Source organism: Catellatospora tritici, assembly GCF_019083965.1.
Classification (GTDB): Bacteria; Actinomycetota; Actinomycetes; order Mycobacteriales; family Micromonosporaceae; genus Catellatospora; species Catellatospora tritici.
Genome location: NZ_JAHRCY010000004.1, coordinates 141,236 through 371,921, shown reverse-complemented (window position 1 = coordinate 371,921; position 230,686 = coordinate 141,236). Strand labels below are relative to the sequence as shown.

General features: G+C 71.9%; 182 protein-coding genes and 1 pseudogene (1 of these 183 only partly in view). 99 read left to right on the top strand and 84 right to left on the bottom strand.

Annotated elements, in window-relative coordinates; genetic code table 11:
* Positions 1–3,054, top strand: partial view of an AfsR/SARP family transcriptional regulator gene (locus KUA19_RS11380; RefSeq protein WP_217396158.1) — the 3' portion only. Its footprint begins 84 nt before the window's first position; only the last 3,054 of its 3,138 coding nucleotides appear in the window; the start codon falls outside the window, past its left edge; it ends in the stop codon at positions 3,052–3,054.
* A gap of 56 nt (positions 3,055–3,110) precedes the next feature.
* Here KUA19_RS11380 and KUA19_RS11375 read toward each other — a convergent pair whose 3' ends face one another.
* From KUA19_RS11375 to KUA19_RS44500, 3 genes are read right to left on the bottom strand one after another with little or no spacing between them, the layout of a single operon-like run.
* Positions 3,111–3,941, bottom strand: coding sequence for an LLM class flavin-dependent oxidoreductase (locus tag KUA19_RS11375; RefSeq protein ID WP_308167419.1), 831 nt, complete (start codon positions 3,939–3,941; stop codon positions 3,111–3,113).
* Complete coding sequence (locus KUA19_RS44945) at positions 3,881–4,225, bottom strand: LLM class flavin-dependent oxidoreductase (RefSeq protein ID WP_372451789.1); 345 nt, start codon at positions 4,223–4,225, stop codon at positions 3,881–3,883. The genes KUA19_RS11375 and KUA19_RS44945 overlap by 61 nt, the downstream gene beginning before the upstream one ends.
* Positions 4,167–5,030, bottom strand: coding sequence for a CPBP family intramembrane glutamic endopeptidase (locus tag KUA19_RS44500; RefSeq protein WP_217396157.1), 864 nt, complete (start codon positions 5,028–5,030; stop codon positions 4,167–4,169). Before KUA19_RS44500 ends, KUA19_RS44945 begins: the two co-directional genes overlap by 59 nt.
* Positions 5,031–5,104: 74 nt before the next feature.
* Between KUA19_RS44500 and KUA19_RS11365 the strand changes: the two genes are divergently transcribed.
* The 7 genes from KUA19_RS11365 (at position 5,105) to KUA19_RS11335 (ending at position 14,977) form a co-directional block, all read left to right on the top strand.
* Positions 5,105–5,935: an aldo/keto reductase gene (locus KUA19_RS11365; protein WP_217396156.1), complete on the top strand. Its 831-nt coding sequence runs from the start codon at positions 5,105–5,107 to the stop codon at positions 5,933–5,935.
* Positions 5,936–6,193: 258 nt separating this feature from the next.
* Positions 6,194–10,396, top strand: coding sequence for a type VII secretion EssC family protein (locus KUA19_RS11360; RefSeq protein WP_217396155.1), 4,203 nt, complete (start codon positions 6,194–6,196; stop codon positions 10,394–10,396).
* 112 nt (positions 10,397–10,508) lie between these two features.
* Positions 10,509–10,811 carry a hypothetical protein gene (locus tag KUA19_RS11355; RefSeq protein WP_217396154.1) on the top strand — a complete coding sequence of 101 codons (303 nt, stop codon included), beginning with the start codon at positions 10,509–10,511 and terminating at the stop codon, positions 10,809–10,811.
* A gap of 10 nt (positions 10,812–10,821) precedes the next feature.
* Positions 10,822–12,459: a hypothetical protein gene (locus KUA19_RS11350; RefSeq protein ID WP_217396153.1), complete on the top strand. Its 1,638-nt coding sequence runs from the start codon at positions 10,822–10,824 to the stop codon at positions 12,457–12,459.
* A gap of 35 nt (positions 12,460–12,494) precedes the next feature.
* Positions 12,495–12,770, top strand: a complete 276-nt coding sequence (locus tag KUA19_RS11345) for a pyrophosphorylase (protein WP_217396152.1) — start codon at positions 12,495–12,497, stop codon at positions 12,768–12,770.
* Positions 12,771–12,830: 60 nt separating this feature from the next.
* The gene (locus KUA19_RS11340; RefSeq protein WP_217396151.1) at positions 12,831–14,225 is read left to right on the top strand and encodes a protein kinase domain-containing protein; all 1,395 of its coding nucleotides are present in this window, start codon (positions 12,831–12,833) and stop codon (positions 14,223–14,225) included.
* Entirely contained in the window at positions 14,225–14,977 is a 753-nt protein-coding gene (locus KUA19_RS11335; protein WP_217396150.1) for a LamG domain-containing protein, read from the top strand. Before KUA19_RS11340 ends, KUA19_RS11335 begins: the two co-directional genes overlap by 1 nt.
* Positions 14,978–15,068: 91 nt before the next feature.
* On the opposite strand, the gene KUA19_RS11330 is transcribed toward KUA19_RS11335, so the two are convergent.
* On the bottom strand, positions 15,069–15,620 hold the full coding sequence (locus tag KUA19_RS11330; protein WP_217396149.1) for a hypothetical protein: 552 nt from the start codon (positions 15,618–15,620) through the stop codon (positions 15,069–15,071).
* A gap of 225 nt (positions 15,621–15,845) precedes the next feature.
* Between KUA19_RS11330 and KUA19_RS11325 the strand changes: the two genes are divergently transcribed.
* Positions 15,846–17,066 carry a serine hydrolase domain-containing protein gene (locus KUA19_RS11325; protein ID WP_217396148.1) on the top strand — a complete coding sequence of 407 codons (1,221 nt, stop codon included), beginning with the start codon at positions 15,846–15,848 and terminating at the stop codon, positions 17,064–17,066.
* A 73-nt stretch (positions 17,067–17,139) separates the two neighbouring features.
* Here KUA19_RS11325 and KUA19_RS11320 read toward each other — a convergent pair whose 3' ends face one another.
* The 3 genes from KUA19_RS11320 to KUA19_RS11310 form a co-directional block, all read right to left on the bottom strand.
* Complete coding sequence (locus tag KUA19_RS11320) at positions 17,140–20,388, bottom strand: GH92 family glycosyl hydrolase (RefSeq protein WP_217396147.1); 3,249 nt, start codon at positions 20,386–20,388, stop codon at positions 17,140–17,142.
* Positions 20,389–20,607: 219 nt separating this feature from the next.
* Positions 20,608–21,774, bottom strand: coding sequence for an anhydro-N-acetylmuramic acid kinase (locus KUA19_RS11315; protein WP_217396146.1), 1,167 nt, complete (start codon positions 21,772–21,774; stop codon positions 20,608–20,610).
* Positions 21,775–21,787: 13 nt separating this feature from the next.
* Entirely contained in the window at positions 21,788–22,399 is a 612-nt protein-coding gene (locus KUA19_RS11310; protein WP_217396145.1) for a HEAT repeat domain-containing protein, read from the bottom strand.
* Positions 22,400–22,518: 119 nt separating this feature from the next.
* On the opposite strand from KUA19_RS11310, the gene KUA19_RS11305 reads away from it, so the two are divergent.
* From KUA19_RS11305 to argJ, 4 genes are read left to right on the top strand one after another with little or no spacing between them, the layout of a single operon-like run.
* Positions 22,519–23,634, top strand: a complete 1,116-nt coding sequence (locus KUA19_RS11305) for a GNAT family N-acetyltransferase (RefSeq protein WP_217396144.1) — start codon at positions 22,519–22,521, stop codon at positions 23,632–23,634.
* The gene (locus KUA19_RS11300) at positions 23,631–24,878 is read left to right on the top strand and encodes an ATP-grasp domain-containing protein (protein ID WP_217396143.1); all 1,248 of its coding nucleotides are present in this window, start codon (positions 23,631–23,633) and stop codon (positions 24,876–24,878) included. Before KUA19_RS11305 ends, KUA19_RS11300 begins: the two co-directional genes overlap by 4 nt.
* Positions 24,875–26,092, top strand: a complete 1,218-nt coding sequence (locus KUA19_RS11295) for an MFS transporter (protein WP_217396142.1) — start codon at positions 24,875–24,877, stop codon at positions 26,090–26,092. Before KUA19_RS11300 ends, KUA19_RS11295 begins: the two co-directional genes overlap by 4 nt.
* A 23-nt stretch (positions 26,093–26,115) precedes the next feature.
* Complete coding sequence (gene argJ, locus KUA19_RS11290) at positions 26,116–27,273, top strand: bifunctional glutamate N-acetyltransferase/amino-acid acetyltransferase ArgJ (RefSeq protein ID WP_217396141.1); 1,158 nt, start codon at positions 26,116–26,118, stop codon at positions 27,271–27,273.
* Here the strand turns inward: argJ and KUA19_RS11285 are convergent.
* Positions 27,261–28,313 carry an acyl-CoA dehydrogenase family protein gene (locus tag KUA19_RS11285; RefSeq protein ID WP_217396140.1) on the bottom strand — a complete coding sequence of 351 codons (1,053 nt, stop codon included), beginning with the start codon at positions 28,311–28,313 and terminating at the stop codon, positions 27,261–27,263. The two genes, argJ and KUA19_RS11285, sit on opposite strands and share 13 nt — an antisense overlap.
* Before the next feature lie 296 nt (positions 28,314–28,609).
* On the opposite strand from KUA19_RS11285, the gene KUA19_RS11280 reads away from it, so the two are divergent.
* From KUA19_RS11280 to KUA19_RS11250, 7 genes are all read left to right on the top strand, one after another.
* Entirely contained in the window at positions 28,610–29,329 is a 720-nt protein-coding gene (locus KUA19_RS11280; RefSeq protein WP_217396139.1) for an enoyl-CoA hydratase/isomerase family protein, read from the top strand.
* The gene (locus KUA19_RS44495) at positions 29,326–30,687 is read left to right on the top strand and encodes an asparagine synthase C-terminal domain-containing protein (RefSeq protein WP_217396138.1); all 1,362 of its coding nucleotides are present in this window, start codon (positions 29,326–29,328) and stop codon (positions 30,685–30,687) included. The genes KUA19_RS11280 and KUA19_RS44495 overlap by 4 nt, the downstream gene beginning before the upstream one ends.
* Before the next feature lie 2 nt (positions 30,688–30,689).
* Positions 30,690–31,430 carry an NRDE family protein gene (locus KUA19_RS11270; RefSeq protein WP_217396137.1) on the top strand — a complete coding sequence of 247 codons (741 nt, stop codon included), beginning with the start codon at positions 30,690–30,692 and terminating at the stop codon, positions 31,428–31,430.
* Positions 31,427–32,812, top strand: coding sequence for an aldehyde dehydrogenase family protein (locus KUA19_RS11265; RefSeq protein WP_217396136.1), 1,386 nt, complete (start codon positions 31,427–31,429; stop codon positions 32,810–32,812). Before KUA19_RS11270 ends, KUA19_RS11265 begins: the two co-directional genes overlap by 4 nt.
* 17 nt (positions 32,813–32,829) lie before the next feature.
* Positions 32,830–33,933, top strand: coding sequence for an acyl-CoA synthetase family protein (locus tag KUA19_RS11260; protein ID WP_217396135.1), 1,104 nt, complete (start codon positions 32,830–32,832; stop codon positions 33,931–33,933).
* A 10-nt stretch (positions 33,934–33,943) separates the two neighbouring features.
* Positions 33,944–35,314, top strand: a complete 1,371-nt coding sequence (locus KUA19_RS11255) for a B12-binding domain-containing radical SAM protein (protein ID WP_217396134.1) — start codon at positions 33,944–33,946, stop codon at positions 35,312–35,314.
* A 217-nt stretch (positions 35,315–35,531) separates the two neighbouring features.
* Positions 35,532–36,224, top strand: a complete 693-nt coding sequence (locus tag KUA19_RS11250; protein ID WP_217396133.1) for a DUF4386 domain-containing protein — start codon at positions 35,532–35,534, stop codon at positions 36,222–36,224.
* 63 nt (positions 36,225–36,287) lie between these two features.
* Here the strand turns inward: KUA19_RS11250 and KUA19_RS11245 are convergent, their stop codons facing one another.
* The 4 genes from KUA19_RS11245 to KUA19_RS11230 form a co-directional block, all read right to left on the bottom strand.
* A complete protein-coding gene (locus KUA19_RS11245) occupies positions 36,288–38,990 on the bottom strand; it encodes a lamin tail domain-containing protein (protein WP_217396132.1) in 2,703 nt (900 codons plus the stop codon).
* 202 nt (positions 38,991–39,192) lie between these two features.
* Positions 39,193–39,627 carry an Rv0361 family membrane protein gene (locus tag KUA19_RS11240; protein WP_217396131.1) on the bottom strand — a complete coding sequence of 145 codons (435 nt, stop codon included), beginning with the start codon at positions 39,625–39,627 and terminating at the stop codon, positions 39,193–39,195.
* Positions 39,628–39,716: 89 nt separating this feature from the next.
* Positions 39,717–40,967 (bottom strand): DUF1501 domain-containing protein, encoded by a 1,251-nt coding sequence (locus KUA19_RS11235; protein ID WP_217396130.1) that lies wholly within the window; start codon positions 40,965–40,967, stop codon positions 39,717–39,719.
* 11 nt (positions 40,968–40,978) lie between these two features.
* A complete protein-coding gene (locus KUA19_RS11230; protein ID WP_217396129.1) occupies positions 40,979–42,280 on the bottom strand; it encodes a DUF1800 domain-containing protein in 1,302 nt (433 codons plus the stop codon).
* 185 nt (positions 42,281–42,465) lie between these two features.
* Here KUA19_RS11230 and KUA19_RS11225 point away from each other — a divergent pair, with 185 nt between their 5' ends.
* The 3 genes from KUA19_RS11225 (at position 42,466) to KUA19_RS11215 (ending at position 44,530) form a co-directional block, all read left to right on the top strand.
* Positions 42,466–43,203: a dienelactone hydrolase family protein gene (locus KUA19_RS11225; RefSeq protein WP_217396128.1), complete on the top strand. Its 738-nt coding sequence runs from the start codon at positions 42,466–42,468 to the stop codon at positions 43,201–43,203.
* 201 nt (positions 43,204–43,404) lie between these two features.
* Positions 43,405–43,818: an SRPBCC family protein gene (locus tag KUA19_RS11220; RefSeq protein WP_217396127.1), complete on the top strand. Its 414-nt coding sequence runs from the start codon at positions 43,405–43,407 to the stop codon at positions 43,816–43,818.
* Between the two features lie 166 nt (positions 43,819–43,984).
* Entirely contained in the window at positions 43,985–44,530 is a 546-nt protein-coding gene (locus tag KUA19_RS11215) for a type 1 glutamine amidotransferase domain-containing protein (RefSeq protein ID WP_217396126.1), read from the top strand.
* Positions 44,531–44,677: 147 nt separating this feature from the next.
* On the opposite strand, the gene KUA19_RS11210 is transcribed toward KUA19_RS11215, so the two are convergent.
* The 11 genes from KUA19_RS11210 to KUA19_RS11160 all read right to left on the bottom strand — a co-directional run bounded on the left by KUA19_RS11210 (position 44,678) and on the right by KUA19_RS11160 (position 53,776).
* The gene (locus KUA19_RS11210; protein ID WP_217396125.1) at positions 44,678–45,649 is read right to left on the bottom strand and encodes a golvesin C-terminal-like domain-containing protein; all 972 of its coding nucleotides are present in this window, start codon (positions 45,647–45,649) and stop codon (positions 44,678–44,680) included.
* Positions 45,649–45,816 carry a hypothetical protein gene (locus KUA19_RS11205; RefSeq protein ID WP_217396124.1) on the bottom strand — a complete coding sequence of 56 codons (168 nt, stop codon included), beginning with the start codon at positions 45,814–45,816 and terminating at the stop codon, positions 45,649–45,651. The genes KUA19_RS11210 and KUA19_RS11205 overlap by 1 nt, the downstream gene beginning before the upstream one ends.
* Positions 45,817–45,995: 179 nt before the next feature.
* Positions 45,996–47,195 (bottom strand): hypothetical protein, encoded by a 1,200-nt coding sequence (locus tag KUA19_RS11200; RefSeq protein WP_217396123.1) that lies wholly within the window; start codon positions 47,193–47,195, stop codon positions 45,996–45,998.
* Between the two features lie 88 nt (positions 47,196–47,283).
* Complete coding sequence (locus tag KUA19_RS11195) at positions 47,284–47,766, bottom strand: GNAT family N-acetyltransferase (RefSeq protein WP_217396122.1); 483 nt, start codon at positions 47,764–47,766, stop codon at positions 47,284–47,286.
* Between the two features lie 37 nt (positions 47,767–47,803).
* Complete coding sequence (locus KUA19_RS11190) at positions 47,804–48,046, bottom strand: hypothetical protein (RefSeq protein WP_217396121.1); 243 nt, start codon at positions 48,044–48,046, stop codon at positions 47,804–47,806.
* A gap of 230 nt (positions 48,047–48,276) precedes the next feature.
* Positions 48,277–49,086, bottom strand: a complete 810-nt coding sequence (locus tag KUA19_RS11185; protein ID WP_217396120.1) for an alpha/beta fold hydrolase — start codon at positions 49,084–49,086, stop codon at positions 48,277–48,279.
* Positions 49,087–49,378: 292 nt separating this feature from the next.
* The gene (locus tag KUA19_RS11180; protein WP_217396119.1) at positions 49,379–50,371 is read right to left on the bottom strand and encodes a tyrosinase family protein; all 993 of its coding nucleotides are present in this window, start codon (positions 50,369–50,371) and stop codon (positions 49,379–49,381) included.
* Complete coding sequence (locus KUA19_RS11175; RefSeq protein ID WP_217396118.1) at positions 50,368–50,970, bottom strand: hypothetical protein; 603 nt, start codon at positions 50,968–50,970, stop codon at positions 50,368–50,370. The genes KUA19_RS11180 and KUA19_RS11175 overlap by 4 nt, the downstream gene beginning before the upstream one ends.
* A gap of 122 nt (positions 50,971–51,092) precedes the next feature.
* Positions 51,093–51,758 (bottom strand): alpha/beta fold hydrolase, encoded by a 666-nt coding sequence (locus tag KUA19_RS11170; RefSeq protein WP_217396117.1) that lies wholly within the window; start codon positions 51,756–51,758, stop codon positions 51,093–51,095.
* A 58-nt stretch (positions 51,759–51,816) separates the two neighbouring features.
* Entirely contained in the window at positions 51,817–52,515 is a 699-nt protein-coding gene (locus KUA19_RS11165) for a M15 family metallopeptidase (protein ID WP_254549189.1), read from the bottom strand.
* Between the two features lie 79 nt (positions 52,516–52,594).
* Positions 52,595–53,776 carry a DUF6891 domain-containing protein gene (locus tag KUA19_RS11160; protein WP_217396116.1) on the bottom strand — a complete coding sequence of 394 codons (1,182 nt, stop codon included), beginning with the start codon at positions 53,774–53,776 and terminating at the stop codon, positions 52,595–52,597.
* A 112-nt stretch (positions 53,777–53,888) separates the two neighbouring features.
* Between KUA19_RS11160 and KUA19_RS11155 the strand changes: the two genes are divergently transcribed.
* Positions 53,889–55,019 carry a hypothetical protein gene (locus KUA19_RS11155; protein ID WP_217396115.1) on the top strand — a complete coding sequence of 377 codons (1,131 nt, stop codon included), beginning with the start codon at positions 53,889–53,891 and terminating at the stop codon, positions 55,017–55,019.
* Positions 55,020–55,403: 384 nt separating this feature from the next.
* On the opposite strand, the gene KUA19_RS11150 is transcribed toward KUA19_RS11155, so the two are convergent.
* From KUA19_RS11150 to KUA19_RS11140, 3 genes are read right to left on the bottom strand one after another with little or no spacing between them, the layout of a single operon-like run.
* A complete protein-coding gene (locus tag KUA19_RS11150) occupies positions 55,404–55,844 on the bottom strand; it encodes a hypothetical protein (protein WP_217396114.1) in 441 nt (146 codons plus the stop codon).
* Entirely contained in the window at positions 55,834–56,388 is a 555-nt protein-coding gene (locus KUA19_RS11145) for an RNA polymerase sigma factor (RefSeq protein ID WP_217396335.1), read from the bottom strand. Before KUA19_RS11145 ends, KUA19_RS11150 begins: the two co-directional genes overlap by 11 nt.
* Positions 56,389–56,411: 23 nt before the next feature.
* On the bottom strand, positions 56,412–57,593 hold the full coding sequence (locus tag KUA19_RS11140) for a S8 family peptidase (RefSeq protein ID WP_217396113.1): 1,182 nt from the start codon (positions 57,591–57,593) through the stop codon (positions 56,412–56,414).
* A 147-nt stretch (positions 57,594–57,740) separates the two neighbouring features.
* On the opposite strand from KUA19_RS11140, the gene KUA19_RS11135 reads away from it, so the two are divergent.
* The 14 genes from KUA19_RS11135 (at position 57,741) to KUA19_RS11070 (ending at position 72,474) form a co-directional block, all read left to right on the top strand.
* Positions 57,741–60,284 carry a CHAT domain-containing protein gene (locus tag KUA19_RS11135; protein ID WP_372451788.1) on the top strand — a complete coding sequence of 848 codons (2,544 nt, stop codon included), beginning with the start codon at positions 57,741–57,743 and terminating at the stop codon, positions 60,282–60,284.
* Between the two features lie 135 nt (positions 60,285–60,419).
* Positions 60,420–61,115 carry a hypothetical protein gene (locus tag KUA19_RS11130; RefSeq protein WP_217396111.1) on the top strand — a complete coding sequence of 232 codons (696 nt, stop codon included), beginning with the start codon at positions 60,420–60,422 and terminating at the stop codon, positions 61,113–61,115.
* Between the two features lie 2 nt (positions 61,116–61,117).
* Positions 61,118–62,341 (top strand): phage tail sheath family protein, encoded by a 1,224-nt coding sequence (locus KUA19_RS11125; RefSeq protein WP_217396110.1) that lies wholly within the window; start codon positions 61,118–61,120, stop codon positions 62,339–62,341.
* Between the two features lies 1 nt (position 62,342).
* Positions 62,343–62,837 (top strand): phage tail protein, encoded by a 495-nt coding sequence (locus KUA19_RS11120; protein WP_217396109.1) that lies wholly within the window; start codon positions 62,343–62,345, stop codon positions 62,835–62,837.
* Complete coding sequence (locus KUA19_RS11115) at positions 62,818–64,305, top strand: hypothetical protein (RefSeq protein ID WP_217396108.1); 1,488 nt, start codon at positions 62,818–62,820, stop codon at positions 64,303–64,305. Before KUA19_RS11120 ends, KUA19_RS11115 begins: the two co-directional genes overlap by 20 nt.
* Positions 64,293–64,931, top strand: coding sequence for a CIS tube protein (locus KUA19_RS11110; protein WP_217396107.1), 639 nt, complete (start codon positions 64,293–64,295; stop codon positions 64,929–64,931). Before KUA19_RS11115 ends, KUA19_RS11110 begins: the two co-directional genes overlap by 13 nt.
* A complete protein-coding gene (locus KUA19_RS11105; RefSeq protein WP_217396106.1) occupies positions 64,928–66,415 on the top strand; it encodes a phage baseplate assembly protein V in 1,488 nt (495 codons plus the stop codon). The genes KUA19_RS11110 and KUA19_RS11105 overlap by 4 nt, the downstream gene beginning before the upstream one ends.
* On the top strand, positions 66,412–66,750 hold the full coding sequence (locus tag KUA19_RS11100; RefSeq protein WP_217396105.1) for a hypothetical protein: 339 nt from the start codon (positions 66,412–66,414) through the stop codon (positions 66,748–66,750). Before KUA19_RS11105 ends, KUA19_RS11100 begins: the two co-directional genes overlap by 4 nt.
* Positions 66,747–67,142, top strand: a complete 396-nt coding sequence (locus tag KUA19_RS11095) for a GPW/gp25 family protein (RefSeq protein WP_308167418.1) — start codon at positions 66,747–66,749, stop codon at positions 67,140–67,142. Before KUA19_RS11100 ends, KUA19_RS11095 begins: the two co-directional genes overlap by 4 nt.
* Positions 67,139–69,688 carry a putative baseplate assembly protein gene (locus KUA19_RS11090; RefSeq protein WP_217396104.1) on the top strand — a complete coding sequence of 850 codons (2,550 nt, stop codon included), beginning with the start codon at positions 67,139–67,141 and terminating at the stop codon, positions 69,686–69,688. Before KUA19_RS11095 ends, KUA19_RS11090 begins: the two co-directional genes overlap by 4 nt.
* Positions 69,678–70,139 carry a phage tail protein gene (locus tag KUA19_RS11085; RefSeq protein WP_217396103.1) on the top strand — a complete coding sequence of 154 codons (462 nt, stop codon included), beginning with the start codon at positions 69,678–69,680 and terminating at the stop codon, positions 70,137–70,139. Before KUA19_RS11090 ends, KUA19_RS11085 begins: the two co-directional genes overlap by 11 nt.
* On the top strand, positions 70,136–71,251 hold the full coding sequence (locus KUA19_RS11080) for a Stk1 family PASTA domain-containing Ser/Thr kinase (RefSeq protein WP_217396102.1): 1,116 nt from the start codon (positions 70,136–70,138) through the stop codon (positions 71,249–71,251). The genes KUA19_RS11085 and KUA19_RS11080 overlap by 4 nt, the downstream gene beginning before the upstream one ends.
* Position 71,252: 1 nt before the next feature.
* The gene (locus tag KUA19_RS11075) at positions 71,253–71,705 is read left to right on the top strand and encodes a hypothetical protein (RefSeq protein ID WP_217396101.1); all 453 of its coding nucleotides are present in this window, start codon (positions 71,253–71,255) and stop codon (positions 71,703–71,705) included.
* Positions 71,698–72,474, top strand: coding sequence for a hypothetical protein (locus tag KUA19_RS11070; protein ID WP_217396100.1), 777 nt, complete (start codon positions 71,698–71,700; stop codon positions 72,472–72,474). Before KUA19_RS11075 ends, KUA19_RS11070 begins: the two co-directional genes overlap by 8 nt.
* A 495-nt stretch (positions 72,475–72,969) precedes the next feature.
* On the opposite strand, the gene KUA19_RS11065 is transcribed toward KUA19_RS11070, so the two are convergent.
* From KUA19_RS11065 to KUA19_RS11045, 5 genes are all read right to left on the bottom strand, one after another.
* Entirely contained in the window at positions 72,970–79,305 is a 6,336-nt protein-coding gene (locus KUA19_RS11065; RefSeq protein ID WP_217396099.1) for an RHS repeat domain-containing protein, read from the bottom strand.
* A gap of 359 nt (positions 79,306–79,664) precedes the next feature.
* The gene (locus tag KUA19_RS11060; RefSeq protein WP_217396098.1) at positions 79,665–81,227 is read right to left on the bottom strand and encodes a S1 family peptidase; all 1,563 of its coding nucleotides are present in this window, start codon (positions 81,225–81,227) and stop codon (positions 79,665–79,667) included.
* 100 nt (positions 81,228–81,327) lie between these two features.
* Entirely contained in the window at positions 81,328–82,311 is a 984-nt protein-coding gene (locus KUA19_RS11055) for a methylenetetrahydrofolate reductase (protein ID WP_217396097.1), read from the bottom strand.
* Positions 82,312–82,390: 79 nt separating this feature from the next.
* Complete coding sequence (locus tag KUA19_RS11050; protein ID WP_217396096.1) at positions 82,391–82,732, bottom strand: ArsR/SmtB family transcription factor; 342 nt, start codon at positions 82,730–82,732, stop codon at positions 82,391–82,393.
* A 75-nt stretch (positions 82,733–82,807) separates the two neighbouring features.
* A complete protein-coding gene (locus tag KUA19_RS11045; protein ID WP_217396095.1) occupies positions 82,808–83,104 on the bottom strand; it encodes a hypothetical protein in 297 nt (98 codons plus the stop codon).
* Between the two features lie 163 nt (positions 83,105–83,267).
* Between KUA19_RS11045 and KUA19_RS11040 the strand changes: the two genes are divergently transcribed.
* The 4 genes from KUA19_RS11040 (at position 83,268) to KUA19_RS11025 (ending at position 86,733) form a co-directional block, all read left to right on the top strand.
* Complete coding sequence (locus tag KUA19_RS11040; RefSeq protein WP_217396094.1) at positions 83,268–83,531, top strand: hypothetical protein; 264 nt, start codon at positions 83,268–83,270, stop codon at positions 83,529–83,531.
* A gap of 118 nt (positions 83,532–83,649) precedes the next feature.
* A complete protein-coding gene (locus KUA19_RS11035; protein WP_217396093.1) occupies positions 83,650–85,398 on the top strand; it encodes a M28 family peptidase in 1,749 nt (582 codons plus the stop codon).
* Between the two features lie 60 nt (positions 85,399–85,458).
* Positions 85,459–86,091 carry a histidine phosphatase family protein gene (locus tag KUA19_RS11030; RefSeq protein WP_217396092.1) on the top strand — a complete coding sequence of 211 codons (633 nt, stop codon included), beginning with the start codon at positions 85,459–85,461 and terminating at the stop codon, positions 86,089–86,091.
* 123 nt (positions 86,092–86,214) lie between these two features.
* Complete coding sequence (locus KUA19_RS11025; RefSeq protein ID WP_217396091.1) at positions 86,215–86,733, top strand: hypothetical protein; 519 nt, start codon at positions 86,215–86,217, stop codon at positions 86,731–86,733.
* A 120-nt stretch (positions 86,734–86,853) separates the two neighbouring features.
* On the opposite strand, the gene KUA19_RS11020 is transcribed toward KUA19_RS11025, so the two are convergent.
* The 6 genes from KUA19_RS11020 to KUA19_RS10995 form a co-directional block, all read right to left on the bottom strand.
* A complete protein-coding gene (locus tag KUA19_RS11020; RefSeq protein ID WP_308167417.1) occupies positions 86,854–88,365 on the bottom strand; it encodes a phospholipase D family protein in 1,512 nt (503 codons plus the stop codon).
* A gap of 89 nt (positions 88,366–88,454) precedes the next feature.
* The gene (locus KUA19_RS11015) at positions 88,455–89,447 is read right to left on the bottom strand and encodes a hypothetical protein (RefSeq protein WP_217396090.1); all 993 of its coding nucleotides are present in this window, start codon (positions 89,445–89,447) and stop codon (positions 88,455–88,457) included.
* Positions 89,448–89,550: 103 nt separating this feature from the next.
* Positions 89,551–90,333 (bottom strand): SGNH/GDSL hydrolase family protein, encoded by a 783-nt coding sequence (locus tag KUA19_RS11010; RefSeq protein WP_217396089.1) that lies wholly within the window; start codon positions 90,331–90,333, stop codon positions 89,551–89,553.
* 109 nt (positions 90,334–90,442) lie between these two features.
* Positions 90,443–91,510 (bottom strand): hypothetical protein, encoded by a 1,068-nt coding sequence (locus KUA19_RS11005; RefSeq protein ID WP_217396088.1) that lies wholly within the window; start codon positions 91,508–91,510, stop codon positions 90,443–90,445.
* Positions 91,511–91,578: 68 nt separating this feature from the next.
* Positions 91,579–96,942: a non-ribosomal peptide synthetase/MFS transporter gene (locus KUA19_RS11000; protein WP_217396087.1), complete on the bottom strand. Its 5,364-nt coding sequence runs from the start codon at positions 96,940–96,942 to the stop codon at positions 91,579–91,581.
* A complete protein-coding gene (locus KUA19_RS10995) occupies positions 96,939–101,756 on the bottom strand; it encodes a non-ribosomal peptide synthetase (protein WP_217396086.1) in 4,818 nt (1,605 codons plus the stop codon). The genes KUA19_RS11000 and KUA19_RS10995 overlap by 4 nt, the downstream gene beginning before the upstream one ends.
* A gap of 230 nt (positions 101,757–101,986) precedes the next feature.
* Here KUA19_RS10995 and argG point away from each other — a divergent pair, with 230 nt between their 5' ends.
* On the top strand, positions 101,987–103,441 hold the full coding sequence (gene argG, locus KUA19_RS10990) for an argininosuccinate synthase (RefSeq protein ID WP_217396085.1): 1,455 nt from the start codon (positions 101,987–101,989) through the stop codon (positions 103,439–103,441).
* A gap of 49 nt (positions 103,442–103,490) precedes the next feature.
* Here the strand turns inward: argG and KUA19_RS10985 are convergent, their stop codons facing one another.
* Genes KUA19_RS10985 through KUA19_RS10975 form a run of 3 tightly spaced genes read right to left on the bottom strand, consistent with a single transcriptional unit; the run spans position 103,491 to position 106,389 of the window.
* Positions 103,491–104,102, bottom strand: coding sequence for an HD domain-containing protein (locus tag KUA19_RS10985; protein WP_217396084.1), 612 nt, complete (start codon positions 104,100–104,102; stop codon positions 103,491–103,493).
* 49 nt (positions 104,103–104,151) lie between these two features.
* Positions 104,152–106,059: an RNA polymerase sigma factor gene (locus KUA19_RS44490; protein ID WP_217396083.1), complete on the bottom strand. Its 1,908-nt coding sequence runs from the start codon at positions 106,057–106,059 to the stop codon at positions 104,152–104,154.
* A gap of 6 nt (positions 106,060–106,065) precedes the next feature.
* On the bottom strand, positions 106,066–106,389 hold the full coding sequence (locus KUA19_RS10975) for a YciI family protein (RefSeq protein WP_217396082.1): 324 nt from the start codon (positions 106,387–106,389) through the stop codon (positions 106,066–106,068).
* Positions 106,390–106,528: 139 nt separating this feature from the next.
* Here KUA19_RS10975 and KUA19_RS10970 point away from each other — a divergent pair, with 139 nt between their 5' ends.
* The 4 genes from KUA19_RS10970 to KUA19_RS10955 all read left to right on the top strand — a co-directional run bounded on the left by KUA19_RS10970 (position 106,529) and on the right by KUA19_RS10955 (position 110,203).
* Complete coding sequence (locus KUA19_RS10970; RefSeq protein ID WP_217396081.1) at positions 106,529–107,254, top strand: DUF998 domain-containing protein; 726 nt, start codon at positions 106,529–106,531, stop codon at positions 107,252–107,254.
* A gap of 540 nt (positions 107,255–107,794) precedes the next feature.
* Positions 107,795–108,043, top strand: a complete 249-nt coding sequence (locus KUA19_RS10965; protein WP_217396080.1) for a hypothetical protein — start codon at positions 107,795–107,797, stop codon at positions 108,041–108,043.
* Positions 108,040–108,537, top strand: a complete 498-nt coding sequence (locus tag KUA19_RS10960) for an RNA polymerase sigma factor (protein ID WP_217396079.1) — start codon at positions 108,040–108,042, stop codon at positions 108,535–108,537. Before KUA19_RS10965 ends, KUA19_RS10960 begins: the two co-directional genes overlap by 4 nt.
* 172 nt (positions 108,538–108,709) lie before the next feature.
* Positions 108,710–110,203: a hypothetical protein gene (locus KUA19_RS10955; protein WP_217396078.1), complete on the top strand. Its 1,494-nt coding sequence runs from the start codon at positions 108,710–108,712 to the stop codon at positions 110,201–110,203.
* Positions 110,204–110,278: 75 nt separating this feature from the next.
* On the opposite strand, the gene KUA19_RS10950 is transcribed toward KUA19_RS10955, so the two are convergent.
* The 3 genes from KUA19_RS10950 to KUA19_RS10940 all read right to left on the bottom strand — a co-directional run bounded on the left by KUA19_RS10950 (position 110,279) and on the right by KUA19_RS10940 (position 115,778).
* Complete coding sequence (locus tag KUA19_RS10950; protein WP_217396077.1) at positions 110,279–111,118, bottom strand: exodeoxyribonuclease III; 840 nt, start codon at positions 111,116–111,118, stop codon at positions 110,279–110,281.
* A 117-nt stretch (positions 111,119–111,235) separates the two neighbouring features.
* Positions 111,236–114,700, bottom strand: coding sequence for a S8 family serine peptidase (locus tag KUA19_RS10945; RefSeq protein WP_308167416.1), 3,465 nt, complete (start codon positions 114,698–114,700; stop codon positions 111,236–111,238).
* Positions 114,701–114,815: 115 nt separating this feature from the next.
* Positions 114,816–115,778: a helix-turn-helix transcriptional regulator gene (locus KUA19_RS10940; protein WP_308167415.1), complete on the bottom strand. Its 963-nt coding sequence runs from the start codon at positions 115,776–115,778 to the stop codon at positions 114,816–114,818.
* A gap of 72 nt (positions 115,779–115,850) precedes the next feature.
* On the opposite strand from KUA19_RS10940, the gene KUA19_RS10935 reads away from it, so the two are divergent.
* A complete protein-coding gene (locus KUA19_RS10935; RefSeq protein ID WP_372451787.1) occupies positions 115,851–116,651 on the top strand; it encodes a DinB family protein in 801 nt (266 codons plus the stop codon).
* A 2-nt stretch (positions 116,652–116,653) separates the two neighbouring features.
* Positions 116,654–117,340: an alpha/beta fold hydrolase gene (locus KUA19_RS10930; protein WP_217396073.1), complete on the top strand. Its 687-nt coding sequence runs from the start codon at positions 116,654–116,656 to the stop codon at positions 117,338–117,340.
* A 60-nt stretch (positions 117,341–117,400) separates the two neighbouring features.
* On the opposite strand, the gene KUA19_RS10925 is transcribed toward KUA19_RS10930, so the two are convergent.
* From KUA19_RS10925 to KUA19_RS10910, 4 genes are all read right to left on the bottom strand, one after another.
* On the bottom strand, positions 117,401–118,195 hold the full coding sequence (locus tag KUA19_RS10925) for an SDR family NAD(P)-dependent oxidoreductase (RefSeq protein ID WP_217396072.1): 795 nt from the start codon (positions 118,193–118,195) through the stop codon (positions 117,401–117,403).
* A 105-nt stretch (positions 118,196–118,300) separates the two neighbouring features.
* Positions 118,301–119,617 carry an MFS transporter gene (locus tag KUA19_RS10920; RefSeq protein WP_217396071.1) on the bottom strand — a complete coding sequence of 439 codons (1,317 nt, stop codon included), beginning with the start codon at positions 119,615–119,617 and terminating at the stop codon, positions 118,301–118,303.
* Positions 119,614–122,226: a class III lanthionine synthetase LanKC gene (lanKC, locus tag KUA19_RS10915; protein WP_217396070.1), complete on the bottom strand. Its 2,613-nt coding sequence runs from the start codon at positions 122,224–122,226 to the stop codon at positions 119,614–119,616. The genes KUA19_RS10920 and lanKC overlap by 4 nt, the downstream gene beginning before the upstream one ends.
* Before the next feature lie 94 nt (positions 122,227–122,320).
* Complete coding sequence (locus KUA19_RS10910; protein WP_217396069.1) at positions 122,321–122,464, bottom strand: hypothetical protein; 144 nt, start codon at positions 122,462–122,464, stop codon at positions 122,321–122,323.
* 263 nt (positions 122,465–122,727) lie between these two features.
* Between KUA19_RS10910 and KUA19_RS10905 the strand changes: the two genes are divergently transcribed.
* From KUA19_RS10905 to KUA19_RS10865, 9 genes are read left to right on the top strand one after another with little or no spacing between them, the layout of a single operon-like run.
* A complete protein-coding gene (locus KUA19_RS10905; RefSeq protein ID WP_217396068.1) occupies positions 122,728–123,573 on the top strand; it encodes a S8 family peptidase in 846 nt (281 codons plus the stop codon).
* Complete coding sequence (locus tag KUA19_RS10900; protein WP_217396067.1) at positions 123,573–124,148, top strand: GAF domain-containing protein; 576 nt, start codon at positions 123,573–123,575, stop codon at positions 124,146–124,148. Before KUA19_RS10905 ends, KUA19_RS10900 begins: the two co-directional genes overlap by 1 nt.
* Before the next feature lie 12 nt (positions 124,149–124,160).
* Complete coding sequence (locus KUA19_RS10895) at positions 124,161–124,973, top strand: S8 family serine peptidase (RefSeq protein ID WP_217396066.1); 813 nt, start codon at positions 124,161–124,163, stop codon at positions 124,971–124,973.
* On the top strand, positions 124,970–125,554 hold the full coding sequence (locus tag KUA19_RS10890; RefSeq protein WP_217396065.1) for a GAF domain-containing protein: 585 nt from the start codon (positions 124,970–124,972) through the stop codon (positions 125,552–125,554). The genes KUA19_RS10895 and KUA19_RS10890 overlap by 4 nt, the downstream gene beginning before the upstream one ends.
* A gap of 2 nt (positions 125,555–125,556) precedes the next feature.
* Positions 125,557–126,573 (top strand): radical SAM protein, encoded by a 1,017-nt coding sequence (locus tag KUA19_RS10885; protein WP_217396064.1) that lies wholly within the window; start codon positions 125,557–125,559, stop codon positions 126,571–126,573.
* Positions 126,561–127,517, top strand: a complete 957-nt coding sequence (locus KUA19_RS10880; protein WP_217396063.1) for a radical SAM family protein — start codon at positions 126,561–126,563, stop codon at positions 127,515–127,517. The genes KUA19_RS10885 and KUA19_RS10880 overlap by 13 nt, the downstream gene beginning before the upstream one ends.
* Positions 127,517–128,242: an iron-containing redox enzyme family protein gene (locus KUA19_RS10875; protein WP_217396062.1), complete on the top strand. Its 726-nt coding sequence runs from the start codon at positions 127,517–127,519 to the stop codon at positions 128,240–128,242. The genes KUA19_RS10880 and KUA19_RS10875 overlap by 1 nt, the downstream gene beginning before the upstream one ends.
* Positions 128,187–128,372, top strand: coding sequence for an aroma-sacti cluster domain-containing protein (locus KUA19_RS10870; protein ID WP_217396061.1), 186 nt, complete (start codon positions 128,187–128,189; stop codon positions 128,370–128,372). The genes KUA19_RS10875 and KUA19_RS10870 overlap by 56 nt, the downstream gene beginning before the upstream one ends.
* Positions 128,369–131,185, top strand: a complete 2,817-nt coding sequence (locus KUA19_RS10865; RefSeq protein WP_217396060.1) for an adenylate/guanylate cyclase domain-containing protein — start codon at positions 128,369–128,371, stop codon at positions 131,183–131,185. Before KUA19_RS10870 ends, KUA19_RS10865 begins: the two co-directional genes overlap by 4 nt.
* Here KUA19_RS10865 and KUA19_RS10860 read toward each other — a convergent pair.
* Both KUA19_RS10860 and KUA19_RS10855 read right to left on the bottom strand, forming a co-directional pair.
* Positions 131,166–131,900 (bottom strand): hypothetical protein, encoded by a 735-nt coding sequence (locus tag KUA19_RS10860; protein WP_217396059.1) that lies wholly within the window; start codon positions 131,898–131,900, stop codon positions 131,166–131,168. The two genes, KUA19_RS10865 and KUA19_RS10860, sit on opposite strands and share 20 nt — an antisense overlap.
* 158 nt (positions 131,901–132,058) lie before the next feature.
* Entirely contained in the window at positions 132,059–133,882 is a 1,824-nt protein-coding gene (locus tag KUA19_RS10855) for an AfsR/SARP family transcriptional regulator (protein ID WP_217396058.1), read from the bottom strand.
* Between the two features lie 232 nt (positions 133,883–134,114).
* Between KUA19_RS10855 and KUA19_RS10850 the strand changes: the two genes are divergently transcribed.
* From KUA19_RS10850 to KUA19_RS10835, 4 genes are all read left to right on the top strand, one after another.
* Positions 134,115–134,891: an AfsR/SARP family transcriptional regulator gene (locus KUA19_RS10850; RefSeq protein ID WP_217396057.1), complete on the top strand. Its 777-nt coding sequence runs from the start codon at positions 134,115–134,117 to the stop codon at positions 134,889–134,891.
* On the top strand, positions 134,888–137,758 hold the full coding sequence (locus tag KUA19_RS10845) for a type 2 lanthipeptide synthetase LanM family protein (protein ID WP_217396056.1): 2,871 nt from the start codon (positions 134,888–134,890) through the stop codon (positions 137,756–137,758). Before KUA19_RS10850 ends, KUA19_RS10845 begins: the two co-directional genes overlap by 4 nt.
* Entirely contained in the window at positions 137,751–137,957 is a 207-nt protein-coding gene (locus tag KUA19_RS10840) for a hypothetical protein (protein ID WP_217396055.1), read from the top strand. Before KUA19_RS10845 ends, KUA19_RS10840 begins: the two co-directional genes overlap by 8 nt.
* An 83-nt stretch (positions 137,958–138,040) precedes the next feature.
* Complete coding sequence (locus KUA19_RS10835; RefSeq protein WP_217396054.1) at positions 138,041–140,983, top strand: helix-turn-helix transcriptional regulator; 2,943 nt, start codon at positions 138,041–138,043, stop codon at positions 140,981–140,983.
* A gap of 52 nt (positions 140,984–141,035) precedes the next feature.
* Here KUA19_RS10835 and KUA19_RS10830 read toward each other — a convergent pair whose 3' ends face one another.
* Complete coding sequence (locus KUA19_RS10830; protein WP_217396053.1) at positions 141,036–141,428, bottom strand: hypothetical protein; 393 nt, start codon at positions 141,426–141,428, stop codon at positions 141,036–141,038.
* 154 nt (positions 141,429–141,582) lie between these two features.
* Here KUA19_RS10830 and KUA19_RS10825 point away from each other — a divergent pair, with 154 nt between their 5' ends.
* Positions 141,583–143,274 (top strand): pectinesterase family protein, encoded by a 1,692-nt coding sequence (locus tag KUA19_RS10825; protein WP_254549186.1) that lies wholly within the window; start codon positions 141,583–141,585, stop codon positions 143,272–143,274.
* Positions 143,275–143,330: 56 nt separating this feature from the next.
* On the opposite strand, the gene KUA19_RS10820 is transcribed toward KUA19_RS10825, so the two are convergent.
* Both KUA19_RS10820 and dapA read right to left on the bottom strand, forming a co-directional pair.
* On the bottom strand, positions 143,331–143,927 hold the full coding sequence (locus KUA19_RS10820) for a GNAT family N-acetyltransferase (protein WP_217396052.1): 597 nt from the start codon (positions 143,925–143,927) through the stop codon (positions 143,331–143,333).
* Between the two features lie 60 nt (positions 143,928–143,987).
* Positions 143,988–144,896: a 4-hydroxy-tetrahydrodipicolinate synthase gene (gene dapA / locus KUA19_RS10815; RefSeq protein WP_217396051.1), complete on the bottom strand. Its 909-nt coding sequence runs from the start codon at positions 144,894–144,896 to the stop codon at positions 143,988–143,990.
* 72 nt (positions 144,897–144,968) lie between these two features.
* On the opposite strand from dapA, the gene KUA19_RS10810 reads away from it, so the two are divergent.
* A complete protein-coding gene (locus KUA19_RS10810) occupies positions 144,969–145,895 on the top strand; it encodes a LysR family transcriptional regulator (RefSeq protein ID WP_217396050.1) in 927 nt (308 codons plus the stop codon).
* Here the strand turns inward: KUA19_RS10810 and KUA19_RS10805 are convergent.
* A complete protein-coding gene (locus KUA19_RS10805; protein ID WP_217396049.1) occupies positions 145,892–146,518 on the bottom strand; it encodes a TetR/AcrR family transcriptional regulator in 627 nt (208 codons plus the stop codon). The genes KUA19_RS10810 and KUA19_RS10805 overlap by 4 nt on opposite strands.
* Positions 146,519–146,581: 63 nt before the next feature.
* On the opposite strand from KUA19_RS10805, the gene KUA19_RS10800 reads away from it, so the two are divergent.
* The 4 genes from KUA19_RS10800 (at position 146,582) to KUA19_RS10785 (ending at position 150,658) form a co-directional block, all read left to right on the top strand.
* Positions 146,582–148,081, top strand: a complete 1,500-nt coding sequence (locus tag KUA19_RS10800) for an FAD-dependent oxidoreductase (protein WP_217396048.1) — start codon at positions 146,582–146,584, stop codon at positions 148,079–148,081.
* Between the two features lie 183 nt (positions 148,082–148,264).
* Entirely contained in the window at positions 148,265–148,603 is a 339-nt protein-coding gene (locus tag KUA19_RS10795) for an RNA polymerase-binding protein RbpA (RefSeq protein WP_217396047.1), read from the top strand.
* A 270-nt stretch (positions 148,604–148,873) separates the two neighbouring features.
* Positions 148,874–149,077, top strand: coding sequence for a cold-shock protein (locus tag KUA19_RS10790; RefSeq protein ID WP_217396046.1), 204 nt, complete (start codon positions 148,874–148,876; stop codon positions 149,075–149,077).
* Positions 149,078–149,278: 201 nt separating this feature from the next.
* Positions 149,279–150,658, top strand: coding sequence for a DEAD/DEAH box helicase (locus KUA19_RS10785; RefSeq protein ID WP_308167414.1), 1,380 nt, complete (start codon positions 149,279–149,281; stop codon positions 150,656–150,658).
* Positions 150,659–150,680: 22 nt separating this feature from the next.
* Here the strand turns inward: KUA19_RS10785 and KUA19_RS10780 are convergent, their stop codons facing one another.
* Entirely contained in the window at positions 150,681–151,130 is a 450-nt protein-coding gene (locus tag KUA19_RS10780; RefSeq protein ID WP_217396045.1) for an STAS domain-containing protein, read from the bottom strand.
* A 226-nt stretch (positions 151,131–151,356) separates the two neighbouring features.
* Between KUA19_RS10780 and KUA19_RS10775 the strand changes: the two genes are divergently transcribed.
* The gene (locus KUA19_RS10775; protein ID WP_217396044.1) at positions 151,357–153,705 is read left to right on the top strand and encodes an MMPL family transporter; all 2,349 of its coding nucleotides are present in this window, start codon (positions 151,357–151,359) and stop codon (positions 153,703–153,705) included.
* A gap of 274 nt (positions 153,706–153,979) precedes the next feature.
* On the opposite strand, the gene KUA19_RS10770 is transcribed toward KUA19_RS10775, so the two are convergent.
* On the bottom strand, positions 153,980–154,564 hold the full coding sequence (locus KUA19_RS10770) for a DUF305 domain-containing protein (protein ID WP_217396043.1): 585 nt from the start codon (positions 154,562–154,564) through the stop codon (positions 153,980–153,982).
* A gap of 63 nt (positions 154,565–154,627) precedes the next feature.
* Positions 154,628–155,395, bottom strand: coding sequence for a lytic polysaccharide monooxygenase (locus KUA19_RS10765; protein WP_217396042.1), 768 nt, complete (start codon positions 155,393–155,395; stop codon positions 154,628–154,630).
* A 190-nt stretch (positions 155,396–155,585) separates the two neighbouring features.
* Here KUA19_RS10765 and KUA19_RS10760 point away from each other — a divergent pair, with 190 nt between their 5' ends.
* Entirely contained in the window at positions 155,586–156,692 is a 1,107-nt protein-coding gene (locus tag KUA19_RS10760; protein ID WP_217396041.1) for a DNA glycosylase AlkZ-like family protein, read from the top strand.
* A 25-nt stretch (positions 156,693–156,717) separates the two neighbouring features.
* On the opposite strand, the gene KUA19_RS10755 is transcribed toward KUA19_RS10760, so the two are convergent.
* Both KUA19_RS10755 and KUA19_RS10750 read right to left on the bottom strand, forming a co-directional pair.
* Positions 156,718–157,368: a response regulator gene (locus tag KUA19_RS10755; RefSeq protein WP_217396040.1), complete on the bottom strand. Its 651-nt coding sequence runs from the start codon at positions 157,366–157,368 to the stop codon at positions 156,718–156,720.
* Positions 157,356–158,567, bottom strand: a complete 1,212-nt coding sequence (locus KUA19_RS10750; protein WP_217396039.1) for a sensor histidine kinase — start codon at positions 158,565–158,567, stop codon at positions 157,356–157,358. The genes KUA19_RS10755 and KUA19_RS10750 overlap by 13 nt, the downstream gene beginning before the upstream one ends.
* A 109-nt stretch (positions 158,568–158,676) precedes the next feature.
* Here KUA19_RS10750 and KUA19_RS10745 point away from each other — a divergent pair, with 109 nt between their 5' ends.
* Positions 158,677–159,414, top strand: a complete 738-nt coding sequence (locus KUA19_RS10745) for an ABC transporter ATP-binding protein (RefSeq protein ID WP_217396038.1) — start codon at positions 158,677–158,679, stop codon at positions 159,412–159,414.
* Complete coding sequence (locus KUA19_RS10740; protein ID WP_217396037.1) at positions 159,411–161,828, top strand: FtsX-like permease family protein; 2,418 nt, start codon at positions 159,411–159,413, stop codon at positions 161,826–161,828. The genes KUA19_RS10745 and KUA19_RS10740 overlap by 4 nt, the downstream gene beginning before the upstream one ends.
* Before the next feature lie 176 nt (positions 161,829–162,004).
* On the opposite strand, the gene KUA19_RS10735 is transcribed toward KUA19_RS10740, so the two are convergent.
* A complete protein-coding gene (locus KUA19_RS10735) occupies positions 162,005–163,219 on the bottom strand; it encodes a hypothetical protein (protein WP_217396036.1) in 1,215 nt (404 codons plus the stop codon).
* On the bottom strand, positions 163,216–163,782 hold the full coding sequence (locus KUA19_RS10730) for a SigE family RNA polymerase sigma factor (protein ID WP_217396035.1): 567 nt from the start codon (positions 163,780–163,782) through the stop codon (positions 163,216–163,218). Before KUA19_RS10730 ends, KUA19_RS10735 begins: the two co-directional genes overlap by 4 nt.
* A 357-nt stretch (positions 163,783–164,139) precedes the next feature.
* On the opposite strand from KUA19_RS10730, the gene KUA19_RS10725 reads away from it, so the two are divergent.
* Positions 164,140–164,577 (top strand): low affinity iron permease family protein, encoded by a 438-nt coding sequence (locus KUA19_RS10725; RefSeq protein WP_254549184.1) that lies wholly within the window; start codon positions 164,140–164,142, stop codon positions 164,575–164,577.
* Between the two features lie 22 nt (positions 164,578–164,599).
* On the opposite strand, the gene KUA19_RS10720 is transcribed toward KUA19_RS10725, so the two are convergent.
* The 3 genes from KUA19_RS10720 to KUA19_RS44485 are packed head-to-tail and all read right to left on the bottom strand — an operon-like array spanning position 164,600 to position 169,706.
* Entirely contained in the window at positions 164,600–165,865 is a 1,266-nt protein-coding gene (locus KUA19_RS10720; RefSeq protein ID WP_217396034.1) for an ATP-grasp domain-containing protein, read from the bottom strand.
* On the bottom strand, positions 165,862–167,109 hold the full coding sequence (locus tag KUA19_RS10715) for an MFS transporter (protein WP_217396033.1): 1,248 nt from the start codon (positions 167,107–167,109) through the stop codon (positions 165,862–165,864). Before KUA19_RS10715 ends, KUA19_RS10720 begins: the two co-directional genes overlap by 4 nt.
* Positions 167,106–169,706 carry an L-tyrosine/L-tryptophan isonitrile synthase family protein gene (locus KUA19_RS44485; RefSeq protein ID WP_217396032.1) on the bottom strand — a complete coding sequence of 867 codons (2,601 nt, stop codon included), beginning with the start codon at positions 169,704–169,706 and terminating at the stop codon, positions 167,106–167,108. Before KUA19_RS44485 ends, KUA19_RS10715 begins: the two co-directional genes overlap by 4 nt.
* A gap of 173 nt (positions 169,707–169,879) precedes the next feature.
* Here KUA19_RS44485 and KUA19_RS10705 point away from each other — a divergent pair, with 173 nt between their 5' ends.
* The 5 genes from KUA19_RS10705 (at position 169,880) to KUA19_RS10685 (ending at position 176,621) form a co-directional block, all read left to right on the top strand.
* Positions 169,880–171,379 carry an amino acid adenylation domain-containing protein gene (locus KUA19_RS10705; protein ID WP_217396031.1) on the top strand — a complete coding sequence of 500 codons (1,500 nt, stop codon included), beginning with the start codon at positions 169,880–169,882 and terminating at the stop codon, positions 171,377–171,379.
* A gap of 15 nt (positions 171,380–171,394) precedes the next feature.
* On the top strand, positions 171,395–172,450 hold the full coding sequence (locus KUA19_RS10700) for a thioesterase domain-containing protein (protein WP_217396030.1): 1,056 nt from the start codon (positions 171,395–171,397) through the stop codon (positions 172,448–172,450).
* A 330-nt stretch (positions 172,451–172,780) separates the two neighbouring features.
* Positions 172,781–174,628 carry an SCO2524 family protein gene (locus KUA19_RS10695; RefSeq protein WP_217396029.1) on the top strand — a complete coding sequence of 616 codons (1,848 nt, stop codon included), beginning with the start codon at positions 172,781–172,783 and terminating at the stop codon, positions 174,626–174,628.
* Between the two features lie 2 nt (positions 174,629–174,630).
* The gene (locus tag KUA19_RS10690; RefSeq protein WP_217396028.1) at positions 174,631–175,563 is read left to right on the top strand and encodes an SCO2523 family variant P-loop protein; all 933 of its coding nucleotides are present in this window, start codon (positions 174,631–174,633) and stop codon (positions 175,561–175,563) included.
* Positions 175,548–176,621, top strand: a complete 1,074-nt coding sequence (locus tag KUA19_RS10685; RefSeq protein ID WP_308167413.1) for an SCO2522 family protein — start codon at positions 175,548–175,550, stop codon at positions 176,619–176,621. The genes KUA19_RS10690 and KUA19_RS10685 overlap by 16 nt, the downstream gene beginning before the upstream one ends.
* Before the next feature lie 3 nt (positions 176,622–176,624).
* Here KUA19_RS10685 and KUA19_RS10680 read toward each other — a convergent pair whose 3' ends face one another.
* Both KUA19_RS10680 and KUA19_RS10675 read right to left on the bottom strand, forming a co-directional pair.
* Complete coding sequence (locus KUA19_RS10680) at positions 176,625–177,650, bottom strand: DUF6879 family protein (protein ID WP_217396027.1); 1,026 nt, start codon at positions 177,648–177,650, stop codon at positions 176,625–176,627.
* Between the two features lie 25 nt (positions 177,651–177,675).
* The gene (locus tag KUA19_RS10675; protein ID WP_217396026.1) at positions 177,676–178,590 is read right to left on the bottom strand and encodes an SCO2521 family protein; all 915 of its coding nucleotides are present in this window, start codon (positions 178,588–178,590) and stop codon (positions 177,676–177,678) included.
* Between the two features lie 233 nt (positions 178,591–178,823).
* Here KUA19_RS10675 and KUA19_RS10670 point away from each other — a divergent pair, with 233 nt between their 5' ends.
* A complete protein-coding gene (locus KUA19_RS10670) occupies positions 178,824–179,813 on the top strand; it encodes an FAD-dependent oxidoreductase (protein ID WP_217396025.1) in 990 nt (329 codons plus the stop codon).
* A gap of 63 nt (positions 179,814–179,876) precedes the next feature.
* Here KUA19_RS10670 and KUA19_RS10665 read toward each other — a convergent pair whose 3' ends face one another.
* The 3 genes from KUA19_RS10665 to KUA19_RS10655 all read right to left on the bottom strand — a co-directional run bounded on the left by KUA19_RS10665 (position 179,877) and on the right by KUA19_RS10655 (position 185,357).
* The gene (locus KUA19_RS10665; protein WP_217396024.1) at positions 179,877–183,623 is read right to left on the bottom strand and encodes a P-loop NTPase fold protein; all 3,747 of its coding nucleotides are present in this window, start codon (positions 183,621–183,623) and stop codon (positions 179,877–179,879) included.
* Between the two features lie 61 nt (positions 183,624–183,684).
* Positions 183,685–184,554: a 50S ribosomal protein L11 methyltransferase gene (locus KUA19_RS10660; RefSeq protein ID WP_217396023.1), complete on the bottom strand. Its 870-nt coding sequence runs from the start codon at positions 184,552–184,554 to the stop codon at positions 183,685–183,687.
* Positions 184,551–185,357, bottom strand: coding sequence for an SCO2525 family SAM-dependent methyltransferase (locus KUA19_RS10655; protein WP_217396022.1), 807 nt, complete (start codon positions 185,355–185,357; stop codon positions 184,551–184,553). Before KUA19_RS10655 ends, KUA19_RS10660 begins: the two co-directional genes overlap by 4 nt.
* A gap of 494 nt (positions 185,358–185,851) precedes the next feature.
* Here KUA19_RS10655 and KUA19_RS10650 point away from each other — a divergent pair, with 494 nt between their 5' ends.
* The gene (locus tag KUA19_RS10650) at positions 185,852–186,238 is read left to right on the top strand and encodes a RidA family protein (RefSeq protein ID WP_217396021.1); all 387 of its coding nucleotides are present in this window, start codon (positions 185,852–185,854) and stop codon (positions 186,236–186,238) included.
* A gap of 16 nt (positions 186,239–186,254) precedes the next feature.
* On the opposite strand, the gene KUA19_RS10645 is transcribed toward KUA19_RS10650, so the two are convergent.
* From KUA19_RS10645 to KUA19_RS44480, 5 genes are all read right to left on the bottom strand, one after another.
* Positions 186,255–186,824: a mycothiol transferase gene (locus KUA19_RS10645; protein WP_217396020.1), complete on the bottom strand. Its 570-nt coding sequence runs from the start codon at positions 186,822–186,824 to the stop codon at positions 186,255–186,257.
* 111 nt (positions 186,825–186,935) lie between these two features.
* Complete coding sequence (locus KUA19_RS10640; protein ID WP_217396019.1) at positions 186,936–188,144, bottom strand: aminotransferase-like domain-containing protein; 1,209 nt, start codon at positions 188,142–188,144, stop codon at positions 186,936–186,938.
* Between the two features lie 273 nt (positions 188,145–188,417).
* Positions 188,418–188,741, bottom strand: a complete 324-nt coding sequence (locus KUA19_RS10635) for a hypothetical protein (RefSeq protein ID WP_217396018.1) — start codon at positions 188,739–188,741, stop codon at positions 188,418–188,420.
* Positions 188,742–188,831: 90 nt separating this feature from the next.
* A complete protein-coding gene (locus KUA19_RS10630; protein ID WP_217396017.1) occupies positions 188,832–189,509 on the bottom strand; it encodes a response regulator in 678 nt (225 codons plus the stop codon).
* Positions 189,506–190,822, bottom strand: coding sequence for a sensor histidine kinase (locus KUA19_RS44480; RefSeq protein ID WP_217396016.1), 1,317 nt, complete (start codon positions 190,820–190,822; stop codon positions 189,506–189,508). Before KUA19_RS44480 ends, KUA19_RS10630 begins: the two co-directional genes overlap by 4 nt.
* A 174-nt stretch (positions 190,823–190,996) precedes the next feature.
* Here KUA19_RS44480 and KUA19_RS10620 point away from each other — a divergent pair, with 174 nt between their 5' ends.
* The 3 genes from KUA19_RS10620 to KUA19_RS10610 all read left to right on the top strand — a co-directional run bounded on the left by KUA19_RS10620 (position 190,997) and on the right by KUA19_RS10610 (position 195,288).
* Positions 190,997–191,677 (top strand): ABC transporter ATP-binding protein, encoded by a 681-nt coding sequence (locus tag KUA19_RS10620; protein WP_217396015.1) that lies wholly within the window; start codon positions 190,997–190,999, stop codon positions 191,675–191,677.
* Positions 191,674–194,010 (top strand): ABC transporter permease, encoded by a 2,337-nt coding sequence (locus KUA19_RS10615; RefSeq protein WP_217396014.1) that lies wholly within the window; start codon positions 191,674–191,676, stop codon positions 194,008–194,010. The genes KUA19_RS10620 and KUA19_RS10615 overlap by 4 nt, the downstream gene beginning before the upstream one ends.
* A gap of 123 nt (positions 194,011–194,133) precedes the next feature.
* Entirely contained in the window at positions 194,134–195,288 is a 1,155-nt protein-coding gene (locus KUA19_RS10610; RefSeq protein ID WP_217396013.1) for an acyl-CoA dehydrogenase family protein, read from the top strand.
* A gap of 23 nt (positions 195,289–195,311) precedes the next feature.
* Here the strand turns inward: KUA19_RS10610 and KUA19_RS10605 are convergent, their stop codons facing one another.
* Positions 195,312–195,602: a DUF4193 family protein gene (locus KUA19_RS10605; RefSeq protein ID WP_217396012.1), complete on the bottom strand. Its 291-nt coding sequence runs from the start codon at positions 195,600–195,602 to the stop codon at positions 195,312–195,314.
* A gap of 240 nt (positions 195,603–195,842) precedes the next feature.
* Between KUA19_RS10605 and KUA19_RS10600 the strand changes: the two genes are divergently transcribed.
* The 3 genes from KUA19_RS10600 to KUA19_RS10590 all read left to right on the top strand — a co-directional run bounded on the left by KUA19_RS10600 (position 195,843) and on the right by KUA19_RS10590 (position 199,473).
* A complete protein-coding gene (locus tag KUA19_RS10600; RefSeq protein WP_217396011.1) occupies positions 195,843–196,271 on the top strand; it encodes a Fur family transcriptional regulator in 429 nt (142 codons plus the stop codon).
* A 20-nt stretch (positions 196,272–196,291) separates the two neighbouring features.
* Positions 196,292–198,568 (top strand): catalase/peroxidase HPI, encoded by a 2,277-nt coding sequence (gene katG, locus KUA19_RS10595; RefSeq protein ID WP_217396010.1) that lies wholly within the window; start codon positions 196,292–196,294, stop codon positions 198,566–198,568.
* Between the two features lie 131 nt (positions 198,569–198,699).
* Positions 198,700–199,473, top strand: coding sequence for an alpha/beta fold hydrolase (locus tag KUA19_RS10590; RefSeq protein ID WP_217396009.1), 774 nt, complete (start codon positions 198,700–198,702; stop codon positions 199,471–199,473).
* A 126-nt stretch (positions 199,474–199,599) separates the two neighbouring features.
* On the opposite strand, the gene KUA19_RS44475 is transcribed toward KUA19_RS10590, so the two are convergent.
* Positions 199,600–200,448, bottom strand: coding sequence for a GGDEF domain-containing protein (locus KUA19_RS44475; RefSeq protein WP_372451794.1), 849 nt, complete (start codon positions 200,446–200,448; stop codon positions 199,600–199,602).
* Positions 200,449–200,620: 172 nt separating this feature from the next.
* Complete coding sequence (locus KUA19_RS10580) at positions 200,621–201,046, bottom strand: DNA-binding protein (RefSeq protein ID WP_217396007.1); 426 nt, start codon at positions 201,044–201,046, stop codon at positions 200,621–200,623.
* A gap of 157 nt (positions 201,047–201,203) precedes the next feature.
* Here KUA19_RS10580 and KUA19_RS10575 point away from each other — a divergent pair, with 157 nt between their 5' ends.
* Positions 201,204–201,404, top strand: coding sequence for a hypothetical protein (locus KUA19_RS10575; RefSeq protein ID WP_217396006.1), 201 nt, complete (start codon positions 201,204–201,206; stop codon positions 201,402–201,404).
* Here KUA19_RS10575 and KUA19_RS10570 read toward each other — a convergent pair.
* On the bottom strand, positions 201,391–202,548 hold the full coding sequence (locus KUA19_RS10570) for a GyrI-like domain-containing protein (RefSeq protein WP_217396005.1): 1,158 nt from the start codon (positions 202,546–202,548) through the stop codon (positions 201,391–201,393). The genes KUA19_RS10575 and KUA19_RS10570 overlap by 14 nt on opposite strands.
* A 63-nt stretch (positions 202,549–202,611) precedes the next feature.
* Here KUA19_RS10570 and KUA19_RS10565 point away from each other — a divergent pair, with 63 nt between their 5' ends.
* Entirely contained in the window at positions 202,612–203,178 is a 567-nt protein-coding gene (locus tag KUA19_RS10565) for a DUF3592 domain-containing protein (RefSeq protein WP_217396004.1), read from the top strand.
* Between the two features lie 58 nt (positions 203,179–203,236).
* Here the strand turns inward: KUA19_RS10565 and KUA19_RS10560 are convergent, their stop codons facing one another.
* Complete coding sequence (locus KUA19_RS10560) at positions 203,237–203,881, bottom strand: DNA alkylation repair protein (RefSeq protein ID WP_217396329.1); 645 nt, start codon at positions 203,879–203,881, stop codon at positions 203,237–203,239.
* Positions 203,882–203,991: 110 nt separating this feature from the next.
* Positions 203,992–206,154, bottom strand: coding sequence for a DEAD/DEAH box helicase (locus tag KUA19_RS10555; protein WP_217396003.1), 2,163 nt, complete (start codon positions 206,152–206,154; stop codon positions 203,992–203,994).
* 154 nt (positions 206,155–206,308) lie between these two features.
* Between KUA19_RS10555 and KUA19_RS10550 the strand changes: the two genes are divergently transcribed.
* Entirely contained in the window at positions 206,309–206,662 is a 354-nt protein-coding gene (locus KUA19_RS10550) for an HAD hydrolase-like protein (protein ID WP_254549179.1), read from the top strand.
* A gap of 40 nt (positions 206,663–206,702) precedes the next feature.
* Here KUA19_RS10550 and KUA19_RS10545 read toward each other — a convergent pair whose 3' ends face one another.
* Both KUA19_RS10545 and KUA19_RS10540 read right to left on the bottom strand, forming a co-directional pair.
* Positions 206,703–208,025, bottom strand: coding sequence for a M23 family metallopeptidase (locus KUA19_RS10545; protein ID WP_217396001.1), 1,323 nt, complete (start codon positions 208,023–208,025; stop codon positions 206,703–206,705).
* 171 nt (positions 208,026–208,196) lie between these two features.
* Positions 208,197–211,037 carry an AfsR/SARP family transcriptional regulator gene (locus KUA19_RS10540; protein ID WP_217396000.1) on the bottom strand — a complete coding sequence of 947 codons (2,841 nt, stop codon included), beginning with the start codon at positions 211,035–211,037 and terminating at the stop codon, positions 208,197–208,199.
* A gap of 224 nt (positions 211,038–211,261) precedes the next feature.
* Here KUA19_RS10540 and KUA19_RS10535 point away from each other — a divergent pair, with 224 nt between their 5' ends.
* The 5 genes and pseudogenes from KUA19_RS10535 to KUA19_RS10515 all read left to right on the top strand — a co-directional run bounded on the left by KUA19_RS10535 (position 211,262) and on the right by KUA19_RS10515 (position 217,826).
* Positions 211,262–212,068, top strand: a complete 807-nt coding sequence (locus KUA19_RS10535) for a M23 family metallopeptidase (protein WP_217395999.1) — start codon at positions 211,262–211,264, stop codon at positions 212,066–212,068.
* Positions 212,069–212,243: 175 nt separating this feature from the next.
* Complete coding sequence (locus KUA19_RS10530; protein ID WP_217395998.1) at positions 212,244–212,882, top strand: fibronectin type III-like domain-contianing protein; 639 nt, start codon at positions 212,244–212,246, stop codon at positions 212,880–212,882.
* A 21-nt stretch (positions 212,883–212,903) separates the two neighbouring features.
* Positions 212,904–213,743, top strand: a pseudogene (locus tag KUA19_RS10525) (MerR family transcriptional regulator); the annotation flags it as partial.
* Positions 213,744–213,818: 75 nt separating this feature from the next.
* Entirely contained in the window at positions 213,819–215,108 is a 1,290-nt protein-coding gene (gene eno / locus KUA19_RS10520) for a phosphopyruvate hydratase (protein ID WP_217396328.1), read from the top strand.
* Between the two features lie 81 nt (positions 215,109–215,189).
* Positions 215,190–217,826 carry an MGH1-like glycoside hydrolase domain-containing protein gene (locus tag KUA19_RS10515; protein WP_217395997.1) on the top strand — a complete coding sequence of 879 codons (2,637 nt, stop codon included), beginning with the start codon at positions 215,190–215,192 and terminating at the stop codon, positions 217,824–217,826.
* Positions 217,827–217,833: 7 nt separating this feature from the next.
* Here the strand turns inward: KUA19_RS10515 and KUA19_RS10510 are convergent, their stop codons facing one another.
* Positions 217,834–218,544: a hypothetical protein gene (locus KUA19_RS10510; RefSeq protein WP_217395996.1), complete on the bottom strand. Its 711-nt coding sequence runs from the start codon at positions 218,542–218,544 to the stop codon at positions 217,834–217,836.
* 142 nt (positions 218,545–218,686) lie between these two features.
* Here KUA19_RS10510 and KUA19_RS10505 point away from each other — a divergent pair, with 142 nt between their 5' ends.
* Entirely contained in the window at positions 218,687–220,306 is a 1,620-nt protein-coding gene (locus KUA19_RS10505) for a M64 family metallopeptidase (protein ID WP_217395995.1), read from the top strand.
* Between the two features lie 10 nt (positions 220,307–220,316).
* Positions 220,317–221,624 carry a hypothetical protein gene (locus tag KUA19_RS10500; RefSeq protein WP_217395994.1) on the top strand — a complete coding sequence of 436 codons (1,308 nt, stop codon included), beginning with the start codon at positions 220,317–220,319 and terminating at the stop codon, positions 221,622–221,624.
* A gap of 100 nt (positions 221,625–221,724) precedes the next feature.
* Here KUA19_RS10500 and KUA19_RS10495 read toward each other — a convergent pair whose 3' ends face one another.
* Complete coding sequence (locus KUA19_RS10495) at positions 221,725–222,108, bottom strand: gamma-glutamylcyclotransferase family protein (protein WP_217395993.1); 384 nt, start codon at positions 222,106–222,108, stop codon at positions 221,725–221,727.
* 175 nt (positions 222,109–222,283) lie between these two features.
* Positions 222,284–223,318, bottom strand: coding sequence for a LacI family DNA-binding transcriptional regulator (locus tag KUA19_RS10490; protein ID WP_217395992.1), 1,035 nt, complete (start codon positions 223,316–223,318; stop codon positions 222,284–222,286).
* Between the two features lie 263 nt (positions 223,319–223,581).
* Between KUA19_RS10490 and KUA19_RS10485 the strand changes: the two genes are divergently transcribed.
* The 3 genes from KUA19_RS10485 (at position 223,582) to secA2 (ending at position 230,585) form a co-directional block, all read left to right on the top strand.
* Positions 223,582–225,513 (top strand): discoidin domain-containing protein, encoded by a 1,932-nt coding sequence (locus KUA19_RS10485; protein ID WP_217395991.1) that lies wholly within the window; start codon positions 223,582–223,584, stop codon positions 225,511–225,513.
* A gap of 110 nt (positions 225,514–225,623) precedes the next feature.
* Entirely contained in the window at positions 225,624–228,050 is a 2,427-nt protein-coding gene (locus tag KUA19_RS10480) for an RICIN domain-containing protein (protein WP_217395990.1), read from the top strand.
* 72 nt (positions 228,051–228,122) lie between these two features.
* Complete coding sequence (gene secA2, locus KUA19_RS10475; RefSeq protein ID WP_217395989.1) at positions 228,123–230,585, top strand: accessory Sec system translocase SecA2; 2,463 nt, start codon at positions 228,123–228,125, stop codon at positions 230,583–230,585.
* Positions 230,586–230,686: the final 101 nt, after the last annotated feature.

Below are 230,686 nucleotides of genomic sequence, written 5' to 3'. Positions count from 1 at the left end.
TGCCTGCTCGGCATCCTCCTGCTGGAGGCGGGCAGCGTGGTGCCGGCCGACCGGCTGGTGGACCTCATCTGGGACGCCGAACCCCCGGCGACCGGGCGTTCGATCCTGCAGATCTACATGTCGCGGCTGCGGTCCGCGCTCGACCCGGACCGCGACGGCCGCTTCGGGGTGCAACTGCTGGCGCGCGGCGACGGGTACCAGGCCCAGGTTCGGCCCGAGGCTGTCGACGCGCACATCTTCCGCGCCCGCACCGAGCAGGCGCTGGCCGACCCTGACCCGGCCGACCGGGCGGCGACCCTGCGCGAGGCGCTGGCATGGTGGCGCGGGCCGCTGCTGGCCGGCGACATCTCCGACAGGCTGCGCGACCGGCTGGGCGCCGGGCTCGCCGAGCTGCGGCTACAGGCGTGGGAGGCGTGCCTGGAAGCCGACCTGAGCCTCGGCCGCCACCGCCGGGCGGTCGGCGAGCTGGCCGAGCTGGCGCAGGCACACCCGCTGCGCGAGCGGCTGATCGCGCTGCACATGCTGGCGCTGTACCGCAACGCCCAGCCCGCGGAGGCGCTGGCCACGTTCCGCCGCACCCGCGAACTGCTCGTCGCCGAGCTGGGTGTGGAGCCGGGCCGCGATCTGCACGAGCTGCACCTGCGGATCCTCAACGACGATCCGGGGCTGGAGTTGCCCGCGCCGGCGGCCGTCGCGGTGAGCGGCCCGCCCGCGCCGCGCACCCTGCCGCGCCGCATCCCCGACTTCGTCGGCCGCGCCGCCGAGCTGGCCCGGCTCACCGACGGGGTCGAGGCGGGACGGGACGGCCGGCAGACCGTGGTGATCAGCGGCATCGCGGGCATCGGCGGCGTGGGCAAGACCGCGCTGGCCCTGCACTGGGCACACCAGCACGCCGCGCGCTTCCCCGACGGCCAGCTCTTCGTCAACCTGCGCGGGTTCGACACCGCGGCACCGCTGCGGGCCGCCGACGCGCTGGCCGTCCTGCTCGGCGCGCTGGGCGTGGCGCCCGATCGGATCCCCCTCGACGTCGAGAGCGCGGCCGGGCTGTACCGGTCGCTGCTGGCCGGTAAGCGCATGCTGATCGTGCTGGACAACGCCCACAACGCCGCCCAGGTACGGCCGCTGCTGCCCGGTGACGACACCACCACTGTAATCGTGACCAGCCGCGATGCGCTGGCGGGGCTGGTCGCGCAGGAGGGTGCGGCGCTGCTGCACCTCGACGTGCTCAGCGCCGCGGAGTCGGTGCGCCTGCTCGCCGAGATCATCGGGCCGGACCGGGTGGGCACCGACGCGGCAGGGCTGGACGCGCTCGCACGGCTGTGCGGATACCTGCCGCTGGCGCTGCGCATCGCCGCGGCCCGGCTCACCGCCGACCCCCGCGCCGACGTCGCCGGGCTGGTGGCCGAGCTGTCCGACAGCGACCGGCTCGGCGGCCTGGCCATCCACGACGACCCGCAGACCGCCGTACGGATGGTGTTCGAGCACTCCTACCGCGCCCTGAGCCCGGCCGATCAGGAGCTGTTCCGGCGGCTGGGGCTGGTGCCAGGACTGGACTTCCCGAGCGCGGCCGCGGCCGCGCTCGCCGGAGTCGACGCGGAGCAGGCGGAGCGAGGGCTGCGCCACCTCGCCGACGCCCACCTGGTCACCGAGACCGTTCCGGGACGCTTCACCATGCACGACCTCCTGCGCGAGTACGCCGAGTCACTGTGCGAGCAGGTCGACGGCGAGACGGCCACCCTCGGGGCGTTCACCAGGCTCACCGACTGGTATCTGGAGCAGGCCGACGCCGCCGCCCGGGTGCTGGACCCGAACATGGCCCGCATGCGCGAGGCCCCGCCGGTGACCGTGGTGTACGCGAGCCGGCCGGAGGCGGCGGCCTGGCTCGACACCGAGCGGGCCGCCCTGGTCAGCCTGATCGTCCGGGCGGCCGTGCTGCGGCTGCCGCAGGCCAGCGTGCTGGCCGACGCGCTGCGCCCCTACCTGGCCTACCGGGCGCCGATCGACCTGGTCCAGGCCGGGTCGGCCGCGCTGGAGGCGGCCGAGCACACCGGCGACCTGCGCGCCCAGGTGGCGATGCACCTCGGCCAGACCAACGCCATGTACATGATGGACCGCCACGCCGAGGCTATCGCCGCCGGCGAGCGAGCCAGGGCCATCGTCGAGAAACTGGACTGGCCGCTCGGGCGGCTGACCACCGCCAGCCTGCTGGGCACCGCGCACCTCACCGCCGGCAACCTCGGACAGTCCGCGCAGTACAGCCGCGAAGCGCTGGAGATCGCCCAGACGCTGGGCGCCGAGCACAGCGTGGCCGTGGCCAGCGGACGGCTGTCGCTGCTGGCCCTACTACGCGGGCACCTGCCCGAGGCGGCCCAGCGTTTCGAGGACGCCAACAAGCAGCTCGGTCCGGGCGTCGAGCTGGCGGTCGGGCTGTTCAACCTGGCCGAGGTCTGCCTGCTGCTGGGCGACACACCCCGCGCGGCCGACCTGGTGGCGCAGGCGATGGCGCAGATCGCCGACGCCGACAACCCGGTCGTCGAGGCGTCGGCGCGGATCACCCGCGCGGCGGTCGGCCTGGCCCAGGGGCAGCTCGACGCCGCCCTCGCCGACGCCGAGCGGGCCGAGCGGGCCCTCGTCGAGGCGACCCATCCCCAGGTCAAGGCGCACGGGGAGTACATGCTGGCCAGGGTGCTGCTGGAGCAGCAGCGCCTGGACCGGGCCGAGGCGATGATCGAGGCGGCGCTGCGCACCAACGCGCAGATCGGGATGCGCCACTCCGAGGTGGAGACGCAGACTCTGTACGCCGATCTGCTACGGCGCCAGGGCCGCCTCGACGAGGCCGCCGCCACCGCCCGCCAGGCGCTGGACACCGCGCTGGCCTGTGAGTACGAGCTGCTGGCCGGGCAGGCCCGCACGGTCCTCGCCGAGATCCTGCTCGCCGCGGGCGACCGCGCGGCGGCCGCGCAGCAGGCCCGCAGGGCGCTGGCCGAGCAGGATGCGCTCGAGCACACGCCAGGCGCGGAACGGGCCGCGCGAGTGCTGGCCGCGGCTTCCTGACCGAACGGGCAGCCCCGATCGCTCGACCGGGCTGCCCGTTCCGCGCGAAGCGGCCGTCAGCGGACCAGGTGCGGGGCGACCTGCTCGGCGATCAGTTCGAAGGACCGGACGCGGGCGGCGACGTCGTACACGAGCGTGGTGAGCATCAGCTCGTCGGCCCCGGTGCGGGCCAGCAGCGCCGACAGCTGGGAGGTCACCGTCTCCGGCGAGCCGAGTGCCTGCCCGTCGCGCCGGGCCAGCACGAACTCTCGCTCCATCGGCGTGTACGGGTACTCCGCCGCCTCCTGCGGGCTCGGCATCCGCCCCGGGCGTCCCTGCCGCAGCAGCAGGAACGACAGCCCGGCCGGACCGGCCAGCCATTGCGCCTCCGCGTCCGTCGGTGCGCACACGGCGCTGACCGCCACCATCGCGTACGGCTGCTCCAGCCAGCGCGACGGCCGGAACGCGTCCCGGTAGACGGCCAGGGCCACGTCGGTGTTGGCGGCGCTGAAGTGGTGCGCGAACGAGAACGGCAGTCCGAGCCGCCCGGCCAGGCGGGCGCTGAAGTCGCTCGAACCCAGCAGCCAGATCGCCGGGGCGTCGCCGCGACCCGGCACGGCCGTGACCCGGGGCGTCCCGGTGCCGGTGCCGAAGTAGTCGATGAGCCGGGCCAGCTCCTGCGGGAAGTCGTCGGCCGACAGCGCCTCCATGCTGCGGCGCAGCGCCAGCGCGGTGACCTGGTCGGTGCCCGGGGCCCGGCCCAGGCCCAGGTCGATACGGTCGGGGTGCAGCGCCACCAGGGTGCCGAACTGCTCGGCGACCACCAGCGGGGCGTGGTTGGGCAGCATCACCCCGCCCGAGCCCAGCCGGATCGAACTGGTGTTCGCCGCGAGGTGGGCCAGCAGCACGGCCGGGCGGAGCTGGCGATGCCGGGCATGTTGTGGTGCTCGGCGACCCAGAACCGCCGGTAGCCCAGCTGCTCGGTGCGCTGGGCGAGCCGGGTGGTGTGCGCCAGCGCCTCGGTGTGGGAGGCGCCCTCGGCGACGGGGCAAGGTCGAGCACGGACAGCGGTACAGAGGTCACGAGGATGGTGAACCCTGCCCGGCCCGGATCGCTTCCCGACCCGACGAAGATCACATGCCGGGCGCCGACGCCCGCAGCGCCGGAACAGCCGGCGGCTCCAGCTGCTCATCCGCGCTCGGCCCCGACGCCTGCGGCACCGCCTCGGCCGACGCCTGCGGCACCGCCTCGGCCGACGCCTGCGCCACTGCCGGCGCCTCCACCCGGGGCTTCGGGCTGACCTGTGCGGGGACCAGGAGGAACACGGCCAGGTCGTGGCAGACGTGCACGGCGATCCCCAGCAGGATGCTGCCCGAGGCCAGGTAGAGGGCGGTGAACAGCACCGTGAGGTAGGCGACGCCGAACAGGCCACGGCGGCCCTGGTAGGCATGCCCGGCCAGGAACAGCACGGCGCTGGCCGACGCGGTCAGGGCGACGGGCAGCTGATACTGCTCGGCGACCGCGCCGATGAGCAGCCCCCGGAACACCACCTCCTCGGTGACCCCCGCCGAAACCGCCACCAGCGCCGCCAACAGCCGCTCGTGCCGATCGCGCGGCAGGAGCACGGTCATCCCGGCAGGCACCGGTGCTCCGTTTCCCCGGCGCAGCCGACGACGCAGCCCGAGCGTGCCCGACAGCAGTGCCAGCATCATGAGGGCCGCCAGTGCGTAGTCGAGGCCGTCGCCGCCGGGCATCGTCCAGCCCGCGTCGGGCGCGGTGAGGTCAGGGCTCACGAGCACCGCGAGGGGCACCAGCGCCGCGGTCGCCCAGGACAGGACGATCATGCGGCGGTACACCTTCGGCCGCAGGGACGGATCGGCGGTCAACCGCTGCACCAGCAGTCCGCGGCGACGGACCGACCGGACCGCGTTGACCGCCGCAGCGCTGGCGACCAGGCCGAGCAGGATGTGGGTCAGGACTTCAGCGAGAACGCGCACGGGGGATGATCTTCCCGGCGCCGCGCTGCGGCCACAACGCCTGTTCGGCCAGTCCGTACGCGAGGATGGTGGGCATGAGTGACGCGACGACGGTGCGGCTGGCGCGCGGGGCCGTGATGCCCCGCCTTGGACTGGGCACCTGGCCCATGGACGACGCGCAGGCCGCGCGCAGTGTGGTGGCGGCGGTCGAGGCGGGGTACCGGCTGTTCGACACGGCCGAGAACTACGGCAACGAGCGCGGTGTCGGCCAGGGTGTCCGCGACTGCGGGCTGCCTCGCGAGCAGCTGTTCGTCACGACGAAGTTCAACGCGCAGTGGCACGGGCGCGACCTGGTCCGCGAGGCGTTCGACGGCTCGGCGCGGCGACTGGGCCTGGACTACGTCGACCTGCTCCTGATCCATTGGCCCAACCCGGAGCAGGACCGCTATGTGGACGCCTGGCGGGGCATGCTGGACCTGCTGGCCGAGGGTCGGCTGCGGGCGGTCGGGGTGTCCAACTTCAAGCCCGCGCACCTGCGGCGGCTGCTGGACGAGACGGGCGAACTGCCCGATGTCAACCAGATCCAGCTCAGCCCGTACACGACGCGTGCGCAGGCGCGGGAGTTCCACGTCGAGCACGCCGTCGTCACGCAGACGTGGAGCCCGCTCGGACGGGGCACGGAGCTGCTGGAGGAGCCCGTGATCGTGGACGCGGCCAAGGCGCACGGGCGCACCCCGGCCCAGGTGGTGCTGCGCTGGCACCTGCAGCTGGGCCTGAGCACCGTGCCGAAGTCGGCCCACCCGCAGCGGATGCGCGAGAACCTCGCCGTGTTCGACTTCGCGCTGACCGACGCCGAGATGGCGCTCATCTCCGGGCTCGACCGGGGCGAGCAGGCCGCCGCCGACTCCGACGCGTTCGGGCACTGACGACGCCTCCGCACCCGACCGGCGCCGTCGGCGGCCAGAGCCCGCTCGATCGTGCGGTCTCGGGGAAAGTGCACGAATCCTGGGCGGAATTCCGGCACTTTCCCGGAGACCGCACCGATCTTGGGCAACGGAGAGCGGGCTGCCCTACACCTCTCGGTTGAGTGTCTACTCCGGAGGATGGACCGCGACGGCCCGCCGCGGTTGCACGCGCTCGCGGCCCGGCCGCTGCCACCATGTGGCCGGGGAGGTGGTGCGGCGATGCGATTCGTCTTTCGCCTGGCCGAGACTGAACATGAGCTGGAGCTGCGGCTGGGCCGTCCGGACGCGACGGTGGCCGATCTGGCGGCGGCGCTGGGCCTGGGCGGTGACCTGCTGGTCGACGGCAAGGTCAGCCGGGCCGAGACGGCGCTGGTCGAGTCCGGGCTGGTGTCCGGTTCGCAGGTGAGCGCGGCCGGGGCGGAGCCGACCGTGGCGCCGCCGCCGCTGGCGGTGCTGCGCGTGGTCGGCGGCCTGGAGGCGGGCCGGTCGGTGCCGCTGCACACGGGGCGGACGACCCTCGGCCGCGCCCCCGAGGCCGGGATCCGCCTGGCCGCCCCGGACGTGTCCCGCGTGCACTGCGCCCTGGACGTGGCCCTCGACGGCCGGGTCCAGGTCAGCGACCTGTCCTCGCTCAACGGCACCGACGTCGACGGGGAACGGATCACGGGGCCGGTGACCGTCGGCGCCGACGACGTGATCTGCCTGGCCGGGCAGGTGCTGGTCCGGGTGCTGCCGTCGACCCGCCTGGAACGGGTCCAGCACGTCAACCCGGTGCGCGAGGCCCGTCCCGGCGGCACGATGCCGTTCAACCGGCCGCCCCGACCGGCCGTGGCCGCGACGGCCGAGGCGGTGCGGGTGCCGGGGGCGCCGCCGTCGCCGCACCGCACCCCGTTCAACCTGGCGCTGTTCTTCGGTCCGCTGGTCATGGCCGTGGTCATGGTGATGGTGCTGGGCGACTGGCGGTACGCGCTGTTCGCGCTGCTGAGCCCGATGATGTTCATCGGCGAGTTCGTCGAGCAGCGCACCCGTGGCCGGATCAGCCTGCGTCGCGGTCGCCGCGACCACGCCAAGGCGCTGGAGGCGGCACGTACGCGGCTGGCCGCGCTGCGGGTCGCCGAGATCCGGGCCCGGCGCGCGTACGGCCCTGACCCGGCTGAGCTGCTGGCCCTCGCCCAGAGTCCGGGCGTACGGCTGTGGGAGCGCCGTCCCGACTCCCCCGACTTCCTCCAGCTCAGCGTCGGCGTCGCCGACCAGCAGTGGCAACCGGTGCTGGTGGCCGAGGGCGGCCAGGAACCCGACCCGGCCGCCGTGCGGGAACTGGGCATGCCGGAGGTGTTGCCGCAGGTGCCGGTGCTGGTGTCGGCCGCCGCCGGAGCCGTGGTCGGGTTGCAGGGCGACCGGTCGGCGGCGCTGGCCGTGGCCCGGTCGCTGCTGTGCCAGGCCGTGGTGACCAGCGGCCCCGCCGACGTGACGGTGGCGGTGTTCACCGACACCGACCGCGCCGCCGACTGGGACTGGACGAAGTGGATCCCGCACGGCACCCAGCCGCGAGCGGGCACGGCGCGGCTGGTGGCGGTCGGCGACGAGCAGTCGTCGTCGCTGGCCCGCGCGTTGCTGGCGGCCGGGGCACCCGAGGAGCGGCAGCGACGACAGGTGCTGCTCGTGGTGGTCGACGGGGCCGCGCTACTGGAAGGGCGGCCGTGTCCGCTGCGCGAGCTGCTGGCCACGGGCGCGGTGCCGTGCGGGGCGATCGTGCTCACCGACCGGCTGCCCGCGCTGTGCACCTCGGTGCTGACGGTGGGCGGGGACCGTACCGGACGTCTGTCGCAGGTCACCACCGGTGCGGAGGTCACCGGGATCCTGCTGCAGGGCATGGCCGAGCGGTACGCCCGCCGTACCGCGCGCGCCCTGGCCCGGTTCGACGACCCGGAGCTGCCCACCGACGGCGCGGGCCTGCCCGACCGGATCAACCTGCTGCCGCTGCTCGGTCTGCCCGAGGTCAGCGGGGGTGCGTTGGCGGCCCGCTGGGGCGCCAACGCCGACGCGCTGCGGGTGCGGGCGGTGCTGGGGGTCAGCGAGCGGGAGCTGTTCGGCATCGACCTGGACGACGACGGCCCGCACGGCCTGATCGCGGGCACCACCGGGTCGGGCAAGAGCGAACTGCTGCGCACGATGATCGCGGCGATGGCGGTGGAGACCGATCCGCAGCATCTGACGTTCGTGCTGGTCGACTACAAGGGCGGCGGGGCGCTGGACGAGTGCGCCCGGCTGCCGCACGTGGTGGGCCTGGTGACCGACCTGGACGAGCAGTTGGGCGAGCGGGCGCTGCGGTGCATGGAGGCGGAGCTGAAGTATCGCGAGCACGCGCTGCGCGACGCCGGGGTCAGCCACGTGCGCGACTACCAGCGGCTGCGGCGTACGCAGCGGCCGGAGCTGGAGCCGATGCCGCGGCTGGTGGTGGTGATCGACGAGTTCGCGACGCTGGTCAAGTCGCTGCCGGACTTCGTGGACTCGCTGGTGAGCATCGCGCAGCGGGGTCGCAGCCTGGGCATGCACCTGATCATGGCGACGCAACGTCCGGCGGGTTCGGTCAGTGACGCGATCAAGAACAACGTGAAGCTGCGGATCGCGCTGCGGCTGGAGAGCACCGGCGACTCCCTCGACGTGATCGACAGCCCGGTGGCGGCGGGCATCGGCAGCCGCCAGTGGGGCCGGGCCTACTACCGGCTCAGCGCCCGGGAGATGCTGCCGGTGCAGACGGCGCTGTCGACGGGGGTGACTCCGACCGACTCGGCCTCCTCGGCGGTGGCGGTGGTGCCGTTCGGGCTGGTCCCGGCGGCGCGTGCGGAGGCCGCCGACACCGACGGCGAGCACGATCTGCTGCGGATCGTGGGTGCGGCCCAGGCGGCGTGCCAGGCGGCGGCGATCGCCCCGGCGCGCAGGCCGTGGCCGGATCCGCTGCCCGCCGTCGTCACCCTCGACGAGCTGGGCCCGGTGCACCGGGGCCTGCAGACCGATCTGTCCGGGCGGCCCGCGATCGCGCTGGCCGACGATCCGGACCGGCAGGCGCAGTACCCGGTCGGCTGGGACCTCGACGCCGGGAACCTGCTGGTGTACGGGGCGGTCGGCGCCGGAACCACGACCGCCCTGGCGACGCTGGCCCTGGCCGCCGCCACGGCCGCCCCGCCGGACCGCCAGCACCTGTACGTACTGGACCTGGGCGCCGGTGAGCTGGCGCCGCTGGAGCGGCTGCCGCACACGGGCGCCTACATCGGGGCGGCCGACCGGGAGCGGCAGTCGCGGCTGATCCGGCTGCTGCGCCGGGAACTGGACGCCCGCAAGGCCGGTGCGCCGCAGACGCCGTGGCTGGTGCTGATCGACAACGTGGGCGCGCTGCTGGCCGACTACAACCGGGACGTGGCCGGGATGGCGCTGGCCGAGGAGCTGTCGCGGGTGTACGCCGACGGTCCGGCCGTCGGGGTGCACCTCGCCGCGACCTCGGACCGCTCCGGGGCCGTGCCCGGCCCGTGGGCCGCGTCCACCCAGCAGAAACTGCTGCTGCGCCTGGCCGACCCGAACGAGTACGGCGTCTTCGACGTGCCCCGGGTGGCGGTGCCCGCGTTCACGCCGGGCCGGGCCGTGGTCGCCGCGACCCGGCAGGTGGTGCAGCTGGCCTGTCCGGGTGGCGAGCTGGCCGAAGCGGTGGCCGCAGTCGGCGCCGCGTACCCCGGGGCGCGGCGCAGCGCGCTGTCGGTCGGGGCGCTGCCGCCGCAGGTCCGGCTGTCCGAGCTCGGGGTCAGGGCGGAGCTGGGCGCGGAGCCGTGGTCGCTGCCGATCGGCGTCGGCGCCGAGTCGCTGTCGGCCACCGGCCTCAGCCTGTACGAGCAGGAGCACGCGGTCGTCACCGGCCCGTCGCGGTCGGGTCGCAGCACCGCGCTGTGCACGATCGCGCTGGCGGCGCTGGCCGCCGATCCGGCCCCCGCGGTGGTGGCGTTCACACCGCGCCGCTCGCCGCTGCGCGAGGTGGACCCGCGCGTGCGCTCCTGCGCCGACCACGACTCGCTGCGCTCGGTGCTGTCGGCCACCGACCGGCCGACGCTGCTGCTGGTCGACGACGCCGAGGCGGTCACCGACCAGGTCGGCGACATGCTGGACACCTGGCTGGCCAGCGGCGGCCCCGGGCGGCACCTGGTCGCGGCGGGGCGGGCCGAGGGCATGCGGCGGGCGTACGGCGGCTGGATCCAGCGCGTACGCGACTGCCGTACCGGCGTGCTGCTGGTGCCCGACCACGACCTCGACGGTGACCTGCTCGGGGTGGCCCTGCCCCGGCACGACCGGATGGCGCCGCTGCCCGGCCGCGGGTACCTCGTGGCCAACGGGACGGTGGACGGGATCCAGCTCGCCCTACCACCGGGGTTGTAGGCCGCCTACCGCCGTCGGCGGATGTCGATTTACATCCGCCGCCGGTCGACCGGGCCCATGGCCGACTGCGAGTCTCGGCATCGGACAGTCGAGGCGCCTGGGGAGGATCGCGATGGTCGAGCCGTACGAGCGGGTCAACTATGACTACGCCTCCGCCGATCAGCTCCGCGCGGCGCTGGTCGCGGCCGTGGACCGGACCCATCAGGTCATCGAGCAGCGGCGCGGCGAGCGACGCCGCCAGCTCGGCGACCAGCCGGGCCTGAGCTGGCAGGGCAAGTACCGCCGCGATTTCGACAGCGACTTCAACCGTCAGCAGAAGGCGCTGATGGCGCTGGAGGAGGACCTGCGCGACGTGCTGCGGGTGCTGGACCGCACCACCCAGCAGGCCCACGACGCCAACCTGCGGCACCGCTGAGGCCGCGACGATGGGAACCAGTTCCGCGATCCCGGAGAACCTGCTCGCGTACGCCAACAGGTGCGTCCCGGCCGACGAGGGCCTGCGCGACCTCGTCCTGGGGCAGCTGCGCCCGGCGATCCTGACCTTCTTCAGCCGCAACGTGCCGCGCGACGACGGGCAGAACATCGACCTGGGGCCGCTCAGGGCACGCCTGGGCGGCGTCTGCACGACCGGCTCGGTCGACGCCAGGCTGCTCGCGACGGCCAACGACGCGGCACGCCTGGACGCGTGGGTGAAGCTCATCGGCCGGGGGTTCCAGATCGCGGGCGAGCAGGGGCCGCCGCTGCAGGGCCCGCTGCCGCAGGGCCAGAAGTGGCCGGTGGTGTTCCATGCCGACGACGACGCCCTGGGCAACCTCGCCGCGAACCTGACCAACGACTCGGGCGCGGACCTGGCCGCCAAGGCGAAGGCGGGCGCCAACGACCCGGCGGTGATCAAGTGGGTGTCCGAGCAGCTCGGGTTGCACGGCAACGACCCGTACTACCTCGCGGCGGTGTTCAACAATCTGGACCCCAACGACATCGCGCGGCTGCTGCGCGACCCGGCCAACGGCAAGCTGCTGGCGTACGCGTTCGCCAAGAACCTGATCACGCCCGAGGCGGCCGCGAAGATCGTCGAGGCGATCAGCCACATCTCCGGGGGCTACGAGATCAGCCCCGAGCACCAGTACATCCCCGCCGACTCCCGCAACGCGCTGCTGAAGTACCTCGCCGCCGACCCGGCCGCCGCGAAGTACTTCCTCAACGCGATCGGCACCGACGGCTGGAAGAAGCTGATGAACCTGTACGCGGGCGCGCCGGTGCCCGGCTCGCACTCGTACCCGCTGGAGGTCCTGCAGACGGTCCTGGCCGACACCAAGGATCCGGCCGAGGTCCAGCGCCTGCTGGACCTGCTCGCCGAGAACCTGCCGGGCAACGTCGACGAGAAGGAGTTCGAGCAGATCAAGCCGCTGCTGCAGGACATCCTGCGCACCAACGTGCCGAAGCTGCTCGGACCGATGCCGCCCGCGAGCGACAACATCGTCGAACTGCAGGACTGGGTCAACAAGTACGCGATCGCGATGGACGGGTTGAAGAAGTTCGGCGACTGGGTCGACAGCCACTACGAGGACGTCACCAAGCGCAACCAGTTCTTCCCGCAACTCTTCCTCAGCATCACGGTCGACCTGGCGACCGAGAAGCTCACCGGACTGCTGCCCGGCGGCAAACTCACCGAGCTCTCCGTCGACCAGCTGATGGGGCTGCTGCCCGACTGGCAGGGCAAGCTGCTCGACCTCCTCGAGGTCAAACCCGGCGACGACATCGACCCGCACAAGTTCCCGCGGACGATCGCGCTGTCCGGCATCATCCACGCCCTGGCCGAGCAGGGCCGGATCAAGCTGCCCGGACAGGACGGCAAGGTGACCTGGGCGCAGCTGGAGAAGGACCCCGACTTCAAGAAGATGTTCGAGGCGTTCATCGACAACCAGCCGCCCGAGGACAAGGACAAGTACGACGACTGGTTCAAGAAGCGCCGCGGCCTGCTGCAGTGGGCGCAGAAGTACCACATCGACGGCGGAACGCTGTTCACCGTCGTCGACACCCTCGACAACAACATGCTCGCCTAGCCGTCCGGCTGGGGCACCGAACCGAGGAGGAACAGATGGCAACAGTCAAGGTGACCGATCAGGCGCACGCGGACGCGCAGCGCCTGCTCGGCATCATCAACAACCAGATGCCCACGCTCATCAGCCAGCTGCAGACCACCGGCCGCGCGCTCAAGGACCCCAACAACTGGGACGGCCCGCTCGCCGTGCAGTACCGGGGCGTGTGGGACAAGGCCGAGGGCGACCTGACCAAGTGGAAGGAAGCGCTGACCGAGCTGCAGCAGTCCGTCCAGAAGATCCTGACCAACATCTCGCGCGCCGGCGGCGCGTGAGCCGACCGACCGGGCGGTGCCGCACTCCGGCACCGCCCGCCCGCTCTGGGAGACACGGCGATGGACGACGGTCCCGAGCTCATCGACGGCTACCGTGACCTGGTACGGATCGGTCACGGTGGCTTCAGCGTGGTCTACCGCGCCCGCCAGGTCAGCTTCGACCGCGACGTCGCGGTGAAGGTGCTGATGGTCGGCTCGGACGAGTCGCTGCACCGCCGCCTCCTGCGCGAGGCGCGACTGACCGCCCAGCTCAGTGGTCATCCCAACATCGTGACCGTCCTGGACGCCGGCACCACCCGCGCCGGGCGGCCATACCTGGCGACCGAACTGTACGAGCACGGCTCGCTGCACGACCGGGTGCGCGCCGACGGGCCGCTGCCAGCCGCCGAGGCCGCCCGCATCGGCGTGAAGATCGCCGGGGCGCTGGCCGCCGCGCACGAGGCCGGGGTGGTGCACCGCGACGTCAAGCCGGGCAACATCCTGCTCTCCCGGTACGGCGAGCCGGTGCTGGCCGACTTCGGCGTCGCCTGGCTGCTGGACGGCCACACCTCGGGCACCATGCTCGACGTCTTCTCCCCGCACCACGTGGCCCCGGAGACCATCGACGGCGGCCGCCCCGGCCCCGCCGCCGACGTGTACGCCCTCGGCTCGACGCTGTACCAGCTGGTGAGCGGGCGGGCGCCGTACAGCGGCGAGGGTGACGAGTCGGTCGCGGCGGTGCTGTGGCGGACCGTGCACGATCCGGTGCCGCGCTTGGACTGCCCGCAGCTGCCAGGCCTGGCCGATGTGCTGGCCAGGGCGATGGCCAAGGATCCCGCCGCCCGCCACCCCGACGGCACCACGCTGGCCGCCGCGCTGCGGGCGCTGCTGACCGCCGCCGGCCCGGCCCCGGCGCCGGCCGCGCCCGCCTCGCCGGAGGCGACCCAGTTCCGGCCCGACCGGGTGCTGGTCGCACCCGCGTCCTCGGTGGTCGCGCCCCGCCGCCGGTACGTGCTCATCGGCGCCGTCGCGGGCGCGGCGGTGCTGCTGGCGTCCGCCGTCGCGGTGCGGTCGGGCACCGCCCCCGAGCCACGGGCCGGTGGTCCCGGCTCCACGACGGTCACCCCGGTGGACACCGCCCCGGAGCAGGCCCGACCCGGCATGGTGTCGGCGCAGGAGGAGCAGGGGTCGGTGCGCGTGCGGTGGAGCCCGGCGCCGGTGTCCGGCGGCCCGATGGTGGTGCAGGTGCTGCCGACCGGGACCGGGATGCGCACCCGCACCGAGCCGGTGCCGCCCGGCGCGACACAGTTGCTGGTCGGCGGCCTCGACCCGAACACCGGCTACTGCCTGCGCGTCGGGGCGGTGCTGGGCGAGCAGGCACCCGCGCCGGTGGTGTGGTCGCGTCCGGCGTGTGTCCGTCAAGCCGAGATGCGCGGCCCGTACGCCGAGGCCGCCCCCACGCCGGAGGTGCGCTGATGCCCCGAGTCACGACCCTGCTCGGTTCGGGCGCGGCCGCGCTGCTGGCCGTGTCGGCGGTGGCGGTGCTGGTGTGGCCGCGCCAGCCCGATCCGGCACCGGCGCCGCAGGCCGGGCCGGAGACCGTCACGTCGGTGAAGTTCCTGGTCGACGACGTCGGGATCGCCGCCGCCGACTGCCCGCGTGGCGTGGGCTGGGCCGACGACCCGGTGCACGGCGAGGTGATGACGCTCCGCGGCGCGGGCGAGTTCTGCCAGACCAGCGGCCCGATGATCCGTACGGCGGGCAGTTGGTCGGTGGCGGCGTGGGTGCGACTGGCCAAGGCGCCGGACGGGTACGCCATGACGTTCGTGGCCCAGGACGGCGCCTACGCCAGCGGCTTCTACCTGCAGTACAGCTGGTTCCATCGCAAGTGGGTGTGCAACTGGATGCAGGCCGACATGATGAACCCGACCCGCAACGCCGCCTCGGTCTCCGACGAGCCGGTGACCACCCAGTGGACCCACCTGGTCGGCACCTACGACGCGAGCACCCGCAGGCTGCTGGTCTACGTCAACGGCGTACCCGGGCACGCGGCGACGATCGGCAAGCCGTGGCAGGCGGGCGGCCCGCTGACGATCGGCCGTGGCAAGTGGGACGGCAAGTCCAGTGACCTCGCGCAGGGCCAGGTCACCGACGTACGCGTGTGGGGCCGGGCGCTCAAGCCGGAGGAGGTCATCACGCTGCGCGACGCGGCGACCCGCGCGTCATAGCACCGCCGAACCCGCCCTCCGCGGACCGGGTAAGGAAGGGCACCTTCTTATCGCTTTGCGTGGAAGAAGGCGCCCTTCCCAACATCGCGGCTCAGTCACCGCTCCAGCCGAAGAAAGAGATCTCCGCCGGGGTCGCCTCCTCGTACGCGATGATGTACGCGCCGTACCAGCGTCCGAATCCGTTGACGGCGTGTTCGGCCACTGCCTGGCGTACCGCGGCAGGGGTCGGCCGTCGCGTGCCGAAGACCTGGTCGAGCAGCTCATCGGGCACGGGCGCCACCGCACCGAACTCCGGCTCGGCCGCGACGTCGGTCATGTCGATCACCGAGTGGGTGCCCGCATAGGGCTGCGCCTCCAGCAGCGAGTCGGGCCCGTCCACGACCACGTGGGCGGCACGCCACTCCGTACGCGCGTCGGAGTCGTCCGGTTCCCAGTCGTCCGGGCCGAAGGCCTCCAGCAGGGCCTCCCGTTGCGACTCCACCGACCAGGCCACGAATTCGTCCTCGGTCATGGACAGCGCCGTCTCGTTCGGCGCCACCCGATAGAACGCCCGCGCGTGATAGGCGTTCCAGCGAGCCTGCCGCAGTGCGGCGTCGAGGTCGTCCTGGTAGGGCACATGAGCGTGCCAGGCCGATGCTCCCATGATCGACTTTCTCCCCGTCGAGGTGAGTGGTGGCCGCACCATACCGGCGAGCCACGACATCGCCGCGGCGAGACGATTCGCGGGTCCCCGGCGGCCGCATTCCGAGGAATCCCCGCTCGGTGCCCTGCCGTCTGGTGTACTCCGTAAGAGGGCACCGGGCCCACCGGCCACGGTCAGCCGGGTCGGCACGGGGGGCGTGGGATGCGACGGTTGCGGGTAGGCGGCATGGTTCTATCGCTCGTGCTCGTGGCCGCCGCGAGCGCCTGTGGCCAGATGTCGGTCGGGCAGTGGGCGCGGACAGCGCCCGAGGCGACGCCACCGGCCTACGCCGCCGGGCTGGAGGCCCAGATCCAGGCGATCATGGACAACATGAGCGTGCCCGGCGCGGTCGTGATGATCACGTCGCCGGAACAGGGCGACTGGACCCAGACCTTCGGCCGTCAGGCGGTCGTCGGGAACGCACCCGTGACCGTCGACGACCGCTTCCGCATCGGCTCGAACACCAAGACCATGACCGGCACGGTGCTGCTCCAGCTGGCGCAGGAGGGCAAGATCGGTCTGGACGATCCGGTGTCGAAGTACCAGCCGCAGGTGCCCAACGGCGACAACATCACGATTGCCCAGCTGCTGGAGATGCGCAGCGGCCTCTACAACTACTCCGAGGACGAGCAGTTCAACGCCCGCATCGACAACGACCCCGGCTACGTCTGGCAGCCCGAGGAGCTGCTGTCCATCGCGTTCGCCAAGCCGCCCTACTTCGCCCCGGGTGCCGGGTTCCACTACTCCAACACCAACCTGATCCTGGCCGGGCTCATCATCGAGCAGCTCACCGGCGGCACCCTGCAGGACGCGTACCAGCAGCGGATCTTCGGCCCGCTCGGCCTGGGCCAGACGCTGCTGCCCCCGGCCGCCGACGCGAGCATCCCGGCGCCCCACCCGCAGGGCTACATGTTCGGCACGAACGTGAGCACGCTCAACGACCCCGCGCTGCCCCCGGCCGAGCAGGCGGCCGCCGCCAAGGGCGACCTGCTGCCCCGGGACGTCACCGACAGCAGCCCGTCGTGGACGTGGGCCGCCGGTGGCGTGATCTCCACGGCCGCCGACCTGACCCGGTACGTCACGGCGCTGGTGGGCGGCGGGCTGCTCGACCCGGCCATGCAGAAGACCAGGATGGACAGCATCAAGCCCATCCCGACCCCGGACCATGCCGACGTCGGGTATGGCCTGGCGATCGTGAAGTTCGGGCCGCTGTATGGCCACGACGGCCAGATCCCGGGGTACAACTCCTTCATGGCGCACGACCCGGCCAGCAAGAACACGGTCATCGTGCTGACGTCCCTCTTCGCCGGGCCGAACGGCAAACAGCCCGCCAACGTGATCGCTGAGGCCATCATCAAGGCGCTGTACGGCGAGTCACTGGTCCCGTCGCCCTCGTCGACGCGGTGAACGATCGACAGGTGGGCGTCCGCGTGTCGGTGCGGATGCCCACCTGTCAGCGTGTCGGGCGGCTAGCGCCGCGTCAGTTGTAGACCTCGAACTCGTAGAGGCGGACGGCGGTGTTGCCGTCCTGGGCGGGGGTGATGACGTTGACCTTCACGTAGCGGCCGGTCGCCGCGACGGCGTGCGCGCTGACGTTGGCGGTGTTGCCCCGCGCCTGCACCACGGTCGTCCAGGTCGTGCCGTCGGGCGAGGTCTGGATGTCGTAGTCGCGGGTGTTCCAGGTCGCCGACTCGCCACCCGCTCCGGCGTGCCGCAGCGTGAACGACGTGATCGCGTACGACTGACCCAGGTCCACCTGCAGGAACTTCGTCGTGGCGGTGGTGCAGAACTTGTCCGAGCCGCCGCCGCTGACCGACCCGTTCACCGCCTTGGCCGGGCCCTCGTTGGTGTTGCACGCCGCTGAGCCGGTCGCGGCCTTGTTCAGCGCCACGTTGGTCGAACCCGACGAGCCGGGCGTGCCGTATGCCTCGAACTCGTAGATCCGGGTCGGGGTCGCCGCCGACTGGGTGCCGGTGATGACGTTGATCCGGGCGTACCGGCCAGTGGCGCTCACGTTGTGTGTGGTCGTGGCGGCGGTGTTGCCACGCGCCTGGACCACGGTCGTCCAGGTGGTGCCGTCGGGCGAGGTCTGGATGTCGAAGTCCTTGGTGTTCCAGCTCGCCGACTCACCGCCTGCGCTCGCGTGCCGCACGGTGAACGACGTGATCGCGTACGACTGCCCCAGGTCCACCTGCAGGAACGCCGACGCGGCCGCCGAGCAGAACTTGTCCGACGTGCCACCGGTCCACGAGCCGTTGACTGCCTTGGCCGCGGCCTCGTTGGTGTTGCACGCCGCCGAGCTGGTCACCGGCCGGTTGAGGGCGATGTTGGTCGGCCCGGTGCTGGTGGTGTCGAACGACGGCGGCGCGTCGGCGGCCGCGCTGCCCCAGCCGGTGTTGGCGGTGGTGCCGAGGGTGAAGTCGAGCGTGCCGCCGTTGGCGACGAACGACTCGGCCAGCCACGGCTTGGTCGAGGAGCTGCCGTTGACCGACAGGGACTGGACGTAGAAGGTCGACGCGGACGCGCCGGGGGCGTTGATCGTCAGGTTGACGCCGTTGCCCCGGTGGATGACGACCTGCGGGAACAGCGGGCTGGTCAGCAGCAGCTCGGCCCGGCCGGGTGCGAGCGGCTGCAGGCCCATCGCCGACCAGGCATACCAGGCGGACATGGCGCCCAGGTCGTCCTGGCCGGGGATGCCGCCGGGGGCGTTGGACCACATCGTGTTGAGGATCTGCCGAATGGTCTGCTGCGCCTTGTACGGCTGCCCGGAGAAGTCGTACAGCCACGGCGCCCCGATGGACGGCTCGTTGTCGAGCTCGGACTTGAGCCCACCCGCGCCGGACAGCGCCCAGCTGCCGTCGGAGTTGTGGAAGAACGTGTCCAGGCGGCTGTTGGCGGCGGCGTTGCCGCCCATCTTGTCGAACAGCCCCTTCACGTTGTGCGGGACCATCCAGGTGTACTGCGCGGCGCTGCCCTCGGCGAAGCCGTCGGAGTTGGCCGGGTTGAGCGCGGGCCAACTGCCGTCCTCGCGCCGGTTCTGGATGTAGCCGGTCGCCGGGTTGTAGACGTTCTTCCAGTACTGGGCACGGGCCAGGAACGTCTGCGCGGTCGCGGTCTGGCCCAGGCGGGCGGCCAGCTGCGACAGGCCGAAGTCGGCCGCGACGTCCTCCAGGGTCTCCCCCGCACCGCCCCAGGCGTTGCTGCTTTCCGGGATGTAGTGGATGCTCAGCCACTTGTCCAGCGACGGCCGCTCCCCCACCACCATGACGTTCCAGCCGCTGCTGCTCAGGTCGTCGGCGGTCACGGTGGTGGCGGCGTTGACCATGGAGGTCAGCGCGGCGGAGGCGGCGAAGTTGGTGCCGCCGAAGGCGTAGATGCTGGGCAGCGCGGCGTGCGCCGGGTCGCCGGTCATGACGTGGGTGCCGCCCTGGTTGTGGGTCCAGCGGTCCCACACGCCGCCGTTCTGGTTGGCCTGGTTGAGCAGCGACTGGGCCATGTCGCCGCCGATGTCGGGCCGCAGCAGCGTGACCAGTTGCAGCTGGCCGCGGTAGACGTCCCAGCCGGAGAAGTTGGCGTACTGGGCGGACTGCCCGGCCGACAGCGAGTGCACCTGCTGGTCCATGCCGGTGTACTGGCCGTTGGCGTCGCTGAACACGTTGGGGTGCTGCAGCGAGTGGTAGAGCGCGGTGTAGAAGGTGGACTGCTGCGCGGTGGTGCCGCCGGTGATCTCGGCGCGGCCCAGTTCGGTGTTCCAGGCGGCCGTGGCGTTGGTGCGGACCGTGTCGAAGGTGGTCCCGGCCGGGTTCTCGGCGTTGAGGTTGGCGGTGGCGTTGGCGGCGCTGACGTACGAGATGCCGACCCGGACCCCGACGGTGCGGCCGGAGGACAGGTCGAAGCTGACGTAGCCGCCGGAGCCGCGCCCGGCCACCGGCCAGCCGTCGGTGCCGTACGTGGTGCCGCCGCCGGCGGTGGTGGTCCCGGCCCGCAGCGTGCCGTCCTGCCAGGTGCCGGTGGCGGCGAACGGCTTGTCGAACACCGCGGTGAAGTACAGCGTGTAGTAGCTGCGGCGGCCGATCGCGTTGATGTAGCCGCAGAAGTTTCCGCTGGTCACCGAGCCGCTGATGGTGCGGTTGGCGCTGTCGATGCTGACCGTGGCGGCGCTGGAGCCGACCTCGGAGCTGGACGTGCGCACCAGCATGCTGGCGGTGCCCGCCGGGTAGGTGAACTTGCCGGAGCCGGTGCGGGTGGTGGCGGTCAGTTCGGTGTCGACACCGGAGCCGAGCAGCACCCGGTAGTAGCCGGCGGTCGCGGTCTCGTTGCTGTGCGAGAAGTTGCTGGCGTAGGTGGCGTCGGTGGTGTCGGCGCTGGGTGAGGAGCCGACCGTGCCGACGTACGGCATGAACGGGATGTCGCCGGAGGCGCCCGCGCAGCCGGTGCCGGACAGGTGGGTGAGACTGAACCCGCGGGTACGGGTGACGTTGTACGAGTACCCGCCCGGCTCGACGGTGCGGGTCTGGTTGCCGCCGGTGTTCTCGGGGCTCCACTGCACCATCCCGAACGGGGTGGTCGCGCCGGGCAGGGTCTCGCCGCTGTTGCTGGTGCCGATCAACGTGTTGACCAGCCCGGCCGGATTGGTGACGGCCGCGGCGGCGGGGGTAGGCGCCGCGGTCAGGACCGTCAGGCCGAGCAGCAGCGCCAGTGGCGCGGGTAGCGCTCTGCGCAGGTGCATTGCTTCCTCCAGGTGAAGACAACGTTGTCAATCGCGGCCGCGCAAAGGCATCGGGCGTCGATGCGTGATTGTGCGAGAACCGCCGATCGATCGAAGGTTATCGGTCAGGGCGCGCGACGGGAAGAGCCATCCCGCCGCGAGCGTCGTCAGGCACTTCCGGCCCGGCGATCGCGATGAGGTCCAACAGCCGACCGAAGGCCGGGCCCGGAGACCGTCCGGTCAGCCCAGCCGCAGTGCCAGCGGGGCGGCCGGCAGCGGCGCGGGAAGCAGCAGCGGGCCGTCGCCCGGCACGAGCGTGCCCAGGACGCGGCCGCCGCCCGCTCCGGTCGCCGAAGGGACCGTGCCGGGCAGTCCATGTGCGGTGTACCAGCCGAGCAGCGCGAACGCGATCGCCTCCTTCGCGGCGCTCGGCGCGCCGAACGCGTCGCTGGCCGCGATCTCGACACCGGGCAGGCGGGCCGCGAGCATCGCCATCAGCGTCGGGTTGGCGCAGCCGCCGCCGGAGGCGACCAGAGTGTCCACCTCATACCGCCGGACCTGGTCGGCGACGGTGGCGGCGGTGAGCGCGGTGAGGGTGGCCATCAGGTCGACGTCGGCGACCGGCGGAAAGGCCGCGAGCGCCGCATCCAGGTAGCCGGCGTGGAAGAGTTCCTTGCCGGTGGTCTTCGGGGCGTCGCGACCGTAGTAGGGCTCGGCGAGCAGGTGGGCGAGCAGTTCTCGGTGGACGGTGCCCGCCGCCGCGAGCCGCCCGTCGGTGTCGTGGGCGTGCCGTCCGCCGGTGACCCGCAGCGCGGCGGCGTCGATGAGGGCGTTGGCGGGGCCGGTGTCGAAAGCGAGCGGGCCACTGCCGCCGGTCGGGCGCGGCACGGTCAGGTTCGCGATCCCGCCGAGGTTGAGCGCCGCCGGCCGGCCGGGCAGGCCGGACAGCAGCAGGGCGTCCATGAGCGACACCAGCGGCGCGCCCTGACCGCCCGCGGTGATGTCACGGATGCGCAGGTCGGCGACGACGGGGACGCCCAGCCGTTCGGCGATCCAGGCCGGTTGGCCCAGCTGCAGCGTGCCCAGCACCTGACCGTCGTCGACCCAGTGGTAGACGGTCTGCCCGTGCGAGCAGACCAGGTCGACCGACCCGACCCGGTCGACGGCCTGGGCGGCGGCCGCGGCGAACGCCTGGCCGATACCGGTGTCGAGGGCGCAGACCTCGGCGAAGGTCAGCGACGCCGGCGGCAGGGTGGCCGCGAGCTGTTCGCGCAGCCGATGGGGGTACGGAGTGGTGTCGGCGTACTCGAGGCGGCCGTGCAGTTCGTCGCCTGCCAGCCTGAAGTCGACGACGGCGACGTCGATGCCGTCGTGCGAGGTGCCCGACATCATGCCCATGATTTTCATGCTCGCGCCCTGTTCAGCCGAAGTAGTGGTCGCGCGGCGGACGTCCGGCGCGCAGGTCGCGCAGGGCTCCGTCGGCTTCCTGGCGCAGCAGTGGGGTCAGGTCGGCGGACCGGCGCAGGGTCTCGTACTCGATGATCGCGGCGGCCGGGTCCCAGGTGCTCAGTGCGCGGCACGCGCTGGCCCGCACCACCGGCTCGTGGTCCTTCAGCGCGGCCAGGACGGCGGCACGGGCCCGCGGAACGTCGTGGTGCTTGGCCAGCGACCGGACCGCGTTGCAGCGGTGCAGGTAGTCGCGGTGTCCGCTGTGCTCGCACAGGATCTCGACCGCGCGCGGGTCGTCGACGTCGCCGAGGATGACCAGGTGGGTTGTGCTGATCTTTCGCGGCAGCCTGGCCAGGTACTGGGCCGGGTCCATGGTGGCGGCCACCCACAGTGCCGATGACCAGGCGTCGCCGCGGCTCCGGTCGCGGACGCCGGGCGCGATGTGGCCGTCGCCGCCGCCGTAGTACAGGTCGAACACCCGCTGCGCCCCGGCCGGGCCGGTCGCGACGAGCGCCGCACGGGCGGTCTCGTCGTCGTAGGTTGCCATGAAGGCGGAAAGAGCAGCGTCGATCTCCTCGTACATGATCGAAACCTAGCATCCGGATGCGATCGGCAGGGGCCTCACGACCGGACACCTGTCGATCCGGCACTACAGTTGCGGCGGTCGATCGACATCCCGTCGTCTCAGCGGAGGCACCCGACATGAACCAGGCCGTGGTCCACCTCGCAACGGCGCAGGCGCTGCTGCCGTCCGGTTGGGACGGGCTGGCCGGGCCGGACGACGTTTTCCTGACGGGTCGCTGGCTGCGGGTGGTCGAGGCGGTGCACGCCACAGCACCGCGCTACCTGTGGTGCGAGCGCGGCGGTCGGATCACGGCGGGCCTGGCCACGATCGTGGCCGACGCGTCCGCGCCGTGGGTGATGGGTCGGCCTGACGCGATCGTGGCCGCGAGCGTGTCGGCGAGCCGTGCCGGTGCCGCGCGGCTGCTCGACGAGGTCGGCGGTGACCCCGCGACGCTGCTGCCAAGTCTGGCCCTCGGCGGCCGCCACATCGGCCACACCCGCGTCCTACACGACGGCACCGATCCGGCCGGTGACACCCGGCTGCTGCTGGACGCCGCCGCGGACCTGGCCCGCGAGTCGGGCTGCGTGTCGCTGGCGCTGCCGTACCTGGACGAGACCGACCACGGGCTGGAGTCGGCGCTGGCCGCGCGGGGATGGCGGTCGTGCGTGGTGGGCCGCTACCACCGGTTGGCCGTGCCCGCCGACGGATTCTCCGGTTGGCTGGCCGGGTTGACGTCCAAACGGCGCAACAGTGTCGCGGCCGAGCGCCGTCGGGTGGCGGCGGCGGGGGTGCGGATCGCGCGCACCACCGTGGCCGGGCTGCCCGACCTGGTGGCGGCCGCCCGACTGGAGGCGGGGCTGCTGGGCCGGTACGGCATCGAGTGGCCGGTCGAGCGGGCGGCCTCGATCCTGTCGCTGGTCGGTGGGCAGTTCGGCGACGACGCGATCGTGCTGGCCGCGTACGCCGGGGACGCGCTGGTCGGGTTCACGCTGGTGCTGGCGTACGGCGACCAGTGGTACGCCCGCCAGGCCGGGTTCGACTATTCATTCCAGCGCACTCACCGCGCGCCCCTCTACTTCGAACTGTGCTACTACCGGATGCTGGAGCTGGCGGCGGACGCGGGCATCCGTACCATCCACTACGGACTCGGCAGCGAGGACGCCAAGATGTGGCGCGGCTGCGTCTCGACCGAGCAGCGTTGCTGGGTGGGGCCGGTGGCCCCGGCCGAGCCCGGGAAGGGCGGTGCCCCGTGACCGGCGTGCTCGCGATGGTGGAGACGAGCCTGGCCCGCTTCGGCCTGACCCCGATGCTCGCGGCGCACCGGCTCGGCCTGGAGGTGGTGCTGCTGAGCACCACCTCGCAGCGCTACCTGGGCTACGGGCCCGCCCGGCAGGTGTTCGACGAGTGTGGCGTGTCGGTGCGCCAGGCCGATACCGCCGATGTGGAGGCGGTGCTCGACGCGCTGGCGGACCTGCGGCCGCGACTGCGCGGGGTGCTGTCGGTGACCGACTACAACGTGCACGTGGCCGCGGCCGCGGCGCAACGGCTGGACCTGCCCGGACTGTCCCCCCGGGCCGCGGCGACGGCTCGCGACAAGTCGGCCGCCCGCCGGGAGTGCGTGCGGGCGGGGGTGCCGGTGCCGGGGCACGCCTGGGTGCGCACCGAGGCCCAGGTGCGGGTGGCGGTCGAGGAGGTCGGGCTGCCGTGCGTGGTCAAGCCGCTGACCGAGTCGGGCAGTGTCGGGGTGACGCTGTGCCGGACCCTGGCGCAGGCGGTGGCCGCGTGGCGGGCCATCGACGCGGTGCGCACCGACTACCGGGGGCGACCGAGGCCGCCGGGTGCGCTGGTCGAGGAGTACCTGCTGGGGTACGAGTGCAGCGTCGAGACGGTCGCCGACGGCGCCGGACGGCACGTGATCGGGGTGACCGACAAGCTGCTCGGCGCGCATCCGTACTTCGTCGAGGTGGGGCAGAACTTCCCGTCGGTGCTGCCCGAGGCGGTGCGCGCGGACTGTGTCGCGCTGGCGCACGCGGCGCTGGACGCGGTCGGGCACGACTTCGGCGCGGCGCACGTGGAGATGCGGGTGACCGACGACGGGCCGCGCCTGGTCGAGATCAACCCGCGGCTGCCCGGCGGCATGATCACCGATCTGGTACGGCACAGCCTCGGCGTCGACCTGGTCACCGCGGTGGTGGCCCTGCACACCGGCCAGCACGCCGACCTGACCCCGACGCGGGCGGCCGGGGCGGCCGAACGGCAGCTGGTGTCCCCCGCCGACGGGGTGCTCCGCTCGGTGCACGGCGCCGACCTGGCCCGCCGGGTGGCCGGGATCGTCGAGCTGGAGCTGGAGGCCGAGCCCGGCGAGCGGGTCAGCGCGGCACGCAGCAACGTGGACTATCTCGGGCATCTGCTCGCCGTCGGCGGCAGCGCCGGTGAGGCGGCCCGGCGTGCCGATACCGCGTTGGGGCAACTCGTGGTCGAGGTGGAGCGCCGGTGACCGGCGCGCGGGCCTGGGTGCCCCGGGGGCCGGGTGTGGTCCGGTTCGGACTGGCCGGGTTCGTCAACGCGGTGGGCACGGGCGTGTTCTACCCGTACGCGCTGATCATTCTGACCGCGCTCACCCGGCTGCCGCTCGCGGCCGTCGGCGCCGGGCTGACCGTGACCGCCCTGGCCGCGCTGCCACTGCTCGGCCCGGTCGGTCGGCTCGTGGACCGCTGGGGCCCGCGCCGGGTGTACGTGGCGGCCGGACTCGCCCGCGCCGCCGCCTACGCCGGGTACGCGCTGCTGCCCGGCCTGGTGCCGTTCCTGGCGTGCAGCCTCGTGGTGGCGGTGGCCAACCGGGCCGAGCAGATCAGCACCCCGCTGCTGGCGGCGGGCCTGGCTCCGGCCGACGGCAAGGAACGGTGGCTGGCGCTGAGCCGGGTGGTGTTCAACGCCGGGGTGGCGCTCGGGGTGCTCGCGGGCAGCCTCGCCGTCGGCGCCGGAGCGCACGGCGCGATGCTGCTGGCGTGGGGCAACGCGGTCAGTTTCGCCGCGGCGGCGGTGCTGGTGTGGACACTGCCGCAGGTGGCGGCCGCGCCGCGGCCGACGGCCCGGCCCCAGCGGCCGTGGCGCGACCGGCCGTTCCTCACCGTGAGCGCGGTCGTGACCGTACTGTGGTTCACCGCGCTGGCGGTGGAGGCGGCGCTGCCGGTGGTGCTGATCGAGCGGCTTGGGCTCCCGCCGTGGCTCGTCGGCGGGCTGTTCGGGCTGAACACGGTGCTGCTGGCGCTGCTGCAGCTGCCACTGAGCGCCCGAGTCGAACCGCTGCCGCCCCGGGCGGTGCTCGCGGTCGGGGCGCTGCTGCACGCCGCGCTGCCGCTGGGGCTGCTCGCGGTGTCGGCCGCGACGCCCGGGGTGGCGGTCGCCGCGCTGGTGCTGGCGGTGGCGATGGCCGCGTACACGCTGGGTGAGCTGCTCGGTTCGCAGGCGGGTTTGGTGCTGCTGGTGCGGCTGGCACCCGAGCAGGCGAGCGGCTCCTATCTGGCCGGTCATCAGTTGCTGATCGGTGCCGCCTCGGCGCTGACGCCGGCGCTGGTGACGGCCCTGCTGGCGGCCCCGGCCGCACTGTGGTGGGGGCTGGTGGCGGTGGCCGTGGCGGCGGGGGCGACAGCGGCGCCGATCGGCGTCGCGGCGGCCGCCCGGGGTGCCGGTAAGGTCAACGCGCAGTGATCTCAGCAAGGGAAAGGCGCAGCATGGACAGCACGACGGAGCTTCGCGGTTTCCGTATCCACACCGCCAACGTCGGCCTCAAGGACGAGTCCGACGACTTCACGGTGATCGCCTCCGAGGTGCCCGCGGTGTGCGCGGGCGTGTTCACGCAGTCGCGCTTCGCCGGGCCGAGCGTGGTGCTCAGCCGTGAGAGCGTGGCCGACGGTGCCGCGCGGGCGATCGTGGTGCTGTCCCGAAACGCCAACGTGGCCACCGGCAAGCAGGGCCTGGACAACGCCCGCGAGGTGCGCGGCGCGGTCGCGGGCCTGCTCGGGGTGACCGACACCGACGTGGTCATCGCCTCGACGGGCGTCATCGGCCGCCAGTACCCGATGCCGGAGATCCGGTCTCGGATGGGCACGATGAGCTGGCCGTTCCCGGGCGGGGACTTCGCCGCCGCGGCGCGGGCCATCATGACCACCGACACGCATCCGAAGCTGCTGTCGGCGCGCTGCGGCGACGCGACCGTGGTCGGCATCGCCAAGGGCGTCGGCATGATCGAGCCGAACATGGCCACCCTGCTGACGTTCTTCTGCACCGACGCGCAGCTGGAGCAGCCGGTGCTGGACCAGGTGTTCCGCCGGGTGATGGCGCGCACGTTCAACGCTGTCAGCATCGACACCGACACCTCGACCAGCGACACGGCGGTGGTGCTGGCCAACGGGCTGGCCGGGCCGGTCGACCCGGCCGCGTTCGAGGCGGCGCTGCACGAGGTCGCGCTGGGCCTGGTGCGCCAGATCGTCAAGGACGGCGAGGGCGCCAGCAAGCTGATCGAGGTGCGGGTCACCGGTGCCCGTGACGACGCCCAGGCCAAGCGGGTCGGCAAGACCGTGGTGAACTCACCGCTGGTGAAGACGGCGGTGCACGGTGCCGACCCGAACTGGGGCCGGGTCGCGATGGCGATCGGCAAGTGCGAGGACGACCTGGACATCGTGCCCGACAACTGCACCATCGGCTTCGGCGAGGCCGAGCTGTACCCGGCCGAGGCGGGCGAGCAGGAGCTGGAGCAGCTGCGCGGCTACCTGCGCGGCGACGAGATCGTGATCACGATCGACCTGGGCATCGGCGGCGGCGCGTTCACCGTGTACGGCTGCGACCTGTCCGAAGGGTACATCCGCATCAACGCCGACTACACCACCTGAGCCGCCACCGGCAGACCGGCTGACCAGGCCCGCAGCAGCGCGCCGCGGACGGCGCCGGTCTGCGCCTGGGCCAGGAAGAACGAGGCCGCTCGGGTCAGCCGGGCGGCCTCGTGCGTGTCCTGGAGTCCGGCGCTGCCCGCGGCCACGGCGGCGGCTCCGGCGGCGGTCTGCAGCAGCGCGGTCGCCTCGCCACGCAGCGCGAGCCGCCGGGCCGGGTCGCCGCCGGAGTCGGCCAGGGCGTAGGCCTCGCCGCGCAGGCCATCGAGGCGGCCGCGCAGGCGTTCGGCGAGCTCGGCGGCGTCGTCGAGGCGGTCGGCGGCCGACTCCAGCAGCGCCAACGCGGCGGCGGCCACACCGAACACGGCCGGTGGGGCGTCGAGCACGCGGGCGCGGCTCCACTCGCGCCACTGTCCGACGGTGCCCACGGCCGCGACGTCGGCGTGTGGCACGGCCAGGCCGTCGCAGGTGAGGCTGACCGTACCGGTGCCTTCCAGGGCCGCCAGCCGCATCGGTGGTCCGGCCCGCAGGCCGGGCAGTTGCCGGGCGGGCACGAGCGCGGCGACGACCTGCTGGCTGTCGTCGACGGCCAGCAGCAGCGCCACGTCGGTGACGCCCCAGCCGGTGTAGAAGGGGGCGGTGCCGTCGAGGATCCAGCCGGACGCGGTGGCGCGGGCGGTCAGCGGCCGGTCGGGCAGCTTCGCCAGCTGCGCCGAGGCGATTCCGGCCAGCCGGGTGCGGTCGGCGCCGCGCAGCCGGTACGGGATCTGCGCGCCGGGGGCCGACAGCAGGTCGAGCACGGTCTGGTGCTGGGCGTGCACGAACCAGGTGACCGGGCAGGCGCCCGCCAACACCTCCTGGACGGCGCGGACGGTCGCGGCGGGGGTGTCGACGGTCAGGTCGAGCAGTCCGGCGCGGCCCAGCTCGTCCACGTGCGACTTCGGCATGCCGTACCGGTCGACCCGGGCGGCGGCGGGGCGCAGCACTCTGGCTGCCAGTTCGGCCGCGGCGCCCACGGGCTCCGGGTGGCTGCTGTCGGGCATCGGCCGTGTGTCTCCCGGTGCGGGCTGGTTGGCGACAGCTGCCTTGACGGTCCAATGTGTCGCCATTTAATCTTGGAACCGGCCGTTAAATATAGGTCAATGCGCCGCTGTTCGCACACATGGATGCGTTGGTGCGCATAGGTTCGGGACAGAGCGGTCCTTCCCCATTGATGTCAGCACTGACCTGGCACATCGCATCCGAGCACGATCCGGCTACTGCGGAAGGCTAACTCATGGGGGAAACCGCCGCATCGACCGCCACGATGACCGCCGAGGTTCTCCCCGGGCGAATTGCGTTGGTCGAATTCAGCGCCGCGCACGAGCAGAATCCGTTCAGCCGCGCCCGCATGCGCGAGCTGCGCCAGACCGTGCTCGACCTCGACGGTGACGAGAATGTCGGCGCCATCGTGCTGTACGGCGGCGAGAACCGCTCCTTCGGCGCGGGCGGCGACTTCCACGAGGTGTCGGAGTTCACCGGCGGCGACGAGGTCGACGCGTGGATCGACGACATCACCGACCTGTACACGACCCTGGCCTCGGTGCCCACGCCGATCGTCGCGGCCGTCGACGGGTTCGCCATCGGCATCGGGCTGCAGATCGCGCTGTGCTGCGACTACCGCATCGGCAGCGAACGCAGCCACCTGGTCATGCCGGAGTTCCAGCTCGGCATCGCCTGCAATTTCGGCGGGTTCATGCTGGAGTCGGTGGCCGGGCGCAGCGTGATGCAGGCGATGCTGTTCACCTGCGCGCGGTGGGATGCCCGGCGAGCCCTGGCCGACCGGCTGCTGCAGGAGACCCAACCCCCGGCGCTGGTGCTGCCGCGGGCGCTGGAGCTGGCCCGGACCATCGCCGGATACACCACCGCCGCGGTGCAGTCGACCCGGCCGCGGATCAACGGCCCGTTCGTGGCCGGGCTGGAGCGGGTGCGCGCCGAGGGCAAGCTGGCGCACCGGCGGGCGTTCGCGGCGGGCGAGGCGCAGCAGCGGATGCGGCGCGTCATCGGGCGGCAGCCGTGACCCACGCCTGGTTCCTGACCGCGACCGCCCCGGTGCCGCCGCTGGCGGCGGCCCTGGTGGGCGGCGACAAGGCTCCCTACGTGTACGGCAGCTACCCCGATCTCGGTGACGGCTCGTCGTGGCGGGCCGGGCCGACCGAACGCACCGGCGTCGAGGTCGACGCCGACGGTTTCACCGCCACCACCTCCCCACTCAACGAGATCCCGCTGTACCTGGTCAATGACCGGTTCCACGGCCGGGTGCTGGTCTGCAGCGACGTGTTCGTCGCCGCGTCGGCCGCCGCCGCGTGGGGCCTGCCGCAGGCCGTCGGCGATCGGGCCGCCATCCACCGGGAGGGCAGCACCGCGCTGCACGGCGTACGACGGCTGGTGCCGGGGTCGGTGACCCGGGTGCGCCGCCTCGGCTCCGGTTGGGCGGTCGACACGTCCGACCAGGTCGACCCGCTCGACGCGGCACTGACCCCGACGCTGACCGACCCCGTGGCGGCCGGTGCGGCGTTCGTGTCGGCGCTGGGCGACGCCGTGCGGGCCTACACCGACCCGGCCGCACCGGTGGCCACGATGCTGTCGGAGGGCATCGACTCCGGGGCGGTGACCACGCTGGCGCACCGCGCCGGGCTGCGGGTGACCGCGTACAGCGCGGGCACGCCGTGGGGGGACGAGTATGCGGGGGCGGCCGAGTTGGCCGGTTACCTGGGCATCGCGCACCGGCGCATCGACCTGACCGCCGCCGAGCTGATCGGGGCCGTGCCGGAGGTGATCCGGGTGCTGGGCCACGCCCACCCGGAGAAGGTCGACATCGCCGTCACCGCGGTGGCGCTGCTGCGCCGAGGGGCGGTGGTCGAGCCGCAGGTGCTCACCGGGTACGGCAGTGACCTGCTGAACCTGGGGCTGCCGGTGACGACCCGCGATCCGGACGAGCTGATCGGGATCATCCGCGAGGGGATCGACGACACCCGGTACAGCGGCGAGCTGACCACGGTGTTCGCGACGGCGCGGGGCAAGCGGCTGCTGCACCCGTACTGGCATCCGGACGTGATCGCGACCGCGTTGGCGGTGCACCCGCACTGCAAGGTCGACGGCGGGCGGGAGAAGGCGTACTTCCGGGCCGCGATGGCCCGGCAGCTGCCCGAGCCGATCGCGTGGCGGCGCAAGGTCGCCGTGCACCACGGCGGCGGACTGCAGCGCGGACTGAACGCGTGCTTCGGCGGCGCACAGGCCAAGGCCGAGGCCTATCTGGACTGCTTCGACACGGTCGCCGCGCGGGTGCGCGTCGACCCGCTCGGCGCCGCCCACGCCGACCACTCCGACGCGGTGGCGCGGCTGCTGGCGCGGGCGCCCGGCATGCCGCGGAGCTGACCGTGTGCACGGTCGCGCTGCGATACGCGCCGGACACCCGCTGGCCGGTGCTGCTGCTGGCGGTACGCGACGAGTTCACCGACCGACCCTGGCTCCCCCCGGCCGCCCACTGGCCCGGATCGTCGCTGATCGGCGGCCTGGATCTGGAGTCCGGCGGCACCTGGCTCGCGGTCGACCCGGCCACGACCAGCGCGGCCGTGGTGGTCAACGCGGCGCCCGCCGCGACCGGCGGGACACTCAGCCGCGGCGAACTGCCGCTACGGCTGCTGTCGGACGCCGCCGACCCGGCGGCGGACTGGGTGGCGAGGGCGCGCGGCGGCTTCCACGCGCTGCGGATCCGGCCCGACGGGCTGACCGTGTGGAGCTGGGACGGCAGCGCGCTGCGGCAGGCCGAGGTCGGGGCGGGACGGCACGTGCTGCTGTACCCGGGACTCGACGATCCCGACCACCCGCGCGCCCGCACGGCCCTGGCCTGGTTGGCCACCCTGCCCGAACCGGACCCGCGACCCGGGCTGACCCCGACGTCTGCCTGGGGTGCCTGGACCGAACCGCCGCACGACCTGCTCGTCGACACCGAACACGGTGGCCGCCGCTACGCGTCCACCTCGGCCGCGCTGCTCGCCCTGGGCGCGGACGGGCTGCTGCGCTACGACTTCACCGCCGATCCCGCCGCCGACACGTGGGCGCCCGTACGCCTACCGGCCGAAGCCGCCGCGCCGCTCACGAAGGGGGCTGCCGCGTGACCGACCTCGACGTGCCCATCTGGCTCGGCGACCGGGCCTTGACGACCTCGAGCAGCCGCGCTCTGACCGGCGCGGACGGTTCCGTGGTCGCGCGCGTGTCCGTCGCCGGACGTCTCGTCCAGCAGCAGATGGTGCAGCAGGCCAGACAGGTCGCCCCGGCGCTGCGCGAGGTCGACGACCAGGCCTGGTTCGACCTGTTCACCAGGGCCGGGGCCCGGGTGCGGCGCGAGCTGGAGGCCGGGCGGCACGACCGCGAGCTGGACGCGCTGTCGGCGGCGACCGGCCTGCCCCGGCTGCGGGTGCTGCGTGGGGTCGCCGCCGTCGCCGACCACCTGGACCACCTTGACGCGATCCTGTCCGCCCAGTCCCCCGATGGGAGCCTTTCGGCGTACCGCACCGGCGTGTGCGGGCGGCCGTGGCGGTGGCTGCCTGCCGGAAGCACCTGCATGGTGCGGGTGCCCGCGAACTTCCCCACCATCATGATCGAGTGGCTGCAGGTGCTGGCCGCCCGGCGACCGACCCTGGTCAACACCTCCGACCGCGATCCGTTCGTGGCGGGCATCTTCGTCGCCGCGCTGTACGCCGAGGGCCTGCCGCCGGGCGCCGTCTCGGTGTGCCACGGCGACGCCCCGACCTGGCTGCGCCTGGCCGACCAGGTGGTGTGGCCCGGTGAGGACGCCCCGCCGGACCTGTCCCCCGCCCGGCTGAAGACCTACCACTTCGGCCGCAGCAAGACCGTGCTGCCCGACGCCGATCCGGCGCCCGAGACCTGGGACCGGCTGGCCCGGCTGGCGTTCCAGGGCTCCGGTCGGCTGTGCACCAACATGAGTGCCCTGGCCGTCGTCGGTGACCGGGCCGACGCGGCGTCGGCGGCGCGGCGGCTGGCCGAGGCGTTCGCGGCGTACCCGGTGCTGCCGCTGGCCGATCCGGCCGCGCGGGTGCCCGCGTTCCCCGCGCGCAGACTCGCCGACGACCTGGTCCGGCTGCTGCGCCGCGAGATCGCGGCGGGGGCCGTGGACGTCACCGCGGCCACGGGCCTGGGCCGTGAGCTGCTGGTCGAGCTCGACGGCACGGTGTTCCTACGCCCGACCGTGCTGCTGGTCGAGCCGGGCTCGGCACTGTTCGGGATGGAGCTGCCGTTCCCGTGCACCGTCGTGGCGCCGGTGACCCGCGAGCGCGTTGCCGCCGTGTGCAGCCCCTCGCTGATCGTGTCCGTGGTCGGCGATGACCCGGAGCTGGTCGAGCGGCTGCTGGCCGAACCCGGCATCACCAAGGTCTTCTCCGGCGGGCACGTCGACCGGGCGTACGAGCCGGTCGACCCGCAGGAGGGCTACCTGGCCGACTTCCTGTTCCAGAAGAAGGCGCTGCACACCGGCGCGTGACACCCGAAGGAGGCCCCGTGCCGCCGTCCACCGGACTCAGGCCGGTGACCGACGACGACGTCGTCCGGATCATCCGCCGCCACCTGCACCCCGACACCGGCTCGCCGTACTGGCGCGACCGCGACGCCGCCCTGGGCGCGTCCGGGTACGACAAGGTCGGCGGGTTCGCCGACGCGCAGGCCCTGGTGGGTCTGCGGGACGAGGACGACCAGCTCGCCTACGAGGAGGCGACCCGGCGCCGCCCGGTCGAGGACTTCATCCCCGCCGACGTCGTCGCGAGCGAACGGTTCCTGTGGGCATCGCAGACCGGCGGCACCACCGGCCTGCCCAAACACGGCACGTGGGGGTCGACGTACTGGAAGCGGGTGCGGGAGTTCTCGCACGCGTTCATGGACCGCTACGGCGTGCCCCGAAACGAGAACTGGCTGTTCATCGGGCCGATGGGGCCGCACACCACGGGGCGGCTCATCGTCGACTTCGCCGAGAGCCGGGGCGGGCGCTGCTTCTCCATCGACCTCGACCCCCGGATCGTGAAGATCTACGGCGAGGAGGGGATGACCGCCGCCTCGGACCGGTACGTGCGCCACATCTGGGACCAGATCGAGGCGATCGTGGTCAGCCAGCGGATCGGCGTCATGTTCTGCACCTCGCGGTTGCTGGAGATGCTGCCGGAGTACCTGGACCCGGGTCTGTTCGCCGGGGTGCGGGCGATCGTGCACGCGGGCACCACGATGGAGCCGGAGACCAACCGGCTGCTGCGCGAATCGGTGTTCCCGGGCGTGCCGGTGATCGGGGTGTACGGCACCTCCACCACCGGGATCAGCTGGCAGAAGCCGTTCGAGGACGCCGATGACCACCGCGTCGTCTACATCCCGTGCTCGCCGTACGTGCTGCTGGACCTGGTCGACGACGAGGGCGCGCCGGTGCCGTTCGGCGACGAGGGTCGGGTGCGGGTGTGGCGGCTCACCGACGACCAGCTCATCCCCGGGTTCCTGGAGCGTGACCGGGGGCGGCGGGTGCGGCCCTACGGCGAGGCCGCCGAGGAGTTCCCGTGGCCGTGGCTGGGCGACCCGTACAGCCCCGAGTTCACCCAGCTGGGCCGGGTAGAAGGCGTCTACTGAGGAGGCGAACGTGCGGATCCTGCTGGTATGGCCACGCAATCCCCGCGCGGTGCTGAGCGACCAGCTCAGCTGCTGTGAACCCCTGCCGCTGGAGTACCTGGCGGGGGCGCTGCGCGACCACCACGACGTCCGGATCGTCGACCTGCGGCTCGATCCGCCGTTGGCCGAGTGGGCGCAGTCGCACGAGGCGCCGGACCTGGTCGGCGTCGCGGTGCCGTACACGACCAACGTGCACGTGGCCCGTGCGGTCACCAAGGAGGCCAAGCGGCTGTGGCCGGATGTGCCGCTGATGATCGGTGGACACCACCCGACGGTGTCGACGGAGTGGCTGGACGGGTTCGCCGCGGACTGGGTCGTGGCCGGTGAGGGCGCCGGTCCGGTGCGGCACCTGGTCGCGGCGCTGGAGGCGGGGCAGCCGGTGCTGCCGACGATCGGGCTGGCGCCCTACCAGGCGCGGGCCGAGCTGCGGCGGATCACCAAACCGGCGCCGGCCAGCCTGAACGAGCTGCCCCGGCCGGACCGGACGCTGCTGGCCCATCATCGCGAGGACTATTTCCACTCGATCTACCGGCCGGTGGCACTGGCGCGGTTCAGCGCCGGGTGCCCGTACCAGTGCAACTTCTGCTCGCTGTGGCGGATGACCGACCGGCGTTATCTGGTCAAGGAGGCCGAGCGGATCGTCGGGGAGCTGAACGACATCCCCAACCGCAACATCTACGTCGTCGACGACGAGGCGTTCATCCAGCCGCAGCGGATGCTGGAACTGGCCGACGCGATCGAGCAGGACGGCCTGGACAAGCGGTACCACATGTACGTGCGCACCGACACGGCCACGCGACGGCCGGACGTGATCACGCGGTGGGCACAGGTGGGGCTGGACTCGGTGCTGATCGGCGCGGAGTCGATGACCGACAACGAGCTGGACGGCTACCACAAAGGCACCGACTCGGGGCAGACGCGGCAGGCGATGGACCTGTTCCACGGCCTCGGGGTGAAGGTGCGGGCGAACTTCATCGTGCGGCCCGGCTGGGACGACGCCGACTTCGACCGGCTGCACCGCACCATCGACGAGCTGGGCGTGGACATGCCCAGCTTCTCGGTGCTCACTCCCCTGCCGGGCACCGACCTGTACGACGAGGTGCGCCACGACCTGATCAGCGACGACCCGGAACTGTTCGACTGCTACCACACGCTGTTCCCGACCCGCCTGGACCCGGCCCGCTTCTACGAGCGGGTGGCGGGGCTGCTGCTGGCGGCGAGCAACCGCGGCGGCGACGGCGACGGACCGGGGGTCTTCTACTTCAGCACCGACGACGCGTTCGGTCGCATGGTCGAGTCGGTCCGGCAGGGCCACCTGCTGGCGGAGCCGCAGCCCGCCTGACGTACGCACACAGGGCCCGGACGGCGCATCGGCGCGGTCCGGGCCGCTGCGTCTGTCCGGATGCGCACACGCTGGCGATGTAAGGAATTCTTGACATCATGTCGAGAATTCCTTACCTTCGTGATGTCAGAAATATTTGACATCACGCGGCATCCGGCGCCTGCGCGCGGCGTACGGTCTCGGCCGCTTCCACTGCCGACCTCAGCGAGGACCCGTCATGACCTCTCCGCAACGGACAGCCAGGATCACCGGCGCGCTCTACCTAGGCGTCGCGATCTTCGGCGCGTTCGCCTTCCTCTACGTGAAAGCCCTGGTCCGCGTACCCGGCGACGCCGCCGCGACCGCCGCCAACGTCGTCGCGCACGCCGACCTGGTCCGGTTCGGATTCGTGGCCGACCTGCTCCAGGCCACCCTGTTCCTCTTCGTGGTACTGGGCTTCCATCGGCTGCTGGCGCAGGTGAACCAGCACGTCGCCCGAGCCATGGTCGCCTTCGTGGCGGTCGCGGTCGCGATCATGTGCCTCAACGCGGTGTTCCACTACGCGGCGCTGCGGCTGGCGACCGACCCGGGCGGCTACGCCGGTCTCGGCGAGTCCCAGTCCCGATCACTGGTTCTGCTGCTGCTCGACATGAACTTCGACGGGTTCATCGTGGCGCAGATCTTCTTCGGACTGTGGCTGGCGCCGCTGGGCTACCTGGCGTACCGCTCCGGCCTGTTCCCCCGGGCCCTCGGCGTCGCGCTCGTCATCGGCTGTGTCGGCTACCTCGCCGACACGCTGGCCCAGTTCCTGGTGCCTGGGCTCAGCGACGCGGCCGGCACCGTGCTGACCGCGCCCGCGGGCATCGCCGAGTGCTGGATGGTCGGCTACCTGCTCGTACGGGGCGTCCGCCGCACACCCGCCCTCGCCTGAGCGAGTACGCGGGACGACGACGGGGGCCCGGCGAACCGGACCCCCGTCGGTTTCAGATACGGGCTACACCCCGAACGTCTCGCAGCGGCCGCCCGCGTTGGCGTTGTTGCCACGCCCGGCGAAGGCCGCGTCGGCTCCCGCGCCGCAGTCCACGGCGTCGTTGCCGGTGCCGGTGACGATACGGTCGTCGCCCGCCCCCGCGTTCACGCTGTTGTTGCCGTTGCCCGCGTCGATGATGTCAGCGCCGTCCCCGGTGGTCACCGTGTCGTTGCCCGACCCGGTCCGCACGGTGTTCGCGCCGGATCCGGCCCGGACCACGTTGTTGCCGTTGCCCGCGTCGATCCAGTCCGACCCGCCGGCCGTGGTGATGACGTCGTTGCCGGACCCGGTGGCCACGCAGTCGTCGCCGCCGTTGCCATTGACGACGTCGTTGCCACCCACCCCGACGATCAGGTCCGCACCGGTGCTGCCGTCGATCACCTCGTTGGCGGTGCTGCCCACGATGACCGCGCGCACCGCGATGCCGGTGCACGCGTCGGCGGCCATCGTGGTGGCCCGTACGGTGACCGGGCCGGTCGAGCCGATGCCGGTCAACCCCGTCACGGTCGCGCCGGAGGTCGTCTCGGTGAACACGACCGAGCCGCCGAGCCCGACGGTCAGCTCGACCGGGACCGCCTTCACCGTGACCGCGACGACGGCTGGCTCGCCGTCGCGCACGGCCACGCCGGTGCCGGTCAGCACGTAGGCGCCCTGGCCGAGGCTGATCGTCGCGGCGCTGCCGGTGAGCTGGATCCGGACCGGCCGGGTGCCCGCGCCGACGTCGACCCGTACGCCCGCCGGGGCGGCCGCGTCGGCGACGGTGACCTGGCGGCCGCCCGCATCGACGATCCGGCCCGAGGTGGCCGCGTCGGCGAACGTCGCGTTGGCCGGGTCGGTCGGGGCCGGGTCGACGGCGTCGAGGATGCCGTCGTCGTCGGCGTCGAGGTCGGTGCAGGGCAGGGTACCGGCACGCAGCGCGTGGCCGCCGTCGTTGGTGTCGTCGGACCAGTACCCGGCCTTGAACCCGGCGACGCACTCCGACTGCGGCGCGATCGTGAAGCCCTCGTTGTTGTAGTCGGGCATGCCCGCTGGGCGCTCGTAGACGGCCGTGGCCGCGAACCTGCCCTGTGCGTCGAGGTCGAACGTGGCGGTGCGGCCGTGGCAGGTGTCGTCGCAGACCGTCCACAGCAGCCCGGTCTCCGGCTCGAACACCAGGTCCATCACGCCCGGGAACCCGCTGGCGAAGGTCGCCACCCGGGTGTAGGCGCCACCGGCCTGGTCCAGCGCGTAGGCGTAGACCGAGCCGTTGGCCTCCAGCCCGACGAAGAACAGGCCGTCACCGTGGCCCGGGTAGTCGGCGGGCCGGTACGCCGAACCCGTCCGCTCGTCCCGGAACCCGCCCGCGACCAGATAGGAGTCCGGAATCCAGGTGATGCCCTCCAGCCCCGCGTTGGCGCCCACGGTGGGCAGGTCGGCGGTCAGGTTCCACTCCGCCGTCGCGTCGAGGCTGCTGCCGGTGCCGCCGACGTCGAAGCGGACGATCTTCGGCAGGCTCACGCCGCTCGCGGCGTTGTCGCGCTCGGTCGCCACGTAAACCCCGCCCGCCGGGCCTGCCCCGGACAGGGCCACGCCCTCGGAGTCGAGGTCACCGGTGCCGTCGGCGTAGTGCAGCGCCTTGCCCGACGCCCAGCCGTCGGTCGGGTCCGGGGTCCAGTTCGCGCCGTCGCGGACCAGGCGGTATAGCGTGCCCGGACCGTTCTTGACCGCCCACAGCACACCCGAGCCCTGGTAGGCCAGGCCGCTCATGTTACCGCCGAACACGTCGGCCGCGTCGGCGGTCGCCACCGCGCTGCCGCCCGGCCAGGTCGACGCAGGGGTCTGCCCGGCGCAGGCGTTGGCGCTGCCCTTGGTCGGGGCGGTCGTGGCCGCGAAGGCGCCGGTGGCGTCGGGGCAGCGGCCGTAGGTCGTGGTGGCGTGCGCGGTCCACGTGTACGAGTCCACCAGCGTCACACCGTCGGGCAGGAACAACCGCGCCGAATCCGCACCGCCGAGGCCGTACGCCGACTCCACGTCCAGGGCCAGGAAGCCACCGGCCGCGATCGACGTCCCGGCCGGGACCGTGAACGTGTGCGTGTCGTCGTTGTCCCGCACGATCCAACCGGACAGGTCGGCGGCTGTGGCGCCCCCGTTGAACAGCTCCACCCAGTCGCCGGGGCTGCCACCGCTCGACTCCACCTCATTGACCCGCACCGGGCTGCTGCAGTCGTTGGCGGCACCCTTGGTCGAGGCGGTGGTGGCCTTGACCGCACCCGTGCCGTCCGGGCAGCGGCCGTACGTCGTGGCCGCGTGCGCGGTCCACGCGTAGGAGTCGATCAGCGTCATACCGTCGGGCAGGTACAGGCGCGCCGAGTCCGCGCCGCCCAGCCCGTATGCGGTCTCGACATCCAGGGCCAGGTAGGCGCCCGCGGCCAGGGTCGTCCCGGCGGGCACCGTGAAGGTGTGGGTGTCGTCGTTGTCGCGGACGATCCAGCCGGACAGGTCGACCGTGCCGGTGCCCGCGTTGAACAGCTCCACCCAGTCGCCGGGGCTGCCGCCGCTGGACTCGACCTCGTTGACGCGCACCGCGGCCGGGTCGTCGGCCGCGGCGGGCACCCCGATCAGCAGGCAGGACATGGCCGCGAGCGTGGCCAGGGCGAGTCGTCGCTTGTCACGCCGATGTGTACGCAATGTGGATCCTTGTCACCAGGGCTGCGAAGTGGGCGGTGTTCCTCGCGCAGCCTGCGCCACCTCGGCGACCGGTACGTGAACACGCGGCGAACGCCCCGGGACCAGGGGCGCCGCCGCGCGGGAAAGCGACGTTCGGCTGATCCGCGCTCAGGTGAAGATCGCCTGACGTCGTACTACCGGCCGTCGGATGAGTGGTCCATCCTCAGCCGGTGTAGCAGACGCGCCAGCCCGCGCGCTCGTCGGACAGGAACAGGGTCTTCGGCACGGTCTCCCCGTCGGCGTAGGTGATCTCGGTGTCGACGTAGTAGAGCGTCCCCGCGTCGTTGACGTCCTCGACCCGCGGCTTCACGATCCGGTAGCCGGTGACGGCGGGATGGTCGTGTCGGGGACGCCATTTGTCGAGGGTGTACTTCTTGCGCTCGCTGCCACAGACCCACTGGTAGGCGGCGTCGTACTTCCCCTCGCGCAGCGCGTCGAGGTACGCCGTCGCGGCTACGGTCATGCCCTCCTTCGCCGCCTTGTCGGTGTGGTTGCGGTAGACGACGTACAGCGGGGTGCCGACGCACATGAGCAGGACCACGAACCCGAGGAACCAGAAGATGCCGTTGCCGCTGGAGTCGCCGGAGTCCGCCGCCATGTCCGCCTCATCGGATAGCCGTACACCTATCCGCACCCTAACGGGGCGCCGCCAGCGCACCCACGCCGGTCCGGTTCGGACAATTGAGGTCAGGCGCTCAGCAGCAGACCGTCAAGCCTGCCCGGCCACCCGTCGAGCACCGGGCCGGGGTCGGCGCCGAGCACGTCGGTCAGGATCGCGGCGTACACGTCACGGAAGTCGGTGTGGAACTTGAGGTCGCCGTCGTCGAGGTCGGTGAGGCTCGGCTGGTCGCCGACGAGGCGGCCACCCCGCACCGACGGCCCGGCGATCAGCACGTTGGAGGCGGTGCCGTGGTCCGTGCCGTCGGCGGAGTTGGCGCGCACCCGACGGCCGAACTCCGAGTAGATCACCACGACGACCTTGCGGCCGCGTTCGGTGCGGGCCATCCGGTCCAGGAACCCGCTGACAGCGGCGTCGACCGTGCGAAGCTGAGTCTCCTGGCCGGTCCGCTCCCCGGCGTGGAAGTCGAACCCGCCCTGCGAGACCGAGAACACCCTCGTCATCACGCCCGCCTCGACGCAGGCGGCGACCATGCCCAGCTGCGCCTGCAGGGTGGCCTGCGCGCCGCCGGTGCCGGTGGCCGGGTCGTCGCCGTGGTCGGCGTCGTCGTCATCGGCGTCCATCGCGTCGGTGACAAGCTTGTCGACGCTGATCAGGTCGGCGAAGCAGGCCGCCGCCCGTGCCTGTAGCACCGGCTCCCCGGCCGACGCCGCACCCAGCGCCTTGAGGTCGGCGGCGGTGACGGACTTGGGCACGCTCACCCCACCCAGCGGCACCGCCGCACCGGCGCAGTTCGCCCCGGCCAGCACCGGCGGCAGCACCGGCTCCAGCGAGATCGCCGAGCGCGGGTCGCGTCCGGCGTGGTCGAGCCAGCGGCCGAGCCAGCCGGTGTCGGCCGGGCGCACCGGGTTGGCGGTCTGCCAGATGTCCATCGACCGGAAGTGGCTGCGGTCGGGCTTGGGGTAGCCGACGCCGCGCACGATGACCAGCTGCTTGCGGTCGTAGCGCGCCTTCAGGCCCTTCAGACCGGGGTTGAGGCCGGTCTCGGCGTCGAGCTGGAGCACTTCGGTGCCGTCGTAGGCGAGGTCGGCGCGGGCGTCGCGGTAGGCGCGGTCGGCGTACGGGATGACGGTGGCCAGGCCGTCGTTGCCGCCGTACAGGGTGACCAGCACCAGCGTCCGGTCACCGGGCCCGGCCGACGGGTGGTCGGCGGTGGCGAGGATGTCGTGCAGCGTGTAGGCCCCGGCCCCGGCGACCAGGGCGGCTCCCCCGACCACGCCGGAGGTGATCAGGAACTTGCGACGGGTGACGGCGTCCATGGGTCTCCTCCTCAGTGGACCGCGTACTCGGGGCTGATCAGCGCGAGAGTGACCAGGCGCGGTGGCCGGGCGGCCGCTTCGACCAGCGCCGCCCGGGTCCGGGCGGTCCACGCGTCGACCGCGAGCAGCCGACCGACGGCATCCACCTTCGCGTCGGCGTTTCCCTTGGCCAGCGCGGCCAGGTTCGGCTCGGGGACGGCGGCGGCCAGCGCCGCGGCCGCCTTCATCCGCGTCTGCAGCGACGAGGTGGTCAGCCAAGCCGCCCCGGACGGCCAGCCACCGACGCTGGGCGGGCGCAGCGGCACCTGGCCCATCCGGCGGATCCCGTTGAGCAGCGCGGTGGCGGACTTGCCGGTGGGAGCGACGCCGAGCTGCCGCAGCGCGCCGACGGCCCACTCGACCGGCTGCTTGACCAGTTGCCCACGGGCGGCCATGAACCGCTCGTCGAGGAGCATCGCGGTCAGCATGGCGCTCACGTCGCGGCCGACGCCGTACGCGGCGACCATCGCGTCCCGGGTGGTCTCCGGCAACGGCTCGCCCGAGCCGAACCGGAACCACAGCCGGGAGGCGAGGAACACCGGGTGTTCGGGCTGGGCCAACAGCACGTCGACCAGGGAATCCGCGTCGTGGGCGGTCCCGCCGACGACGGTCTGGTCGCCCTTGGCGTGGCGGTTGGCCTGGAACACCGCGGCGCCCCGCGCCCGGTCGAGCGTCCAGCCGGTCAGCGCCCGCGCCGCGGCCTTGACGTCCTTCTCGGTGTACGCGCCGACGCCGAGAGTGAACAACTCCATCAGCTCACGGGCCAGGTTCTCATTGGGTCCCTTAACGGTGTTGCGCTGCCCGTCGAGCCAGAGGATCAGCGCCGGGTCACGCAGCATCGCCTTGGCGAACACAGCGAAGTCGCCGCGGCCGTACACCCGGAAGGTCTGCAGCTGTCGGCCCATCAGGGTCGCGGACTGGACCTTCTGCGCGCTGGTGGCCCAGTGGCCGTGCCAGAAGAACACCAGCTTCTCGGCCAGCCGGTGGTCGGTGCGCGCCATCCGCGCCAGCCACGCCTCGGACAGGCGGGTCAGCTGTTCGCGGGCCGCCCGCCGGGCCGCCGCACGCTGCTCGCGGGTCAGCTTCTCGGTGCGGCCGAAGTAGGGGTCTTCGGCGAAGACGGGCAACGGCTGAGCCGCGTCAGGGCCCACCGGGGTCACGAGGTCGGCCACCACATCGCGGTAGGCGCGCCCGGCGGCCGCGTCGATCTCGGCCGCGGTCGGTCCGAAGGTCGCCCGGCGCAGCAGGTGCGCGGCCAGGTTCCGGTCTGCCATGGCGCTCAAGGTACCCAGATGCCGGGCGGTTGGCCCGCCCACGAGGTACGGGGAGTGTAAGAACTGTCAGAAAACGCGGGTGAACGAGAACGACGGCGCGGCCCTGACGGGGCAGCACGATCCGATCGGCTCGGTGGCCGGGCGGGGGACGGTGCCGCGCAAGCACCTGGAAGGGTGTGGACGCCATGCGCCTCAACATCACCTCCTCGACGTCGTCGGACGGTGTCGTCGAACAGCGTTTCAGTCTCGGCGAGATCCCCGGCGTGCTGTGGACGCCCGAGGCCGCCACCGGTCCCCGGCCTCTGGTCCTGATCGGACACGGGGGTGGGCAGCACAAGACGTCTCCGCGGGTGGTGGCCGGTGCCCGCGACTTCGTCACCGAACTCGGCTTCGCCGCGGTGGCGATCGACGCTCCAGGCCACGGGGACCAACCCAGGACCCCCGAGCTGGATCGGGCCTTCACTGACATGCGGACCCGCGCGGCGGCGGGCGAGCCCATGTTCGAGCTGGTCGCCGGGCTGCACACCATGCTGGCCGAGCGGTCGGTCCCGCAGCGGCGTTCGGTTCTGGACGCGGTCGCCGAACTCGACCGCGTCGGCGGCGGACCCGTCGGCTACCTGGGCATGTCGCTGGGCTGCGGGCTGGGCGTCCCGCTGGTCGCGGCCGAACCGCGCATCCGCGCCGCGGTGCTGGGCCTGTTCGGCGCGCTGGGGCTGGCCGAGCCCGCTGCTCGGATCACGGTCCCGGTGCGGTTCGTGATGCAGTGGGACGACGAGCGCGTGCCACGACAGAAGGCCCTGGCGCTGTTCGACGCCTTCGCCGCCACGGAGAAGACCCTGCACGCCAACCCGGGTGGGCACGGGGACGTTCCGGAGTTCGAAACGCGGGACGCGGTCCGCTTCCTCGCCCGGCACCTGAGCTGACCGCCACCGGATGTCCACGCCGAACGGGATGCGTTCCCGTGCGCTGCCCGGTCGGCACGGACATCCGGCTCAACCGGTCAGGCTGTTTCGCCGTCGATACGGCAGGGCCCCGCGCGACTTCCGCAGATCCGGAACTTGAGCCATAAAACCTACGGAATCGGCCGATGCTGGTTATGGTCGGGATGATCCGAAGGAGTTGCCATGACGACCTACCACGCCGAGAAGCGCATCGACCATGACCTGACCGATGCGTTCGCCTATCTCGCCGACCCCGCCAACCTCCCGGAGTACTTTCCGAAGATCACCTCCGCCAGGCAGGTCGGACCCGAACTGGTGCAGACCACGGCGGCCGTCGACACCGACGGCGACGGCGAGCAGGAGCGGGTCTCCGGGCAGGCGTGGTTCCACGCCGACGACGCCACCCACGAGATCACCTGGGGCTCGCCGGAGCATTCCGCCTATCATGGCGCCCTCAAGATGACCGGCAGCGGTGGGCAGGACACCCTGCTCAGCCTCCAGATCGACGCGGCCGACGACCACCCGGGCATACAGGAGGCGCTCGACGAGGCGCTGGAGTCGATCGCCCGCCACCTGGCCGCCCACTCGCCCGGCTGATCGACGGTCGGAGCACGCCCGACCGCGCGCGGCGGCGCCCGGCCTGGACGCAGCCAGTCCTCGCGCCGCGGCAGGTCACCCGGGACGAGCACCGCCTTCCGGCCCGGTTTGGGGCGGGCCGCCGACGGGGTATCAGACCGGTCGGACCAGTTGGAGGAGGTGTGCCGTGAGCAGCGAACTCGCGGTGGCGTTCCTGGTGAGCCGGGAAGGCATCGAACAGGCGGAGCTGACCGAACCCTGGCGAGCCGTCGAGCAGGCCGGGGCGACCCCGCGCCTGGTGTCGCCCGAGCCGGGCAAGGTGCAGGCCTATCACCACCTGGAGCCCGCCGACGCCTTCGCCGTCGACGAGACCGCCGGTGACGCCGATCCGGCCCGGTACCGGGCCCTCGTGCTGCCGGGTGGTGTCGCCAACGGCGATCTGCTGCGCTGGCAGGAGCCCGCGCGCGAGTTCGTGCGCGGTTTCCTGGCCACCGGCGGACCGGTCGCGGTGATCTGCCACGGCGGCTGGATCCTCATCGACGTCGACGCCGTCACCGGACGCACCATCACGTCATGGCCGAGCATGGCGACCGACTACCGCAACGCCGGGGCGAACTGGACCGACCAGGAACTGGCCGTGTGCACGAACGGCCTGTTCCCGCTGATCAGCAGCCGCAAGCCCGACGACCTGCCCGCCTTCTGCGCCCAACTCGTCGACTCACTCAAGCACTAGTCGATCTCCGCTGCGCCGCGGCGGAGGCTGCAGTTTCGGGGAAACTGCTCGAAAGCGGGCCAAGATTCCGGCACTTTCCCCGAAACTGCGGCCACGGTGAGAGGACGGCGTGGGCGGGCCGGGTCGCGGTCCCGCCCACGCTGTATTTCACACCTGGGTGAGTCTGACCGCGTCCGCGATGACGTAGCCGGTGCCGCTGGTCCAGCGGCTGACCATGACCGCGTCGAAGTCCCCGGCGTTGAAGTTGAACGTGCCGAGGGTGCGCCAAGCACCGCCACCGGTGCGCTGGTCGACGTAGACGGTCTGATTGCCGCCGCTGGTGACCATGATGTACGGGGCCGAGTTGTTGTAGCCCGCGTTGGACGCGTACCAGGCCTCCACCCGATAGTTGCCCGCCGCCGGGATGGCGAACTTGTACTTGGCGGTGTCGCTGGCGCTGACCGGGTTGGCGTACCGGTAGTCCGCGCCGTAGCGGGTGGTCGAGTAGGTCGAGGTGCCCCAGTTCGTCGAGGCGGTGAACCGGCCCGCGGTCGCGTTGTCGACGATCGACGACCAACCGGGGGTGGGGTTCAGCAGGCGGGCGACGTCGGCCCGCATCACGTCGAGGTCGATGAACGAGGGGTCGATCTTTCCGGTGGTGCTGGTCTCGCGGTGGCCTCGGGCGTAGCTGGCGTCCCGGCCGAGGCGGCGCAGCACGGCGGCGGTGGCCTTGAGCGAGTTGTTGTACTGCGCGGCGGTCATCGCCTGGTCGGTGGCCTGGTCGCCGCCGTAGTCGATCTCCCAGCCGATCATCAGGGTGTTGCCGTCACCGGCCGGGATCGGGCCGCTGCCACGCGAGGCACCGGCGTGGTTGCACCGGTTGGCCGAGATGATGTGGAACACGCCGTTGTAGTCCACCAGCGCCTGAGCCAGCGGCCCCTGCAGGTCGGAGCGGCCGTTGATGACGGTGTTGAGCGCCGGGTGCGGGTTACTCGCGCTGGAGAACGCCGCGGTGTGGTGCCACAGCACGCCGATCGGGTCGAACGAGCCGGTGACCTTGCGGTTGAGCCAGTCGCCTTCCTCGACGACCGGAACGCCTTCTGCCCGCAGGACGTCGGCGAGCCACGGGATGCTGGCCATCAGGACTCCGTCATCAGGTCGGCGGCGCACTCCACGACGCGAGGCTTGGCGGCGGCGGCGGTCGCGGCGTTCGCGGCCTGCGGCGCCACGGTCACGGCTGCGGCGACGAGCACCGGCATGCCGAGGAAGGCGCGGCGTGGCAGCTGACGGGGTGGGCTTGGGTTCATGGCACTCCTTTTGCGAGGGAGGTGTGGAACCGGTGCCAGCACGATACGGCGCGACGCCCATCTATGTCGATAGTTGTCATAGTGGTTTCTTCGTATGAAGTTTTCTTTCTTGCCCCTCACCTGAACAGCGTGGGGCGGACATGCCCGTAGGCATGCCCGCCCCCTCACGACGGTTGCGGTCAGGCGCCGTAACTCGCCTGCAGCACGTTGAAGACGTTGCGGTGGCCGACCGTCTCCTGCAGTGACCACAGCAGGTCGGGATTGGTGTCGTCCTCCCAGTAGCTGATGCTCTCGCCGCCGCCGACCCAGGCGAAGGTGCGCGAACCGTCAGCCGGGGTCCAGTAGTAGAGCTGCTTGGACCCGGAGGAGTTGAACCACCAGCGGTTGTTGTGCGAGGCGACGCCGTTGAGCTTGTACCAGGGCAGCTGCAGCGCCTGCGACGCGGTGGTGGACGCGGCGAACGTGGTCGCGCCCGAGGCGAACGGGAACCGGATCGCCCGCGGCGCCCGGTTCGGGTAGTCGGTGCAGCCGGACTGGCAGGTGTACTCGGTCATCACGATCGACTTGCTCACCCGGTCCAGCGAGATCGACGACCAGGCCAGCGCCGTGACGCCCGAGGCGGTGCTCGCGGTGATCGTGCCGATCTGCGGCAGCACGTAGGCGTAGTTGTGGGCGTAGTAGGTGGTGGCGTTCACCCGGCCGATCTGGTCGGCGGTGCCGCCGGTGTCGGTCTTGAGGATCTTGCGCATGTCGAACACCCGCATGCCCCGGCCGGTGTCGGCGACGTACAGGTAGTCGCCGTACCAGGACACGCCGCCCGCGTGGATCGGGATGTCGCGGAAGTTCGGCGCCGCCGTGGTGCCGGTCGGCTCGACCAGCAGCACCTTGCGGTACTTGTTCGGGTACGTGGCGTCCCAGTCGACCAGCGTGATCCGGCTGCGCTCCTGCGCCCCGCCGCAGCTGTCCTTGGTGTACCAGCTGACCACGACCAACTGGTGGCCGTCGTAGTTGCCGCTGTTGGCGGTGCCGACCGCGTCGCGGCTGGTGGTGATGCCCTGCGGGTAGTTCGCGCAGTCGCCGTCGTCACCCGAGTCGAACTTGAAGCCGCCGTTGTAGCCGGCGATGCCGAGAGAGTCGGTGATGCCGGTGCGGTCGTGGTTGGCGTTGTCCATGACCGTGTGCACCGCCGCCGTGCCCAGGATGCCGACGAGCGCGGTGTTGAGGGCGTCGTACTGGTGGTAGTTGGCGGCCAGGGTGAACTGGCTGTTGGGCAGTGTGGTCGGTGCGGCCGCGGCCTGGGCGCTGGGTGCGGTCACCAGCGTGGCCACGAGCGTCGCCCCCGCCACCAGCCCGACAAAGACCCTGTTGCGTATGGACACCGTGGAAAACCTCCCCGATTGAGACAGAGAGTGCACCATACGCTCATTGATCTCTATGTTCAACCGTCGCGGACCCCGCCCAGCACGGTCAGGGCCGAGTGCGCCGCCGCAGCTCAAGACGGAACAAAAGGCTGGTGCCGGTGGCGGCGACGAGGCCGAACCCGTTGTGCAGCAGCACCTTGCGAGAGGCGTGATTGGTCAACGCGGTCTCGGCCCGCAGGCGGCTGAGGCCGTACACGGTTTCCGCGAGCTCGCACACCTGGCCGACGGACCGGGTGGCCAGGCCTCGACCGGCGAAGTCGCGGCCGACGCGGTAGCCGAGCTCCGCCTCCCCGTCGCTGATGTCGACCAGGTTGACCCGACCCGCGACCGCGCCCTCGTCGGTCATCAGCACGTGGAACAGGTCGGTGCCCGCCACCTGCATGCGCAGCAGCGCCTGGTGGCGGGCGGGATAGTCGGCGAAGAACTCGTCGCCCCGGTCGGCGATCGTGGCCGCGAAGTGCGCGCGGTTGACCGTCTCGAACTCGAGGACGGCGGCCAGGTGCTCGGCCCCGAGCTGCTGCAGTCGCACGCGCCGACCCTATCGGAGGCGCCGCCGCGCTCGGCCGTCAGCCTGCGGCCGGTGCGGCGGCGGGCCGGGCGGGCGGGTTGTGGCGGCGCAGCAGCAGCGCGTTGAAGATGACGATGATGGTTGACGCGCTCATGAGCAGGGCCGCCCACTGCGGTTGCGGCAGCAGGCCCAGGCTCGGGTAGAGCACTCCCGCCGCCACCGGGATGGCGAGCAGGTTGTAGATCGCGGCCCAGAACAGGTTCTGCTTGATCGTCGTGCCCGGCGTGATGGCCGTGATCAACGGAGGCCGGACCGTGGGCCGCGTGCTGGTGTGTCATCGTCGCACCTCACTGACCATGATCATCATTTGTGACGGTACCCCGAAAAGTCCCGTCCGGCGCGCCACCGCGCCGTCGACCCGACGATAGTACCCCCGGGGGGTATCGTCGACCGTGACGTCCGTCGCGCTCCGACACGCGTGGGGCGGACACCGACAGGCGTCCGCCCCACGTCCACACGAGCTGTCGACCGTCAGTTCTGCGGCCGAGCCACGCCCTTCCCGTCCAGAGCGCCGACCTCGCGCACCGCCGCGGCGATGGCCGAGGCGTCCTTGCGCAGGATCGCGCCGTGATTACTGGCGACCTTCGCACTGATCGCGATGTTCGGGTTGCGAACGGTCACCCGGTCGAGGCTCGCGCGGATCCGCTCCTGCTCGTCACTGCGGCTGCCGAAGGAGGTGCCCGAGGCGATTACATATCGCGCCGGGACGGCGATGGCGTCCAGCACCGGGCCCAGCGCGCTCTCGCGGGAGAGCTTGCCGAGCTCGATGTTGCTCTCAGCCTGCTGCGCGGCGGTCATCCGCGGGACCAGGCCGGTCGGGCGCAGCAGCGGCGAGAACCAGCCGATCCGCTTGAACAGCATGCGGATCCGCTGCTCCATGGCCTCGTCGAGCCAGTCGTGGGGGAACGCGCCGTCCACCATGACCGCGCCCACGGTCCGCTCCGGGTTCCGGTCGGCCCAGTGCGCCGCCACGACCGCCCCGTACGACCAGCCCACCACCAGTGCCCGGTCCACTCCCCTGGCCGCGAGCACTGCGTCGACATCCCGGACGGCGGCCTCGAAGGAGTAGTCCGCCGAGGTCTTCGACCTCCTGCCGCGCGCCCGCTCGTCGTAGGTGATGTGCCGCCATCCCGGCCCCAGTTCGGCGATGACTCGCCGCCAGTAACCCTGGGTGGCGAACTGGCCGTTCAGGTACACCACGGGCAGGCCGTCACCTCCGGGGTCGGTGACGGCCAGGGCCGTGTCGTCGATCTCGACCATGCCGGTCCACATGTTCCGCATCGCGCACTCCCGCTCTCGTTGTTTCTGATAACGGAAACGCTACGTTGCCTTCAATAATCTAGCAACACGTTCGTTGCTGAAATGCCGTGTTTCTCCAGCTAGATTTGATATTTTCGTTGCAACTACCTTGATCTTAATGCAACGAAAATCGCACTGAGCGTTGCAATGGTATGACGGTGAATGCTATATCGGCGCACCCTGTCCCCTCGACGAGACGCTCCCGTAGAGAACGCGCGAGCGGGCCGTACCGGAAGCACAGTGCTTCCGGTACGGCCCGCTCGGAGGCGGAACGCTAGGCCGTGGTGTCGTAGCTGTACCAGGCCGACGCGTCCAGCACGTCGGCCGGGCGCAGCGGCTCCCCCAGCAGCGTCACCATGGTGTCGTTGAGCCCCTGACCCGACGGCACCTGTTCGTCGCTCGCGCCCGGCAGGTACACGCGGCCGCCCCGGGCCAGCCACGCCTCCCACAGCCGGTCGATGTTGCAGTGGTTGAGGTAGAACAGCGGGTCGTTGGGCGAGCTGCCCGGCCCCATGTCCCCGCCGACCCACACGTGCACCCGGTTGTGCATCTGCGGACTGCCCGCCTGCTGCGGACGGCGCGGGTCGATCCACCCCTCCACCCGGTTGCGGAACCCGTCGGAACTGACGTCCCAGGGCAGGCTGTCGTAGGCGAGGTTCTCCTCCAGCGCCCACTTGGCGTCGTCGGGGGTGGGCAGGCCCGGCACCCCGGCGTCGGTGCCCGCCGCGCGCTGCAGCGGCCGGGGCGCGATCGACCACAACTGCGTGCCGTGGCCGACCAGCCGCACCCGGAACGGGCTCAGCGCGCCGCTGACCACGTCACCGCGCGACTCGCCCAGGCCCGCCTCGCCCCACAGCGAGCTGGCGTGCTGCTGCTCGGCTGGCAGGCCGCCGTCGGCGGTCCAGTCCCAGTACGGCAGCCCGGCCTCGGCGTCGCCGGTGACCCGCTGGAGCTGCTGCTCCAGGCGCAGCAGGAACATCCGGTGCCAGGGCAGGAAGATCGGGCCGCCGTGGGCCAGGTTGCGCATGGGCCGCGACGGGTTGCTGGGCATCTGCATGGACACGAAGTGCCACAGCACGAACAGGTCCCAGGTGGTCAGCTGCTGGTCCACGCCGTACAGGCGGAAGCCCGGGATGGACGGCGCGAGCAGCTGGTTGAGCTGAGAGGTGGTGTAGCCGGACTGCTCGGCGTTGAGCGCGACGACCCCGGCCAGGAACTTCTGCCGGGCGCTGTCGGAGGTCTGGATGTTGGCGCGTACGGCGGTCACCGGTGGTCCTCCCCATGCTCGTGGCCGTGCTCGTGCTCGTGCTCGTGGTCGTGCTGCTCCACCTGGGGCTGCGGTGCGGCGTGCTCGTGGCCCTCGGCGTGGTCGTGTCCGTCGGCGTGGTCGTGGCCCTCGGCGTGCTCGTGTCCGTCAGCGTGCTCGTGTCCGTCGGCGTGCTCGTGTCCGTCGGCGTGGGTCTCGCCCGGAGGGCAGGCGCAGCAGTCGCTGTGCTCGCCGACCAGGCAGCCCAGCTCGTCTATGGCCGGGGGCTGGGTGCCGAAGTAGTCCAGGACCCGCTTGCACAGGTCGATCGCCGACGGCAGCGCGTACTGCGGCAGGCCGTGGTAGTGCACGGCGCCGTTGTCCAACACCTCCAGGCCGCCCTCCAGCGGTTTGCCGTCGATCGTGATCGCGTACGTCGTCTCGATGCGGATCTCGTGCCCGTTGTGCACGGCCGTGCGCACCGACGACGACACCCCGTTCGTGCCGTGGCTGTGGCCATGCCCGGCGGTCGAAGGATCGGGCAACCCGTAGCCCCCGGCCCGCAGCGCGGCCGTGAAGTCGGTGGACCCGCCGCCGCCCTCATCCCTGACAAAACTCACTGTTCCTCCACCGTCCTACCGCGATCCCCGCTCATACGCGGGGCCACCGCACTGTGTCACCGCGCCCACGCGGGGGCAACGACGCGACGGCATTCGGACATCCGACGGCCGGGTCGACCGGATCAGTGGGTGTGCGCGTGGCGGGCGTACTCGTCGAGGCGGGTGGCGAGTTCGGTGGGGCGGCTGAGGGCCGGGGTGTGCGCGGTGTCGATCTCGTCCGGTGTCCTGCCCAGACGGTCCTGGGCGACGCGGCGCAGGTAGGCGGGCGGGAACATCCGGTCCCGGTGGCCGATCAGCACCCGGGTCGGCACGTCGGGCCAGACCGTCATCGGCGTCGGTTCACCGAGTCGTGCCTCGGACTGGGTCCGGCCGCGGCGCAACGCCTCGGCGGCCAGTTGCGCCGGCACGTCGTGGTAGAAGAGGTCGATCGGGTCGTCGTACTGCTCGTGCGCCTGGCGGGCGTACTCGGTGGCGGTCCAGTATTCGGCGGGTGCCTCCGCGGGTGCGGGGATCATCGGTGCCACCAGGACGAGCTGGCGTACCGGCAGGCGGGTGCAGACCAGCGGGGCGGTGAATCCGCCCAGCGACTGCCCCACCACGACCAGGTCTCTGCGGTCGCCGACCGCCGCCGCGACCGTGTCGGCGTACTCCGGCAGACCGGCGCTGTCGTCCTCGCAGGGCAGGTCCGGTGCCACGGTGTCGTGGCCCCGGGCGCGCAACTCGGCCTCCACCAGGTGCCAGTACCAGCCGACGTCTCCGGCCCCGTGAATCAGTACGAACGTGGTCATCCTCTACTGATACCCGTTTGCGGCGGCGTAGACACCACCGCGTGGGGCGACGCCGCCGCTACCGGGGCAGGTCGACCGGTCCGTAGCAGGTGCGCTCGGCACGGGTGGTGAGCGCCCAGTAGCGGTCGCCGTAGGACCAGTGCCACCACTCGGTGGGGTAGTTGACCAGTCCCGCTCCGCGCAGCGCGGTGGACAGGATCTCCCGGTTGCGGCGGGCCTGCGCCGACACCCGAGGCGACGCGGTGAAGCAGGCGTCCTGGCTGGCCAGCGGGGTCGCGTTGACCTCGGTGCCGAGGTCGAGCTCGACGCCGTCCTCGGTGCACAGGGTCAGGTCGACGGTGCCGCCGGTGCTGTGCGGGGCGACCTGCGGCGGCGAGACGTACTTGCTGGCTTCGACGTGCAGGCGGGCGTCGTCCCAGTCGGGGCGGACCTCGCGCAGCTGCTCGCGGTACTGCTCGAAGTAGGCGGTCTGCAGCCGCAGCGGCCGGTACGCCTCGATGACGAGCAACCGCAGCCCGCCGGGCAGGGTCCGCTGCGCCCGCAGCAGCCGCTCGACGGTGCCTTCGCGCAGGTGGGCATAGGCCCCGGCCGCGTCGGCCAGCCGTCCATCCACCAGCAGTCCCGGCACCTCACGCAGGTCGACCAGGCACTCGCCGTTGTCACCCAGGGGAACAGCCGCGATACGCGGGTCGGACAGCAGGATCATCGGTGACTGGGCGACGGCAGGCGCGGGCGGGCTGGTCAGCAGTTCGGTCATGAGCACAGCTCACCGCAGTCGGCGTTAGCCCGGCATGAGCGCGAACGCTCACATCCCGTTCACACCGCCGGTGTTCCGGTCACCATGGCTGGCGCGTGACGCCGTCCAGCTCGGCGACCGCGGAACGGTCCTCCGCCGCCAGGATTGTGAGCATCCGTTCGGCCTCGACCAGCGTCGCATGCTTACCGGTCGCCGTGGCGTCCTCCGGGTGAGGGGTCTCCAGCCACAGGCGCCCGTCGTCGCAGCTCAGCTGAACGACGGCACCGCTCGGACTCGACGCCGACAGCCAGGACCCGGTCCGAGTCGGCAGGCGCCGCAGCACGTCGATGACCTCGGCCGAGGTCATCGGCTGTCCCTGACCGACGATGGGACCGCTGGGTAGGGCTTCGTAGGTCACGTCGAGGATGCCGGATTCGTTCGGCACGCCCGGGACGTCGTCCCCGCGCAGCAGCCGCAACCCATCGAACCGGCCCGTGGCCCGGTCGCCGGCGAGCAGGCGGTGCCCGTCGCGCGTGATCCGCTGCGTACTGCCGTACGCCTCGACCTCCAGCGTGGCGCCGGTCGGCAGCCAGGGCAGTTCGATGGCGGCGAGGGCGGTGACCGGCATCGGGTCGAGACTGCGGACGCGGCGGCCCAGGTCGATCGTGGCCGTCACCTCGGGCTCCGCCGGGTCGTACGCGACATGGGCGGCCAACCGCCCGAACCTGCGGCGTTTCCAGTCCAGCCGGACGTGGATGCGACGGCCGGCCGAGCCGTCCCAGTCGACCTGGAGCCCTTCGGCTCGCAGCGCCGCGGCGATCTCCACGCCGATCTGCTCGTCCGGCAGTTCGGCGAACCCACCGAACGCCAGCCACAGGCTGCCGCCGTCGGCCATGCGCTCGGCATCCTGGGCGTGGTAGAACACGTAGCCCCGGGCTGCCTGGTCCTTGCCCCGCTCGTCCGCGATCTCGGTCGTGCCGCAGTTCTGGCAGCAGGCGAAGTCCTCCCGGGCCACGATCCCGGACATGTCGAGGGTGCGGAAGGCGTCCGTGAGCCGGTCCGCGTCGGTCCGTTCAGGCCACCTGTCCTGCTCCGCCAGATGCGCGGCAAAGGCCGGACCGACCAGGCGCCACGCCAGCGCGCGCAGTTCGGCGGGTTCGGCTTTGCCGTGCAGGAATTCCGTCACGCCGGTGACGATCCGGGTACAGGTCTGACTGCCGAGGGCGACCTGCCAACGGACGTGGTGGGCCGCGAGCTGTACTTCGGCATCTTCGAGTGGCACGCCGGGCAACGTAGCAGCAGCGCGCCCGGCTGATACGTCCGGTGCACGACGTATCAGCACCCGGCTCCGGGGGCTCTGTCTGGCACAGGGCACCAAACCAGAGGAGAGCCGCATGAACTACCAGCCCGCCATCAACCAGTACAACGTGGGCGCCAGCGCGACCACGGCCGCACTGCAGGTACACCTGCTCGCAGCCGTCTGGCCAGGAGCCGCGCCGCAGGTCAACATCGTCGTCGACGGCACGATCGCCGCGGGCGGGGTGCGACCGGACTACGACAGCGCCACGAACACCATCACCATCCGACACAACGCCGCCGGGCCCGAGGACATCCTGGACAACCTGCTGTTCGAGGTGAACAACGCGCTGAACCCGAAGGTCGCGGCGGCCGCCGCGCTGTCCAAGGCCACCCCGGTCGGCGACCTCGGCAACCAGAAGATCATCGCCGAGTACGACACGTTCAAGCTGTACGTGCGCGATCTGGCGACCATCTTCGCGCCCGGCGGCAACGCCAACAACTTCCCCGCGCTGGTCGGGGGCGCGCACGCCCTGCCCGCGCAGGCCCTGGCGACGATCAACAACTGGATCGCCACGTACGCGCCGATCTACGCCGCCTACGGCGCGGGCGCGCCTTTCGCGGTGCACCCGACCGCGAACCTCATGCCGCTGCCTGCCGTACCGGCAGCGCCGGCGGGACCGTTCGGGGCGGGCGGGGCGGCGGTCGCCGCGGAGCAGGCCGCCATCCTGCAGTTCGGCACCACGATCCACAACCCGGGCGCCGCCGGCGAGCAGTTCTACCTGGGGCTGCTCACCAGCAAGCAGGTGTACGGCTACGAGCTGGTCCGCAACTGGAACGTGTCGCAGCTGACGACGTACGTCAAGGCCATCGACCCGGCGTACGTCAACGTCATGGCGGCCAACCAGATGAAGCCGATCAAGCTGGCGTGGGAGGACGAGCGGCGCTTCCGGCCGTACCTGTTCGAGCAGGCGATGGCGCTGCTGCCGGTGCTTGCCCCGGCGGGGGCGCTCGGGCAGAACCACCAGTTCGACCCGGGCATGGTCCAGGTCGCCCTGGAGGAGGCGAGCCGCGCCGTCTCCGACCGGTGGGAAAAGGGCGACCTGTCCAAGGTCAAGCCGGTGGTGCCGTGGCTGCAGCCGGGACAGGCCCTGCGGGTCCAGGTCGACCTTCTGCGGATGAACGCGGCGCCCGCGCTGCCCGCCATCAACCTGTCGCGGATCCGCTGACCACTGTCGCGGATCCGCTGACCAGGTTCGGCATCGGCGAGGGCGCCGAATGATACGGAAGGCCTCCCGGTTTCGGGAGGCCTTCCTCCGTTCGGGCTACCGTGGCCGCACAGTCGTCCTTGCGACGATCGTCCGGGGTATCACCGCTGCTCGATGCCTCTCTATTCTGTAGTAGCGGTCCCATCACGACACAGGAGCGCCCGTGTTCCACCTCGACGCGACGACGCACGGTCCGGTCGGCCGTGCCGTCCCGGCGCGACCGGCGCCGGGTGACGAGCGGGTGGAGACACAGGCGCACGCGAGTCGGCCCCGGCGGCGAGACCGGCCTGGGTTCAGGCCGGTGCCGTGGACCGGGGGCCGGGATCGGCGTATGGGCGGCAGCGGTCAGATGAGCGTCCAGGACGTCTGGACCGGTCCGTCGTCCTGGGGGTAGCAGCAGAGCCGCAGGTGCCCCCGCGCGACACCAGTCGCGCAGAAGCGACCCAACGCGTCGGCGTCGACCCAGGTGGGGCCGTCGGCGTGGTCGACCCGGATGCGGGCGCGCTGGGGCGGCACGAGCTGCCCGGTCAACGCGACCGTGGCGCCGGTGACGGCCGCCTCGACCTCGATGGTCAGGTCGCCCGCGGTGAACGTGAACAGGTCCGGCGGGGTGTCGCCACGGACGCCCGCCAGTTCCACCTGCTTGACCAGTTGCGCGAGCGCGGCGTCGGTGTCGCGCCAGGACAGCGCCTCCTTCGCCATCGTCAGCAGGTGCGTCGGCACGGGGTCCATCCGCGAGGCCAGCCCACGCAGTTCGGTCGGGTTACGGTCGTGGTCATGCGGCATCGCTGCTCAGCCTCCTGCGGAGATGGTCCAGGCAGCGTGCTCTCGTGGGGCCGATGCTGCCGATGGGTATGTCCAAGGCCGCGCTGACCTCGGCGTAGCTGGGTGGTGGGTCGAGCAGCAGCAGCCGCAGCACCGCCTGGCACTGCGCGGGCAGCTCACGTACGGCCTGCCACAGGGCACGGTCGCGCTCGCGGCGCAGCAGGTCGTGGTCGGGCGCGTCGCCGACGGTGTCGCGCGGCTCCAGCGTGGTCAGGTCCCCGACGGGCAGGTCCCGCCCGGCCCGGCGCAGCACCGCCAGCGCCTCGCGCCGGGCCGTGGTGGCCAGCCAGGAGCCCAGCCGGTCCGGTTCGCGGATGGCGCCCAGGTGCTCGACCAGGCGCAGCCAGGTGGCCTGGAAGACGTCGGCGGCGTCGGCCGAACCCAGGCGGTGGCTGCGCGCCACCGCCCAGACCAGCCCGGAGTAGGCGTCGACCAGCGCGTTCCAGGCCTGCTGGTCGCCTGCGGCAGCCCGTTCCAGCAGCGCGCCCGTGTCCGGTTCGGGCAGCATCGTCTCCTGCGATCCCTGGCTCATGACAGCCCCGGGTATCCGCCGATGGAGCGCAGCGCCGCCGTGGACAGGACCGACTTGAGCGCCACCTCGGTCGAACCGCTGCGGGCCGTCTGCTCGGCGAGCAGCCCGACCACGTGCGGGGTGGCGAACGAGGTCCCGCTCCACAGCGCCCAGCCGGTCGGGAACTGGCTGTGCTTGACGAACGTGCTGGTGATGTCCTCGCCGGGCGCGATGACGGTGACCCAGGGGCCCGCGTTGCTCCAGTCGCACAGGCCCTTGCCGTCGTGCGCGGCGACCGCGACGATCTGTCCCGCCCACGGCTGCGCCGTGCCTGCGAACGCGGCGGGCCAGAACGGGCGGTCGCGCAGGCCGTCGTTGCCCGCCGCGGCGACGACGAGCCGGTCGCGCCCGGTGAGCAGCTGCCCCAGTGCCACCGACAGCGCCAGCGGCGGTTGGTCGTCGAGGGTGTAGCCGCCCAGCGACAGGTTGATCAGCTTCTCGTCGCTGACGCGGTCGAACGAGGCGATCAGGTCGGCCTCGGTACACAGTCCGAAGGTGTCCAGCAGACGCACCGCGCGGACGTCGGCCTTGGCGGTCTGCGCGGCGATGACGCCGATGATGAAGTTGGCGTGGCCGACGTCGCCGTCCAGCACACCGTCGTCGTCGACGTCGGTGTCGGTCTCGAAGTCGGCCGCCGTGGCCGTGTACGCGTGCGACGGCAGCGGGCTCTCGCGCCACACGCCGGTGTCGATCACCATGACCGGCACGTCCCGGCGCGGCTTGTCGACCGTCGGCGAGGTGGTGGGCTGGGCGGCGGGCTGCGGGGGTCCGAACGGGCCGCCGTGCTCGAACGGGGTCGACACGAACACATGGTTGGGCGCCGCGACGGTGCGGTCGTCGCCGTCACGTGCGGCCGCCTGCCGTACCTTGCGGGCGGCGGCGGGCACGTCCAGGCCGTCCGCGGTCAGCCGCAGGAGGCCGGGCGCCACGACGGTCTCGTTCACCCGGTCGGTGTGGCCGAGGCCGCCGAGCACCCGTTCGGCGGACTGCCGATGGTCGGTGAGCACCAGCAGTTCGTTGCGAGCGAACCAGACGGGCCTGCGACCGGCGCGGGTCTCCTGGCCGAGCCAGGGCAGCTCGGCCATCCTCCGGGCCCGCCGGTCCTGCCAGCGGTGCAGGCGGTCCTGCGACATTGCCATCGTGGTCCTCCAGGTCGGCGTGTTGCGTCGTGCAACAGAGTGCGGGCGGTGGCCTCCTGATACATCGGGGTCTGTCACAACGACGACACTTGCGACAGTGGTGATTGGACCGATGCGAGAGTTGTGCGGCATGAGCGCGTACTAGCCATGGTCATGGCCAACCCGGAACGGGCCGCCGCCCTCGGCGTACGGCTGCTGGCCCGGGCCGAACGTGGACGCGACCGCCCCGGTATGTCCACCAGCCTGCGCATCCTCGGCCTGGCCGCCCGGGAGCTGCAGGATCCGGCGCTGGCCGCCATCCGGTTGCGCCGCTCGATCGCCGTGGCCCGTGACCATCCGCGGCTGGCGGCCGAGTCCCGGATGAGCCTGGCGTTGGTGCTCAACGACCTCGGGCGTCCTCGGGCCGCGCTGCGCGAGATCGATCAGGCGCTGCTGGTGCTGGAGGGGCTGCCGCTGGCTCGGGCCCGGATGCAGCACGGGATCCTGCTGCGGCGGCTGGGCCGCGACACCGAAGCGCTGGAGGCGTACGGTGCGGCGCTGGCGAGCTTCCGGCGCCACGACGACCGGCTGTGGCAGGCGCGGGCGCTGACCAACCGCGGGGTCCTGCAGGCCTACCGCGGGATGTTGACGCAGGCGAAGGTGGATCTGGAGCGGGCCGAGGAGCTGTACCGGGGCCAGTCGCTGACCGTGGCCGTGGCCCAGGTGCAGCACAACCTCGGTTTCGTCGCGGCGCAGGGCGGCGACATCGTCACGGCGCTCACCTGGTACGACCGGGCCGACGAGCAGTTCCGGCAAAGCGGGCGCCGACCCGCCGAGGCGCTGATCGACCGGGCGGAGCTGCTGCTGGCGGCCCGGCTGCTGCCTGAGGCCCACCAGGCGGCCCGCGACGCGGTCGAACTGGCCGGGTCGACCCGGCTGGGTTCGCTGCTGCCGCAGGCGCGGCTGCTGCTCGCCCAGGCGGCGCTGGCCGCCGGGGACACCGCCGAGGCGCGGCAGTCGGCGCGCCTGGCGCGGCGGGCCTTCGAACGGCAGCAGCGGGAAAGATGGGTGGTGCACGCCAGATACCTGGAGTCGGTGGCCATGGCGCGGCCGAGCCCGCGACTGCTGCGCACGCTGGCGACGGCGCTGGACGCGGCGGGCTGGCCGGAGCAGGCCCTGGACGCGCGGCTGCGCGCGGCGGCCACCGGCGACGCGGACGCGCTGGCCGAACTCGCTGCGGTCAGCGTGGCCCGCGGGCCGGTCCGGTTGCGCATCCGGGCCTGGCACGCGCAAGCGCTGTACCGCCTGCACCGCGGCGACCGAGCGGGGGCCAGGCGTGCGCTGCTGGCCGGGCTGCGCCTGCTCGACCAGTACCGGGCCGCGCTGGGCGCGACCGAACTGCGGGTGCTCAGCTCGGCCGAGGGCGGTGAGCTGGCCCGGTTGGGGGTGCGGCTGGCGCTGGTGGAGCGGTCGGGACGGCAGGTGCTGGGCTGGGCGGAGCGGTGGCGTGCGGCGACGCTGCGACTGCCCGCCGGGCGCGGGCAGGACGACCCGGCGCTGGCGCGGGAGCTCGCCGAGTTGCGCCGGGTCAGCGCGGAGCTGGCCGGATACTCCTCCGACGCGATCCGGCGGGCCCGGCCGCTGCAGCGCCAGCGTGTGTTGGAGGACTCGATCCGGCGCCGCACCTGGCGTACCCGGACCACAGGCGGCGTGGTCGAGACGCCCGGTTCGGTCGACGAGATCGTGGGCGGCCTGGGCGGGCGGGCCCTGGTGGAACTGGTCGAGCAGGACGGGCAACTGCTGGGCGTGGTCGCCGTCGACGGGCGGATCCTGTTGCGCCCGCTGGTCGCGGCGACGGCCGTGGCCGCGGAACTGGCGGCGCTGCGGTTCGCGATGCGGCGGCTGGTGCTGCGGTACGGGTCGGCGGCGTCGCTGGCCGCCGCCGAGGCCGCCGCCCGGCACGGCGTACGGCAGCTGGACGAGTGGCTGCTCGGTCCGCTGTCCCGGCTCGTCGGCGATCGGGACCTGGTGGTGGTGCCGACCGGTGCCCTGCAGGCGCTGCCGTGGTCGGCGCTGCCCAGCTGCCGTGGCCGGTCGGTGGCGGTCGCCCCGTCGGCGACGGCGTGGGCCCGCAGCGCCGCCGGTGGCGGAGTGACCGACGACCGGACCGTGCTGGTCGCGGCGGCGCGACCCGAGCACGCGCTGGGCGAGGTGCGGGCACTGGCCGCGCTGGCGCCCGCCGCGCGGGTGCTGGCCGGTCCGGACGCGACGGTGCGCGCGACCCTGGCTGCCATCGACGGTGCCCGGCTGGTGCACCTGGCCGCGCACGGTGAGTTCCGCGCCGACAATCCGCTGTTCTCCCACCTCGACCTGGCCGACGGGCCGCTGACCGTGCACGACCTGACCGGCCTGCACCGGGCGCCGGACCTGGTGGTGCTGTCGGCCTGCGACACGGGCCTGTCGGCGGTGCATCCGGGCGATGAGCTGATGGGGCTGACCGCCGCGCTGCTCGGGGCGGGCACCCGCACGCTGGTCGCGAGCATCGGCCCGGTCGACGACGACGCGACCCGGGCGCTGATGCTCGAGCTGCACGACCGGCTGCGCCAGGGCGCCGACCCGGCCGCCGCCCTGGCCGCCGCGCAGGTCGCGGCACCAGTAGAGCACTGGGCGACCGCCCATAGTTTCTCGTGTTTCGGCGCCGGAGCCGCCTGACCTCCCATCATCCGCGTCGGATATCGGCGGCGGCGGCGTCGCGCAGCTGACATCGACGGCTGTATCAGCGCCCGCCGCCGCCCGCTCTGTTTCGCGATCGTGCCGCCCGGCACGAGGCGAGGCGGAGGTGGACAGATGCGGTACACGCAGGAGCCGGGGCCGTTGGCCCGGGCGTCGGCGCTGCTGCTGGCGAGCCTGGCCGAGGTCGATGTGGCCGTGCAGGTCGAACACCCCGGCGCTGTGCAAGGTGTGCAGGCCGGAGCGTACGGCGGCCCGTGGCTTGCGGTATGGCCGTACGCGGTGCTGCCGGAGTCGCTACCGGCACGCGCCGGTGATCCGCTGCGGTTGCGGGTGCGGTTCCTGCTGCACGCCGACGGTCCCGGGACGACCCCGGTCGAGGTGCTCGACCGGGTGCTCACGGCCGGGGTGCCGTACCTGCTGGCCGAGGCGGTGCCGGACACGTTGTGGCCGGCCCTGGGGGCACGGCTGCGCATGGCGCTGCTGTGCGAGGTGCCGGTGCAGTTGGCCACGGCGGCGCCGTACGTGCCGCGGGTGACCCAGCCGCCCCGGCTGGAGACGACGGCACTGCGGCCGCTCAACGGCCGCGTCGTCACCGTCGACGGAGTGCCGCTGGCGCGGATGCGGGTGGCGGTCGCCGATCAGACGGCCGCCGCGTACACCGACAACAACGGTCACTTCACGCTGCCCGCGGTCGCCGCCGACCGCCCGCTGCGCCTGCTGGTCACCGGCCGCGGGTTGCAGCTGTCCGCCGAGGTCGCGGCCGTGTCGGCCGACCCGGTCGTCATCACCTGCGAGATCCTGGAGGTCTAGCAATGCCCGTGTACTCCTCTCCCGGCATCTATGTCGAGGAGGTGTCCGGCGGCAGCAGGCCGATCGAATCGGTCGGCACCAGCACCGCCGGGTTCGTCGGCACCGCACCCGACCCGACCGCCCGCCGCGACGAAGCCGTCGCGGTCAACAGCTGGTCGGAGTTCGTGCGCGTGTTCGTCGGCGAGAGCACCGCCAGCACCCCGCTGTCGCGGGCCGTGTACGGCTTCTTCGACAACGGCGGCGGCCGCTGCTACGTCGTCAACATCGCCACGGGCCACCCGCTGGCCGGTAAGGGCCGCCAGCGGTCCGGGCTGCGGCTGCTGGAGGCGATCGACGAGATCGCGATCGTGGCGGCGCCCGGCTACACCGACGCGGCATCCTACGAGGACCTGCTGGCCCACTGCGAGCTGATGGGCGACCGGATGGCCATCCTCGACGGGCCGGAGCACACCGGCGACGTCGAGCGGCTGACCCGCGTCGGCGGCGTCACGCTGCCCAAGCCGCCCCGCAAGGCCGGTGCGAGCGCCGAGGGCGAGTCGCAGGTCGCGCCGGTCGAGGAGAACAGCGGGCTGCGGCCGCGCCAGTCCGACTACGGCACCTTCTACGTGCCTTGGCTGGTCGTACGCGACCCGCTGACCGGCGAGATGACCAGCACCCCGCCCAGCGGCCACGTGGCCGGGGTGTGGGCGCGCACCGACACCACCCGAGGCGTGCACAAGGCCCCGGCCAACGAGCCGGTGCGCGGCGCGGTCGACCTGTCGTACCGGGTGACCAAGGCCGAGCAGGACGTGCTGAACCCGGCCGGGGTCAACTGCATCCGGCACTTCCCGGCCGAGGGCATCCGCATCTGGGGCGCCCGCACGCTGGCCGCCTCGGCCAGCGAGTGGCGCTACCTCAACGTCCGGCGACTGTTCAACATGCTCAAGGAGTCGATCGGCGACGGCACGCGCTGGATCGTGTTCGAGCCCAACGACAACCTGCTGTGGAAGTCGATCCGCCGCGACATCGGCGCGTTCCTGACCCGGGTGTGGCGCGACGGCGCGCTGCAGGGCCGTACGCCTCAGGAGGCGTTCTTCGTCAAGTGCGACGAGGAGACCAATCCCGCCGAGGTCCGCGACGCGGGCCAGGTGGTGACCCTGATCGGCATCGCGCCGGTCAAGCCGGCCGAGTTCGTCATCTTCAAGATCAGCCAGTCCGCCGGCACCGGCGGCGAGCAGGGAGCCTGACATGCCCGAGGTCACCGCAACCGCGCGTCCCGCCGCCCAGCCGGGCAACCTGGTGGACCCGTATCGCGCGTACAACTTCAAGCTGCTCATCAACAACGTGACCGAGGGCCACTTCACCGAGGTGGGCGGGCTCGGCATCAAGGTCGAGACCATCGCCTACCGGGAGGCGGGCAACAACTCGGTGGTGCGGGCCATCCCCGGCCGGGTCACGTACCAGCCGGTCACGCTGCGGTTCGGTCTCACCTCGTCGGCGGAGCTGTGGGACTGGCTGATGACCGCGGTCGAGGGCCGGGTCAGCCGCCGCAACGTCTCCATCGTCATGCTCGACAGCTCGGGTTCGGCCGAAGCGCTGCGCTGGAACCTCGTCAACGCCTGGCCCCAGGAGTGGTACGGCTCGCCGCTGGACGCGATGAGCCGCGAGCTGGCGGTGGAGACGCTGGTGTTGGCGCACGACGGCCTCCAGCGGGAGACCAGCGGTGTCGGCGCGGCTGCGTGATCTCGTCGGCTGGTTGCGGCGCCTCTTCGCGGGAAGGGGCGCCGCCGCCCGGCGGACCCTGGCGGTGACGGCCGACGGCACCGCGCTGGTGTACGTCGCCGACCCCGCCGACCAGGCCGATGCCTTCGGGCATGACGGGGCCGACGACCCGACCGCCGGACTCCGACCGCCGACCGCCGACCGGCTGGGCGGACGCGCCGCCGACCTGGACCCGTCCGGGTCCGGAACCGGTTCCGGACCGGCCCGGCCTGCGGCGCCTCAACCGGGTGCGCAGGCCGTCCGGCCGCCCCGCCCGGTGGCGCAGGCCGTCCGGCCGCCGCACCCGGTGCGGGCGCGGGACTCGGGGCAGCCGAGTTCGGTCTGTCCGGCCGTCCGTCCGGGAACGACCCAACTGCCGCCACGGTCGGTGGCCGCCCAGGCGATGGCCGCTGAGGCGGTGCGGGTCGAGGCGGAGACGGCTGCTGCACCGGCCCGATGGGCCGACGACGCGTCGGCCCAGCCACGGCCGTTGCCGGACTGGATCGACAGCCCGGCTGATTCGCCTGCGGGCGAGGGTCACCGGGTCGAGCAGCAGCGGCTTGGTCAGGCACATCGCCGTCCCGGCCCGGCCGTGGTCGGCGACGAGCCCGTCAGCCTGGCGACCGAGCGGACGGGCTCCGCGACGGAGCATGGCTTCGGGACACCTGGGTCACCGGAGCATGACGGTGTCAGCGGGCGGTCGGGGTGGCCGGGCTCGCAGGACGCTGCCTGGCCGACGCGGTTCGGCGGGCGGGCGGCTGCGGCCCCGGCGACACCCGGCACCCCGCCCGGAGCGGATCCACCCGGGTCATCCCAGGTGGACGACCTGCCGGGGCCGCGCAGGGAGGGCAGGGGGGAAGCTCGGCACGACCGGCTCACCGGGTCCGGTACCGGTACCGCCGCCACGGCGGACCGCGACAGGACGGCTGCCGTCCGCGTCCACTCGGACACTTCCGGGTGGCCCGCGCCGTCGTACGGCCCGGAGGTCTCGACACAGGACGACCGGGCCTTCGAGGCGGTCGAATCCTGGCGTGGCCCGACGGCGGACGCGTGGACCGACGCCGTTCTGGGGCGGCGGTCGAGCCGTGCCCCAGGGCAGTCCGCCACCGCTTCGGGGTCGGCCGCGACGCCCGGTCCGCAGCCGGTGCGCCCCGGGCCGGGCCGAGCGGCGCAGCCCTCGTACCCGGCGTACCCGGCCGTTTCGCGGGCCCGGCGGCAGGACTGGCCGCACGACGCCGAGCGGCTCGGGCCGCCCGGGGCCGCCATGATCACCGGTCCCGCGGCCGAGGCGCCGTGGCCGTCGCTGGACGGCCCGGCAACGGTCGCCGACCCGTGGCCGCACCTGCTCGACGACACGGCGCTGTGGGTGGCCCCCGATCCGTCCACGCCCGACCCCGACCGGATCCACCGACTGCGACGTGAACAGGAGGGGCAGCAGTGGAACGCATAGCCTTCCTCGTCGACGCCACCGGCGAGCGCATCGACTGCCTGGTCAACCCCGAGACGCTGGTGATCCGGCGACTCGCCGGGGTGCGCCCGGCGGCGCTGCCGGGCGCCGTGGTCGGCACCGGGGTCGACGACGCGCTGCTGTACACCGGCGGCGGCCGTACCGAACTGGTGCTCGACCTGCTGTTCGACGTCGACCTGGTGGAGCCCGCGCACCGACCCGACGACGTACGCGAGCTGACCGGGCGGCTGTGGCACCTGGCCGAGAACGGCGACGGCCGCCTGCCGCTGGTCCGGCTGGTATGGGGCAAAAGCTGGAACCTGCCCGGCGTGGTGGTGAACGTGGCCGAGCGTTTGGACGCCATCGACGCGTCCGGCACGCCGCGGCGTTCGTGGCTGCGGCTGAAGCTGGTGCGCACCGAGGGCGAACCCGCGGCGCCGCCGACCCGCACCTCGGCCGCCGCGGTCCAGGTGACCGGCAACGGCGCCGGCGGAGCCGGGGTCCGCTTCGACCTGCTCGCCGCCACGGCGCTGGGCGACCCGACCCGGTGGCGGGAGCTGGCCGAACACAACGGCGTCAGCAACCCGCTGGCCGTGCCCGCCGGTTCCGTCCTGGGAGTGCCGTCATGATCATTCCTCAGCTGTCGGTACGCCTGGACGGCGTGCCCGTCCCCGGCCGGGTCCTGTCGGCCCGCGTCGCGTACCGGATCTCGCTGCCGACCCAGGCCGAGCTGACCGTGCAGGCGGGCAACGGCTGGCCCTTCGGGTCCCGGCTGCAGCTCGAACTCGACGGGCAGCCGCTGTTCGACGGAGACGTCGGCTCGGTGGAGCTGGTCCGCGGCCCCGGCTCGGAGATCGGCTGGACCGTCGTGGCCCACGACGTGCTGCACCGGCTGCGCGCCCGGCAGCGGCCCCGCGTGTTCACCGACGTGACGCTGGCCGACCTGGCCCGCGAACTCACCGCCGGGCTGGGGCTGACCGTGCGCTGCCCCGACCCGGGGCCGCCGCTGGAGCGGGTGGTGCAGCACCGGGCCACCGACTGGGACCTGCTGTCGCGTACCGCCGCACGGCTGGGCCGCTACCTGCACCTCGACGGCCGCACCCTGGTCGTGGACACGCTGCGTCCGCGCGGTTCGGCGGTGGAGCTGAAGTTCGGCGACACGCTGTGGCAGTGCCGCGTCGCCGGGCACGCCGACCGGGCGCTGTCGGCGGTGACGGCGTACGGCTGGCACCCGAGCCGGGGCGAGTTCACCACCGAGCGGGCCGCGGGCCCCGGCTACCGTCCCGGCTCGGCGACCCCGCCGCCGGGGCTGGCCGCCGGCGCCGACCGCACCCTCATCGACCAGCCGGTCGGGCACCAGGCCGAGGCCGCGCAGGCGGCTGTCGACCGGGGCGCCGCGCGGGCGCTCGCGGTCAGCGGCACCTGCCAGGGCGACGTGACGGTACGGCCCGGCCGGGCCATCGGCGTCAGCGGCGTCGACGACGCTGTCGACGGGGTCTATCCGGTGTGCACGGCCGTGCACACGATCGACGCCGACGGCTACCGCACCGTCTTCGGCACCGAGGCGCCCGAAGGCCTGCCGCAGCAGACCGCGGCGGCGATCGCGCTGGGCCGGGTCACCGCGGTCGACGACCCCGACGGCCGGGGCCGGGTCCGGGTGGTCCTGCCCGGACACGGTGAACTCGACCTGGGCTGGCTGCCGGTGCTGTGCCCCGGCGCCGGGCCGGGCAAGGGCGTGGTCGTCCTGCCCGACCCCGGTGACCTGGTGGTGCTGGCGCTGCCGCGCGAGGACCCCGCCGACGCGATCGTGCTCGGCGCCGTGTTCGGCCCGCAGACCCCGCCCGACACCGGGGTGAAGGGCGGCGCGGTCAAGCGCTGGACCCTGCACAGCGCGGGTGGGCAGCAGGTCGTCGTGGACGACGTCGACAAGTCGATCACGCTCACGAACGCCGACGGCAGCCGCCTGGAGCTGGCGCCGAACGTGGTACGGCTGCTGGCCCGCACCGACCTGGTCATCGAGGCGCCGGGTCACAAGATGTCCATCCGCGCCGCCAGCGTCGACTTCGAGCGGGCGCTGATCCCGGGCCTGCCCACGGGGGTGAACCCGCTGTGAAGGCGATCGTCTCCACCGCCGACGTGCGCTGCGACCACGACGGCAAGGTCCAGAACAACCCGTCGCAGCACTGGGTGCAGATCGCGGGCGACCCGGTGCTGGTCGACGACGACCCGGAGGGACGCGCGATCGTCCGCTGCCCGAACATCGGCGCCACGATGAAGCCCTGCGTGAAGACGCTGCGCGTGTTCACCGGCTACAGCGACTGGATCCGCGTCGACGGGCACGCGGTCGTGCTGGACAACCTCGACGGGCTGACCGACGGCACCGTGCCCGGCACGGTCCACTACCAGGTCCGGATCCCCGGCCAGTCCTTCGTGGAGGTCTCCGCGTGAACGCGACATCGCTGCGCTTCTCCGAGCCCGTCGGGCTCGTCACCTCGGCCGCGGGTCGGGTCGCGCTCGTCCACGGCGACGACGCGATCCGCCAGGCGATCATGCTGCTGCTCGGTACGACGCCCGGTGAGCGGTTGATGCGCCCCGACTACGGCTCGCACCTGCACCGGCTGCTGTTCGCGCCCAACGACCAGACCACCGCCGGTCTGGCCATCCACTACGTCCGCCACGCGATCGAACGCTGGGAGCCGCGGGTCGAGATCGAGGAGGTCGACGCCGACCCCGATCCCGACATCCCGTCCCGGCTGAACGTGCACCTGCGCTACCGGGTCCGCCAGACGCTGGCCACCGGTGTCCTCGACTACCCCCTCGACCTCGGAGAACAGCCATGATCCCCGTGCCGAACCTGGACGACCGCACGTTCGCCGACCTCGTCGCCGAGGCCCGCGAGCGGGTGCGCCGGTCGTCGCCGGACTGGACCGACCTGTCGGTGCACGATCCGGGTGCCGCGCTGCTGGAGGCGTTCGCGTACCTGACCGAGGTGATGCTGTTCCGGCTGAACCGGCTACCGGAGAAGGCGTACCTGGAGTTCCTGAACCTGCTCGGGGTCACCCGGCGGCCGCCCGCCGCGGCCTGGGTGGAGCTGACGTTCAGCCGGACCGGCACCGACACCGCCGAGCGGATCGTGATCCCGGCCGGGACGCGGGTGGTGGCCGCGCGCGGCGCCGACCCGCAGCCGGTCGTGTTCACCACGACCGTCCCGGCGGCGGTCGCCGAGGGCGCGACGGAGACGCGGGTGCGGGCGTACCACTGCGAGCTCGTCGACGGGGAGCTGCTGGGCCTGGGCACCGGGCTGCCCGGACAGGTGCTGCGCTGCGACCGCGCCCCGCTGGCCACCACCGGTGAGCCGCTGGAGGTGATGCTCGGCGTGCAGGCGGCCGGGCCGGTCGACGGGGCGGCGCGGGAGTTCCAGGGTCGCGTGTTCGAGATCTGGCAGCGGGTGGAGAGCTTCGCCGGGCTGGGGCCGACCGACCGGGCGTACCTGCTGGACCCGGCAGCGGGCGTGGTCACGTTCGCGCCGGAGCTGGACGGGGCGACGGGGCAGGCCGCGATACCTGGTGCGGTGCCGGGCGCGCACCGCGAGATCCGGATCTGGTACCGCACCGGCGGCGGCTCGCACGGCAACGTCGGCGCGGGCGCGCTGACCACACTGCGGGATCCGATCGCGGGGGTACGGGTCACCAACGCCGAACCGGCCCGGGGCGGGCGCGACCTCGAACCGGTCGACGCGGTGGCCCGGCGTGGGCCGTACGAGCTGTTCAGCCTGCACCGGGCGGTGACCGCGCGCGACTTCGAGCTGCTGGCCACCACCGACTCCCCCGCCGTGGCGCGGGCGCGGGCGTTCACCCGGGCGGCGATGTGGTCGTTCGCCCGGCCGGGCGAGGTCGAGGTGACGCTGGTGCCGTTCGTGCCCGAGGCGGCCCGGCCGGGCTGGCGGCTGCCGGTGGCGGCGCTGCTGGAGCGGCAACTGGACGAGGTGCGGCTGCGTACGCAGGCCGACCTGGACCGCCGCCGGGCGCTGGGCACGTCGGTGACCACGACGTGGGCCCGGTACAAGACCGTGGCGGTGCGCGGCCGGGTGGTGGTGGGCCGCCAGGAGGACCTCGACGCGGTGCGCCGCCGCATCCACGACCGCCTCTACCAGGCCATCAGTCCACTGCCCGCCCCGGCGACGGTGGAGGGCTGGACGTTCGGCGAGCCGCTGCGCGCCTCGAACGTGTACCGGATCCTGGAGCAGGCCGAGCCGGGGGTGCGCTACGTCGACGACGTGCGGTTCGTGCTCGACCACGCCCCGTCCGGCGTGACGAGCTCGCTCGCCGCCGACAACTATCAGGCCGCCACCTGGTACACCGGCGGTGGCGCCCAGGTGTTCCGGTCCACCAACGACGGCCAGGGCTGGGAGCTCGTCAACGAGCTGCCCGGCGAGACGGTCCGGCAGGTGCTGCCCGCGCCCGGCGCCGACCGCCCCGGTGTCACGGCACGGCCGGGCACCGTCGCGGTGGTCACCAACACCGACGAGGGCGGCTCCTCGGTGTACGTGTCGGCCGACCTGGGCGAGACCTGGCGCAAGCTCACCGAGCTCGACGCCGTGGTGCTGGAGGCGGCCTGGATCGACCGGGACGAGGCGGTGTCGCTGCTGCTGGCCTCCGACGCGGGACTGTTCGAGATGTCGCTGGTGGACGGTGCGGTGCCGCTGCAGATCGTGGTGGACCAGAAGGACCAGGACCGGGGCTTCAACTCGGTGCGGGCGTTCGTGTCCGAGCGCGGGGTGTGGGGCGTGGCGCTGGCCGCCGAGACCAGCTACGGGGTGTACCTGTCCACCGCGGGCGGCAAACCCGGCACGTTCCAGCACGTGGGGCTCGCGGGCACCGACACCCGGGCGTTGGCGGTGCAGCTGGACGGCCCGGACACGGTGCTGTGGGTGGGCACCGGCATGGCCGACCCGCGCAAGCCCGGCAAGGGCTGCTACCGGGCGCGGCTGTTCGAGGCCGACGTCCGCTGGCAGGAGATGTCGGCCGGGTGGACCGGCGGCACTTGCTGGGGCCTGGACTTCACCGACGGGGTCGCGTACGCCGCCAGCCAGAGCGGCGGAGTACTGCAGCTGGACACCACCGCCGCCACGCCGCAGTGGGAGTCGCCGTCGGTCAACTGCGGCCTGCCGCTGCGCGACCGGACCCGGTTCGAGCCGGTGCGGACCGTCGCCGCAGGCGGCGAGGTGTTCGTGGGCGGCAACCGGGGCGTGCAGGTGCGCGCCGGGGCGGGGCTGTGGCGCTCGGCGGCCAGCAAGGAGCTGCGGCAGGTCGTCACGATCCCGCCGACCTGGCTGCTGGTCTCGGGTGACCACGACATCGAGGTGGTGACCGACGATGCGGCGTGACGCGATCGCCGGGATGCTCCCGGCCGTGTTCCAGCGGACCATGCACCCGTCCGGGGTGCTTTGGGCGCTGCTGGACGTGATGGAGGGCCTGCACGACAGCAGCGAGGCCCGACTCGACGCGGTCGAGGACCTGTTCCACCCGTACCGCTGCCCGGAGCGGCTGGTGCCGTTCCTGGCCCGCTGGGTGTCGGTCGACCACCTGGGCAGCGGTCGGGACCTGGTCGCACACGGTGCCGCGCTGGCGCAGTGGCGCGGCACCCGAGAGGGGCTGAAGGCCGCGGTGGTCATCGCCACCGGCCTGACCGAGATCGAGATCGAGGAGGCGGCCGACCGCCCGTTCCACCTGATCGTCCGCATTCCCGCCGAATGCGTACTGGCCGAGCAGGTTCGGCACATCGTCGAGCTGGACAAACCGGCCGCCACCACCTTCGAGATGGGAGAACTGCCATGAGCGAGAAGACCGACAAGAACGAGAAGTGGATCATCACGACGTCGACGCCGGAGGTGGCACTGGGCCAGGACCGCGCTGCCGAGGTGACCTTCACCATCACCAACCAGACCAAGCGCACCGGCCGACCCGGCATCGACTTCCACACCGGGACCGACACCGACGCCGCCTGGTTCACCGTGGAGGACTACCCGCGCCCGCGGCCGGGGGCCACCGCGCCACTGGTCGTGAAGATCAACGTGCCGCAGACGGCCCCGGCCGGACGCTACGAGTTCCAGGCCCGACTCACCCCTCCCCCGGCCCCGGGCACCTTCGGCGACGCCGAGGCCGGTGACGCGCCTGAGGAGAACTCGGTGCTCAGCCGCCGCGTCGCCGTGGTCGTGCCCGCGCCGCCGACGCCGGAGAAGAAGCCGTTCCCGTGGTGGATCGTGGTCGCCGCCGCGCTGGCCGTACTGGTCATCGGTGTGATCACCTGGCTGGTGTGGCCGGGCGACGACCCGCAGGCGGTCGCCCCGCAGTCGTCGGCCAGCCCGTCGGTCGAGCCCAGCGCCAGCCCTTCACCGGTGCCGATGACCGCCGTGCCGAAGCTGGTCGGGCTGAACCTCACCGACGCGAAGGCGGCCCTGGCCAAGGCCGGTTTCGTGCCCGGCACGGTCCAGTACGGCTGGGACAACTCCCGCGGCCCCGGCGCGGTCACCCGCCAGTCACTGCCGGGTGGCGCGAGCGCGGCCAAGGGCAGCACTGTCGACCTCGGGATCTCGGCGGCCGCGGCGCAGCCGGTCATCTCCGTGCCGGTCAACAACTCCAGCGTCCCGCCGGGCCGGATGCCCACGCTGAACTGGACCCAGCCCGACTCGTGGCCGGTGCGCTGGCTGGTCTCGGTGCAGCTCGAACGCTGCACCCGGTCGGTGGTCGGTGAGGTCTGCAGCCTCACCCCGGCCGTGTCCAGCCAGATCTCGCGGGAGCGGCAGTTCACCCCGGCGCTGCCCAAGCCCAACTACGACACGGTCAACAACGTCCGCGACAACGGCTGGGTCACCATCAGTGTCCAGGTCCTCGACGACTACGGCACCGCCACCACCGCCGGCACCGTCCGGGTCTACCTGGAGCACTGACATGCCCGCACTCACCCGAGGACAGAAGATCCTCGCCGCGGTCGCGGTGCTGATCGTGGCGCTGTACGTCACCGGCGTGGCCACCCAGAACGACCAGCAGTCCATGGCCGACCCCACCGACAACGGCCTGGTCCAGGCACTGGGCGACTGGTTCGGCGACCCCGATCCGGTCGACCCGGCGGATCTGACCGCCCCGTGCCGCACCGGCGACACCCTCACGGTCGAGGGCAGCTGCGTGCTGACCGTCGCCAGGGCCGACGCGGACCTGCGCGAGGTGGCGCTGCGCCCCGACGCCGCGCTGCACCTGCACACCCGCGCCCCGCACGACGACACCGCCCTCGACCGCGACGTCCCCGCCGGGGAGCGCATCAAGGTCGCGGTCGACGGCGACGGCGTGGACATCACGCTGACCTGCGACAAGTGCACCGTGACCGTTGGAGGCAGTGATGGATAGGCTGCGCACCCCGTTCTTCTTCGTCTCGCTCGTCGCGTTCGGACTGGTCGTGGCGGTGGAGACGGGCAGCTCGTTCCTGCTCGGGCTCACCACCCCGGCCCTGGACACGGCCACGCAGCTCGGCGCCGACGTCCCGCCGGGCGTGGCGGAGCGGCCGGGCGGACTGGCCATCTCGTACCTGGCGCTGATCGACGTCGTGCTGCTGGGCACGGCGGTGCTGATGGGCGTGGCGATCCTGGCCTCCAAGCGGCTGCATGCCCGAGCCCAGGGGGTGGTCACGCTGATCGGTGCGATCATCCTGATCATCACGGCGCTGGTGCTGCTGTTCGTGGCGATCGCCAAGCTCGTCCTGATGATCGGCCTGCTGCTGGCCTTCCCGTTCGGGACGATCGTGTACCTGATCCTGTTCGGGTCGTTCCCACGCGGCGAGGCGGCGGTGGTGCTGTCGCTGATCATGTTCCTGAAGGTGGTCGGCGCGGTCTGCCTGGTGCTGGCGCAGCAGCGGTTCCTGCAGAACAAGGGCCTGGTCGCCATGATGATCACGTCGCTGCTCGGCAACGTGGTGGCGGTGTTCCTGCACGGGCTCGTGCCGGGGGTGCTGGTCAGCATCACGGACGCCATCGCCGGGATCGTGTTCGCGATCGTCGGCATCGTGTGGGCGATCATCCTGATCATCGGGTCCATCCCGGCGATCATCCGGGCCGTCCAGGCCACGGTGGACAACGCCAAGCAACTGCGGTCGGCTGTGCCGAACGCCGCCCAGAGCTGACCCGGCCGTTCGTCATCGAGGACAGGGCCCATGACCAGCAAACTTCCGGTCACGGGCCCTGCCAGTCCCGGTCCACGGGCACGCCGGATACGAAACGATCGCTGCAGAGTTCGGACATTCCGCCACTGGACCATGCGGTCAACGAACTTAGCGGGGGTCGAGATGCCTGCGGTAGCGTCGTGTCGTCGCGCAGTGGTGCATAGCCACTGATTGACGACTTGCGGAAGCCGTAGGGGGTCGCGGGCTACGGCATTAGTCACCATTTCGCACAATGATCAAATCTGGACAGGAAGTAGATCACCGAGGCCCTCACCGCTGACCCGCCACCGCTGACCAGCGCTCGCCCTCAGCCGGGCCAAGGGCATCGACATCCGGCAGAATCCCAGCCAGAAGCACCACCGGCACCTGGAGCCGGTGCTGGTGGTGCTGTCATCGGTTAACGTGACCGGCGCACTTCAATGCGACAAGCAGCCCTTGGAGCATTAAAATGGGAACTCACGAAATGAACCCGACTTGCTGCATTCCGACAATGAAATCGGTTATCGGAAAGTCGAGTCGCGCCTGCACAGCGAACACGGCAATGGGAGTTGGGAAGATGACTTGGTGGTGCTGCCAGACCTTTTTTGTGGCGAGTACCCTTCCATCAATGATCGAATCTCCATCCGAGGAGAATTGAGCACCACGGGTAAAGACCAACTGAGGCCGTTCGTTGTCCTCTAAGTACGAGGCGCTGATGTTACCCACCGCCGCTATGGGAGCTCCAATCGCCGGCGCAGTTCCAGCAGCCGAGGACAGTTGCTCCACTCCCGTCTTATCGTTTCCATCCGTGAAGCTTGCCAGTGCCTGCACGACTGGCAGGCTGGGGCCAGCCCCACTCGCCACCTGATCCGCAATCGCTTGCTCGACAGCGGAAATCGGTGCTGAGCACTCACCTCCACCCCCCATGGATCGGCAGACGAACTCCACAAATACCTCTGGCCCCCGGTCGCCGACGCACCGCCCAGCTTCCATGCACGCCAGATGATCCATCGCTTCTCCGACCGTGAAGCTGCGTGAGCCGCTATACCCGAAGCCGCTCCTCATGGCCTCATACGTTTGCTCGCTGACGTCCTGACCCATGATCTTCAACTCACGGATCTTGCGGATCGCTTCCTCAGCTCGTTTCCGCGCGGCGGCAATCCCTGCTTCATGATGCTTCACCCGGGTCTGATATTGCGCGACAGTCTCCTCCTCGAACCGAAGACCCGATGCATCGCTGAAGGTGGTGGGATTTCCTCCGCTATACGAGTAGCCGTGTGCCTGCTGGGGGTTGGTCAGATCCAGGACTGGGTCGACCGAGATGAATCGGCCGAGTGTGGCGTCGTACTCGCGCGCACCGAGGTGCACCAGACCTGTCGAGTCCTTGGTGCCGCCGACGTAGCCTCTCGTGCCGACGAACAGGCCTTGCGATCCGCGGGTCTCGCCGTACGGCATGGTCCTGTTCCTGGTGGTGCCCAGGCCCACGGAGTTGATCTGAATCTGCTGGGTCCCGTGGTGGTCACCGACGATCCAACGCAGTCCCGCACCGTCTCGCACCGCGATGGTCTGCCCGTCTGCGGAGTAGTAGCGGGTGGCCGCCAGGGTGCCCGAGTCGCGGTCGATTTCGGTGTGACCGAGATAGAGAGTGGTCTTCCCGCCCGTCTTGCCGAGCAGCCGGTTGCCGTCGGCGTCGTACACATACTCGGTCGTGGTAGCACCTTGGGTGACTGTTGCCAGGTGTCCTTCGGGGTTCCAGTTCAGAACCTGGCCGACACCGGCGTCGGTCTGGCGGTTGACCGTGTTGCCGGCGTTGTCATAGGTGAACGCCCTGTTCGCGGTGCCGGCAAGCGGTCCTGCGGCCGCGACGCTGGTCAAGGAGTGCGGTCGGACCGCACCGGGTGCCGGGTAGGTGTACGTCCACGTGGTGTCCGCCGCGGCACCCTTGTCGACCTGCGTCTTACGGTTGCCGGTGTAGTCGTCGAAGGTCCACTGGCGCCAGTAGGGGTCGGCGCCAGCGCCGCCTGGGACCTTGGTGGCGCCGCAGTCCCAGATGGCGTTGGTCCATGCCTCGGTCATCCGGCGTAGGGCGTCGTACTTGAAGCACTCGACCTGGTCCCGTGCCCCGTTGGTCCTTCCGGCGATGACTTTGACGTCGCCGATGGCGTCGTAGCTGTATTCGCTGGTGAACTTGTCGCTGAAGGTGCCCGGGGTCGTGCTCTCGGTGTCGACCTGGGACACGTCGAGGCGTCCGGTGCCCTGGTTGATGGTGTTCGTCAACCGCACCTGAGCTCCTGCGGCGCCGAGCGTGACCCTGTTCAGCGGCCCGTAGTTGTAGTAGGTCCGGCTGGCGACGTAGGTGGTGGTGCTGGGTCCGTAGTCGGAGGTGACGGTCGTCGGGTAGCCGAGGTTGTCGTATCCGTAGGTGATCACCTCGTCTTCGGCCAGCGGCGTCCCGGCCGCCCCTACCCCTGGCACTGTCATCGAGGTGATGTTGCCGGCCTGGTCATAGCCCAGGTTCGTCTGGTAGGTCTTCACGGCCGGGTCCATCACACCGGCCGGGACGGTGACGAAGTTGCCGGTGGGTTGGTAGCGGTTGTTGTATCCGGTGACGCCGGTGACGTACGCGCCGGTGGTGTCGTAGCGCGTCGCCGAGGTGAGCTGCCCCTTGGCGATGGTGTCGTAGAGGTAGGAAGCGAGCTTCGTGCCGCCGGTGCCGACCGGGCCCGACCAGCGTTCGATGACGCGGGAGAGGTCGTCGTACTTGTTCGAGACCTTCCCGAGCGGGCCCTGGGTGTAGTCGACGCGGCCGGCCGAGTCGTAGGCCGTGGTCGTGGTGCCGGCGTCGGGGTCGACCGCAGTGGTCATGCGACCGGCCCAGTCGTAGGCGTAGGTCCAGTCGTTGCCGGCCGGGTCGGTCATGGCGGTCATACGCCCGAGCAGGTCGTAGGTGTAGACGGTGTCCTGGTGGATGGTGGCGGTGGTGTACTGCTCCAGCTTCGTGGTCTTGCCGTTGACGTCGAGATACGCGATGGTCCTGGTGCCGCCGGCCGGAGGCACGGTCTCGACCCGGTCGCCGTAGTAGGTGGTGGTGGCCTGCCGCCATGCGCTGGCGGTGGTGGAGTAGTCCGCCACGCTGATCGGCCGCGACAGGTGGTCATAGGTTGTCTTGTGCCAGGCGGGCAGTGCCGTCAGGGCCGGGTTGAGCAGCCCCGATCCGGCGGCTGAGGCGTTGTGCACCGGGTCGCCGGTCGCCGCGACGTTACCGCGGGCGTCGTAGGTCGTGACGCTGACGATCCGGCCACCGGCCGGGCTGGCCGTCTGGACTTCCCTGGTGCGGCCACGGCCGTCGAGGTAGGTGAACGACGAGGCCCAGTTCCCCGCACCCGACACCAGTTTCTCGGTCTGCGTGCGCGCGGGCGCGGTGGGCTGGCCGATCCCGCCGTCGTAGGTGATCTGGTATGCGAACCGCAGCGATCCCTGGCCCGCTGTCTCGCCGGGCAGAAGCACCTCGGTGGTGCGGCCCAGGCGGTCGACCTTCAGTTCGGTCACCTTGCCGTTGGCGTCGATCGTCTTGAACGGACCGCCCTGGTAACGCGACATGAAGATGGTGGTCTGGTGACCGGCGATCGGGCCGGCGGTGACGATGCCGTTCTCCGGCCAGTTGACCGCCGGGTTGTAGGTCGTCGTGGTGGTCTTTCCCGCCGCGTCGGTCGCGCTGGTGACACGGCCGAAGTTGTCGTACACCGACTCGGTGGCGGTGTACTTGTTGCTGGCGCTGTATGTCTTGACCCAAGTGGGGTTGCCGTCGTCGAGATACTGCAGCGGGCCGGTGTCGATAGACCCGTCGTAGTAGGTGATCGTGCGCCCGATCTCCGCGCCCGGGGTCTGGGTGTTGCACGCCGAGCCCTCACGGGTGATGACCGTGTCCGGGTAGTCGAGCAGGTAGAGCGCTTCGTTGCGGGCGTAGTAGATGTTGGTGCAGGTGTCGTCGGCGGTGTCGGCGAGGTTGCCGTGGTCGGTGACCGTCTCCGGCTGCCAGAACACGTTGTCGTAGGTCGTCGTCTTCTGGGTCTCGCGCCAGCCTCCGCCGGTGACCTTCTCCCGGTTCTTCTCCAGCGTGACGAACGTCCGGTACGAGTTGTTGTAGCCCGGCCCGTCGCCCATCAGCGGATACCCGTACTCGTAGCGGGTTGACCCGACCTCGTCGTAGGTCGCAAGGGTCGGATCGGAGTTGTAGGTGAGCATCTTGTAGCGCTGGACCTGCAGCGTCCGGCCGGTCACGGCATAGTGGTCGACGCGCCAGTGGTCGTCGAAGTCCTTGATCATCGTCTGCTTGAGGGTGTCGTCGTCCTTGCGGTCGTAGTACATCCCCTGGAAGAAGGTGTGCGTCTCGACCGTGTACTGCGACGGGTCCGTGCCCGAGCCCTGCAGCACCCGCACCTTGCCGTAGCCGCGCCAGTCACTCCACGACTCGTCCGAGTCCGCGACGAACGGAGAACGCGGGTGAGCCCAGGTCGCGGTCGACTGCGAGTAGTCGTACTGGGTCACCTGATCCGGCGAGCCGCCCACCAGGTCCTTGTAGACGACCTTCGTGACGAGATACTTGTGGAAGATCCCGAAGCCGGAATCGTTGCTGTCTTCCGGTGTGTGGAAGATGTTGTAGCAGTCCTCGGTGTTGACGTCCCAGTTGCCGACCTTGGTGTTGTACCAGGTGCTGTAGCCCGGCTGGTTCGATCCGCCGTCCGGGCACGGGTCCTTGCGGCCGTAGGTGATCTCGATCTTCCCGCCGAACCCGTTGTAGATCTGCAGCAGCCGCGGCATCCGCAGTGCCGCGACACCCAGGCCGTCCTCGTCGTAGTCGACGCGGCCGTCCAGGTCGGTCCGCGAGTCGAAGTTCACCACCGGCAGGGCGATCTTGGTGGCGTCGTCGCCGATCAACCCGATCGGTCGCAGGTAGTCCAGGAACAGCACCTCACCGGTCAGACCAGGCGGGTTGATGAACTTGTACCTCGCCTGCACCCGCGAGATGTTCTCCCAGCCGTTGGTCACCGGGTTCCACGTGTAGGACGTGACCATGTCCAGGCGCGTCGAGGTGAAGAACGCCTGCGAGTAGTTGCCGCACGAGGTCGCCGAACACAGCAGATCGGCCGGCACGTCCGGATACGACGACGGTGAGGACGCCTGGGTCGGACAGGCGTTGGCCGGGTACGGGTTGGCCACCACGTCGTCGGTCAGCGTGCGCTCGACACACCGGTTCACCGACGTGAACTCGACCTTTCCGACAGGGATCGATCCAGCCACGGTGTCATTGCGACCGTATTCGATCCGGTCGAGATAGCCGCCGCGGTCGTAATCCAGGATGCTGCCGGTCTTGGCGCGCTTGTAGTAGTTGACCTCGCGGGTCCAGAACAGGTTCGTCTGGTTCTCGTTGCGGTCGACGATCTGGTCGAGATTCCACCGCCACGGATCCTGGCACGATCCGGTGAACGCGCTGTTGCACGGCTCGCCCGGGTCATCGCCCAGGAAGTTCATCTTCCACACCGCGTCGCGCACGAACCCGAACCGGTACTTGGCCCCGTCCGGCGTCGACACCAACCAGTACCCGTCCGACTCGGCCCCACCGGCCAGGTTCTCGACCTTCCAGCCGAAGTCGTCCTTGGTCCGCCACTTGCCGTCCGTGGTCTTCACCAGCTTCGTGGCCTGACCGTTGAGCGAGATCGTCATCTGCGCCGAGAGGATGTCGTCGGTGCCCGTCTCGCCGTCGTGCTTGTCGGGCGACTCCCAGCACATCTCACCCGCCAACGCACCGTCAGACGGGTAGTCCTCCTTGCACGAGTAGTAGGTCCGCTCGATGTAGCCCGGACTGAACGACCAGCCCAGACCGGCCCAGCCACCCTGGTTGTTCGTCCATCCCGTCACGCCGTCCACACCGCTGGAGCTGTAGGACAGCGACAGACCCAGCGGGCTGCCATAGGGCAGCGGCGGCTCCGGCAGCGGATAGGAGTAGCTGAACCCGCCCGAACTCAGGCCTATCTGCCACTCGTCCGACGGCTTCAACTCCGTCGCCTTGTACGAGCCGGTCGAGCCACCCTCCGCGACGGACATCACCGCCAGCACCGTGCCCGAGCCCTGCACCGCGGTGCTCTCATCAGCCAGCACCCCCGACCGGTTCGCACGTGCCGCGGCGATCTGGTCACCGCCGACTCCCACGACCGCGCTCAGCACACCCCGCGCCAGATCGTTGACGCTCTCCACCCGCCGCGGATTCGCCGTGCACTTCGCCACCTGCGGAGTCTTCACCGCACACGCCGGCAACTCCACCAGCCGCAACCGGTCCGCGACCGACCCGCCGAACGCCTGCGCGTACGGCGAGTAGTCGACACTCACCCGCACGTGACCGCCCGACAGCACGCTGTCAGCACGCGTCAGCGAGAACACATGACCGACCGCGCCGACGGCACCGGCCGCCGCATGGTCGAAGGACTGAACCCGCACCGCCCCGACGGGACGTTCGGCAGCGAACGCCCGCGCACCCGATTCCGCGCCGACCGGCGACACCGACACACCCAGGGTCGCGCCGACGCTCTGCGCGCCCGCCTGCCGCCCGGCCGTGGCCAGATCCAGCACCGCCACACCCGGCTGCGGCCACTTCGGCGCGGACAGCCGCGCCGTCCTCGCGACCGCGTCGTCAGGGTCAGGCCCGCGGTCGGCCACAGTCAGCGGCCGTCCGGCCACCGACACACCCACATCCAGCAGATCAGGACTCGCCGCGGCAGCCCTCACCGGCACCCCGACGAACGGCAGCAACCCCACCGTCAGAACCACAGCCAGCAGAAACGGCAACCGACGCAGGCGCACGCGCCGCCGAGCAGACACCATCACACACACTCCCCCGAGGCGATCAAGTGCACGCACGGTAGCCCAGAGTTCGACCATCCCGTTGTCCCGCGACGAAGAATCGTTATCGACGTGATGCTCATGATTGTTTGGTTCGCCTGGGGCGGCCTAGCGGTCGAACCGGCGGACAAACGTGTCCACCATCGACGAAGCACTGGAAACCGGGGATCGTGTTTGGTGACGCGGTCGTGACGATCCGACACGCACCGACCTCACTGCCGCGGCGCGTGACTCGGCCCGCCGTACCCAACGGCGGGCCGAGCCACGCGGTGCCGCTACGACAGGGTCAGCGCGGTGTCGTCGATGACGAAGGAGGTCTGCAGGGACGCGTCCTCGACGCCGGTGAACTTGATGACCACCGTCTGCCCCGCGTACGCGGAGACGTCGATGGTGCGCAGCGCGTACCCGGTGTTCTTGTTCAGGTTCGAGTAGCTGGCGATTGTGGTCGAGCCCGCGGCGACGGTCAGCTTGTCGTAGGCGACCGTGGTGGTCGTCTCGGCGGTGTCGATGTGCAGCCAGTACGTCAGCGTTGCGCGGCACCCGGCCGGGATCGTCACCGACTGCGACAGCGTGTCGGTGTGGGTGCTGCCGTACCCGTTCAGCCAGGCCTTGTACGACCCGCCGTGCGCCGCCTGACCCGAGCTGTTGTCGATCACGCCGCTGCTCTGGGTCCACGGGGACGTGCCGGTCTCGAAGCCCGGGTTGCCGAACAACTGCCCGGAGCAGGTGCCGCCCGACGAGCTGACGGTCCAGCTGAAGGACGCCGTGCCGGTGGCGTTGGTGGTGTCCTTGGCCGTCACGGTGACGGTGGTGGTCTGCGCGGTGGTGGGCGTACCGGTGATCTTTCCGGTGCTCGCGTTGATGGTCAGGCCCGCGGGCAGCCCGGTGGCGCTGTAGGTCAGCGTCTGGCCGCTGCCGGAGGAGCTGGCGGTGATCTGCAGGTTCACCGCGGTGCCGACGACCGAGGACTGGTTGCCCGGGTTGGTGACCGTCACCGTGTTGCCGGTGCCCGGCGGCTTGGGCAGCAGGCAGCCCGACACGGTCAGGTCGATCGCGCGCGAGGCGTTGAGGCAGGTGGTGAACCAGTACGTCTGCTGGCCGTAGCTCTGGCCCTGGTAGACGTGGGTGGTGCCGTTGGCGTCGACCTCGCACGGGTTGTTCAGCGTGCAGGACTGGCCGTCGTCGTTGCCGGTGTTGTTGATGCCGACGACGTTGTTGGTGGCCAGGTCGACGATCGGCGAGCCGGAGGTGCCGTGGGTGGTCTGGCAGCCGGAGTTGTACTTGATCGAGTCGTGCCAGGTCCACACGCCCTCGCGCAGGGTGGGCACGAACGCGCTGATGGTGCAGTTCCAGATCTGCTTCCAGTAGCTGGACGGGATGAACATGCTGCTGCCGCTGGCCGGGCGGGTGGCCGAGATCGTCAGCGCGGTCACGCCGTAGCTGCTCTGGATCGAGGCGAACGTGGTGTTGAGGCGGTACAGGGCGACGTCGGTGTCGGTCATCGTCGCGTAGATCAGCTGGTCGGCGCGGACGGTGCCGAGGCCGGTGCCGGAGGCGTTGAGCAGGGTGCCGGACCGGGTGCTGCTGCGGTTCTGCAGCACGTCCCCGGCGCCGGGCATGCCGCCCTCATAGCAGTGGCCGTTGGTCAGCATCATGGCCCGGTCGGTGCTGACGGAGCTGGGGAAACGTACGAGCGAGGCTGAACAGTTGTTCAACGCGATCGTCGCGTTGAGGCTGGCCGCCTGGAGGGTGACGGCGGTCGCGGGGACGGCGGGGACCGCGATGGCGGCCGCGCCGAGCACGAGTGCGCCCACGGTGGTGGCGATTCGTCGGAACATGGGGGCTCCCAGGGGGTGTGAGAAATCGCCGCCAGTCTATGGGCAGCCTCACCCTCCAGTGAAGACCATGAATAACCGCGCCGATCGACCCAGCGAGCGGTCAGCGCTCGGCGCCGTCCAGCAGGGCGCGCACCTGGGCGGCGAGCGCGACCGACGCCTCGATCTCCACCTTGCGGATCGACACGCTCTCCACGTTGAACCCGAACGGCATCCCCAGGTGGCGACAGAACTCGCTGAGCTCCCGCGCCGCGGCGACACAGTAGTCGTACGACTCCGCCAGCGGGTCGGCGGCGTGGGTCAGCGCGTTCTCCAGCCAGCGCGGGATGCCCACGCCCAGCCACTTCAGGAAGGCCAGCGTCTTGAGTGAGCCGCACACCGACAGGGTGAACAGGACCGGCCGCGGCGCGATGCCCTGCTCGCGGCAACTGTGGAAGTAGTCCGACACCAGGCTCTTGGTCGCGTCGACGTCGTAGACGACCTGTGAGATGAAGAAGGCGCAGCCGCGGGCCTGCTTGGCGGCCAGGCGCAGGTGCTCGTCACCGCTGCGCACGTACCGCTCGGTGATGGCCACCCCACCCAGCAGCAGCTCCGGCCGGACCTCGTGGCGCAGCACCTGGGCCTGCGGCAGGCTCGTGTGGATGGTCTTCTGGCTCGACGACGCGCCCACGAACACGCTCAGCACGCGGGCCGGGTCGGCCCGGTCCAGCCACGACCGCAGTTCGTGCTCGGGGTACTTGCCCACGCAGCGGTAGACCACGACCGGTCGGTCCCAGCCGGTCAGGTACTCGTCCTGGAAGCGGGCCGGATCCATGGTCGGCAGGTACGGGAAGGGGCGCTGGTCGGGGTTGCGGTCGCTCTCGTCGTCGATGTCGTAGAGCACCAGGCCGTCGACGTCGAGAGGGGCGAGCCGGGCCATGGTGACGGCAGCGATCTGGCGCACCTCGTCGGGGGTGGCGCTGCGGCGCGGCGGCGTGATGCCGAACAGCAGGACACCGCTGTGCGCGTCGGTCAGCAGTTCCCGCAGCGGCGGCCGCCCGGTCGGGGTCTCGGCGGCGTTGGGCGAGGTCACGGTCTGCTCCAGCATGAACCGACCTTAACCAGGTCGTCTGTGGCGTGTCTTCGCCCAGGATTGCCGTCTCACATAGTCGACACGACTCGGGTGGTCAGTGTGCCATGGTCTGGGCGGCGCGCAGGTCGTCGAGCAGCTCGACCTGGATGGCCAGGACCTCGGTCAGGATGCGGCGGGCGACGGCCAGCAGCTCGGCGACGTGCGGGCTGACCAGCGAGTAGTAGACGGTCGAGCCTTCCTTGCGGGTGACCACGAGGTTCATCTTGCGCAGCACGGCCAGCTGCTGGGACAGGTGGGCGGCCTCCAGGCCGACCTCGGGCAGCATCTCGCCGACGGAGTGCTCGCGCACCGACAGCAGCTCCAGCACGCGAATGCGGGCCGGGTGGGCCAGTGCCTTGAAGAACTCCGCCTTGGCCTGATACAGCGGTTTGCGCACCGGTCCACCTCCTCCATCGTCCCCAAACCGTACCGGGCGCATTCGCGGGCTGCCGGGCTGCCGGGGGCGTTCCGATCAGCGGACCATGCGGCCGGGGCGGGACAGGGCGAACAGCCGTCTGGCCAGGGCCTGCAGCAGCACCAGACTGGTGTCCTGGTCACCGCGGCGGTGCATGACGTGCGCGTGGGTGGCGATACCGAGCAGGCGCAGTCCGTCCAGGCCCCAGGCGGTCGCGTTCGCGTCCAGGTGGGCGTGCAGCGCCGCGAACTCGGCGGCGGCCTCGCCGCGCTGGGTGGTGCGCCGCACCGCGGGCACCAGGCCGTCGACCACCAGGAGGTATCCGTGCCAGGCCGAACGTCGCTGGGGTTCCATCTGGCTGCACGCCCCTTCCGCTGTCGGCCATCCCGGCCGCGCGTGCTCGGGCGCTGCCCGCCGAACCCGCGGCGACGCATTAGTACTTGCTAAGATACGCAACTATTCAGCTCGACGGGCACCGGGTGTACGCAGCCCCCGCCCGAATGGCAAGATTCGTCCCATGTGGACAGAGGGTGCCTCGGCCGACGCGATCGAGCTGGCACACAGACAGGTCGCGGCGGCCGCCGCGATGCTCGCCCAGCACCGTCCGGCCGGTGGCGGCCTGTGCAGCTGCACCCGACAACTGCCCTGCTCGGTGGCGCTGGCCTGCGTACGCGTGAGCGAGCGGCACAGCCGGTTGCTCGGCCTCACCCACCCCACCATCGTGCTGCCATTGGTGCGCGAACAGGCGCCCGGCAGCGAGGAGACACCCCCGCAGGGTTGATCGCCACGACGACAAGGGTCCGTACAAAATTCAAGGGTTCCGATGCCTTGTGCCGCTTCGGCGGTTCTGCTTGGCTACGGCGAGCCGTCCACATCGGCATGGACACAAGGAGCCCTTCATGAGACTGAAAACGGTTACGGCAGGACCTGCCCTAGCTGTCTTCGTCGCCGCGGCGATCGCCCTGAGCGCACAGCCCTCGGCCGCCGCCCGACCCGCCGGACAGACCGGTGCGACCGCACCGGCCCTCGTCGGCACCCTGGCCGCGCCGGTCATCGACGTGAACAATGTCAAGGCCCACCTGCAGCAGCTGCAGACCATCGCGACCAACAACGGCGGCAACCGGGCGACCGGCACCGGCGGCCACACCGCCTCGGTGACCTACGTGCAGCAGAAGCTGCAGGCCGCCGGCTTCACCGTCACCCTGCAGACCTGCACCACCTGCAACGGCTCGGCCAAGAACGTCATCGCCGACTGGCCGGGTGGCGACACCAACAACACCTACATGTTCGGCGCGCACCTCGACAGCGTCTCGGCGGGTCCCGGCATCAACGACGACGGCTCCGGCTCCACGGCGCTGCTGGAGGCCGCGCTGCAGCTGGCGGCGGCCAACCCGACCATGGCCAAGCACGCGCGGTTCGGCTGGTGGGCCGGCGAGGAACAGGGCCTGATCGGCTCGAAGTTCTACGTCAACTCGCTGACCTCGGCGCAGAAGACCGCGATCAAGGCGTACGGCACGTTCGACATGATCGCCTCGACCAACGGCGGCTACTTCGTCACCGGCACCGACGCCGTCGCGGTGAAGCTGCGTGAGTACTTCACCTCCATCAGCGTGCCGACGGAGACGTCGACCGAGTGCTGCAGCGACGACGGCTCGTTCCGCAACGCGGGCATCCCGTCCTCGATCAACTCGACCGGCGCCGGCTTCACCAAGACCAGCGCGCAGGTCACCAAGTGGGGCGGCACCGCCGGTGCGGCGTACGACCCGTGCTACCACAAGGCGTGCGACAGCTACCCGTCGAACATCAACACGACGTCGCTGGGCCGCTTCGCCAACGCGATCGAGTACGCCGTGTGGAACCTGACCACCGGCACCGCGCCCGCCAATGACTTCTCGGTGTCGCTGAGCCCCACCTCCGGTGCGGTCAACCCGGGTTCGTCGACCACGGCCACCGTCAGCACCGCGACCACCTCGGGCAGCGCGCAGACGGTCAGCCTCAGCGCCTCCGGCGCCCCGTCGGGCGTGTCCGTGAGCTTCAGCCCCACCTCGGTGACCTCCGGCGGCTCGTCGACAATGACCGTGTCGACCACCTCCAGTGCCGCCCCCGGCACCTACACCATCACGGTGACCGGCACCGGGTCCGTGACCCACTCGGCCACGTACACGCTGACCGTCAACGGCACCGGCGGGTGCACCGGGGCCGGGCAGAAGTTCGCCAACCCGGGCTTCGAGTCCGGTGCCACCTCGTGGACCCAGTCCTCGGGCGTGATCGGGCAGAACACCGGCAACGGCGCGCCGCGCACCGGCACGTGGTCTGCGTGGCTGAACGGCTACGGCTCCACCCACACCGACACGCTGTCGCAGTCGGTGACCCTGCCGACCGGGTGCAGCAGCTACACGCTGTCGTTCTATCTGAAGATCGTCACCGCGGAGACCACGACCACCACCGCGTACGACAAGCTGACCGTGCAGGCGGGCACCACCACGCTGCAGGTGTTCTCGAACCTGAACGCCAGCGGGTACACGCTGCGCTCGTACAACCTGTCGGCCTTCGCGGGCCAGACCGTCACCATCAAGTTCACCGGCGTCGAGGACTCGGGCCTGCAGACGTCGTTCGTCATCGACGACACGGCCGTGACCGTGTCCTGACGCGACAACAACCGGTGGCCGGTTCCACGAACCGGCCACCGGTTGTTAATGTCGGCGCCTGTGCGTACGCGGATGGTGCTGGTGCGGCACGGCGACTCGGTGCACAAGGCAGACGGCGTGGTCGGCGGCCCGCACGGCTGCGGCGGCCTGACGCCGCTGGGACACGAGCAGGCGGCCGGATTGGCCTCGCTGCTCGCCGCACGGGCGGACCAGGACGGGTGGGGTGAGACCGTCGCGGTCTACACCTCGACCCGACGTCGGGCGGTGCAGACCGCGGCCACGGTCGGGGCGGCGTTCGGAGTGGAGCCGACCCAGGACTGCGGCCTGTGCACCTGGCACGTGCCGGACTATGCCGACGGCATGGCGGTGGAGCGGTTCCTGCGGGACCACGCCGCACCCGGCGGCGGGGTGTTTCGGCCATTTCAGGACGGCAACGAGACACCTGCCGAGCTGCTCACCCGGATCAGCCGCGCGCTGGTGGAGATCGCCTCCCGGCACCGGGGCGCGACCGTGATCGTGGTCGCGCACGCGGAGACGGTCGCCGCTTCGTTCACCGGGCTCGGCCTGCTCGGCCACTGGCACCCGTTCGACCTGGTCAACGTCGGCAACGCCACGGTCACCGAATGGCTCACCGACGACAACCCGGCGGCGTTCCCGCCGCCGCGCTGGTCCCTGGTCCGCTTCAACGCGTGAGGCAACCCGCCGCCAGCGGCCGTCGCGGGCGCGACGCCGCCTGTTGTCCGACCCGGCTACCTTGAGCCGATGGCTCGCGGCGCGAAAAGGACGCTCCGACGCAGGGACATCCAGGCGCGGGTCGTGTCGGCTGTGGTCGCGAGCGCGGCACTTGCCGGTGCCTGGATCATCGACCGTACCGGCGGCTCCGTGCCGCGGTTCGCGTTCCTGCTCGCGCCGGTCGCCGTCTGGGCGGCGGTGATCGCGTACGCCCAGCGGGTCGTCGTGAGCCAGACCTCCATCGCCGTGTACTCGATGTATCGCGTCAGCACGGTGCCGCGGCACATGGTGGCAGCCGGGCAGCTCGGCAGTGACGGCAAGCTGCTCGTCCAGACCACCGACGGTCGGACCGTCGTCATCCGGACCGGGCCGTCGTGGCTGTGGGAACCGAGAAGCGGCAGGCTCGATCGAAGGCTGGGCCAGCGCGAAGCGGCCGAGCAGCTCAACGCCATGCTTCGCGGAACCCCCGCGTTGCTCGACACCGCGACGCCCCGGACCGCAACACCTCGGATCGCCTGGCGATGGGGGGTCGTCGCCATCGCGGCGGCGTGCCTGTTCGCCTTCGCGGCGGGCTGCCTCGGGCCTGACCTGCTGCACTACTGACGGGCCGCGCCAAGGGACCGCACCGATCTTCTCCGGCAGCTCACGCCAGACGGTCACCGCCACGCGATCAGAAGCGGTTACGCAGGCGCATGGCGTTGGGTCGACCGTCGGGATCGCAGATCAGCTCGTAGACGAGCCGAGCGGGCAGCCTGCGCCAACCGCCGACCTTCGGCGGGACGTAGCGGCGCAGTCTGGTGCGCGGCCGCGGACCGGTGCCACCGGCCTCGTGCCAGCCGTCCAGCTCCCTGGCCGCGGCAGCGAACAGGTCGAACGCCGCCCGCGGCTCGCGCAGCCGCCCGTCGGGACGCCCTCGCCGCCGAACACGTGCTCACTCATCAGCTCCAGCCGCAGGTCACGCGCGTACGCGGGGACCTCCGACTCGTCGACCACCGCGCAGGTCAGCTCGGAGTCATAGGTCCACGAGCGCAGGTTGAAGTTGTCCGAGCCCACCGTCGCCCAGGTGTCGTCCACGACGCACGACTTCGCGTGTACGTAGATCGGCGTCCCGGCGGCGTTCTCCAGGCCGTACACCGCGACCCGGTCGCCGCCTGCCCGGCCCAGCACCTTCATCGCCTGCTTGCGACCCCACGACTCGGCGATGGAGATGGTCGGCGAGGCCGCGTCCGGGACGAGCGGCACCACGCAGATCAGGCGCAGGTCGGGGTTGGCCCGCAACGCCTCGGCGAACGGCTGGATCACCCGGGCCGACCAGAGGTACTGATCCTCGACGTAGATCAGCTGCTGTGCCTTGGCCAGCGCTTTGAGGTAACCGCGCGCGATGCTGCGCTCGCCGCGCGGGGCGAACGGATAGCGGCCCAGCCGCCGCCGCGGGTACGTGCGCAGCGTCTGCACGCTGTGCGGACCGCACGCGGGCGGGTCCGGCAGCTGCTCGGGCAGCGCCGGGACCTCGGTGCGCAGCCGGGACAGGCGGTCGCGCAGCCAGTCCAGCACGTTCAGCGACAGCGGGCTCGGGTCGAGCCATCGTTCCCGGAACACGTGCTCGACGTCGCCGACCGCAGGACCACGCAGCTGCAGCTGGATGTCGTGCCAGGGCGGGTTCGGGCCGTACACCTCGGCCATCGGTGGGGCGAGCGGATCGCCCTGGTGCTTGGTGTCGTCGTTGCGGCCGCGGCACAGGTCGATGCCGCCGACGAAGGCCACGTCGTCCTCGGGGCGGTCGGGGTGGCGGACCACGAACATCTTCTGGTGGTGCGAGCCGCCGAAGCGGACCCGCATGTCGAGCAGGACGTGCGCCCCGGCCTCCTGCAGCTGCTCGGCGAGCTGGCGGTTCTGCGGCGAGCTGAAGTGCAGCCAGTCCGGGTGCGAGCGCCACAGCAGGCCGTACACGTGCACCCCGCGTCGGGCCGCGTCGCCGAGCACCTTGGTGACCTGGGTGCGCGGCCCGTCCAGGCGCTCATCGGGGTCGCCGCGCCAGTCGGTGAACATCACCACGTCCCCGGCCCGGGTCCGATCCAGGACCTCGACCAGCTCATGGAAGTACGCCGCTCCGTGCACCAGCGGGCGGGCCAGGTTGCCCCGGGTCCAGGCCAGGCCGTCGCCGCGCCGCCGGTCGATGTCGGTGGCGGGGTTGCCGCGCTCGTCGGCGGACAGGAACCAGCTGCCGGGGGTCACGCCGGCGACCGTACCGTCAGCGCCACGGAAACCGTCAGGGGCATCGAGTTCGCGATGGTCGGCTCCCACCCGCCGCGGCAGGCCGGGTCTCAGAAGGTGATGAACCCGTACAGAGCCTTGTGGTTGGACTTGGTGGAAGCGACCGTGTACCCGACCGGCGAGGCCTGGACCGTGCCTCGCACGAACAGATAGTCGATCTTGCTGGACCCGTTGGTCGCGGCGGTGCCGTAGCCGTTCATGCCGTATCCGCTGAGCGTGCTCGCCGGGATGCCGGTGCGGTTGGCGTCGATGCCGACGATCCGGATCGTGGAGGCGTTCATCAGGTCGGTCGCATCGACACCGAGGTGGATGCCGGTGGCGCCGATGCCCTTGTCGCCGTCGCCCGCGCAGGCGTTCTGGCGGTTCTCCTGCGGCAGATGCATGGTCGCGGCGAAGACGCTGGTGCCGGTCTCCTTGATGGTGAACCGGGCGGCGATGGCGCTGGTGCGCTTCCACTTGTACTGGTCGGTGGTGTCGGGGTCGGCGTTCGGCGGCTTGTACAGGGTGCACCCGGCGCCGTCGGCGTAGGCGGTGCCGGGCTTGAGCCAGCCCGCGCTCCAGTACTTCGACACACCGGTCAGGGACAGTCGCCCGGAGTGGTAGATGATGCCGTTGGTCTGCTTCTTCTTCAGGTCGCCGAGGGACTGGTCGTCGCACTTGTGGGTGCTGCCCCACGGCTCGGGGTCGTCCCAGACCACGATCGCTTGGTACGTCCCGGCGGGCAGCCCGAACTTTGCCGACAGCTGGTCGGCGTACGCGGTGGCCTGGCCGGTACCGCGGATCTGCTGCACGATGAGGATGTCGGGCGCCTTGACCCCGCTGGTGCCGGTGTGGCCCGCGTCGTCGACGAGCATCGAGGTCAGGTGGTCCGGTCCCGAGATGCGGGTGCAGGACCCGTCGGAGTTGTTGACCACCAGGTTCTCGATGTTGTTGTTGTAGACCCGCAGCACGCGGTCCGCGGCCTGCGCCGGGACCGGCAGCGCCGTCACCGTGGCGATGGCGGCCAGCACCGCCAGCAGCCGAATTCCGATCCTGGCGCGCATGCCCGGCCCTCTCGTCGAGTTGTGCCGCCATCCTGCCGGGCCCCGCTACAGCCGACCTACAGGTCCGCCACAGCGGGGCCCTGAGCGTCATGGGCCCTGGACGTCAGGCCCGCAGCGCGGTCTCCACGATGCCCGCGTAACCGACGTGGCCGGACCGGTTCGGGTGGTAGGACTCCCCCGTCGGCAGCGACGTGCCGTTGAGCCATTCGACGTCGTCGCAGACAGCGTGTCCGGTGAAGGGACCACGCGCGTCGACGAAGACGAAGCCGTGCGCGGTGGCCCTGGCCTTGATGGTGGTCGCGAGCAGGTCGGCGGCCGCGTTGAGTTCGGTCTGCTCTCCGGGCGAGATGCGGGCGATGACGTTGCACTCCTCGCCGTTGAACAGGCGCGGGTAGCCGACCACGGCCACGGTCGCGTTCGGGGCCAGGGAGCGGATGCGGTCGTACAGCCCGTCGAGCTGGCCGGGCAGGGTGTTGCGGATGTAGTTCTCGGCGGTGTCGATCTGACCCCAGCAGGTGTAGGGCCAGGGCTTGGCGCACTGGACGATCACCGAGGACCAGCCGATGTCGTTGCCGCCCGCGCTGACCGTGACGTACCGGGTCCCGGCGTTGAGGCTGCCCAGCTGCTTGTTGAGGACGTCGGGAATCTTCGCACCGGCGCAGGCGGCGAAGGTGAGCGTGGCGCCGAGGCGGGCGGCGTCGAGGACCGGATAGGCGTACGAGGAGCGCTGGCACGTTGTGTCGAAGTACTCGCGGGTGCCGGTGCCGGAGGCGTAGGAGTCGCCGAGGGCGGTGTAGGTGGGCGCGGCGGCGTGGGCGGGTGCGCCGAGCAGGACGAAGGAGAGGGCCGCCAGCAGGGGTACGGCGGCGCGGAGCGGGAACGGCATGTGGCTCTCCCAAGGGGTAGGGGGTGCGCACATGCTGCCAGAAACATTCACGAACGTGAAGGTCCACGCGTGCCGCCCGGGTAGGGCGGCACGCGTGGTGAACGTCCGATCAGGCCTGGGACGAGTAGCTGCTGAAGAAGCCGGAGTCGATCGGGTTACCGGCGTTGTCGAAGCAGTTGACCAGCACCAGGATGTCGGTTCCCGCGATCGACCAGGGCTTGTGCAAGCCGCAGAACGACGGCGTGGTGCCGTACGCGGTGGCCTGGGAGTTGCCGGGCAGGCTGGCCGCGAGCTGGTAGTACTTGATGGTCCACACCGGCGGGCCCGCGCTCAGGCCATTGCTGCCGAAGATCGAGTTGTAGTTCGTCGACGCCGGGCCTGCGCCGGGCACGTTCCAGATGTAGCCGAAGCGGTTGGGCGGGAAGGCCGGGCCGTACAGCGACCGCTTGAACTGGTACGTCGAGGTGAACGCGTTGTCGGCCAGCGCACCGAGGTGGTTGTAGCACAGGATGCGGAAGAACTGCCCGTTGGGCGAGGACTGGAAGCTGGCGACCTTGCAGCGGGCGGCCGCGGCGGCGTTGACCGCGGTCACCTGGATGCCGCCGTCCTGCGGCCCGGGGGTGCCCAGGCCGGTGAACGCGATCGAGTACTGGCCGATACCGACATGGGTGCAGGTGGTGCCGAAGCCGAGCGTGGTGTAGTTGGTGATGATGCCGCAGGCGGCGTTGTTGTACATGTAGCCGTAGAGGCCGCCGCCGATGCCGCCGGAGCTGCGTGCGAACTGGACCGAGAAGCCCGGGGCGGGGTCGAGCACGCCGGTGGTGCGGTAGCAGGCGACCTTGACGATCTCGTTGGGCGGCAGCGACGTGTCCGGGCCCCAGCTCTCGGCCTGACAGAAGCGGCCGTTGGGGCTGGTGAGCGCGTCGTGCACGGCGGTGACGTGCACGACGCCACCGGCGATGCCCTGGCCGGGGAACTTGACCGTCCACCGGCCGGGCACGCCGGGGGTGACCGACGTGGTCGACGGCACCGCCTGCGAGACGACACCGCCGGACCACAGCGCGAACCCGAACTTGTCAGGCACGGCGGCCTGCGCCGGCGCGCCCGCCACGGTGGCCGCGGCGGCGGCGGTCAGCAGGACCGTCGCGGCTCTGGCCACCCAGGTCTTGACCTTCATGAAGACTCCTACAGTGAGGGACGAGGGCCTTCAGTATCGTCAAAACATTCAGCTTGATGGATGTCAGATCACGGACGCCCCGCCGCCGCCCCGGCCTGGACGGCCAATGCCCGGTCCGCCTCGGCCTGGACCCCGTCGAGGTCGTCGGGGATCTCCGCGCCCGTGGTCGCGTTGGGCAGCGCGTCCTCCATCCTGGCCAGCGGCCGGTAGCGCAGCCCGGCGATGCCGAGCAGCACCAGGGCCACCCCGGCCACGAGCAGCAGCAGACCCATGCCCCGGCCCGGCCCGACGCCGAGTACCGGGCCGAGACTGCCCGCCAGCGCACCGCCGGTGTCCAGCAGCGGCGTGAACACGTGGTCGGCGACCAGCGGCGCGGTCACGAACGCCAGCGGTGTCATGGCCACCGCCAGCATCTGGTTGGTGGCCAGCACCCGGCCCTGCAGTTCCAGCCCCACCTTCAGCTGGATCATCGCCATCCAGTGGGCGTTGAGGATGCTCAGGCTGGCCCACCAGAGCAGGGCACCGGCGCAGATCAGCACCACGGACGGGCGCAGCCCCATCAGCGCGACGCCCAGGCCCACGCCGATGACGAAGCCGACCATTCCGGTGGCCCGTCGCCGGGTGCCGCCCCAGACGAGCATGACGAGGCTGCCCAGGGCCGCCCCGGCGCCGCTGGCCGCGGTCACCAGACCGAGGTCACCGGCGTCGCCGAACGCCAGCACCATCGGGGTGGAGGCCACCAGGGCGACGGTGAACAGGTAGTTCACCAGCATGAAGTACACGATCATGACCATGAGCGGGCGGCGGCGGGTGAGGTACCGCCAGCCGCCGAGCAGCGCCTGCTGCAACGTCTCGTCGCGGCGCCGGAACAGCCGGTCCGGGAACCGCACCGCCAGCAGCGTCAGCAGACCGATCATGAACGAGGCCACGTCCAGCGCGACCACCCACGGCAGGCCGACCGCCACGATCAGGGCGCCGCCCGCCAGCGGCGCGAGCAGCATGCCGATCCCGGTGCCGAGCTGGGCGAGGGCGTTGGCCTGGGTGAGGTACGGCTTGGGCACCAGCTGCGCGACCGCCGCCAGCCAGGCCGGGCGGTGGAACGCCGTGATCGTCGAGCCGAGCCCTGCCGCCAACGCCACCACCGCCAGGCTCAACTGATCGCGCCACAGCAGCAGGGCCAGCACCAGCATGACCAGGGCCGACAGCCCGTCGCAGACGAACATGATGCGACGGCGGTCTAGCCGGTCGGCCAGCGCCCCGCCGACCGGCAGGAACGCGATCGTGGGCAGCATCGCGAGCATGGTGACCAGGGCATAGTCGAAGGTGCGGCCACTGCGCTGGTACGCCCACACGCCGAGCGCGAACGACCCGATCGCCGAGCCGACCAGGGACACGGTCTGACCGAACGCGACGGTGTAGAAGGCGCGCAGGTCGTGGCGCATCCGGGAGCCGTGCACGGCCCCGTCGGCGGTACGCGGCGACGGCAGCCGGCCCGCCCGCCAGGCCGCCACCCGCTCCCCGATGATCGCGGCGAGCTGCCCCGCCTGGTGTTTGACGAAGTAGTGCCCGGCCCGCGGGATGGTCGCCAGCTCCACCCGCGGCGCGAACGCCGCCCATTCCAGGTGGCGCTCCTGGTAGAGCTCGGTGCTGCGGTCGCGTTCGCCGACCACGCACAGCACCGGGGCAGTGAGCGGCTGCGGCTGCGGGCGGGTCAGCTCGGCGGTGAACCAGTCCTCGGACTGGCGCGCGTCGTGGCGCAGGCTGAGCATCATCCGGTCGGTCTCGGCCTCGTCGAGGTCCTCCATGCCCCCGATCAGGCGCAGCCAGTCGCGGTAGGACCGGTCCGACACCATCCGGTCGGTGGGCAGGATGCGGTTGACCAGCGCCGACAGCCGTCCGGGCAGCCGTGCGGCGGGGAACGCGCCGCCGACGACCAGGCCGACCAGCGTGATCCCGCGTGCCTCCAGGCGTCGGGCCAGGGCGGTGGCCACGGCGGTGCCGACGCAGTGGCCGTATACGAGCAACGGGCCGGACACGGTGGCGATCACCTCGTCGGCCAGCCGGTCGACCAGCTCGTCGAGGGCGAGCAGGGGTTCGTCCGGGCGGGCCGGGTCGTGTCCGGGCAGCTCGGCGGCCAGGGTGGCGACCTTCGGGCCGAGCGCCTCGGCCAGCGGCCGGTACGCGGCGGCCGAGCCGCCGCCGTAGGGCACGCACACCACCGTCAGGTCCGCGGCAGTCCCGGCGGGCGGGCCGCCGAGGCGGTGCAGCAGCCCGGCGGCCGTGTCGCCTCCTTCGGCGCGAGACTGCAGCAGCGCGCCGAGGTCGCGGACGGTCGAGGCGGTGAACAGGTCGATGACGCGCAGGCCGGGGTCGATGTCGCGGACGGCCCGGACCGCCTGGAACGAGTCGCCGCCGAGGGCGAAGAAGTCGTCGTCGCGGCCGACGGTGTCGACGCCGAGGATCGCCTGCCACACCTGCGCCACCCGCTGCTCGTACGCGGTCTGCGGCGGGCCGCCGTCACCGGCGCCGCCCCGGCTGTCGGGCACCGGCAGGGCCGCCCGGTCGACCTTGCCGTTTGGGGTCAGCGGCAGCGCGGGCAGCGTGACCAGGGCCGAGGGCAGCATGTACTCCGGCAGCCGGGCCCGTAGCGCCGCCCGGACGGCGGCCGGGTCGGCGGTCTGCGGTGCGATCCAGGCGACCAGGCGACGCTGGTGCGCCTCACCGACGGGCAGCACCGCGGCCTCGGCCACGCCCGGCGCGTCGCGCAGGGCGGCGGCGACCTCACCGAGCTCGATCCGGAACCCGCGTACCTTTACCTGGTCGTCGAGGCGGCCGAGGAACCTGACCTCGCCGTCGGGCATGAGCTGGACCCGGTCGCCGGTGCGGTAGCAGCGTCCGGCGGCGTCCAGCGGGTCGGGCACGAACCGTTCGGCGGTCAGGTCGTCGCGTCCGGCGTAGCCGCGGGCCACGCTCGGGCCGCCGATCCACAGCTCGCCGGGCATCCCGACGGGCACGGGGCGGCCGTCGGGGCCGGTGACGTGGCAGCGCACGCCGGGCAGTGGGCGGCCCAGTGGCACGACGCCGTGGCGGCGCGGCTCAGGCACCTCGTCGACGTCACACATGAACACCGCGACGGTGGTCTCGGTGGGGCCGTACGAGTTCTGTACGGCCAGGTCGGGGCGCAGCGCCCGGATCCGGTGCACCAGCGTCCACGGGCATGGTTCCCCGGCGACCAGCAGCAGCCTGCGCGGCAGCAGCGCGGCCAGGTCGCCGTGCGCGGCCAGCATCTCCAGGTGGCTGGGCACGCACTTGAGCACGTCCACGGGGTGCTCGGCCAGGTAGGCGGCCAGCGCGACCGGGTCGGTGGCGACCTCGCGGTCGACGAGGTGCAGGGTGGCGCCGGTGGCCAGCGCCCCGAACACGTTGGTCAGTCCCAGGTCGGCGGCGATCGTGGAGACCAGGGCGTACGAGCCGAGGTCCGGCCCCATCCGTCCGAGCGCCCCGGCCAGGTAGCGCACGAGCTGCCCGTGTTCGACGGCCACACCCTTGGGCTGGCCCGTCGAGCCGGAGGTGAAGATGACGTACACCAGGTCCCCGGCGCCGACGGTCACCCCGGGCCGATGGTCGGGGGCGTCGGCCGGGGCGTCGACCACGACCGTCGCCACGTCCCCGGTGACCCGTCCGGCGAGGTCGGCGTCGGTGAGCACCACCCGCGCGCCCGCCGCGGCGAGCATCGCGGTGATCCGGTCGGTGGGGTAGGCCGGATCGAGGGGCACGTACGCCGCTCCGGCCTTGAGCACGCCGAGCAGCGCGGCCGCCAGGCCGGTGCCGCGTTCGCACAGCACGCCGACGGTGTCGCCGGGGCCGACCCCGGCGGCCAGCAGCCGGTGGGCCAGCCGGTTGGCGCTACGGTCCAGCTCGGCGTAGGTGCGGGCGCCGTCCGGGCCGACCACGGCCACCGCGTCGGGATCGCGGTCGGCGGCCTGTTCGAACAGCGCGTGCATGGGGCGCGGGTCGGCTGCGGGATCCGGTCCGGCCAGCAGCGGCGCGGTGACCGGGGCCAGCGGCAGCGCCTGCACGGGCGTGTCCGGGTCGGACAGGATGCCGTCCAGCAGCGCGAGGTGCCAGGCGACCAGGCGGGCCGCGGTATCGCCGCCGATCAGGTCGCGGCGGGTGACCAGCAGCCCGTGCATGCCGTCGGGCCCGTGGTCCTCGATGTTCCAGCTCAGGTCGAACTTCGCCGTCGGCGGCAGCGGTTCGGTCACGCGCACCCGCAGGTCGGGGAAGCCCTGCGGCGCCGGGACGGCGTCATAGACGTTGAGCAGCACCTGGAACAGCGGGGTCAGCCCGGGGGTGCGGGGCGCGCCGACGGCGTCGACGACCTGCGCAAACGGGGCCTCGGCATGGGCGTAGGCGGCCAGGGCGGCGTCACGGGCGGCCGCGACGAGCCGGCGCCCGGTGCGGTCGGGCGTGACGTCGCCGCGCACCACCAGGGTGTTGATGAAGGAGCCGAGCACGCGTTCGCTGTCGGCGTGGTGGCGGCCCGCCTCGGGCACGCCGATCGCGATGTCGGTGCTGCCGGACAGCCGGGCCAGCAGCACCTGCAACGAGGCGAGCAGCAGCATGAACGGGGTGCAGCCGTGTTCGCGGGCGTAGGCGCGCATCCGGTCGGCCAGTTCGGCCGGGACGTGTACCGGCACGTGGCAGGCGTCGTGGCGTACGCGGGCGTCGCGGGCGGTGTCGGTCGGCAGGTCCAGTGCCGGGGGCAGGCCGGTCAGCCGGTCACGCCACCAGGCGACGGCGGCGGCTACGCGGTCGGTCGGCGGCGGCGGCAGGTCGGCGTACTGGGGCGCCGGGTCGGTGGGGGTCGGGCCGCCGTGCATGCGGGCGGTGTACGCGGCGGCCAGCTCGTCCAGGAACAGCCGGATCGACCAGGCGTCCATGGCGATGTGGTGGAACGTGAACAGCAGCAGGTGCTCGTCGCCGTCGTCGGCCGACCACAGCGCCACCCGCATCGGCGGTGCCGTGTCCAGGGCGAACGGGGCCCAGTCGCCCTCGGCCGCGAGCCGGTCCAGGTCGGACTCGGGCACGGTCGCGCCGCGCAGCGGGACGGCCTCAGCGGGTCGCAGGGTCACCGCGCCGTCGGCGCCGATGACGGTGCGCAGCACGTCGTGGCGGGCGACGACGTCGGTGATCGCGGCGCGCAGCGCCGGTTCGTCCAGTGGTCCGGACAGCCGCAGCGGCACCGGCACGTGGTAGGCGGGGCTGTCCGGGTCGAGCTGCCACAGCAGCCACATGGCGTGCTGCGCGGCCGACAGCCGGACGGGCGCGGCCGGGTCGCGCTGCTGCGGGACGCGGGCGGCGGCGGTGGCCTGGCGGGCGGCGAGCAGGGCGCGCAGGCGTTCCTCGCGGTCGCTGACGACGTCGGTCATACCGTCTCCTCCATCGACTCCAGGGCGAGGATCTCCAACTGGGCGGCGTACGCCGACAGCACCGGGTGGTCGAACAGCAGCCGCACCGGCACCTCGCAGTCGAGGATGTCGCGGATGCGGCCGGTGACGCGGTTGGCGGCGAACGAGTGCCCGCCGAGGGCGAAGAAGTCGTCCCCGGCGTACACCTCGGCCAGTTGCAGCACCTCGGCCCAGATCCCGGCGGCGAACTCCGCCATCGCCGTGGCCGGGGCCACCCGGGGCCGGTCGCTCTCGGCCGGGTCGGGCAGCGCCCTGCGGTCGATCTTGCCGCTGGCGTTGAGCGGCAGCGCGGACAGCTGCACCCAACGCTGCGGCACCATGTACGACGGCAGCCGCTCCCCCAGCGTCGCCTGCACCGACGCGACGTCGGCGGCCCCGCGCCACACCACGTAGGCGACCAGATTGGTCTCGCCCGCCAGCTGCGCGGTGGCCACGCACGCGTCGGCGACCAGCGGATGCTCGCGCAGCACCCATTCGATCTCGCCGAGTTCGATCCGGTGGCCGCGCACCTTGACCTGGTGGTCGCGGCGTCCGACGAAGTCGATCCGCCCGTCGGGCAGCCACCGCACCAGGTCCCCGGTGCGGTAGCGGAGCTGGTCGGGGCGGAACGGATCGGTGCCGAACGCGGCCCGCGTCTCCTCGGGGCGGTTGCGGTAACGGCGGGACACCGCAGGACCGGCGATCCACAGCTCACCCAGCACCCCGGGCGGGACCGGCCGACCGGCGTGGTCGACGACGTAGACGCGGTATCCGGGCAGCGGCCGCCCGATCGGCACCGACAGGCGCTCGTGCCCGGTCGCCTGGTGCACGGTGGCGGCGATCGCCGCCTCGGTCGGGCCATAGCCGTTCCACAGCTGCCCGACCAGGCCGTACAGTGCCCGCGCCAGCGCCGGGTCGATGGCCTCGCCGATCGACATGGCGCGCAGGTCGGACTTGCCGGTCCAGCCCACGGTGACCAGCAGCCGCAGCCCGCTCGGCGGTACGAAGCAGACGGTGACCCCGGTGTCGTGCAGCCGCCGGGCGAGCAGGTTGCCGTCGGTGGCGGTGGCGTTGTCGACCAGCACGCATCGTCCGCCGGTGGTCAGTGGCAGCCAGATGCCCAGGTGGCCGACGTCGAAGGAGATCGGTGACACCGACAGCACCGTGTCGTCGGCGGTCACGTGCATGACCTGACGCATCGCGGCCAGGTTCACCCCGAGGCTGCGGTGGCTGACCTCCACGCCCTTGGGCCGCCCGGTGGAGCCGGAGGTGTAGAGGACGTAGCAGATGTCGTCGAGGTCGGGGGCGTCGGCGGGCGCGGGACCGCCGGGCAGGGCGGCGGCGTCGATCAGGCGCAATCCGGCGTGGTGCGCGGTCAGCTGCCGCGCCGTGGCCAGTCCGGTCCCGGCGGCGAGCACGAACCGTACGTCGCAGTCGCCGACCTGGTAGGACAGCCGCTCGGTGGGGTGGTCGGGGTCCAGCGGCAGGAACGTGCCGCCCGCGCGTGAGATGCCCAGCAGGAGGGCGGGCACCAGCCGCTGCCGGGGCAGGCATCCGGCGACGATCTCGCCGGGGCGCATCCCGGCGGCCAGCAACGTCCCGGCGACGCGGGCCGATTCGGCGGCCAGCTCGGCGTAGGTGAGGTCACCGTCGACCGCGGTGACCGCGATCCGGTCGGGGGCGCGCCGGGCCTGGTCGAGAACGGCGGCGACGAGGGTCCGCGGCTGCTCGGTGGCCGATGCCTCGCCCCAGGACCGTACCCGGTCGAGTTCCTCGGCGCTGAGCAGCTCGATGCTGCCGACGGGCCGGTGCGGCTCGGCGACGGCGGTCGCCAGCACCCGCAGCAGCCGGTCGGCCAGCGCCGCAGCGTCAGCGGCGCCGAAGCGCCCACGCGGGTACTCCACCGCCAGCCGGGTGCCGCCGATGCTCTCGTTGACGAAGAACGACAGCACGTCGGGGTGGCCGCCGCCGCGCAGCTCGTCGACCAGCTCCACGGTCACCTCGTCCGCGCGGACTCCGACGGCGAGTTCCGGCGGCTGCAGGCTCAGCGCCACCGGCAGCGCGGGCGCGCCCGCCGGACGCGACACCGCGGCGACGATGTCCTCGAACGGCAGGTCGGTGTGGCCGAGTCCGGCCGTGGTCGCGGCCACGGCCTGCGCGGCCAGGGCACTGAACGAACTCTGCGGGGTGACGTCGAGCCGGATCGGCATCATGGCCAGCAGCGGACCGATGACGTCTTCGCGGGCCGGTTCGTCACGGCGGGCGTACGGGCTGCTCAGCAGCGTGTCGGCGCGGCCGGTCAGGCCGTTGACCACCACCGCCAGCGCGGCCAGGTACACGGCGAACGGGGTGACCTGTGCGGTGGCGGCCAGACGGGTGATCCGACGTACCAGGTCGGCGGGGATGGGGACCTGGTGGCGGCCCAGGCCGTCTGCGGCCTCCGCCGTACCCGGTAGGTCGTGCGGTGCGGCGACCCCGGCGAGCACCTCGCGCCAGTACCGACTGTGTTCGTCGTTCGCCGGTGCCCACTGATCGTGCAGGGCGAGGTCGCCGAGCTGCAGTCGGTCTCCGGGGGGCGCGGGCGGCGCACCGCGCCGCTGCGCGGCCAGGTCGGCGGCCAGCTCCCGCATCAGTACGCCGGTGGACCAGCCGTCGAACACGGTGTGGTCGGTCAGGAACACCAGGTCCCAGGCGTCCTCGAGGTCGGCGGGAGCGGCCACGGCGCGGACCAGCGGCACGCCCGCGGCCAGGTCGAACGGCTCGGCCACCGCCTGCCGGGCCGCCTGGGACAACCCGGCGGCCTCGACGATACGCAGCGGCACCGGCGAGGGCGGCAGGACCTCGACCGGGGCGTCGGTCCCGACGAGCCGGGTGCGCAGCGCTTCGTGCCGGGCCACCAGCGCGTCCAGGGCCGCCCGCAGCAGTGCGGCGTCGGAGACACCGTGGCAGCGCAGGTGCTGGCCGATCGTGGTGGCGCCGGGGCCGCCCAGTTCGCGGATCATCATGAATTCGCGCTGGGCGGTGGTGAGCGGGTAGCTGGTGCGTCCGGGATGGCGGGTGGGGGCTGGGCGCGGGGCCGTCGGGACCGCCCCGGCGAGGGCGGCGGCCAGGTCGGCGATGCTCGCGGCCAGCACCTCGGCCGGGCTCGGAGCGCTGCCGAATTCGGCGGCCAGCCGAGCGCTGACGCGGGCCGCGGTCAGTGAGTGCGCGCCGATCCGGGTCAGCGGTTCCAGCACCCCGAACCCGGTGCGCCCGAGCACGGCGGTCGCGATGTCCCAGACGCGCCGTTCGGTGTCGTCGCGCGGTGCCACTACCTCGACCGGCTCGGCCGCCGCCTCCAGCGCGGCGAGGGCCTGGCGGTCGGCTTTGCCGGTGCTGCTGATCGGGATGCGGTCCAGCACCGTGACGCGGTCGGGCACCATGTGGGCGGGCAAGCGTGCACGCAGGTAGGAGGCCAGCTCGGCCGGGGTGACCGACGCCGCGGACTCGGCATACGCGGCCAGGGCGCCGACGCCGGTGCCGTCGGCGACGGGCAGCACCACGGCGTTACGTACCCCCGGATGGGTCAGCAGCGCGGCCTCGACCTCGCCGAGCTCCACCCGGAAGCCGCGCACCTTGACCTGGTCGTCGGTGCGGCCGTGGAACAGCAGCCGCCCGTGCGACACGCTGACCAGGTCGCCGGTGCGGTACATCCGCCCACCGGGCACCTCGCGGAAGGCCGCCTCGGTCAGGTCGGACCGGTGCAGGTAGCCGCGGCCGACCAGGGGTCCGCCGATCCACAGTTCACCCTGCTCGCCGTCGGCCAGCGGGCGGCCCGCCTCGTCGCGCACCGACAGCACGGCTCCGCACACGGGCCCGCCGAGCGGGATCGGCTCGACGGCGTCGTCGCGGTGGACGTCGTAGGCGGTGCTGTAGGTGGTGCACTCGGTCGGCCCGTAGGCGGCGGTCACCCGGGTCACGCCGGGGTTGGCGAGGATCCGGTCGACCAGGGCCCGGGTCACCCGCTCCCCACCGGTGATCACGGTACGCACCGAGGGCGGCAGCGCCGTGTCGAGGACCGCGGTCAGCGCCGACGGAACGCCGGTGGCGAAGCGGATACGGCCGCGGGCCGGGTCGTCGAGCAGGCCGAGGGCGTTCTCCAGCAGGATCACGGTCCCGCCGACGGTCAGTGGCGGAAAGATCTCGGCGACCGAGAAGTCGAAGCAGATCGACGCCCCGGCCATCATCCCGCCGAGTTCGTCGGCGTCGTAGGCTCCGGCGACCCAGCCGATCATGTTCACGGTGTTGCGGTGCTCGATGACCACGCCCTTGGGGCGGCCGGTGGAGCCGGAGGTGTAGATGACGTACGCGGCGTCGTGCGGCTCGTTGACCGGCACGAGCTCGCCGCCGTCCTCGTCGAGGCCGTCCACGCCCGGGGTCACCGTGGTGCCGGTCAGCCACGGCGCGGCCTGGTCCGGGCCGAGCAGCGCCAGGCGTAGGTCCGCGTCGGCGGCGATCAGCGCCAGGCGCTCGTGCGGGTACGCGGGATCGAGCGGGACGTAGGCGGCTCCGGATTTCAGCACCGCCAATAGCGACGGGACCAGCCACTCGTCGCGGGGCAGGCACACCCCGACCAGGGTTTCGCGGCCCGCGCCGTGCCGGCGCAGCACCCGGGCGAGCTGGTTGGCTCGGCGATCGACCTCGGCGTACGTCAGTTCACGGGTGCCCCGGACGACCGCGACCCGATCGGGGGTCCGCCGCGCCTGAGCCTCGAAGGCCCGGTGGATCAGCCCCACCCCGTCCACGACAGCGTTCATCGGTATCCGCCTCCCGCAAGGGACGTGCCCGAGGGGTCTCCTCACCATCGACACATCCAAGTTTTTGGCCGGTACGTTAATACCGTGCGTTCGCAGGCAGCGGAAGGTTTGTAATAACTTCGTTGACAAATTCAGATGTCCGAAAGTCATCACCTCCGTCGAGTGAACGACGCCACGCGCCGTCCACCCCGGCTTGCATAACAATGCCCCACCATGCATATACTTCCTCCGTGTCCAAGGTACTTACCTCCCTTCCTGTCGGCGAACACGTCGGAATCGCCTTCTCCGGCGGCCTCGACACCTCCGTAGCGGTCGCGTGGATGCGCGAGAAGGGAGCGGTGCCCTGCACTTACACCGCAGACATCGGGCAGTACGACGAACCCGACATCGAGTCGGTCCCGGGACGGGCCGCCGCATACGGTGCCGAACTCGCCCGCCTGGTCGACTGCCGCACCGCCCTGGTCGAGGAGGGTCTGGCCGCCCTGGCCTGCGGCGCGTTCCACATCCGCTCCGGCGGCCGCGCCTACTTCAACACCACCCCGCTCGGTCGCGCGGTCACCGGCACGCTGCTGGTGCGCGCCATGCTCGAGGACGGCGTGCAGATCTGGGGCGACGGCTCCACCTTCAAGGGCAACGACATCGAGCGGTTCTACCGCTACGGGCTGCTGGCCAACCCCTCGCTGCGGATCTACAAGCCGTGGCTGGACGCCCAGTTCGTCGCCGAGCTCGGTGGCCGCAAGGAGATGTCGGAGTGGCTGCTCGCCCACGGGCTGCCCTACCGCGACAGCACCGAGAAGGCCTACTCCACCGACGCCAACATCTGGGGCGCCACCCACGAGGCCAAGTCGCTGGAACTGCTCGACACGGGCATCGAGATCGTCGAGCCGATCATGGGTGTACGGCACTGGGACCCGGCCGTGGAGATCCTGCCCGAGGACGTCACCGTCGGCTTCGAACAGGGCCGCCCGGTCACCATCAACGGCAAGGAGTTCGGCACCGCCGTCGAGCTGGTGCTGGAGGCCAACGCCATCGGCGGCCGCCACGGCCTGGGCATGTCCGACCAGATCGAGAACCGGATCATCGAGGCCAAGAGCCGGGGCATCTACGAGGCCCCCGGCATGGCACTGCTGCACGCCGCGTACGAGCGGCTGGTCAACGCGATCCACAACGAGGACACCATCGCCGCGTACCACGCCGAGGGCCGTCGCCTCGGTCGGCTGCTCTACGAGGGCCGCTGGCTCGACCCGCAGGCGCTGATGCTGCGCGAGTCGCTGCAGCGCTGGGTCGGCTCGGCGATCACCGGCGAGGTCACGCTGCGGCTGCGGCGCGGTGAGGACTACTCGATCATCGACACCACCGGCCCGGCGCTGAGCTACCACCCGGACAAGCTGTCCATGGAGCGCACCGAGGACGCCGCGTTCGGCCCGGTCGACCGGATCGGCCAGCTGACCATGCGCAACCTCGACATCGCCGACTCCCGCGCCAAGCTGGAGCAGTACGCCCGGATCGGCATCGTCGGCAGCCGCCAGCACGCGGCCCTGACCGCCGACTCCGCTCAGCAGGCCACCACGATGCTGATCGGGGTCCTGCCCGAGGGCGGTGCCGAGGCGATCGCCGAGCGCGACGAGGCCGCCAGCGACGAGGGCATGCTGAGCGTGTCCGCGATGGAGTCCGGCACCGACTGACCGGTCTGCACGAATGGGCCGCGACCGGCTGGTCGCGGCCCATTCGTCGTCACACCACCGGGTGCCCGTAGCGCTGGGCCAGCCCCGGCAGGTCCGGCTCGCCGAAGCGCGCCACCATCGCCGCGAACCGAACCACCTTGTCCTCGCCGAAGCGCCGGACGTTCTCGGCGTAGGTCGCCGCGGTGACGAACACCGGCGGCATGGTCTTGCTGTGGAACTTGTCGGCGTACATCACGAGCTGCTCCTCGTCCGTCTCGGCCAGGTAGTCGCCGACGGGCAGCGGCAGCGCCTGGCCGCGCACGTCGGCGGCGGTGAGGCCGACGCCGGTGTGGTGGGCGCAGAACCGGGCCAGCACCTCCGGGAACCCCAGGTCGCGCAGCAGATCCCGACCGAGCACGCCGTGGCGGACGTAGTCGCGCTGGTCGAGTCGGCCCGTCTCGTCGTAGAGGCGGTACACGCCGATGTCGTGCAGCAGGCAGCCCGCCCGCACCAGGTCCACGTCCAGCCCCGGGTGCCCGCCGTCGAGCAGCCGCTCCGCCAGCGCGCACACGATCTCGCAGTGGGTGTAGACGAGCTCGAAAGCGGCCGCGCTCGGCGCGTACCGCTCGTGCAGAGCGCGGATCCGGCGGTCGGACGGGATCGTCGTCCTCCGCCCCGGCATGGCTACATCCCAGCCACCCGCCCGTGCGCTGTCAAGGGACCGGGGCCGGTCACGACCTGAGTCGGCGCAGCGTGTGGCCGGTGGCCTGTTTGAACAGGTACTCGGCGCGCTCGTAGGACAGGCGGCCGCGGCCGGTGTGCGGGCACAGGTCGGCCTCGGCCGGGGTGCGCGCGGGTGCCGGGCGGCGGTCGGCGAGGAACACCGGTCCACGGGTACGCCCGGCGAGCAGTTCCGGCAGCAGCCGCGCGGTCTGCGCGCGCCAGCCGATCCATCCCCGCCCCGATCTCGCCCGGCGGTCCGCCAGGTCCAGATCCTCGACGTTGAGCGCCAGGACCGCCGCCGCCCCCGCCGCCGACTCGTGCAGCATCCGCCACAGGGTGTGCTCGCGTATCGGCAGTTCACGCGCCCACAGGGCGTCGACGTCAAGAATCCGGGGTGGCGACGAAGTCTCCACCCGGCGGTCGACCCCGGCCGTCAGCTCGCCGAGGTCGGCCCAGACGCCGAAGGAGCGGACCGCCGCCCGGTGCCGGTTCCAGGTACGGGCCGCGGCGCCGTCCCAGGACATCGTGAACACCGTGGCCACCTGCGACGGTGACAGTGCGGCCAGCGCGAGCCCGTCGCCGAGGGACAGGCACAGGCGCCGCAGGGTCTGGCCATACGACCTGAGCGTCGCGGCGTCCAGGTCGGCCCGTGCCAGGAACTCCCGCGCCCCCTCACCCAGCGTCCGACCCGAGGGTGCGGCGGCGAGCCGAACCGCGCGGCGCAGCAGGAACTCGCGCTCGGCGGCGTTGCCCGTGAGCGCGGCGGCGCGTTCGAACTCCAGTCGGGCCTCGGCCGGCCGGTCGAGCTTGGCCAGCAGATCCGCGCGTACGGCGGGCAACAGGTGGTAGTCCCGCAGCGCCGGATCACCGGTCAGCGAGTCGACCAGGTCCAGTCCCGCCCGCGGCCCCTCGGCCATGCCGACCGCCACGGCCCGGTTGAGCTGCACGACGGGCGTGGGCAGCAGCCGCGCCAGCGACGCGTACAGGGTGGCGATCTGGGCCCAGTCCGTGTCCTGCGCCGTGCGGGCCTGCGCGTGGCAGACCGCGATCGCGGCCTGGAGCACATACGGGCCGGGAGCGCCGCCGAGATCGCGGGCGCGCAGCATCGCGGTGAAGCCGCGCCGGATGAGCAGCTGATCCCAGCGGGCCCGGTTTTGTTCGTGCAGCGGCACGGGTTCGCCGTCGGGGCCGGTCCGCGCGTCGGTGCGGGAGGCCTGGATCTCCATCAGCGCCACGAGTCCGTGCGCCTCCGGCTCGTGCGGGGCCAGTTCGGCCAGCAGTCGACCGAGTCGCAGCGCCTCCAGGCACAGCTCACGCCGGACCAGGTCCTCGCCCGCGCTGGCCGAGTAGCCCTCGTTGAAGATGAGGTAGACGACCTCGAGGACGGAGGCCACCCGGGCCGACAGCTCGGGACCGCTCGGCAGTTCGTAGGGGACCTGCCGGGCCGCGATGGTCTGCTTGGCCTCGGCGATCCGCGCCGTGATCCTCGGCTCGGTGGTCAGGAAGGCCCGCGCGATCTCCGCCGCCGTCAGGCCGCCGATCAACCGCAGGGTGAGCGCCACCCGGGCCGGGGTGGGCAGCACCGGGTGGCAGGAGATGAACATCAGCCGCAGCACGTCGTCGGGTTCACGTTCGGGCTGCTGCTCCAGGTCCCGGGCCAGCTGTTCCTGCTTGCGTTCGAGCAGCTGGGAGCGTCTGATCTGGTCGACCGCGCGGCGTTTGGCGACCGCCATCAGCCAGGCGCCGGGGTTGTCGGGCACCCCCGTCTCCGGCCACTGTTCGAGGGCGGCGACGAAGGCGTCCTGAGCGAGTTCCTCGGCGAGGCCGACGTCGCGTACGAGGCGAGTCAGCCCGGCGATGATCCGGGCTGACTCGAGTTTCCAGACCGCGTCGACGGTGCCGGAGGCGACGGTCACGAGTTCCTACGCCCCGTAGACCTGCTGGATCACGCTCACGCCGTCCCCGACGATCTTGCGGAAGCGGCGGCCCAGCTCGATCGCCTCCTCGCGGGACCGGACCTCGACCAGCGCGAAACCGGCCACGGCCTCCTTCGCCTCCGCGAACGGACCGTCGGTCACGGTGATCTCGTCGCCGACCGAGGTCAGCCGCACGCCGCCGCGTTCCAGCCCGCCCGTGGCGAGCAGGATTCCGGCCGCGCTCATCTCCTCGATGAACTTCGCCATCTCGGCGAACAGCTTCTCGTCGGGGGCCGAGTCGTTGGCCAGGGACGTCATCAGGTAGCGCATGTTGCTCCTTCGGTTTCGCAGGTGCTTGACGCCCATACGTCGATCCGGCGATGTGACAGGGAACGAGTCTATTCCCTGTCACATCGCCTCGCTCGACGTGTCCGCGAGAGCAAGCCTTCGAGATTCGAGGAGTCCCGGCATGACCGCCGTCGCCGCCACGTCCGTCACCACTTCCTCCGCCAGCACCCGCGTCCTGCTGGGCTGCGCGGCCGTCGCCGCGCCGCTGTGGGCGACGGTCAGCCTGGCGCAGGCCGCCACCCGGGCGGGCTTCGACCTGACCCGGCACCCGCTGAGCATGCTGAGCACCGGCTCGCTGGGCTGGCTGCAGATCAGCAACTTCCTTGTTTGCGGACTGCTCACCGTCCTCGGCGCGGCGGGTCTGCGCCGGGTCTTGACCAGCACCTGGGTGCCGCGCCTGGTCGCCGTCAACGGCATCGGCATGATCGCCGCGGGCGTGTTCGTCATGGACCCCGCCGACGGGTTCCCCGTGGGCACCTCGGCCGGGATGCCCACGGCACTCAGCTGGCACAGCTACGCCCACTTCGCGTCCGGGACGATCGCCTTCGCCGCCCTGATCGCCGCCTGCCACGTCCTCGGACGTGGCTACGGTCGCACCGGTGACCGCACCGACGCTGTCGTTTCGCGCATCGCGGGCACCGCCGCGCTGCTCGGCAACCTGTGGGCGATGAGCGGCGGCAAAGCCGGATCGCTCACCCTCGCGGTCGGAGTCATCGCCGCGATGCTCTGGATCTCGACCCTCGCCGCTCGGCTACTGCGCCCCCGGAACCCTGCGCGACCGCCCGCCCCCCGCCTGCGCCCCTGGGCGCAGCCGGGCGCCGCTGTCGAGGCCGATCGCTCATCGTGACCCGCGTCACGTCCGTAACGCTGAGGCGGCTCGTGGACAGGTGTGTGGTGAAACGACGACCGGTCCGGCCCGAGAGGACGCGATGAACGACCCGAACGCCGACGAGCAGCTGGACACGCTGCTGCGTTCGGCAGATCCACTGAGCGGTGCGGACCTGGCCGCACCCTCGGTCACCCGCGCCTTGGACGACCTGGGCGCGGTGATCAGCGGAGCGGCACGCCGGGCACGGATCAGGCGTCGCCGGACGCTGATCGGCGCCGCGCTCGCGGCCCTGCTGGCAATCGGGGTGGCCGCACCGGCCACCGCCGACTGGTTCGGCCTGCACACCGACCTGTTCGGCGAGGAGGACGCCACGGAGGTCGACACAAGCGAGTTCCTGAACGCCGCCTCCCCTGAGCTGGGACCGTACCTGGACGGGCTGCAGCGGGAGTATCCGCTGCCGCCCGGTGTCACGTTCGAACGGATCCGGCAGCGGATCGTCGAGACCGGCGGGCTCTGGCAGCGCGACGGCCTGCGCTCCAGCCTGGCGGGCACCGCGCAATGCGCCTGGCTGGACAGGTGGCTGCGTGCAGGGCCGATGGTGACGCCACCGCGCTCGCCGAGGCGACGACGATGGTGCGAGCGTCGACCGCCTGGGACATCTGGCCTGCCGTTGCCGGCGGCGGGTTCATGGAGAAACAGCACCAGCTCGCTGATGCCGTCGCGAGCGGGGATCCGGCGCCCATCGAGCGGCAATTCGACCTCAATTGCGACCCGTTGCTCAACACCCGGATCGGCGGTGGCCGATGAGCGCCATCCGACAGGACCGGTTCGAGGCGATCTACCAGGAGAACCGCCAGGACGTGCTGGCGTTCCTGGCCCGCCGGTGCGAGCAGCCCGCCGACGCCGCCGACCTGCTGCACGAGGTGTTCGTCGTGGCCTGGCGGCGTATCAAGCAGGTGCCCGAGGGGCAAGCCGCCCGGATGTGGCTGTTCGGGGTGGCGCACCGGACGCTGGCCAACCACCGGCGCGGAACGCGCCGTCGGGACCGGCTGGTGCGCCTGCTGGGCGAGGTGGTCTCGGCGGCCGCTCCGCCGCCCAGCTACCCGCACGTGCACGACGCGCTGGCAGAACTGTCCGCGCAGGACCGGGCGATCGTCACCATGTCGGCCTGGGAACAGCTCACGCCGTCCGAGATCGCCACGGTGCTCGGCATGGCGCCCGGTGCGGTGCGGGTGCGGCTGCACCGGGCCCGCGAGCGGCTGCGGCAGCAGCTCGCCACATCGGCCGACCTGGCCGGCTGACACCACCCGGATGATCCGTAATCGTGGACGCTCAATGCTGCTATCGCGACACCCAGCGTCCACGATTACGGATCACGGTGACAAATACCGTATCTACCGGACACTCTGCACCCGAACGGTTACCGTACGTACAGAATGTCCATTTTGTGGTTGCTCAACCTGTGAGGCGCACATGCTCCTGTCTCGGCTCAGTCCGGTGCTGCTCGCCTGCGTGCTGCTGACCAACGGCTGCACCGCGCTGGCCCTCGACTCCAGCACCCGACCCGATGCCCGCACGATCATGCCCGGCGAGCCGACCACCGTCGTGGCCGCCGCAGTAGGCGCCGAACTGGCCCTGCAGACCAGCCGATCGCTGTTCCGCTCCGCTCCCGCCGTCGTCCTGGTGGGAGAACAGGACGTCGCGAGCATGGCCGAGGCGAGCTCCGCCGCGGTCAAACTCGGCGTGCCCGTGCTACTCACCGCTGCCGGAGACGGCGCGTCGGCCGCGCTGCGCACCGAACTCGACCGGCTCGCGCCGCAGACCCTGGTCCCCGTCGGCGAAGCGGCGAACAGCTGGGCTCGCGAACACGCGGGCAAGGGCGAGGCGGTGCAACCGCTGAACAACGCGAAGCTCCCGAAGGTTCCCGGTGCGGCCAAGCTCGACCAGCTGGTCGTGCTGACGCTGAACCAGGCCGACGCCGCGGCGGCGACCGCCACCGCGAAGGCGAGCGGTGCCCGCGTCCTCGAACTGAAGGAAGCCGACCCGCGCGCCGACGATGACGCGATCAAGGCGCTGTCGGGCCAGGTCCCGACGCATGTGCTCGCCCTGGGCAGCGCCTTCGGCTCGGCCGAGCGGGTGCGTTACCAGATCGAGACGGCCGCCACGGGAACCCTGCTGCCAGGTGGACGTCAGGTGCTGTTCCCCCACCGCCGCCTGGTCGCCCTGTACGGCCACCCGGGCGACGCGGGCCTCGGCTCGCTCGGCGAGCAGGGCGTCGACAAGGCGGTCGAGCGCGCCAAGAAGGTCGCCGCGAGTTACCGCGCCGTGGACAGCGACGACGTGGTCGTGCCCGCCTTCGAGATCATCGCCACGGTGGCCTCGGCCGATCCCGGGCCCGACGGCGACTACTCCAACGAGTCCACGGTCGACCAGCTGCGTCCCTGGGTCGACGCCGCCCGGACCGCGGGCATCTACGTGGTGCTCGACCTGCAGCCCGGCCGCACCGACTTCCTCACCCAGGCCAAGCGGTACGAGGAACTCCTGGTGCAGCCGCACGTGGGACTCGCGCTCGACCCGGAGTGGCGCCTGTCTCCGCATCAGATCCACATGGTGCAGATCGGCTCGGTCGCCGCGAACGAGATCAACGAGACGGCCGCGTGGCTCGCCGACCTGACCCGGGCGCACCATCTGCCGCAGAAGGTCCTGATGCTGCACCAGTTCCTGACCGAGATGATCAGCAGCCGCGCGAACCTCGACACCAGCCGCGACGAACTGAGCTTCGTGATCCACGCCGACGGCTTCGGCACGGCGGGCGAGAAGATGGCAACCTGGCAGCGGGTGCGCGACGAGGCACCGTCCCGCGTCTGGTGGGGCTGGAAGAACTTCTACGACGAGGACAAGCCGACGTTCTCGCCCCGACAGACCGTCGCGGTCGACCCGTCCCCGGTCTTCGTCTCGTACCAGTAGGCACACCGAAACCTCGCCGCCGTGGGCATCGCCCGCGGCGGCGCTTTCGTCGGTCCGGTCGCGCGGGCGGCCCGATCAGCGGCGACGTGATGCCGGTGCGGACGGTGGTGGCACGACCGGCCCGATGTCACCGTCGGGCGCCTCATCGAGGTCCACGATCACCGGGGCATGGTCGCTGGGGCCGGTGCCCTTGCGCGCCTGCCGATCCACCCAGGCCGCCCGCACCCGGGCGGCCACCGGCGTCGAGGCCAACATCAGGTCGATGCGCATGCCGAGATCCTGGTGGAACATCCCGGCCCGGTAGTCCCAGTAGGTGAAGACCCGCTGGTCCGGCCAGCGGTCGCGGACCACGTCATGCAGCCCGACCGCCTGCAACTCGGCCAGGGCCGCGCGTTCCGGGGCGGTGACATGGGTGCTGCCGACGAACGCGGCCGGATCGAACACGTCGGCGTCGGCCGGGGCGATGTTCACGTCCCCGCACACCATCACCGCCTCCGGTCCCGCGGCGACCGTCGCGCGCAGCGTCTCCAGCCAGGCCAGCTTGTACCGGTAATGGTCGGAGTCGGGCTCGCGCCCGTTCGGTACGTACACCGAGTGCACCCGCACTCCCCCGCAGGTCGCCGCCAGGGCCCTGGCTTCCGGGTGCGGAAAGCCCGGCCCGCCGGGCAGCCCGGCCACGACGTCGTCCAGGCCGATCCGGGACAGGATCGCCACGCCGTTCCACCTGCTCTCGCCGTGCGCGGCGAACTCGTAGCCGCGGGCGGCGAGTTCCTCGCGAAGCAGGTCGGCGAAGGCGCCGTCGGCCAGCTTGGTCTCCTGCAGGCACACCACGTCGGGTCGACGCTGGTCGAGCCACGGCAGGAGCCGGGGCAGGCGCTGCTTGACCGAGTTCACGTTCCATGTCGTCACCCGCACGGTTGCCACCGTATCCCGGCACACCGGCGGCGGCCTGTTTCGCGCGCGGGCGCCGACCCGTGGACGGAGGCGGCGGCCCGCCGGTCGGGGCCGCCGCCTCCTGCCACCATTACCTGATCAGCCCGCCCGGTAGGCGCGGATGATGGTCTGGTCGATGCCGCTGCCTGCCGAGCCGTCGGCCTTCACCCGCAGCGACACCGCCTGCCCGGCCGAGGGCAGCGGCAACTGCGCGGTGAACGAGTCCGCGTCGGCCCGGGACACCGTAACCGCCTGCCAGGTGGCGCCGTCGTCGACCGAGGTCCACACCTGCAGCGACGTGACGTCCTGCCGGGTCACGCCGTGTGCCTGCCGGACCGTGAACGTGGCCGGGCCGGCGGTCGGGTGGTTGGCCCGGTCCAGTGGCAGGGCGTAGTCCACCGCCAGCAGGGCCAGCGGTGCGGTGCCCGCACCGGTCGGACCCGCCGAGCGGAAGGTCCAGGCCGTGCTGACCCGGGTGGACACGGGCAGCAGCGCGCTGGTGTCCAGGTCGTACGTGAGCCGGTACGCGGCCGCGGCCTGCGGGACGTCGAAGTCGCCGTAGGGCGCGTGGCGCTCGCCGATCAGGACCCCGTCCCGGTAGAGGGCCAGCGACGAGGTCGACTCGTCACCGAAGCCGAAGCAGGCGAACCGCTGGTGCTGGTCGGTCAGGTCGGTCAGCTCGATGTGCATGCTGCCGCCCGTACGCGACGGCGGGTAGGGCACGCACCCGCTGTGGCTGGTGGACGGGTTGTCGTACCAGTCGGTGCGCATGGGCTGACGCACCCACACCTTCTGCTGGCGACTGCCCGGCGCGTAGCTCTGCTGCGCCTCCTGCGTGACCATGTCGAACCAGTCGTCCCCCAGCGGGTAGAACGCCTCGTCGACCAGCTCGAACCCGGGCGTCACGTAGTCCACCCGGTCGCCGGGGAGCTCGCCGTCGTCGATGATGGTCTCGGCGATGAACCCACCGGCGGGGCTGAAGCCGTAGCGCTTGTGCCCCACATGGGTGCGGGGGACATCGAGCAGGTTGAACCGCTGGTCGATGCGCGCCAGCCGGGCCTTCTCGGCCGCGTCGATCCGGAATTGCAGGTCCTGCGGGATCGAGTGGCCGAGCGGGTGGATCACGTCGTACAGGAACGGGCTGGGCTCGTCGCCGGGGGCGATGAGGCCGTACGAGGCGTAGACGTCGAAGGTACCGATCCCCGGCCCGGTCACCGGTGCCGCGAACACGCTGCCCTTGGCCGCGTCCTCGCCCCAGGCGAAGGCGAAGTCCGACCACCACGGACCGCGCGTGGCCGCCTGCTCGTAGGTGATGCCGATCGTGGTGGGGACCGTGTCCACGCCGTCCACCGAGGCAGTGACCGGGCGCGCGGCGGAGCCGTCGATCAGCACGGCCGTGTCCGCGCCGACGGCGATGTCGGGATCACCGGCCAGCGCCATCCGCTGACTCGCTGTGCCGAATTCCCAGATCGACGCCATGACGCTGTAGCGACCGGCGGGCACCCGCAGGACCGGCGTCTCGTCGGGCATGAACGAGACGTGGTCGTTGAACAGACCCGGGTCGTCCAGGTTCACCACGTTGGCGAGCACGTAGACGTCGGTACCGGCCGGGACGTCGGGCAGCGGGATCGCGTTGATGGTGAGGTCGACGCTGCGCGGTTCGACGAAGAACGTGACCGGGGTGGTCGACACCGGCACCCCGGCCGCGCTCCGGGCGGTGACCACCGCCGTGTACAGGCCGGGCTTGGCCGCCAACCGGGCCCGGTCCAGGCGCAGGACCGTCGCGGCGCGGCCACCTGGCGCCACGATCGCCGTCGGCGTGGACAGGCTCGCCGCACCCGCCGGGGCGGTGGCTCCGCCGCGACCGGTGACGGTCACGGAGAAGCGCAGCGCGGTCGGCAGCACCACCGACGTGTTGGTCCACGACAGGGTCGTCTGCGCGGTGCCCGACTGGGGGAAGGTGAAGGTGCCCAGGTTGACGATCGCCTGCTCACTCACCGCGCCGTGCAGCATCCGCACGACGTCCAGGCGCCCGGCGCCCACCTCGTACGGGTCGGTGGCGGGCAGCGGGTCGACGCCGCCGACCAGGGCGGCCTTCAGCTGGGCGGGCTGCCAGTCGGGGTGGCGCTGGACCAGGATCGCGGCGGCACCGGCGGCGTGCGGGGTGGCCATCGAGGTGCCGCTGAGGCTGGTGTAGCGCGCGTCGACAATGCCGCCGAGGCTGGTGCCCGCGGCGCGGGCGGCGATGATGTCGACGCCGGGGGCGACCAGTTCCGGCTTGGCGGCGTGGGTGTTGACCAGCGGGCCACGGCTGGAGAAGTCAGCCAGCCTGTCGTCGCGGTCGACGGCGCCGACCGTCAGCGCGGACGCGGCGGCGGCCGGTGCCGACACGTAGCCCTCGTACGGCCCGTCGTTGCCCGCGGCCACCACGAACAGGGTGCCGTACGTGCGGGTCAGCTCGTCGACGGCCAGTGACATGGGGTCGGTGCCGTCGCTGGGCTCCCAGCCGCCCAGGCTCATGTTGACGACGTCGGCGCGGGTGGCGGCCCACTCCATACCGGCGATGACCTGCGAGTCGGTGCCGTAGCCGTAGTCGTCGAGCACCTTGCCGACCAGCAGCTGCGCGCCGGGAGCGACGCCGCGGCGCCGGCCTGCCGAGGCGGCGCCGCTACCGGCGATGGTGGCGGCGACGTGGGTGCCGTGTCCGTTGTGGTCGACGGCGTCGCCGCCGTCGGTGGTGAAGTCGGCCCGGTCGGCGACCCGGCCCTGCAGGTCGGGGTGGGTAAAGTCGGCGCCGGTGTCGAGCACCGCCACCTTGACGCCCTGACCGGTGAATCCGGCGGCCCAGGCCTGCGGGGCGCGGATCTGGCCGAGGTTCGGGTCGAGCGCGGTGCCGCCACCGGCCTGTGCGGTCGACCTCACCCGGTGGTCCAGCCACACCCGGGTCGGTGCGGTCTTCGGCGCGGCGGCCGCGGTCGCCTTCGCGGAGGTACCGGCGGCGACGTCGGCAACCAGGGAGCGGATGAACGCGGCGCCCTTGGCCTTGGGTTGGCGGGCCGCCACCGCCGCGACACTGGGCAGCGACCGGGACACCCGCAGCCCGGTCGCGGGAGCGGCCAGACGCTGCGGTGCCTGCTCGGCCTGACGCACGATCAGCGGCAGTTCCTTGGTCCTGGCGTCGTCGTAGCCCTCGAGGATGAGAGTGGTCACGTCGAACAGCGACTCGTCGAGGACCGAGCCGATCAGTCCGGCGACCTGGCCCGGGATGACACGCACGTGGCCGTCGGGGCCGCAGCTGCGCTCCAGCAGGCCGTGCGGTTGCGCGGGCTGCACGGTGACCACGGGGCAGCCCGAGGCACGCGTACGGACGGTGATCACGTCGCCGGTCAGCAGCGTCACGGTGTAGGTGTGGCCCGGCGGCAGCACCGCTGGTGCGGCGGGCGCGGCTGTTGTGACCGGCGCCCCGGCGGCCGGTGCCTGCCGCACCCCGGCTCCGGCAAGCGACGTGGTGAGCACCACCGCCGCCAGCGCGTACAGCGGCCTGCGAGATCGTCGTACGTTCACATTGGACCCCCATTCGTACGGTGTCCACGCACGAGTCAGCGCGGACCACATATCAATGACGGGTCCTATGTGGTGTGCGGTTGGACCGACGGAGCGCTGTAGTTCTGTGGTCGCGCTAGGTAGCGTCGGCTACGGCGGCGGTGAACCGTGCGGCGACCTCGGCGACGGCGGCGCGCAGCTGCGGTCCGCCCTCGACCCGGAAGGGAAACGGTACGGTGGCGAGCCACTCCTGCGCGTACATCGCCGGGTTGTTCGTGCTGCCGACCAGCACGCATCCGGCCGCGACCGGTTCGAGCCGCCCCATCGGCGGCCGGATCCACGGCGCCACCTCGGCGCAGGGCGCGTCGAACACCACCCGGGTGGGGTACGGCCAACCGGTGCCGAGCTTCTCCGCCACGGCCGCCACCGGGTCCAGGTCCTCGGGCGGCTCGAACCCGTGGGCGGTCTGCCGGACGGCGCGGACCCGGTCGACCCGGTAGGTGCGGACGGCGTCGGCCCGGTGCGAGTGACACAGCAGGTACCAGCGGCCGTGCCGTACGACGACAGCCCACGGGTCGACCTCGGCCTCCGATTCTCTGCCGCCTTCGCCGCGGTAGGTGATCCGCACTCGGCGCCGGGCCGCGCTGGCGGCGACCAGCGCGCTGGTCACGGCGGGATCAGGATGGGCCGACTGCCGGTCGGGCGCCGCCGTGGCGTGCTCGCGCAGCGCGGCGGCCTGGCGGCCGACGCCCTCCGGCAGCGCCTGGATGACCTTGCCCAGGGCCACGCCGACAAGATCCTCGGCGTCGGTGGCCGCGGGCTGCCCGTTGAGCACCGCCATGACCAGGCCGAGCGCTTCGGCCTGTGTGAACACGATGGGTGGCAGCCTGGTGCCGCGTCGGATCCGGTAGCCGCCGTGCGGGCCTCGCGCCGACTCGACGGGGATCCCCGCCTCCCGCAGGATCCCGACGTAGCGGCGGGCGGCGCGTTCGGTGACCCCGAGCCGCTCGCCGAGTTCCTCGGCGGTGGTGCCGGCGCGGGTCTGCAGGATCTCGATCGCGCGCAGCGCGCGGGCGGTGGGGCTGGGGTCGGTCGACACGCCGAGCAGATTAGGCGACCCGCGACATGAACCGGAAGCCGATCGTCCGGAATTGGTTCTAGCGTGATGCCCGTGGCTGAGTTTCATGAGCAGGACCTGGCCGGATCGCGCTTCGAGCGCGTGAGTCTGCGCGGGTCGTCCTTCGAGAAGGTGTACCTGCAGGGTTCGTCCCTGCGGTCGGTCGATTTGAGCGGGTCGCAGCTTCGCGGCGTCGCGTTCCACGACGTCCGCATGCGCGGGGTGGAGCTGTGGAACGTCGACATCTACGGCGAGTTGAACAACGTGGTGGTGAACGGGGTCGACATCGCGCCGCTGGTCGAGGCCGAGCTGAATCGGCGCATGCCGGAGCGGACGCTGATGCGACCGGACGACGCCGACGGGTTCCGGCGCGCGTGGCCGGTCCTGGAGCGGCTGTGGGCCGACACCGTGGCGCGGGCCCGGACCTTCCCCGAGGAGGCGCTGCACCAGCGGGTCGGGGACGAGTGGTCCTTCATCCACACGCTGCGCCATCTGAACTTCGCCACCGCCGCCTGGATCGACCGGATGCTGCTGGGCACCGCCGCGCCCTGGCACCAACTGGACCTGCCCTGGGAGGAGGCGCCCGGCTGGGACGGCATCCCGTGGGACCGTACGGCGCGGCCCACGCTGGCGGAGGTGCTGGCGGTGCGGCAGGAACGCCAGGCGACGGTGCGACGGGTGCTGGCATCGCTGACCGACGAGCAGTTGGCGGCCACGGTGACGCGGACCGAGCCGGGCTGGCCGCAGGAGGCGGACTTCCCGGTCAAGGAGTGTCTGCGCATCGTGCTGAACGAGGAGTGGGAGCATCGGCTGTATGCCGAGCGCGACCTGACCGTACTGGAGAAGGAGATCTGATCATGGATATCGTGCTCGCGGGTGGACTGTGGCTCGACGGGTCCGCGTGGGATCTGGTCGTGCCTGAACTCGTCGCGCTGGGGCATCGGCCGGTGCCGGTGACGTTGCCCGGACAGGGCGACGGCGCGGTGGCGGCGACGCTGGCCGACCAGGTGGCGGCGGTGCTGGCCGCCGTGGACGCGGCAGCGGAACCCGCGCTGGTGGTGGGACACTCGGCGGCCTGCACGCTGGCGTGGCTGGTCGCCGACGCCCGGCCGCAGCGCGTGGCCAAGGTGGCGCTCATCGGCGGTTTCCCGTCCGCCGACGGACAGCCGTACGCGGCCTTCTTCGAGATCAAGGACGGGGTCATGCCGTTCCCGGGCTGGGGTCCGTTCGAGGGCCCGGACTCGGCCGACCTCGACGGGCCGACCCGGGCGGCGATCGCCGCGGCGGCCGTGCCGGTCCCGGAAGGAGTGGCCAACGGGGTGGTGCGCCTGACCGACGAGCGGCGCTTAGACGTGCCGGTCGTGGTCGTCTGCCCCGAGTTCTCGCCCGAGCAGGCCCGGGAGTGGATCGCCGCCGGTGACGTGCCCGAACTGGCCCAGGCCAAGCACGTCGAGTTCGCCGACATCGACTCGGGCCACTGGCCCATGTTCAGCGCCCCGGCCGAGCTCGCCCGGATCCTGGCCGAGGCGGCCGACGCGAGCTGACATCCGCCACCGCGCGACCGCTGCCCACTCGGACGGTGCGGTCGCGCGGTGTACGAGTGGTCACGGCAGGATCGCGTCGACGTAGCCGCCGTCGACCCGCAGCGCGCCGCCGGTGGTCGCCGAGGCCTGCTCCGAGCTGAGATACACCACCATGTCGCCGATCTCGCGCGGTTCGATGAGCCGCTGAACCAGCGAGTACGGCCGGTGCTCGCGCATGAACCGGCGCTGTGCCTCGTCCCAGGGCAGGTCGTCGCCGACCAGTTCGGCGACGAAGGTCTCCACTCCGGCCGTGTGGGTCGGCCCGGCGATGACCGAGTTGACGGTGACGCCGGTGCCCGCGGCGACCTTGGCGAAGCCGCGGGTGACGGCCAGCAGCGCCGTCTTGGTCATCCCGTAATGGATCATCTCGACGGGGGTGACGACGGCGGAGTCGCTGGCGATGGCGGTGACCCGGCCCCAGCCCCGGTCCATCATCCCCGGCAGGTAGGTGCGGATCAGCCGGACCGCGGACAGCACGTTGACCTCGAAGAAGCGGCGCCACTCGTCGTCACTGATCTCCAGCGCCGGGCGGGCACCGAAGATGCCGAGGTTGTTGCACAGGATGTCCACGTCCGGGACGGCCGCCGCCATGGCCGCCGCGCCGTCGGCGGTGGCCAGATCGGCGGGCACCGCCCGCACCGTCGCGTCGGGCAGCTCCTCGCGCAGGTGCGCGGCGGCGTCCTCGGTCGACGCTTCGGCCCGCCCGTTGACGACCACAGTGGCGCCCGCGCGGGCCAGCTGGGCGGCGATGGCGTAGCCGATGCCCTGGGTCGACCCGGACACCAGGGCGATCCGTCCGGAAAGGTCGATCTTCACCTGCTCATCATGGCAGGACCGACCGCCGCCAACAGGGCGTATGGCGCCTTGACGACGTCACGGGCCCGCCCCGTAGGAGACAGGCCCGCGACGAAGGTCGCCCGATCAGTGGGCTTCGGTGCTCGCCGCCATGGCCGCGACCGGCACGGACGCGTCGGCGGACTTCCGGTGCAGGCGCCGGGCGGCGGCGGAGGCGAGCGGCAGCGACACCGCGACCGCCGCCAGCGCGACGATGTTGACCAGCCAGATCGCCGAGCGGACCCCGATCCGGTCGCCCAGGGCGCCGCCCGCCAGCGCGCCCGCGATCCCGGCCGCGGCGACGAAGACCTGCAGCGTGGCCATCGTGCTGCCGAGCCGGTTGTCGGGCGCGTCCTCGACAAGCACCGGGGTCAGCGCGACGTTCGCGATGGAGCCGAAGAGGACCGGCAGGCCCACGCCCAGTCCCGCGAACGCGGCGGCCAGCGCCAGCGGACCATCGGCCAGCGGCAGCAGCAGCCCGGCGGCCAGGCTCGCCGTGAACGCCACCAGCGTGATCTGCCGCGGGTCGCGGCCGGGGCGCACCACCCGACCGGCCAGTGACGATCCGGCCAGGCCCATCAGACCGGACAGTGCGAAGATCGCGCCGTACGCCTCGGTGGGGATGTGCGCCTCACGGAGCAGGAACGGTGCGGTGAGGGCGGTGACGGCGGCACCGGCCACCACCGGGGCGATGATGAACACCAGCAGCGCCCGGTGGAAGGCGTGGCCGAGAAAGAACCGGGTACCGGCCGCCATGCTGCGCAGCAGGTTCTCGCGTTCGTGCGGCGGCGCGAGCGGGATCGGACGGACCGGGCTCATGCTCAGCAGCGCGGCCGCGCTCAGCAGATAGCTGACGGCGTCGATGCCCAGCGCGGTGGCGCCGCCGAACGCGACGATCGCGGGTCCGGCCAGCAGCCGTCCGATCAGGCCCGCGCCGTACTGCCCGGCCTGCAGCCTGGCCCGGACCGGGCCGATCGCGGCGGTATCGACCAGTTGGCGCAGGTGGATGAAGTAGACGACGCTCGACAGGATCGACACGCAGCCCTGGACGATACTCAGCGCGATCAGGGTCGCGACGGAGGCCACGTGGTTGGCCACGCTGAGCGCGACCAGCGCGACCGCGACGGCGCTGAACGTGTCGAGGGCGATCAGCAGGCGGCGCGGCGCGGCGACCCGGTCGGCCAGCGCGCCCGCGGGCAGGCCGAGCACCAGGGTGGGCAGGATCGACGCCGCGCTGATCAGGCCGACCTGGCCCGGTGTGGCGCCCAGGTAGACGACGGCGACCACCGGCATCGCGATGGCGGTGAAGACCGAGCCGAACGCCGTGGTTGTCTGCGCCCACCAGTAGCGGTTGACGTCACGCGACCGGCCGGTCGCGGCTGGAGTCGAGGACTGGGTGCTCATCCGAGCACCGCCAGGGCACGCTCGACCGGGTTCGACCGGTGCGCGGGGATCGGCTCCACCGCGAACAGGCCGTCGGGTCCCGGGTCCAGTACCTGGCTCAGCGCGAGCAGGATCCCGGCCGAGCCACTCCACAGCTCGGCACTGATCCGCAGTTGCGGGTCTCCCATGAAGCGCACCCCTGTCTGATGCGGAATCGCGTACTTGAACAGCCTGCGGGCGGCCCGGACGGCCGCCTGCGCGCAACCGGGGTCGCCGGTCAGCCGGGCCTGATCGGCCAGCGCGAAGACGAGTCCGGCCGCGCCCCGGTACAGGCCCGGCAGCACGGTGTACGGCAGCCGTGCGGTCGACAGCAGTTTCGGCTGCGCCAGCGCCAGCCGCTCGTCGTCGACCACCGCCAGGCAGCGGGTCGTGGCGTACAGCATTCCGGCCGAGCCGGAGTACAGGTACGGCATGGCGCGCCGGTCGGTCCGCGAGACGGGGAACAGCAGCCCGGCGGCGTCGGGGTCGCTGGCCCGGTCCAGTTCGGCGTGCAGCAGGCGGACCGCCTGGCGCACCAGGTCCGGATCGGACGTCGCCGTGCCCACCTGCAGCAGTGCGAGCGCGATCCCGCAGCGGCCGTGCAGCAGCCCGGTCGGGTCGTCCGGCCCCAGCCGCGCGGTGAGCTCGTCGTCGGACGCGAGCCCGGCGACGAGGTCGGCGGCTCGGCGCAGGTGCCGGTCGTCCCGGGTGTACCGGTGCAGGGCCAGGTGGGTGAGGGCCACCCCGGCGGCGCCTCCGGCCAGGGTGGCGCACTCGGTCGTCAGCGGGTGCCGGTCGGCGGCGTCGAGCAGCGTCAGGGCCTCGTCGAGCAGACCGCAGTCGGCCAGCACCCGGGCCACGCCTGCCGCGCCGACGTGCGGGCCGGGCGCGAGTCTCGGGGCGGCGGCCAGCGCGTCGGCACGGAAGCGGTCGAGCAGGCTATCCGGTGGCGCGACGCCGGCCCGGCGCAGCGCGTGCACCACACCGGCGGTGCCGTAGGCCACGCAGACCGTGTTGCTCTGGAAGCCTTCGGGCACGGTCGGGAAGATCCGTCGCGGGTTGCCGAGGTCGCCCATCGTGAGGATCGCGTCGGCGACCCGGTCGCGCAGGTCCGCCAGATGGCGCAGCGGGTGCTCGGCGACCTCGGCGGGTCCGGGCAGCCGCGGTGCCGGGCTGGCCGGGTGGTAGCGCACGGCCCGCGTCCACAGCGACGCCGGGATCGGGGCGAGCTCGGCCAGCTCGTGGTGCAGGTGCGTGAGCGCGTCCGGGTTGAGCTGCACGACCTGGTGCAGCGGGGCCACCAGCAGCTGGGCCAGGCTGGCCAGGCCGTAGTCGTCGAAGACGGTCAGATCGTCGCCGACCAGCCGGTCGGGCGGGGTGTAGCCGGGGGTGCCGGCCTTGCGGAAGGGGTCCCCGAGGCGGTGCGCCTCGCCGAAGTCCACCAGCCGCACCGAGTCGTCGGCCCCGATCAGGATGTTGCCGGGGCTGACGTCGACGAAGAGGTACCCGGCCGCGTGCAGCCGATCGAAGGCGTGTTCGATCTCCCGGAGGATCGCCTCACACCGGCGGTAGTACGCGGCGAAGTGGTCGGCCGTGCTGCCCGCGACCAGCACCGGGTGGTTGAGCACGAGCCAGCGCGACAGCGCGATGCCCTCCACCCGCTCGACGACCAGGAACTCGTGCTCCCACTTGCGCAGGTGGGCGATGGGTTCGGGCGCCAGCCCCGGCGCGGTGGCGTGCAGGGCCGTCAGCACCTCCCACTCCTCGCGCAGCTGCTCGGGCGCGGCGGTGCCGTCCTCGCGCAGGCCGATGTGGGCGCGGCCCTCCTTGATGAACACCGCACGGCCGGTGGCCGAGTCGCGTCCCAGGTAAGTCCCACCGGCGCAGCTGAACCGCACCGCGGACTCGACGGTGTACGGGCCGATCATGCGCTGGGCCCGGCCGGCGGCGGTCGGGGCGGACGCGATGCCGGCCGGGCGGAACGGGTCGGCCATGCCGTCGGGCAGCTGGAACGACACGCCCCGGCGGTCCGGGACCGCTGCTCCGCCGCCGTCTCGTACCAGCGCCTGGTGGGTGCCGTCGGGCCGCAGCCGGAAGAGTGGTCGGTAGGCGCCGTAGCGGTAGTGCACCGTGCGGGAGTCGGCGAACCGCCGGTCGCTGAGGATGTACGGCCCGGCCTCGTCGGCGAGGTCGTCACTCAGCCGGCGCATGAGCCGCTCGGCCGCCGCGACGTCCGCGGGGTAGGCGGCGATGAACTTGCCGCCCTGCGGTCGCGGCGCGTACTTGTGGTGCGTCCACCAGTGGAAAAGCCGGGTCGACAGGTGCTTGAACGCGACGCCGTGCTCGAAGCAGGCCGCGGCGACCACGTCGAGGACGTGTTCGAGCCGGTCGGGCCGGGCCGAGACGTGCACCTTCCAGCCCGCGTCGACCTCGTCGGGTGGGCCCGGCGGGTGCCACATCCGCCAGATCCCCGACTCGACCCCACGCCAGCCGTCGGGAACGCGGTGGGGTGTGAGCACGCCCTCGTCGACGACCGCGGTCTCCAGCGGGGCGAAGAACTCGCGGCTGGCGACCGTGTAATCGAAGTTCATCCTGTGTCTCCCAACGCGTGGCGGCGGTCGCCCGACGGAATGAGCCGCTGGGCCCGGTCGCGGGGCGCGGACCGGGCCCAGCTGTGCGGTGGTCCTAGGCCTGCTCGAACGAGCAGAACTGGACGCTGAGGGTGCTGATGTGGCCCTGGACCTCGTCGTCGCCCTCGGCACCGGGGGTCTCCTGCAGCGCCGCGACTTCCTCGGGGTTCTCGCCGGGGGTCAGCTCGATGTTCGTCATCGCCATCTCCTCATCTGCTGTCGGCAGTGCGTCTGCCGGGCAGTGCAGAAGCTAGGCAGCCCCGATCCGCAAACGGTTGGGCGCGGGTATGCGGACGGTATGTCCGCAGGTGGGCTCGGGCGAGCGGACCTCGGCGGCGGCCGGAGGCAGGCGCGCTGAGCTGCGGCCATACCCGGATCGAACCGTTCGTTGAGCGGCGACCAACCCGGCGCGGCCAGTCTCGGGCAGGGCCTGGGAGGACCTGCCCCGGAATGGACTGGGTGATGGACGACATGCGAGCGGCGGAGCGGCCACGGCTCACGTGGCGGCTCTACGGCCGTAGCTGGGACGAGGTCGCGATACCGGCCGATGGTGAACCGGTGACCCAGGACTGGGCCTGGGGCGGTGCCACCGGCAGCAAGGTGCGGGTGTGCGTCGTGGACTCCGGGGTGGAGACCGACCATCCGCTGGTGGGCCGGATCGAGGGCGCGTACGGCGTGGTGTCGCGCGACGGCGAGTTGGTCGTCGCGGAGACCGACGCGGGCGACGCCTGCGGCCACGGTACGGCCTGCGCCGGCATCATCCGCCGCGTCGCCCCCGACTGCGAGATCTACAGCGTCCGGGTGCTCGGCGAACGGGCCACGGGCACCGGCGCGATGATGCTGGCCGGGCTGCGCTGGGCCATCGACCAGAAGTTCGACGTGATCAACCTGAGCCTGTCCACGACCCGGCTCCGGTTCACCGACGAGTTGCGGGCGCTGGCCGACGAGGCCTACTTCGGCCGGACCGTCATCGTGGCCTCCGCCCACAACACGCCGGTGGAGAGCTACCCGTGGCGGTTCTCGTCGGTCGTCTCGGTGGGCAGCCACCACGACGAGAGCCAGCCGGAGGCGTTCCTGTACAACCCGGATCCGCCGGTGGAGTTCTTCGCCCTCGGCCAGAACGTGCTGCTGCCGTGGCTGAACGGCGGCACGATCCGGGCCTCGGGCAACAGCTTCGCCACGCCGTACATGGCCGGCGTGTGCGCCCGGATCCTGTCCAAGCATCCGCGGATGACGACGTTCCAGCTCAAGAACGCGCTGTACCTGTCAGCGGCGAACGTAAACGTAGGTATCGGAGGTTCCTCGTGATGGCACCCGGTGGGCTCGCGGTCGACAACCTGTCGCGCGAGCTCCTGCAGTCAGTCGTCGACGTGGCCAGGGCCATCTTCGGCGCCCAGGCCAGCTCGGTGTTCCTGCTGGACGTGGAGGCGTACGAACTGGTCTTCCACGCCGTGTCCGGCCAGGGCCAGCGGACGCTGCTGGGGCAGCGGTTCCCGGCCGGCAGCGGCATCGCGGGGTGGGTGGTGGCCACCGGTGAGCCGATGCTCGTCGACGACCTCACCCACAGCGCCGCGTTCGACCGCGCCTTGGCCGAGTCGACCGGGTACGTCCCGCAGTCGCTGCTGGCCGCGCCGCTGATCCAGGGCGACCGCGTGTTCGGCGTGCTGGAGGTCCTCGACCCGTCCCCGCGCTCGCGGTCCAATCTGGAGGCGGTGGACCTGCTGGCCCTGTTCGCCCGGCAGGCCGCGGCGGCGCTGCGGATCGTCATCGAGCGCCACCAGCTCGACGGCGTCCGGACGCCCGGCGGGCTGGACCCCGACGACCGGGCCAGCGCCCGCCAGCTGATGTACAGCCTGCAGCGGCTGCTCGACACGTCGGTCTGAGGAGGTCGGCGCATGCGCACCTTCCGGTTCGCCCACACCTCACTGGGCGCGACGGCCTCGTCGCGCTCGATCGCGACTCCCCGCACGATCGAGCGCGACTGGGTCTGGGGCGACGCCACCGGCCGCGGGGTCCGGGTGTGTGTCATCGACAGCGGGGTCGACGCCGAGCATCCGCTGGTGGGCGGCGACGTGATGTCATACGTCGCGGAGGAGGTCGACGACGCCTGGGTGGTGCGGCCCGACGACGTCGGTGATGTGGCCGGGCACGGCACGGCCTGTGCCGGTGTCATCCGGTCGCTGGCGCCCGAGTGCGAGCTGATCAGCGTACGGGTCCTGGCGGGCAACCTGCGGGGCAACGGCGACGCGCTGATCACCGCGCTGGAGTGGGCGGTGGGCCAGCGGTTCCCGCTCATCAACGTGAGCCTGTCCTCGCGCAAGGAGGGGCTGAAGGAGCGCCTGCACGACCTGGCCGACACCGCGTTCTTCGCCGGGGTGTCGCTGGTCTCCTCCGCGCACAACAGCCCGGTGGTCAGCTATCCGTGGCGGTTCCCGTCGGTGATCTCGGTCGGTTCGCACAGCCGCACCGATCCGGAGTACTTCGAGCTCAATCCGGACCCGCCGGTGGACTTCTTCGCGTGCGGCATCAACGTGAGCGTGGCCTGGCCCGGTGGGTCGGCCAAGGTGGTCTCCGGCAACAGCTTCGCCACCCCGCACATCACCGGCCTGTGCGCGCGGATCCTGCAGCGCCATCCGGAGTTCCGCACGCCCCAACTGCGGCACGTGCTGGCCGCGGTCGCCGACAACCTGGTCAGGAGTCCACAGTGACCGTCATAACCCACGATGAGATCCTCCGGTCGACGGTGCGGCTGGCCCGGCTGTCGTTCAACGCCGCCGCCGCCTCGGTGTTCCTGTACGACCACGAGCGCGACGCGCTGGTGTTCGAGGCGTCCTCCGGACAGGGCGAGGACATGCTGGTCGGGATGGCGATCCCGTCGGACCGGGGCATCGCCGGCTGGGTCGCCAACACCGGCGAACCGCTGGTCATCCGGGGCGTACGCGACGACGAGCGGTTCGACCGGGCGTTCGCCGCCGAGACCGGGCTGGTGCCGGACACCATCATGGCCGCACCGATCGAGCACAACGGCGATGTGCTCGGGGTGCTGGAGGTCCTCGACCCGACGCTGGACGCCTTCGGCGACCTGATCGCGATCGACCTGCTCACCGAACTGGCGAACCAGAGCTGCGCGGCGCTGTGCCTGCTGCTGGCCGATCGTCGGGTCCGCGCCCGGCAGGCCGACGCGACCGGACCGATCGCGACCCTGGGCGCCCTGCTGGAGGGCGCCGATCCCCGGCGCGAGGTCGCGGTCCACGAGCTGATCACGGCACTGGCGAAGCTGGTGCGCTGACCATGCATCTGGCCGAGGTGATCAGGCTGCGGACGGTGCCGCAGGCGGGCCTGCTGCTGGCGCTGACGCAGCGGTGTCCGCTGTCGTGCGCGCACTGCTCCACCGACTCGTCGCCGACCGCCCCGCAGCACAGCGCGGCGCCGCTGCGCCGACTGGTGTCCACGTTCACCGCCGCGGCCCACCCGGAACTGATCTTCATGTCCGGCGGGGAGCCGCTGCTGCGCCCGGACCTGGTGGCGGAGCTGGCCACGGCGGCCCGTACCGTCGGCACCCGGTCGATGCTGCTGTCCGGCATGTTCTTCGCCCGCCGGTCGATGCCCGCCGCCGTCCGACGGGCGGTCTCCACCTTGGACCACTTCTCCGCCAGCATCGACGTCTTCCACGAGCGCGAGGTCGCCCGCTCCGACGCGTTGCGGGCCCTGGCCGCGGTGGCGGACCTGGTGCCGTCGGTGAGCCTGCACGTCACCAGCTCCGACGAGGCCTACCTGACCGACGTCCTCACCCAGGTGCGGCGGATGTTCGGCGACCGGGTGCCGGTGCTGGTCGCCCGGGTACGGCCGACCGGGCGGGCCAGGTCGTTCGTCGCCGACCCCGCCGACGTGGTCGATCCGGGCCCGTGCGAGTTCGCCAACTGGCCCCTGGTCGACTTCGACGGCACGGTCTACGCCTGCAGTCGGCAGAACCTGGTCCGCCGACACCGGCCCGGTCACCTCGTGCTCGGGCACGCGGCCCGCGACTCCTGGAGCGCGCTGAGCGCGGCGATCCAGGCCCGGCCCACACTGCGGTCGGTCCGGTCGCTGGGGGCGATCGAGACCGCCCGGCGGGCCGGTGCCGCGTCGTGTGACGGGGTCTGCCAGACCTGCGTCGGCCTGCCGGGCGACGTCGCCGTGCCCGAGCCCGTGGAGCAGGTCTCCCGGCAGCTTCTCGGCAGCCTGCGACCACGGCAGTTGGCCCGCCGCTGGGGCGCCGGGGAGCACTCCGACCTGGTCGAGCTGGGGTGGGTGCCATGCGCCGGTTGACCATGGCCCAGGCGGAGGAGCTGCGCCGCGTACCCGGGGCGAGCCTGGCCTTCTTCCTCACCGACCGATGCCCGGTCGGCTGTGGGCACTGCTCGGTGTCGGCCACGGTCGACGGCCCGACCATCCGCGACTGGGAGCTGTTCACCCAGGTCGTGGCAGGTGTGGCGAGCCTGCCGGGGTTGCGGGCGGTGGCCATCACCGGTGGCGAACCGTTCGTCGAACGGCGCGGGCTGATCCACGCGGTCGGCAGCCTGGCCGCCGCCGGCAAAGCGGTGGTGCTGTTCACCAGCGGGTACTGGGCCCGCCCGCCCGTTCCGGCGTGGATCCGGCAGGTGCTGGAGCTCACCTCGACGGTCTACCTGAGCACCGACTCGTACCACGTCGACGGCCCGGCGGGCGCCGGGCGCGACCGGCTGGCGACCGCTGTGCGGACCGTACTGGACGCGGGCTGCCACCTGGTGCTCCAGGTGTTGGACGAACCCGGCGCCCGCGACGCGGCGAAGGCGCTGTGCCCCACGGCCGACGTCAGCGTGATCGCGCCGCTGCCGGTGGGGCGCGGGGCCGACCTGTTCGCGCCCGCACCGTTACGGCCACTGAGCGACTTCGGCCGCTGCCACCTGCTCAACTCACCGACGGTCCGGTACGACGGCCGGGTCAGCGCCTGCTGCAACGAGGGGGTCATCGTCGGTGCCGGGCCGCCAGGCCTGCGCCGCCAGGTCGCCACCGCCGACGACGTCGCGGCGGCGCTCGCCGAGTTCCGAGCCGACCCGGCGCTGAGACTGCTCGGCCGCCACGGCCCCAACGCGCTGAGCACCATCGTCGACGGACCGGCCCGGACGATCTGCCAGGCCTGCTGGGCCGGGGTCGAGCGGATCGCCGCGGATCCGAAGGCGCTGGCCGTCGCCACCCTCCTCGCCGGTGCCGACCCAGGAGATGGTGCGTGATGACGTTACGCCAGACGGTCGACCTGGTCATGCCGATGCTGCGGCGCGCGTCGGGCCGGATGTGGGCGGCGCAGCACGACGCGCGGTGCTACCGCGAATGGCTGTGCGTGTGCCACGACCTGGTACGAGCGACGGCGCCGTTGCTGACCGAGGCGCTGGCCGAGTCCGTACGCCACGGTGACAGCCTGCTCGTGGACTACTTCGCCGAGCAGCTGGCCGAGGAGTTCGGCCACGACCGCTGGGTGGAGCAGGACCTCGCCGCGGCCGGGTTCGACCCTGGATCGCTGGCCGACCGGGTTCCCGTGACGGCGGCGGCCCGGCTGGTCGGAGCCCAGTACTACTGGATCCGCCACGCCCACCCAGTGGCGCTGCTCGGCCACATCGCCGTGCTGGAGTGGCTGCCGCCGCGCGCCGACCTCGCCCACGACCTGGCCGAACGGACCGGGCTGTCGACCGACGCGTTCCGGACCCTGGCCCGGCACGCCGACCTGGATGTCGCGCACGGCCGTCGGCTCGACGAGGTGCTCGCCGGGCTGCCCGTCGACGGCCGACACCGGCGGCTGGTCACGACCAGTGCCCTGACCACGGCCCACGGCCTGGTGGAACTGATGACCGACCTGGTCGCGAGCATGCCCGCGACGCGACCATCAGGAGAAGGAGGACGACGCCATGAGCCAATCCCGTCTGGACCGGCTGGGGTTCGACACACAGTTCGCCAGCGATGAGCAGATCGCGGTGGTGGACTCGCTCAGCGACGCCGAGATCGAGCTGCTTGTGAAGATCAAGCACAAGCTCGACGACGCTGCCGGTGACGTCGAGGGCCACAGCCTCGACGCCGGCGGCGTGGTGTGGTGACCAGCACCTGCGGCCAGTGCCTGACCGCCAACCCCGCCGCGGCCCGGTTCTGCATGGGCTGCGGCGGGGGTTTGGCGCAGGCCGCCGCCAAACCCCCGGGTCTGCGCTTCGTCACGGTCGCGTTCTGTGACATCGCCGGTTCGACCCAGCTGGCGCTGCGGTTCGATCCGCAGGTCTGGCACGGCATCCTGGAGACGTATTTCAACGGGGTGGGCGGTGCCCTGGTGGCGGCCGGCGGCCGGTTGGAGAAGTTCATCGGCGACGCCGTCGTCGGCGTGTTCGGGGCCGACGCCGCCGGTGAGGACGACGCCGTACGGGCCGTCCAGGGCGCCCTCGACGCGCTGGAGCAGCTGGCCGCGCGCAACGACGACACCATCGGACGGCACGGGGTGCGGCTGTCGATCCGGTTCGGCATCGCCTCGGGTCGGGTGGTGCTGGCCGACCGGGACTCGTCGTTCGCCATCGGGTCGGTGATGAACCGGGCGGCCCGGCTGCAGTCGGCCGCGCCCGCCGACGGTACGGTCGTCGACGTACGGACCTGGCTGCTGGTTCGCGACCGGTTGGCCTGCCTGCCGGTGCCGCCGGTGCCCGCCAAGGGCTTCGACAAGCCGTTGCAGGCGTGGTCGGTGACCGGGGACAGGACACCGGTCATCGCCGAACCGGTCTTCATCAACCAGACCGACGTGCTCTCCCGGCTCACCACCGCGGTCGACACCGCCGCCGCGAGCCCCACGACCAGCACGGTCACGCTGGTCGGCGAGTTGGGCAGTGGCAAGACCAGGATCCTGCGGCTGCTCGCGGCGCACACCGGCGCCCGCGGTATGCGCACCGTCTTCGTGACCTGCCGGGGCAGTGACGAGGGTCTGTGGCGACTGCAGCAGCTCGAACGCGAACTCGGCGGGCGGCGGCAGGGTGGCGGGACCCCGTCGACGGCGGAGCTGCAGTGGCGCGTCCGGTCCCGCTTCGCCGACCTGTCGCGGCAGGGCCCGCTCGTGGTCATCGTCGACGACTTCCACCGCTGCCCCGACGCGCTGCGCCCGGTGTTCGAGCCGACTCCCGACCCGGTCGGCCCGATCGTCTTCGTGCTGGCCGACCGGGAACCGCCGGTCGGTTCCGTCGCGGCGATCACGGTGCCGCCGCTGTCGGCCGCGCACGCGCACGATCTGCTGGCCAGCCTGGACAGAGGACTCCAGCCGCACCCGGCCGGACTGCCGCATCCGTTGATCGAACGGAGCAGGGGCAATCCGCTGCTGCTGGAGCAGCTGTCGGCGTTGGCCGTCGACGGCATCGACGACGACGTCGCACCGTCGGCCGAGGCCGCGCTCGGCTCGCGGATCGAGCGGCTGGCCGGACCGACCCGTCAGGTGCTGGCCTGCCTCGGGGCGTGGGGCACCGAGCTGCGGACCGGGGACCTCGACGCGGTCTGCGAGGTCGACGAGGCGGGCCTGGCCGCCGCCATCGGCGAACTGGAGAGCCTCGGTCTGGCGGCCAACCGCACCGCCGCCGAGGTCGCGTACGCCCATCTCGGCCTGGGCGACCGGGCCCGACTCCATGCCGCGATCGCGTCGCGGCTGCGGGAGTATGCGCGGACCGAACCTGCCCTGCTCGACCTCGCGGCCTCGCACGCCTCGCGCGCCCAGCGGCACTGGCGTGCACTCGATCCGGGCTCGGCACACGACCGACAGGCGACCCGGCTGGCGGCCGAGTGCCTGGTGGCGGCGGCCCGGCAGGCTGTCGGCCGGTCCGAGGTCCGAGCGGCGGCCGCGCTCGCGGCGCAGGCGCGAGGGCTCGACGTGCCCGACGACGACCTGACGCTGGAGATCGCGGCACTGGAGAGCTACGCCCTGGGCGCCAGCGGGCAGGTCCCGGAGGCCCTGGCGCGGGTCGCCCAGGTGCGCCATCTGGACGGCAATCCGTCGGCGCGGCTGCACCTGGCCGTCAACCAGGTCACCTTCGGCAGCGGCGACCTCGACCAGGCGCGGAAGTTGGCCCAGCAGACCGACGACCCGGCCGCGATCGCACGCTTGGACACTTTGGAGGGGATGCTGGCGGCCCGCCTCGGGGACTACCCGCGGGCGGAGGCGCTGCTGCGCTCGGCCCATGCGGGCATGCGCGAATTCGGCTCCGGGCTCGGCGTCGCCGAGATCTACGGCAACCTGTCGTTGTTCCTGATGTACGCCGACACGCCACCGGACCAGGCCGCCGCCGCGTGCCTGGCGCTGCGGGAGGAGGTGGCCGACGCACCGATCATGCACGCCGCGGTCGGCTGCGCGGCGGCGGTGCTGCTGCAGCGCAGCGGCGACGCGCGGGCCGCCGCGTCGATGCTCGCCGAGGCGTACGCGGTCTTCACCGAGATGGGTCATGCGCTGGGCCGGGCCGGTGCCTGCGAGTTCACCAGCGTCGCGGCCGAACTCCGCGGCGACCTGGTGGCCGCGACGGAGGCGATCCTGCGCGCGGGGCAGATCTACGCCGACGCGGGTGCGGCCACCGCCGCGACCCGCTGCGGCGTCCGTGCCCACGTGCTCGACCCGGACCGGCCAGCCCCGGACCTCTCGGCGCTGGCCACCGCGGAAAGCTGGGACATGCGGGTGCTCGGTCACCAGGTCGCGGCGCTCGACACCACCGACCGGGCCGAGGCCCTGGCGCGACTCGACCGGGCGCTCGCGGTGATCGCCACCATCCGCGGCCGGGGCGCCACTTTGATCCCGCTGACGGGCTGTCTGCGCATCGCCACCCGCCTGGGCGACCCGCGGCGGATCGACGAGATCGAGCACCGGATAGGCGGGGTCATGGTCAAACAGCTCGTCCGTTGACGCTGTCCACCGAATACCACCAGGACTCGCGCTCGTCGTCGAGCAGGTCCAGTTCGTCCTCGGACGGGCGGTAGCCGTCCGGCAGCGGCACCGACATGGCGCCGCTGCGCCGGACGATCTCGCGTAGCCGTACGACACCCGGGATGTCCGCCAGGTCGTCGACCGTCAGCGGCGTACCGCCGACGAGCGCGCTGAAGCCCAGGCCGTGCCACATCGCGATGAGTTCCACGGCGCCGTCCTGCTCGGCCGCCGCGGCGACGGCGGCCACAGCGTCGATCAGCGCGGTCCGGCCGGGCGCGGCGGCGTCCGTTCCGTGCAGCCGCCCTTCGTCGACCATCCGCTGCCACAGTGCGGTGCCCACTTCGCAGTACAGCCAGGGCGGGTCGACGTAGCCGTCTTCCAGCTCGTCGGCGTAACCGGCGAAGTCGTCGGCGTCCTCGTCGAACTCACGCAGGCTCCGAAACCGGGTCAGCCCGTCGAAGAACGTCCGGCGCCGTAGGTAGTCGGGGTGGTCCTGGATCGGGAATCGGTAGGTGTGGCCGCGGCGCAGCAGCACGTCCAGCACCCGCCCCTGGGTGTGCGAGCAGTCGTGCGCGCGCTGGCACGCGTACAGCGCCGCGAACCAGCTCCGCAGCCGATCGTCGGGCTCCGGATGGCGGGAGTCCAGGACCAGGATCGACTCGCACACCAGGTCTTCGAGGTAGTGCTCCGACATCTCCAGCCTCTCCCGTTCGACGTCGGTGGCCGATGCCGACCGCCGAGCGCATGTTAGTTCGTATCGCTCCCGGCGCCTGCGACCTGGCTGCTCGCATGATGATCCGGACGCGCGGCGATCGCCGCGACCGACTCCGCCGCCGACCACGCGGGCAGCGGTCAGGCAGGCTGGGCGACCGGCACCTCCCCGTGCCCGCCCGCGTGGGCCGTACCGGCCAACTCGACGGCGTACCGGTGGAGCAGGTCGGGCAGTGCGAAGATCACTTCGTGGGCGCAGACCTCGGTGTCGGGCGCGCCGACGATGCCCGCTTCGATGAGGTGCTCCAGGGCGAGGCCGGTGCTTCGGTCGTCGCGGCCCAACAGGTGCGACGCCTCGCCGAGGGTGAAGATCGGGCTGGGCAGCCGCCCCAGTTCGGCGAACTGCGCCTGCCCGGCACCGGGCAGGTCCCGCAGCGCGGCTCGCAGCCGCGGCCGCAACGTCAGCGACCCGATCTGCAGTTCGTCCAACACGGAGTCGGCTTCGGCCAACCGGTCGGCGAACTCCCGTAACGGCAGGTGGCGCAGCCCGGCGAGCTTGCTGCCCGCCACCGCGATCGCGAGCGGGAGCATCCCGGTGGCGCGGACGATGCGCTCCGCGGCGTCCCGGTCGGCCTCGATCCGGTCGCGCCCGATGTGCCGGGCCAGCATGTCGTACGACTCGGGCAGCGACAGCGGCCCCAGGGTCACCCGGTGGGCCTGGGCCAGACCGGACAGCCGCGCCCGGGACGTGAGCAGGAGCACCGACTCGCCGACCTGCGGGATGAGTGGACGGACGGACTCCTCGTCGGCGACATCGTCGACCACGACCAGGGCACGCCGCCGCGCGAGCCACGACTGCCAGCTGCCGTGCAGCCGCGCGGTCGACTCCCCCGGGCTGAAGACGCCGACGTCGTGCAGCAGGTCGTGCAGGAGCGCACCGGACGGGCGGGGTTCGCCGTGCGCATCGCGGGCACTGACGAACAGGCAGCCGTCGGTGAAGCTGTCGCGTACCTGGTGTGCGGCGTGGACGGCGAGGGCTGTCTTGCCGGTCCCGACCGGGCCGCTGACGATCGCCAGTCGTTCGGTACGGCCGCCGAGCACCCGCGTCGCGGCGCGGAGTTCGTCGGCGCGGCCGCTGAAACCGCCGATGTCGCGCGGCAGCGAGCACGGGCCGCCCGAGGCCCCGCCGAGAGCGGAGGACGGGGTGTCCGCCTCCAGCAGCAGGCTCTCCTGGAGCCGGGTCAGGGCAGCGCTCGGTGGCAGGCCGAACTCGCGGGCGAGGGTCCGGCGGAAGTCGTCGAAGACCGCGAGGGCTTCGGACTGCCGCCCCGCGTGCTGCAGGGCCGTCATCTGGATCATCCGTAGCCGCTCGCGGAAGGGGTCGGCCAGGATGATCTGCTCGATCTGGTCCATGACGACGCCCGGGCTGGACCGCATCGCCGTCTCGGCCCACGTCTCGAAGACGGTGACATAACGTCGGGACAGGCGTTGCGCCTCCGCCTCGATCACCGGTACGGCCGTCAGGCCCTCGAAGGCCGTACCGCGCCACAGGTCCAGGGCTTGGCGCAGGATGGTCGTCCCGGTGTGTCGCCGGTCCGCGTCGGCGAGGTGGGCACCTGCCCGCGACGCTTCGTCGAAGGTCAGCGAGTCGAGTTCGGCCGGTTCGACGACGATGACATAGCCCTGGTTGCGGTGCGAGATCCGGTCGGCCACTCCGGCCTGGCGCAGCTGACGTCGGAGGGTGCTGACGTAGACGTGCAGGTTCTTCCTGGCGGTGCGGGGCGGCCGGTCGCCCCAGACCGCCTCGACCAGGGCGTCGGTCGGCACGTGCCGGTTCGGGCTGCACAGCAGGACCGCCAGCACGATCTGCTGTTTGAGCGGCCCCAGCGGCAGGTCATGGCCGTGGGCCCGGACCCGCATGGGGCCCAGCACCGACAGGTGCAGGGCGGGCGGCGGCGCGGTCACGGTGAGCCTCCTGCCTGGTCTCGCGTTCGGGCCGTCGCGCCGGTCGGCTGGCGGCAAGGCGACGGTAGGAAGCGGTGCTCACCGCCCGCTCACCGCGCGCTCACCGCCGGGCGGCATACGCGAGCGCGAATGTGGGGGCGCGAATATGGGGGCGCGGCCCCCATGCGCGGGGGGTGTCGCGGCTGGCACATTGGCACCACTGCGTAGCAGCAAGTCCGGTGGGGAGGTCGTCATGGAGTTCGGGCTGCTCGGGCCGCTGCTGGTGCGCGATGGCGCCACCGAGGTCCCCGTCCCGGCGGCGCAGCAGCGGACGCTGCTCGCGGCGCTGCTGCTGCGGCTGCGGCAGGTGGTTCCGGCTTCGGAGCTGAGCGCGTCCATCTGCGGTGGCGCACACGCCCCCGAACGTGACCGGGCCTCGCTGCACTCGGCGGTCAACCGCCTGCGCCAGCGGCTGGGGCCCGCGATCAGGGCCCGGATCGTGACCAGGCCCGCCGGGTACCTCATCGACATCGCCGACGACGAGCTGGACCTGCGCCGGTTCGAGCTGCTGTACGAGCAGGGCCGCGCGGCCGCCCGTGAGGGCGACTGGGTCGCGGCCGCCGACCGGTTCCGGCTGGCCCTGAGCATGTGGCGCGGTGACCCGCTGGCCGACATCGACTGTCCCCGGCTGCGGCGTGAGCATCGCGACCACCCGGCCGAGCTGCGAGCACAGCTGCTGGAGTGGCGGGTCGAAGCCGACCTGCGGCTGGGCCGACACGAGCAGCTGTCGGCGGAGCTGCCGCGACTGACCGCCGAGTACGCGCTGCGCGAGCGTTTCCACGCGCAGTTGATGCTGGCGCTGCACCGGTGTGGGCGGCGTGGAGAGGCCCTGGCGGTGTTCCGCTCGGTGCGCGACATGCTCGCCGACGAGCTCGGCGTGGACCCCGGCCGGGTCCTGCAGCACCTGCACCGTCAGATCCTCGCCGGCGATCCGACGATCGACTGGAACCCGGTCGGGGCAGGCCGATGAGCACGATCGAAGCGCCCGATTCCGCGACGACCGACCCGACGGCACCGTGGTGGAGCCGCGGGGTCTCGGCCCACGATCGCGCCGAAGCCGGTACCCCGGACTGGGCCGTGTTCATCGGCGAGGCCCTGACCCACCGCCCGATCGCGGCCACGGCCGATGACCTTTCTCCGGTCGTGTCGCCGCTGGTGCGCCGGGCCGGTGACCTGCTGGCCCGCGGCGAATGGTCCGAGGTGGACCTGGCGGCGGTGCGGACCGGGTTCGAGCAGACCCTGACGGCGCGGCTGACCCGGCTGGCGGCCCGTACCCTCGTGCTGGAACTGCACGTGATGCGGGTGACCGGTCGGCTGACCGGCGACAGCCCGCAGCAGCGGTTCGCCGACTTCGTCGCCCGCCTGAGCCGCCCCACCGGCTTGTCCACCCTGTTCGGCGAGTATCCGGCGCTGGCCCGGGTCCTGGGCCGCACCTGCCTGCGGGCGGTCGACGCTTTCGCGGAGCTGCTGGACCGGCTGGCCGCGGACCGGGCTGATCTCGTCGCCAAGCTGCTCGGCGCCGATCCCGGTGCGCTGACCTCGGTACACACCGGCGCGGGCGACGGTCATCAGGGCGGGCGGTCCGTCGCCGTGCTGCGGTTCGCCTCCGGCGCCCGGGTCGTCTACAAGCCGCGGTCACTGGCGGTGGACGGCCTGTTCGCGGCCGTGCTGGCCTGGTTCGGCGCCGGGATCGGTGACGAGCTGCGGGTCCCGGCGGTGGTGGCGCGGCCCGGGTACGGCTGGACGGCCTACGTCGAACAGGCACCCTGCGTCGACCGGGCCGGAGTGCGGCGGTTCTACTTCCGCCAGGGTGCGCTGCTGGCGCTGCTGCGCGCTCTCGACGGCACCGACATCCACTACGAGAACCTGATCGCCTGCGGGGACCAGCCGGTGCTCATCGACGTGGAGACCCTGTTCCATCCGTCGCTGGCCCCGCCGGGACAGGATCCGGCCGCGCGGGCGCTGGTGGCGTCGGTGTACCGGTTGGCGCTGCTGCCACGGGTCGTCATCGGCCAGGACACGGCCCTGGACTTCTCCGGTCTCGGCGGGGACCGCGGCGGGAACCTGCCGTTCGACGGGGTGGACTGGCTGGACCCCGGCACTGACAGCATGCGGCTGATACGCCGCCCACTGGCTTTCGCCGGGGCGGCCAACCGGCCCACGCTGGACGGGGTCGACGCCGACCCGGGCGAGTTCACCGCCCAGGTGCTGGCCGGGTTCGCCGCCGGGCACGCCCAGCTCGCGCGCGGCGGCCGCGAGCTGGCCGAGCTGGTCACCGACGCGGCCGACTGCGAGATCCGGGTGGTGCTGCGAGCCACCAGGCTCTACGGCGAACTGCTCGACGAGTCGACCCATCCGACTCTGCTGGGCGACGCCGAGGACCTGGAAGGGGTATTGCGGACGCTGCACGAGCACGGACCCGGCGACGACCTGCTCGCCCGGGTCGTCGACGACGAGATCAGTCAGCTGCGCGACGGTGACATCCCCTACTTCACCACCCGGCCGGACTCGGTCGACCTGTTCAGCGCGACCGGACGCAGGTTCGACGGCGTGCTGCCCGAGCCGGGGCTGGCGTCGGTGCTGCGCAACATCGCCGCCACCAACGAGGTCGACCTGGCCGACCAGGAATGGATCATCCGGGCGGCCATGGCCACGCGTACGCCCGCCGACCCGCACACGGTGGACACCACGGTGACCGCCCCGGCGGCGGCGCTGGCCCCGGACACCGAACTGGTCCTGGCCGCGGCGCGCGGCATCGGCGACCAGATCGTGGCGCGGGCCTACCGCGAGGCAGGCGGTGCCTTCTGGCTCGGGTTGGAACTGCAGGACGACCGGCATTGGCAGTTGGCGCCGCTGGGCGCGAGCCTGGGCACCGGCTACTGCGGCACCGCGCTGTTCCTGGCCCAGCTCGCCCAGGTCACCGGCATCGACCGGTACGCCGACGTGGCCCACCAGGCACTGCGACCGGTGCCGGGCCTGCTCGGCTCGCTGGGTGCCCGGCCTGAGCAACTGGGCATCGTCGGGACCGGAGCGTTCGCGGGCCTGGGCGGCATCGCGTACGCGCTGAGCCAGCTGTCGGTGCTGCTGTCCGATCCCGACGTGGCCACCTGGGCCCGCCACGCCGTCGAGCTCACGGCCGCGACCGAGGACGCCGACGACGAGACCGGTGTGGTCACCGGAGCGGCGGGCGGGTTGGCGGCGCTGACCGCCGTCTGGGAGCTCACCGCCAACCCGGTGGCCTGGGGCGCGGCGTTCCGGCTGGCGCAGCGGTTGCGGCAGGCGCCTCTGCCCGCCGACCGCGGGTTCGCCCAGGGCGCGGTGGGCATCGGCTGGGCGCTGACCCGCTACGCCGCCGTCGCCGGCGATCCGGCCTGCCGGGCAACAGGCCTGGCCGCCATCCGGCGGGCTGCCGCGGCGACCGGCGGCCCGCTGTCGTGGTGCCGTGGCGTCACCGGCCTCGCCCTGGCCGTCGTCGACAGCCCCGCGGCGATGGCCGAACCCGACCTCGCCGCGATCGCCGCCGAGGTGGTCTCCCGGGTGGCGCGGCAGCCGGTGCTGCACAGCCACTGCCTCTGCCACGGCGAGTCGGGTGTGCTGGAACTGCTCGGCGCCATGGGCCCGGTGCCGATCGAACGGGCCAGTGCGCTGCTGGCCGCGATAGACCGTTTCGGGCCGCGCTGCGGCACCCCCGACGCGGTGCCGTCTCCGGGCCTGCTCACCGGGCTCGCGGGCATCGGCCAGGGGTTGCTGCGGCTCGGCTTCCCCACGAAAGTCCCCTCCGGGCTGCTGCTGCACGCCCGTCCGTCCCTCCACCCCGAAGGTGCCAACCATGAGTAACGCAGAACTGGTTCGACAGTGGAAGACCCCCGGTGCCGCCGATGCCGAGCACCCGGCTGGGGAAGTGCTGCCGCGCGCGGTCCGACCGATCGGCGGTCGGGCCCTGCTGCTGGCCGGGCAGTCGATCAGCGGTTCGCAGGCCGCGTACGACTCGTGGACACTGTCGCCGAGTCCGCTCACCATGACGGTCGGTTGTTAGGCGTCCGCGCCGGTTGCGGCGGTGGCGGATCTCCGCCACCGCTGTGAAATCACATTGTTCGATGGCGTTGCTATTGTGGGCCGATGCCTGCCAGGTCACCATTCCTCGTCGGCAGGCGCCGGGAACTCGGCGTCCTCGACGCGGCCGTCGACGGTGCGCGGCAGGGACGGGGCAGCGCCGCGTTCCTGCTGGGCGAGGCGGGCATCGGCAAATCCCGCCTGGTCAACGAATGCCTGTACCGGGCCAGTGCCGCCGGGATGCGCACGCTGCGCGGACGCGGCAGCCCGACCGGCGCCGACGTCGCCTTCCGGCCGCTGACCGAGGCGCTGTCGGCGCTGATGCGCACCGGTGGGCCGCCCGACACCGCCGACCTCGACCCGTACCGCCCGGCGTTGGCGCGGCTGGTCCCCGAGTGGCGCACCGCGGCCGCCCAGCGAGCCGACAACCTGCTCGAACTGTCCGAGGCGCTGCTGCGGCTGCTGGCCGTCCTGGGCGCGCAGGGCGGCACCCTGCTGGCGCTGGAGGACCTGCACGACGCCGACCCGGACACCGTGACCGTGGTCGAGTACCTGCTCGACAACGTCGCCGACCTGCCGGTAGCGGTGGTGGCGACGCTACGGCCGGAGCAGGGACCGGCCGCCGACCTGGCGACCGCGGCCGGGCAGCGGCGTGCCGCAACGGTCTGCCAGTTGACCGCGCTCAGCGCGGCGGAGACCGGCCAGATCGCGGCCGCCTGCCTCGACGTGCCCGCCGACGAGGTGCCCGGCGCCGTCCTGGACCGGCTGGTCCGCGACGGTGCGGGCAATCCGTACCTCATCGAGGAACTGCTCAGCGACATGGTCGACTCCGGCACGCTGCGCCCCGCGGACGGCGGCTGGCACCTGGACGGGGATCTCGGCCTGGCCGTGCCGCCGTCCATCGTGCAGAACTACCGCCGCCGCCTCGACCGGCTCGGTCCGCAAACGCGTGAGCTGCTGATCACGGCGGCCGTCCTCGGGCAGCGCTTCGCGCTGCCGACCCTGCGGCTGGTCACCGGGCACGAGGAGCGGCAACTGTTCCACCACCTGCGCGCGGCCGCGGACGGGTACTTCATCACCCCCGATGGGGCGGCACCGGACTGGTACACCTTCCGCCACGCGCTGACCACCGACGCGATCCTCGCCGCCCTCATGCCGGGTGAGAGCGCCTCGATCGCGCGGGCCGCGGCCGCGACCCTGGAGCAGGCCGATCCCGCGCCATCCGACGAGCGCCGGCTGCTGCTGGCCGACCTGTACCTCAAGGCCGGGCAGCCCGCCCCGGCGGCCCGGCACTACGCGCAGGTCGGCTGCCGGGCCCTGGCCAGCGGCGCCACCGGCACCGCCGAGGCCCTGCTCGAACGCGCGCACCACCTGGCCGCCGCCGACGAGCGGCCCGCCGTCGCCGAGCAGCTGATCTACGCCACCGCCGGGCAGGGGCGTCTGGACAACGCGTTGGCCCTGGTCGAGTCCACGACCGCGGTCGGCGCCGCGCCGCTGGCCCCGGCCCGGCGGCTGGCCATGCACACGCGGCTGGCCTGGACCGCGGTCTCCGTCGACCGTATCGACGACGCCACCGCGCAGGTCGAAGCCGCCCGGTCGCTGCTGCCGACAGCCGCCGGGCCGGAGCACACCGCCGCGCTCACCGTGATCGAAGCCCACCTGGTCTTCCGCTCCCCTACCCCGTCCACATCCGACCCGCGCGCCGACTCCGAACGCCTCGCCCGACTCGCCGCCGAGCAGGCCGAGCAGGGTTCGCTGCCCGAGGTCGCCTGCCAGGCGCTGCAGCTGCTGGCGCTGCTGGCTCGCGAACGCGGTTTCGCCACCGCCCAGCGCTACCTGGAACGCATGCTCGCCCTGGCCGAGCAGCACGACCTGCCCGTATGGCGGGTCGAGGCGCTGCTGCGGCTCGGCGTCAACGACTTCATGCGCACCGGCGACACCGCGCGGCTGCGCCGAGCCCGCCAGGCCGCCTTCGACCTCGGTTCGATCGTGCTCGGCCACAACGCCGAGAGCGTGCTGGCCCTCAGTGCGGTGCTCACCGCCGATCCGGGCGCGGCCCAGGACATCATCGACCGGTGCCTGGACGCCACCGCCCGCCTGCGCACCACGCACGACCACCGGTACCTGCTGCTGGTCGCGGCGGCGCTGGCCGCCCACCACGGTCGGCGGCAGGACATGGAGCGCCAGTTGGCGGCGTTCACCCGCGAGGGCGGCGCCGCCTCGCTGCTGTACCCGCTGTCGCTGGGCCTGTGCCGGGCGGTGTGCGCACTGCTGGAGGAGGACCGCGACCTGGCCGCCGCCGACCTGGCGACGATGGCCGCGTGGGAGATCGGCAATCCGCAGGTCTACTACCTGTCCGGCCGCTACGGGCTGCACACCCTGCTGGAGGTGCTGGCTGAACGCGCGGACGGGGCCGACCACGCGGCCGCGGCGGCCACCCCGGCCGCCGAACTGCGCTGGAACCGGCACTTCCTCCTGCTCGCCGACGCGGTCCTGCTGGGCCGGGCCGGTCGCGCCGACGACGCCGCGCGCACGTTCGAGGCGGCCCAGGCCGCGGCGGCGCCGTTCCCGATGGCGCGGGCGCTGGGCCTGCGGTTGGCGGCCGAGGCCGCGATCGAGGACGGGTGGGGCGAGCCGGCGGCCTGGCTGCGTACCGCCGAGGAGTTCTTCCACGCGGCGGGAGTGCCCGCTGTGGTCGGGGCGTGCCGGTCGCTGCTGCGCCGCAGCGGCGCGCGGGTGGCTCAGCGCCGTGACGGACGGGACGACATCCCGGCGCCCCTGCGCCAGCGCGGGGTGACCGTCCGCGAGTACGAGGTGCTCGTCCAGCTCGCCGACCGCCTCGGCAACCCGCAGATCGCCCGGCGGCTGTACATCTCGCCCCGTACCGTCGAAAAGCATGTGGCCAGCCTGATCGCGAAGACCGGCTGCCGCGACCGTGCGGACGTCTGCGACTACGCGGCGACCCTGGTCACCCCGGACCCGGCCCGGCCCGGCAGCCGGGCCCGGTGAGCCAGCGGCCGTCGGACTCGCGAAGCGCCTGACGACGCCGGCGACGGGGCGCCTACCCGGTCACGTGCTGCCACAGCAAGAACAGACCCCAGGCGACCGGCACGGCGAGCCAGCCCAGCAGGGTCGCCAGCGTGCCGAAGCCGAACGCGGCCCAGGCGCCGACCGCCTTCGACCTGAGCCGGTGCGTCACGATCACCACGGCTGCGACGGTCCCCAGCGAGGTCGCCAGGAACAGCGCACCGCCCCCGACGATCGCCAGGACGATTCCCAGGAAACCGCCCCAGCCCTGCCCGGTAGACCCCGGCCCGGCCGTGAAGATCCACACCACCACCGCGAGCAGCGACACCGCGAACGGCACGTTCCACCCGAGCGGCGTCACCAGCGCGACCCGGCGCGCGCGGTTGTACGTGAGGACGGCGACGAGGTCCGGCGGCGTTTCGATCATGCCCGGAAGTATGCCGACGGCAGTCAGGGCCGCATATCCGAGGGCTACCTCGACAAGGCCTTTCAAGACATCGACATCGATTGACGTCCGGCAACCGAGGGCGTACGGTGCGACGGAAAGCGCTTTCCGTTCACATTCGAGAGGAGTTTCGCGGATGCACGTCACCACCCTGCTGCGCCGCACGGCCCGGCGGCCCCTGACCGTCGCCGTCGCCTGCCTGGCCGCAGCCGCCACGGTGGCCGCCCTGACCGTCACCGCGGCCTCGGCAGCCACCCTGTTCACCGACGACTTCCAGGACGGCGACTCGTCCGGCTGGACCGCCTCCGGCGGCACCTGGTCGGTCACCGCCGATGGCAGCAACGTGCTGCGCCAGTCCGGCACCAGCTCCGACGCCCGCGCTCGTGCCGGGTCGTCGAGCTGGACGAACTACACCGTCACCGCCCGGGCGAAGCCGACCGCCTTCAACGGTTCCAACCGGTTCGTCGCCCTGCTCGCCCGCGCCCAATCGAGCACCAGCTACTACTACCTGGCGTTGCGATCCAACAACACCGTCGAGCTGAAGAAGCTGGTGAGCGGCTCGTCCACCACCCTGGCCACCGGCGCGGTGACCGTCACCGCCGGGACCTGGTACACCCTGTCGCTGTCGGTCTCCGGCACCAGCCTGCGCGGCACCGTCAACGGCGGTACGGCACTGAGCGCCACCGACAGCCAGTTCTCCGGCGGCGGCATCGGCGTGGCCACCTACTACGCCGCCGCCTCCTTCGACGATGTAACCGTCGCCGACAGCACCGTCCCCTCGCCCAGCCCGTCCGCATCCTCGTCGGCGTCGCCATCAGCCTCCCCGTCAGCCTCGCCGTCGACGAGTCCGTCCCCGCCCGGGGCCGTGATCACGGTGGCCAAGGACGGCACCGGGAACTTCAGCACGGTGCAGGCCGCTGTGAACGCGGTACCCGCGAACAACACGGGCCGCGTCACGATCAGCATCAAGCCGGGCACCTACCGGGAACTGGTGACCGTACCCTCGAACAAGCCGTACGTCTCCTTCGTCGGCACCACCGGCAATGCCGCGGACGTCGTCATCACGTACGACAACGCCAGCGGCACCCCCAAACCCGACGGCAGCGGCACCTACGGCACCACCGGCAGCTCCACCGTCTTCCTCGACGGCAACGACTTCACCGCCCGAAACCTGACCTTCGCCAACTCCTTCGACGAGGCGGGCCACGACTACAGCGCCGAGCAGGCCGTCGCGGTGACCACCCGGGGCGACCGGCTCATCTTCGACAACGTGCGGTTCCTCGGCAACCAGGACACACTCCAGCCGAGCTCGCCGAGCACGTCGACCGTCAGCCGGGCCTACTATCGCAACTGCTACATCGAGGGCGACGTCGACTTCATCTTCGGCCGGGGCACCGCCGTCTTCGACCGGTGCGAGATCCGGTCGCTGGACCGCGGCTCCACCAGCAACAACGGGTACGTCACCGCCGCGTCGACCAGCATCGCCAACCCGTACGGCTACCTGTTCACCCGGTGCACACTGACCGCGCAGGCGGGCACGGCGGCCAAGAGCGTCCACCTCGGACGGCCCTGGCACCCCAGCGGCGACGTCAACGCCATCGCGCAGGTGCTCTACCGCGAGTCCACGCTGGGCGCGCACATCCTGGACTCGCCCTGGGCCGACATGTCCGGCTTCTCCTGGCGCGACGCCCGCTTCGCCGAATACCGCGACACCGGCCCCGGCTCGGTGGTCACCGCCGACCGGCCGCAACTGGCCGACGCCGACGCACCGACGTACACCGCGCAGCGATACCTGGCCGGAACCGACGGCTGGAACCCGGTCTACTGACCTGACGCCGATCCCGTCGGGGAACCCGTTCCAGCGGGTCCCCGACGGGACGGGCCTCAGCCGGGCTGCTCGTCGCCTCGGATGCGAGCGTGCAGGTGCATGTCGTGCCGACCGTCGGAGTGGATCGCGTCGCTGCGCTTGGTGCCCTCCAGGAGGAAACCAGCCTTGACCGCCACCCGGCAGGAGGCCTCGTTTCGGGTCGAGTGATCCAGATGCAGCCGGTGGAAACCGGCCTCCCGCAGCGCCCATCCGCTCAAGGCCGTCAGCGCGCGGGAGGCCACACCCGTGCCTCGGGCGGCCGGAAGCACCCAGTACCCGCACCCGGCGACACCGTCGTCGAGGTTCAACGAGCCCATGGCCATGCGCCCCAACACCTCACCACCGCCGCGGGTCACCGCCCAACACGCACCGGTCTCCTGCGCCCAGGCCTGCCGATACTGTTCGAACCATGCCCGGACCTGGTCTTCGGACGCGGGTTGCCGAGTGTGCCAGTGCTGGATCTGCGGGTCCTGGTAGGCGGCGAAGAAGACCGGGGCGTCGGATGTCTCCCAGGGCCGCAGGAGCAGGTCGCCCGGGGCGGCGAGCACCGGTTGCGGGTTGGCGGCGAGGGCTCCGGCCGGGATGGCGGGCGGCGTCGAAAGTGGTTGCCTCACGCCACATCCTCCCCCGAAGATGATCACCTACGTCAAGTTCGGGCATGCGGTCGACGTTGGTCAGGCGGGCACGGCCACGGTTGCCAGGGCATCGGTCAGCCGCCGCAGGTGAGGCGGCGGCGATTCGAGCAGCGGAAGGCGCACCGTCGCGTGCGGGATGACGCCGAGTTCCGTCAGGGCGGCCTTGGCCATGATCGCCCCTTGCGAGGTACGCATGATCGCCTCCGTCAACGGGATCAGCGAGCCTTGGATCGACCGGGCCGAGTCCAGGTCACCGGCGCGCACCGCTCGAATGAGTTCGGCGGTGCGGTCGGCGACGACGTTGCCCACGACGCTGACCACGCCGGTGGCACCGCAGGCGAGGTAGGGCAGGTTGAGCTCGTCGATGCCGCAGTAGTAGGCCAGCGACGTGCGGGCCATCACCGACATCGCTTCGAACAGGTCGCCCTTGGCGTCCTTGACCGCGCGGATGCGTGGATGGTCGGCGAGTTCGACCAGCGTGGACGCCTCCATGGCGATCCCGGAACGGGCAGGGATGTCGTAGAGCATCACCGGCAGCTCGGTGGCGTCGGCCACCGCCACACAGTGGGCCACCACCCCCGCCTGAGTCGGCTTGGAATAGTAGGGGCAGACCAGCAGTAACGCGTCCGCCCCAGCCGCCTCAGCCTCGCGTGCGCGGTGAACGCTGGCGGCCGTGTCGTAGGTGCCGACACCGGCGATCACCCGCGCCCGACCCTTCGCCTGGGCCGCCACGGCACCGACGAGCCGGGCGGCCTCGGCGTCGGTCAGTGTCGGCGACTCGCCGGTGGTGCCCCCGACGACCAGGCCGTCGCATCCGGTGGCCAGCAGGTGGTCGACGAGGCTGGCGAGCCCCGGTTCGCTGATCGCGCCGTCGGGTCGCATCGGGGTCACCATGGCGACGAGGTTGGTGCCGAAGAGCAGGTCGGCGGAGGTCCGTGGGTCAGTCATGGGTCGATCCTCCCGGCCTCGATACCAGCGGTCCAGCGATGCTTTCTTCGCGGTATTGCGTAGCCTGGCTTCATGATTGATGTCGGGGCGCTCCGGGCGCTGCGAGCGGTGTCCTCGCTCGGAACGTTGGCACGGGCCGCCGACGAGCTCGGGTTCACCGCTTCGGCGGTGTCGCAGCAGCTCAAGAGGCTGGAACGTCAGCTCGGCGTGCCCGTGCTCGCGGCAGCGGGGCGCGGGGTCGTGCTCACCCCGGCCGGGCAGGCCCTGGTCGACTCGGCGCCGGAAGTGTTCCAGGCCCTGGAGCGATGTGCCGAGGCGGCACAGTCGGTCTCGGCCGGTGCGCCGCGCGGGACGCTGCGCGTGGTGGCCTTCTCGACCGCGATCCGCGGCCTGCTCGCACCCGCCCTGCCGCAACTGTCGGCGAGCTGCCCCGAGCTGCGGGTACACGTCACCGAGCAGGACCCTGACCAGGCCCTGCGCAGCATCGACTCCGGGACCGCCGACCTCGCCCTCGTCCACGACGCCGACGGGCTGCCCGCTCCGCTGCCGCCGTCGCTGACTCAGCGTCGGGTACACATGGACGTCGGCGACGTGGTCATGCGGCATACGCATCCGCTCGCCCGGCACGACGGGCCACTCGCCGCGACCGATCTGGCCGGTTGCGCGTGGGTCACCAGCCCGCCCGGGTCGGTGTGCCACCAGTGGTTCCGGCGGCTGTTCGCCGACGTGCCCGACGAACCCGACGTACGTCATCTGGTGGACGACTTCGCCACCCAACTGTCGCTGGTCGCCTCGGGCGACGTCCTTGCCCTGATCCCGCGCCTGGCCCGCCCGCCGCTGGGTGAAGGGCTGGTCTCGCGACCGCTGCGGCGACAACCGAAGCGCGAGGTGTACGCGGCATGGCGGCGCAGCGCCGACGCCAGCCCGGCGATCCGCGCCATACTCACGGAACTGGGCTTGGCGAGCAGCCGTACGGGCGTGTCCGAAGTCGGAGTCTAGGCGGGGTCGGCGGTGCCGTCGGTGCCCGACCGGAGCTGGGCGAACGCCTGGTCGGCGTCGGCCACGGCCTCGGGGTGGACGTCGCGGGCCGTACGCCCGTCGGCGAGCTTCTGCCAGTTCGTCTGGGCCAGCACCCGCTGCACCGCCAGCACCTGTGCCGCTTGCAGCCGGGCGGTGATGCCGGAGCCGAGAACGTCCGCCAGCGCCTTCTCGTCGTCGAGCAGGTACTGGGTGACGCGTCCCGCGAGGCTCGGGGTGGTGAACACCAGCCGATGAAACGCCAGCACCTCGGGATGGTCGTTGAGGCCGGTGACGGGGTCATACCGGTCGAGTCCGGCCCGGAAGTGCTGGTGCAGTGCGGTCAGCGGGGTGACGTCGGGCCCACGGTCTCGCACGACGCGGGCCGCTTCGCCGCCGTGGTCGGCGAAGCGGTGCAGGACCAGGTCTTCCTTCGTGGCGAAGTAACGGAAGAGGGTCGGTTTGGACACCTCGGCCGCCGCGGCGATGTCGGCGACCGAGACGGCGTCGAAGCCGTGCGCCAGGAACAGCGAAATCGCCGTGTCGGCGATGGTGTCGTGGGTGCGCGCCTTCTTGCGGGCACGCAGCCCTGTCGGCTCGATCACGGGCGCCAGCGTAACATTAGTTACCGAGTTGCTTTTTTAACTCGGTAACGTTTTCATGGAGGTATGACACAGACAGATGTCCTCGTGGTCGGTGCCGGTCCGACCGGCTTGACGCTCGCGTGCGATCTCGCCCGGCGCGGCGTGGCGGTGCGCATCATCGATCGGGCGCCCGAATTCCCGCGCGGTTCCCGCGGCAAGGGGCTCAGCCCGCGCAGCCTGGAGGTGTTCGACGACCTCGGGGTGATCGAACCCATGCTGGCCGCCGGGGCGACTCACCTGCGGCACCGCAAGTACCGGGGTGCGGAGGTCGTCGCCGAGGTCGACCCGGAAGCCGGGGTGGTGCCCACGCCGGACCGGCCGTACCCGACCGGGCTGATGATCCCGCAGTGGCGGGTGGAGCAGCTCCTGCGCGAGCGGCTGGCAGACTTCGGCGTCGCCGTCGAGCTGGACGCCGAACTGCGCGGCTTCGACCAGCACGCCGACGGAGTGACCGCCACGGTCGGCCAGAGCCGGATCCAGGCGCGATACCTGGTCGGCTGCGACGGGGGCCGCAGCACCGTGCGCAAGGCGCTAGGGCTGAGTCTGCGCGGTCACACCCCGGACGTCCAGCTCATGGCCGTGGGTGACGTCGAGGTCGACGGGCTCGGTCGCGACGCCTGGCACCAGTGGTTCACCGGCGACGGCGCGATCATGCTGTGTCCGCTGCCCGGCACCGACGCCTTCCAGGTGCAGGCGTCGCATGAGGTCGACCAGGACGGGGCGCCGCTGGAGCCGACGCTGGCACGCTTCCAGCAGACCTTCGACCGGGTCGCCGCCGTCCCCGGTGTCCGGTTGCGCGACCTGACATGGCGCTCGAGCTACCGGGTCAACGTCCGCATGGTCGACCAACTGCGGGTGGGCCGCGTGTTCCTCGCCGGGGACGCCGCGCACGTGCACCCGATCGCGGGTGGCCTCGGCATGAACACCGGCGTCCAGGACGCCTACAACCTCGGCTGGAAACTGGGCCTCGTGCTGGCCGGACACGCCACCCCGAGCCTGCTCGACACATACGAGGAGGAACGGCTGCCGATCGCCAGTTGGCTGCTCGACATCACGTCGGAGCGGCTCGACGCGGTCCTCGACGCGATCAAGCACACGGGCGGCGGCGTCGACGCCGTGGCGGCCCCCGAACTCAGCCAGCTCACGCTCGGGTACCCCTGGAGCCGCCTCTCCGTCCGGGCCGCGAGCCCGGCCGCCGGTGTCCGACCGGGCGACCGGGCACCCGACGCGACGCTGCGGGACCCGGTGACCGGCTCGCCCGTCCGCCTGTTCGACCTGTTCCGCGGACCGCACTTCACCCTGCTCGGCCTGGGTGAGCGCGGCGGCGCGGCGCCCAACTGCGCCGAAACCGCCCTCGTCACGTCATACCTCGTCGGGCCGGGCGGCCTGCTCGACGCCGACGGACACGCCGCACGCGCGTACGGCACCGGCGCCCTGGTCCTCGTCCGCCCGGACGGGTACGTCGGGCTGGTCGCCGACGCCGCACAGCCACAGGCGGTCGCCGGGTACCTGCGCTCGCTGTAGGCGGACCGGCCCCGCGCTGTCCGGAAGCTGTGGGGGCTGTTCGGCGCCTTCCCGGGTAGGCTGGCCGAGACGGCACGCCGAAGCTTGAACGCTGGACGGCACCCAGGGCTCACGTGGAACTCGCGGTTTTTCGCGTCGTCGCGTCACCGACATCGACACCGATTCAACCTTGGGGAGCCCACCATGGCCGATCGTACGCTGCACAGAAGGCGATCCGGATCGCTCGGCCACGGGTACACCCGCGGTATGGAGGCGGCCGCGCGGCAGACCCGCGAGTTCCGTTGCGCCAACGGGCACCTGTTCGAGCTGCACTTTGCTGTCGACATCGACGTGCCCTCGGCCTGGGACTGCAAGTTCGACGGTAGTGTGGCGCGGCTGGTCGGAGGTCCTGAGCCGGTCGCGCTGGACGGCACCGGGCGGCGTACGCCGTGGGACATGCTGCTGGAGCGGCGCTCGATCGAGGATCTGGAAGTGCTCCTGGCCGAACGGCTGGCGGTGGCACGCGCCAAGCGCGGCCGCTGACCTGGCCTCACGGGCGGAGCCGGTCACGACGCAAGTATTCCCGTTCGTCCGGGTCGGGCACGACACACCGGTTTATGGCCCGGCGGCCCGCCGCGATGACGGTGCGCGTGTATGGTGGAGAGACAGTTTCTTGTTCGTGGTTGCTTCCACCATCCTGGGCCATCGTCCGGGACCGGTTCTCCTTTCGGATCGCCGCTGGTTTCACCGCTGCTCGAGACGGCCCACGGGGCCTCGCAGCGAGCGCGGCCCATCCGTAGAAGGAGAACATCAATGGCTACCGGTACCGTGAAGTGGTTCAATGCCGACAAGGGCTTCGGCTTCATCACCGTCGACGGCGGCACCGCCGACGTCTTCGTGCACCACTCCGTGATCCAGCTCGACGGTTACCGCGAGCTGCGCGAGAACGAGCGCGTCGAGTTCGAGATCGTGCAGGGCCCGAAGGGTCCGCAGGCTGACGTCGTACGCCTCGCCTGATCTTCCCTGCCGCGCCCGGCGCGGCACGGAACACCCCCAGCCGACTGGTTCCTGGCTTCATGTCGGGAGCCAGTTCGGCACCTCATCCACATCGGTCCGTTACCCTGTCGACTCTCCCCGCACACCGCGGGTCGAGAGCCTTCGCGCGGCGTGCCGACAGCGAAAGGCTCCACTTTGACCAGCATCGCAACACCCCCGCCCGTGCGCCGTCGCAGGCGCCGTCCGGGTCGCAACTCCGGCGTGGTCGCCGTCAAGGCGACCAACACCACCACCGCCAACACCACCGCACCGCCGCCCGCCGCTCCGGTCCGTCCCGACGCGACCAGTTTCAGCGAGCTGCCGGTGCACCCCTCGCTCATCAGCCTGCTCAACTCGCATGGCATCAGCGTGCCCTCGCCGATCCAGGCACGCACCATCGCCGACGCGGTCGCGGGACGCGATGTGCTCGGCCGGGCTCGTACCGGCTCGGGCAAGACTCTCGCCTTCGGGCTGCCGATCCTGACCCGCCTGGCCGGCCGCCGTGCCCGTGCCCGCCAGCCGCTGGCCCTGGTGCTGGTCCCCACCCGTGAACTGGCGGCCCAGGTCGCCACCGCGCTGGCCCCGTACGCCAAGGCGCTGGCGCTGCGCACCGTCACCGTCGTGGGTGGACTGTCCCTGGGCCGCCAGAGCGACCAGCTGCGCGCGGGCACCGAGATCGTGATCGCCACCCCGGGCCGCCTCATCGACCTGCTCGAGCGCGGCGACTGCAAGCTCGACGAGGTGGCCGTCACCGTGCTCGACGAAGCCGACCAGATGGCCGACATGGGCTTCCTGCCGCAGGTCAGCTCGCTGCTGGCCGCTACCGCACCGGGCGGTCAGCGGATGCTGTTCTCGGCCACGCTCGACGGTGAGGTCGACCGGTTGGTCCGGCGCTTCCTGACCAACCCGGCCCGGCACTCGGTGGACCCGCCGGCCGGCGCGGTCACCACCATGGAGCACCACCTGCTGCATGTCACTGCGGCCGACAAGGACACCGCGACGGCGCACATCGCCGCCCGCGACGGCCGAGTGATCATGTTCGTGAAGACCAAGCACCGGGCGGACCGGGTCGCACGGCGGCTGCTGGCCAGCGGCGTCACCGCGGCCGCGCTGCACGGCGGGAAGTCCCAACCCCAGCGCACCCGCATCCTCGACCAGTTCAAGTCGGGCACGGTCAACGCGCTGATCGCCACGGACCTGGCCGCCCGCGGCATCCACATCGACGATCTCGACCTGGTCGTCAACATCGACCCGCCGACCGATTCCAAGGACTACCTGCACCGCGGCGGCCGGACCGCCCGCGCCGGGCGCAGCGGCACCGTGGTCACGCTCGTGACGGCAGACGAGCAGCGGGAGACCGCTCGCCTGCTTGCCGCCGCCGGGGTCGCCGCACGGGTCACCACCGTTCGGCCGCACGACGCCGAGCTCTCCCGCATCACCGGAGCGCGTACGCCGTCGGGCACCCCGGCCGTGCTGGCCGCGCCCGTTTCCGCCGAGCGGGAGTCGGCACCGGCGGCCCGATCGTCGCGCCGCGGCCGCGGTCGCGGACGCTTCTCCCGCTGACACCCGACGAACGGAGGTCGGCTCACCTGCGGTGACGCCGACCTCCTGCCGGGGTGGTGGCCCCCGGCGCGGGGCGGCCCCCGCCCGCCGGGCGCAGCACATGGAACCGGCCGACAGTGGTGCCACCACTGTCGGCCGGTTCCGGCGTATCGGTGCCCGGCGGCACCAGCAGGTCGTCGGCGCGGCAGGCGTGCAACGCGGCTCGCACCGGCCTGGGGGCGTTGACGACCGTGAGGGCGATTCCGCGGCGCAGCGCCACGGTCCGGTAGCCGGTCAACGCTCTGATCGCGGCGAGGTCGATGGCCTCCGTATGCGACAGGTCTATGGACAGGCGGCCGGTGTCCAGCCGGTCCAGAGCCGTGCCGACCACGTTTCCGAGCTGGTCGGCAGTCGTGCTGCCGAGGCGCCCGCGCACGGTCAGATACATGCCGACGGGTGAGGTGTACAGGCGCAACTGCAGCGGCTGGCTCATTCGGACTCCCGCGGAGGGCGGCGGGTCGGGCTTGAGGATGCCCGGTTCACCAGCATGCTCAAACCTCGCCGGCCCAACTTCTGCGCAATATCGCGTCGCCCGACACGGTCGGCGCCGCCCCCGTTTCAAGCCGCACCTGGCGGGCATCTCCGGAAGGCGTGGCGCCGAAGGCCGTTCGGCCTGGCGGCGCGCGTTTTCTGTACGGACACCTCAGGGAGGTAGCGGCGTGACGCGGGCCGAGGCACCAGACACACAGGTCCCGTCCGGGGACGAAGGCTCAACCGACGACGCCGCGGTGCGGCCGGTCAGCCGCTGGCGGCCCAGTGCGCTGCTCGGCGCCTACGCGCGGGTCGTGGTCTGGCTGCGCTGGCTGATCGTGGCGCTGTGGCTGGCCGCGACCGCCGCCGCGGTGGTGTACCTGCCCGCGCTCGGCAACGGGGGCAGCGACCTCGGCCAGCTGGTGTCGGTCGACAACCCGGCGATCCGCAGCGAGGTCCGCTCCTACGACAAGTTCGGCGTTCCGCTGCTGAGCCGGGTGGCCCTCGTCCAGCGCGATCCGCGCGGGCTGCCCGCGTCGGTGCAGACCGAGGCGGTGACCCGGGCTAGGGCGGTCAGCCAGGGCGAGTACCCGGACGCCAAGCCGATCCTGGCCGCGGTACCGGTGTCCAACACTCTCGGCCTGCTGCCCGGCTCCCGGGAGAGCAACACCACGATCATCACCTACCTGTTCACCGCCCCCGACGTCACCTTCGCCGATCAGCTGGCCGCGGCGCAGAAGTTCGCCGCCGCGCACTACGACGGTGACGACGCCGTCGTCGGTGTCACCGGGTCGGTGCCCGCCCGGGTCGAGCAGGGCAACATCGTCCTTTCACATCTGCCGTGGTTGGAGGCGGTCACCGTCCTGGCGGTGTTCGTGATCGTGGCGTTCGCGTTCCGATCGGTGGTGGCGCCGCTGCTGGCCCTTGGCGTCGCGGGCGTGGCGATCGTGCTCACCCTGCACGTCGGCGGCGCGCTCGCGCAGCGGCTCGGCGTGCCGGTGCCGCAGGAGACACAGCCGCTGCTGGTGGCGCTGCTGCTGGGCGTGGTGACCGACTACGTCGTGTTCTATCTGTCGGCGGTGCGGACGCGGCTGGCCGCCGGCGCCGATCGGCTCGACGCGGCCCGCCACGCCACGGCACGCTTCACCCCGATCATCGCGACCGCCGGCGCGACTGCCGCCGCGGGCACCGGCGCCCTGGTCGTCGCCGGATCGGCCGCGTTCCGCGCGTTCGGTCCCGGGATGGGCGTAGCCGTGCTCATCGGCATGATCGTGGCGGTCACGCTGGTGCCCGCGCTCCTGGCCATCATGGGTCCGGCCGCGCTGTGGGCGCCTCGCCGCGACGCTGCCGCGGACCCGGCCGACGCCGACCCCGCGCCGCCGAGCGGCCGGTGGGCGCGCCTGCTCACCCGGCCGTGGTTCGCCTTTCCGGTGCTGCTGCTATGCGCCGCCGGGCTGGTCACCGCCGCGCTGCCGGTACGCCACATGTCGCTGGGTGTGTCGTTCATCGAGGCGCTGCCCACCGACCACCCCGCGCGCAGGGCGGCGACCGAGGCCGAGTCGGGCTTCGCCAAGGGCATCCTGTCCCCCACCGAGTTGCTGCTGGAAGGCGCCGGTGTGGCGTCCCATGAGGAACAGCTCGCCAAACTGCAGGAGTCGCTGCGTAAGGTCCCCGGGGTCGCGGCGATCGTCGGACCGGGCGACGGCGCGGTGCCCGAGGATCTGCACCTGTTCCGGTCGTCCGACCAGGCGGCCGCCCGCTACCTGCTGATCCTGTCCGACGAACCACTCGGCGCCACCGCCGTGGGCACGCTGACACGGTTGGAGGAGCAGTTGCCCGGCCTCCTGCGCTCGGCCGGGCTCGCCGACGTACAGACCAGCGTCGGCGGCGACACCGCGATCGCCAAGGTGATCGTCGACCAGACCGTCAGCGACCTGGGCCGGATCGCCCTGGCGGCGCTGGCGGCGAACCTGCTGTTCCTCATGCTCTACCTGCGGGCGTTCGCGGTGCCGGTGGCGCTGCTGGCGTGCAGCGTGCTGGCGATCGGCGCCGCCCTCGGCGCGACCACGTGGCTGTTCCAGGACCACCTGGGCGCCGACGGGCTGACCTTCTACGTTCCGTTCGCCGCCGCGGTGCTGCTGGCCGCGCTGGGCTCGGACTACAACATCTTCGGCATCGGCCCGGCGTGGAACGAGGCCCGCCGACGACCGCTGCGTGACGCGCTGGCGATCACGCTGCCGCAGTCTGCTCGTGCCATCCGCACCGCCGCGTTCACCCTCGCGGTCAGTTTCGGCCTGCTGGCGCTGGTGCCACTGCGCCCGTTCCGAGAACTGGCGTTCGCGCTGGCGGTGGGCATCATGCTCGACGCGTTCGTGGTGCGCTCGGTGCTGGCCCCGGCGTTGCTGTCGGTGATGGACGCGCTCGGCGGCCCGAACGGCCTGCGGCGGGTCCGCACCATGGTCCACGTCCGGCGCGGGTCGCGCTCCCCCGCCGCCGAGGAACCGGACGCCGACGTGCCGGTCTCCGCGACGTCGTAGGCGTCGCTGCCCGCCCGAGGCGCCGTGACCGCCTGCGCGGTCACGGCGCCGACACTGCCCGGCCAGGGCGGCACGGCAGCGTCGCGGTTCAGTTGTCGAAAGTGCCTGCGTGCGCCGGTGGTGATGCCCCTAGACGAAGTTACCTCCGGCAGCGGCCGGGCGAGGCCGGACCGGCACACCGGCCGCGCTACGGCTCGACCACCGAGGAGTCCTGCGACGTGGTCGGTTCCAGGTCGGGGCCGTCTGGGTGACGGAGACGACGACCTTCAGCGCCTCAGGCGACCAGGCCGAGCATCATGGAGATCTGGGCGGTGCGGGACTGGTCGACCCGGGTCGCCAGGGCGAGCGCGGCGGCGTTGGTGCCCGAGGACAGTTCCATCCGGGCGTACTCGACGGCCTGGTGCTGGCGGCCGATGAGGAGGTTGAGCAGGACCTTGTCGTACTCGCGGTCGGAGGCCTCGCGCAGGGCCTTCAGCTCGGCGGCGGGGTCGGCGGGCAGACCACCGTGTCCGGCGTGGAGTCCGGCGTCGGCGGCCGGGGCGCTCGCCTTGCCCCAGCCGACGAGCCACTCTTCGATCGTCTTCTGCTCATCGGCCTGGGTGGCGGCGATCGCGGCGGCCAGCTGCCGGACCTTGTCGCTGACGGCGCGGGTGCGCGCGGTGTCGAGCAGCGCGGCGGCGGGCTGGTACTGGGCCAGCATCATCTGGGCGAACATCACGTCGGTGTCGTTGAACCCGCCCGTCTCCGACACCACCGGTGGCGGCGTGCCGGGCGGGGTGGCGGGGGCGGGCTGGGCGCCGTCGGGGGCGCAGCCGGTCAGCAGCAGGACGACGGCGACGAGCAGGGCGGGGTACTTCATGAGCGGGCTCCTCGGTGGGGCCGGGTCCGCGCCCGGCATCGGCGCGGACCCGGCGAGGGTTGATCAGACGAGCTGCCAGAGCGCCGGTACGTTGGGCGGTTCCCAACCGGCGATGGCGGTGTGCGCCTGGCGGCACCGGTAGGTGAGCCCGCCGTAGGTGACGGTGGCGCCGACGGCGTACGTGGTGCCCGCGGCCCAGGTGCCGCCGGTGGTGGGGCTGGTCGACGGCGACGGAGTGGCCGACCGCGAGGGCGACGGCGATGCCGACGGACTGGCGCTGGGCGACGGCGACGGGCTGGCGCTCGGCGACGGGGACGGCCCGGTGCCGACCTGGACGTCTACGCAGGAGTAGAAGGCGTTGATGGTGTCGTAGACGTTCCAGCGGGCCAGCACGGTGAACCGGCCGGTGCGCCCGCCGAGGTTGACGTTGTGCGAGACGGTGGCGCCGGGCTGGGCGCCGCCGTCGTCGAAGACCGCGATGCGGGTGCTGCCGACGAAGTACTCCCAGGTGCTGGTGCGGTGGCGGGCGGTGAGCACCCAGTTGAAGGTGACGTTGTCGGTCACCGTGGTGGCGGGCCAGTTCTTGGTGTTGTCGTTGAGCTCGGCGAAGCGGCTGCCGCCGCCGTTGCACTGCAAGGAGCCCTTGGGTGCCTCGACGCTCTGCGGCTCCCAGACGATGTCACCGCAGCCGGTGACCTTGCCCTGGGCGCACATCGCCTGGCGGCTGGCCGGGGACGACACGTAGCCGTGGGCGTGCGCCGGGGTCGCCACCAGCATCGATGCGACGACCGCGAGGGTCGACAGCACCGGTGTGAGGATGCGTTTGCGCATTGACTTCTCCTGATCGGATGTTGGATCGGGTCGGTCGGGGTGATGTGTCTGTCGACACACGCTGACGGGACGATAAGGAGCGTCGGGCACAACTGTAAATATTGTTAACCAACTAATAAGGTTGCCTTCTGGTAAAGGTGGTAGCGGAGGGCCCCACCGGGGTGTCAGTGGTGCCGTCTAGCCTCGGGGCGTGGCGGCACACGAGCTCACCCGGGTCGAGGCGCGACGTATCGCGATACGCGCCCAGCTGCTGGACCGGCCGCAGCCGACGTCGCTGCTGGAGGTGGTCCGCCGGTTGACCCTGCTTCAGGCCGACCAGACCGCCGCCGTGGCACCGAGCGCGGATCTGGTGCTGTGGAGCCGGCTGGGTTCGTCCTACCGGCCCGACCACCTGGAGTCCGCGCTGGGCAACCAGGCGCTGCTCGAGGTGCAGGGCATGATCCGGCCCGCCGAGGACCTCGCGCTGTACCGCGCCGACATGGCGGACTGGCCCGGCCGCGGCGAGCTGCTCGACTGGCAGCGCTACCGGCGTGACTGGGTCGCGGCCAACCGGGGCTGCCGCCTGGACATCCTTTCCCGACTGCGGTCCGACGGGCCGCTACCGGCCCGGGAGCTGCCCGACACGTGCGAGATCCCCTGGTCGTCGAGCGGCTGGAGCAACGACCGCAACGTGCTGAAGATGCTGGAGCTGCTGGAGGCGAAGGGCGAGGTCGCCATGGCCGGACGCGACGGTCGCGAGCGCCTGTGGGATCTGGCCGAGCGGATCCACCCCGACGACCGGGTCGTCGCCGCCGATGAAGCCGCGCGGATCCGGGCCGAGCGGCGGCTGCGTTCCCTGGGCATCGCCCGGGTCAGCGCCGCGAAGCAGCCTGCTGAGCCGGTCGACGGGGTCGAGGTCGGCGAACCGGCGGTGGTCGAGGGCGTGCGCGGCCGGTGGCTGGTCGACCCGCTCCAGCTGGGGCAGCCGTTCAGCGGCCGGGCGGTGCTGCTGTCGCCGCTGGACCGGCTGGTGTTCGACCGCAAACGGATGACCGACCTGTTCGGGTTCGACTATCAGCTGGAGATGTACAAGCCCGCCGCCAAACGCCGGTGGGGCTACTGGGCCATGCCCATCCTGTACGGCAACCAGCTGGTCGGAAAGCTCGACGCCACCGCCGACCGGCGGGCCGGGGTGCTGCGCGTGGACGCGGTCCACCAGGACGTTGCGTTCACCAAGGCGATGGCGGCCGCGATCGACCGTGAGATCGCCGACCTGGCCGCGTGGCTCGGCCTCAACCTCGACCTGCCGAGTCGCTGACCGCCGCTCCGCCGATCGCCGCGGTTCAGGCGCCCAGGTACGCCAGGACGGCCAGGACGCGACGGTGGTCGTCGGCAGCGGGCGGCAGGTCGAGCTTGGCGAGGATGCCCGCGATGTGCTTGGCCACCGCGGCCTCGGTCACCACCAGCCGCCGGGCGATGGCGGAGTTGGAACGCCCCTCGGCGACCAGCCCCAGCACCTCCCGCTCCCGCGGGGTGAGCCGGTGCAGCGGATCGCGGCGACGGTCGAGCAGTTGCCGGACCACCTCCGGGTCGATGACGGTGCGCCCGGCCGCCACCCGGACCAGCGCGTCGACGAACTCGGCGACATCCCCGACGCGGTCCTTGAGCAGGTATCCGGTGCCCACCCCGCGCCCGGAGTCGATCAGCTCGGTGGCGTAGGTCTGCTCGACGTACTGGCTGAGCACCAGGATCGGCAGGTCGGGTCGGGTGGCCCGCAGCGTCAGGGCGGCCCGCAGGCCCTCGTCGGCGAACGACGGGGGCATCCGCACGTCGGTGACGACGACGTCGGGCCGCAGGTCGAGGGTGCGGTCGATCAGCGTCTCGGGGTCGCCGACCGCGGCGACGACCTCGTGGCCGAAGTGCCGCAGCAGCCCGGTGAGGCCGTCGCGCAGCAGCACCGAGTCCTCGGCGAGCACCACCCTCAGCGCTGGCACGGCAGCTCCACCCGCAGCAGCGTCGGCCCACCCGCGGGACTGGCCAGCAGCAGCCGTCCGCCGGTGGCGGCGATCCGGTCGGCCAGACCGGTCAGGCCGGTGCCGCGGGCCGGGTCGGCGCCACCCGTACCGTCGTCGGCGATCTCCAACAGCAGCAGCCGGTCCTGGGTCCACGCCGACATCCGGCCGCGGGCCGCGCCGCTGTGCCGGGCGATGTTGGCCAGCGCCTCGTTGGCCGCGAAGTAGGCCGCGGCCTCGACCGGCGCGGGCAGGCGCCCGGCCAGCCGCAGTTCCAGGTCGACGGGCACCGGCGAGCGGCCGGCGATGTCGCGCAGCGCCGCCGCCAGGCCGCGGTCGCTGAGGATCTGCGGGTGTACACCACGGATCAGTTCCCGCAGCTCGGTCAGGGCCAGCGCGGTCTGTTCGCGGGCGTCGTCGAGCAGCGGTGCCACGGCATCGGCGTCCGCCACGCGCAGCCGGGCCAGGCCGAGGGTGACGCTCAGGGCGACCAGCCGCTGCTGGGCGCCGTCGTGCAGGTCCCGTTCGATGCGGCGGCGCTCCGCCTCGAACCCGTCGACGAGGCGCTCACGGGAACGCAGCACCTCGACCAGTTCGGTGTCGGAGGGCGCCAGCACCGTGCGGGTGATCGCGGCGCGGACTCCGGCCCAGGCGGTGATCGGGTACGCGGCCAGCGGCAGCAGCACCAGGCCCGCGACGGCCAGCAGGGCCGACAGCCACGGGCCCGCCTGTAGTTCGGCGGTCGGGCCGGACGGCTGCAGCGGCGCCGACATGAGCAGCAACGGCGGGAACAGCGACAGGCCGATCACGGCCAGGTCCAGCCACCAGGTGACGCAGGCGTTGAGCACGGCGTACCCGATCTCGCGCCAGGCGGCGGCGTCGCGCAGCCGTAGCGGCGGGCGCGGCGGCAGCGGCCGTGGATCGGCCAGCCGAAGGCTGCGGCGTTCGAACGCGACCAGCAGCGGCCCGGCCCCGATCACGACCAGCAGCGCGAGCAGTAGCAGCACAAGCAGTGCGGTGAGATCCGGGCGCAGCAGGTCGATGCCGATCAGCAGCGCGAGCGGCAGCGCCGCCGGGATCGCCCCGGCCAGCAGGTACGCCACCGACCGCCACGGCCAGCCCGTCGCCAGCAGCCGCCACGGGGGTGCCGTCGCGGCGGACAGGGCGGTGCGGGCGGTCACCGCACGACTTTAACCTGCGAAAACCTGCCTGACAGTAGTGCTGGGTGTAGTGACGATCCTCGCCGCCGCACCCGTGTGCGCAGGCCCGGCATCGGGTTTGTTGGACGTCATGACTTCCACGCACTCGGTCCGCCTGCGCGCGGTCCGCAAGACATACGGAACCGGTCCCGGCGCGGTGACCGCGCTGGACGGGGTGAGCGCCGAGTTCGCCGACGGCACCTTCACCGCGGTCATGGGCGCGTCCGGGTCGGGCAAGTCGACGCTGCTGCAGTGCGCGGCCGGGCTCGACACCGTCGACGGCGGGCAGGTCTGGATCGGCGGCACCGACCTCGCCGGGCTGAGCGAGCACGACCGTACCCTGCTGCGCCGCGACAAGGTCGGGTTCGTCTTCCAGTCGTACAACCTGGTGGGCGCGCTGACCGCGGCGCAGAACACGGCGCTGCCGCTGCGCCTTGCCCGCCGCGTGCCCGCCCCCGACCAGGTGATGCGGGCGCTGGCGGAGGTCGGCCTGGCCGACCGGGCCGGACACTATCCGGCCCAACTGTCCGGCGGCGAGCAGCAGCGCGTCGCCATCGCCCGAGCACTGATCACCCGCCCGGCGGTGCTGTTCGCCGACGAGCCCACCGGCGCGCTGGACAGCCGGGCCGCCGCGGTGGTGCTGGCCGCGCTGCGACAGCTGGTCGACTCGCACGGGCAGAGCGTGGTGATGGTGACCCACGACCCGGTCGCGGCGGCGACCGCCGATCGCGTGCTGGTGCTGGCCGACGGCCGCCTGGTCGACGAGATCACCGGCGCGGACCCGACCGCGATCGCCGCCCGCCTGGTCGCTTCGGGGGTGGCCGCGTGATCGCGCTCGCGACGCTGCGGCACCGGTGGAGCAGCGTGCTCGGCACCGCGATCACCCTCGCCGTCGCGGTCGGGTTGCTCACGGCCGTCGGCGCGCTGCTGACCTCGGCACATCCGGTGACACCCGCCCGGTATGGACACAGCCCGGTCCTGGTAAGGCCGGTGCCACCGCCCGACCCGGAGTCGTTCACCGAGCCCCGGCCGTGGTCGGCGGAGCAGGCCCGAACCCTGGTCGATCGGCTGGGCGGGCTGGAGGGCGTGCGCGCGGCCGTCGCCGAGCACGCCTTCACCGCCCAACTGCTGCGCGACGGCCACCCGACCGGGCCGGAGCGGCAGGCCCGGGGCTGGTCGGTGGCCGCACTCGGCGGATACCCGCTGGCCGACGGCGTGGCCCCGCGGGCGGCGGACGAGGTCGCGCTCGACTCGCGGCTCGGCCTGTCGCCGGGGACGGTGGTCACGCTGCTGACCTCGGCCGGGCCGGAGCGATTCACCGTGTCGGGCACCGTGTCCGGCCCCGGCCTGTGGGTGAGTGACACGGCCGCCGCGGCGCGGTCCGGTGGCGTACCCGTGATCGGACTGCTGCTGCGCGACGGCGCCGACGCCGACACGGTCGCCACTGCCGCGCGGACGGTCGTCGGCGGCGATGGGGTCGTGCTGCACGCGGCAGACCGGGCGGTGTTGGAACCGGTCGCCGACGCGCGGACCCGCTGGATCGGCCTGCAGGTGCTCACCGCGCTGACCGCCCTGACCGCGTTCGCGTCGGTGTTCATCGTGGCCGCCACATTCGCGTTCGCGACGCGGCAGCGCCACCGGGAGCTGGGGCTGCTGCGCCTGCTTGGCGCGTTGCCGCGCCAGGTTCGTCGCACGGTCCACGGCGAGGCGCTGCTGCTGGGCCTGGGGGCGGGCCTGGTCGGTGTGCCCGCGGGGTCGCTGGCCGCGGCGCCGGTCGGTCGTTGGCTGGTGAGCGCCGGTTTCCAGCCGCCGACGTTCACCGTGACGGTCCTGCCCGTCGTACCGGCCGCGGCGGCCGGGGCGGGGCTGCTCGTGGCGATGGCCGGGGCCTGGTCGTCCGCGCGGCGGGCGGCCCGGACCAGCCCGTTGGCCGTGCTGCGCGAGGCGGCGGTCGACGACCGGCCGATGACCCGGACGCGCTGGCTCGCCGGTGCGGCGGCGCTGTCGGCCGCGGGCGTCGCGGCTGTCGCGGCGAGCCGGGCCGCCGGGCCGGACCTGGGCACCTATGCCCTGTACACGGCGATGGCCCTGGTCGCCGGGGCCGCGTTGCTCGGCCCGGTGCTGCTGCCGTCCGCCGTACGGGCGCTGACCGCCCCGTTCTCCCGGGCCCCGGGGGCGACCGTGCTGCTGGTGCGCCAGCAGACCCGGACCGCACCCCGACGGGCCGCCTCCATCGCGGCCCCGGTCCTGCTCAGCGTCACGTTCGCGGTCCTCATCGGCGGGATGGTGCAGACCACCACCCGGTACTACAACCTGAACCGGGTCGCCGCGGTCGGCGCCGTGGCGGTCGTCGTCCCCGACGGCACCCCCGGCCTGTCCGACGCGGCCGTGGCCGCCGCCGGTGGCCGCTCGGCACTGTCCACCGTGCTCTACGACGGCCCCCGGCCGCTGGCCGCGATCGGTGTCGCCCCTGATCAGGACAGCCTGTTCACCGTGGCCGCGGGCACCCTGGCCGACGTGCACGCCGCGACGCCGCCGGACGAGCCCGGCGGGGCGGTGTCGCTGCCCGCCGCGATCACCAGCGGGTTCGCCGCGTCCTCGGGTTGGACGGTCGGCGACGCGCGTCCGGTGGGCGCCGCCGACGGCCGTGAGCACGCGCTGCGGGTGGTCGCGGTCGTGGACGGACCGGCCCCGGCCGGGATCCTGCTCGACCGAGCCACGGCACGCGCGGTCGACCCGACCGCGTTGACCCCGATCGTCTACCTCACCCGGGCACGGCCCGTCGGCTCGCTGGCCGGGCTGGGGGCACGCCTGAGCGACGCCACCACGTACGCCGCCGAGGCCCGAGACGAGGACGACCGGCTGGTATGGGTGTTCACCACCTTGCTGATCGGCGTCTCGGCCGGTTACGGGCTGCTCGCGGTCGTCAGTACGACGCTGATGGCGACCGCCGCCCGCGTCGGCGACCTGACCGTGCTACGCCGCTGCGGGGCGACCCGGCGGCAACTGCTCGGCCTGCTCGCCACCGAGACCGCCGTGGTCGTGGCGGTGGGGGCCGCGCTCGGCCTCGGCGCGGCCGTCGTCGCGCTCGCCGGGCTGGCCAATGGGCTGGGCACGCAGCTCGGCGTGGACGTGCCGGTCGTGGTGCCATGGGGCACGCTGGTCGCCACAACAGGAACCGCCCTGGTCCTGGCGGTAGCGGCGGCGCTGCTGCCCGCGGCGGGTCACCGAACCGACCGTTGACGTCCGCCAGGAGCCTGGTCTTACCCGTACACCGTGGCCGCCCGTAGCGGGTCGGCCAGCACCTCCCAGCCGTCACGCGGGATCTCGCGGCCCCGGTTGGCGTAGTGGCCGTCGGCGACGTCGCGACGCTCCCGGTGCCGACGGGCCGGGCGGATCCTGCCCGGCCCGTCGGCCGGTCAGCGGCAGGTCCAGCGCAGCAGGTGACGGGACGGCATGTTCTTAGCCAGAGTGGTCTGGCTTCCGACCAGGCTCCGCCCGTCCGAGCTGATCAGCGAGATGATCGGCATGTCCATGCCCGTGCGCGTCGTGGGCGAGTAGTCGGGCACGCCGGGCACGGGGACTGCCGTGTCCGCGTGGATCAGAGTCAAGCGGGCATCCTGCTGGAACACAGCCCATCCCTGCGGGTTGACGGCAGTCACGCCGCCGGGGCCGCCGCCGAACCACTCGACCTCACCGTCGCTGAGGTGCCAGCGGGCCGCATACCTGCGGCGGGTCTCGCCCTGGCGCGTGGTGATCGTGCCGGAGACCCAGCCGTCAGCGAACTGGCCGATCCGGGAGTCGACCACCGGGGCGCCGTCGATCGTATCCGGCGAGGCGAGCGGACGGCTTGTTCCGTCCGTCGACCACAACTGCAACCGGCCGATTCCGTCCCGGTAGAGCGTCGCGACGACCGTGCCATCGTCGGTGATCTCCATCGGGGCGCCCGGTGTCGCGCCTTCCGGTACGGCGAGCCGCTGCGGCTCGGCGGTGGCGTCGCGCCAGACCACCAGGTCCCTGCCCGCCATGCCGACGACCGTGCCTGCCGTGTTGACGGCTGAGCCGAACACGTCCTCGCCCCGGAGTCGGGTGACGGTGCCGTCCTGGTACACCCACGCCAACGAGGTGTACTGCGTCTGACCTCGGCTGCCGTCCTTGAGCCGCATCCCAGCCAGGACGACGATGCCGTTCGGGCTCACCGCGGCGACTTCGCTCACCTGGTCCGACACCTTGACCACCGCGGTGGGCACGTCGTCCGTCCAGATCGCGACGATGTCGTCGCCGCTAATGTCCTCGCCACGCGCCGCCAGGATCCGTCCGCTGGGGTCGCCGGTCAGGTGGCGGAACTCGTCGCGTCGGACCTTGGCGTGCACCGGCAGTTCAGCGGGTGAGCAGCTCGACAGCGTCACGGCCGACGGCGAGGGCGTCGGGGTGATCGCTGGGTCCGGAGCCGTACGCCCGGGAAGGTTCATCGCGGTCAGCAGCGTCACCACGGCGACGGTCGCACCCGCCGCCGCCCAAGCCGCGCGACGGCGGACCACGCGACGGCGGCCGAGAACGTAGGAGCGCTCGGTGACTTCGTACACCCCGGCGTGGTCGCTGATCGAGGTCAGTAGTTCTCTCAGGTCGCTCATGCGGTCACCCCTTTGCTCCCGGCCGCGCGGACTGTCGTGGCGCCTCGCTCGGCGGGCTCCCTGACCAGCACGTGCAATTCCGGCGCGAGCTCACGCAGCCGGGACAGGGCATGCGAGGTCTGGCTCTTGATCGTGCCGAGGGATACCCCGAGCGCCTCCGCGGCGTCCGCCTCGGACAAATCCTCGAAGTAGCGCAGCACGATCACGGCACGTTGTTTGCGGGTCAGTTTCGCCAGGGCCTGCTCCAGCAACAGCCGGCGTACGGTGTCGGCGGCCAGGTCGGCCCCGGCCGGTACGTCCGGCAGTTGCGCCGTGGTGTACTCGGCGCGCAAGTGGCGGTTGCGGCGCCAGTTCGACACGTGCTCGTGGTACATCATCTTGCGCACATACGCATCCGGTGTGCCCGCGCGCATCACCTTCGACCATCGCGAGGCCAACCGGATCAACGTGTTCTGCAGTAGGTCCTCGGCCGCGTGCCGATCACCCGCGAGCAGGTATGCGATGCGCGACAACCGGTTCAATCTCGCGTGTACGAAGTCGTGGAATCCTTCGTCGTCCGCCACCCGTCACCTCCGTCCATGGTTGGTCCTTCCGCCCTCGCTGACGGACGCTCACCACACGAAAGTTGGCACCCCGCGCTGGGAAATCACCGGACTCCCCCCACGACCCCCGCGACAGCGGCAGGGTCCCAGCTTCACCGCAGGTCGATCGGCTGCAGTCCGACCCGCGCCACCGTGACCCGCCCCCGCCGGTCCCGCACGAGCACGGGCACGCCGCGGGCACGCGCCAGCGCGGCGGCAGACCGGCGGCGCGGTGGAACCTTTGTCCTGATCTGCCATGTCCAGGGGGTCAGCTCATCTTGGCCACGTTCGGCGCGTGGCGCAGGCATGGAACCGGGTCCGGGTGGGCATCAACCCGGTATGACGCACAGGAAAACCTCGTCGCCGACGACCGGGCGCGATCGTGACATGCCGTCCTCGGTCTCCGGCGAGGACATGACGATGTTCGACCACTTCGCGGAGGCGGCCAGCACGTTCGCGTCGAAGGCGTGGTTCTTCGCCCTGTGCGTGTTGCTGATCCTGGTCTGGGCGCCGTCCATCCTGATCATCGACAAGGTCGACACCTGGCAGTTGATCATCAACACGGCCACCACGATCGTCACCTTCCTGATGGTGGCGCTGCTGCAGAACAGCCAGACCCGCGCCAACGAGGCGGTCCAGCACAAGCTGAACGCGATCGCCGACGGCCTGGCCGACCTGATGGAGGCGCACAGCGAGGGCAAGTCCCACCTGTCCCAGGACATGATCGAACTGCGCGACGCCGTCGGCCTGGAGCACCGCGAAGGAACCCACGGCTGAGCCGCCGCGCCCGCCGGACCGCCTACGGGCGGCGAAGGTCAGGCCGCGGCCAGTCGGCGTCGCCGGGCACGTCGATGATGGTTCCGTCGATGTCGTAGCGGTAGGTCAGCTCGGCCAGGGCCCGGTCCAGGACGGCGAGCATCCCGGCGTGGTCGGCGGCCGTGCCGTAGACGACGCCGACTGGTCTGGTCATGACGCTGTCGGCCAGCTCGGTCCCGAGCGGGATCATGCGACGGTAGCCGGTGACGCCGGCGACTCTGCGAACCTGCGCGAGCCCGTTCACCCCGACAAGGCGGCATCGCCGGGTGGGCGACTGCCCCTGGTAGTGGAAGTGGACCGCGGTCGGTGCGACGGGCGCCACCGCGACGCGCTCGCCCAGGGCCACCCGTCCGGCCAGCCCGACCGCGTCGATCCCGGCCGAGCGGATGCTCAGGTCGTTGATGAACCCGCCGAGTCGGCCGTTCACCTCGATGATGCGCGGCCCGTCCGGGGTCAGCTTGATCTCGGTATGAGTGATTCCCGTGTGCACGCCCAGCGCGGTGATCGCCCGCGCGGCGAGCTCTGTCAGTGCCGCGCGCTCGACGGGGTCGAGCCGGGCGGGCCAGAACTGCCCCTGCTCGCGAAACGGCGGCAGCAGCGGGAACTTGCCCGTGACGCCCAGGTGACCGATCCGACCGTCGGCGATGACGCTCTCGACCGAGACGAAGTCGCCGTACCGGCCGCTGTCGCGGCCCACGAGGCGTTCCTCGAGGACGAAGTCGGCGCCGGTGGCGGCCAGGGTGGCCTCGATGGTCGTCGTCGCCGTCGCCGGGTCGTCGAGCAGCAGGGTGTCGCGGCTGCCCTCGCCGACGACCGGTTTGAGCACGGCGGGCAGTCCGACTACGGCCAGGGCCTGGTCGGCTGCTCCGGGTCGTACGGCGGCATGGCGGACGTGGTCGACGCCCGCGGCCGACAGCGCCGCGCGCTGGCGGAGCTTGTCGGTGAGCGTCTCGGCCACCGTCGGCAGGTGACCGGGCAGGCTCAGTGCGCTGGTCAGCGCCGCGGCGAGGCGCAGACGGCGCTCGCTGAAGGTCAGCACCGCGTCGGGGCGCAGCCGCCCGACATCGGCGACCATCGTCCGCGGATCGAGCGGGACGACCGTGCCCAGTTCCCGCAGCAGCGGGGCCAGGCGTTCGTTGTGCGGCGAGGGCGCGAGCGCGTAGACCACGTCGCCGAGCGGAGCCAGGCCGGTGTGGATCTCCGCCGGGTCCACCGCCCCGTCGTCGTAGACGACCACGAACCTGGTCATGCCGTTCCTTCCTGCGGGCGGGTGCGGACGGCCCAGTCGACCAGCGCCCGGTTGACGGCAATGCCCAGGCCGAACAGGGCGGCCAGCAGCAGCCAGCCGAGCACGCCCGCCCCGATCGCGGCGGTGACCAGCAGCGGGCCGACGCTGCGGGGCAGGATGAGGCCGAGCCGGAAGGTCGCGCCGTACTCGGCCTGGGCTTCGGGGGCGGCAAGGCCGTACCGCAGCTCCCACCGGGCTGCCTGGCCCCACATCTCACCGGCGGTCAGCGCCAGGGCGCCCGCCGTCAGCAGCGCGATCGCCGGTCCGCGGGTGACCGTCGCGGCCAGGCCGATGAGGGTGCAGCACAGCATGAACGTGCCCAGGGCGCGGGTCTGCACCCGGGCGGCGGTGGCGGTGGACCGCACGCCCGCGGTGGCCCAGACCTGTAGGAAGACCACGAGAACGGAGTTCAGGGCGATGAGGACGGCGGCTGTCGCGGCGGGGGCCCGGGTGGCGGTGACGATCCACAGTGGGATGCCGATGGTCAGGATGATGTCGCCCAGGGTGGTCAGGTTGCTGTGGCAGGCCACCGCAAGATACGGCACGTCGCGCAGGGCCCGGCCCGTCCTGACGTGCGGGACGGTCGGCGGGCGCGGGCGATCGGCGGGCATCCGCAGGCAGACCAGCCCTTCGGCGAGAGAGGTGACCACATAGGCGCCGACGAGCGCCAGGTACGCGGCCCGGGTGCCGACCGACAGGGCGACACCGGCACCGAGTCCGCCGAGGGTGAGGCCGATGTTGAACACCGACCGCAGCTGGGCCGAGACGCGTACCCGTGAGGTGCCGGCCATGGTGTGCGCGACGAGTGCGTCGTTGGCGACGACCCAGGCCGACTCGGCCAGGCCGAGCATGGTCACCACCGTCAGGAAGCCGCCGAATCCGCTGATCTGGGTGGCGTACAGCAGCGGCACCGCCTTCGCGAACGCGGCCGTACAGGCGACCCGCCGCGCCCCGACGCGGTCGGCCAGGCCACCGATCGCGACGCCGCCGACGAGTCCGACCAGGCCCGCCGCGCCGAGGCCGAGGCCGACCTGGGCCGTGGTCAGCCCGACGAACCGCACGAAGTACACGGCGCTGCCCGCCTGGTACAGGCCGAGGCCGAGGCTGCCCAGCAGGGACAGCAACACCAGCACCCGGGCCGGGCCGGGTGCGGGCAACAGTCGGCGCGGCGCGGCGCCGGGGCTCGTGGTGGCGGTGATGCTCATCGGCGCCTGAGGTGGATTCCGGTGGTGATGGCACCGTCCAGCCTGCCGTCGCGGGCGAGCACGCTGGGGACCATGAACCAGGGTTGGTCGGCGCCGAGCAGGTCGGAGTACACCGGCACGTAGCCGCGGTCGGACAGGGCGACGGCGAAGTCGGTGGACAGCTGGGCCCGCGCCTCGACGGCCGCGGTGCCGTGCCAGGGCAACACTCCGGCACCGCCGAGGTAGGTGAAGCCGAGCGCGCCCGGCCGAGGGTTGGGCGTGAGCCGGACGCGGCCGGGGAACAGGGTGGTGTCGTCGTAGCCGAGGTCGCGGTCGACCTCCAGGACGGCCAGGTAGCCGATGGTGTCCTGCCAGGTCTGCGCCAGCACCGTCCGTCGGGCCTGGCGTACGGCCGGGGACACGTCGGTGTCGGTCAGGTGCAGCACATCGGCGTAGATCAGGCGGGACCAGGCGGCTCGGGGGGTGCCCGCGGGCACGTCGATCGGGGTGACGTACACCAGGGAGCGGAACAGGTCGGTGAAGGCAGGCATGACGGTGCCGTCGCCGCGGTGTCCCAGCACCGCCGCGCACCGACGCGTGGCCTCGGCGAGGGCCTGCAGGGGCGCCTGGTGGACGGTCACTCCGGACAGCCCGCGCTCGAGCCGGTCGGTCGCCGCGGCGATCATCGTCGTCCGGCGGGTGTGCACGTCGGCGCCCAGCCGCCGGGCGGCCACCTGCTCGACGTCGGCGATGTCGAGCACGTCGGCACCGCCGACGAGGCGGTGGTACTCGGCGAGTTTGCCGTGGTAGGCGTCGAGCAGGGCGGCGGGGCGGGCGCGAAAGTGGTTGCCGTCGGTGAGGACGGTGATCTGCAGGCCGGGTGGGTACACCGCGCGGACGCTGTGCTGCAGCTCCCGCAGCCGTACCAGCGCGCCCAACTCGCCCAGGTCGGGTCGCGCACCGGCCGTCTTCAGGTCGTTGTAGTGCAGTTTCACCGGGAAGCCGAAGGTCACGACGGGGATGGGCGCACCCGCGCGGACGAACGGCCCGAGGTCGCGTTCGGCGACGGCGAGCGGGTAGTTGGTGCGGGGTCCTTTGCGGAACCGCTCGCGAGTGAGGATGTGGTGGATCCGTCGCACCGGGTCGGCGGCCGGAGACAGCCGGACCGCCTGCTCGGCGATCTTGACGGCGCTGGCGTCGCTGTGGGCGATGAGCGTGCGCACCAGCGCGGTCGAGGCGGCGGTGTCGAGCCGGACCGCGAGCGCCTCGGCGGCGGCGGCGTTGTCCTGCAGGTCGGCGATCGGCAGCTCGGCCAGGGACCGGGTGTCGGACAGGGCGAGCCGGTCGCGGGCGGCGGCCGTGCGTCCGGTGCGCGGTACGCGTTCGAACGACGCGACCACCGGGGCGCCGTCGTGGGTGTCGGTGTGCTCGGTGGCGAACCCGGGCAGGGCGACGGCCACCATGAGCGCGTCGGGCAGTTCCTTGGCGAGGACGCGACGGTTGTCGCAGAGATCGTCGAAGACGGCGACGATGTCCAGGTCGTCCAGCAGCCGCAGGTTCTCGGCCTTGTGGTCGTGGACGGGCCGCTGCCGGTCGTCGGGTGCCATGACCATTCGGGGCCAGACGACGCCCGCTCGGGCCAGGGCCGCTTCGGTGTGGTCGCGCACCCGCTCGCGGCGGCCGGTGTTGAACACGACGCAGCCACCCGCGTCGTAGACGTCCCAGATGAATCTGCGCAGGCCGGGGGCGGGCTCGTCGGCGCGCATCCGGTCCCACGGGTTGAAGAACTCGTGCCAGAAGTCGTCGAAGACACCGTCGGGGTCGGCGTGCGGATTCTCCTGCCAGAGGCCGGTGTCGGCGCAGTACCGGTCCCAGGCGGGGCGGTGGTAGGTCGGCATCTGGTCGAGCGTCTCCGGCGTGGCGAACCGGGCGATGCCCTGTCTGGCCCCGGCGGTTCGCAGCGCCTGGTGGGTGCGCCGGCGGGGCACGAGGGCGCACAGGTCCACGTCGAGCATCACGGCCGGTTGGCGGCGAGCCGGGTCACCGCGGCGCAGCCGGGCCTGGGCGGCGACCCGGTCGATGACGTCGGTGAGGACGAGGTGCTGCTCCGGTGCCACGGAGTGGATCGGGCCGGGTGCGGCCGGTCCGAGCAGCCGTACCGCGTCGGGTCCGAGGAAGCGCAACTCGCCGCGCAGGATCTCCTCGATGCGGGCGGCCGCCGCTTCGGGGTCCAACCGCAGCTGGTCGGCCAGGCTGCGGCCGAGGTCGTAGGCGAGGTTCCTGACGTCTGCCAGGCGGGCCGCCGCCGAGGCGCGGTCGGTCGGCGTGGTGCTGGGCGACGGGTGGATGCGCAGGAACGGCCTACGCCCGGCCACCGGTTCCGCGGTGAGGTCGCGCGGATGGTCGAGCACCGTGCCGTACCGGTCGAGCAGGATGCGGAAGACCAGCGGCAGTGGCCGGATCAGGTCGTTCAGGAGGTCCAGTCGCCTGCTCGCGGCACTGTCCCGGTGCTCGGCGACCACCTTGCGCAGCTGGTCTGCGTCGGACAGTCGTGGTAGCGGGATCGGATGTGGATTGACCGCCGGTCCGCAGTAGAGCGACAGTACCGGGTCATTCACAACTATCTCTACCAAAGGGGTATTAGTGATCAATGCCACACTGCATCATCACCCTTCCGCTGACCACCGCGAGGTAGAAAGGCTCCTTGTTGGTCTTGCCGCCAGTGGATGCTTGCCGATGCCAGCGGATCTCGTAAGGTTTGGTGGCATTAATCACATTTAGGAGCCATGCTGTGAGAGCAGGGTCTCTGTCCGACTTGTTCCGGACGTCCGTCGAGTCCTATGCGGATGATCCAGCCGTCCACGATGGAAGACGGCTGCTGACCTACGGCGCGTTGCACGCTGCGAGCGATCTTCTGGCGGCCAACCTGGTCGCGACCGGCGTGAGGCGCGGTGACCTGGTCGGACTCCAGGTCGAACGCTCGGTCGACGTCGTGGTCGCCATCCTGGGCATCCTGAAGGCCGGTGCCGCCTACCTGCCGCTGGACCAGCGGTATCCCGAGCAACGCCTGCGCATGATGGCGGCCGACGCCGGGATCACCGTACTGGTGGGCGACGCGCAGGCGGCGCGGCGGTGCGGACTGGACCCTAGCCGGGCGGTCTCCCCCGCCGCCGCACGCCCCGCCGCCGCCGCGCAGGCGGGCCCGCCCACCCCGGTCGGCGGCGACGATCCGGCGTACGTCATCTACACCTCGGGCTCGACCGGACTGCCCAAGGGTTGCGTGATCACCCACGGCAACGTCCTGTCCCTGCTGGAGGCCGCGCTACCCCTGTTCGACCTGAACCGCCGCGACCGGTGGTCGCTGTTCCACTCGATCAGCTTCGACTTCTCCGTATGGGAGATCTGGGGCGCCCTGGCCACCGGCGCCTGCCTCGTCGTCGTACCCGACGAGTGCACCCTCGACGCCGAAGACTTCGTCGCCTTCCTGGCCGAGCACCGCGTCACCGTCCTCAGCCAGATCCCGTCCGTGTTCCGGTCCCTGGTCCTCGCCTACGACCAGTCGCACCGCCCCGACCTGCCGCTGCGGTATGTGGTCTTCGGTGGCGAGAGCGTCGACCTGGACGTCGTCGCCCGTTTCACCGCCACGCACCCCCACCCACCCAGAATGATCAACATGTACGGCATCACCGAGATCACGGTGCACGCCACCTTCAAGGAGCTGCGAGTCGGGCACGACACCGGTTCCCCGATCGGCGTGGCCCTGCCGCACCTGACCGTCGAACTGCGGGACGAGGACGGTGCTCCCGTCGCGCCGGGCGAGCCGGGCGAGATCTGGATCTGCGGGCCGTCGGTGGCCGCCGGTTACCTCAACCGGCCCGACCTCACCGAACAGCGCTTCGTGCGGGTCGGCGGCCGCCGTTTCTACCGGTCGGGCGACCTGGCGCGGCGCGGCGCCGACGGGGAGCTGGAGTACCTCGGTCGCGGCGACGCCCAGGTGAAATTGCGCGGCTTCCGCATCGAACTCGGCGAGATCGAGGCGGTGCTGCGCGCCCACGACGAGGTGCTCGAAGCCGCCGTGACCACCACCACGACGGCGGGCGGGGCCACCTTCCTGGTCGCCTGCGTACGCCCCGCCGGTGCGCGACTGCCCACCGATCTGCGCGGGCATACCGCCCGATCACTGCCGCAGTACATGGTGCCGCAGCGGTTCGTGCTGGTCGACCGGCTGCCGACCACGCCCTCGGGAAAGCTCGACCGCGCGGCCCTGCCCGCGTTGGCCACCGCCGTATGACGACCAGGAGGACCCGTGCCCGCCACCCGCGCTGACGCCGTCACCGCACTCACCGCCATCTGGGAGGAGATCCTGGGCGTCCCGGTCGGCCCCGACGACGACTTCTTCGACCTCGGCGGCTACTCCCTGCTCGTGGTGGACGTCGTGGCCAGGGCCCGAGCCGCCGGACTGTCGGTCAAGGCCGTCGACGTCTTCCATCATCCGACCGTGGCCGAGCTGGCCGAACGGGCCGTCGCCGGGCGCCCGGAGCCCGGATTCCGTCCCGACATGGTCGCCCACGTGTGGCGCACCAGCACCGGACCGTGGGACCCGGCGGTGCCACCGAGCCTGGTGGAGCTGGTCGCCGGAGACGGCCGCGAGCCGCTGTTCTGCGTCCATCTGGGCACCGGTCACGTCCGGCTGTTCGCCGACCTGGGCGCGCGAGCCGCGGGCGGCCGTCCGGTGTACGGGTTCGAGGCGGTGGGCTACCGGGCCCCGGCCCGGCCCCTGCTGTCGATCGGCGAGACCGCCCGGCGGTACCTGGCCGAGCTGCGCGCGGTCCAGCCGACCGGGCCGTACCACCTCGCGGGGTTGTGCGCGGGGGCGGTCATCGCGCTGGAGATGGCCCAGCAGTTGCGCGCCGACGGGGCGCAGGTGGCGTCGCTGATCCTCGTGGACCTGCCGTACGGCATGCCGGAGCTGGACCCGGGGTGGGGCCTCAACGACTACTTCGAATACCTGCTGGGCTCGCTGCGGGTGGAGTTCGGCCTGCACGACCCGGTCGCCGACCTGCCCAAGGCGCTGGCCCAGCTGCACGAACGCCTGTGGTTCGAGCCCACCGACGGACCTGAGGACTTCTACCGTCTCGTGGTGCTGTGGGCCGCGGCCCTGTCCGCGCAGGAGCACTACGAGCCGCGCCGCTACGACGGTCCGGTGACCGTCATCGCGCCGGCCGAACGGGCCGAGCGGGTGGCGCGGTACTGGTCGGCGACGCTGCCGCGAGCCTCCGTGCGGATCACCGAACACCCGTACATGGTCAAGATCCTGGCGGATCCGACGGTGGCGGAGTTCTTCCGGGAGGACCTTGCCTGACTCGCGGGCGTGGGTGGCGACGCAGGCGCCGCCACCCACGCCGATACGGCATCGGAGAGTCGCGACAATGCGGACAGATGATCCATGCCCGAAGCCTTTCGAATGAGGTGCGCATTCGCCCTCGCGACGCCGACCGCTTCCTTTCCCTCCGGGCCCCGTCGGTGTGTTTTCGAATGTGCGTGCGACGACATGGTGGCATCCGTGGCATACGATGTGTGGACGGCTCTAATCTAGACCGCCACCCGCTTGCACCAGGCAGTTCGGCGACCCCACTGCCCGCGCAGGCCGCGTCGGCGGCCGGCCGCGACCTTGGGGATGGTGTCCTGGCGCATGAGGATCAAGCCGAGACAAGAACTCCTGGACATCTGGAGTGCGACCGCCAAGGTCGCCTTCGCTCCCGTTCCCGGCGCCAAGGGCAAGGGGGAATGGCGCTGGGGTGGCCGGGACGGCTCCAATTCGATCTCCGACGCGGAGCAGTTGCTCTGCCTGATGCTGCCCGCCACCGAGATCCCGCAGTTTCAGCTCGACGAGCCCAACTCCACCGACGAGGACCTGCTCAAGGTGCTGCGGCCGTTCGGCGGTGCGATCGACATCCCGCAGTTCCTCATCGGGCTGGTGATGGATTACCTCGATCGGTACACCGCCTCCGACGGCACTCCCATCTTCTCGGGCGGCAGCTACTTCTCCGCCCTGGTCCCCGGCGAGGAGCCGACCGCGGAGCAGCGCGAGCTGCCGGTGGTGGAGTCGTTCGCCGCGTCGATCCCGCTCATGCTGTCCTCGCTCGGCTTCATCAAGGTCTTCAGCCGGTCGGTGACCCGCCCCGAGCTGCGGGCGCGGCTGGAGCAGGTCGAGAAGGCGGCCAGCCGGCGGCTGTCCGCGGCGATGATCGGGCTGCTGCGCAGCTTCTCCATCCTCGTCTTTCCCGACGACAGCGACTATGCCGCGGCGCTGCTGCGCACCGTGAACCAGAATGGTGAGCCTCGCCGCAGGGTGATCGAGGACCTGCGGGTGTCGCTGCGTGAGGTCGCCGCCGGTCTGCGCGACCTCACCTTCGGCCTCACCCAGGTCGAGCAGATCGAACGCGAGGACATGCTGTTCGAATGCGGCTGGTCCTGGGGCGTGCACAGCAACGCCACGCCGGTCGAGTTCCCGGTCGACCTCGGCCAGCAGACTCCCGGCCTGGCCCTCGACGCGCCCTACCTCTACTTCACCGTGGTCGCCCTGGACGCGATCGCCGACCTCTACAACGACCGCACCCGGCTGCTGCGTCTGCTCGACGACGACCAGCTCAAGCTCTCCAGCGCCCTGCGCCTGCGCTGGGATCTCACCCAGCGGTACTGGTCCACCGTGGCCTCCTTCGGCACCAAGCGCTGGCCGCTGGAGGACATCCCGTGGCGCACGGTCGACGGAGTGGAGTCGGACTACTTCAGCCTCCTGGTGACCTCGATCGCCGCCCGCCACCTCTCGGGGCGTCCGAACGACTCCGACCTGCAGCGCCTCGGAGAGATCCTCGCCGAGCTGGCGAACCGCAGCCGGATGACCCGCCGGCCGCTTCGTGAGGATCCGGCCCTTCAGCTGCACTCCCCCGGTGTCTCCATCGAGGTCGAGGGTGCCACCGATTTCTCGCCGCGGCTCAGCTGGGTGGCCGCCGACTTCGCGCCGCTGCTGCTCAAGCGGGCCGCCATGGTCGCGGGGCTGGTCAACCGCATCGACCTGCGCGGCGATGCGCTGAACCTCGCCGACGACCTGTGGGACCACGTCGCCCAGCGGCGCACCATCGTGGACGACGAGCCGGGGCTGTGGGACGATCCGAGCCAGGTCTACCCGCTGCCCTCCGGCGACCAGCGCATCTCCTGGCACCACACGGTCCGGGTGGTGGAGAGTCTGGTCCTGGCCGCGCGACTGGCCGACGACCAGCCGCTGCGCAGCGAACCGCTGCTCGGCCACGCCCTGAGCCTGCTCGCCGAGGCCGATCACCTCTACTCCCAGGAACTGCTGGCGGGCACGTCGGAGAGCGGCACTCCGGAACGCAAACGGCTGGAGGCGGTGCGTCAGCGGATCCGGCGGGCGCGCGAGATCATGCCCGCGCGTCCGGGCACCGCGGTGTCGCTGCTGCTGACGGCGCTGGGCGATCTGGATTCCCTCGTCGCGTCCCGGGACACGACGGAGGTCTTCTAGCCATGCTGGTCTTTGCCACCTCGGACAAGGGCGGCACCGGCCGGTCGGTGACAAGCAGCAACCTCGCGTACCGGCGGGCACTGAGCGGCAGTAACGTCGCCTACCTGGACTTCGACTTCGGTTCCCCGACCGCGGGCACCATCTTCCACGTCGATCTGGTGCGCCGCGGCGCGTCCGGCGGGGGAATCCACTCATACCTTCAGGGCAGGGTCGATCCGCCACTGCGCCTGGACGTGTGGTCGCACTCGGACCGCTCGAGTCTGCGCGGCCGGCCCAGCCGGGCGGGCAAGCTGGTGCTGTTTCCCGGCGACGAGTTCGGCGGCGAGTTTCCCGGTACCAAGGAGATCATCAAGCGCTGCGCGCGGCTGTTCGCCCGGCTCGACGCCGAGTTCGACATCTGCCTGATCGATCTCAGCGCCGGACGTTCGCACGCCACGGACATCGTGCTGGCGGCGACGGCGCTGCCCGAGCTTCGCGAGGTGGAGAACCGGTGGCTGGTGTTCCACCGCTGGACCCGCCAGCATCTGATCGCCGCCAACGGCCTGGTCTTCGGCAAGCACGGGCTGCTGGAGGCCAGCGCTCCGCAGCACACCGGCGGGGCCGGACACGACCGGGCGTGGCTGCTGGACCGGATGCGCTTCGTCCGCACGGCGGTGGTCGATCCGGAGTCCGACGCCCTCGGCGGACTGCGGCCGGAGCAGGTGGCCTGGCTGCGCAAGTGCGACACCGATCTCAAGGCGCTGGCCACGAAGCTGAACATCGGCCGCACCACGACCATCGGTTCGATCCCCCTGGACCCGCTGCTGCAGTGGCGCGAGCAGCTGATCACCGACACGGACACGCTGTCGCGGCAGGTGGCCAACGTCGAGACGGTGGAGGCGTTCGTCGAGTTGGCGCACAACCTCGACGACGAGAACGCGTGGGCGACGCTGTGAGCGCCGTGTACACCGAGGCCGCCGCCCAGGAGCGGGTGGCGGAGCTGCCGATGGCGCACCTGTCGATCGAGCTCGGGCACCTCTACATGGAGGACTACGTCGCCGGGCCGGGTCGGTTGCGGGAGTTGTTCGAGCTGGTCGCACCGTGGGTCGGTACGGCGGCGGAGGTGTGCCGGGCCGGGGTGGCCCCCCGCACGGCCCGGATCAGCACCTGCTTCCTCGTCGACGACTACTTCACCAAGCCTGATGTGGCGGGTCGGCTGGCCCGCAGCGAGCTGCCCTGGACGCCGCGGGCGGTCATTCCGCAACTGCTGCGCTCGGCCGCGGAGGCGGGCCTGACCATCGACTACATCGCCCGCGAGTCCGCCTGCGCCACCGCGTCCGGCGTGCCGCTGGCGAGCCTGGTGCAGGCGCAACTGGTGCCGGACCCCGCTCCGGGCACCAGCGGCGTCAGCGAGCCCGTGCACGAGGCCGGCTGGCTCACCAACGGCACCCGGGAGCAGGAACGCGACCTACGCCCGCCCACGGCCCAGTCGGGCTGGCGCGGCAACGGTGCGCCGAGCCCGGCCGTCGACAGCGCGGAGGCGATGCGATCCGGCGCGAAGTGGCGGGGGCCGAGCGAGAACGGCGCCGTCAACCACTCGGTCTTCGTCGACGTGGAGTTGTGGCGTGACGAGGCGGACGGGCGGCTGTGGTCGTGCGCGTTCCTGGCGGCGGTGTGGCAACTGCTGCGGTTGGGTGTGCTCCGTGACCGTGGCGCGATCGTCGCGCAGCCTCGGTTGTGGGAGGGCGAGTTCCCGGATGACTGGGCCGCGCTGCCCCCGGTGATCCGGCTGCGTCGCGAGGCCGCCGACTTCTCGGCGTACCGGACGTTCTCGGTGCTGGCGGGCCGGTTCCTGCCGGTGGAGCAGGCCGTACGCACCGTGCTGAGCCAGGTCGCGGTGGAGCGGGCGGTGTCCGCCCAGGTGCGGGAGCGGGCGGCGCGGGAGAAGTTGACGTTGGCGGCCGAGGTCGTCGAGCGGATCGAGTACGCCTTCGTCGGTGCCCGCTGGCGGTGAGGCTCACTTGCCCGCCGGGCCGAGGTAGGGCTTGCCGGACGCCCAGAGGTCCGCGAAACGTTCCCGGCGTTCGGCGACCCTGGCCTCGTTGGTCACCAGCGTGGTGGTGACGATGATGGGCCGGTTGGCTTCGTTGATGCGCGAAGCCGTCGTGGACTGGTAGCTCAGCACGCCGTCGAAGACGATGAAGTCGAACAGCGTGGCCCGGCGGGTGCCCATGATGTCGGACGGATTGAGGGTGCGCACCTGCACCCCGATCGCGACGTGCTGGTCCAGGATGCCGGTGAACTCGCCGTCCATCTCGATCGGCCGGTCCATGATGAAGACGCGGCGGATCTCCACGCCGCGACGGATCGCCTCACGCTGGGCTTCGAGGTAGAGCTGGCCCAGGTCGCTGGTCCACAGGCCGCCGTCGACCGAGCCACGGCCACCGGCGTCGACGGTGGTGAGACTGGTCGCGTCGATCGAGTCGGCGGTCACCTTGGTGAGTCCGAGCAGCCAGTCGCGGTCCTCGCCCTCGTAGGTGACGTCGCCGGCCTGGCCCAGGTCCTTGAGGTAGCCGGACAGCCGCGCGACCTCGGACTGCGCGAAGTCGAAGATCAGGGAGCGGGAGGTGCGCCCGATCGTGGTCGCGTTCTTGACCAGCTGGGTCATGGCATCGGTGTTCAGAGCCGACGCCTCGACCGCGCCGAAGAGCTGCGTGGCCTCGTTCACCTTCGCGAACTCGTCTTTGATCATCAGTTTGGTGCTGGCGACGTGCTCGGCGAAGCTGCGATCGATGTTGGCCAGGCCGGTGCCGACGCGGGCGACCCGGTGGTCGACCTCGATCAGGAACTGGGTGATGAACGCGACGCCGGAGATGAACACCGACAGGCCCATGCCCAGCATCACGTTGTCGGCCAGGTCGGCGCCCATGAGCTGCCCGATCACGAATCCCAGCAGGCCGAACAGGACCGAGACCCCCACCTTGGTGAGGATCCGGGACTGGAAGCTGCTGGTCGGGGGCGTCGGTGCGGGAGGGGTGGCCATGCGCGCTCCGATCGGTCGGGTCGGTTCAGCGTCCCAGGCGTTCGATGGTGGCCAGTGCGAGCTGGTCGCGGATGCGGTCGACGTTGACGCGCCACTGGCGGGTGAATCCGGGGCGACGTTCGACGTCGCGCCACAGTTCCTGGAGGGCGGGGTCGGTGCGGGCCGCTGGCATCCACAGGTGGAGCAGGAAGTCGATCGCCGGGCGGATCCGGGCGACGGTGTCGGCGCGCGCGGACCCGGCCGGTCGACTCTCCACCATCGTGAGCAGGGTGGTGAGCAGCCAATCGTGCAGGGCGAGGTCTTCGCAGAACGCCGCGGTCGCCCGGTCGTCCAGGTCGGTTCGGGGCAGCCGGAGGGTGCGGGTGGTCGGATCATCGAGGCTGAAGCTGAGGGTGGTGCTCTCCCCGGGACCGGCCGCCCAGCGCAGGCGGGTACGGGCGGTGCGGAAGGCGGGGCGGTGATCGAGGCGATGGTCGAGTTGCACCTGGTCGAGGGTGCGGTTGCCGATCGCGTCGAGGTTGAGCGCTTCGCCGGGTTCTCCGCGCAGCATCGCGTCGGTGATCGAGGCGGCGTCGATCTTGCCGATCGTCTCGATCGTGCCGGGTGCGGCCAGATAGTGCGACCAGGGCAGGCGGCGGCCGGCGTCGCCACGGACCACCCGCACGTAGGCCGAGGCCTGGGCGACGTGGCCGCCGGTGATCGTGGCGCGGGTGCAGACGGTGCCGACGCCGCGAACGCGTGCTCCGGTGCCGGCCAGTGCGCAGTCGACGCCGATGTGCCGGTCGGGTGACTGGGCGTGCGCGATGGGCCGTTCCGAGCGGCGTACCCGCCGTCCCTGCACCAGGTCGAGCAGTGCCTCGGTGTCGGTCGTGGAGACGGCGGTGGAGTTGCGCAGCAGGGCTGTGTGGACCTCGCCCAGCGTCATCAGATGTTCGGCCACTCCGCACCCCCCATAGCCCCCCGGCCGCACTTCATTGCACCTCATGGTGGCGCATCGATGCAATGCCCGTACGCTTGCCTGATCACGGGCCGTGCGGACGATGGACACATTCATCCATACATTGACGTTAATGGTCGTCCATTACACCCGAACGTGTTGCACGGCCGCGACTTCGTCGCTCAAGGCGACGAAGTGACTCCTGTTCGTGTGTAGACACACGTTAATGTAATCGAATGGTGATTCCCGTGAAGGCCGACGTGATCGTCGTCGGCGCAGGCGTGTCCGGACTGACCACCGGAGTGTGCCTGGCGGAGGCCGGACTGTCCGTGCGCGTCCTGTCCCACCAGGCGCTCCCCGACCGGACCTCCTTCGCCGCCGGCGCCAGCTGGGGACCGTACATGCTGGCCGACGCACGAGCATTCGAGTGGAGCCGCGTGACCCGCGAAGTCCTCGAGAAGCTCGCCACCGCGGCCGAAGGCTGCGGCATCCGCATCGTCGCGGGCATCGACGCCGCCGAAGCCGCCGGCGTCGAACCGCCCGACTGGGCCGCGGCCATGCCCGGCTTCCGCCGATGCCGACCAGACGAGCTGCCGAGCCGGTTCCGCAGCGGCTGGCACTACGAGGTGCCGCTGGTCGACATGCCCACCTACCTCGCCTACCTGCAGGACCGGCTGCTCGCCGCCGGGGCGACCCTGGAGGAGCAAAAGATCGAGTCGTTCGCGCAGATCGGTGACCACTGCCGTGTCATCGTCAACTGCGCGGGCATCGGTGCGCGGGAACTCGTGCCCGACCCGACCCTGCAGGGCGTGCTCGGCCAACTGGTGGTGGTGAAGAATCCTGATCCACCGGTGGTGCGCTTCTTCCAGGACGACGCCGAGCACGGCGACCTGACCTACATCCTGCCCCACGGCGACCTCGTCGTCCTGGGCGGCTGCGCCGTCGCCGAAGGCACCAGCGTGGACCGCGAGGCCGTCGCCGAGCAGATCAAGAGCCGCTGCGCGCAGATCGAGCCACAGCTCGCCACCGCGCAGATCGTCGAGGTGCGCACCGGGACCCGCCCCGTACGGCCGCGAATCAGGGTCGAGCGCGTCGATGTCGACGGGCAGCCGATCGTGCACAACTACGGCCACGGCGGCTCCGGTCTCACCGTGTCGTGGGGCTGCGCCCTCGAAGCGGCCCAACTGGTCCGCGCCGCGCTCGACCAGTCCCGCCGCGAGGGTTGACTCCCCCGTCGGTCAGGCCTTCCGCTCGCGGGACGCGACGCCCGTCCGTGCCGCGAGCGCCGGTCACAGCAACTGATCGGCGAGTTCGGCCACCGCGACACCGTCGTACTCGGTGAGCAGCTCGCGCAGGGTGTCCAGCGGGCCGTCGGCGGCCTCGAACCCGAGCCGACCCACGACGTCCCGCCACGCCTGCTCGTCCGGTGCCGCGTCGGCCAGCAGCCGCAGCACGCGAGTCCCGCGGACGTGCCGGTGCAGACCTCGCTGCAGTGCCGGCCAGCGGGTGACGATCTCGGCGAGGATCAGCAGGTTTCGGGCCCTGGTGATCATCGCCTCGGGACGGGTCAGCGGATCCAGGCTCTCCATCGCGCGGGCGTAGAACTGCCAGACGTTGATGAGCCGCTTGGTCTCCCGGATCGAGCGGACCTGCTGCGCGTGCAGGCGGTCGAGCAGCAGGGTGCGCACCTGCGGATGCTTCTCCGCCGACCGCCAGGTCAGCGTCTGCACGCTGGTACGCACGATGCGCGCCGACCGCCGCGAGGGCCGGGGTGCCGGGGCGGCAACGGTGGTGCCGGTCGACACACCGCCACCGGGGGTCCGCTGCGACGGCACCAGTGACCGCGGCGGTGGCGCGCCCTGCCAGGTCACCGAGTCGACCAGCCGCACCAGCCCGTGATCGGACACCTGCGGCACCAGCACCGGCAGCTGGATCAGTTTGCGCAGGAACGCCCAGCCGGGCGACGGATCCTCGCCGTGCCGGATCGCGAAGGCGTTGCCGTGGTCCTGGTAGATCCGGTCCAGGTGGCCCGCGACCACGCCCGCGTCCAGACCCACGACGAACTGCGCGCGCAGCCCGCTGCGCGAGGCGATGTCGGCGAGGAAGACGTTGATCGCCTCGAAGACCTCGGCGATCGTGCCGGGGCGGCAGCGGTCGATGTCGTCGACGAACACGACCAGCTGATAGCCCGCGGCGGTCAGATCACCGATGAGGCCCGCCACGTGGTGCTGGTAGAGGTAGAGCGCGCCCGACCGGGCCTGCCGCAGCGGATCGGGCTGCGGTTCGGCGCCGCCCGGCGCGTCCAGTCGGGGCGCCTGCGCGACTGGGCCCTCCAGCAGCTCCGGCGGCAGGTACGCCGACGCCAGGCCGAACCAGCGGCGCCACAACGTGTGCGCGATCCCCGCCACCAACGCGACGGCGGCCATGCCCGCGGCGAACCCCATCGGATGGACCGCGAACCGGCCCATCGAGATCGGTGTGTCGACGGCGAGCACCGACACCACCGCTGGCACGAGGAACACCGCCACCGACAGGCCGAAGATGGGCGACCGGGTCCGGCGGCGCAGCGCCCGCCGCAGTTCGAAGCGGTCGACCTGGCCGAGATTGCGGCGAAGCCAGTACTCCTGCTTGTCGGCGGCGGTCCGGTACAGCACGCCGTCCGCCGCATCGATGATCTCGCTGGCCAGACCGGCCCAGATCTGCTCGCCGGACTGGTAGGCCCACGGGTTGAACCACGCGGTGACGATGCCCGCGCCCCTGCGGACGCCGGCCCCGCTCTCGAGCTCGGTCTCGTCATCTCTGGCGGGTTCGGCGATGCGGCGCAGCACGGCTCGCACGGGCAGGCCACGGCCCCTCGCGACCGGGGCGGGCCGCGGCCCGCGCAGAATCTCGCGGACGAGGTTCATCAGGGTGCTCTTGCCACACCCCCAGGGTCCTTCGATGCCCACCACCATCGGCCCGTCGCCGCTGCTGGCGCCGCCGACGGCGGCGCCAGGATGGCGGAGCTGGTGGGCGACGGCCTCGGCGAGGGCCTGCCGTCCGATGACGTCACGCTTGGTGGGGGCGTCGGAGACACCCCAGATGGAGACGGGACCGATCTCCAGGGTGCGTACCGCCTGGGCGTGCCGCGGGTCCCACAGCCGGACCGAACCGTCCTGTCCCGACGACGCCAGCCGGACCTCGCCCTGGGCGTCGGTCCAGCCGGTCAGGGCCCAGATGCCCGCCTCGTGTCCGCGCAGGGCGGGCTCCAGTGGCCGGACCGTGTCCAGGTCCCAGCGGCGGAGCACACCGTCCGCGTCGGCGGAGACGAGCCGGGCCGCGCCGTCGACGTCCGACCAGGTCAATACCGCGCCCACCCGGCCGGGGTGGGCCAGCGGTTCGTGGACCCGCGCTCCCGTGTCCAGATCCCGCAGGCACACGGTGCCGTCGTAGCCGCCGGAGATCAGCAGGTGCCGGCCGGCACCCTGCCACACCGTCAGCGACCGTACCCACCCTTCGTGGCCGGCCAGGGGCTCTCCGACGGGGTCTGCGGTGAGTGGATCCCAGATCCGGATCAGGCCGTCGTCACCGCCGGACGCCAGCCGCGGACCCGCTGTCCCCACCCATACGGCCAGTGACAACACCCGGCCCTTGTGGCTGATCATCGGCTGTCCGATCTCGGTCCCGGCCAGCGGATCCCAGCGGCGGATCGTCCCGTCGATGCCGGCGGAGAGGAGCATCGGCGCACCCGCCGGGGTGGTCCAGGCGATGAGCGCCGGAACCCAGTCCTTGTGACCGCGCAGGGTGGCGGTCGCGACACCGGCCTGCGGGTCCCACACCTTGACCGTGCCGTCGTCGCCGGTCGAGGCGAGCCGCGACCGGCCGGCCCCGTCCGCGAAGTGGACGACCTGCCAGATGGCCGCAGTATGTCCGGTCAACGGTTCGCCCACGGTCTGCCCGGTGTCGGCGTTCCACACGTGGATGGTGCCGTTGTCGCCGCCGAAAGCCAGTCGGGTGCCGTCCGGTTCGCGCCAGCTCGTCAGCGCCCACACGCCCGCCACATGCCCGACCAGGGGCTCGCCGACCGCCTGAACGGTGGCGACATCGTACGAGCGCACTCCATCCTGCACGGCGACGGCGACGCGCGGATGCCCGCCGACGGCGGTCCACACGGCGGCCGACGGCAGTGCTCCCCCCGTGCCTTCGATCCGCCGACCGGTGGGCGTCGGCACCGACACGTCCCAGATGCGCACCGTCCCGTCGGCTGATGCGGAGATCAGTGCCGTGCCGCCGTCGGGGTATGCGCAGGTGGTCAGGACCGGCACCCACTTGCTGTGGCCGGCCAGCGGCGCGCCGGCCTCGGATCCGGTGGCCGGGTCCCACAGTCGGATCCGGCTGTCGGGTCCGCTGGAGGCCAGCCATGCTGTCGCGGTGGCGTCGGTCCACGAACACAGCGACCACAGCCCGCCCTCGTGGCGCAGGTCGAGCCGGTCGATGTGCCGCAGTTCGTCGAGATCCCAGATCTCGACGAGTCCGTCGACGTAGCCGACGGCCATCCGGTCACCGTCAGGCCCGGTCCAGGACGCCAGCGCGGCCAGGTGCTGCTGCCCGTTGATCAGCGGCGGGCCAAGTTCGGCTCCGGCGACCGGATCCCACAGGCGCACCGTGCGGTCGTCGCCCCCGGCCGTGGCCAGTCGGGGGCCGTCGGCGGTGTTCCAGAGGCACAGTGCCTGCACCCAGCCGTGATGGCCTTCGAGCCGCCGCCCGACCGGGTCGTCGGCGGCGACGTCCCATGCGTAGACCGAGCCGTCCTCGCTGGTGGAGACCAGCAGGCGGCCGCCTGGCCACGACCACGCCCTCAGGTTCAGCACCGTCTGGGTATGGCCGAACAGTGGCGCCCCCACGGCCACGGCCGCCTCGGGATCCCAGATCTGGATGGAGCCGTCGGTGCCGGAGGACGCCACCCGGGGCCGACCGTCGAGGGCGGCCCAGGCGGCGAGGGCCCCGACACCCCCGGGCTTGCTGGCGATCGATGCGTCGTCGTCTGTGGCAGGCACGGCAGTCCCATCTCGATGGATGAGTCCATTGTGGTGCAACGTGCCAAGTGAGGCGAGAGACTCAGGCCTTTATCGGGGTGATCGCGATGTTCGCCTCCAATGGGCTGTTGCTCGCGAGGTAATCGAGACTGACGTCGAATTGGTCGCCCGCTCGCACGTCGAATGAATTCTGAAGGAAGATGATCTGCGGATTGAGCAGGAAGTCGGTCGGCTTGTCCCCGGAGATCCCTTCGGCGAAATCTATCCGGTACGCGATTCGAATGGCGTTCGCGCGGCCGGAGGTCATCGCCGTCAGCCTGGCTCGTCCGCGAATCGCCGGATCGGTCCAGGCATCGAACCGGTTGTCGAGATATTGCGGGCTGTCGGTCAGCGGGCGGTCATCGTCGAGTTCGGTGAACCTCGTGTCGAAGTTCAACTTCAGACCGTAGATGTCCTCTTGCGCGTACATCAGCTCGACGTGGTTCTGCATGCCCATGGGGATCATGGCCCCGCCCGGCTTGAGGAAGCGGCGGAGGTTGTTGGTGATCTGCAATTGCGGCTCATAGAAGAAGCCCGCGCTGATCACCTCGCTGATGACGACGTCGACCTCCTCCGGCAGCTCATGACTCGTCGCGTCGGCGTGCACCGCGATGATCCGGTCGGCCAGGCCGTTGCGGCGGGCGTTCTCCTCGATGACCGGGATGAAATCCGGATTGAACTCGAGGCAGTAGACGCGCTTGGCGCCCGCCTTCGCGGCGAACAGCCCCAGCAGGCCGGTGCCGCTGCCCGCGTCCACCGCGACATCGCCAGGCTTGACGGTCTTGTTGATCGCTTCCTGCAGATACTGGACCCGGCGGGCATCGTACAGGCACGCCTGAATGTCGTATGTGGTGAACGCCTTGTCGATGGCTGCCTTCGTCGCGACGCTCGCGCTCGCCGTGCTGTCGGTCACGCCGACCATTCCTTCCGCTGATTGGTGCCCGATCCGGATCCGTGCTGGACCCACGTACTTGGAGTATCGCTGCGAACGCCCGTGACCAGCATCATTCCGTCGTAGCCATGACGGAACAGCTGAGGCGATCGGATGGGATGCAGGGTCACGTCACGGGCCACGTCGCGCAGGATGTCGTGCACGTCCTGCTCCGTGACGGCGACGGCGGGAAATGTGTGGTCCCCGACGACGTAACCGCGGGAGCCCTCCATGAACGTCGCCGCGAACGGCGCTCCCGGCTTGAGCGAGCGTACGAATCTCGTCGTCGCCGTGGCGCACTCGTCCAGCATTCCGGTGATGGACTCCGCGACGAAGAACATCGTGCCCAGATCCCACCTGCCCTCTTCGAGGTCGAAGATGCTGCCCTTCTCGATCTTGACTACCTGGGGCAGGAGTTCGGCGGGCCGGATGGCGCGGTATCTGTCGCAGCTTCGCACCAGGGCCTGCCAGAAGTCGTCCCAGGATCGACGATAGCGGCCTATCTCCTGTTCCAGCCAGACGACGTTCGCCGACGAGTACTCCCACAGGGTGATGGTCTCCGCGAAAGGGAGCATCGCCATCGCCGGGTAGAGGTTGGTCCCGGGACCGACGTCGATCGCGGCCGAGTGGCGGGGAAGATCCTGCTCGTCGAAGAACCGGGCCAGGAGCGGGATGATTATCTGATCCAGCTCGTGCAGAGTGGCATAGTTGCGTTGCTGATACGACTCCGAGTCGAACAGATCCCACGGGTACTCGGCGTTGTTGACAGCCAGCGCACCGGTCATCGAGCATACCTTCCCTGTCGCGAACCCCTGCTCCCGTTCGGTCGATCATTTCTGCGAGGCATTCCCTGAGTCCGGAAGGTTCGCCGACCGTGGTGGCGGAACTCTATCAATGCAGGTGACGTAAAGCACACCTGGACTTGGTCATGGCGTGTCATAAATCCGCCTTTGTCGCCCGTATGGGCGCGCAGACCGCACAAGTTGAGACCTCTTGGCCATAGCCGAAGCCGTTTCACGCGAGCCCGTTTCCGCCGCGACCACGGCTACCGCCCCCGGCACAAAGGCGCCGAGTCGCGCTCGCATTGGTGACCGATGCATACGACATGGTTTTCGTCGCCGTTCAGCGCAATCGCATCACACCCGTCCGGTGCGATGCGTCCACATTAGTCCACTGCCGCAATCTACTTGATCTTCCGTGTCCGCCGCGTTGCGCCGAGGTTTCACATCGCGGTCAGTCGATCGACTGCCGAACGTCCACCGCGTGCTAGATTGACGCCGTGATCGAGAAGATCCACAGCGACCAGCTCGCGTCCTCGCCGATGCCGCTGTCCCACGCGACGCGGGCGGGCGACTATGTCTTCATCTCGGGCCAGGTGGCCGTCCGTCCCGACGGCAGCACGGTGGTCGGGGACTTCGACGCCGAGGTGCGGATGGTCCTCGACAACGTCCGGGCGGTCTGCCGAGCTGCGGGCGGCGACCTGCGGGACGTGTGCAAAGTGACCGCGTTCCTGCTGAACGCCACACTGTTCGCCCAGTTCAACGCGGTCTACCGCGAATACTTCGACGAACCGCTGCCCGCCCGGTCGACCGTGCTGGCGGCGCTGGCCAATCCCGATCTACGGATCGAGATCGAGGCGATCGCCTACCTCCCGCGGCGCGCATAACCTCCCGAACACGGGGTCACCGGATCTCGAACGGATAGGCGGGTCCCGGCGGATCCTCCCCCACCCGGCCGTCGACCGCCTCCCGGATCAGGTCGGCGTGCCCGGTGTGCCGGGCATACTCCTCGATCATGTCGACGATGAGCCGACGCAGCGTCAGCAGCGTGCCGTCCGGTGCCGTGTACACGCTGTCCACGCCGACCGTCATCAGCACCGCGGCCACCGCCTGCCGCGACCGGTCGACCGCCTGCTCCCACAGCAGGTAGAGCTCAGCGGCGCGGTCATCGTCGGCCGAGCGCCAGTCCCAACCCGGCTCGGTCGCCCAGTCCACCTCGCGCCACGGCGACGGCAACCGCGCCCCGGCCACGCCACGGGTGAAGTTGAGGTCCTCCAGGTAGGCCAGGTGCTTGAGCAACCCGCCGAGGGTCACCGTCGAAACACCCACGCTCACCCGCAGGTCTTCCTCGTCGAGACCGGCACATTTCCAGGCGAAGGTGGCGCGCTGGCGCTCCAGCGAGCCCAGCAGGGTCTCGGCCTCGCCCGCGACAGCCGGCGGCTCCGGATACCCGACCGTGTCGAATAGTGTCATGGTCGCCCTCTACCCCGTTGACCGGACGACAACCAACGCCACCGTCCACAGCTGCGCGGTCAGAGCCCGGAACAGGTTCTCGCGAAGTCGGCCGCGAGTTCCCGGTGTCCGTCATCCGCGCTCCCGCCCAGGCTCCGACTCCGCGGCGACAGTGGCGTCCGCGCGAGCACTCCGCACCGCCTGCCCGAGCCGACGGGCGGCTTCCGCGAGCGTGTCCGGCGGCAGCATCGAGAACGCCAGTCGGATGCAGGACCGGCCGTGCTCGCTATCGACGAAGAACCGTGCGCCTTCGACGAACGCCACCCCGTGCGCGTCGGCGACCGGTGCGAGCATGTCGGCCGTGAGCGGCTCGGGCAGTTCGACCCAGAGGAACCAGCCACCGGCCGGAGTCGAGAACCGCAGGTCCGGCGCCGCGCGGCGCAAGCCGCCGATGAGCGCGTCACGCTGTACGGCGTAGCGGCGGCGCACGGCCGAGACGTGGCGCCGGTAGGCACCGGAGGCGCCGAAGGCAGCCATGGTCAGGGCAGTCGTGTGGTTCACTCCGCCGCCGCTGTTGACATAGCCGAGGCTGGTCAGCCGCCGTACGAATCCGGCCTCGGCAGTGATCCAGCCCAGCCGCAGCCCGGGTGCGACTGACTTGGCGACCGTCCCGAGCCGAACCACGCTGCCGCGGTCGGCCAGGCTCCACAGCGACGGCGGGGCGGGCGTGTCGTAGGCCAGCTCGCGGTATGTGTCGTCCTCGACGATCGTCAACCCGGTGCGTCGGGCCAGGTCGACGAGTTCCAGCCGCCGCTGTTGGGGTAGACAGCGGCCGGTGGGGTTGGCGAACGTCGGGACGATGTACATCATCGGGACGCGTCGCCCGGCTCGGACGAACCGCTCGCGCAGTTCTGCCGTCCGGCCTGGATGTACGCCTTGGTCGTCTGTCGGCACGGCGACGATCTCGGCCCGCCGGTCGGCGATCGTCGGGAACGCCAGATGGTAGGTCGGCGAGTCGACCAGGACGACGTCGCCTGGCTCGGTGAGCAGGTCCGCCGCCAGCGCCAGGCCGTGTGAGGCGCCGTTGGTGACGAACACCTCGGACGGCTTCGTGTTGCCTTGGTCGTAGGAGTCCAGGTGCTCGGCGAGCCATTCGATGAACGGCCCCGGTCCGGCCGCGGCGCCATAGGTCAGCGCCTGCCAGGCGTGTGCCCGCAGCGCGGTCTGGCCCGCGTCCGACCAGAGCTCGACGGGCAGCAGTTCAGGCAGCGGATGACCCCAGCCCAGGTCGATGATGCCCGGCCGGGGAACGTACTGGATGATCGCGGCGCGACTGTCCACATGACCACGATACGGGCAGCGTCGCGCATCGCCCGTCGCTCGACAGCCGCTCTGAGCATGTCCCCGCTCGGCTACGCGGGCAGCCGAGCGGGGACATCTCCTATGGCTCGCGCACACAGCGTACAACTAGGTTGATGAAGTGTCCAGCGGCCACCGCGGTCGTGGACCGCCACCGTGCGCGGTTGCGGGAGTTGCCTCACGGTGCGGGGATCGTGAGCTCCACCAGGACGGCGAGAACACGTCTTGCGTACACTAAGGATTCCTTTCCGCCGGTCAGCGGAACGCGCCCACGTCCGGGGCGGCGTTGTCGGAGCCCCAGCTGAGGATGGTGGCGTAGAGCGCGCGGCGCCGGTCGTCCAGTGCCGGGCCTTCGCCGCTCCACGGCCCGGCGGCCTCGTCGCCCCGGCTCACGCGGGCACCCGACCCGGTCGAGTAGACGTAGAAGTCGCCCTGCTCGCGCACCACGCCCGGGTCGGCGATCGCGTTGGCGGGCGCGTAGACAGGTGTCGGCGCGGCCGCGTAGGCGGTGCCGGGCAGGGCCATCAGCAGCGCCGCCGCCGCTGTCGCGCACAGTCTGGCCGGTGCGGACATCCACATGCGACGGACGTCAGGTGCCTGGGCTACATAACCACCACAGATACGCTCCAGCCGTTCTCCTGCGACATTCCACCCGGAAAGGGGCCAAACTCAGGAGCCGGGGGCGACCAGACCGCTCTCGTACGCGAAGATCACCGCCTGCACCCGGTCGCGCAGCTGGAGCTTGGCCAGGATACGCGCCACGTGCGTCTTCACCGTGGCCTCGCCCAGTTGCAGCCGCGCGGCCAGTTCGGCGTTGGACAGCCCACGGGCCAGCAGCACCAGCACCTCACGCTCGCGCGCGGTCAGCGTCGGCAGCGCCCCGTGGTCCTCGCGTACGCCCGAGCCCGAGGCGAACCGGTCGACCAGCCGGCGGGTGATGGACGGGGCCAGCAGCGCGTCCCCCTCCTGGACCAACCGGACCGCGTGCACCAGGTGGTCGGGCGTCACGTCCTTGAGCAGGAACCCGCTGGCCCCGGCGCGCAGCGCGGCGTAGACGTACTCGTCGAGGTCGAAGGTGGTCAGGATGATCACGCGGGTGGGCGTGCCCGCGATGGTGCTCGGGCCGGTGGCCAGGAGTCGACGGGTCGCCTCCAGGCCGTCCATGCCCGGCATCCGGATGTCCATCAGCACCACGTCCGGGCGCAGCCGCCGCACCGCCGCCAGCGCGGCCTCGCCGTCACCGGCCTCCCCCACCACGTCGATCCCGGCCGCGGTGAGGATCATCGCGAACCCGCTGCGGACCAGCGCCTGGTCGTCGGCGACGACGACGCGCAACGACTCGCTCATGACGCCGCCGGGATGCGGGCGGTGAGCCGGAAGCCGCCGCCCGGGGCGGCACCGGCCTGCAGGCTCCCGTGGTGCAGCCGGAGCCGCTCGCGCAAACCGAGCAGCCCGCGTCCGGCGCCGGGCCCACCCGGCTCTGCGGTTGGCACCTCGTTGCTCACCTCGACCAGCAAATCGTCGCCGTCGCGGCGGATGTCCACCGCGGTGTGGGCGCCTGGCGCGTGCCGCAGCGCGTTGGTCAGCCCCTCCTGCACCACCCGGTACGCCGTCAGGTCGATGCCCTCGGGCACGTCGGCGCGGTCGCGGCGCAGGGTCACCGGCTGGCCCGCCGCGCGTACCGCGTCGACCAGGGTGTCCAGCTCGCGCAGGCCCGGCTGGGGGTGCAGCCGGTCATCGACCGGCGCCATCAGCCCCAGCAGATGGCGCAGCTCGGCCATGGCGGCCCGGCCGCTGTCCTCGATCGCGCTCAGCGCCCCGGCCGCCAGGTCGGGTCGGCGCTCGATGACCTTTCCGGCGGCGCCTGCCTGCACCACCATGACACTGACGTGGTGGCTGACGACGTCGTGCAGCTCACGGGCGATGCGCGCCCGCTCCTCGGCCATCGCGGCACGGGCCGTGGCCGCCTGCTCCTGTTCGAGCGCGGCGGCGCGGCGAGCGGCGGCGTCGGCCCGGTCGCGGGCGCTGCGCAGCGCGGCGGCGAACAGCCCGGCGGGCAGCAGCACCGCGAACGGGCTGGCCCAGCCGGGCATCTGCGGGATCGACTGGGCGAACAGCGTCGCCGAGACGACCGCCGCGACCGCCAGCAGCGCCCCGGCCCGCCGTACGCTGCGGCCGTAGGCGACGGCCGAGTAGGCGCAGATCAGGATGGCCAGGAAGCCCGGCCACAGCAGCCCGTCCTGAATCACGAAGACGGCACCGGCGGCGACGGCGAACCCGGTCAGCGGCCACCTGCGGCGCACCGCCACGGCCAGCGCGGCGATGACGTTGACCAACAGCATGCCCTCGCTGAAACCGCCGTCGTCCTCGTGCGGCCCGAACTCCCACGGCATGATCGGTGGCCGCATTTCCCCACCCGGACCATCCGGGAGCCCCGGCGCAGCCGGTATCTCGGGAATCTCCGGGATGTCCACGCGGGTCCCGGCGGTGGGTCGGCTCAGTCCCGGCAGGCCGAGCTGGACCGGGGCCGGCGCGTCGCCCTGACCGCTGCCGATCGCGACGGCCCACAGGATCCCGGCGAGCACCAGCAGCGCCGCGAGGGCGAAGTCGGTCCGGGGCAGCCCGATGCGGTCGGGCAGGCGGCGCAGGTCAATCGGCACGCCGTACATTGTGCCCAGGTCAGCGGCGGGTGGCGTCCGCCGTGGTGACTACCCGGCTCATCATCGTGGCGGACGCCACCCCGCCGGGTTCGCTCCCGCGCCGGACGCGCCCGCGGCCCCTCTCTTCCTACCGTCGCCAGGACCGAACATCGGACCTGGAAGGGGCACCCGAGCATGACCGAACTGATCCGCCTGCGCGACGTGGCGAAGGCGTACGAGGCGGCCGGTCCACCCGCCCTGGCGGGCGTCGACCTGACCGTGCGGGCCGGGGAGGCCGTGGCCGTCATGGGCCCGTCGGGCAGCGGCAAGTCGACCCTGCTCAACGTCATCGCCGGGCTGGACCGCCCCACCGGCGGCAGCGTCGAGGTCGCGGGCGTACGCGTCGACAAGCTGTCGGAGACCGCGCTGGCCCGCTTCCGCAGCGCCAACGTCGGCATCATCTTCCAGTTCTTCCACCTGCTGGATGAGATGACCGTCCGCGACAACGTGCTGCTGCCCGCCCGCCTGGCCGGGATGCGTACCGCCCAGGCCCGCTCCCGCGCCGACGAGCTGCTGGAACGGCTCGGCATCGCGGGCAAGTCCGACGACTACCCGGCCCGCCTGTCCGGCGGTCAGCGCCAGCGTGTCGCCATCGCCCGCGCGCTGATGAACCGGCCCCAGCTGCTGCTGGCCGACGAGCCCACCGGGGCCGTCGACCAGGAGGCCGCCGCGGGCGTACGGGATCTGCTGCACGAGCTGTCCGCCGATGGGCTGACCCTGCTGCTGGTCACCCACGACCCGCAGCTGGCCAGCGCGGCCGGCCGCCGCCTGATCACCATGCGCGACGGCCACGCCACCGAGGCGGTGCCCGCGTGAGCGCCGTCCTCAGCGCGGCACGGGCGGCGGTCGCGCGCCGCAGGCTGCAGACCCTGATCGTCGGCGTGGTCGTGCTGCTGTCGGCTGCCACCGCGGTGCTCGGGGTCGGCCTGCTCGTGGCCTCGCACGGGCCGTTCGACGCCGCGTTCGCCGAGGCCCAGGGCTCCCACGTCACCGCGACGGTCCGGGCCGACGTGTCCACCGACCAGCTCGCCGCGACCGGCGGCGCGGCCGGGGTCGCCGCCAGCGCGGGGCCGTTCGACCTGGTCACCACGGGCATTTCCGGCATGTTCGGGCCGCCTGGCGCGGAGTTCGTCGTCGTCGGCCGCAGCGCGCAGGCCGGGCCGGTGGACCGGCTCACCGTCAGCAGCGGCACGTGGTTGACCGGGCCGGGCCAGATCGTGCTCACCCGTCGCACCTCCGGGCCACGCACCGCCATCGGCACCGAGGTGACGGTCAGCGGGGCGCGACTGCGGGTGGTCGGCATCGCCGCGTCGGTCACCGGCACCGCCGACGCCTGGGTATGGCCCACCCAGACCGAGGTGCTCGGCGGCGAGAACGCCGCCCGGCAGATGCTCTACCGCTTCACCACCCCGGGCGGCGACGACGCGACCCTGCGCGCCGAACTGGCCACGGCCACCGCCGGGCTCCCCACCGGCGCGGTCACCGGCGCGGCGACATACCTGACGATCCGCCAGGCGCTCAACCGGTCGATCTCGGCGATCGCCCCGTTCGTGGTCGCGTTCGCGCTGCTGGGCATCGTGCTGTCCGTGCTGATCACGGTCAACGTCGTCAGCGGCGCGGTCGTGTCGGGATTCCGGACGATCGGCATCCTCAAGACCCTCGGGTTCACCCCCGGGCAGGTCGTCGCCGTGTACGTCACGCAGGTGCTCGTCCCGGCGCTGGGCGGCACCGTGCTCGGGGTGGCGCTGGGTGCCGGGCTGGCCGTGCCACTGCTGGCGCAGACCGACGACGCGTACGGCCTGCCCACCGACGGCGCGGGCGTTCCGCTGTGGGTCCTGGGCCTGGTGGCGCTGGCCGCGCCACTGCTGGTGGCGCTGGCCGCCGTCGGACCGGCGCTGCGAGCCGGGCGGCTGGCCGCCAACCAGGCGATCAGCGTGGGCCGCGCCCCGCGTACCGGCCAGGGCTTCCGGGCCCGCCGCGCCCTGACCGCCTCGCGGCTGCCCCGCCCGATCGCACTCGGGCTGGGCATGCCGCTGGCCCGGCCGTCGCGGGCGGTGGCGACGCTGGTCGCGCTGCTGCTCGGCGCGGTCACGCTGGTCTTCTCCAATGGCCTGTCCGCGTCGATGAACGAGGTGAACACCGCCTTCACTCGGATCGACGCCGTCCCGGTGACGGTGCACGTCATGATCCCCGGTGCGTTCGGCCCACAGTTCCGGCCGCCGGGCGGCGACCCGGTCGACCCGCCAGACCCGGCTGATGTGGCCGCCGCGGTCGCCGCGACGGCGGGCACGGCGCACTCGACCATGCTGCGGATGGCCGACATCCGGGTCGCGGGCATCGCGCAGGAGGTCAACCTCAACGGATACACCGGTGACGCGAGCTGGAACGGGTACCGCATCGCCGCCGGGCGTTGGTACCGCGGCACGAGCGAGGTCGTGGTCACGTCGTATTTCGCGCGGCAGACCGGCTACGCCGTCGGGGACCGGGTGGTCCTGCCCGGCGGCCGCGAGGTGACCATCACCGGCGAGGTCATCAACGGCAGCGACCAGCTCACCATGATCGGTGACGCCTCGCTGCTCACGAAGCCGCTGATGGCCGAGATCGAGGTGGCGCTCGCGCCGGGCACCGATCCGGGCGCGTACACGCAGGCGCTGCGGCAGCAGTTCCCGGAGGAGACCTCCGGGGTGTACGTCGAGGACCGGACGGTCGGCGAGGACGGGGAGACGTTCCTGATCATTCAGGCGCTGATCGCCACGCTCACGCTGCTGCTGGGAGTCGTCGCGGCCCTCGGCGTGCTCAACACGGTGGTGCTGACCACCCGCGAGCGCATCCACGAGATCGGGGTGCTCAAGTCGCTCGGCATGACGCCGCGCCAGACCCGGACCATGGTGATCACGTCGATGGTCGGGCTGGGGCTGCTCGCGGGGGTGGTCGCGGTGCCGTTGGGTGTCGCGCTGCACCACGCGGTGGTGCCGGTCATGGGCGAGGCGGCCTCGACCGCCCTGCCGCGGTCGGCGATGGAGGTCTACCAGCCGGGTCAGCTGGTGCTCCTCGGCGGGGCGGGCATCGTGCTGGCGGTGCTCGGCGCGCTGCTGCCCGCCGGGTGGGCGGCGCGTACCCGGGTGGCCACGGCACTGCGGGCCGAATAGGACCGACGCCGTCCCGTCAGGTGTCGCCGGACTCTGGGCTGTACCCGCTGGTACAGCCCAGAGTCCTGTCCGGACGCGCGGGCCCGGCGGCGGGGGTGCGGCGCCCGTCCCTATGCTGGCGCCATGTCGCCGACCGCCGAGAACCTGTTGCAGGCTCTGACGAAGCTGGCCCCCGAGATCGCCGAGTCGGCTCAGGACATCGAGCGGAACCGGGCCGTGCCGGAGCAGGTGATCGCCCGCCTGGCCGACACCGGGGTCTTTCGCTTGGCCGCGCCGCGGACGGTCGGCGGGCTGCAGGCCGACCCGATGACCATGCTCGCGGCGTGCGAGCTGCTCGGCCGCGCGGACGGGTCCACCGGCTGGACGGCGATGATCGGTGCCGCGACCAGTGTGGTCTTCGGCTACCTCGACCCGGCCGTCGCGACTGGGATGCTCGCCGACCCGGGTTGCCTCATCGCCGGGGTGGCAGCGCCGTCCGGCCGGGCGACACCGGTGCCCGGCGGCTTCCGGGTCCGCGGCCAGTGGGCGTTCGCGAGCGCGTCGCAGCAGGCCACGTGGCTGGTCGGCGGGTGCCTGGTGGTGGAGGGCGATGCGGTCGTCCTCGGCCCGACCGGGGCGCCGCAGGTGCTGCTGGCCATCATGCCCCGGTCGGAGGTGACCGTCCAGGACACCTGGGACGCGGTCGGGCTGTGCGGCACGGGCAGCCACGACATGTTCGCCGATGCTGTGTTCGTGCCGACCGAGCGGACGTTCTCGCTCGCCGTGCCGCCCGCGACGCCGCACGGGGCGTTCCCGGTGCTGAGCCTGCTGGCCATGGGCATCGGTGCGGTGGCCCTGGGCATCGTGCAGGCGGCGATCGACGAGTTCACGCGATTGGCCGAGGTCAAGCTCCACCCGCTGACCCGTCAGCCGCTCGCGGCCAAACCCGCCGCGCAGGCCGTGCTGGCCGAAGCGACCGCGCTGCGCGCCGCCGGGCGGGCGTTCCTGCTGGATGAGGTCAGCCGCTGCTGGGCACAGGCATGCGCGGCCCAGGCCGTGGCCCTGGCGGATCGGGCCCGACTGCGACTGGCGATCACCAACGCGACGACGATGGCGGCCGACGCGGTCGGTCGGCTCTACCGTGCCGCCGGTGGCACCGCCGCATACCGGTCGAGCCCGCTGCAGCGCCACTTCCGTGACGTCAACGTGGCCGCCCAGCACGCCCTGGTCAACGCCGACACCCTCGAGCTCGTCGGCGCGGTGCTGCTCGGTCAGGATGTGAGCACGTTGCGCCTGTAGACGGACTCGAGTGTCGGAGTGACTCAGCTGCAGTCGCGGCAGACGTCGCGTCCCGGTTGGCTGCGCTGGTTGCGGTGCCGGACCAGGAAGCAGCGGTCACAGCGGAACTCGTCCAGCTGCATCGGCACGACCGTGACCGTCAGCTCCTCGTCGAGCTGCTCGGCGCCGGCCAGCGTGAACGACTCGGCGATGTCGAGATCGTCGACGTCCAGTACGGCTGAGTTGGGCGTCTGCCTGCGTGCCTGAAGTTCCTCCAGGCTGTCGTCCTCCACGACGCTGCCGCGTGGCGCGTCGTAGTCGGTAGTGGTGGCCATCGATACCCCTCTCTCGTGTCCATGCTTGACACTGGCGCGGCCCAGGTTATTCCCGGACGCCGCCGGGTAGGTCGGTAATGGCGTACAAGCTGCGAACTTTGACCCACGGCGGCGTGTCCGGCGGCCGGTGCGCCCTGCCGGTGGCATAAAAATGCTGAGAAGTCGCCCCAATCATGCGAGACCACCAGTAGCATCGCGAAAGTAAACTTGAATTGTTCCAGATGAGTGGCATTTGACCGTATGACGTCCGACTTCGAGGCGCAGTTGCGGGCAGTCGGTCTGCACGTGACCCGGCCCCGGTTGGCGGTGCTGGCGGCACTGCGTGACCACCCACACGTCGACACCGAGACGGTGATCACCCTGGTGCGCTCCGACCACCCCAGGGTCTCCCACCAGACGGTGTACGACGTTCTGCGCGCGCTCACCGAGACCGGTCTGGTGCGACGCATCCACACGGTCGGGGCGGTCGCCCGCTACGAGTCCCGGGTGGGCGACAACCACCACCACGTCGTGTGCCGCTCCTGCGGCGTCATCGCCGACGTCGACTGCGCCGTCGGCGACGCGCCCTGCCTCACCGCCTCGGACGACCACGGATTCGTGGTCGACGAAGCGGAGGTCGTCTACTGGGGCACCTGCCCCGGCTGCGCGACCGCCCGCATTTCCCGATGAACCACAGTCCGGAGGAAGAGATGAGCAACACCCAGGACAACGCACCCGCCAGCCCGCAGGGCGTGGAGCAGAAAGCGGCGGCCGGTTGCCCGGTCGCGAACGATTCCGCGACCGCGCACGGCAGCGAGAGCGAGAACCCGGCCATCGCCTCGCCGACCCCGAAGACCGGCGGCCGTCCGCGTACCAACCGGGACTGGTGGCCCAACCAGCTCGACCTGTCGGTGCTGCACGCCCACTCCGCCAAGGGGAACCCGCTGGGCCCAGACTTCAGCTACGCCAAGGAGTTCGGCAAGCTCGACGTCGCGGCGCTCAAGCAGGACATCATCGATGTCCTCACCACGTCGCAGGACTGGTGGCCCGCCGACTTCGGCCACTACGGCGGTCTGATGATCCGGATGAGCTGGCACGCCGCGGGCACCTACCGCACCCACGACGGACGCGGCGGCGCCGGCGACGGCGGCCAGCGGTTCGCCCCGCTCAACAGCTGGCCCGACAACGCCAACCTGGACAAGGCCCGCCGCCTGCTGTGGCCGGTCAAGCAGAAGTACGGCCAGCAGGTCTCCTGGGCCGACCTGCTCGTGCTGGCCGGCAACGTGGCCCTGGAGTCGATGGGGTTCAAGACCTTCGGTTTCGGCTTCGGCCGCGAGGACGTCTGGGAGCCCGAGGAGATCTTCTGGGGCCCCGAGAACGCCTGGCTCGGCGACGAGCGCTACGTCTCCGAGAAGGAGATGGCCACCGGCGTCGGCGCGACCGAGATGGGCCTCATCTACGTCAACCCCGAGGGCCCGAACGGCAACGCCGACCCGGCCGCGGCGGCGCACTTCATCCGCGAGACCTTCGCCCGGATGGCGATGAACGACGAGGAGACCGTCGCCCTCATCGCCGGCGGGCACACCTTCGGCAAGACCCACGGCGCCGCGGTCGCCACCGACCACGTGGGCCCCGAGCCTGAGGCCGCCCCGCTGGAGGCGCAGGGCCTGGGCTGGCTGAGCAGCAACGGCAGCGGCAAGGGCACCGACACGATCACCAGCGGCCTCGAGGTGACGTGGACGGACCGGCCGACGCAGTGGAGCAACCGGTTCTTCGAGATCCTCTTCGGCTACGAGTGGGAGCGCAGCACCAGCCCCGGTGGGGCCAAGCAGTGGGTCGCCAAGGACGCCGAGGAGATCATCCCGGACGCGTACGACCCGTCGCGCAAGCACAAGCCGACGATGCTCACCACCGACCTGTCACTGCGCGTCGACCCGGCGTACGAGAAGATCTCGCGCCGCTTCCTCGAGAACCCCGACGAGTTCGCGCTGGCCTTCGCCAAGGCCTGGTACAAGCTGCTGCACCGCGACATGGGCCCGGTCAGCCGATTCCTCGGCCCGTGGGTGCCCGAGGCCCAGCTGTGGCAGGACCCCGTCCCGGCCGTGGACCACCAACTCGTCGGCGCCGCCGACATCACCGCGCTCAAGGCCAAGGTGCTGGACTCCGGCCTGACCACCGCGCAGCTCGTCTCCACCGCCTGGGCCGCCGCCGCGAGCTTCCGGTACACCGACAGGCGCGGTGGCGCCAACGGCGGACGGCTGCGACTGGAGCCGCAGCGCAGCTGGGAGGTCAACCAGCCCGCGCAGCTGGCGACCGTCCTGCAGCAGCTCGAGGGCATCCAGCGGGAGTTCAACGACGCTGGCGGCGCGAAGATCTCGCTGGCCGACCTGATCGTGCTGGCCGGTTCGGCGGCGGTCGAGAAGGCCGCCCGCGACGGCGGCGTCGAGGTGACCGTGCCGTTCCACCCCGGCCGCACCGACGCCGGCCAGGAGCAGACCGACGTCGAGTCGTTCCAGTTCCTCGAGCCACGGGCCGACGGGTTCCGCAACTACCTGCACCCGGACGAGAAGACCCAACCAGAGGTGTTGCTGCTGGACCGGGCCTACATGCTCAACCTGACCGCGCCTGAGATGACCGTGCTCGTCGGCGGCCTGCGCGGCCTGGGCGCCAACGTCGGCGGCACCCGGCACGGTGTCTTCACCGACCGGCCCGGCGTGCTGACCAACCAGTTCTTCACCAACCTGCTGTCGCCCGGCACCCGCTGGAAGGCCTCGGAGACCGACGAGAACGTGTACGAGATCCGCGACGTGGCCACCGACGAGGTGAAGTGGACCGCCACCGCGGTCGACCTCATCTTCGGCTCGAACTCGCAGCTGCGGGCCATCGCGGAGGTCTACGCCAGCCAGGACGCCCGCGAGAAGTTCGCCACCGACTTCGTCGCGGCCTGGACCAAGGTCATGGACCTGGACCGGTTCGATCTCGCCTGATCCGGTTCCGCTCGACGGGCCCGGCCGTCCACCTGGATCGGCCGGGCCCGCCGCACCGGCCCGCGTCGCGGTTGCTTCACCGACGCCGGCCTGCCGTGAAGAATCGCAGGTCCGTGGCCTAGGCTCGCTCGATGCACATGCGGGTGGCCGGTCTGGCCGTCGAACAGGTCGGGTCCGGGCCGTCGGTCGTGCTGCTGCACGGCTCCGGCATCGATGGTCGGTTGTGGGACGAGATCGTGCCGGCGCTGGCCGCCTCGTACACCGTCATCCGCTACGACGCCCGGGGACTGGGCGACTCCGATTCGCCGACCACCGCCTACTCCGACATCGACGACCTCGCCAGCGTCCTCGACGCCTGCGACGTTGGCGCGGCGGCGCTGGTCGGGATGAGCATGGGCGGTGAGACCGCGATCGACATGGCACTGATCCATCCGGGTCGGGTGACCGCGCTCGCGCTGGTTGGCGCGGCCGTCGCCGGAGTCGACTGGCCGGAGACGGCCGCCGGTCTCGCCTATGACGAGGCGCGCCGGTGTGGCGACGCCGAACGGCTCGCCCGCCTCGAACTCGAGGTGTGGGCGTCGCTCGGACCTCTTGCCCCGGGCGGCCCGTTGATCGAACGCATGGTCTGGGACAACGCCTACCGGCGCATCGCCGCGGAACGACACCTGAGCCAGCCCACCCTGAACGCCGGTGATCACCTACACCGCATCGCCGCACCGACCGTGGTTCTCTGGGGCGGTGACGACCATCCTGGGATCGCCGCCGCCGCCGAGCGCCTGACCACCGGCATCCCCGATGCGAAGGGCCATACCATCGAGGGCGCCGACCACTACCTGCCGCTGCGGACCCCGCAGGCACTCCTGAATGTCCTGCTCGCCCACCTCGCCACACGGCACGCCGCGTAACGCAATGCTGCGTCGAAACTGCCGGGGTTTGTTCATGCGGGGGCTACCTGCTCGCTCCACCGAGACTTGTGAAACAGGCCCTGGGAGCCACCCTGACCGCGTGGTCCGGCCGGGTGCCGGCCCGGATCAGCCGCGCTCGTGGGTGATCCGAGGCCGGGCGTGGATTCGCACTGGCCCTGTCGGCTCCTGCCGGTCATCCAGTTCCCGGGCCAGGTACATGGCCGCGTCGGCACGGTCGATCAATTCTTCGATCGTGGTCGAGCTGTCATGGTTGAAGACCGACACCCCGACGGTGACGGCGAGTTCGTACGGCTGGCCCGCCGAGTCGTTGTGCCGGTCGACCTGATCACGCAACCGGCGCGCCCACAGCTCGTCGCCGCCGATCCGGCCGAGGACGTCCCCGCGGCGGGTATTGGCCCGAAGCAGCCCCGCGGTCGCCCCGATGGCGTGGTCGCCGGCGCTGTGGCCGTACGTGTCGTTGATCCGTTTGAGGCCGTCGAGGTCGATGAAGAGCAGGACGGCCGGACGGCGGGCCAATTGCGCCCGGCGGAGTTCGGTCCGCGCGGCGAGCAGGAAGCCGCGACGGTTGTTCACGCCGGTCAGCTCGTCGACGACCGAGAGTTTTCGCAGTTCTTCGGCCATCTGGCGTTCGGCGGTGATGTCGGCCAGCGCGACCAGGACGTAGCGGATCTCGTCGCCGTCGCGGATGGGTGTAGCGACCACCTCCAGTCGGCGGCGCTGGGCGTCGACCTCGACCTCGAGGTCGTCGACGCTGGCGGTGTGGCCCTGCCGGGCCTGGGCCAGTGGAAGCCGTTCGGGTGGGAAGGGTTCGCCGGTGCCGCTGGTGTAGAGATTGGGCAGGTCCTCCGGTGCGACGACCTTGCCGGGGTCGTAGCCGAGGATGCGGCCGGCGACCTGGTTGGCGTACACGGGCTCGCCGGTGTCGGCGTCACGCACGTCCACGCCGATCGGAATCGCCTCGAGGAACTGTCACGTCAGTGGACATACGGATCGCCTCCGACCACCGCAGCTTTCGTCCCAGGATGCCCCAGCCCAGCACCACGGACAAATGCCGCCTTCAGGAAAAGACGGTCATCAACTGCATAACCGCCGTTCATTCGTCAAAGGTGGAGCTGTCCGGTTCCGGCTACTCGGTCGCGGTGCGAGCGCGGCCGGTCAGCCGCTCGTAACGCTGGCGGGCCGCCTGCGGCGTGCCGAGTCCGAGCCCGAAGGCGATCGCCTGCCAGGTGAGCCCACGCGCACGCGCCAGGTCGAGCAGGCCCGCCTCGAGCGCGTCGAGTTCGGCCCGCACCCGTGGGAGCAGCGTGAGCGCGGCGGTCAGGTCCGCCTCGTCGAACGGCTCCTCTCCCGGCTCCGGCAGCGCCGAACCTGCCGCCAGCGACACCGACAGCGACACCGCCTCATACGGGTCCAGCACGTGCGCATGGGTCCAGCGGCGGCGCTGCGTCTCGGTGGCGGCGTGCCGCTCGGCGATGCGGGTCAGCGCCGCGAAATCGCGCCCGGCTCGGGCCCGCTCGGAGTCGAAGGGGGTGAACGGATCTGTCTCGGCCATGACGCCAGCCAACTACATGAACCCCTCGTTGTCAACGAATCGTTTTAAACAGAATGTTCATATGCGCGGCCTGCCGCTTCCCGCAGCGGAGTGAGGCGAGTCAACGCCGCCACGGCGACCCAGGTCCGGCCTATGCTGCTGAAACAGGAGGTGTGCCATGGCTGGTGCTACGCAGGGCAACGGGATGTCGGTCGGCACCCGGTTGGCGATCCTCACCGTGCTCGCGGGTGCCACCGCGGCCGGGGTGGCCGGGGTGCTGCGCCGTCGCAACCGACGCGAGACCGTCATCGCCGAGCAGGACCTCGGGCCGAAGAGCACCGACCTCAGCCGCTCGGAGTCGGCCGTCACCCCGCTTTGACGGGTTGCCTGAGAATCGTCTTGAGCTTGGCCGGTTCAGTTCGCCGTGCGTCGCTGAGATAGATCTCGTGGTGGTCGCCGTTGAAGGTCAGACCATGGTCGGGCAGAAAGCGGTTGTGTAGGCGGTCCAGGGTCGGCGCCTCATCGTCGTACGAGCCGAGGTGCAGGATCTGGACGCAGCTGCCCTCGACCAGGCTGAGCAGGCGAAGCTCGGCCAGCGCCGGGTTGGCCTTCTTCTTGGCGGCCTCGGCGACGGCCACGCCGATCATGTCCTCGGTGATCCAGTCCGGCTGGCTGATCATCATGGTCCACGCCCAGGCGTCCTTGTTCCTCGTGAGGAAGGCAGCGGGGTCGTCGGCTCGCCACAGGCCTTCCAACGGCCCGACCACGAAGTCGCGACCAAGGGCCTTCTTACTGGTGAACTTCAGCGTGTACGCCACCGTGAACAGGGCCTCGACGGCGCGGGTGTACGCCCCGGACGTGTTCGGGTCGCCATGGCCGTCGACCGCGAGGTAGCGCAGCTCAGGGACGTCCACGACGACGAAGTCCTTCGCCGGCGGCGCGTACAGCTCCCGATGCGCCTTCTTGATGTCGAACTTGTCCATCGCGGTCTCCTTGGTCAGCACGCCCAGCGTGGTCTCGGTCCAGTCGATATCGGCCCGGAGCATGGCTTCGCAGTAGTCGAAGATCGCCGAGGCGGCGGTGGGCAGTGGGGCCTGCCCGGCCCTGGTCGCCCGTAGCTCCGCCAGTTGGTTTCGCAGCGCCTCCAGTCGCCGGGCCAACCCGGCCGCCACGTCCGGCTCCGGCAGGCCCGGACTGTTCGCGATCCCGATCAGGACGCGAGAGCGCACCGGGGTCAGCGTCGCCAGCGCGTCTTTCGTGGCTCCCGCGCACAGGTCACGACCCGCCGCTGTCACCCGGAAGGTGGCGCGCGACTTCGCCGATCGCTTCTCGCCCGGCGTCGCGACAACTTCGATCAGTCCGCGCCCGGCCAGCTTGTCCAGCAGGTAGTAGATCGACGAGAAGCCGAGCGCCGTCCAGGCGCGCACTCCCCGCTCCTCGATGACGCGTTCCAGCTCGTACCCGTGACGCGGCTGTTCCAGGAGCAGCCCGAGAACGGTCAGCTCCGCATCGGTCAACCCCATGTCCGCATTCTAGCGCTAGAATAGACCTGGTCGACCCTTGCCCATGCCTGCGATCATGCCCGCATGGTGAAACCGATCGTCGTCAGCGCCCGCACCGCCGTACTGCTGACGGCAGCCGCCTTCGCGGTTGGCTTGGCGTTGCTCTCGCTGCCTTTCCTGCAGGCGCGACACGACGAGGATTGGGCGGCGCGGCTGCGTCAGACGGGGGTTCCGCTGCAGCTGACCGTCTCCGCACTGGAGCAGTACGAGCGCGGCCGGTCGAGCCCGAGCAGAACCATGTTCTTCCGGTACGAGTTCGACGGGCGCCCCATCGAGGCCGAGATGCCCTGTGTGCGGGTCTGCCTGGTGTCCGGCACCCCCGTGGCAGTGTGGGTGAACCCGGCCGACCCCACCGACTTCGTCGCCGAGTTCGGTCAGCTGAGCGGGCATCGATCATGGGTGGTGGGACCGGTCGGGTTCGTCGGCGCCATGATGGTCATATTCTCGTCGATAATCGGCGCCACCCGGTGGAAGCAGTGGCGTAGCCGGGTCCGCGCCGAAGTCGCACGCACGCGGCTTCGCGCGACTCGCCCCCGGCTGGCGCTCGGCACCCGGCCAGCGGGATCGCGCGCCCGGTTCAGGCGGAAATGAACCCTGCCGAACCACGAGACACCGTCTGAGCGCCCCGATCCCGCCACATCGGATCTTCCTAGGCGCCGTTCTGGCGGCGCACCATCTCGGTGATCCAGATGGGCGCGAAGGGCGACGTGCAATTCGGCGGAGTCGGGTAGTCCTTGAGCACTTCGAGGCGCTCGCCGATGGCGATCGCGCGGGCGCGGTGTTCGGCGTGGTCGATCCCGATCTGGGCCAGGCAGTGGTTCATCGCCCACTGCAGGCGGTCCGGGGCGCTCTTCAGCTGCGCCTCGATGAGGTCGAGCAGCCCGGCGAGGTCGAGGCCCTCGGGCTTCTTCGCCACGCGTTCGGTGGTCAGCGCCCACCCGGCGCTGGCGACCAGCGGATCCGGGTCGGCGAACCAGGCCAGCCGCAGGTCCTCGACGTGCGGGTTCTTCTTCACCACGTAGTTCACGAGCCAGTCGTGCACCTTAGGGGTGCGCGCCTGGCGGAGCATGGCGTCCAGCTCGTCCCGCTCGAACGCCTTCGGGCGGCAGATCAGCAGCGCCAGGAGTCTGGCCGCCGTGTCGTCGGTCGCCCAGAGTTCGCGGGCGAGTTCCTGTCGGGTCTTCAGCCGCTTGGCCAGTTCGCGAAGTTTGCCGAGGTTCACCCCGTGATCGTCACCGTGTCTCTCGTTCACCTCGCGTGCCCGCGGGTCTTCGAGCGCGGCGAGCTCGGCCATCACCTCGGCCACGGTCGTCTCGCCCACCTGAGCCTCCTGTTCCTCGCATGTGTGGTCAGCCTACGAGGAAACCGCGCTTCCAGTCAGCCCACGGGCGCTGACGCTCAGCGTCAGTCGTCGCCCACCTCCCGCAGGCGTGCCCGCTCCCGCTCGATGATCTGGCGCTCGGCGGCAGCGCGCTTGCTGTCCTTGTCAGCCCCCTCCACAGCCTGGGCGTTGGCGTCCTTGGCCGCGCTGGGCCGGGCGTACTCGTCGAAGATCGCGGCCTTTCCCGCGACCAGCTCGCGCATGCTGGTGTCGACGGTGTCCTCGGCGACCAGCCGGAACACCTGCACCGGCCGGACCTGACCCATGCGATGGCAGCGCGCGATGGCCTGCTCCTCGGTGCTGGGCTTCCACTGCGGCTCGACCAGGATCACCACCGAGGCGGTCTGCAGGTTCAGCCCGACGCCGCCGACCTCGATCTGGCTGACCAGCACCGCCGGTCTCCGGCTGGCGGTGAACGCGTCGACGACCTGCTGGCGCTGCAGCGCGGGGGTCGTGCCGGTGAGCGGTCCGTGCGCCCGTGGCCCCAGCGCCGCGGCGACCGCGGTGAGCACGTCACGGAAGTACGAGAACACGAGGACCTTGTGTCCCTCCGCGAGCGCCTCCTCGGCGATCTGGCGGATGTGTTCGAGTTTGGTCGAGGTGCGGGCCGGGTCGCCGAAGGTGGCCCGGCGCATCGTCATGAAATGCCCTTCCCACACGGCCTTGCGGTAGGCGGCCAACTCGTCCGGCGCCAGCGACACCGGCTGCACGGTCTCGATCCGGTCGGGAAGCTCGGCGAGCACGTCGGACTGGTTGCGGCGGAGGTAGGCCGGTGCGATGGCCTGGCGGAACGCATCGGGTGACGACGCCTCGGCCGCCTGTCGGGCCACGGCGGGGTTGATGTGTTCGGTGAGCACCCCGAACTCCGCCACCCGGTTCTCCAGCGGAGTGCCGGTCAGCAGGGTCACCCGCTCGGCCTGGTCGATGAGGCGGCGGCTGTGGCGGGTGCGCTTGGTGGTCGGGTTCTTGATGTAGTGGGCTTCGTCGAAGGCGGCCATGGCGACCCTGACCTCGTCGAGGTCCAGCCGGTCGAGGGCGGTGTAGGTGGTCACGCCGACGCCGCCCTGGGTGCGCCAGGCGGCGAGGTTCTTGGCGGTGTCACCGCCGTAGAGCAGGCGCGGGGTCAGTTTGCAGTGGCGTCTGATCTCGTGCATCCAGTTTCCGGCCAGGCTCGGCGGGCAGACGACCAGGAAGTGCCGTTCGCCGTTGGCTGCCAGGTGGCACATGGCCGCGAGCGTCTCCACGGTCTTGCCCAGGCCCATCTCGTCACCGAGGATCACCCGCCGCTGCACGAGCATGAACCGGGCACCGAAGGACTGGTAGCCGCGCAGGGTGGACTTCAGCAGACTGGTGTCCAGACGCAGCTTGTCGATGCTGTCGGCGGTGTCGGACGGCAGGTTTCCGGCCGGGCCGTGCTCGCCTACCTGCCGACCGGTCACCTCGGCCAGCAGGGTCAGGTAGGTGGCGGCGTCGGTCTGGTACTTGCGCCACAACTGCTGGGCGGTCGGCTCCTGCGCCAGGGCGGTGCGGGCGGCGAGGACTTTGGTGCGGGCGGCTTCCAGCCGCGGTGTACGCAGTGCGTCTTCGAGTGCGGCCAGTGCGGCGCGGTCGGCCTGGCGTCCTTGGCGGCCGCGGAACAGGCTGCGCCAGCGGTTGTTGGCCAGGCGTGCGCCGTCGAGGTCGGCGGCGACCGCGTCATGCAGTTCGCGGGCGCGGGCGAGGAGGGGGCGCACCCGGCGGCGAGTGAGGACCAACCGGTGCAGCAGGCGCAGCAGGTGGGTGTCCTCGGGCGAGCGGCGGTCCGGGTCGGGCCGCAGGACGGTTTCGGCCTCGACGGACGCGGCCAGGGCTTCGAGGGCGGACTCGATCTGGGCGACGGTGGTCGGTCCGACTCCGGGGTACCGGTGCAGCTGCCGGCGCTGGGAGATGAGCTGGCCGACGGTGGTGATCCCCGCCGCCTGCAGCGATCCGAGGCGCAAGCGGCCATCGGCCGCGTCCCGCAATCGCGCGACGTCGACATTGTTGAGGCGTTCGTCGAGCAGCCGCCGGCGGTGCGCGTCGGCCAGTTCGCGGATCTCGGTGACGAGGTGGCCTTCGGCGTCGAGCAGGGTCCGGGCGGCCCGCTGCGCGTCTGCGGCATCGGTGACCAGGGCACGCGCCTGCGGGCTGCGGGCAGCGACGACCATGGCGACCTCGTTCCACACTGGCCGTGCCGGGACGGCACGGTCCATGAATTCTGCCGGTGGCGCGAACCGACGGATAGGGGACCCCGCGGTGCTCCTACCCAGCCGACGACCGTGCCACGCCTGGCGGAGACTGTCGGGGCGGAGCAGGGTCGCGTTGGCCGCCTTCGGCCTGGGGACCGGATTGGACCTGCGGATCGGCGCGTACGGCGGGGACGCCGTCGAGCGGACCGAACTGCCCCGCCATGCGCTGGCCCGAACCCGGCGGGTTCTCGGCCTGTCCCTGGTCGGCGCCGACCTGGTGATCGTCGGCGACACGTGCCGCGACGTCCAGGCCACCCAGGCGGTCGGGGCCAGGGCGGTCGGGGTGGCGACCGGCGACACGACCGCCGTCGAACTGCGGGCACCCAGGGCCGATGTCGTGCTGTCCGACCTCGGCCCCGGGTGGCCGTCCGGCACGCGATCACGGCGTAGCGCCGGACTTCCGGACTGCCCGTCGGCGTGCGGGTGAGGTGGCGGGGACCGCCGCCGGTCGGGTCCCCGCCGTCGGATCAGGCGGCGTAGATGAGCTTGACGCCGCCGACGGTCAGCACGGCCACCGTCGAGCCGCCCACGCCGGAGTTGAGGTTGCGCCAGGCGTTGTTGCTGGCCGCCTCGTGCACGTAGCCGCCGGCGCTGGTGTAGATGTGCTTGACTCCCGCGACGTTCATCGCCGCGAGCGTGCTGCCGGAGACCCCGGAGATGCCGGTCCAGAGGTTCTGCCAGCCGGCGTTGCTGGCGGCCTCGTACACCGATCCGCCGTTGACCGTGTAGATGATCTTCGTGCTGCCCAGGGTGATCGCCGCCACCGCCGACGCCGGAATGCCGGTGTTCAGGTTGCGCCAGGCGTTGGCGCTGTGCGCCTCGTGCACGTAGCCGCCCACGATGCTGTAGACGTACTTGACCCCGTCGAGCTGGATCACCGAAATGGACGCCGAGCTCACCCCGGAGATGCCGCTGTTGAGGTTGCGCCAGGCGTTGTTGCTGGCCGCTTCGTGCACGTAGCCGTCGACGACGGTGTAGATGAGCTTCACGCCGTTGAGGTTCAGCGCGGCGAGCGCGGTGCCCTGCGCGCCGGTGATCCCCGTCCACAGGTTCTGCCAGCCGGCGTTGCTCGCCGCCTCGAAGACCCGGCCGCCGTTGAGCGTGTACACGATCTTCGTGCTGCCCAGGGCGATCGGCGCCACCGCGGAGCCGGTCACCGCGCCGCCACTGCCGGAGATCGGCAGCGCCCGCCAGGCGTTGTTGCTGGCCGCCTCGTACACCTGGCGCGGAGCGGCCCCGCCCGGATGCTCCGCGATGTAGACCAGCGGACTGATCCTGACACCGGCTGGATCGATCATGTGCCAGTGCAGGTGCGGCCCGGTGGAGTTGCCCGAGCCGGGCGCGCCGGCGGCGCCGCCGGACAGGCCCACGACCGTGCCCGCCTGGACGTAGGTGCCGTTGCCGAGCAGGAACTGCGACAGGTGCATGTACTGGCTGCGGTACCCGTCGGCGTGCTGGATCGTGACGGTGTGGCCGCCGGTGCCGTTGTTCGGGGTGTTCTGGACCGTCCCGGCCCCGCAGGCGGGCAGCGGAGTCCCGACGGGCATGGCGAAGTCGATGCCGCCGAGCGAGCCCCGGGCGAGATGGTCGGCCCAACTGCCGGAGATCGGGTACGCCGTGAACGGGTTGTAGATCGCCGGCGCCGCGTACGCGGTCCCGGGCAGGGTCAGCAGCCCGCCCGCCGCGGCACCCACACCCAGGGTGGCGGCGCGCAGCACGGCCCGCCGGTCGAGCCCGGTCGAGGGCACGTCGGCGCCCCCGCAGCAGTCGAGCCCATCGGTCTGCGCCATGGTCGCTCCTTTCCGGCCACGGTCAGCGCGCCAGGGCCGGGTCTGTCGAGGAAGGGGTCAGTACCGGCCGTCGGACCGTGGTTCGGCGGCGGGCGCACGGTCGCTCACATGTGGACAGCCGGTCGCCGCCCCATTGTCGGGACGTGGCCCACACGTCCTCTCATCCGGCTTTCACACGGATGGCTGGCCGCCGAGGCCCGAAATCCGCTCGCGCAGGTCGTGGGCGTCGGGATGCCCCAGTTCCTCGAGCATCGCCAGCGCCTGGCGCCAGGCCCGCGCGGCGGCCGCCCGGTCGCCCGCCGCGTGGTGGGCGTCGCCGAGGTGGGCCAGCGTGATCGTCTCGTAGTAGGGGTCGGCGAGCCGGCGCAGCACCACCAGTGCCTCTTCGAAGCAGATCAGGGCCCGCTCGTTGTCGCCCCGGCGATGATGGGCGAAGCCCAGGCTGTCCAGGGCGTTGGCCAGTCCCTCGCGGTCGCCGAGTTCCCGGTGCACCCGCACCGCCTGTTCGCAGTGCTCGACCGCCTCGCCGTACCGGCCCAGCCTGGCGTAGAGCCAGCCGACGCTGTTGAGTGCCTGGCCGCGCCCGATACTGTGATCGGCCCGCCCGAACCGCTCGAGCGCCTGTCGGGCAGCGCGCAGCGCGGCGCCGTGGTCGCCCTGGCCCTCGTGCACGAGGCTCATCCGCAGATTCGTGTAAGCCTGTCCGACGAGGTCTTCGAGCTGCCCGAACAGGTCGTCGGCCCGACGTAGATGGGTGTGCGCCTGCGGGTAGCGCCGCAGGCGGTTGTAGGCCAGGCCGAGGCCCCCGTGCGCATGGGCCTGGCCGGTCCGGTCCGTGGTGCGTTCGGCGACCGCCAGCGCGGTGGCCTGGGTGGCGACCCAGTCATGCCAGTGCCCGCCCCGGTCCAGATAGGTCGACAGGGCGGAGGCCAGCTGCCAGGTGTAGGTGCCGAGGTCCGCGTCGGCGGCGGCGTTCACGGCGGCCAGCAGCGCCGCGTGCTCCTGGGCGAACCAGTCCGAGGCTCGCGCCGCGTCGGTGAACTCCGCCACGGCCGTGCCCGGTTCGACCGGCATCAGGCTGAGACGGTACCGGTGCGGGTAGATGACCATCGCGGCGGCGTAGGCGCTGTGCAGGTAGTGGGCCAGGACGCGGCGTAGCGCCGCCTGCCGGGCGGGGCCGGTGTCGCTGTGCCGGGCGAGCTGGGCCGCATACGTCCGCAGCAGGTCGTGCGCGGCGTAGCGGCCGGGTACCGGTTCGATGATCAGGTGGGTCCGGGTCAGCTCGGTCAGTGCCGGGTGGATCTCGTCCGGCGAGACGGCCGCCAGGCTGGCCGCCGCGGCTGCGCCCAGGTCCTGGCCCGGGTGCAGTCCGAGCAGCCGGAACAGCGTCGCCGCGGGTGGGGTCAGTCGTCGGTACGACCACGAGAACGCGGCTTGCACGTCGGTGGTGATGCCGTCGACGCGAGACGGGCGAAGCCCCTCCCGGGCTGCGGCGAGCTCGGCGGCCAGCGCACCCAGTGGCACGCCGGGCTGGACGGCGGCACGGGCGGCGACGGTGACCAGCGCCAGCGGAAGCCGGGCGCAGCGGGCCGCGATCAGCCGCGCCGCAGGCGCCTCGGCGGCCACCCGCTGGTGGCCGAGCCGCCCGACGAGCAGTTCCCGTGCCCCGTCCTCGGACAGGACGTCCAGCGTGACCGGGTGGGCGCCTTCGAGCGCGACCAGGTCGAGCAGTTGGTCGCGGCTGGTTATCAGCACCATCCCGCCGCGTCCGCCCGGAAGCAGCGGCCGGACCTGTTCGGCGTCGAGGGCGTTGTCGAGCAGCAGCGACATCCGGCGTCCCGCCAGGACGCTGCGGTACAGGGCCGCCTGGGCGTCGAGGGCGGCCGGAATCCGCTCGGGTGCGACCCCGAGCGCCTCGAGGAAACCGCGCAGCGCCTCGCCGGGTCCCATCGGGCGGGCTCCGGGATGGAAGCCGCGGAGATTGACGTAGAGCTGGCCGTCCGGGTAGGCCGCCGCGCTCCGGTGCGCCCAGTGCACGGCGAGCGCGGTCTTGCCCACCCCGGCCGTCCCCATGAGGACGGCGACCGCCGTGGCGGCCGGTCCGGCCTGTGCCGCCAGCGCGTCCAGCGTTGCCAGCTCCGCGTCACGGCCGACGAAACCGCGCACGTCCAGGGGCAGCTGCGCGGGGACCACCGCGCCGATCGGGGCCGGCGCCCCGGCCAGTTCGATGGCACGGGCGGCGGGCGGGTCCAGGGTCGGGTCCGCGGTCAGGATGCGCCGTTCCAGGTCGCGCAACTCGGCGCCGGCGTCCAGGCCGTACCCGTCGGACAGGGTCTGCCGTGCGTTGCGGTAGACGTCGAGGGCGTCGGTGACGCGGCCGCTGCGGTGCAGCGCGAGCATCAGCTGGGCGACGAGTCTCTGCCGGACCGGATTGGCGGCCACCGCCGCGGTCAGTTCCGGCACGATCGTGGCGTGGTTGCCGCAGCCGAGTTCGGCATCGAACAACTGCTCGACGGTACGGTCGCGTCGTTCGCCGAGGTGGGCCCGCGCGGCGGCGGCGTAGGGCGCCCGCACACCGGCCAGCGGCAGGGTTCCCCGCCACAGTCCGAGCGCGGCGCGCAGGGGGCCGACGGCCGCGGCCGGCTCGGCCGCCGATCGGGCCTGGCCGACCAGGTCGGTGAAGACCGTCAGGTCGAGGCGGCCGGTGACGATGCGCAGGAGGTAACCGTCGGCCTGCCGGTCGACTGTCGCCATTGGCCCGTCCTGGTCGCGCAGGACGGCCCGCAGGGTGGAGACCATGTTCTGCACCTGCGCGTTGGCGGTACGCGGCGGTGCGCCGCCCCACATCGCCTCGATGATCGCGTCCATCGTCACCAGGCGGCCGGTGTTCAGCAGGAGCAGCGCGATGAGATCCAGTTGCTGACGCCGGGCGAACCGCAGCGGCTGCCCTGAGCCGACGACTTCCACCGGGCCCAGCACCCGGAAGGCGCAACCGTCGCTGTCTGCGATCATCGGCGCCGATCCTAGCCGGGCGCGGGGATGTCCACAGCGGGCGCCGAGCCGGTTCGGCCGCGCGTGCGTGTGGCGTCCGGATGCGTCGGCGCAGGAGGTCGCGTATTGGTGCCGTGCCGCAGGATGTGCCCGCGCTCATCCAATCGTGGACAGCGTGTCGGCGGCCCGGAAGGTGCGCCGACGGCCGGGCCGTGGCCCGGCGACCTGTGCGACAGGAGATGGGAATGCCTGCTTCACCCCACGACGCGTCCGAACCGGATGCCACGCCCGGCCGTCTCGACCGGCGGCAGCTGCTGACGCTGGTCACGGCCTCACTGGCGATGGGCGTCATCCCGGAGGCGTGGTTGGCCGAGGCCGCGTACGGGGCCACTCCGCGGTGGAATCGGCCGTTCGACAAGTGGGTGCCCATCACGGCCCCGTTCGGCTGGCGCACCGATCCGATCACCGGCGAGGCCCGGTTCCACTACGGCACCGACTACAGCGCGGGCGGCATCCTCGGCTACCCGGTACGCGCCATCGCCGCCGGCACGGTGGCCGAGGTCGGCTACAGCTCCGGCGGGTTCGGCAACTACGCCGTGATCGCTCATGCCGACGGGTGGCGCAGCCTGTACGGCCACCTGCGTGACGCACCGCTCGTCGGCGTCGGGGCCCAGGTCGCCGCCGGTCAGCACATCGGACACGTGGGCTCCACCGGCCGGTCGACCGGACCGCACCTGCACCTTGAGCTCACCCGCCCCGACGGCCAGCGGGTCGATCCCGAGTCGATGCTGGCCGGAGCACCCTACGCCGGGGCGCCCGGCACTCCCCCATCAATTCTCACCAAGGACGGTCTCATGTACCTCATCTGGAGCACCGGCGGCACCGGCTACCTGGTCACGCCCAACCGCGTCATGGGTCTGAAGTCGATGGCGCACTACCTGCTGTTCAAGCGGATCATCAACTCGAATCAGGCCGCCGACCAGCCCGAGGTGTTCAACGCCCTGGAGATCGATCAGATCAAGGCCTACCTTGCCGGGACCGTGCCCGCCTGAGCGGCGGGGCCGGTGAGCCTGGCGGGGCCCCGCTGGACGCACGCCGGGTCGATCAGTGCGACCGCGCGGTCGAGCCGCGTGCGACCAGCTGGGCCGAAGCGGCGGTCGAGCCGGTCTCGCCGGTGTCCCGGCCGATGCGGTCACCAACACGGGCCCACGCACCGGCACCGAGACCGTGCAGCTGTACGTCCACGACCCGGTCTCGTCGGTGCACCGGCGCGCGCAGGAACTCAAGGCGTTCGCCCGCGTCCGGCTGGAGCCGGGCCAGACTCGCGAGGTGGCGCTACGGCTGGGTCGGCGAACCTTCGCGGTCTGGGATGTCGTCAGCCGCTCCTGGGCGGTGGAGGCGGGAGACTTCGAGCTGCGGATCGGGGCGTCCTCCCGCGACATCCGCGCGGCCCTGGGCATTCGGATCGAATCCGACGAGGTCGTGGCACCGGTCGCGGGACCTGCGGGCAGTGTCGCGACGGACGAGGAGCTGGCGGTGCTGCTGGGCGGGCCGGTGCCGGTGCCTCGGCCACTGCTGCCGTACACGACCGACTCCACCATCGAGGACCTGGGCCAGACCTGGCTGGGGCACCGGTTGCGGTCGCTGCTGCTGGCCGCCGTCCGCAAGCAGATACCCATCGGCGACCCCGACCTGGACACGATGGTGCAGTCCGTCCTGTCCCAGATGCCGCTGCGAGGGCTGGTCGCCGCGGCCGGGGGCGCCTCAGCCTGGATGCGCTCGACCGTGTCGTCGCCCTGCTCAACGCCGTCTCGCTCGCCGCGCGGCGAGCGGGCAGGCAAAGGTCTGCTTGACCTGTACCCGTAGGTACGGGTTTACCGTCGTGGCGTGCGAGTGGGTGAACTGGCGCATCGCACCGGAACGACGGTCCGGGCGCTGCGGTATTACGAGGCGGCGGGGCTGGTGGTCCCCCGCCGCCTGGGCAACGGCTACCGGGAGTACGACCCGGTGGCCGTGCGTATGGTCGAGCAGATCCGGACCCTGACGGCGCTGGGGTTCAGCGTCGAGGAGACCAGGCCGTTCGTGGAGTCCCTGCTGGACGGGGACGGCACCGACGGGCACCCGGCCGCCCTGAGCACCTACCGGCGGGCGATCGCCGGGCTGGAGCTGCGGATCGAACACCTCACCGGCCAGCGTGACTCCCTGCTGGCGCTGCTGGACGCGAGCGCGGGGCCGGGCACGCCGTACACGGCGGGCCGCACGGCCGTGGCGGGCGACGGCGATCCGGGTGGGCTGGTCGGCGCACTACTGCCCGGGTTGACGTTCCGGGCCACCGACGGCACCGCGGTCGGACCCGCCGCCTTCGTGGGCCGTCGCACCGTGCTGTTCCTGTACTCGCTGACCAGCCGACCGGCCATCAGCATGCCGGAGGGCTGGGACGGCATCGCGGGTGCCCGGGGCTGCACCGTGCAGGCCTGCGGGTTCCGGGACCTGCACGCCGAACTGCTGGCCGCCGGATGCGACCAGGTCTACGGGCTTTCCACGCAGTCGACCGGCTACCAGCGCGAACTGGCCCACCGGCTGCGGCTGCCCTACCCGCTGCTGGCCGATCCGCGACTCGCCCTGGCCACCGCGCTGCGGCTGCCGACGTTCGAAACCGCCGGTTCGACGTACTACCGGCGGCTGACGCTCATCGTGAACGACGGCGTGGTCGAGCACGTGTTCCACCCGGTCACCGAACCGGCCCTGCACGCCGAGCAGGTGCTGCGCTGGCTGGCCGACCATCCCGATCCGAGGAGTCACATGACCGCCATCGACACTGTCCACGCCCGGGAGATCCTCGACAGCCGCGGCAACCCGACCGTCGAGGTCGACGTGCTCCTCGACGACGGCTCGCTGGGCCGGGCCGCCGTGCCGTCCGGGGCCTCCACCGGCACCGCCGAGGCGGTCGAACTGCGGGACGGCGACACCGGCCGCTACCACGGCAAGGGGGTACGCCGCGCGGTCGAGGCCGTGCTCGGCGAGATCGCCGACGCGGTGGGCGGCCTGGACGGCCGCGACCAGGCCGCCGTGGACCGGGTGCTGATCGAGTTGGACGGGACCGCGAACAAGTCCCGGCTGGGCGCCAACGCGACCCTCGGCGTGTCGCTGGCGGTCGTGAAGGCTGCCGCCGTCTCGGCCGGGCAGCCGCTGTACCGCTACCTCGGCGGCCCCGACGCGGTCACCCTGCCGCTGCCGCTGATGAACATCGTCAACGGCGGCGCGCACGCCGACAACCCGCTCGACTTCCAGGAGTTCATGATCGCGCCGATCGGCGCGGCCGGCTTCGCCGAGGCGGTCCGGATGGGTTCGGAGGTGTTCCACACGCTGCGGGCATCGCTTCAGCGGGCAGGTCAGCACACCAGCGTCGGCGACGAGGGCGGTTTCGCGCCGCTGCTGCACACGGCCGACGAGGCGCTCGCGTTCATCAGCGCGGCGATCAGCGACAGCGGCTACACCCCGGGCGTGGACATCGCGATCGCGCTCGACCCGGCGGCGTCGGAGTTCTACCGCGACGGCGCCTACCACTACCGCGGCGAGCAGCGGGTGCGTACCGTCGCCGAGCACGTCGACTATCTCGTCGAGCTGGCCGGCCGGTACCCGATCGTGTCGATCGAGGACGGGGTGGCCCAGGACGACTTCGAGGGCTGGAAGCTGCTGACCGACCGGCTCGGTGGACGCTGCCAGCTGGTCGGTGACGACGTGTTCTGCACCAACGTCGAACTGCTGCGCGACGGGATCGACCGGGGTATCGCCAATTCGATCCTGGTGAAGGTGAACCAGGTGGGGACCTTGACCGAGATGCTCGCCACCGTCCAGGCCGCCCGGCAGGCCGGATACAGCGCCGTGATGTCGCACCGCTCAGGTGAGACCGAGGACACCACCATCGCCGACCTGGCCGTGGCGACCGGCTGCGGGCAGATCAAGACCGGGTCCCTGTCGCGCAGCGACCGCACCGCCAAGTACAACCAGCTTATTCGGATCGAGGAGGAGCTGGGCGAGCGTGCCGTCTACGCGGGACCGCACGGCCTGACCGGCCGACCGAGGTCCTGATCTCGGGGAATCAGGGCCGGTCGGCCGGCCAGGAAACGCGAATCGGGCACGCCTTCGTCCGTCGCTGCCGATGATGGAGCAATGACGTCTAAGTGTGACCCGGGCGCCGAGAAACATCGACTCGCCCAAGCCGACTCGGGTGCCGTGCCGTGGCGGGCGTGGGGGCCGTACCTGTCCGAACGCGCCTGGGGCACCGTACGCGAGGACTACAGCACGACCGGCGAGGCGTGGTCGTACTTCCCCCACGACCACGCCCGTTCGCGGACCTACCGCTGGAACGAAGACGGCATGGCCGGCATCTGCGACGACGGCCAGCGCTTCTGCTTCGCGCTCGCGCTGTGGAACGGCCAGGACCCGATCCTCAAGGAACGCATGTTCGGCCTCACCGGCTCCGAGGGCAACCACGGCGAGGACGTCAAGGAGTACTGGTGGTACGAGGACTCCACCCCGACCCACTCCCACATGAGCTGGCGCTACCACTACCCGCAGGCGGCGTTCCCGTACCGGGAACTGGTCGAGGTCAACAGCCGCCGAGGGCGGCACGACCCCGAGTTCGAGCTGATCGACACCGGCGTCTTCGCCGACGACCGCTACTGGTCGGTCACCGCCGACTACGCCAAGGCGTCGCCCACCGACATGTGCGTCGTCGTCACCGTCGCCAACCGCGGGCCGGACACCGCGACGATCCACGTCCTGCCCACGCTGTGGTTCCGCAACACCTGGGCCTGGGGGCGAGCTCACCACGACGCGGTGCCGACGATCACCGGGCGCGGCGGCCACCTCACCGCCCGGCACGAGGAACTCGGCACGATCGAACTGGTCGGCGACGGCACACCGACCGCGCTGTTCTGCGACAACGAGACCAACACCGAGCGCCTGTGGCACGTACCGGGCCGCTCGGCGTACCCCAAGGACGGCATCAACGATCACGTCGTCCATGGCGCCGACACCGTCAACCCGGCGATGACCGGAACCAAGGCGGCGCTGCACTACGTGCTCGAGGTCCCGGCGGGTGAGTCCCGCCGGATCCGCCTGCGGTTGGCGCAGCCCACCGAGGACTCCACCGACCTCGGGGCCGGGTTCACCGAGGTGATGACCGACCGCCGGGCCGAAGCCGACGCGTTCTTCGCCGACCTGGTGCCGCCGGGGACGACCGACGAGGAGGCCCGGGTCGTCCGCGGTGCGATCGCCGGCCTGATGTGGGGCAAGCAGTACTACCGCTACGACGTCGGCCTGTGGCTGGACGGGGACCGGACCACCCTCACCCCGCCGGAGGACCGGCTGGGTGGGCGCAACTCCGCCTGGCGGCACCTGGCCGCCGCCGACGTCATCTCCATGCCCGACCCCTGGGAGTACCCGTGGTTCGCGGCCTGGGATCTGGCGTTCCACTGCGTCGCGATCGCCCGGGTCGACCCGACGTTCGCCAAACAGCAGTTGCTGCTGCTCGTGCGGGACTGGTACATGCATCCCACGGGCCAGCTCCCGGCGTACGAGTGGGCGTTCGGTGACGTCAATCCGCCCGTGCACGCGTGGGCGGCGCTGCGGGTGTTCGACCTCGACGGCGGCCGTGACTTCGGCTTCCTCGAACGGGTCATGCACAAGCTGATGCTCAACTTCAACTGGTGGGTCAACCGCAAGGACGCCGACGGCGACAACGTCTTCGAGGGCGGATTCCTCGGGCTGGACAACATAGGCCCGTTCGACCGTTCGTCGCCGCTGCCGGTCGACGGTCGGCTGGAGCAGTCCGACGGCACCGGCTGGATGGCGATGTACGCGGCGAACCTGCTCGAGATGGCCGCCCGCCTCGCCCTACGAAACCCCAGCTACGAGGATGTGGCGACGAAGTTCTTCGAACACTTCGCCTACATCGCCTCGTCGGCCCGGTCGCTGTGGAACGACAAGGACGACTTCTACTGCGACATGATCCGGATCGATTGCGGTGCGCCGATCCCGATCCGGGTGTTCTCGATCGTCGGCCTGATCCCGCTCGTGGCGACGGTGACCTGGCGCGAGGGCACGTTCGGGCAGCTGTCGGAGCTGGCCGACCGGGTCGGCTGGTTCCTGGACCACAAGCCCGAGTACGCGGCGGTCATCGGCGAGCACCGGGCCGACCGTTCCGGCGGTCGGCACCGGCTGCTGTCGATGGTGACCATGGACCAGCTCGAACCGATCATGTCCCGGATGCTCGACGAGACCGAGTTTCTCAGCCCGTACGGCCTGCGCAGCATCTCACGCGTGCACGCGGCCGAACCTTTCGTGGTCAACCTCGGGGGCCAGGACTACAGCGTCGACTACGAACCGGCCGAATCCACGATCGGCACGTTCGGCGGCAACTCAAACTGGCGCGGCCCGATCTGGATGCCCGTGAACTACCTGCTGATTCGCGCGCTCGACCAGTTCGGTGACTTCCTGGGCGACTCGGCGACGTTCGAGTGCCCGACCAGGTCCGGGACACGACGCACCCTCAACGAGATCGCCGACGAGCTGTCCGAGCGGATCATCGCCATCTTCCTGCGCGACCGCGACGGTCGGCGGCCGCTCTACGGCGGGACGGAGCTGTTCCAGACCCACCCGGACTGGCGTGACCGGCTCATCTACCCGGAGTACTTCCACGGTGACGACGGCGCGGCGCTGGGTGCGTCGCACCAGACCGGTTGGACGGCGCTGGTCGCCGATCTGATCCTCAGCCGCCCGGACCACCAGCGGCACGTCGGCTGACGGGGCCTCACGGCAGGCGGCCGTAGACCGCCTGCCAGGCCGTCGACAACGCCCTGCCCGTGGCGCCGTCGAGCAGGTCCGGCGCGCCGTACGCCAGCGCCGCCTCCCGCAGCGCGGCGTACGCCGACTGCCACGGCTCGGCCACCACGTCCTCACCGTCACCGTCGACGACCCACGCGGTCGGACCGCCGTGCGACCGGGCGCTGTCGCGCACCACCTGGTGCAGCAGTCCGAGCCCGGACCCGACCGGCGACCCCAGACCGGCGGGCCGTGTCCCGGCCAGCCAACGCTGCCAGGCGGCCCGGTAGCCGTGGGCGGCGTCGCCGTGGCGGGCCCTGGCCAGCCGGTGCGCCGTCGGCTCGTCCAGCGCCTGCGCGGCCTCGACGACCCGCACCACCGCCTCGCCGTCGGGCCCGAACGGCAGCGCCGGGCTGAGTTCGGCCACCACGTCGACGCACGCGGCATGGGTATAGCCGGCGTCGGGGCGGATCCTGGCCGACACCGCGGCCACCACCGCACGTTCCTGCTCCGACTGGGCGGGCACCACCTCCACCCGCAGCAGCCGCCCCGGCCACCGGTTCACCAGAACCCGGCCGGGCTCCTGGTACACCACCAGCCACGGCGGCCGCAGCACCGGCATGCGCACCCGGCCACCGACCCGGGCCGCGCGCTCGTGTTCCGGGGCCGCGTGGTCGACCCAGAGGTAGCCCGACGGCATCTCTGTCCTCCTGTTCTACCGGCATCGACCCGATCGGGAGTGTTATCGCGACCTGCCGACTCGGGTCGTCTCATCGTGCGCCCATCCTCGTTGGACAAACGCAGTCATCACCAGCTGCAGTCACGGGGGAACTGAATTGAGAATGTCTCGAACACTCGACCGGAGCGGATCAGGCAGGCGGCGCAAGGTCACCGCCCTGCTCGCGCTCCTCGGCCTGGTGCTGCCGACGCAGTCGGTCTCGGCGCCGATGGCATGGGCCGGTCACACCGTCAAACTGCGTGTCGTCATCGAGAAGGTCGTCCAGAAGGGCTGCACCGACAGCACCGACGGCTCCGACTTCTACGCGCGCATCACGATCAACGGCAAGGACTTCGACTTCGGCGAGATCACCGACCAGGACGAGATCTCGCCCACCGACTGGAAGGCCGAGTGGGACATCCCCGTCGACGTCCAGCCGACCGGGACCGTACAGATCCTGGTGGCCGAATCGGACGGCGGCCTCAACTTCGGCGATGACGTCTGTGACATCTCGCCCGCCGACGGCACGGATCTCGACCTCACGGTCCCGCTCATCCCGTGTTCGGTGACCGGCGAGGCCACCACCGCCTGCGGACAGACCAAGACTGTCCGGGGCAACGACGATGGCGAGGGCGACGGCGACGCCTCGATCAGCTTCCGGGTCGAGGTCGACGTGCCCGATGCGCCAGGGCTGGCCGTACGGTGCACCCACTCGCCACTGTGGCCCCAACCCGGCGACGACGTGACCATCACGGTCGAGTCGTTCGACGGCGCCATGCAGGTGGGCGACATGGACCCCGACGCCGGGGCCCCCAGGGTGGTCGACCGCAGAAAGATCGCCGACAAGCTGGAGATCTGGGTCCAGGATCAGCCCGGACCGACACCCGACGCACCCGACCTGGTCCTCTCCAACCGAACGCTGGGCGACATCGTCGTCCACGACGTGCCCGCCGGCGACCTCGAGTACGGGTGCGTCGTGCGCAAGGGCGCCGACAACCGGTTCACCGGGTGGCGGAAGACCAGGGTCGGCGCACCGGCCCAGAGCGCGACGGATCCCGCGGTGCCGGTCATCTTCACCGGCGCCAGGGCGAACAGCATCGACGTCGTGCTCATCGCCGACACCGACAACTACTCCGGCCCCAAAGACCCGGCGTTCCTGTCCGCGGCGGCCGGCGTGGTCAAGGGCGCCTACTTCGGCCAGAACTACTTCCTGAATCAGCAGCAGCACCTCAACTTCTGGATCGCCGACCAGCGGGGCGACGCGGACCCGGGCGGCGGCACGGGCGGCCCCATCTGCGTGCTCACCCGGCCGTCGAACTGGGCGACCCGGTACGCCACCTGGGCTGACGCCGGAGGCATCCTGCACACCGACAACTTCCGCGACTGCGCCAACAACGGCTTGTTCTCCACCGAACCCACGTTCCTGAGCACCGTGCTGCACGAGACCGGACACGCGGCCTTCGGCCTGGCCGACGAGTACTGCCGGGAGTCGGGCAACATCTGCGACGGCGGCTACTTCGAGAACCGCCCGTTCCCCAACCTCTTCGACACCCTGGCCGAATGCCAGGCCGAAGCGCCGAACGCGGCGGCCTGCCGCAGCTTCACCGACATCAACAGCCGTACCTGGTCGCTGTCCGACCCCTCTCCCAACGATCTGATGAACGTCGACCAGCGGCCACCGCAGGGCGCCGACATCGCGCGGATGGACTGGAAGTTCAACAACTGCATCACCGGATTGTGCTGAGGAGGGCGCCATGAAGCTGAACCCACGCTCGCTCGCGGTCATCGCCGCATCCGCCGCCGCCCTCGTCGCGGTCACGGTGGCGGCCACCGCCGCCGCGCCCGGGGACCCAACCGACCCGGCGACCGCCCCGCACCCGCAGTACGACTACGCGGACCCGTCCAAGTCGTTCCTGGTCGAGCTGAACTTCGGCGCGACCTCGGCCACCCTCCTCGACGCCTCGGTGGTCGAGCAGCGGTCCCGTTCCCACCTGGGCGACCCGCCGCTGCTGCGGCTGTCGCTCACCGATGAGGACGGAGCCGCCGCGGGCACGCTGCAGGCGTGGGACCCGCGGTGGTACCTGGTGGCCGCGCCGCAAGGGGGCGAGGAACTGAAGCTGCGGAACGGACCGGGCGCTCTCACGTTCCCGTTCGACCCCGACACGGCTTCGGTGCTCGTGCGCGATCTGCGCGCGGGAGCCGACCTCGCGACCGTGGACCTGCGTCCCGCGGTGCGCGAGTTCTGCCTCGCCCACCCGAGCGATCCCGACTGCATCGAGGCCGACCTGGCGATCACGTCGACCGCCGCGACCGGTGACCCGCTCGGCGTCATCGGCAAGCCGGTCGTGGTCAAGGTGAAAGCCGAGGTCGCGAACCTCGGTCCCGACGGCCCCGTGGACGCCGACGTCACCCAGGCCGCGACCGGGTCGGCGGGAGTGACGGTCACCCCCGCCCATCGGGCGTTCGACGTCGACGGGCTCGCGGTGGGCAGCCCGGTCACGGTGAGCGGCGACTACACCGTCGTGTGCACCAGCACCGGCGCGCAGACGGTGACGGTGACCACGTCCGTCAAGCCGGAGAAGTCCAAGGTCGCCGACCTGGTGGCAGCCAACAACACCAAGTCCGTCACGTTCGCCATCGACTGCGCCGTGCCGGTGACCATCAACGTCAAGCCGGGTAGCCTCCGGAACCCGGTCGAGGTCAACCCGGGCGCGTTGCCGTTGGCGGTGCTCACCACGACCGCGGGCGAGTACGGCAACCCGCTGGCGTTCGACGCCGCGACGATCCAGGCGGCGACCGTGCGCGTCGGCGTCCGGCCCGCACTCGTCGCGACCGGTGCGGGGGCACCGGAGATGCACGGTCGAGTGCACCTGGAGGACTCTCTCGAGCTCGACGAGCGGACCCAGGACGGCGACCGTGACGGCGTGCTGCATGCCCGAGCGAACCAGCTCGGCATCCAGCCCGACACCACCGAGATCTGCGTACGGGGCCGGTTCGGGCCCGGCGGGGGCACGTCCTTCTTCGGGTGTGACCACATCACGGTGGTCCCGACCGGGCGCTGACCCGCGGGCCCGACGGTTGGGTGCAGGGGGCGGCCGCGAGCCGCCCCCTGTCTCGTCGGGGCAGGCGCATGAGCTCCGCAGGCGAACGGCTCGTCGGCGGTCAGCTGCCGAGTGGCCGCTGATCCGTGGGGGCCGACTCTGCCGAGTTCAGGACGTAGATACAGGCCTCGATGGGCCCGCTCGGGGTGTCCACCGCGGTGAGGACCCGACGGTACTGGGAGCCCTCGAAGTCGTCGAGGCGGGACCAGTGGGCGGGCAGGTCGGCCGATTCGAAGATCTGAACCTCGACGGCGTCACCGTCGGGATCGAGCACCAGCGCCGGGTAGCCGAGGTCGGCGCCCCAACCCGCGGCGAAGAGCTGACCGTGCACGTGGCCGGTGAACCAGTGGCCGTCCAGTCCGTGGAGCTGAGCATGGTTCGACTTGCCCGGTGAGAGACTTCCATAGGTGGCCAGGCGCTGACTGCTGACGAGATCGTCTTTCATCTGACCAAGGGTACGGCTGCTCAGTCGGCGCGCGCCGGATTGGTACGCCGGACGTCCCACTCGATCGGGCGCCCGGCTTCGTGCGACCGGTGCGGCGAACAGCGGGCGCAGGGCGGCGGCGGTCGCCTGGCTTCGACACGCGGCGACCGCGCGCGGGCGGTGACGGCGGTCGACGTCAGCGCACCGGCGCGGGGCCGGTGGAGCCGCGTACGACCAGTTCGGTGGACAGCTCGATGTGCAGGGCGTCGAGCTGGTGGCGTTCGAGCAGTCGAACGAGCAGGCTGACGGCCATGCGGCCCATCTCGCGCAGCGGCTGGCGGATCGTGGTGAGCGTGGGCGTGGTGGCCTGGGCGAGGTCGATGTCGTCGAAGCCGGTGATGGACAGGTCCTGCGGCACGCGCAGGCCCCGTTCGGCGGCGGCGGCGAGCGCGCCGACGGCGGCCTTGTCGTTGAAGCCGACCAGGGCGGTGGGCCGGTCGGGCAGGTCGAGCAGGTCTCCGGCGGCGCGGTAGCCGAACTCGGTGGTGGGCTCGTCGCAGCGGACCAGGGTGGGGTCGGTGAGGAAGCCGACATCGGCCAGCGCGGAGGTGTGCCCGGCCAGGCGGGCCTGACCGGCGAGCCAGTTGTCGGGACCGGCCAGCACGCCGATGCGGCGGTGGCCGAGTTCGACGAGGTGGGCGGTCATCGCACGGGCGCCGGCGAAGTGGGCTGCCGACACGGCGGGGATGTCACGCGGGGCCGGGGTGCGCGGGTCGACGACGACGAAGGGCAGTCCGGTGGCGCGTAGCGCGACGAGTTCGTGGCTGGGTTCGGGGGGCAGGATCAGGATCGCGCCGTCGATGTCGGCGCGGTCGGCGAGGGTGGGGAGCACGTCCTCGTTCTGGGCGCTCTGACCGGCGTCGAGCATCAGGCGGCGACCGTGCACCGACAGCGTTTCGGCGATGGAGGACACGATCAGCCCGAAGTAGTCGGTGAGCTGGTAGGGGCAGCGTACGTAGACGGGCTGCGGTGACGAGGTGCGCGCCGTGGTCGCGGTGGCCGGGTCGGCGCCGCGGGTGCGCAGCCGGTCGGCGGTGCGCTGGACCATGTCGCGGGTCCGGGGCGCGACGTGGGGGTATCCGTTGAGCACCCGTGACACGGTGGCGATCGACAGGCCGGTCTCCGCGGCGATGTCGCGTACCGAGCCCCTACGCGGCGAGCGGCTGGGCATGTGGGTCAGGGTGCCGTTTCATGGCGCCAGCATAGTGGCACGCCGTGCGACCGAACAGTCCTTAGTGTTTCATAAGTCGTTACATTCCTCGCTCCGGATCGGAACCGCGCAGCTCGCCGAGTTAGTCGCGATCAAGCAGAAACATCGAGTATTGACAGCCATGGCGCCCCGGTGTTTCGCTGGCGGGCATCGATGTTTCACAAGTGTTTCATTCGTTACATGCGCGGCCGGTGCCGCTGCCCGCGCGGACGCCGAGGTGAGTGATGAGAAGATCCGTACGTGGCGGCACCGTGGCGGTGCTGGCCGCGCTGCTGGCGGTGACGGGGACGAGCTCGGCGGGAGCGACCGCACCGGGTTCGCGGCACCCGGTGTCGGCGCGGGTGTGGCTGACCACGGTGGACGGTGCCGAGCTGCTGCGAGAGCAGGCGGCGGTGCCGTTCCGGACCGGGGCGTCCGACCTGCCGACGATCGTGGTCGACCCGCTGCGGTCGTACCAGGCCATGGACGGATTCGGGGCGTCGATCACGGACTCCTCGGCCACCGTCCTCTCCGGCCTGAGCCCGGCCGCCCGCCAGGACGCGCTGCGGCGGCTGTTCGACCCGGTCGCGGGCATCGGGGTGAGTTTCCTGCGCCAGCCGATCGGGTCCTCGGACTTCACCGCGGCGGCGCAGCACTACACCTATGACGACGTGCCCGCCGGTGCGACCGACTTCGACCTGGTCCACTTCAGCATCGCCCACGACGAGGCGCGGATCCTGCCGCTGCTGCGTCAGGCCCGCCGGCTCAACCCGCGCCTGACGATCCTGGCCACGCCGTGGAGTGCACCGGCGTGGATGAAGACCTCCGGCTCGCTGGTGGGCGGGCAGCTCAAGGATGACCCGGCGATCTACCGCGCGTATGCCCGCTATCTGGTCAAGTTCGTGCAGGCCTACGCCGCGGCCGGGGTGCCGGTGGACTACCTCACGGTGCAGAACGAGCCGCAGAACCGGGCACCGGCGGCCTACCCCGGCGTGGACATGCCGGTCGCGCAGCAGGCGAAGGTCATCGAGGCGCTCGGGCCACTGCTGCGCGCGGCGAGCCCGCACACCCGGATCCTGGCGTACGACCACAACTGGAGCACCCACCCCGGCGACATCGACTCCACCCCGCCGGGCCGCAGCCCCGAGACCGACTACCCATACCAGCTGCTGTCGGGCCCGGCCGCGCGCTGGATCGCCGGGACCGCGTTCCACTGCTACTACGGCGACCCGTCGGCGCAGAGCGCGCTGCACGAGGCGTTCCCGGACAAGGGCATCTGGTTCACCGAGTGCTCCGGGTCGCACGGTCCCGACGATCCGCCGGCGAAGTTCTTCCGCGACACCCTGGTGTGGCACGCCCGCACCATCGCCATCGGCACCACCCGCAACTGGGCCCGGTCGGTCGTCAACTGGAACCTCGCCCTGGATCCGACCGGCGGCCCCCACCTGGGCGGCTGCGGCACCTGCACGGGCCTGCTCACCATCGGTGCCGATGGCACGGTCACGACCAACGCCGAGTACTACACGATCGGGCACCTGTCGAAGTTCGTGCAGCCGGGCGCGGTCCGCGTCGCCAGCACCTCGTTCGGCACCACCGGCTGGAACGGGCAGATCATGGATGTGGCGTTCCGCAACCCGGACGGGTCGACCGCGCTGGTGGTGCACAACGAGAACGACGATCCCCGCTCGTTCGCCGTGGCGGTCGGCGACCGGATCTTCGAATACACCCTGCCCGGCGGCGCGCTGGCCACGTTCACCTGGCCTGCCGACCCGTCGCTGCGCCCGCGCCTGCGGCAGCTCGACCTGACCGGGGCGAGCGCGACCGCTTCGCCGGTGGGTGAGAGCCCGGCGGCGGCGATCGACGGCGACGCCGCCACCCGGTGGAGCAGCGGAGCGGGCCAGTTCCCGGGCCAGTACCTGCAGCTGGATCTGGGTCGGGCGGTCGGATTCCGGCGGGTGGCCGTCGACAGCGGCGGCAACCTGGGTGACTTCGCCCGGGGCTGGCAGCTGTCGGCCAGCGACGACGGCACCACGTGGCGCACGCTGGCCACCGGGACCGCCACCGGTCAGCTGAGCAACGTCGACCTGCCGTACACCCGGGCCCGCCACCTGCGGATCACCGCCACGGCCGTGGCCGGGAACTGGTGGAGCGTCAGCGACGTGCGGCTCTACCGCTGAGCAATCGCCACCCGAGGTGGCCATTACGAACGCGGGGCCCGGTGCTGCCGCCACGTGGCGCACCGGGCCCCTGCCTGCCCAGACCCGTACCGACAAAAAAGGAGCACATCGTGACCGACACCTCCGCCGCGCGGCGTCGCGGCCCGCACCCGCTGATGGCCGCCGCCGCGACCGCCGGCGTCGTCCTGATCGCGACGACGGCAGCCGTCACCACCGAGACCGCGGCCGCGGCGGCCACCCAGGTCCAGGTGTACTGGAGTTCGGAATCGCGCGCGGCCGGGTTCGAACCCAAGAGCGGCAACTGGTACACCAACCCCGCCGCGGGCCTGGCCGCCACCCCCTACCAGCTGACCCGCCAGCCCGACCTCACCGTCGGCACGGCCGCCGGAACGGCCACCATCACCGTCGACACCACCGTCGGCTACCAGCAGGTCCTCGGGGTCGGTTCGTCCCTGGAGGAGTCGACCATCTTCAACCTGTCGCGGATGAGCCCGTCCGTACGTGACGCCGCCCTGCGCAAGCTCCTCGACCCGGTCACCGGCGCCCGCTTCAACATCGCCCGGATTCCGCTGGGCACCAGCGACTTCACCGCCCGGACCTTCTACACCTACGACGACGGTGCCGCCGACCCGACGCTGTCGCGGTTCTCCATCCAGAAGGACATCGACTACAACATCATCGCGGTGCTCAAGCAGGCCAAGGCGATCAACCCGAACCTGCTGCTGTTCGGCAGCGTGTGGAGCCCGCCCGCGTGGATGAAGTCCAACAACAGCCTCATCGGCGGCTCGCTGCCCGACGCCAACATCGGCGTGCTGGCCACCTACCTGCGCAAGGCCGTTCAGGCGTACGCCGCCCAGGGCCTGCCCCTGCACGCGGTCACACTGCAGAACGAGCCGCTGTTCTCGCCGCCGGACTACCCGGGGATGACGCTGACGGCCGACCAGTCCCGCCGGGTGGCCGTCGCGCTGCGCGGCGAACTCGACGCCAACGGCGGCGCCGCGACCAGGATCTGGGCCTTCGACCACAACTTCGGCGACGGTCCCGCGTACGCCGCCGGAGTGCTGGGCAACCCCGGCTCCCCCAGCAACGCCTACGCGGCGGTGGACGCCATCGCGTTCCACGACTACGGCGGTGAGCCGTCGTCGATGGGGGCGGTGAAGGCGAGCTACCCCGCCAAGGACGTGGCGATGACCGAGCGGGCCGTCTGGGGCACCGCCGGGGCCGACCGGATCGTGCAGTACTTCCGCAACCAGTCGACCATGTATCAGAGCTGGGTCACCATGCTCGACCAGAACCGCTCGCCCGAGCAGTGGTCCGGCTCCCCCGATCCCACCATGCTCATCCAGAACCCGACCAGCCCCGACACGTACTGGGCGCTGCCGGAGTACTACCTGACCGCCCAGTTCGCCAAGTTCGTCGACCGGGGCGCCCGGCGCGTGGCCACCAACTACGGCTCGACGGGCACCGTCACCAACGTCGCGTTCGTCAACCCCGACGGCACCCTGGTCACCGTGGTCGTCAACCAGACCGGCGCCGACCAGCCGTTCACCCTGCGGGTGGGCGGCAGCCAGATCAGCTCGACCCTGCCCGCCAAGACCGTCGGGACCTACCTGTGGGCCGGTGCCCGCAGCGACGACGGCAGCGTGCCCGCCGACCTCGCCCTGGGCAGGCCGACCACCGCGTCGTCGGTCGAGAACGCGGGCACCCCGGCCGCGGCGGCCACCGACGGGGACCCGGGCACCCGGTGGTCGAGCGCCTTCGCCGATCCGCAGTGGCTGCAGGTCGATCTCGGTCGGTCGTATGCCATCACCGGGGTCACCCTCACCTGGGAAGCCGCCTACGCCCGCGGCTACCAGATCCAGACCTCGCCCGACGGCACCACCTGGACCACGGTCTACACCACCAGCACCGGCGACGGCGGCACGGACAACCTGGCCGTGACCGGCACCGGCCGCTACCTCCGGCTGTACGGCACCACCCGCGCCACCGCCTACGGCTACTCCCTGTACGGCTTCCAGGTGGCGGGCACCCCCGTCGGCGGCACCCCATCGGCCAGCCCGTCGCCGAGCCCCACCCCCAGCGCGCCGACGGGCATCGACGCCAACGCCTACTACGAGATCACCGCGCTGCACAGTGGCAAGGCTCTCGACGTCAAGGACGTGTCGACCGCCAACGGCGGCGCGCTGCAGCAGTGGGACTACAGCGGCGGCGCCAACCAGAAGTGGCGCCTGATGCCGACCGGCGGCGGCTACTACCGGATCCTGTCCAAGAACACCGGCAAGGCCGTGCAGGTCAGAGGGGCGTCGACCGCCAACGGCGCCGCGATCGAACAGTGGGACTACACCGGCGCCGACAACCAGCAGTGGCAGCTGGTCAGCACCGGCACGGGCACGTACCGGATCGTCGCCAAGGGTGGCGGCAAGGCCCTCGACGTCAAGGACGTCTCCACCGCCAACGGCGCCGCCCTGCAGCAATGGGACTACTCCGGCGGCACCAATCAGCAGTTCACCCTGACCCTGGTCGAGATCATCCCCTGAGCACCGGGCCACGGCGGGGTGCCCCGGCTGGGGTGCCCCGCCGTATCGCCGCGGACGACGTACCTTTGCGGCATGGGTTTGGCAGGTCGGTTGAAGCAGAAGCTGCGCACGTTCATGCAGCGCCCCGGTACGACGGTGAGTCTGGAGGGTTTTGAGGCGATTCTGCCGAGAATCCTGGAGCTGGAGGAGGAGCTCACCGCGTTGAGCGACGCGGAATTCACCGAGCGCGCGGTGATGCTGCGAGACGTCGTCAGCGGGGCCGACGACGGCGAGCCGAGGGTCACCCTGGCCAAGCCCCTCCCGATCGACGCGGAGGACCTGGCCGAGATCTGCGCGCTGGGCCGTGAGGCCGGTCGCCGTGCTCTGGGCGAGCGGGCCTTCGACGTACAGCTGCTCGGGGCGATGGCGATGCTGCAGGGCAACGTCGTGGAGATGGCCACCGGCGAGGGCAAGACGCTGGCCGCGGTCATCGCCGCGTACGGCTACGTGGTGCGCGGTTCGCGGGTGCAGGTGCTGACCGTCAACGACTATCTCGCCGACCGCGACGCGCGCTGGATGGGTCCGGCGTACCGGCTGCTCGGTCTGACCGTCGGCGCGGTCGGCGAGAGCTCCGGCCACGACGAGCGGGCGGCCGCCTACCGCTGCGACGTCACGTACGTGTCGGTGAGCGAGGCGGGCTTCGACTTCCTGCGTGACCAGCTGGTGCTGCGCGCCGAGGACGAGGTGATGCCCGGCCTGTACACGGTGCTCATCGACGAGGCGGACTCGATCCTGATCGACGAGGCACGGGTGCCGCTGGTGCTGGCGGGCAGCCTCGCCGACGCCGGGTCGGACGCGAGCGCGGCGGCGAGGCTCGTGGCGGCGATGCGGCCGCGCCGTGACTACGAGGTCGTCGACGAGGGCCGCAACGTGCAGCTCACCGACGCCGGGGTGGCGCTGGTGGAGCACACCTGGGGCATCGACCTGTACGCGCAGGACAACCTGCACCGGCTCACCGCGGTCAACCAGGCGCTGCACGCGCGGGCGCTGCTGGCCGTGGACGTGGACTACATCGTCCGGGACGGCCGGATCGCGCTGGTCGACGAGTTCCGGGGCCGGGTCGCCCAGCGCCGCCGCTGGCCCGACGGGCTGCAGGCGGCGGTCGAGGCGAAGGAGGGTCTCGCGGCGACCGACGAGGGCGAGATCCTGGCGACGATCACGGTGCAGGCGTTCATCGCGCTGTACCCGACGGCGGCGGGGATGACGGGCACCGCCTCCAGCATCGGTGACGAGCTGCGCGAGTTCTACCGCCTCGAGGTCGCGGTCATCCCGCCGAACACGCCCAACGTCCGGGTCGACGACCTGGACCGCGTGTACGCGACCATCGAGGAGAAGGAAGAGGCGCTGATGGCCGAGGTGGCCGCGGCGCACGAGACGGGACGGCCGGTGCTGGTCGGCACGCTGGACGTGGCCGAGTCGGAGCGGCTCGCGGCGGCCCTGCGCGACCAGGGCATCGAGTGCGTGGTGCTCAACGCGAAGAATGACGCGCACGAGGCCGCCGTCATCGCCGAGGCGGGCGGGACGGGTGCGGTCACCGTATCCACGCAGATGGCCGGGCGGGGCACCGACATTCGGCTGGGCGGCAGTGACGGCCAGGACCGGGCGGCGGTGGCCGAACTCGGGGGCCTCTACGTCATCGGCTCGGGCCGCCACGACAGCCGCCGGGTCGACGACCAGTTGCGCGGCCGCGCCGGTCGGCAGGGTGACCCGGGCGGTTCACTCTTCTTCGTCAGCCGCGAGGACGAGATGATCGTGCGGCACGGTGCCGGGATCAGCGGGACGACCGCCGGGGACGGGCGGGTGACCGGCCCGGACATCCACTGGGCGGTGGGGCACGCGCAGCGCGTCGCCGAAGGGGTCAACTTCGAGATCCACCGCAACACCTGGCGCTACGGCGTGCTGGTCGAGCAGCAGCGTCAGGTGCTGGCCCTGCGCCGTAAGGCGCTGCTGACGACCGACGCCGCAGCGAAGTCGCTGCGCGAGGGCAGGACGCGGTTCCCGGTCGATCCCGACGCGGTCGCCGCCGCTGGGCTGTGGGACGACGCCGACGCCGACGACTTGGCCCACAACGGGCTGGAGATGATCACGGCAGCGGAGCGGTACGCCGAGGTCGTGGCCGCGATCGGCGCGGAGGCGGCCGAGGAGGCCGCGCGGCAGATCGCGCTGTACCACCTGGACCGGGGCTGGGCCGACCACCTCGGGATGCTGGCCAACGTGCGCGACGGGGTGCACCTGCGCGCGCTGGGGCGGCAGGATCCGCTGGACGAGTTCCACCGGGTGGCGGTGCCCGCGTTCAACCGGATGCTGGACGACGTCGATGCGAGCACCGCGGAGACGTTCATGGCCGCGAAGATCGACAGGCCGGACTGGACGCCCGCCGAGGCGGGACTGGATCGTCCGAGTGCCACCTGGACGTACATGGTGCACGACAACCCGTTCGGGTCGGAGATCGAGCGCCTGATCTCCGCCATGGCCAAGGCCCTGCTCGGCAAATGACGACCCACGCCGTGGTCACCGCGCTCGCCGAGGGCGCGGTGACCACGGCCGGCGCGGCAGGACCGGCCGAACGCCGCGTGCCGGAAGCGGGAGGACGGCAC

Coding starts and splice junctions, on each gene's coding strand:
- KUA19_RS11225 (WP_217396128.1), top strand. CDS start 42,466: ATGCGCCTCAACATCACCTCCTCGACGTCGTCGGACGGTGTCGTCGAA.
- KUA19_RS10880 (WP_217396063.1), top strand. CDS start 126,561: ATGCGCCGGTTGACCATGGCCCAGGCGGAGGAGCTGCGCCGCGTACCC.
- KUA19_RS10670 (WP_217396025.1), top strand. CDS start 178,824: ATGGTGATTCCCGTGAAGGCCGACGTGATCGTCGTCGGCGCAGGCGTG.
- KUA19_RS10900 (WP_217396067.1), top strand. CDS start 123,573: ATGGCACCCGGTGGGCTCGCGGTCGACAACCTGTCGCGCGAGCTCCTG.
- KUA19_RS11150 (WP_217396114.1), bottom strand. CDS start 55,844: ATGCCGCATGACCACGACCGTAACCCGACCGAACTGCGTGGGCTGGCC.
- secA2 (WP_217395989.1), top strand. CDS start 228,123: ATGGGTTTGGCAGGTCGGTTGAAGCAGAAGCTGCGCACGTTCATGCAG.
- KUA19_RS10690 (WP_217396028.1), top strand. CDS start 174,631: ATGCTGGTCTTTGCCACCTCGGACAAGGGCGGCACCGGCCGGTCGGTG.
- KUA19_RS10850 (WP_217396057.1), top strand. CDS start 134,115: ATGGAGTTCGGGCTGCTCGGGCCGCTGCTGGTGCGCGATGGCGCCACC.
- KUA19_RS10965 (WP_217396080.1), top strand. CDS start 107,795: ATGCGCCTGGCTGGACAGGTGGCTGCGTGCAGGGCCGATGGTGACGCC.
- KUA19_RS10765 (WP_217396042.1), bottom strand. CDS start 155,395: ATGCGCAAACGCATCCTCACACCGGTGCTGTCGACCCTCGCGGTCGTC.
- KUA19_RS11045 (WP_217396095.1), bottom strand. CDS start 83,104: ATGGAACCCCAGCGACGTTCGGCCTGGCACGGATACCTCCTGGTGGTC.
- KUA19_RS10540 (WP_217396000.1), bottom strand. CDS start 211,037: ATGATCGCAGACAGCGACGGTTGCGCCTTCCGGGTGCTGGGCCCGGTG.
- KUA19_RS10510 (WP_217395996.1), bottom strand. CDS start 218,544: ATGCCGTCGGGCTACCTCTGGGTCGACCACGCGGCCCCGGAACACGAG.
- KUA19_RS10985 (WP_217396084.1), bottom strand. CDS start 104,102: ATGCCGGGGCGGAGGACGACGATCCCGTCCGACCGCCGGATCCGCGCT.
- KUA19_RS10745 (WP_217396038.1), top strand. CDS start 158,677: ATGACTTCCACGCACTCGGTCCGCCTGCGCGCGGTCCGCAAGACATAC.
- KUA19_RS11130 (WP_217396111.1), top strand. CDS start 60,420: ATGCGGTACACGCAGGAGCCGGGGCCGTTGGCCCGGGCGTCGGCGCTG.
- KUA19_RS11185 (WP_217396120.1), bottom strand. CDS start 49,086: ATGCGGAACATGTGGACCGGCATGGTCGAGATCGACGACACGGCCCTG.
- KUA19_RS11070 (WP_217396100.1), top strand. CDS start 71,698: ATGGATAGGCTGCGCACCCCGTTCTTCTTCGTCTCGCTCGTCGCGTTC.
- KUA19_RS11335 (WP_217396150.1), top strand. CDS start 14,225: ATGCCCCGAGTCACGACCCTGCTCGGTTCGGGCGCGGCCGCGCTGCTG.
- KUA19_RS11005 (WP_217396088.1), bottom strand. CDS start 91,510: ATGAAGGTCAAGACCTGGGTGGCCAGAGCCGCGACGGTCCTGCTGACC.
- KUA19_RS11330 (WP_217396149.1), bottom strand. CDS start 15,620: ATGGGAGCATCGGCCTGGCACGCTCATGTGCCCTACCAGGACGACCTC.
- KUA19_RS10895 (WP_217396066.1), top strand. CDS start 124,161: ATGCGCACCTTCCGGTTCGCCCACACCTCACTGGGCGCGACGGCCTCG.
- KUA19_RS10580 (WP_217396007.1), bottom strand. CDS start 201,046: ATGGCCGAGACAGATCCGTTCACCCCCTTCGACTCCGAGCGGGCCCGA.
- KUA19_RS11360 (WP_217396155.1), top strand. CDS start 6,194: ATGCGATTCGTCTTTCGCCTGGCCGAGACTGAACATGAGCTGGAGCTG.
- KUA19_RS10610 (WP_217396013.1), top strand. CDS start 194,134: ATGTCGCCGACCGCCGAGAACCTGTTGCAGGCTCTGACGAAGCTGGCC.
- KUA19_RS10885 (WP_217396064.1), top strand. CDS start 125,557: ATGCATCTGGCCGAGGTGATCAGGCTGCGGACGGTGCCGCAGGCGGGC.
- KUA19_RS10910 (WP_217396069.1), bottom strand. CDS start 122,464: ATGACGAACATCGAGCTGACCCCCGGCGAGAACCCCGAGGAAGTCGCG.
- KUA19_RS10630 (WP_217396017.1), bottom strand. CDS start 189,509: ATGAGCGAGTCGTTGCGCGTCGTCGTCGCCGACGACCAGGCGCTGGTC.
- KUA19_RS10875 (WP_217396062.1), top strand. CDS start 127,517: ATGACGTTACGCCAGACGGTCGACCTGGTCATGCCGATGCTGCGGCGC.
- KUA19_RS10500 (WP_217395994.1), top strand. CDS start 220,317: ATGAAGCTGAACCCACGCTCGCTCGCGGTCATCGCCGCATCCGCCGCC.
- KUA19_RS10505 (WP_217395995.1), top strand. CDS start 218,687: ATGTCTCGAACACTCGACCGGAGCGGATCAGGCAGGCGGCGCAAGGTC.
- KUA19_RS10800 (WP_217396048.1), top strand. CDS start 146,582: ATGACACAGACAGATGTCCTCGTGGTCGGTGCCGGTCCGACCGGCTTG.
- KUA19_RS11040 (WP_217396094.1), top strand. CDS start 83,268: ATGTGGACAGAGGGTGCCTCGGCCGACGCGATCGAGCTGGCACACAGA.
- KUA19_RS10555 (WP_217396003.1), bottom strand. CDS start 206,154: ATGGTCGTCGCTGCCCGCAGCCCGCAGGCGCGTGCCCTGGTCACCGAT.
- KUA19_RS11210 (WP_217396125.1), bottom strand. CDS start 45,649: ATGGCCAGCATCCCGTGGCTCGCCGACGTCCTGCGGGCAGAAGGCGTT.
- KUA19_RS11355 (WP_217396154.1), top strand. CDS start 10,509: ATGGTCGAGCCGTACGAGCGGGTCAACTATGACTACGCCTCCGCCGAT.
- KUA19_RS11250 (WP_217396133.1), top strand. CDS start 35,532: ATGACCTCTCCGCAACGGACAGCCAGGATCACCGGCGCGCTCTACCTA.
- KUA19_RS11080 (WP_217396102.1), top strand. CDS start 70,136: ATGAGCGAGAAGACCGACAAGAACGAGAAGTGGATCATCACGACGTCG.
- KUA19_RS10830 (WP_217396053.1), bottom strand. CDS start 141,428: ATGATCGAAACGCCGCCGGACCTCGTCGCCGTCCTCACGTACAACCGC.
- KUA19_RS10715 (WP_217396033.1), bottom strand. CDS start 167,109: ATGAGCATCACCGCCACCACGAGCCCCGGCGCCGCGCCGCGCCGACTG.
- KUA19_RS11220 (WP_217396127.1), top strand. CDS start 43,405: ATGACGACCTACCACGCCGAGAAGCGCATCGACCATGACCTGACCGAT.
- KUA19_RS10780 (WP_217396045.1), bottom strand. CDS start 151,130: ATGAGCCAGCCGCTGCAGTTGCGCCTGTACACCTCACCCGTCGGCATG.
- KUA19_RS11140 (WP_217396113.1), bottom strand. CDS start 57,593: ATGGCAATGTCGCAGGACCGCCTGCACCGCTGGCAGGACCGGCGGGCC.
- KUA19_RS10810 (WP_217396050.1), top strand. CDS start 144,969: ATGATTGATGTCGGGGCGCTCCGGGCGCTGCGAGCGGTGTCCTCGCTC.
- KUA19_RS11205 (WP_217396124.1), bottom strand. CDS start 45,816: ATGAACCCAAGCCCACCCCGTCAGCTGCCACGCCGCGCCTTCCTCGGC.
- KUA19_RS10695 (WP_217396029.1), top strand. CDS start 172,781: ATGAGGATCAAGCCGAGACAAGAACTCCTGGACATCTGGAGTGCGACC.
- KUA19_RS10770 (WP_217396043.1), bottom strand. CDS start 154,564: ATGAAGTACCCCGCCCTGCTCGTCGCCGTCGTCCTGCTGCTGACCGGC.
- KUA19_RS11010 (WP_217396089.1), bottom strand. CDS start 90,333: ATGCCGTTCCCGCTCCGCGCCGCCGTACCCCTGCTGGCGGCCCTCTCC.
- KUA19_RS10570 (WP_217396005.1), bottom strand. CDS start 202,548: ATGGGGTTGACCGATGCGGAGCTGACCGTTCTCGGGCTGCTCCTGGAA.
- KUA19_RS10835 (WP_217396054.1), top strand. CDS start 138,041: ATGCCTGCCAGGTCACCATTCCTCGTCGGCAGGCGCCGGGAACTCGGC.
- KUA19_RS10560 (WP_217396329.1), bottom strand. CDS start 203,881: ATGGCCGAGCTCGCCGCGCTCGAAGACCCGCGGGCACGCGAGGTGAAC.
- KUA19_RS10720 (WP_217396034.1), bottom strand. CDS start 165,865: ATGACCAGGTTCGTGGTCGTCTACGACGACGGGGCGGTGGACCCGGCG.
- KUA19_RS10960 (WP_217396079.1), top strand. CDS start 108,040: ATGAGCGCCATCCGACAGGACCGGTTCGAGGCGATCTACCAGGAGAAC.
- KUA19_RS10955 (WP_217396078.1), top strand. CDS start 108,710: ATGCTCCTGTCTCGGCTCAGTCCGGTGCTGCTCGCCTGCGTGCTGCTG.
- KUA19_RS11320 (WP_217396147.1), bottom strand. CDS start 20,388: ATGCACCTGCGCAGAGCGCTACCCGCGCCACTGGCGCTGCTGCTCGGC.
- KUA19_RS11155 (WP_217396115.1), top strand. CDS start 53,889: ATGAACTACCAGCCCGCCATCAACCAGTACAACGTGGGCGCCAGCGCG.
- KUA19_RS11125 (WP_217396110.1), top strand. CDS start 61,118: ATGCCCGTGTACTCCTCTCCCGGCATCTATGTCGAGGAGGTGTCCGGC.
- KUA19_RS10645 (WP_217396020.1), bottom strand. CDS start 186,824: ATGACACTATTCGACACGGTCGGGTATCCGGAGCCGCCGGCTGTCGCG.
- KUA19_RS10970 (WP_217396081.1), top strand. CDS start 106,529: ATGACCGCCGTCGCCGCCACGTCCGTCACCACTTCCTCCGCCAGCACC.
- KUA19_RS11230 (WP_217396129.1), bottom strand. CDS start 42,280: ATGGCAGACCGGAACCTGGCCGCGCACCTGCTGCGCCGGGCGACCTTC.
- KUA19_RS10565 (WP_217396004.1), top strand. CDS start 202,612: ATGGTGAAACCGATCGTCGTCAGCGCCCGCACCGCCGTACTGCTGACG.
- KUA19_RS10545 (WP_217396001.1), bottom strand. CDS start 208,025: ATGGCGCAGACCGATGGGCTCGACTGCTGCGGGGGCGCCGACGTGCCC.
- katG (WP_217396010.1), top strand. CDS start 196,292: ATGAGCAACACCCAGGACAACGCACCCGCCAGCCCGCAGGGCGTGGAG.
- KUA19_RS11035 (WP_217396093.1), top strand. CDS start 83,650: ATGAGACTGAAAACGGTTACGGCAGGACCTGCCCTAGCTGTCTTCGTC.
- KUA19_RS11285 (WP_217396140.1), bottom strand. CDS start 28,313: ATGCCCGACAGCAGCCACCCGGAGCCCGTGGGCGCCGCGGCCGAACTG.
- KUA19_RS11105 (WP_217396106.1), top strand. CDS start 64,928: ATGATCATTCCTCAGCTGTCGGTACGCCTGGACGGCGTGCCCGTCCCC.
- KUA19_RS11055 (WP_217396097.1), bottom strand. CDS start 82,311: ATGCTGGAGCAGACCGTGACCTCGCCCAACGCCGCCGAGACCCCGACC.
- KUA19_RS11000 (WP_217396087.1), bottom strand. CDS start 96,942: ATGACCGACGTCGTCAGCGACCGCGAGGAACGCCTGCGCGCCCTGCTC.
- KUA19_RS10735 (WP_217396036.1), bottom strand. CDS start 163,219: ATGAGCGACCTGAGAGAACTACTGACCTCGATCAGCGACCACGCCGGG.
- KUA19_RS11310 (WP_217396145.1), bottom strand. CDS start 22,399: ATGTACGAGGAGATCGACGCTGCTCTTTCCGCCTTCATGGCAACCTAC.
- KUA19_RS10920 (WP_217396071.1), bottom strand. CDS start 119,617: ATGAGCACCCAGTCCTCGACTCCAGCCGCGACCGGCCGGTCGCGTGAC.
- KUA19_RS10635 (WP_217396018.1), bottom strand. CDS start 188,741: ATGTGGATGTCCGCACCGGCCAGACTGTGCGCGACAGCGGCGGCGGCG.
- KUA19_RS10995 (WP_217396086.1), bottom strand. CDS start 101,756: ATGAACGCTGTCGTGGACGGGGTGGGGCTGATCCACCGGGCCTTCGAG.
- KUA19_RS11120 (WP_217396109.1), top strand. CDS start 62,343: ATGCCCGAGGTCACCGCAACCGCGCGTCCCGCCGCCCAGCCGGGCAAC.
- KUA19_RS11235 (WP_217396130.1), bottom strand. CDS start 40,967: ATGGACGCCGTCACCCGTCGCAAGTTCCTGATCACCTCCGGCGTGGTC.
- KUA19_RS10575 (WP_217396006.1), top strand. CDS start 201,204: ATGGCTGGTGCTACGCAGGGCAACGGGATGTCGGTCGGCACCCGGTTG.
- KUA19_RS11325 (WP_217396148.1), top strand. CDS start 15,846: ATGGTTCTATCGCTCGTGCTCGTGGCCGCCGCGAGCGCCTGTGGCCAG.
- KUA19_RS11305 (WP_217396144.1), top strand. CDS start 22,519: ATGAACCAGGCCGTGGTCCACCTCGCAACGGCGCAGGCGCTGCTGCCG.
- KUA19_RS10600 (WP_217396011.1), top strand. CDS start 195,843: ATGACGTCCGACTTCGAGGCGCAGTTGCGGGCAGTCGGTCTGCACGTG.
- KUA19_RS10845 (WP_217396056.1), top strand. CDS start 134,888: ATGAGCACGATCGAAGCGCCCGATTCCGCGACGACCGACCCGACGGCA.
- KUA19_RS10860 (WP_217396059.1), bottom strand. CDS start 131,900: ATGTCGGAGCACTACCTCGAAGACCTGGTGTGCGAGTCGATCCTGGTC.
- KUA19_RS10725 (WP_254549184.1), top strand. CDS start 164,140: ATGACGCACAGGAAAACCTCGTCGCCGACGACCGGGCGCGATCGTGAC.
- lanKC (WP_217396070.1), bottom strand. CDS start 122,226: ATGAACTTCGATTACACGGTCGCCAGCCGCGAGTTCTTCGCCCCGCTG.
- KUA19_RS10490 (WP_217395992.1), bottom strand. CDS start 223,318: ATGCCCAGCCGCTCGCCGCGTAGGGGCTCGGTACGCGACATCGCCGCG.
- KUA19_RS10655 (WP_217396022.1), bottom strand. CDS start 185,357: ATGACCGGTGCGCTGGCTGTCAACAACGCCGAGTACCCGTGGGATCTG.
- KUA19_RS10930 (WP_217396073.1), top strand. CDS start 116,654: ATGGATATCGTGCTCGCGGGTGGACTGTGGCTCGACGGGTCCGCGTGG.
- KUA19_RS10975 (WP_217396082.1), bottom strand. CDS start 106,389: ATGCGCTACCTGATGACGTCCCTGGCCAACGACTCGGCCCCCGACGAG.
- KUA19_RS10620 (WP_217396015.1), top strand. CDS start 190,997: ATGACCGAACTGATCCGCCTGCGCGACGTGGCGAAGGCGTACGAGGCG.
- KUA19_RS11350 (WP_217396153.1), top strand. CDS start 10,822: ATGGGAACCAGTTCCGCGATCCCGGAGAACCTGCTCGCGTACGCCAAC.
- eno (WP_217396328.1), top strand. CDS start 213,819: ATGACCGCCATCGACACTGTCCACGCCCGGGAGATCCTCGACAGCCGC.
- KUA19_RS11315 (WP_217396146.1), bottom strand. CDS start 21,774: ATGAAAATCATGGGCATGATGTCGGGCACCTCGCACGACGGCATCGAC.
- KUA19_RS11015 (WP_217396090.1), bottom strand. CDS start 89,447: ATGCGCGCCAGGATCGGAATTCGGCTGCTGGCGGTGCTGGCCGCCATC.
- KUA19_RS11170 (WP_217396117.1), bottom strand. CDS start 51,758: ATGACCACGTTCGTACTGATTCACGGGGCCGGAGACGTCGGCTGGTAC.
- KUA19_RS10680 (WP_217396027.1), bottom strand. CDS start 177,650: ATGGCCACCCCTCCCGCACCGACGCCCCCGACCAGCAGCTTCCAGTCC.
- KUA19_RS11135 (WP_372451788.1), top strand. CDS start 57,741: ATGGTCATGGCCAACCCGGAACGGGCCGCCGCCCTCGGCGTACGGCTG.
- KUA19_RS10870 (WP_217396061.1), top strand. CDS start 128,187: ATGAGCCAATCCCGTCTGGACCGGCTGGGGTTCGACACACAGTTCGCC.
- KUA19_RS44945 (WP_372451789.1), bottom strand. CDS start 4,225: ATGAGCAGCTGGAGCCGCCGGCTGTTCCGGCGCTGCGGGCGTCGGCGC.
- KUA19_RS11340 (WP_217396151.1), top strand. CDS start 12,831: ATGGACGACGGTCCCGAGCTCATCGACGGCTACCGTGACCTGGTACGG.
- KUA19_RS10825 (WP_254549186.1), top strand. CDS start 141,583: ATGCACGTCACCACCCTGCTGCGCCGCACGGCCCGGCGGCCCCTGACC.
- KUA19_RS10495 (WP_217395993.1), bottom strand. CDS start 222,108: ATGAAAGACGATCTCGTCAGCAGTCAGCGCCTGGCCACCTATGGAAGT.
- argJ (WP_217396141.1), top strand. CDS start 26,116: ATGGACAGCACGACGGAGCTTCGCGGTTTCCGTATCCACACCGCCAAC.
- KUA19_RS11365 (WP_217396156.1), top strand. CDS start 5,105: ATGAGTGACGCGACGACGGTGCGGCTGGCGCGCGGGGCCGTGATGCCC.
- KUA19_RS10535 (WP_217395999.1), top strand. CDS start 211,262: ATGCCTGCTTCACCCCACGACGCGTCCGAACCGGATGCCACGCCCGGC.
- KUA19_RS11240 (WP_217396131.1), bottom strand. CDS start 39,627: ATGGCGGCGGACTCCGGCGACTCCAGCGGCAACGGCATCTTCTGGTTC.
- KUA19_RS10590 (WP_217396009.1), top strand. CDS start 198,700: ATGCACATGCGGGTGGCCGGTCTGGCCGTCGAACAGGTCGGGTCCGGG.
- KUA19_RS11345 (WP_217396152.1), top strand. CDS start 12,495: ATGGCAACAGTCAAGGTGACCGATCAGGCGCACGCGGACGCGCAGCGC.
- KUA19_RS11165 (WP_254549189.1), bottom strand. CDS start 52,515: ATGACCGAACTGCTGACCAGCCCGCCCGCGCCTGCCGTCGCCCAGTCA.
- KUA19_RS10905 (WP_217396068.1), top strand. CDS start 122,728: ATGGACGACATGCGAGCGGCGGAGCGGCCACGGCTCACGTGGCGGCTC.
- KUA19_RS10840 (WP_217396055.1), top strand. CDS start 137,751: ATGAGTAACGCAGAACTGGTTCGACAGTGGAAGACCCCCGGTGCCGCC.
- KUA19_RS11085 (WP_217396103.1), top strand. CDS start 69,678: ATGCGGCGTGACGCGATCGCCGGGATGCTCCCGGCCGTGTTCCAGCGG.
- dapA (WP_217396051.1), bottom strand. CDS start 144,896: ATGACTGACCCACGGACCTCCGCCGACCTGCTCTTCGGCACCAACCTC.
- KUA19_RS10515 (WP_217395997.1), top strand. CDS start 215,190: ATGACGTCTAAGTGTGACCCGGGCGCCGAGAAACATCGACTCGCCCAA.
- KUA19_RS11090 (WP_217396104.1), top strand. CDS start 67,139: ATGATCCCCGTGCCGAACCTGGACGACCGCACGTTCGCCGACCTCGTC.
- KUA19_RS11075 (WP_217396101.1), top strand. CDS start 71,253: ATGCCCGCACTCACCCGAGGACAGAAGATCCTCGCCGCGGTCGCGGTG.
- KUA19_RS10795 (WP_217396047.1), top strand. CDS start 148,265: ATGGCCGATCGTACGCTGCACAGAAGGCGATCCGGATCGCTCGGCCAC.
- KUA19_RS10605 (WP_217396012.1), bottom strand. CDS start 195,602: ATGGCCACCACTACCGACTACGACGCGCCACGCGGCAGCGTCGTGGAG.
- KUA19_RS11060 (WP_217396098.1), bottom strand. CDS start 81,227: ATGTTCCGACGAATCGCCACCACCGTGGGCGCACTCGTGCTCGGCGCG.
- KUA19_RS10485 (WP_217395991.1), top strand. CDS start 223,582: ATGAGAAGATCCGTACGTGGCGGCACCGTGGCGGTGCTGGCCGCGCTG.
- KUA19_RS10790 (WP_217396046.1), top strand. CDS start 148,874: ATGGCTACCGGTACCGTGAAGTGGTTCAATGCCGACAAGGGCTTCGGC.